214 protein-coding genes, 15 tRNA genes, 1 other RNA gene, 1 pseudogene and 1 riboswitch (2 of these 232 only partly in view) are annotated in these 230,686 nt (G+C 44.2%); of the genes and pseudogenes, 118 read left to right on the forward strand and 113 right to left on the reverse strand.

The genetic code is table 11. The features are described from left to right. Window positions 1–1,563: the 3' portion of an ATP-binding protein gene (locus tag SNR28_RS12805; protein WP_375752893.1), read on the forward strand. Its footprint begins 378 nt before the window's first position; the window shows 1,563 of its 1,941 coding nt (coding positions 379–1,941); the start codon falls outside the window, past its left edge; it ends in the stop codon at window positions 1,561–1,563. A 64-nt stretch (window positions 1,564–1,627) separates the two neighbouring features. Here the strand turns inward: SNR28_RS12805 and SNR28_RS12810 are convergent, their stop codons facing one another. From SNR28_RS12810 to smpB, 3 genes are all read right to left on the reverse strand, one after another. Further along, window positions 1,628–2,869: an integrase domain-containing protein gene (locus SNR28_RS12810; RefSeq protein WP_375752894.1), complete on the reverse strand. Its 1,242-nt coding sequence runs from the start codon at window positions 2,867–2,869 to the stop codon at window positions 1,628–1,630. Between the two features lie 165 nt (window positions 2,870–3,034). Further along, window positions 3,035–3,401, reverse strand: a transfer-messenger RNA (tmRNA) gene (gene ssrA, locus SNR28_RS12815). Between the two features lie 69 nt (window positions 3,402–3,470). Then, complete coding sequence (gene smpB, locus SNR28_RS12820) at window positions 3,471–3,956, reverse strand: SsrA-binding protein SmpB (protein ID WP_277825962.1); 486 nt, start codon at window positions 3,954–3,956, stop codon at window positions 3,471–3,473. A gap of 87 nt (window positions 3,957–4,043) precedes the next feature. On the opposite strand from smpB, the gene SNR28_RS12825 reads away from it, so the two are divergent. Both SNR28_RS12825 and SNR28_RS12830 read left to right on the forward strand, forming a co-directional pair. Beyond that, complete coding sequence (locus tag SNR28_RS12825; RefSeq protein WP_375752896.1) at window positions 4,044–4,472, forward strand: SRPBCC family protein; 429 nt, start codon at window positions 4,044–4,046, stop codon at window positions 4,470–4,472. Next, window positions 4,472–4,822 (forward strand): RnfH family protein, encoded by a 351-nt coding sequence (locus tag SNR28_RS12830; protein WP_375752898.1) that lies wholly within the window; start codon window positions 4,472–4,474, stop codon window positions 4,820–4,822. The genes SNR28_RS12825 and SNR28_RS12830 overlap by 1 nt, the downstream gene beginning before the upstream one ends. A gap of 40 nt (window positions 4,823–4,862) precedes the next feature. On the opposite strand, the gene bamE is transcribed toward SNR28_RS12830, so the two are convergent. The 3 genes from bamE to nadK form a co-directional block, all read right to left on the reverse strand. Then, window positions 4,863–5,222 (reverse strand): outer membrane protein assembly factor BamE, encoded by a 360-nt coding sequence (gene bamE, locus SNR28_RS12835; RefSeq protein ID WP_375752900.1) that lies wholly within the window; start codon window positions 5,220–5,222, stop codon window positions 4,863–4,865. A 190-nt stretch (window positions 5,223–5,412) separates the two neighbouring features. Next, entirely contained in the window at window positions 5,413–7,074 is a 1,662-nt protein-coding gene (gene recN, locus SNR28_RS12840) for a DNA repair protein RecN (RefSeq protein ID WP_375752902.1), read from the reverse strand. Window positions 7,075–7,227: 153 nt separating this feature from the next. Beyond that, window positions 7,228–8,112 (reverse strand): NAD(+) kinase, encoded by an 885-nt coding sequence (gene nadK / locus SNR28_RS12845; protein ID WP_375752904.1) that lies wholly within the window; start codon window positions 8,110–8,112, stop codon window positions 7,228–7,230. A gap of 147 nt (window positions 8,113–8,259) precedes the next feature. Between nadK and grpE the strand changes: the two genes are divergently transcribed. The 3 genes from grpE to dnaJ all read left to right on the forward strand — a co-directional run bounded on the left by grpE (window position 8,260) and on the right by dnaJ (window position 12,513). Continuing rightward, window positions 8,260–8,880, forward strand: coding sequence for a nucleotide exchange factor GrpE (grpE, locus tag SNR28_RS12850; protein ID WP_375752906.1), 621 nt, complete (start codon window positions 8,260–8,262; stop codon window positions 8,878–8,880). 259 nt (window positions 8,881–9,139) lie between these two features. Then, window positions 9,140–11,062, forward strand: coding sequence for a molecular chaperone DnaK (dnaK, locus tag SNR28_RS12855; protein WP_375752908.1), 1,923 nt, complete (start codon window positions 9,140–9,142; stop codon window positions 11,060–11,062). A gap of 305 nt (window positions 11,063–11,367) precedes the next feature. Further along, window positions 11,368–12,513, forward strand: coding sequence for a molecular chaperone DnaJ (gene dnaJ, locus SNR28_RS12860; protein ID WP_375752909.1), 1,146 nt, complete (start codon window positions 11,368–11,370; stop codon window positions 12,511–12,513). 70 nt (window positions 12,514–12,583) lie between these two features. Here the strand turns inward: dnaJ and SNR28_RS12865 are convergent, their stop codons facing one another. After that, window positions 12,584–13,003, reverse strand: a complete 420-nt coding sequence (locus tag SNR28_RS12865) for a type IV pilin protein (protein WP_375752911.1) — start codon at window positions 13,001–13,003, stop codon at window positions 12,584–12,586. 128 nt (window positions 13,004–13,131) lie between these two features. Here SNR28_RS12865 and SNR28_RS12870 point away from each other — a divergent pair, with 128 nt between their 5' ends. The 5 genes from SNR28_RS12870 to tadA all read left to right on the forward strand — a co-directional run bounded on the left by SNR28_RS12870 (window position 13,132) and on the right by tadA (window position 15,610). Further along, on the forward strand, window positions 13,132–13,602 hold the full coding sequence (locus tag SNR28_RS12870; RefSeq protein ID WP_375752913.1) for a Tfp pilus assembly protein FimT/FimU: 471 nt from the start codon (window positions 13,132–13,134) through the stop codon (window positions 13,600–13,602). Further along, window positions 13,583–14,218 carry a prepilin-type N-terminal cleavage/methylation domain-containing protein gene (locus SNR28_RS12875; RefSeq protein ID WP_375754077.1) on the forward strand — a complete coding sequence of 212 codons (636 nt, stop codon included), beginning with the start codon at window positions 13,583–13,585 and terminating at the stop codon, window positions 14,216–14,218. Before SNR28_RS12870 ends, SNR28_RS12875 begins: the two co-directional genes overlap by 20 nt. Before the next feature lie 26 nt (window positions 14,219–14,244). After that, on the forward strand, window positions 14,245–14,607 hold the full coding sequence (locus SNR28_RS12880; RefSeq protein ID WP_375752915.1) for a hypothetical protein: 363 nt from the start codon (window positions 14,245–14,247) through the stop codon (window positions 14,605–14,607). Then, on the forward strand, window positions 14,594–14,986 hold the full coding sequence (locus tag SNR28_RS12885; protein WP_375752917.1) for a prepilin-type N-terminal cleavage/methylation domain-containing protein: 393 nt from the start codon (window positions 14,594–14,596) through the stop codon (window positions 14,984–14,986). Before SNR28_RS12880 ends, SNR28_RS12885 begins: the two co-directional genes overlap by 14 nt. Before the next feature lie 78 nt (window positions 14,987–15,064). Further along, window positions 15,065–15,610, forward strand: a complete 546-nt coding sequence (gene tadA, locus SNR28_RS12890; RefSeq protein WP_375752919.1) for a tRNA adenosine(34) deaminase TadA — start codon at window positions 15,065–15,067, stop codon at window positions 15,608–15,610. 33 nt (window positions 15,611–15,643) lie between these two features. Here tadA and SNR28_RS12895 read toward each other — a convergent pair whose 3' ends face one another. Both SNR28_RS12895 and mltF read right to left on the reverse strand, forming a co-directional pair. Next, on the reverse strand, window positions 15,644–15,787 hold the full coding sequence (locus SNR28_RS12895; RefSeq protein ID WP_375752921.1) for a hypothetical protein: 144 nt from the start codon (window positions 15,785–15,787) through the stop codon (window positions 15,644–15,646). A 121-nt stretch (window positions 15,788–15,908) separates the two neighbouring features. Next, on the reverse strand, window positions 15,909–17,531 hold the full coding sequence (mltF, locus tag SNR28_RS12900; RefSeq protein WP_375752923.1) for a membrane-bound lytic murein transglycosylase MltF: 1,623 nt from the start codon (window positions 17,529–17,531) through the stop codon (window positions 15,909–15,911). 297 nt (window positions 17,532–17,828) lie between these two features. On the opposite strand from mltF, the gene purL reads away from it, so the two are divergent. Further along, entirely contained in the window at window positions 17,829–21,722 is a 3,894-nt protein-coding gene (gene purL, locus SNR28_RS12905; protein ID WP_375752925.1) for a phosphoribosylformylglycinamidine synthase, read from the forward strand. A 293-nt stretch (window positions 21,723–22,015) separates the two neighbouring features. Further along, window positions 22,016–22,243 (forward strand): annotated as a pseudogene (locus tag SNR28_RS12910) (DUF3622 domain-containing protein); the annotation flags it as partial. 178 nt (window positions 22,244–22,421) lie between these two features. Here the strand turns inward: SNR28_RS12910 and SNR28_RS12915 are convergent. Both SNR28_RS12915 and SNR28_RS12920 read right to left on the reverse strand, forming a co-directional pair. Beyond that, a complete protein-coding gene (locus SNR28_RS12915) occupies window positions 22,422–23,642 on the reverse strand; it encodes a M28 family peptidase (protein ID WP_375752927.1) in 1,221 nt (406 codons plus the stop codon). Window positions 23,643–23,704: 62 nt separating this feature from the next. Next, on the reverse strand, window positions 23,705–25,174 hold the full coding sequence (locus tag SNR28_RS12920) for an aminoacyl-histidine dipeptidase (RefSeq protein WP_375752929.1): 1,470 nt from the start codon (window positions 25,172–25,174) through the stop codon (window positions 23,705–23,707). A gap of 959 nt (window positions 25,175–26,133) precedes the next feature. On the opposite strand from SNR28_RS12920, the gene SNR28_RS12925 reads away from it, so the two are divergent. The 14 genes from SNR28_RS12925 (at window position 26,134) to pgpA (ending at window position 38,751) form a co-directional block, all read left to right on the forward strand. Next, window positions 26,134–27,423, forward strand: a complete 1,290-nt coding sequence (locus SNR28_RS12925) for an NCS2 family permease (protein WP_375752931.1) — start codon at window positions 26,134–26,136, stop codon at window positions 27,421–27,423. A 90-nt stretch (window positions 27,424–27,513) separates the two neighbouring features. Further along, complete coding sequence (gpt, locus tag SNR28_RS12930; protein ID WP_375752933.1) at window positions 27,514–27,972, forward strand: xanthine phosphoribosyltransferase; 459 nt, start codon at window positions 27,514–27,516, stop codon at window positions 27,970–27,972. Between the two features lie 98 nt (window positions 27,973–28,070). Further along, the gene (gene frsA / locus SNR28_RS12935) at window positions 28,071–29,312 is read left to right on the forward strand and encodes an esterase FrsA (protein ID WP_375752935.1); all 1,242 of its coding nucleotides are present in this window, start codon (window positions 28,071–28,073) and stop codon (window positions 29,310–29,312) included. A gap of 94 nt (window positions 29,313–29,406) precedes the next feature. Continuing rightward, the gene (gene crl / locus SNR28_RS12940; RefSeq protein ID WP_375752937.1) at window positions 29,407–29,793 is read left to right on the forward strand and encodes a sigma factor-binding protein Crl; all 387 of its coding nucleotides are present in this window, start codon (window positions 29,407–29,409) and stop codon (window positions 29,791–29,793) included. Between the two features lie 131 nt (window positions 29,794–29,924). Continuing rightward, window positions 29,925–31,037, forward strand: coding sequence for a glutamate 5-kinase (gene proB, locus SNR28_RS12945; protein ID WP_375752939.1), 1,113 nt, complete (start codon window positions 29,925–29,927; stop codon window positions 31,035–31,037). Between the two features lie 10 nt (window positions 31,038–31,047). Beyond that, entirely contained in the window at window positions 31,048–32,298 is a 1,251-nt protein-coding gene (locus tag SNR28_RS12950) for a glutamate-5-semialdehyde dehydrogenase (protein ID WP_375752940.1), read from the forward strand. 37 nt (window positions 32,299–32,335) lie between these two features. Next, window positions 32,336–32,785, forward strand: coding sequence for a transcriptional regulator NrdR (nrdR, locus tag SNR28_RS12955; RefSeq protein WP_375752941.1), 450 nt, complete (start codon window positions 32,336–32,338; stop codon window positions 32,783–32,785). A gap of 8 nt (window positions 32,786–32,793) precedes the next feature. Next, complete coding sequence (ribD, locus tag SNR28_RS12960; RefSeq protein ID WP_375752942.1) at window positions 32,794–33,903, forward strand: bifunctional diaminohydroxyphosphoribosylaminopyrimidine deaminase/5-amino-6-(5-phosphoribosylamino)uracil reductase RibD; 1,110 nt, start codon at window positions 32,794–32,796, stop codon at window positions 33,901–33,903. A gap of 53 nt (window positions 33,904–33,956) precedes the next feature. Next, entirely contained in the window at window positions 33,957–34,616 is a 660-nt protein-coding gene (locus SNR28_RS12965; RefSeq protein WP_375752944.1) for a riboflavin synthase, read from the forward strand. A 50-nt stretch (window positions 34,617–34,666) separates the two neighbouring features. Continuing rightward, on the forward strand, window positions 34,667–35,776 hold the full coding sequence (ribBA, locus tag SNR28_RS12970) for a bifunctional 3,4-dihydroxy-2-butanone-4-phosphate synthase/GTP cyclohydrolase II (RefSeq protein ID WP_375752946.1): 1,110 nt from the start codon (window positions 34,667–34,669) through the stop codon (window positions 35,774–35,776). A 255-nt stretch (window positions 35,777–36,031) separates the two neighbouring features. Next, entirely contained in the window at window positions 36,032–36,502 is a 471-nt protein-coding gene (gene ribE / locus SNR28_RS12975) for a 6,7-dimethyl-8-ribityllumazine synthase (RefSeq protein ID WP_375752948.1), read from the forward strand. Beyond that, window positions 36,502–36,969 carry a transcription antitermination factor NusB gene (gene nusB / locus SNR28_RS12980; RefSeq protein ID WP_375752950.1) on the forward strand — a complete coding sequence of 156 codons (468 nt, stop codon included), beginning with the start codon at window positions 36,502–36,504 and terminating at the stop codon, window positions 36,967–36,969. Before ribE ends, nusB begins: the two co-directional genes overlap by 1 nt. 294 nt (window positions 36,970–37,263) lie before the next feature. Next, window positions 37,264–38,244 (forward strand): thiamine-phosphate kinase, encoded by a 981-nt coding sequence (gene thiL, locus SNR28_RS12985; protein WP_375752952.1) that lies wholly within the window; start codon window positions 37,264–37,266, stop codon window positions 38,242–38,244. Continuing rightward, window positions 38,245–38,751 carry a phosphatidylglycerophosphatase A gene (gene pgpA / locus SNR28_RS12990; protein WP_375752953.1) on the forward strand — a complete coding sequence of 169 codons (507 nt, stop codon included), beginning with the start codon at window positions 38,245–38,247 and terminating at the stop codon, window positions 38,749–38,751. A 50-nt stretch (window positions 38,752–38,801) separates the two neighbouring features. On the opposite strand, the gene SNR28_RS12995 is transcribed toward pgpA, so the two are convergent. Both SNR28_RS12995 and SNR28_RS13000 read right to left on the reverse strand, forming a co-directional pair. Further along, the gene (locus SNR28_RS12995; RefSeq protein ID WP_375752955.1) at window positions 38,802–40,490 is read right to left on the reverse strand and encodes an AMP-binding protein; all 1,689 of its coding nucleotides are present in this window, start codon (window positions 40,488–40,490) and stop codon (window positions 38,802–38,804) included. Window positions 40,491–40,852: 362 nt separating this feature from the next. After that, window positions 40,853–41,581 carry a helix-turn-helix domain-containing protein gene (locus SNR28_RS13000; RefSeq protein ID WP_375752957.1) on the reverse strand — a complete coding sequence of 243 codons (729 nt, stop codon included), beginning with the start codon at window positions 41,579–41,581 and terminating at the stop codon, window positions 40,853–40,855. A gap of 208 nt (window positions 41,582–41,789) precedes the next feature. Here SNR28_RS13000 and SNR28_RS13005 point away from each other — a divergent pair, with 208 nt between their 5' ends. The 14 genes from SNR28_RS13005 to SNR28_RS13070 all read left to right on the forward strand — a co-directional run bounded on the left by SNR28_RS13005 (window position 41,790) and on the right by SNR28_RS13070 (window position 54,383). Continuing rightward, window positions 41,790–41,960, forward strand: coding sequence for a Flp family type IVb pilin (locus SNR28_RS13005; protein ID WP_375752959.1), 171 nt, complete (start codon window positions 41,790–41,792; stop codon window positions 41,958–41,960). Window positions 41,961–42,032: 72 nt separating this feature from the next. Next, a complete protein-coding gene (locus tag SNR28_RS13010; protein ID WP_375752961.1) occupies window positions 42,033–42,521 on the forward strand; it encodes a prepilin peptidase in 489 nt (162 codons plus the stop codon). A gap of 9 nt (window positions 42,522–42,530) precedes the next feature. Beyond that, a complete protein-coding gene (locus SNR28_RS13015; protein WP_375752962.1) occupies window positions 42,531–43,880 on the forward strand; it encodes an AAA family ATPase in 1,350 nt (449 codons plus the stop codon). After that, window positions 43,877–44,632, forward strand: coding sequence for a Flp pilus assembly protein CpaB (gene cpaB, locus SNR28_RS13020; RefSeq protein WP_375752963.1), 756 nt, complete (start codon window positions 43,877–43,879; stop codon window positions 44,630–44,632). Before SNR28_RS13015 ends, cpaB begins: the two co-directional genes overlap by 4 nt. An 11-nt stretch (window positions 44,633–44,643) precedes the next feature. After that, window positions 44,644–46,089, forward strand: coding sequence for a type II and III secretion system protein family protein (locus SNR28_RS13025; RefSeq protein WP_375752964.1), 1,446 nt, complete (start codon window positions 44,644–44,646; stop codon window positions 46,087–46,089). A gap of 10 nt (window positions 46,090–46,099) precedes the next feature. Continuing rightward, window positions 46,100–46,390, forward strand: a complete 291-nt coding sequence (locus SNR28_RS13030; RefSeq protein WP_375752966.1) for a hypothetical protein — start codon at window positions 46,100–46,102, stop codon at window positions 46,388–46,390. Window positions 46,391–46,402: 12 nt separating this feature from the next. Further along, window positions 46,403–47,722: a pilus assembly protein TadG-related protein gene (locus tag SNR28_RS13035; RefSeq protein WP_375752968.1), complete on the forward strand. Its 1,320-nt coding sequence runs from the start codon at window positions 46,403–46,405 to the stop codon at window positions 47,720–47,722. Window position 47,723: 1 nt separating this feature from the next. After that, a complete protein-coding gene (locus SNR28_RS13040) occupies window positions 47,724–48,149 on the forward strand; it encodes a TadE/TadG family type IV pilus assembly protein (protein WP_375752969.1) in 426 nt (141 codons plus the stop codon). Continuing rightward, a complete protein-coding gene (locus SNR28_RS13045; RefSeq protein ID WP_375752971.1) occupies window positions 48,146–48,643 on the forward strand; it encodes a TadE/TadG family type IV pilus assembly protein in 498 nt (165 codons plus the stop codon). The genes SNR28_RS13040 and SNR28_RS13045 overlap by 4 nt, the downstream gene beginning before the upstream one ends. A 38-nt stretch (window positions 48,644–48,681) precedes the next feature. Continuing rightward, window positions 48,682–49,896 carry a CpaE family protein gene (locus tag SNR28_RS13050; protein ID WP_375752973.1) on the forward strand — a complete coding sequence of 405 codons (1,215 nt, stop codon included), beginning with the start codon at window positions 48,682–48,684 and terminating at the stop codon, window positions 49,894–49,896. Between the two features lie 13 nt (window positions 49,897–49,909). Beyond that, window positions 49,910–51,382, forward strand: a complete 1,473-nt coding sequence (locus SNR28_RS13055; RefSeq protein ID WP_375752974.1) for an ATPase, T2SS/T4P/T4SS family — start codon at window positions 49,910–49,912, stop codon at window positions 51,380–51,382. Between the two features lie 20 nt (window positions 51,383–51,402). Further along, on the forward strand, window positions 51,403–52,368 hold the full coding sequence (locus SNR28_RS13060) for a type II secretion system F family protein (RefSeq protein ID WP_375754078.1): 966 nt from the start codon (window positions 51,403–51,405) through the stop codon (window positions 52,366–52,368). Window positions 52,369–52,370: 2 nt separating this feature from the next. Then, on the forward strand, window positions 52,371–53,321 hold the full coding sequence (locus tag SNR28_RS13065; RefSeq protein WP_375752976.1) for a type II secretion system F family protein: 951 nt from the start codon (window positions 52,371–52,373) through the stop codon (window positions 53,319–53,321). Window positions 53,322–53,327: 6 nt separating this feature from the next. Next, window positions 53,328–54,383 carry a tetratricopeptide repeat protein gene (locus SNR28_RS13070; protein ID WP_375752977.1) on the forward strand — a complete coding sequence of 352 codons (1,056 nt, stop codon included), beginning with the start codon at window positions 53,328–53,330 and terminating at the stop codon, window positions 54,381–54,383. 80 nt (window positions 54,384–54,463) lie between these two features. On the opposite strand, the gene SNR28_RS13075 is transcribed toward SNR28_RS13070, so the two are convergent. Together SNR28_RS13075 and SNR28_RS13080 are read right to left on the reverse strand one after the other, a co-directional pair. Continuing rightward, window positions 54,464–55,618, reverse strand: coding sequence for an HD domain-containing phosphohydrolase (locus tag SNR28_RS13075; RefSeq protein WP_375752978.1), 1,155 nt, complete (start codon window positions 55,616–55,618; stop codon window positions 54,464–54,466). Window positions 55,619–55,875: 257 nt separating this feature from the next. Further along, the gene (locus tag SNR28_RS13080; protein ID WP_375752980.1) at window positions 55,876–56,961 is read right to left on the reverse strand and encodes an ABC transporter ATP-binding protein; all 1,086 of its coding nucleotides are present in this window, start codon (window positions 56,959–56,961) and stop codon (window positions 55,876–55,878) included. A 344-nt stretch (window positions 56,962–57,305) separates the two neighbouring features. Here SNR28_RS13080 and SNR28_RS13085 point away from each other — a divergent pair, with 344 nt between their 5' ends. From SNR28_RS13085 to SNR28_RS13100, 4 genes are all read left to right on the forward strand, one after another. Further along, window positions 57,306–58,226, forward strand: coding sequence for a carbohydrate ABC transporter permease (locus tag SNR28_RS13085; protein ID WP_375752981.1), 921 nt, complete (start codon window positions 57,306–57,308; stop codon window positions 58,224–58,226). Next, window positions 58,226–59,077, forward strand: a complete 852-nt coding sequence (locus SNR28_RS13090; RefSeq protein ID WP_375752982.1) for a carbohydrate ABC transporter permease — start codon at window positions 58,226–58,228, stop codon at window positions 59,075–59,077. Before SNR28_RS13085 ends, SNR28_RS13090 begins: the two co-directional genes overlap by 1 nt. Window positions 59,078–59,255: 178 nt before the next feature. Continuing rightward, on the forward strand, window positions 59,256–60,482 hold the full coding sequence (locus SNR28_RS13095) for an ABC transporter substrate-binding protein (RefSeq protein ID WP_375752983.1): 1,227 nt from the start codon (window positions 59,256–59,258) through the stop codon (window positions 60,480–60,482). Window positions 60,483–60,883: 401 nt separating this feature from the next. Beyond that, window positions 60,884–63,997 (forward strand): beta-galactosidase, encoded by a 3,114-nt coding sequence (locus SNR28_RS13100; RefSeq protein WP_375752984.1) that lies wholly within the window; start codon window positions 60,884–60,886, stop codon window positions 63,995–63,997. Between the two features lie 56 nt (window positions 63,998–64,053). On the opposite strand, the gene SNR28_RS13105 is transcribed toward SNR28_RS13100, so the two are convergent. After that, on the reverse strand, window positions 64,054–65,112 hold the full coding sequence (locus SNR28_RS13105; protein WP_375752985.1) for a LacI family DNA-binding transcriptional regulator: 1,059 nt from the start codon (window positions 65,110–65,112) through the stop codon (window positions 64,054–64,056). A gap of 271 nt (window positions 65,113–65,383) precedes the next feature. Between SNR28_RS13105 and SNR28_RS13110 the strand changes: the two genes are divergently transcribed. The 5 genes from SNR28_RS13110 (at window position 65,384) to galM (ending at window position 72,345) form a co-directional block, all read left to right on the forward strand. Beyond that, the gene (locus SNR28_RS13110; protein WP_375752986.1) at window positions 65,384–67,486 is read left to right on the forward strand and encodes an alpha-galactosidase; all 2,103 of its coding nucleotides are present in this window, start codon (window positions 65,384–65,386) and stop codon (window positions 67,484–67,486) included. A 440-nt stretch (window positions 67,487–67,926) separates the two neighbouring features. Continuing rightward, complete coding sequence (gene galE / locus SNR28_RS13115; RefSeq protein WP_375752988.1) at window positions 67,927–68,937, forward strand: UDP-glucose 4-epimerase GalE; 1,011 nt, start codon at window positions 67,927–67,929, stop codon at window positions 68,935–68,937. 79 nt (window positions 68,938–69,016) lie between these two features. After that, on the forward strand, window positions 69,017–70,072 hold the full coding sequence (locus tag SNR28_RS13120; protein WP_375752990.1) for a UDP-glucose--hexose-1-phosphate uridylyltransferase: 1,056 nt from the start codon (window positions 69,017–69,019) through the stop codon (window positions 70,070–70,072). Between the two features lie 24 nt (window positions 70,073–70,096). Next, on the forward strand, window positions 70,097–71,257 hold the full coding sequence (gene galK, locus SNR28_RS13125) for a galactokinase (RefSeq protein ID WP_375752991.1): 1,161 nt from the start codon (window positions 70,097–70,099) through the stop codon (window positions 71,255–71,257). Window positions 71,258–71,271: 14 nt separating this feature from the next. Further along, on the forward strand, window positions 71,272–72,345 hold the full coding sequence (gene galM, locus SNR28_RS13130; RefSeq protein WP_375752992.1) for a galactose-1-epimerase: 1,074 nt from the start codon (window positions 71,272–71,274) through the stop codon (window positions 72,343–72,345). A gap of 143 nt (window positions 72,346–72,488) precedes the next feature. On the opposite strand, the gene SNR28_RS13135 is transcribed toward galM, so the two are convergent. From SNR28_RS13135 to dapD, 10 genes are all read right to left on the reverse strand, one after another. Next, on the reverse strand, window positions 72,489–72,896 hold the full coding sequence (locus SNR28_RS13135; RefSeq protein WP_375752993.1) for a C-GCAxxG-C-C family (seleno)protein: 408 nt from the start codon (window positions 72,894–72,896) through the stop codon (window positions 72,489–72,491). 102 nt (window positions 72,897–72,998) lie between these two features. Then, window positions 72,999–73,997: a substrate-binding domain-containing protein gene (locus SNR28_RS13140; protein ID WP_375752994.1), complete on the reverse strand. Its 999-nt coding sequence runs from the start codon at window positions 73,995–73,997 to the stop codon at window positions 72,999–73,001. Between the two features lie 166 nt (window positions 73,998–74,163). Further along, window positions 74,164–74,832: a hypothetical protein gene (locus SNR28_RS13145; protein ID WP_375752996.1), complete on the reverse strand. Its 669-nt coding sequence runs from the start codon at window positions 74,830–74,832 to the stop codon at window positions 74,164–74,166. Between the two features lie 77 nt (window positions 74,833–74,909). Continuing rightward, entirely contained in the window at window positions 74,910–75,947 is a 1,038-nt protein-coding gene (locus tag SNR28_RS13150; protein WP_375752998.1) for a hypothetical protein, read from the reverse strand. A 136-nt stretch (window positions 75,948–76,083) separates the two neighbouring features. Next, the gene (locus SNR28_RS13155; RefSeq protein WP_375752999.1) at window positions 76,084–77,019 is read right to left on the reverse strand and encodes a LysR family transcriptional regulator; all 936 of its coding nucleotides are present in this window, start codon (window positions 77,017–77,019) and stop codon (window positions 76,084–76,086) included. A gap of 144 nt (window positions 77,020–77,163) precedes the next feature. Next, a complete protein-coding gene (locus SNR28_RS13160; protein ID WP_375753001.1) occupies window positions 77,164–78,297 on the reverse strand; it encodes a glycerate kinase in 1,134 nt (377 codons plus the stop codon). A gap of 34 nt (window positions 78,298–78,331) precedes the next feature. Continuing rightward, on the reverse strand, window positions 78,332–79,684 hold the full coding sequence (locus tag SNR28_RS13165) for a GntP family permease (RefSeq protein ID WP_375753002.1): 1,353 nt from the start codon (window positions 79,682–79,684) through the stop codon (window positions 78,332–78,334). A 186-nt stretch (window positions 79,685–79,870) separates the two neighbouring features. Continuing rightward, a complete protein-coding gene (locus tag SNR28_RS13170) occupies window positions 79,871–81,013 on the reverse strand; it encodes a sugar diacid recognition domain-containing protein (protein WP_375753004.1) in 1,143 nt (380 codons plus the stop codon). Between the two features lie 168 nt (window positions 81,014–81,181). Beyond that, complete coding sequence (locus tag SNR28_RS13175) at window positions 81,182–82,837, reverse strand: alkaline phosphatase family protein (protein WP_375754079.1); 1,656 nt, start codon at window positions 82,835–82,837, stop codon at window positions 81,182–81,184. Window positions 82,838–83,062: 225 nt separating this feature from the next. Beyond that, entirely contained in the window at window positions 83,063–84,094 is a 1,032-nt protein-coding gene (dapD, locus tag SNR28_RS13180; protein WP_375753005.1) for a 2,3,4,5-tetrahydropyridine-2,6-dicarboxylate N-succinyltransferase, read from the reverse strand. Between the two features lie 481 nt (window positions 84,095–84,575). Between dapD and SNR28_RS13185 the strand changes: the two genes are divergently transcribed. From SNR28_RS13185 to SNR28_RS13200, 4 genes are all read left to right on the forward strand, one after another. Beyond that, the gene (locus SNR28_RS13185; protein WP_375753006.1) at window positions 84,576–84,740 is read left to right on the forward strand and encodes an RHS repeat-associated core domain-containing protein; all 165 of its coding nucleotides are present in this window, start codon (window positions 84,576–84,578) and stop codon (window positions 84,738–84,740) included. A gap of 515 nt (window positions 84,741–85,255) precedes the next feature. Next, window positions 85,256–85,564, forward strand: coding sequence for a hypothetical protein (locus SNR28_RS13190; protein ID WP_375753007.1), 309 nt, complete (start codon window positions 85,256–85,258; stop codon window positions 85,562–85,564). Between the two features lie 14 nt (window positions 85,565–85,578). Next, window positions 85,579–86,385 carry an ankyrin repeat domain-containing protein gene (locus tag SNR28_RS13195; RefSeq protein WP_375753009.1) on the forward strand — a complete coding sequence of 269 codons (807 nt, stop codon included), beginning with the start codon at window positions 85,579–85,581 and terminating at the stop codon, window positions 86,383–86,385. 314 nt (window positions 86,386–86,699) lie between these two features. Further along, window positions 86,700–87,266 carry a hypothetical protein gene (locus SNR28_RS13200; RefSeq protein WP_375753011.1) on the forward strand — a complete coding sequence of 189 codons (567 nt, stop codon included), beginning with the start codon at window positions 86,700–86,702 and terminating at the stop codon, window positions 87,264–87,266. Window positions 87,267–87,454: 188 nt separating this feature from the next. On the opposite strand, the gene SNR28_RS13205 is transcribed toward SNR28_RS13200, so the two are convergent. After that, window positions 87,455–87,754, reverse strand: coding sequence for a YebG family protein (locus tag SNR28_RS13205; RefSeq protein ID WP_375753012.1), 300 nt, complete (start codon window positions 87,752–87,754; stop codon window positions 87,455–87,457). Between the two features lie 180 nt (window positions 87,755–87,934). Between SNR28_RS13205 and recC the strand changes: the two genes are divergently transcribed. The 3 genes from recC (at window position 87,935) to recD (ending at window position 97,359) form a co-directional block, all read left to right on the forward strand. Beyond that, the gene (recC, locus tag SNR28_RS13210) at window positions 87,935–91,381 is read left to right on the forward strand and encodes an exodeoxyribonuclease V subunit gamma (RefSeq protein WP_375753014.1); all 3,447 of its coding nucleotides are present in this window, start codon (window positions 87,935–87,937) and stop codon (window positions 91,379–91,381) included. 295 nt (window positions 91,382–91,676) lie between these two features. Continuing rightward, window positions 91,677–95,309, forward strand: a complete 3,633-nt coding sequence (recB, locus tag SNR28_RS13215) for an exodeoxyribonuclease V subunit beta (protein WP_375753015.1) — start codon at window positions 91,677–91,679, stop codon at window positions 95,307–95,309. Next, the gene (gene recD, locus SNR28_RS13220) at window positions 95,302–97,359 is read left to right on the forward strand and encodes an exodeoxyribonuclease V subunit alpha (RefSeq protein WP_375753016.1); all 2,058 of its coding nucleotides are present in this window, start codon (window positions 95,302–95,304) and stop codon (window positions 97,357–97,359) included. Before recB ends, recD begins: the two co-directional genes overlap by 8 nt. Window positions 97,360–97,413: 54 nt before the next feature. On the opposite strand, the gene SNR28_RS13225 is transcribed toward recD, so the two are convergent. Then, a complete protein-coding gene (locus tag SNR28_RS13225; RefSeq protein WP_375753017.1) occupies window positions 97,414–97,599 on the reverse strand; it encodes a hypothetical protein in 186 nt (61 codons plus the stop codon). A gap of 189 nt (window positions 97,600–97,788) precedes the next feature. Further along, window positions 97,789–99,126: an amino-acid N-acetyltransferase gene (argA, locus tag SNR28_RS13230; RefSeq protein ID WP_375753019.1), complete on the reverse strand. Its 1,338-nt coding sequence runs from the start codon at window positions 99,124–99,126 to the stop codon at window positions 97,789–97,791. A 223-nt stretch (window positions 99,127–99,349) separates the two neighbouring features. Between argA and SNR28_RS13235 the strand changes: the two genes are divergently transcribed. The 4 genes from SNR28_RS13235 (at window position 99,350) to csdE (ending at window position 102,466) form a co-directional block, all read left to right on the forward strand. Then, window positions 99,350–99,820, forward strand: a complete 471-nt coding sequence (locus SNR28_RS13235; protein WP_375753020.1) for a DUF2850 domain-containing protein — start codon at window positions 99,350–99,352, stop codon at window positions 99,818–99,820. Between the two features lie 19 nt (window positions 99,821–99,839). After that, window positions 99,840–100,988 carry a murein transglycosylase A gene (gene mltA, locus SNR28_RS13240; protein WP_375753021.1) on the forward strand — a complete coding sequence of 383 codons (1,149 nt, stop codon included), beginning with the start codon at window positions 99,840–99,842 and terminating at the stop codon, window positions 100,986–100,988. 88 nt (window positions 100,989–101,076) lie between these two features. Then, window positions 101,077–101,883: a tRNA cyclic N6-threonylcarbamoyladenosine(37) synthase TcdA gene (gene tcdA, locus SNR28_RS13245; RefSeq protein WP_375753022.1), complete on the forward strand. Its 807-nt coding sequence runs from the start codon at window positions 101,077–101,079 to the stop codon at window positions 101,881–101,883. Between the two features lie 151 nt (window positions 101,884–102,034). Then, window positions 102,035–102,466: a cysteine desulfurase sulfur acceptor subunit CsdE gene (gene csdE, locus SNR28_RS13250; protein WP_375753024.1), complete on the forward strand. Its 432-nt coding sequence runs from the start codon at window positions 102,035–102,037 to the stop codon at window positions 102,464–102,466. Window positions 102,467–102,791: 325 nt separating this feature from the next. On the opposite strand, the gene csdA is transcribed toward csdE, so the two are convergent. The 8 genes from csdA to SNR28_RS13290 all read right to left on the reverse strand — a co-directional run bounded on the left by csdA (window position 102,792) and on the right by SNR28_RS13290 (window position 110,803). Next, window positions 102,792–103,997 carry a cysteine desulfurase CsdA gene (csdA, locus tag SNR28_RS13255; RefSeq protein WP_375753026.1) on the reverse strand — a complete coding sequence of 402 codons (1,206 nt, stop codon included), beginning with the start codon at window positions 103,995–103,997 and terminating at the stop codon, window positions 102,792–102,794. Further along, entirely contained in the window at window positions 103,994–104,608 is a 615-nt protein-coding gene (locus SNR28_RS13260; protein ID WP_375753028.1) for a DJ-1 family glyoxalase III, read from the reverse strand. Before SNR28_RS13260 ends, csdA begins: the two co-directional genes overlap by 4 nt. After that, window positions 104,601–105,497 carry a 2-dehydropantoate 2-reductase gene (gene panE / locus SNR28_RS13265; RefSeq protein ID WP_375753030.1) on the reverse strand — a complete coding sequence of 299 codons (897 nt, stop codon included), beginning with the start codon at window positions 105,495–105,497 and terminating at the stop codon, window positions 104,601–104,603. The genes SNR28_RS13260 and panE overlap by 8 nt, the downstream gene beginning before the upstream one ends. A gap of 114 nt (window positions 105,498–105,611) precedes the next feature. Next, entirely contained in the window at window positions 105,612–106,436 is an 825-nt protein-coding gene (locus tag SNR28_RS13270; RefSeq protein ID WP_375753032.1) for an outer membrane protein OmpK, read from the reverse strand. 648 nt (window positions 106,437–107,084) lie between these two features. Then, window positions 107,085–108,431, reverse strand: coding sequence for an MFS transporter (locus SNR28_RS13275; protein ID WP_375753033.1), 1,347 nt, complete (start codon window positions 108,429–108,431; stop codon window positions 107,085–107,087). Window positions 108,432–108,504: 73 nt separating this feature from the next. Further along, a complete protein-coding gene (locus SNR28_RS13280) occupies window positions 108,505–109,050 on the reverse strand; it encodes a peptidylprolyl isomerase (protein ID WP_375753035.1) in 546 nt (181 codons plus the stop codon). Beyond that, the gene (locus SNR28_RS13285) at window positions 109,050–109,622 is read right to left on the reverse strand and encodes a YajG family lipoprotein (protein ID WP_375753037.1); all 573 of its coding nucleotides are present in this window, start codon (window positions 109,620–109,622) and stop codon (window positions 109,050–109,052) included. Before SNR28_RS13285 ends, SNR28_RS13280 begins: the two co-directional genes overlap by 1 nt. A gap of 53 nt (window positions 109,623–109,675) precedes the next feature. Continuing rightward, window positions 109,676–110,803, reverse strand: a complete 1,128-nt coding sequence (locus tag SNR28_RS13290) for a methyltransferase (protein ID WP_375754080.1) — start codon at window positions 110,801–110,803, stop codon at window positions 109,676–109,678. Window positions 110,804–110,963: 160 nt separating this feature from the next. Here SNR28_RS13290 and SNR28_RS13295 point away from each other — a divergent pair, with 160 nt between their 5' ends. The 8 genes from SNR28_RS13295 to SNR28_RS13330 all read left to right on the forward strand — a co-directional run bounded on the left by SNR28_RS13295 (window position 110,964) and on the right by SNR28_RS13330 (window position 118,919). Then, entirely contained in the window at window positions 110,964–111,269 is a 306-nt protein-coding gene (locus SNR28_RS13295; RefSeq protein WP_375753039.1) for a BolA family protein, read from the forward strand. A gap of 428 nt (window positions 111,270–111,697) precedes the next feature. Continuing rightward, on the forward strand, window positions 111,698–113,038 hold the full coding sequence (locus SNR28_RS13300; RefSeq protein ID WP_375753041.1) for a Na(+)-translocating NADH-quinone reductase subunit A: 1,341 nt from the start codon (window positions 111,698–111,700) through the stop codon (window positions 113,036–113,038). A 3-nt stretch (window positions 113,039–113,041) separates the two neighbouring features. Further along, on the forward strand, window positions 113,042–114,280 hold the full coding sequence (locus SNR28_RS13305; protein ID WP_375753043.1) for an NADH:ubiquinone reductase (Na(+)-transporting) subunit B: 1,239 nt from the start codon (window positions 113,042–113,044) through the stop codon (window positions 114,278–114,280). Beyond that, window positions 114,270–115,040: a Na(+)-translocating NADH-quinone reductase subunit C gene (locus SNR28_RS13310; protein ID WP_375753045.1), complete on the forward strand. Its 771-nt coding sequence runs from the start codon at window positions 114,270–114,272 to the stop codon at window positions 115,038–115,040. The genes SNR28_RS13305 and SNR28_RS13310 overlap by 11 nt, the downstream gene beginning before the upstream one ends. Before the next feature lie 20 nt (window positions 115,041–115,060). Next, on the forward strand, window positions 115,061–115,675 hold the full coding sequence (locus SNR28_RS13315; protein WP_375754081.1) for an NADH:ubiquinone reductase (Na(+)-transporting) subunit D: 615 nt from the start codon (window positions 115,061–115,063) through the stop codon (window positions 115,673–115,675). A gap of 6 nt (window positions 115,676–115,681) precedes the next feature. Further along, complete coding sequence (gene nqrE, locus SNR28_RS13320; protein WP_375753047.1) at window positions 115,682–116,278, forward strand: NADH:ubiquinone reductase (Na(+)-transporting) subunit E; 597 nt, start codon at window positions 115,682–115,684, stop codon at window positions 116,276–116,278. Window positions 116,279–116,313: 35 nt separating this feature from the next. Continuing rightward, entirely contained in the window at window positions 116,314–117,540 is a 1,227-nt protein-coding gene (gene nqrF / locus SNR28_RS13325; RefSeq protein WP_375753049.1) for an NADH:ubiquinone reductase (Na(+)-transporting) subunit F, read from the forward strand. 377 nt (window positions 117,541–117,917) lie between these two features. Then, on the forward strand, window positions 117,918–118,919 hold the full coding sequence (locus SNR28_RS13330) for an FAD:protein FMN transferase (RefSeq protein WP_375754082.1): 1,002 nt from the start codon (window positions 117,918–117,920) through the stop codon (window positions 118,917–118,919). A gap of 96 nt (window positions 118,920–119,015) precedes the next feature. On the opposite strand, the gene SNR28_RS13335 is transcribed toward SNR28_RS13330, so the two are convergent. Beyond that, window positions 119,016–120,230: a diguanylate cyclase gene (locus SNR28_RS13335; protein ID WP_375753051.1), complete on the reverse strand. Its 1,215-nt coding sequence runs from the start codon at window positions 120,228–120,230 to the stop codon at window positions 119,016–119,018. 119 nt (window positions 120,231–120,349) lie between these two features. Between SNR28_RS13335 and dinB the strand changes: the two genes are divergently transcribed. Together dinB and SNR28_RS13345 are read left to right on the forward strand one after the other, a co-directional pair. Then, a complete protein-coding gene (dinB, locus tag SNR28_RS13340; RefSeq protein ID WP_375753053.1) occupies window positions 120,350–121,426 on the forward strand; it encodes a DNA polymerase IV in 1,077 nt (358 codons plus the stop codon). A 78-nt stretch (window positions 121,427–121,504) separates the two neighbouring features. Next, the gene (locus SNR28_RS13345; protein ID WP_375753054.1) at window positions 121,505–122,251 is read left to right on the forward strand and encodes a DUF2884 family protein; all 747 of its coding nucleotides are present in this window, start codon (window positions 121,505–121,507) and stop codon (window positions 122,249–122,251) included. Between the two features lie 88 nt (window positions 122,252–122,339). Here the strand turns inward: SNR28_RS13345 and SNR28_RS13350 are convergent, their stop codons facing one another. The 6 genes from SNR28_RS13350 to tsaA all read right to left on the reverse strand — a co-directional run bounded on the left by SNR28_RS13350 (window position 122,340) and on the right by tsaA (window position 127,657). Further along, window positions 122,340–122,531, reverse strand: coding sequence for a DUF4250 domain-containing protein (locus SNR28_RS13350; RefSeq protein ID WP_375753055.1), 192 nt, complete (start codon window positions 122,529–122,531; stop codon window positions 122,340–122,342). Further along, window positions 122,532–122,738 (reverse strand): YaeP family protein, encoded by a 207-nt coding sequence (locus SNR28_RS13355; RefSeq protein ID WP_375753057.1) that lies wholly within the window; start codon window positions 122,736–122,738, stop codon window positions 122,532–122,534. It lies immediately after the preceding gene. Window positions 122,739–122,872: 134 nt separating this feature from the next. Continuing rightward, the gene (locus SNR28_RS13360; RefSeq protein WP_375753059.1) at window positions 122,873–123,550 is read right to left on the reverse strand and encodes a tellurite resistance TerB family protein; all 678 of its coding nucleotides are present in this window, start codon (window positions 123,548–123,550) and stop codon (window positions 122,873–122,875) included. 141 nt (window positions 123,551–123,691) lie between these two features. Next, a complete protein-coding gene (locus SNR28_RS13365) occupies window positions 123,692–124,801 on the reverse strand; it encodes a diguanylate cyclase domain-containing protein (RefSeq protein WP_375753060.1) in 1,110 nt (369 codons plus the stop codon). A 350-nt stretch (window positions 124,802–125,151) separates the two neighbouring features. Next, window positions 125,152–126,867 carry a proline--tRNA ligase gene (locus tag SNR28_RS13370; protein WP_375753062.1) on the reverse strand — a complete coding sequence of 572 codons (1,716 nt, stop codon included), beginning with the start codon at window positions 126,865–126,867 and terminating at the stop codon, window positions 125,152–125,154. Between the two features lie 91 nt (window positions 126,868–126,958). Next, window positions 126,959–127,657, reverse strand: coding sequence for a tRNA (N6-threonylcarbamoyladenosine(37)-N6)-methyltransferase TrmO (gene tsaA, locus SNR28_RS13375; protein WP_375753063.1), 699 nt, complete (start codon window positions 127,655–127,657; stop codon window positions 126,959–126,961). Between the two features lie 114 nt (window positions 127,658–127,771). On the opposite strand from tsaA, the gene ykgO reads away from it, so the two are divergent. After that, window positions 127,772–127,912, forward strand: a complete 141-nt coding sequence (gene ykgO, locus SNR28_RS13380; RefSeq protein ID WP_375753064.1) for a type B 50S ribosomal protein L36 — start codon at window positions 127,772–127,774, stop codon at window positions 127,910–127,912. A 203-nt stretch (window positions 127,913–128,115) separates the two neighbouring features. Beyond that, window positions 128,116–129,708 carry an AbgT family transporter gene (locus SNR28_RS13385; RefSeq protein WP_375753066.1) on the forward strand — a complete coding sequence of 531 codons (1,593 nt, stop codon included), beginning with the start codon at window positions 128,116–128,118 and terminating at the stop codon, window positions 129,706–129,708. Window positions 129,709–129,830: 122 nt separating this feature from the next. Here the strand turns inward: SNR28_RS13385 and thiE are convergent, their stop codons facing one another. The 10 genes from thiE to metN form a co-directional block, all read right to left on the reverse strand. After that, complete coding sequence (gene thiE, locus SNR28_RS13390) at window positions 129,831–130,457, reverse strand: thiamine phosphate synthase (protein WP_375753068.1); 627 nt, start codon at window positions 130,455–130,457, stop codon at window positions 129,831–129,833. A 3-nt stretch (window positions 130,458–130,460) separates the two neighbouring features. Further along, entirely contained in the window at window positions 130,461–131,258 is a 798-nt protein-coding gene (gene thiM / locus SNR28_RS13395) for a hydroxyethylthiazole kinase (RefSeq protein ID WP_375753069.1), read from the reverse strand. Window positions 131,259–131,396: 138 nt separating this feature from the next. Next, on the reverse strand, window positions 131,397–132,056 hold the full coding sequence (tenA, locus tag SNR28_RS13400; RefSeq protein WP_375753070.1) for a thiaminase II: 660 nt from the start codon (window positions 132,054–132,056) through the stop codon (window positions 131,397–131,399). A gap of 12 nt (window positions 132,057–132,068) precedes the next feature. After that, the gene (locus SNR28_RS13405) at window positions 132,069–133,016 is read right to left on the reverse strand and encodes an ABC transporter substrate-binding protein (protein WP_375753071.1); all 948 of its coding nucleotides are present in this window, start codon (window positions 133,014–133,016) and stop codon (window positions 132,069–132,071) included. A 40-nt stretch (window positions 133,017–133,056) separates the two neighbouring features. Beyond that, the gene (locus tag SNR28_RS13410; RefSeq protein ID WP_375753072.1) at window positions 133,057–133,857 is read right to left on the reverse strand and encodes an ABC transporter permease; all 801 of its coding nucleotides are present in this window, start codon (window positions 133,855–133,857) and stop codon (window positions 133,057–133,059) included. Next, on the reverse strand, window positions 133,850–134,602 hold the full coding sequence (locus SNR28_RS13415; protein ID WP_375753073.1) for an ABC transporter ATP-binding protein: 753 nt from the start codon (window positions 134,600–134,602) through the stop codon (window positions 133,850–133,852). Before SNR28_RS13415 ends, SNR28_RS13410 begins: the two co-directional genes overlap by 8 nt. Beyond that, window positions 134,595–135,425: a bifunctional hydroxymethylpyrimidine kinase/phosphomethylpyrimidine kinase gene (gene thiD, locus SNR28_RS13420; protein ID WP_375753074.1), complete on the reverse strand. Its 831-nt coding sequence runs from the start codon at window positions 135,423–135,425 to the stop codon at window positions 134,595–134,597. Before thiD ends, SNR28_RS13415 begins: the two co-directional genes overlap by 8 nt. 76 nt (window positions 135,426–135,501) lie before the next feature. Then, window positions 135,502–135,599: riboswitch (TPP riboswitch) on the reverse strand. A gap of 281 nt (window positions 135,600–135,880) precedes the next feature. After that, window positions 135,881–136,690: a methionine ABC transporter substrate-binding lipoprotein MetQ gene (gene metQ / locus SNR28_RS13425; protein WP_375753075.1), complete on the reverse strand. Its 810-nt coding sequence runs from the start codon at window positions 136,688–136,690 to the stop codon at window positions 135,881–135,883. Window positions 136,691–136,764: 74 nt separating this feature from the next. Further along, window positions 136,765–137,442, reverse strand: a complete 678-nt coding sequence (locus SNR28_RS13430) for a methionine ABC transporter permease (RefSeq protein WP_375753076.1) — start codon at window positions 137,440–137,442, stop codon at window positions 136,765–136,767. Further along, window positions 137,432–138,466 carry a methionine ABC transporter ATP-binding protein MetN gene (gene metN / locus SNR28_RS13435; RefSeq protein WP_375753077.1) on the reverse strand — a complete coding sequence of 345 codons (1,035 nt, stop codon included), beginning with the start codon at window positions 138,464–138,466 and terminating at the stop codon, window positions 137,432–137,434. The genes SNR28_RS13430 and metN overlap by 11 nt, the downstream gene beginning before the upstream one ends. A 278-nt stretch (window positions 138,467–138,744) precedes the next feature. On the opposite strand from metN, the gene gmhB reads away from it, so the two are divergent. From gmhB to treC, 4 genes are all read left to right on the forward strand, one after another. Further along, window positions 138,745–139,302 (forward strand): D-glycero-beta-D-manno-heptose 1,7-bisphosphate 7-phosphatase, encoded by a 558-nt coding sequence (gene gmhB, locus SNR28_RS13440; protein WP_375753078.1) that lies wholly within the window; start codon window positions 138,745–138,747, stop codon window positions 139,300–139,302. A gap of 24 nt (window positions 139,303–139,326) precedes the next feature. After that, a complete protein-coding gene (gene treR, locus SNR28_RS13445; protein WP_375753079.1) occupies window positions 139,327–140,274 on the forward strand; it encodes a trehalose operon repressor TreR in 948 nt (315 codons plus the stop codon). A gap of 529 nt (window positions 140,275–140,803) precedes the next feature. Continuing rightward, the gene (gene treB / locus SNR28_RS13450) at window positions 140,804–142,228 is read left to right on the forward strand and encodes a PTS trehalose transporter subunit IIBC (protein ID WP_375753081.1); all 1,425 of its coding nucleotides are present in this window, start codon (window positions 140,804–140,806) and stop codon (window positions 142,226–142,228) included. 65 nt (window positions 142,229–142,293) lie between these two features. Next, the gene (gene treC / locus SNR28_RS13455) at window positions 142,294–144,000 is read left to right on the forward strand and encodes an alpha,alpha-phosphotrehalase (RefSeq protein ID WP_375753083.1); all 1,707 of its coding nucleotides are present in this window, start codon (window positions 142,294–142,296) and stop codon (window positions 143,998–144,000) included. A 69-nt stretch (window positions 144,001–144,069) separates the two neighbouring features. On the opposite strand, the gene SNR28_RS13460 is transcribed toward treC, so the two are convergent. Together SNR28_RS13460 and SNR28_RS13465 are read right to left on the reverse strand one after the other, a co-directional pair. Then, the gene (locus SNR28_RS13460) at window positions 144,070–144,405 is read right to left on the reverse strand and encodes a hypothetical protein (protein ID WP_375753084.1); all 336 of its coding nucleotides are present in this window, start codon (window positions 144,403–144,405) and stop codon (window positions 144,070–144,072) included. A gap of 108 nt (window positions 144,406–144,513) precedes the next feature. Next, window positions 144,514–145,116: a YitT family protein gene (locus tag SNR28_RS13465; protein WP_375753085.1), complete on the reverse strand. Its 603-nt coding sequence runs from the start codon at window positions 145,114–145,116 to the stop codon at window positions 144,514–144,516. Window positions 145,117–145,488: 372 nt separating this feature from the next. Here SNR28_RS13465 and glyA point away from each other — a divergent pair, with 372 nt between their 5' ends. After that, the gene (gene glyA / locus SNR28_RS13470; RefSeq protein ID WP_375753087.1) at window positions 145,489–146,739 is read left to right on the forward strand and encodes a serine hydroxymethyltransferase; all 1,251 of its coding nucleotides are present in this window, start codon (window positions 145,489–145,491) and stop codon (window positions 146,737–146,739) included. 310 nt (window positions 146,740–147,049) lie between these two features. On the opposite strand, the gene SNR28_RS13475 is transcribed toward glyA, so the two are convergent. The 13 genes from SNR28_RS13475 to leuS all read right to left on the reverse strand — a co-directional run bounded on the left by SNR28_RS13475 (window position 147,050) and on the right by leuS (window position 160,065). Continuing rightward, a complete protein-coding gene (locus tag SNR28_RS13475) occupies window positions 147,050–147,382 on the reverse strand; it encodes a hypothetical protein (RefSeq protein ID WP_375753088.1) in 333 nt (110 codons plus the stop codon). An 83-nt stretch (window positions 147,383–147,465) separates the two neighbouring features. Continuing rightward, entirely contained in the window at window positions 147,466–148,431 is a 966-nt protein-coding gene (lipA, locus tag SNR28_RS13480) for a lipoyl synthase (protein ID WP_375753089.1), read from the reverse strand. Window positions 148,432–148,446: 15 nt separating this feature from the next. Then, complete coding sequence (gene lipB, locus SNR28_RS13485; protein WP_375753090.1) at window positions 148,447–149,112, reverse strand: lipoyl(octanoyl) transferase LipB; 666 nt, start codon at window positions 149,110–149,112, stop codon at window positions 148,447–148,449. A 221-nt stretch (window positions 149,113–149,333) separates the two neighbouring features. After that, window positions 149,334–149,603, reverse strand: a complete 270-nt coding sequence (gene ybeD / locus SNR28_RS13490) for a DUF493 family protein YbeD (RefSeq protein ID WP_277826171.1) — start codon at window positions 149,601–149,603, stop codon at window positions 149,334–149,336. A gap of 122 nt (window positions 149,604–149,725) precedes the next feature. Beyond that, window positions 149,726–150,898: a serine hydrolase gene (locus SNR28_RS13495; RefSeq protein WP_375753091.1), complete on the reverse strand. Its 1,173-nt coding sequence runs from the start codon at window positions 150,896–150,898 to the stop codon at window positions 149,726–149,728. Window positions 150,899–151,020: 122 nt separating this feature from the next. Next, on the reverse strand, window positions 151,021–151,782 hold the full coding sequence (locus tag SNR28_RS13500; RefSeq protein ID WP_375753093.1) for a septal ring lytic transglycosylase RlpA family protein: 762 nt from the start codon (window positions 151,780–151,782) through the stop codon (window positions 151,021–151,023). Further along, window positions 151,782–152,903, reverse strand: coding sequence for a rod shape-determining protein RodA (gene rodA, locus SNR28_RS13505; protein WP_375753095.1), 1,122 nt, complete (start codon window positions 152,901–152,903; stop codon window positions 151,782–151,784). Before rodA ends, SNR28_RS13500 begins: the two co-directional genes overlap by 1 nt. After that, window positions 152,900–154,789 carry a penicillin-binding protein 2 gene (mrdA, locus tag SNR28_RS13510; RefSeq protein WP_375753097.1) on the reverse strand — a complete coding sequence of 630 codons (1,890 nt, stop codon included), beginning with the start codon at window positions 154,787–154,789 and terminating at the stop codon, window positions 152,900–152,902. Before mrdA ends, rodA begins: the two co-directional genes overlap by 4 nt. 6 nt (window positions 154,790–154,795) lie before the next feature. Next, entirely contained in the window at window positions 154,796–155,266 is a 471-nt protein-coding gene (gene rlmH, locus SNR28_RS13515) for a 23S rRNA (pseudouridine(1915)-N(3))-methyltransferase RlmH (RefSeq protein WP_375753098.1), read from the reverse strand. Between the two features lie 3 nt (window positions 155,267–155,269). Then, entirely contained in the window at window positions 155,270–155,587 is a 318-nt protein-coding gene (rsfS, locus tag SNR28_RS13520; RefSeq protein WP_277826184.1) for a ribosome silencing factor, read from the reverse strand. 42 nt (window positions 155,588–155,629) lie between these two features. After that, window positions 155,630–156,667, reverse strand: a complete 1,038-nt coding sequence (holA, locus tag SNR28_RS13525; RefSeq protein WP_375753100.1) for a DNA polymerase III subunit delta — start codon at window positions 156,665–156,667, stop codon at window positions 155,630–155,632. Continuing rightward, the gene (gene lptE, locus SNR28_RS13530; protein WP_375753101.1) at window positions 156,667–157,248 is read right to left on the reverse strand and encodes an LPS assembly lipoprotein LptE; all 582 of its coding nucleotides are present in this window, start codon (window positions 157,246–157,248) and stop codon (window positions 156,667–156,669) included. The genes holA and lptE overlap by 1 nt, the downstream gene beginning before the upstream one ends. Window positions 157,249–157,491: 243 nt before the next feature. After that, complete coding sequence (gene leuS, locus SNR28_RS13535) at window positions 157,492–160,065, reverse strand: leucine--tRNA ligase (RefSeq protein ID WP_375753103.1); 2,574 nt, start codon at window positions 160,063–160,065, stop codon at window positions 157,492–157,494. Between the two features lie 135 nt (window positions 160,066–160,200). Between leuS and SNR28_RS13540 the strand changes: the two genes are divergently transcribed. Next, window positions 160,201–160,671: a zinc ribbon-containing protein gene (locus tag SNR28_RS13540; protein WP_375753104.1), complete on the forward strand. Its 471-nt coding sequence runs from the start codon at window positions 160,201–160,203 to the stop codon at window positions 160,669–160,671. 1 nt (window position 160,672) lies between these two features. Here SNR28_RS13540 and lnt read toward each other — a convergent pair whose 3' ends face one another. The 5 genes from lnt to miaB form a co-directional block, all read right to left on the reverse strand. Then, complete coding sequence (gene lnt, locus SNR28_RS13545; protein ID WP_375753106.1) at window positions 160,673–162,187, reverse strand: apolipoprotein N-acyltransferase; 1,515 nt, start codon at window positions 162,185–162,187, stop codon at window positions 160,673–160,675. A gap of 54 nt (window positions 162,188–162,241) precedes the next feature. Continuing rightward, a complete protein-coding gene (gene corC, locus SNR28_RS13550) occupies window positions 162,242–163,111 on the reverse strand; it encodes a CNNM family magnesium/cobalt transport protein CorC (RefSeq protein WP_375753107.1) in 870 nt (289 codons plus the stop codon). 53 nt (window positions 163,112–163,164) lie between these two features. Continuing rightward, entirely contained in the window at window positions 163,165–163,629 is a 465-nt protein-coding gene (gene ybeY, locus SNR28_RS13555) for an rRNA maturation RNase YbeY (RefSeq protein ID WP_375753108.1), read from the reverse strand. Next, window positions 163,630–164,718: a PhoH family protein gene (locus SNR28_RS13560; RefSeq protein ID WP_375753110.1), complete on the reverse strand. Its 1,089-nt coding sequence runs from the start codon at window positions 164,716–164,718 to the stop codon at window positions 163,630–163,632. It abuts the gene before it with no gap. A 94-nt stretch (window positions 164,719–164,812) separates the two neighbouring features. Next, a complete protein-coding gene (miaB, locus tag SNR28_RS13565; protein ID WP_375753112.1) occupies window positions 164,813–166,237 on the reverse strand; it encodes a tRNA (N6-isopentenyl adenosine(37)-C2)-methylthiotransferase MiaB in 1,425 nt (474 codons plus the stop codon). Between the two features lie 238 nt (window positions 166,238–166,475). Here miaB and SNR28_RS13570 point away from each other — a divergent pair, with 238 nt between their 5' ends. Further along, window positions 166,476–167,630: a 2-octaprenyl-3-methyl-6-methoxy-1,4-benzoquinol hydroxylase gene (locus SNR28_RS13570; RefSeq protein ID WP_375753113.1), complete on the forward strand. Its 1,155-nt coding sequence runs from the start codon at window positions 166,476–166,478 to the stop codon at window positions 167,628–167,630. 543 nt (window positions 167,631–168,173) lie between these two features. Here the strand turns inward: SNR28_RS13570 and SNR28_RS13575 are convergent. The 19 genes from SNR28_RS13575 to lolB form a co-directional block, all read right to left on the reverse strand. Further along, a tRNA-Leu gene (locus SNR28_RS13575) sits at window positions 168,174–168,258 on the reverse strand. Window positions 168,259–168,312: 54 nt separating this feature from the next. Then, window positions 168,313–168,387 (reverse strand) — tRNA-Gln (locus tag SNR28_RS13580). Between the two features lie 30 nt (window positions 168,388–168,417). Next, window positions 168,418–168,502: transfer RNA gene (locus tag SNR28_RS13585), tRNA-Leu, on the reverse strand. A gap of 49 nt (window positions 168,503–168,551) precedes the next feature. Then, a tRNA-Gln gene (locus SNR28_RS13590) sits at window positions 168,552–168,626 on the reverse strand. Window positions 168,627–168,656: 30 nt separating this feature from the next. After that, window positions 168,657–168,741: transfer RNA gene (locus SNR28_RS13595), tRNA-Leu, on the reverse strand. A 25-nt stretch (window positions 168,742–168,766) separates the two neighbouring features. Continuing rightward, window positions 168,767–168,851: transfer RNA gene (locus SNR28_RS13600), tRNA-Leu, on the reverse strand. A 60-nt stretch (window positions 168,852–168,911) separates the two neighbouring features. After that, window positions 168,912–168,988, reverse strand: a tRNA-Met gene (locus SNR28_RS13605). Between the two features lie 24 nt (window positions 168,989–169,012). Continuing rightward, window positions 169,013–169,087 (reverse strand) — tRNA-Gln (locus SNR28_RS13610). A gap of 30 nt (window positions 169,088–169,117) precedes the next feature. Next, window positions 169,118–169,202, reverse strand: a tRNA-Leu gene (locus tag SNR28_RS13615). 25 nt (window positions 169,203–169,227) lie between these two features. Next, window positions 169,228–169,312, reverse strand: a tRNA-Leu gene (locus tag SNR28_RS13620). Window positions 169,313–169,371: 59 nt separating this feature from the next. Further along, window positions 169,372–169,448, reverse strand: a tRNA-Met gene (locus tag SNR28_RS13625). A 117-nt stretch (window positions 169,449–169,565) separates the two neighbouring features. After that, a tRNA-Gln gene (locus SNR28_RS13630) sits at window positions 169,566–169,640 on the reverse strand. Between the two features lie 30 nt (window positions 169,641–169,670). After that, a tRNA-Leu gene (locus tag SNR28_RS13635) sits at window positions 169,671–169,755 on the reverse strand. A gap of 38 nt (window positions 169,756–169,793) precedes the next feature. After that, window positions 169,794–169,870, reverse strand: a tRNA-Met gene (locus SNR28_RS13640). A gap of 471 nt (window positions 169,871–170,341) precedes the next feature. Further along, the gene (ychF, locus tag SNR28_RS13645) at window positions 170,342–171,433 is read right to left on the reverse strand and encodes a redox-regulated ATPase YchF (RefSeq protein WP_375753114.1); all 1,092 of its coding nucleotides are present in this window, start codon (window positions 171,431–171,433) and stop codon (window positions 170,342–170,344) included. A gap of 10 nt (window positions 171,434–171,443) precedes the next feature. Further along, the gene (gene pth / locus SNR28_RS13650; RefSeq protein ID WP_375753116.1) at window positions 171,444–172,034 is read right to left on the reverse strand and encodes an aminoacyl-tRNA hydrolase; all 591 of its coding nucleotides are present in this window, start codon (window positions 172,032–172,034) and stop codon (window positions 171,444–171,446) included. A 197-nt stretch (window positions 172,035–172,231) separates the two neighbouring features. After that, entirely contained in the window at window positions 172,232–173,182 is a 951-nt protein-coding gene (locus SNR28_RS13655) for a ribose-phosphate pyrophosphokinase (RefSeq protein ID WP_375753117.1), read from the reverse strand. Between the two features lie 29 nt (window positions 173,183–173,211). Beyond that, a complete protein-coding gene (gene ispE, locus SNR28_RS13660) occupies window positions 173,212–174,084 on the reverse strand; it encodes a 4-(cytidine 5'-diphospho)-2-C-methyl-D-erythritol kinase (RefSeq protein WP_375753118.1) in 873 nt (290 codons plus the stop codon). A 2-nt stretch (window positions 174,085–174,086) separates the two neighbouring features. Beyond that, the gene (gene lolB / locus SNR28_RS13665) at window positions 174,087–174,689 is read right to left on the reverse strand and encodes a lipoprotein insertase outer membrane protein LolB (protein ID WP_375753119.1); all 603 of its coding nucleotides are present in this window, start codon (window positions 174,687–174,689) and stop codon (window positions 174,087–174,089) included. A gap of 265 nt (window positions 174,690–174,954) precedes the next feature. Between lolB and hemA the strand changes: the two genes are divergently transcribed. The 8 genes from hemA (at window position 174,955) to ybaK (ending at window position 182,850) form a co-directional block, all read left to right on the forward strand. After that, window positions 174,955–176,220: a glutamyl-tRNA reductase gene (gene hemA, locus SNR28_RS13670; RefSeq protein WP_375753120.1), complete on the forward strand. Its 1,266-nt coding sequence runs from the start codon at window positions 174,955–174,957 to the stop codon at window positions 176,218–176,220. Between the two features lie 8 nt (window positions 176,221–176,228). Continuing rightward, a complete protein-coding gene (gene prfA, locus SNR28_RS13675; protein WP_375753121.1) occupies window positions 176,229–177,317 on the forward strand; it encodes a peptide chain release factor 1 in 1,089 nt (362 codons plus the stop codon). Window positions 177,318–177,321: 4 nt separating this feature from the next. After that, the gene (gene prmC / locus SNR28_RS13680; protein ID WP_375753122.1) at window positions 177,322–178,176 is read left to right on the forward strand and encodes a peptide chain release factor N(5)-glutamine methyltransferase; all 855 of its coding nucleotides are present in this window, start codon (window positions 177,322–177,324) and stop codon (window positions 178,174–178,176) included. A gap of 34 nt (window positions 178,177–178,210) precedes the next feature. Further along, window positions 178,211–178,594, forward strand: a complete 384-nt coding sequence (locus SNR28_RS13685; protein ID WP_375753124.1) for a SirB2 family protein — start codon at window positions 178,211–178,213, stop codon at window positions 178,592–178,594. Between the two features lie 3 nt (window positions 178,595–178,597). Continuing rightward, window positions 178,598–179,407 carry a SirB1 family protein gene (locus SNR28_RS13690; protein WP_375753125.1) on the forward strand — a complete coding sequence of 270 codons (810 nt, stop codon included), beginning with the start codon at window positions 178,598–178,600 and terminating at the stop codon, window positions 179,405–179,407. A 25-nt stretch (window positions 179,408–179,432) separates the two neighbouring features. Further along, complete coding sequence (kdsA, locus tag SNR28_RS13695) at window positions 179,433–180,284, forward strand: 3-deoxy-8-phosphooctulonate synthase (RefSeq protein ID WP_375753126.1); 852 nt, start codon at window positions 179,433–179,435, stop codon at window positions 180,282–180,284. A 362-nt stretch (window positions 180,285–180,646) separates the two neighbouring features. Further along, entirely contained in the window at window positions 180,647–182,302 is a 1,656-nt protein-coding gene (ushA, locus tag SNR28_RS13700) for a bifunctional UDP-sugar hydrolase/5'-nucleotidase UshA (RefSeq protein WP_375753128.1), read from the forward strand. 74 nt (window positions 182,303–182,376) lie between these two features. Then, a complete protein-coding gene (ybaK, locus tag SNR28_RS13705) occupies window positions 182,377–182,850 on the forward strand; it encodes a Cys-tRNA(Pro) deacylase (RefSeq protein WP_375753130.1) in 474 nt (157 codons plus the stop codon). A 92-nt stretch (window positions 182,851–182,942) separates the two neighbouring features. On the opposite strand, the gene rluF is transcribed toward ybaK, so the two are convergent. The 3 genes from rluF to SNR28_RS13720 form a co-directional block, all read right to left on the reverse strand. Continuing rightward, on the reverse strand, window positions 182,943–183,974 hold the full coding sequence (gene rluF / locus SNR28_RS13710; RefSeq protein ID WP_375753131.1) for a 23S rRNA pseudouridine(2604) synthase RluF: 1,032 nt from the start codon (window positions 183,972–183,974) through the stop codon (window positions 182,943–182,945). An 88-nt stretch (window positions 183,975–184,062) separates the two neighbouring features. Then, on the reverse strand, window positions 184,063–184,644 hold the full coding sequence (smrA, locus tag SNR28_RS13715; protein WP_375753133.1) for a DNA endonuclease SmrA: 582 nt from the start codon (window positions 184,642–184,644) through the stop codon (window positions 184,063–184,065). Window positions 184,645–184,761: 117 nt separating this feature from the next. After that, window positions 184,762–184,902, reverse strand: a complete 141-nt coding sequence (locus SNR28_RS13720) for a DUF3149 domain-containing protein (protein WP_277826232.1) — start codon at window positions 184,900–184,902, stop codon at window positions 184,762–184,764. A gap of 318 nt (window positions 184,903–185,220) precedes the next feature. Here SNR28_RS13720 and SNR28_RS13725 point away from each other — a divergent pair. After that, window positions 185,221–185,297 (forward strand) — tRNA-Pro (locus SNR28_RS13725). Window positions 185,298–185,653: 356 nt separating this feature from the next. Here SNR28_RS13725 and SNR28_RS13730 read toward each other — a convergent pair. Together SNR28_RS13730 and SNR28_RS13735 are read right to left on the reverse strand one after the other, a co-directional pair. Further along, entirely contained in the window at window positions 185,654–185,986 is a 333-nt protein-coding gene (locus tag SNR28_RS13730) for a DUF4156 domain-containing protein (protein ID WP_375753135.1), read from the reverse strand. A 9-nt stretch (window positions 185,987–185,995) separates the two neighbouring features. Continuing rightward, window positions 185,996–186,349: a DUF2956 domain-containing protein gene (locus SNR28_RS13735; protein ID WP_375753137.1), complete on the reverse strand. Its 354-nt coding sequence runs from the start codon at window positions 186,347–186,349 to the stop codon at window positions 185,996–185,998. A gap of 83 nt (window positions 186,350–186,432) precedes the next feature. Here SNR28_RS13735 and SNR28_RS13740 point away from each other — a divergent pair, with 83 nt between their 5' ends. The 5 genes from SNR28_RS13740 (at window position 186,433) to glnS (ending at window position 192,804) form a co-directional block, all read left to right on the forward strand. After that, the gene (locus SNR28_RS13740; RefSeq protein WP_375753139.1) at window positions 186,433–186,891 is read left to right on the forward strand and encodes a DUF2919 domain-containing protein; all 459 of its coding nucleotides are present in this window, start codon (window positions 186,433–186,435) and stop codon (window positions 186,889–186,891) included. Between the two features lie 97 nt (window positions 186,892–186,988). Next, a complete protein-coding gene (locus SNR28_RS13745; RefSeq protein ID WP_375753140.1) occupies window positions 186,989–187,894 on the forward strand; it encodes a Dyp-type peroxidase in 906 nt (301 codons plus the stop codon). 130 nt (window positions 187,895–188,024) lie between these two features. Further along, a complete protein-coding gene (locus SNR28_RS13750; protein ID WP_375753141.1) occupies window positions 188,025–189,158 on the forward strand; it encodes a flagellin in 1,134 nt (377 codons plus the stop codon). 246 nt (window positions 189,159–189,404) lie between these two features. Then, complete coding sequence (locus tag SNR28_RS13755) at window positions 189,405–190,535, forward strand: flagellin (RefSeq protein WP_375750910.1); 1,131 nt, start codon at window positions 189,405–189,407, stop codon at window positions 190,533–190,535. 595 nt (window positions 190,536–191,130) lie between these two features. Then, window positions 191,131–192,804: a glutamine--tRNA ligase gene (gene glnS / locus SNR28_RS13760; RefSeq protein ID WP_375753142.1), complete on the forward strand. Its 1,674-nt coding sequence runs from the start codon at window positions 191,131–191,133 to the stop codon at window positions 192,802–192,804. A gap of 56 nt (window positions 192,805–192,860) precedes the next feature. Here the strand turns inward: glnS and fcrX are convergent, their stop codons facing one another. Beyond that, a complete protein-coding gene (fcrX, locus tag SNR28_RS13765) occupies window positions 192,861–193,307 on the reverse strand; it encodes a ferric iron uptake transcriptional regulator FcrX (protein WP_375753144.1) in 447 nt (148 codons plus the stop codon). A gap of 180 nt (window positions 193,308–193,487) precedes the next feature. Here fcrX and SNR28_RS13770 point away from each other — a divergent pair, with 180 nt between their 5' ends. Next, window positions 193,488–194,012: a DUF4442 domain-containing protein gene (locus SNR28_RS13770; protein WP_375753146.1), complete on the forward strand. Its 525-nt coding sequence runs from the start codon at window positions 193,488–193,490 to the stop codon at window positions 194,010–194,012. A gap of 34 nt (window positions 194,013–194,046) precedes the next feature. On the opposite strand, the gene fldA is transcribed toward SNR28_RS13770, so the two are convergent. From fldA to SNR28_RS13785, 3 genes are all read right to left on the reverse strand, one after another. Beyond that, a complete protein-coding gene (gene fldA, locus SNR28_RS13775; RefSeq protein WP_375753148.1) occupies window positions 194,047–194,574 on the reverse strand; it encodes a flavodoxin FldA in 528 nt (175 codons plus the stop codon). A gap of 48 nt (window positions 194,575–194,622) precedes the next feature. Beyond that, on the reverse strand, window positions 194,623–194,844 hold the full coding sequence (locus SNR28_RS13780; RefSeq protein WP_375753150.1) for a DUF2788 domain-containing protein: 222 nt from the start codon (window positions 194,842–194,844) through the stop codon (window positions 194,623–194,625). An 80-nt stretch (window positions 194,845–194,924) separates the two neighbouring features. Further along, window positions 194,925–195,695, reverse strand: coding sequence for an alpha/beta fold hydrolase (locus tag SNR28_RS13785; RefSeq protein WP_375753152.1), 771 nt, complete (start codon window positions 195,693–195,695; stop codon window positions 194,925–194,927). A 132-nt stretch (window positions 195,696–195,827) separates the two neighbouring features. Here SNR28_RS13785 and seqA point away from each other — a divergent pair, with 132 nt between their 5' ends. Continuing rightward, entirely contained in the window at window positions 195,828–196,403 is a 576-nt protein-coding gene (seqA, locus tag SNR28_RS13790) for a replication initiation negative regulator SeqA (protein ID WP_375753153.1), read from the forward strand. Between the two features lie 116 nt (window positions 196,404–196,519). After that, on the forward strand, window positions 196,520–198,166 hold the full coding sequence (gene pgm / locus SNR28_RS13795) for a phosphoglucomutase (alpha-D-glucose-1,6-bisphosphate-dependent) (RefSeq protein ID WP_375753155.1): 1,647 nt from the start codon (window positions 196,520–196,522) through the stop codon (window positions 198,164–198,166). A 112-nt stretch (window positions 198,167–198,278) separates the two neighbouring features. Here the strand turns inward: pgm and SNR28_RS13800 are convergent, their stop codons facing one another. From SNR28_RS13800 to SNR28_RS13815, 4 genes are all read right to left on the reverse strand, one after another. Further along, window positions 198,279–199,121 (reverse strand): NAD-dependent deacetylase, encoded by an 843-nt coding sequence (locus SNR28_RS13800; RefSeq protein WP_375753156.1) that lies wholly within the window; start codon window positions 199,119–199,121, stop codon window positions 198,279–198,281. Between the two features lie 13 nt (window positions 199,122–199,134). Continuing rightward, a complete protein-coding gene (locus SNR28_RS13805; protein WP_375753157.1) occupies window positions 199,135–199,539 on the reverse strand; it encodes a pyridoxamine 5'-phosphate oxidase family protein in 405 nt (134 codons plus the stop codon). A gap of 30 nt (window positions 199,540–199,569) precedes the next feature. Beyond that, window positions 199,570–200,475: a protein-ADP-ribose hydrolase gene (locus SNR28_RS13810; protein WP_375753159.1), complete on the reverse strand. Its 906-nt coding sequence runs from the start codon at window positions 200,473–200,475 to the stop codon at window positions 199,570–199,572. Window positions 200,476–200,594: 119 nt separating this feature from the next. Further along, window positions 200,595–201,350 (reverse strand): DUF1853 family protein, encoded by a 756-nt coding sequence (locus SNR28_RS13815; RefSeq protein WP_375753161.1) that lies wholly within the window; start codon window positions 201,348–201,350, stop codon window positions 200,595–200,597. 64 nt (window positions 201,351–201,414) lie between these two features. On the opposite strand from SNR28_RS13815, the gene SNR28_RS13820 reads away from it, so the two are divergent. After that, window positions 201,415–202,170 (forward strand): Nif3-like dinuclear metal center hexameric protein, encoded by a 756-nt coding sequence (locus SNR28_RS13820; protein WP_375753163.1) that lies wholly within the window; start codon window positions 201,415–201,417, stop codon window positions 202,168–202,170. Between the two features lie 67 nt (window positions 202,171–202,237). On the opposite strand, the gene SNR28_RS13825 is transcribed toward SNR28_RS13820, so the two are convergent. Continuing rightward, on the reverse strand, window positions 202,238–203,527 hold the full coding sequence (locus SNR28_RS13825) for a citrate synthase (RefSeq protein ID WP_375753164.1): 1,290 nt from the start codon (window positions 203,525–203,527) through the stop codon (window positions 202,238–202,240). Window positions 203,528–203,924: 397 nt separating this feature from the next. Between SNR28_RS13825 and sdhC the strand changes: the two genes are divergently transcribed. The 9 genes from sdhC to SNR28_RS13870 all read left to right on the forward strand — a co-directional run bounded on the left by sdhC (window position 203,925) and on the right by SNR28_RS13870 (window position 214,955). Beyond that, window positions 203,925–204,317, forward strand: coding sequence for a succinate dehydrogenase cytochrome b556 subunit (gene sdhC / locus SNR28_RS13830; protein WP_375753166.1), 393 nt, complete (start codon window positions 203,925–203,927; stop codon window positions 204,315–204,317). Next, complete coding sequence (gene sdhD, locus SNR28_RS13835) at window positions 204,311–204,655, forward strand: succinate dehydrogenase, hydrophobic membrane anchor protein (RefSeq protein WP_375753168.1); 345 nt, start codon at window positions 204,311–204,313, stop codon at window positions 204,653–204,655. The genes sdhC and sdhD overlap by 7 nt, the downstream gene beginning before the upstream one ends. Further along, window positions 204,656–206,422 carry a succinate dehydrogenase flavoprotein subunit gene (sdhA, locus tag SNR28_RS13840; RefSeq protein ID WP_375753170.1) on the forward strand — a complete coding sequence of 589 codons (1,767 nt, stop codon included), beginning with the start codon at window positions 204,656–204,658 and terminating at the stop codon, window positions 206,420–206,422. 14 nt (window positions 206,423–206,436) lie between these two features. Next, a complete protein-coding gene (locus SNR28_RS13845) occupies window positions 206,437–207,150 on the forward strand; it encodes a succinate dehydrogenase iron-sulfur subunit (protein WP_375753172.1) in 714 nt (237 codons plus the stop codon). Between the two features lie 117 nt (window positions 207,151–207,267). Continuing rightward, on the forward strand, window positions 207,268–210,078 hold the full coding sequence (sucA, locus tag SNR28_RS13850) for a 2-oxoglutarate dehydrogenase E1 component (RefSeq protein WP_375753174.1): 2,811 nt from the start codon (window positions 207,268–207,270) through the stop codon (window positions 210,076–210,078). A 26-nt stretch (window positions 210,079–210,104) separates the two neighbouring features. Further along, entirely contained in the window at window positions 210,105–211,319 is a 1,215-nt protein-coding gene (gene odhB / locus SNR28_RS13855) for a 2-oxoglutarate dehydrogenase complex dihydrolipoyllysine-residue succinyltransferase (RefSeq protein ID WP_375753176.1), read from the forward strand. A 203-nt stretch (window positions 211,320–211,522) separates the two neighbouring features. Next, window positions 211,523–212,689 (forward strand): ADP-forming succinate--CoA ligase subunit beta, encoded by a 1,167-nt coding sequence (gene sucC, locus SNR28_RS13860; protein ID WP_375753178.1) that lies wholly within the window; start codon window positions 211,523–211,525, stop codon window positions 212,687–212,689. Further along, entirely contained in the window at window positions 212,689–213,561 is an 873-nt protein-coding gene (gene sucD / locus SNR28_RS13865; RefSeq protein ID WP_375753180.1) for a succinate--CoA ligase subunit alpha, read from the forward strand. Before sucC ends, sucD begins: the two co-directional genes overlap by 1 nt. 164 nt (window positions 213,562–213,725) lie before the next feature. Further along, complete coding sequence (locus SNR28_RS13870; RefSeq protein WP_375753181.1) at window positions 213,726–214,955, forward strand: diguanylate cyclase; 1,230 nt, start codon at window positions 213,726–213,728, stop codon at window positions 214,953–214,955. Window positions 214,956–215,040: 85 nt separating this feature from the next. Here SNR28_RS13870 and sodB read toward each other — a convergent pair whose 3' ends face one another. Next, window positions 215,041–215,625: a superoxide dismutase [Fe] gene (gene sodB / locus SNR28_RS13875; protein WP_375753183.1), complete on the reverse strand. Its 585-nt coding sequence runs from the start codon at window positions 215,623–215,625 to the stop codon at window positions 215,041–215,043. A gap of 265 nt (window positions 215,626–215,890) precedes the next feature. Here sodB and SNR28_RS13880 point away from each other — a divergent pair, with 265 nt between their 5' ends. Continuing rightward, window positions 215,891–216,223 (forward strand): Grx4 family monothiol glutaredoxin, encoded by a 333-nt coding sequence (locus SNR28_RS13880; protein ID WP_375753185.1) that lies wholly within the window; start codon window positions 215,891–215,893, stop codon window positions 216,221–216,223. Window positions 216,224–216,416: 193 nt separating this feature from the next. Continuing rightward, window positions 216,417–216,986, forward strand: a complete 570-nt coding sequence (locus tag SNR28_RS13885; RefSeq protein WP_375753186.1) for a hypothetical protein — start codon at window positions 216,417–216,419, stop codon at window positions 216,984–216,986. A 77-nt stretch (window positions 216,987–217,063) separates the two neighbouring features. Here the strand turns inward: SNR28_RS13885 and SNR28_RS13890 are convergent, their stop codons facing one another. The 3 genes from SNR28_RS13890 to rnt all read right to left on the reverse strand — a co-directional run bounded on the left by SNR28_RS13890 (window position 217,064) and on the right by rnt (window position 220,838). Continuing rightward, a complete protein-coding gene (locus tag SNR28_RS13890) occupies window positions 217,064–218,617 on the reverse strand; it encodes an arylsulfatase (RefSeq protein WP_375753188.1) in 1,554 nt (517 codons plus the stop codon). A 213-nt stretch (window positions 218,618–218,830) separates the two neighbouring features. Continuing rightward, window positions 218,831–220,153, reverse strand: coding sequence for a Na+/H+ antiporter family protein (locus tag SNR28_RS13895; RefSeq protein ID WP_375753190.1), 1,323 nt, complete (start codon window positions 220,151–220,153; stop codon window positions 218,831–218,833). Between the two features lie 31 nt (window positions 220,154–220,184). Next, window positions 220,185–220,838, reverse strand: coding sequence for a ribonuclease T (gene rnt / locus SNR28_RS13900; protein ID WP_375753191.1), 654 nt, complete (start codon window positions 220,836–220,838; stop codon window positions 220,185–220,187). 204 nt (window positions 220,839–221,042) lie between these two features. Between rnt and SNR28_RS13905 the strand changes: the two genes are divergently transcribed. After that, the gene (locus SNR28_RS13905) at window positions 221,043–221,915 is read left to right on the forward strand and encodes an OmpA family protein (protein ID WP_375754083.1); all 873 of its coding nucleotides are present in this window, start codon (window positions 221,043–221,045) and stop codon (window positions 221,913–221,915) included. Window positions 221,916–221,969: 54 nt separating this feature from the next. Here SNR28_RS13905 and SNR28_RS13910 read toward each other — a convergent pair whose 3' ends face one another. Together SNR28_RS13910 and purU are read right to left on the reverse strand one after the other, a co-directional pair. Further along, entirely contained in the window at window positions 221,970–222,404 is a 435-nt protein-coding gene (locus tag SNR28_RS13910) for a DUF2753 family protein (RefSeq protein WP_375753192.1), read from the reverse strand. Window positions 222,405–222,541: 137 nt separating this feature from the next. After that, on the reverse strand, window positions 222,542–223,375 hold the full coding sequence (purU, locus tag SNR28_RS13915) for a formyltetrahydrofolate deformylase (protein WP_375753193.1): 834 nt from the start codon (window positions 223,373–223,375) through the stop codon (window positions 222,542–222,544). Window positions 223,376–223,575: 200 nt separating this feature from the next. Here purU and SNR28_RS13920 point away from each other — a divergent pair, with 200 nt between their 5' ends. The 8 genes from SNR28_RS13920 to rnd form a co-directional block, all read left to right on the forward strand. Further along, complete coding sequence (locus SNR28_RS13920) at window positions 223,576–223,773, forward strand: hypothetical protein (RefSeq protein ID WP_375753195.1); 198 nt, start codon at window positions 223,576–223,578, stop codon at window positions 223,771–223,773. 260 nt (window positions 223,774–224,033) lie between these two features. Further along, complete coding sequence (locus tag SNR28_RS13925; protein WP_375753196.1) at window positions 224,034–225,950, forward strand: ATP-dependent DNA helicase; 1,917 nt, start codon at window positions 224,034–224,036, stop codon at window positions 225,948–225,950. 77 nt (window positions 225,951–226,027) lie between these two features. Beyond that, window positions 226,028–226,729: a tRNA (adenosine(37)-N6)-threonylcarbamoyltransferase complex dimerization subunit type 1 TsaB gene (tsaB, locus tag SNR28_RS13930; RefSeq protein WP_375753197.1), complete on the forward strand. Its 702-nt coding sequence runs from the start codon at window positions 226,028–226,030 to the stop codon at window positions 226,727–226,729. Window positions 226,730–226,756: 27 nt separating this feature from the next. Further along, window positions 226,757–227,053 carry a chromosome partitioning protein ParA gene (locus SNR28_RS13935; RefSeq protein WP_375753199.1) on the forward strand — a complete coding sequence of 99 codons (297 nt, stop codon included), beginning with the start codon at window positions 226,757–226,759 and terminating at the stop codon, window positions 227,051–227,053. 17 nt (window positions 227,054–227,070) lie between these two features. Further along, window positions 227,071–227,625 carry a Slp family lipoprotein gene (locus SNR28_RS13940; RefSeq protein WP_375753200.1) on the forward strand — a complete coding sequence of 185 codons (555 nt, stop codon included), beginning with the start codon at window positions 227,071–227,073 and terminating at the stop codon, window positions 227,623–227,625. Next, window positions 227,622–228,482, forward strand: coding sequence for an alpha/beta fold hydrolase (locus SNR28_RS13945; RefSeq protein WP_375754084.1), 861 nt, complete (start codon window positions 227,622–227,624; stop codon window positions 228,480–228,482). The genes SNR28_RS13940 and SNR28_RS13945 overlap by 4 nt, the downstream gene beginning before the upstream one ends. Before the next feature lie 90 nt (window positions 228,483–228,572). Then, window positions 228,573–230,276: a long-chain-fatty-acid--CoA ligase FadD gene (gene fadD / locus SNR28_RS13950; protein ID WP_375753202.1), complete on the forward strand. Its 1,704-nt coding sequence runs from the start codon at window positions 228,573–228,575 to the stop codon at window positions 230,274–230,276. An 83-nt stretch (window positions 230,277–230,359) separates the two neighbouring features. Next, window positions 230,360–230,686, forward strand: partial view of a ribonuclease D gene (rnd, locus tag SNR28_RS13955; protein ID WP_375753204.1) — the start only. 789 nt of this gene lie beyond the right edge of the window; only the first 327 of its 1,116 coding nucleotides appear in the window; the start codon lies at window positions 230,360–230,362; its stop codon lies off the right edge, out of view.

A 230,686-nucleotide genomic window follows, 5' to 3' on the forward strand; every position in this document is an offset into this window, starting at 1 on the left:
ACTAGACGAAATGGGTATAAGCACACTTTTGATGTTTCAACGAAACTAGATGGGAAGCCATTGTCTGTGAAATCGTTTCAGTCTGAGACTATGGGCGGACATGGAACAAAATTATTAGTTTCTGTTGAACGTAATTTGCCAACACCGGCATATATCGCTGAAGTTATCTCTGCCAGATTTATTGCGACACCTGATTTTACCGTATCTGTGAATGGGCAAGTACTCGCCTTGCATCAACACCCTGGTCTTGTTGACACCTGTGAGGTGGACTGTGAAGGCACATCGTTACGTTTTACCTTGATAGATTCCAAAATAAATAGGAAAGATTCTATATATAGTGGTGTTGCCATATGGGTAGGAGGCAGGTTGGTTGGTGAGCCAGACTGGAAGATAGCTGGTGTGTCGATGCTTGATAGCCGACGTTCCTTTGCTAATCGTTATCTATTGATAGTTGAAACTGATGAATTGAGAGATGAGGTTGCTGAAGATTGGTCCGGTTTTCGAGCTAACTCTGAATTAATGAAATCAGTTGCCTATAGCGTAAAAGAATACATAAACAGGAAGCGACAGGAGCTTAGCCGAGATGAAGTTGTTGAAACTAAAAAAGGGCTATTGCTTGCAAATAAGGCGGATATTGTAGATATGTCAAAGTTGGCAAAAAAAGAGCTTATGGGGTTTATGGATGACATACTGACTAATAACCCAGACGTCAACTTAGATACACTTCAACTTGCTGTGAAAGCTGCGATTAATCTAGAGAAATCTAGAGCTGGTACGAACTTGCTAAGTAAGTTGGCGATGTTGTCAGAAGATGAAGTAGAGTCGCTGGACAATATTTTAGAAGAGTGGAGTGCTCACGATGCTTTAATTGCATTGTCTGAAATAGATCAGAGATTAAAGCTTATCGAGGTATTGAGACGATTCTCTGCTGATCGAAGCGCAGATGAATTGAAAACTATTCATCCACTTATTTTTAAAGCTAGGTGGCTATTTGGTCCAGAATACGAGTCTTCTGAGTACTCATCAAATGTTGCATTACAGCAGACAGTTCATAAGGTTTTTGGCCAAAAAGTTGATAGGAACGCATTTATTAACTCTAGAAAAAGACCGGATATCGTTGTACTTAAAGAGTCAGCTATTCAAGCTCTTGCGACGGAGTCCTTTGATGGAGAGTTGTCACATGTTCAGAATGTACTTTTGATCGAGGTTAAGCGTGGAGGATTTTCTATTGGTCGTGAGGAGGTTAATCAGGCCGATGGCTATGTTCAGGATATTGCTTATAGCGGAATAATCGATGTAACCCCAAAAATCAATGCATTTGTGGTTGGTCACGAAATTCAGGCAAAGACAGCGAAAGTGAAAGAAGTAAGAGATTCGGAAGATGATAAAACAGTCATAGGTACGGTGAGGGCTGTAACATTTTCTGTTTTGATTGATACTGCGCAAAAAAGGTTATTTGGCCTTAGAAACAGATTAAATGAACGTTACGATGCACTTGATGATGATCTTGCTTTGTTCGAGGTTCTAGGTGAAGAGCAGCTAACATTGCAAGCGCAGAGATAACTGCTCAGCTCAGTTTCAGTTGTCTGATTAACAAGGCGTATGTGTATGTTATACCTGCATAGTTTTAGCCTATAACACTCAATTGTTTAGTCCCTGTCACAGAGAGGCTGCCTTTGGCGGCCTCTTCTATATGCCCACTCCACCAGACCATCATTGGGCGGCGGCGTTCCAGATAGTCAGTGCGGTTGTAAGCACTGCGCACCTGGTTATCGTCAACGTGCGCAAGTGCCGCTTCAACCAAGTCAGGATCAAAGCCTTGCTCGTTGAGTGTAGTACTTGCCAGTGAGCGTAAACCGTGGCTAACGAGTCTTCCTGCGAATCCCATACGTTTTAATGCCATGTTTGCCGTTTGGCTGTTACACGGCTTTTTCGGATCTCGGTCTGAGGGAAAGATAAATTCTCTATGGCCGCTAATAGGCTTGATCACTTCTAAAAGCGCCAGCATCTGCTCTGTAAGCGGAATGCGGTGCTCTCTTCTTTTTTTCATCCTCTCTGCTGGAATGATCCAGATATTGTTTTCCCAATCAATTTCATCCCATTTCGCTCCGGATGCCTCGCTAGGGCGAGTCATTGTGTGTAACTGCCACTCTAGCAAGCAACGAGTTGTCCGCTTAATACTGGCATTTGCGATAGCTTCCATTAGTTCCGGTAACTCGGCGGGAGTTAGCGCAGCCATGTTTTCTTTTTTCGGCTTTTTGAAAGCAGCACGGATACCGGTTAATGGGTTAGCTTTAATCAGTCCACAGTTAGCTGCATAGTTCATGACCTCATTGAGTCGTTGAGAGAGACGCTTGACGGTTTCCAGGCTACCTTTTGCTTCTATAGGGCGAAGCAGATTGATGATCAGTGGAGCATCGATCTCTTTCACTGGGGTGTTTGAGATATGTGGAAAAATATGCAGTTCCAGAGAGCGCCAGATATCGACAGCATAGTTAGGGGTAACATCGTGCTTTTTAATTTCGAACCACTCTAGGGTGACTTTGGCAAATGTATGCTCATGAACTTCTTTATGGGCTTGTTGCTTCTGCTTTCGATCTTCTTGTGGATCTATGCCTAGTGCGACCAGCTCACGAGCTGTTGCTGCACTTTTGCGAGCATTAGCCAGAGATAGGTCTGGATACTTTCCTAATCCCAGATTTGTTCTTTTGCCTTTAATAGGGTGCTTGTAATTCAGTAGCCATAGCTTGGAGCCGTTCGTTTTTACTCGCAGGCGCAGGCCATCACCGTCCGAGAGGATGTATTCCTTTTCTTTCGGCTTTGCTGATTTAATTTCTTTGTCACTGAGTCTGGTAGTCGTCTTAGCCATAATGGGTACACCATTTTAAGTACACCAATTCAGTGTACACCTTGGTGTACCTAAAAATCAAAGCTGTCTTGGGACGCTATGGGATGTAATGATATGCTAAGTTATTGATTTTACGTTGTTGTAGATAAGAAAAAAGACGTCCTGGGACGTCTTTAAACTCAGAATTGGTGGAGCTGGCGGGAGTTGAACCCGCGTCCGAAAACCATTCATCTTTGGTACTACATGCTTAGTCGATCTTTAAATTCACCACCCACCTGCGAACCGACACGCTAATGAATGACTATCCTGAATTAAACTTCGCCGTTCATCTCTCAGGCGGGAGAATCCGGGCTAGCTCGTTTGGGTTTGATCTCTCGTTGGTCCCCGTCTTACAAGCGGAAGCTAGGGCGAGAGAGCTCTCAGCAGGTTATTAAGCTGCTAGTGCGTAGTTTTCGTCGTTTGCGACTATTTTTTTGCGGCTTTTTACGTGGCCAACCGCCCCACGGCATGCACCTCAGACTGCAAAATTCCCGTCGAATCCTAGATCAGCCCCTGAGGTAGAACGAGCATGGTACCAGAAAACATAATGCTGTCTAGCACTTGCTTGTTCAGTTGATTAAGTTTAACGCAATTTGCTCTTCATAATCCGAGCTTTATCGCGTGCCCAATCTTTCTCTTTCAAATCAGTGCGTTTATCGTGAAGCTTTTTACCCTTCGCAACACCGATTTTGATTTTGACCCAAGAACGAGACCAATAAAGAGAAAGTGCCGTTAGTGTCATACCCTCACGGTTTACTCGACCGAAAAGGTTGTCCAACTCTCTTCTGTTTAATAATAGCTTACGCACACGGGTAGGGTTAGCTACAACGTGAGTTGATGCCTGGTTTAAAGGAGTAATGGTGATACCACTAACAAAGGCTTCGCCATCGCGAATATAGACGTAACTTTCTGCGATGTTAGCCTTACCTTGACGGAGGGATTTTACCTCCCAGCCCTGAAGTTCCAACCCAGCTTCGATTTCATCATCAATGAAGTATTCGTGACGAGCTTTTTTGTTTAGCGCTATGGTATTGCTACCAGCTTTGGTTTTTGATTTTTTCTTTGCCATAATGGCGTCATTATACGGATCGTCCCCTTGTTGGGAAATCCTTATTTTTTGAATAAGATAATATATTACTAAGAAAAGAGAGAAAGTATGCCCCAAGTCAGGCGTTCAGCTTTGGTTTCATACAGTGCTGAGCAGATGTATGATCTGGTTAATGATGTATTGAGCTACCCAGAGTTCTTACCTGGTTGTTCCGGCTCCAAGATACTCAAGTCAGATGAGAGTCAGATGGTTGCTTCGGTCGATGTTGCTAAAGCAGGTATCAAGAAGACGTTTACCACATCAAACACTTTGGAAAGCAGTAACGCAATTCTAATGGAGTTAGTTGAAGGTCCATTTAAGTCTTTAAAAGGCGGCTGGTACTTTACTGCGCTTGATGAGGCTGCATGCAAGGTAGAGCTTAAGTTAGACTTTGAGTTCTCCAGCAAGCTTGTAGAAATGGCATTCGGTAAGGTCTTTAGTGAGTTAACCAACAACATGGTGAGCGCTTTTACCGCGCGCGCGAAGCAGGTGTATTAATGAGTATTGAATCTGACATGATCCATGTTGAAGTAGTGTATGCGCTTCCAACAGAGCAAAGGGTTTTAATTCAGGTTGTTGATAAAGACTCCACGGTTGAGGAAATCATCAAGCAATCCGGTGTCTTGGATATGTACCCTGAGATAGACCTAGCAAAAAACAAAGTTGGCGTGTTTAGCCGAAATGTAAAGCTGGATGCAACCGTAAGAGATAAAGACCGAATAGAAATATACAGGCCGCTTCTGGCTGATCCTAAAGAGATTAGAAGGAAAAGGGCTGAGCAAGCGAAAGCTGCAGGAAAAGCCGATCCAATTACTGGTGGCAAACCAAACGAGCTGAGAAAAAAATAGGGCTAAAAAGCCCTATTTTTTGAATTCGTTTCAGGTTTAATTAGTTTATACCTTCAAAGAAGTTATCACTCGCAGGGAAGTCGCCTTCAATATTCAAAAGGTTTCCATCATCATTAAAGTGTACAAAAAGATTTTTCTGAATGGAGTCTTTATGGCCTTCAGTATGCAGATAAATGTAGTACCAGGTATTTGGATAGCCGTTCTCGATTAGCATAGGAGAACCAAGTACATATTTAACCTGTTCTTTACTCATGCCAAACTTCAACTGATCCACAGCTTTTTGTTCAACGTAGTTACCCTGGTTAATGTCTATTCGGTATACAAGCTTCTCAAGCAGTGAGCAGCCGGTCATCATCGTAATTGATAGTGGAATTACTACTAACCACTTTTTTAATTGCATAATTGGTACTTCTGTTTCTGTATATTTCGCTAGGCTCGCAAGATAATAAACAAGCAGAGCCAAGATGTAAAAGGGACTTTTTCTGTGACAGCAAAAATTGAGGTTTGTTGCAACAGAGGTATCAAATAGCAACAACCCACAAAATGGAGTGACCATTCTGTGGGTTAGTTAACATTACGGAGACTCGTTATTAAGCTGCAAGCAACTCTCTTGCATTTGCCAGCGTTGAATCTGTGATTTGACTACCACCTAACAGGCGAGCCAGTTCTGATACACGTTGTTCGTTATCAAGTGGCTTCATCTGTGTTTCGGTCTTACCAGCTTTGGTTTGCTTAGCAACGAATAACTGTTGGTGACCACAACCGGCAACTTGAGGAAGGTGAGTAACACAAAGCACTTGTGTTGATTCGCCTAGTTTTCTCAGCATCTTACCTACAACTGCTGCTGTAGGGCCACTGATACCAACATCGACTTCATCAAAGATTAAACTAGGTGTATCCACTTTTTGGGCTGTAATAACCTGAATAGCCAAGGATATACGAGAAAGCTCACCACCAGATGCTACTTTGGCAATTGGTTGCATTGGTTGCCCTGGGTTTGTTGACACAAGGAAGGTAACTTGATCAATACCAAGTGGAGATGAGTGCTTTTCGTCACGTGATATATCGATAGTGAACTTTGCTTTTTCCATGCTGAGCTCATGCATGCTTTTACTGATCAGTTTATCGAGTTCTTTACCGTAGCGACTTCTGGATTTACTGAGTTTCTCTGCACTAGATAGGAATCGTCCGCGCTTTTTCTCAACTTCTTCTGCCAATGCTTCAAGCTTTTCATCAGAGCAATCAAGTTCTTCAATTTGCTTGAGTAGATCCTGATGATGAGAGTACAACTCTTCTGGCATCACATGATGTTTTCGGGATATAGACATGATTTTGGAAAAGCGTTCTTCTACAAATGCCATTCTTTCCGGGTCTACATCAATTGAATCCATGTAGTTGCGTAGTTCGTTGTTTGTCTCTTCAATCTGGATCAATGCTTCTTCAAGCATGGCAGGTAGAGCTTCAAGTTTAGGATCCAGCTCTGCTAGTTGAATCAGCGATGATGACGCAGTTTGCAGAATGCCCAGTGCGTTGACTTCTTCACCTTCATAAATCAGTTCGATAGCCTGCTGACAATTTGTCGCTAGCTCACCGCTGTTTGCTAATCGTTTATGTTCGGCTTCAAGCTCAACAAACTCCCCTTCAGAGATAGAAAGTTCATTTAACTCTTTTATCTGGTATTCAAGTAACTGCTTCTGTGCTTCATTTTCCTGGCTGTTCTGGCGCAGTTCTTTCAGCTTATTTTCAGCTTGTCGCCACACTTGATAATGCTGCTGGGTTTTACTGATAAGATCACCGTGACCAGCATACTGATCCAGCATAGAAAGTTGGTACTCACTTTTCATCAACTGGTGGTGAGCATGCTGACCATGAATATTTATTAGCTTTTGACCCAAAGATTTAAGTTGGGAAAGAGGGACTGGACTACCATTAATAAAAGCTCGTGAACGGCCGTCTTTGGTGATAATTCGTCTTAGAATGCATTCGCTGCCATCAAGCAGTTCGTTGTCTTCCAACCATCTGCTGGCATGAACGTTATTGTCCAGTTGAAATGCTGCGCATACTTCAGTTTTATCTTCACCTTGGCGAACCATACCTGCTTCTGCTCGTCCACCCAAACATAAGCCTAGCGCATCAATGGCAATAGATTTACCCGCACCAGTTTCACCAGTGATGGTCGTCATGCCTTGTGACAGTTCTAGTTGAAGTGATTTAACAATGGCGAAGTTATTTACACTTAAGTGAGCCAGCATTTTGCGATACCTGTATAACCAAACATTACTGTATAAGAAAACAGTATATACTGTTTCTTTATACAGTAAAGTCGTACAGGTGACTTTTTTATGAACAATTTATTTTCTTCAACAAATTGTGACATATAACAAAGTCAGAGATGGCTGCGATGCTTAGAACAGCTTACTTGACCATCCGAGCTTGTTCCTAAGTACATGATAGTAGCTGTAATCTTCAGGATGAATAAGCCTCAGAACGTTAGGGCTCTGATAAATAACGATTTCATCGGAAGGTGAAACGGGTAAGGATATTTGCCCGTCGCAGCTTACTTCTTGTGTGCCTCGATTATCAGGCGACACGCTCAGCTTAATTTTCCTGTGCCCGTCAACCACTAATGGCCTACTGGAAAGTGTATGCGGGAACATTGGCACGATTGAAATGACGTTTAAGCTTGGAGAAAGTATCGGTCCTCCTCCAGATAAAGAGTAAGCGGTAGATCCCGTTGGAGTCGAGACGATTAAGCCATCAGAGCGTTGTGAAAAGGCGAAAGAGTCGTCTATATAAACCTCAAACTCAATCATATGTGCAATTTTACCAGGGTGAAGAACCACTTCATTTAATGCAGCGCTGTGACTCTTCTTTTTACCGTGTCGATAAACCTCTGCTTCCAGAAGAAAGCGCTCCTCTTCGATGTAGTTGCCTTCAAGAACTGTTTTTAGCGAGGTTTTGAACTCATCAGGATTGAGATCAGTCAGAAAGCCCAAGCTTCCTCGGTTCACCCCGATAACGCTAATATCGAAACGAGACAATACTCGCGCAGCTCCAAGCATGTTGCCATCACCACCAACGACAATCGCGAGATCTGCTTTTTCTCCGATCTCTAGCAGAGATGTAAAATTGTCTTTTGGGATATCATCCAATATATCAATTAGCCTGTCATCGACTATGGGTTGGTAGCCTTCAGCACTTAACCAGCAAAAGAGTTCTTTGTGAGTTTGTACTGCGCGGTGGTTACGTGGTTTTCCTATAATACCGATGACTTTAAAAGGCTTTTTCATCTGGATAGTCCAATTGCTAGCAGTTACGCTTGATTCATAATTATCTGTCCCCATAATAAAGGCAAGTTGATTAAATACGCGAGCGTTTTATCCTAGGATTTGTGCCAAGCTCGCTATAAACATTGAATTCCGAAGTCTGGAGATATCATGAGTAACGAAGAAAACAAAGTTAATGAAGAAGAACTGAAGCAGCAGGAAGCTGTAGAGCAGGAAGTTGCTCAAGACGAAGAAGTAGAAGCTGTAGGTACTGACGCTGATATCGAATGGAATGAAGAGAGTGAGCAGGAAGTAGAAGAATCGAAAATTGCACAGCTTGAAGCGGCACTTCTATCTAGTGAAGCAAAAGTGAAAGAGCAGCAGGATTCTGTATTGCGTGCAAAGGCAGAAGTAGACAACATGCGTCGTCGTACAGAGCAGGAAATCGACAAAGCTCGTAAATACGCTCTGAACAAGTTCTCAGAAGAGCTACTACCAGTTATCGATAACCTTGAACGTGCTATTCAAGCAGCAGATACTGAAAGTGAAGCGGTTAAACCTCTTCTTGAAGGCGTAGAACTGACTCACAAGACTTTCATTGATACTGTAGCTAAGTTTGGTCTTAAAGAGATCAATCCTGAAGGTCAGCCATTCAACCCTGAGTTCCATCAGGCTATGTCTATCCAGGAAAGCGAAGACTTTGAACCAAACACAGTTATGTTCGTAATGCAGAAAGGTTACGAACTGAATGGCCGTGTTATTCGCCCAGCGATGGTCATGGTTTCGAAGTAACCCAAACCATTACATATGTATAAGGTCGCTCCGAGAGCGGCCTTTTTTCTTTCTTATTACCTTTCATTTAGCCCACATTCGCCCCCAATTTGATAAAAAACTGCTCTTTTTTTTATTCACTCCCTTGAAAACCCATTCGCTGACCTTATCTATGGTGCATACACAAAGAAACATTAGTGTGGATAGGGTTGAATCCCAACACACTGCCCCCATCTAGGGGGATATAGAAACGAATAATTGAATTCTCGGAGATAGCCTGATGGGTAAAATCATTGGTATTGACTTAGGTACTACTAACTCATGTGTTGCTGTACTAGACGGCGATGCACCACGCGTAATTGAAAATGCTGAAGGTGAGCGTACAACCGCATCTGTTATCGCTTATACAGACGGCGAAACGCTAGTTGGTCAGCCTGCGAAACGTCAAGCGGTAACCAACCCTCAAAACACGCTATTTGCTATTAAGCGTCTAATCGGTCGTCGTTTTGAAGACGAAGAAGTTCAGCGTGACATCGAAATCATGCCTTTCAACATTGTTAAGGCAGACAACGGTGATGCTTGGGTAGAAGCACAAGGCCAGAAAATGGCAGCTCCTCAGGTTTCTGCTGAAGTACTTAAGAAAATGAAGAAAACTGCTGAAGACTTCCTTGGTGAGGAAGTAACTGGCGCAGTTATCACAGTTCCAGCTTACTTTAACGATGCTCAGCGTCAGGCTACTAAAGATGCTGGCCGTATCGCTGGTCTTGAAGTTAAGCGTATCATCAACGAACCAACTGCAGCTGCACTAGCTTACGGTCTGGACAAGTCTGGCGGTGACCGCACTATCGCTGTATACGACCTTGGTGGTGGTACCTTCGATATCTCAATCATCGAAATCGACGAAGTTGAAGGCGAGAAAACTTTCGAAGTACTAGCAACTAACGGTGACACTCACCTTGGTGGTGAAGATTTCGATAACCGCATGATTAACTACCTTGTAGATGAGTTTAAAGCAGAGCAGGGCATCGACCTTAAGAACGATCCTCTAGCAATGCAGCGTGTTAAAGAAGCAGCAGAAAAAGCGAAAATTGAGCTTTCTTCTACTCAGCAGACTGACGTAAACCTACCTTACGTAACTGCAGATGCAACTGGTCCTAAGCACATGAACATCAAAGTAACTCGTGCGAAGCTTGAGTCACTTGTTGAAGATCTAGTTCAGCGTTCTCTAGACCCACTAAAAGTGGCTCTTAACGATGCAGACCTATCTGTAGGCGACATCACTGACGTTATCCTTGTTGGCGGTCAGACTCGTATGCCAATGGTTCAGGCTAAAGTTGCTGAGTTCTTCGGTAAAGAAGCTCGCCGCGACGTTAACCCAGACGAAGCAGTAGCAATGGGTGCTGCAGTTCAGGGTGGTGTACTAGCTGGTGATGTTAAAGACGTACTTCTACTAGACGTTACTCCTCTGTCTCTAGGTATCGAGACTATGGGTGGCGTTATGACTAAGCTAGTTGAGAAGAACACAACTATCCCAACTAAAGCTAACCAGGTGTTCTCTACAGCAGAAGACAACCAGAATGCGGTAACTATCCACGTTCTACAGGGTGAGCGTAAGCAAGCGATGTACAACAAGTCTCTTGGTCAGTTCAACCTAGAAGGTATCCAGCCTGCACCACGTGGCATGCCACAAATCGAAGTTACTTTTGACCTTGATGCGGACGGTATCCTGCACGTATCTGCGAAAGATAAGTCAACAGGTAAAGAGCAGAAGATCACTATTCAGGCATCTGGCGGTCTGAGCGATGAAGACATCGAGAAGATGGTACAAGAAGCAGAAGCTAACAAAGAAGCGGACAAGAAGTTCGAAGAACTAGTAACTGTTCGTAACCAAGCTGATCAGATGATTCACGGCACTCGTAAGCAAATGGAAGAAGCGGGCGACGCTCTACCAGCTGAAGAGAAAGACAAGATCGAAGCAGCAATCAAAGAACTTGAAGAAGTGAAGAGTGGCGACGACAAAGAAGCTATCGACGCTAAAGTTCAGGCTCTAATGACAGCAGCTCAGAAGCTAATGGAAATCGCTCAGCAGCAAGCACAAGCACAGCAAGCAGCTGGTGGTGCAGAAGCTGGTGAACAGCCTAAGCAAGACGACGATGTTGTTGATGCTGAGTTTGAAGAAGTAAAAGAAGACGATAAGAAATAATTGATTTTCGTCGCCAGATTGCACGATTTCTGCGTCGAAGGTGCTCATTTACATTCGTAAACTCCGCGCCTTCTTCTTGAACTCGCACAATCTGGCTTAGAAAAATACAATTATTTGGTTCTTTTGAAGTCCTTCTTAATTGAATTGTATTGCGGGCGTCGGGATTTTCCTTTCGCCCGCAAGTTTGTAAATGAAGAGTCACTCTAGATAATGGTCTGTAGCTTATGTCTTTAGCCCTTATCTAGATTGATACAAATCGGAATGGCGGGTTGCCATTTCTAGAAAAACATTGGTAGTAACGAAACATGTCAAAACGTGATTTTTACGAAGTATTAGGCGTAAGCCGTGATGCGTCTGAGCGCGATATTAAGAAGGCGTATAAGCGTCTTGCGATGAAATACCACCCGGATAGAAACCAGGGTGATGAAGGCGCTGCGGAACAGTTTAAAGAAGTAAAAGAAGCGTACGAAATTCTGACTGATCCTCAAAAGAAAGCAGCCTACGACCAGTATGGTCATGCAGCCTTCGAACAAGGTGGCATGGGTGGTGGTGGCTTCGGTGGTGGTGCCGGTGCTGACTTTGGTGATATTTTCGGTGATGTATTTGGTGACATCTTCGGTGGTGGTCGTCGCGGTGGCGGCGGTCAGCGCGCTCAGCGTGGTTCTGACCTTCGCTACAACATGGAACTGACTCTTGAAGAGGCTGTTCGTGGTTGTGACAAAGAAATTGAAGTACCAACATTAGTTGAGTGTGATGTTTGTCATGGCTCAGGTGCTAAGAAAGGATCTTCACCTCAGACTTGTGGAACCTGTCATGGACACGGTCAGGTGCAGATGCGTCAGGGCTTCTTTGCGGTTCAGCAAACCTGTCCTACCTGTAACGGTAAAGGCAAGATCATTAAAGACCCATGTAACTCATGTCATGGTCAGGGTCGTAAGCAGAAAACTAAGACACTTAACGTTAAGATCCCAGCTGGTGTAGATACTGGTGATCGTATTCGTCTGTCTGGTGAAGGCGAAGCTGGCGAAACAGGTGCACCGGCAGGTGATCTGTACGTACAGGTTCACGTAAAAGAGCACCATATCTTTGAGCGTGATGGCAACAACCTTTACTGTGAAGTGCCAGTTAGCTTTGCAATGGCTGCACTGGGTGGTGAAGTGGAAGTTCCAACGCTTGATGGTCGTGTTAACCTGAAAGTGCCAGAAGAGACTCAGACCGGTCGTATGTTCCGTATGCGTGGCAAGGGCGTGAAAGGCGTTCGTGGTGGCGGTGTCGGTGACCTGATCGTTAAGTTGGTCGTTGAAACGCCAGTGAAACTAAGCTCTCGTCAAAAAGAGCTGCTTAAAGAATTTGCGGAAAGCTGTGGCGGTGAAGCGGCTGTTAAGCACTCACCGAAATCTGAAGGCTTCTTCAAAGGTGTTAAGAAGTTCTTTGATGATCTAACTAGCTAAAATAACCCACTAGTAAAACTATTTGAAAGCCAGCATCAGATACTATGCTGGCTTTTCTATTTTCTGGACATTATTTCCAACAGGAGGCTGGCTCTTTTCTCCCATTGGATTTAAGTGAAAGAGTAGGGCATCTGTCTTCTTGTTGGTTATCTATCGCATTGGCGTGAAGAACATAGCCGAAATCTTCATACGTGATAGAGAACTCATAGCGTTCTTTATCCGACTGACAAGGTATCAATGGTGAGCAATGCCCACTCTTACTCGATATCACTTCTCTCCCTTCAATGTCTGTCATTTTCTCCATATACAGTTTCATCATCATTAAGTCAGCTTGAGCTTTAACCCTATGGCTACTCAGCACATGCTGTGTGTATGACGGATAAGCAATAGAAGCCAGCGCTCCAATGATTGCGACGACAACAACGAGTTCGATCAACGTCATCCCCTTGTGTCTTTGGTACTTCGATTTGCATAAAAATAAAAGATTCATTTCCAGTAGTTGGTCCTAGATTTACTGTTCAACGTTACGCCTTGTTAGCATGTGGCAATTCTTGGCTGAGTGTTATGGGGTACGGGTGAACTTTGGAAATGGTTCGCGGATTTACTTTAATCGAACTAATGAGCATTTTACTGATCTCATCGTTGATGATGGTAGGTCTGCGTGTGTCATTTGAACCGCTGTTGGAGCAGCTTAGGATGAGGCGTGCAGCATCAGAGATTAGTAGTTTTTTCTTCAAAGCTCGTTCTGAGTCTATGCTCAGAGGTGCTGGCCTCTACATAGAAATATCCAGACTGTCTTCGTCTGATAAATCCTGGTCTATGGAGCTGCGTTCGGAAAAGCAAGAGCAAGCAATCATTGTTGTGGAAGGAAGCGATACACGTATTAGCTTTTCAGGAAGGCATAAAGACAATCAAACCATGCGACTGTACCTGGATGATGTGAGCGGGAAAGTCATGGGTAACGGACACATTCGTATTAACTATAAACACAATGAAAACGAGCGTTTGCGGCTTGTTTACTATTCGATTACTGGCCGAACAAAAATTTGTGGAGATGGTAGTGATTACTATGGTTTCCCCAAATGTTAAAAGGCCAAAACAAAGTTGGAAGAAATGCTCGGGATACTCACTTATAGAGCTCGTAGTTGCCAGCTTAATCAGTTTGATGGTGATTACGTCCTTAACGACGGTTTTGGTTGTGACTCAAAAACATGCTCTCAATCGTCACCAAAATGTACTGTTGGCAAAATCGTTAGATACGGCGCTGAATGAAATAAAGAGGGAAGTTCGTCGAGCTGGATTTTACGGAGAAAGAGGAGAAAATCTAACTTTGTTTGATTCGGATAATATTATTGATGTGCAAGAGAATATTTTAACCTTCTCGTATCAACTTAGTTTGCCGGAAGAACCGATAGCTTTTCGTCTTATTTCCTACAAAGCAGATCTTTCCGATAAGAAGCTAAAAGTATGCTACCTGACAGTAAACAGTACAGACCAACTCAAAAGAGATATATGTAAAATTTACTACTCAGTATTCGATGAAAAGAGTGTGAAACTGACCAATTATAAGTTTGAACTGATTTATCCGAACAAGAATACAGATGCGTACCTACTACTGCTCTCTCTTACGGTTCAGCCTAAAGGAAGCCTTGATATAACAAAGACCAGAACAGCAGAAATCTTTCCCGGAAATCAACTATGGTGAGAAAGAGAATTAAAAGACAACGGGGAATGACGACCCTACTATTCTGCTCCCTGCTTCTGGTTGCATTACTCATACTCACTCTGACAAGCTACCGGACACTGTTGCTTCAGATTCAAATGGCGAACAATCAGTTAGAAGCAGCAGAGTCGTACTGGATAGCGCAAGGTGGATTGGAATGCATCTATAGTCAGGTCTCATCAGAGCCAGACTCGTTTTCAACATTTCACTATTGCGAGTTGCCAGAAGAGCTGGATATTAAAATTACTCGGTGTAGTCAGTTTGAGTATCAAATTCAATCTACATATATGTACTCTAAGGTATTGCGAGATCTTACCCTGACAGACGGTAGCTTCAGATGGAACGAGGGTAGTTGGCGTGATTTCAGGTAACCGTGGCATCGGGCTTATTGAAGTTTTAGTGGCTCTATTTATTCTCTCTTTTGGTGTCATGAGTATCTTTCGGCTGCAAACTTATATGGAGCAAAAAGCGAGCTATGCGGAAAAAAGTGTTCAGGCTTTGCATATCGCTGAAAGTAGCACCGAGAGATTACGTATTTCTTTTTTGAGTAACGAGCAAATGCAGTTGACCTCTGAAGTTGAGCGTATCATCGATGAAGAGTTTCATTTAAAAATAGCTGTTTCAGAGGTGATTGGTACAACCGCAGATAAACAAGCTATAAGAGTTGAGGCTGAAGTGTTCTGGAACAATAGCAGAAGTGAAACCGAGAGCATTGCTTTAAGTACGATTCTATCCCGCACGAACAATTAAGGCATTTTACGCTGTCGATATCACCACTGTATTCTTAATATCTCTCTCGTTACAATAGCGTCCCTTTTCTTTTTCTGGATGACAGTTTTGAATCAAGCATTCACAAAACAAGATGAAGCCTTTATGCGAAAGGCAATCTCTTTGGCTCACGAAGCGGAGCTTGAAGGAGAGGTGCCTGTGGGTGCAGTTTTGGTTAAAGATGGAGAAGTCATCGCTGAAGGCTGGAATCGCTCAATTGGATTGCATGATGCAACGGCTCATGCGGAAATTCAGGTGCTTCGGAAAGCGGGGCAGGAGCTGGAAAACTATCGACTGACTGACACTACCTTGTACGTCACTCTGGAGCCTTGTCCTATGTGCGCCGGGGCTTTACTGCATAGCAGAGTAAAAAGAATTGTTTACGGTGCTCCGGACTTAAAAGCAGGAGCTGCGGGTACAGTTTTGAACCTCTTTGATACGCAAGCGGCTTATCATTATGCAACGATTGAGTCGGGCCTTCTGGAGGCAGAGTGTCGTGAGCAGCTTCAGGCCTTCTTTAAGAGAAGACGTAAAGAGAAGAAAGAAGAAAAACAGAGATTAAAAGCTTTAACTGAGGGTTCTGAGGGCAAAGCTTCGAAAATCTGAAACTCTGCCCGAGTTACCACTTAAGAGCTGCCGTTAGCTAAAAACTTCAGTCTGAACATAAGCTCGGTGACGCCAAATGATTTTTTTCTTGTTGTTTGCAAGCATACGTTTACGACGGTTCGCAGAAGCCGTTCTCGATACCGATTTGTTTGTAGTTCGCTTTTTACCAGAGAACATGAGTATTCCCCCTTATTAGTCGTGGTTCTTTACCACTTTAATTATCAAGTGTTTGTTCACCTTCCGTTATAGTTTGCTTTTGTTACCGCTGTATGAAAGCTGGTAAGAACCAGCTTTTTCATTATAGCTCAGCTTGAACTGCTGAGCTTTCTGGTGTTGCTGGTTCTTGTGCAGGTTCTACTGTTTTTGGTGGTGTCATAGCTTCTACGGGTGGTCCTTGTAACGGTTCTTCCCCAGAGGCTTCCTGAGGAGAACTTTCGGTACCAGGCTCATCTTGATTAGTTGCTTCTTCTACAGGTGGAAGAACCACATCAATCACCTGAAGGTCATCAACATTGACATCCGCTTCTGTAACCGCCTGCTTTTCAACGTGCCCAATAATGGATTGATAGTACCGGCGAATATTTTCTACATAGTTACGCGCCTCATCACCGCGAGCATAACCATACCGAGTTTGGCTGTAGTACTTTTTCTTTTTAAGAAGAGGCAATCTGTCTTTCACATCCGCCCACGCGTCCGGATTACCACCTTGTGCACGTGTCAGGCGTCGCGCATCCATCATATGCCCGTAACCAACGTTATAAGATGCCAGTGCAAACCAGATTTTTTCATGTTCTGCGATAGAGTCAGGCACACGCTCAACGATACCTTTCAGGTATTTAACACCACCTTTTATGGATTGCTCTGGGTCCAATCGGTTTTTAACTCCAACAATTTTAGCGGTTGGAAGTGTCAGCATCATCATGCCCCGAACTCCGGTTGGTGATTTAGCTTTCGGGTTCCAGTGCGACTCCTGGTATGAGAGTGCAGCAATAAGTCGCCAGTCGAAACTTCCAGAGTACTCTTTAAACAAAGGTTCCCATTTAGGTAGTTTACTATCCAATGCCCTTATAAAAGCGCGGGTATCTACGTAGTCAAAACTATCTACATGGCCGAAATACTTCTCTTCCAGCTGCGCAAGATCACCAGAGAGTTTCATGGAACCAAAGAACTCGATGAGTAGGGCATAAAGGCTTTCATCATCCGATTTTCTCATGTACCAGGAGACAGGCTGATCTTCTGTCAGCTCGAATGCCAGTGCGATATCTGGATAGAGTCGCTGAGTCAGTGAAAGCTCTACAGAATCCGCTATGGTATAAGCAAGCTCTCCATTTGAAACTTTTCTTAGCAGATCTCTCACATCTGAGTCCCGGCTAATGTCGTACTTAAGTTCTGGGTTTTGAAGCTCCAGAAGGTTGAGTGTTTTTTCAAACTGGGAACCCGCAACAACGGTTAGGCTGTCTTCTGTAGTATTGAGGCGCTCGATCAGTTTCTCTAAATTACGTGGACGCCATGTGCCGGTTTTGTATACAACCTGCTCACTCACATAGTAGTAAGCAGGTGCAGCTCGATATTGTTTAATTCGATCTGGAGATTGGCTTAGGCCAACAGCAATAATATCTATCTCATTCTTGTCTAAAGCAGGAAACAAGCCCGCAAGACGGTAAGCAGGTTTAATTTCGAGCTGAACACCAAGCTCATCAGCAAATCTCTGTGCCAATTCAAAGTCGAGCCCTGTCGGGCCATCTGGGCCAATGTAGTACGCAAGTTGGTTGTTTAATGTGCCAACACGCAAAACGCCTCGCTCACGTATTTTGTCCAGCTCACTCATAGGATCGGAGTCAATCTGACACCCTGAAATGATGAATAGTGCCGCAAGAATAGAGATAACTTTTGTATATGTATTTTTTATAGCGATACGCATTACTGATGTTTGTAAGATTTCCAGTGGGTTATTTATAACAGAGGGGGGTAGCAGGGCAAAGAAGGATTCGAAAAAACATTGATGAATTGCAGGTTTGCTCGGCAATTCGCAAATCGACTCAACTTAATTAAAAAAATGACGCAAACGGTTGCTTTTGGTGTTACGTCACAAAAAAAAATACTCTATAATACGCCCGCAAATGAAGAGGTGAAATTGGTATAAGTTTATTAATGCAATTTAACTTATTGAATTTATTCCTATATCACTTAATCAACTGCATATAAGAGACCTTAGCACATGGAAATACTCCGCGGCTCCCCAGCTCTTTCTGAGTTTCGAGTTAACAAACTATTGGAACTTTGTCGTGAAAACGCGCTACCTGTAACGGGTATTTACGCAGAATTCATGCACTTTGCTGACGTTGAATCAGCACTGGATTCCACTGAGCTTGATAAGCTAAAGAAGCTTCTGACCTACGGTCCGACTATTCAGGAGCATGAACCAGAAGGTCTTCTTCTTTTGGTTACCCCTCGTCCAGGTACAATTTCCCCTTGGTCTTCTAAGTCGACGGATATAGCAAACAATTGTGGCCTTACAAAAGTTAAGCGTCTTGAGCGCGGTACGGCTTACTTTGTTGAAGTATCTAAAGAGCTGACTGATGAGCAGGCTCAGGTTCTGAAATCACTGATTCATGACCGTATGATGGAATCTGTATTCACTGAGATGGAAGCTGCACAAGCGCTATTTACGGTAGCAGAGCCAGCTCCGGTTCAGGCGGTAGATGTTCTTGCTGGTGGCCGAAAAGCACTGGAAGAGGCGAACGTTTCTCTGGGTCTTGCTCTGGCTGAAGATGAAATCGACTATCTTGTTGAGAGCTTCACTACGCTGGGTCGTAACCCGAACGATATCGAGCTTATGATGTTTGCACAGGCGAACTCTGAGCACTGTCGTCACAAGATCTTTAATGCAGATTGGACTATCGATGGTGTTGAGCAAGAAAAATCTCTGTTCAAGATGATCAAAAACACCTTCGAGACAACAAGTGACCACGTTCTTTCTGCGTACAAAGATAACGCAGCGGTAATGACGGGCTCTAAAGTAGGCCGTTTCTTCCCGAATCCTGAGTCTCGCCAGTATGATTACCATCAGGAAGATGCACACATCCTGATGAAGGTTGAAACTCACAACCACCCAACAGCGATTTCTCCATGGCCGGGTGCATCAACAGGTTCAGGCGGTGAAATCCGTGACGAAGGCGCAACAGGTATTGGTGGTAAACCAAAAGCTGGCCTTGTTGGTTTCACTGTATCAAACCTTAAGATCCCTAATTTTGTTCAGCCTTGGGAAACAGATTTCGGTAAGCCAGGTCGTATCGTAACTGCTCTGGATATTATGCTTGAAGGCCCTCTTGGTGGCGCGGCATTTAACAACGAATTTGGTCGTCCTAACCTTCTTGGTTACTTCCGTACTTACGAAGAAAAAGTGAGCTCTCACGCAGGTGAAGAGGTTCGTGGTTACCACAAGCCAATCATGATTGCTGGTGGTATGGGTAACATTCGTGATGAGCACGTTCAAAAGCGTGAAATTCCTGTAGGCGCAAACATCATCGTTCTTGGTGGCCCTGCAATGAACATCGGCCTTGGTGGCGGCGCTGCTTCTTCAATGGCATCTGGTCAGTCTGCTGAAGATCTGGATTTTGCTTCTGTACAGCGTGAAAACCCAGAGATGGAGCGTCGCTGTCAGGAAGTTATCGACCGCTGCTGGCAGCTTGGTGAAGATAACCCAATCGCGTTTATCCACGATGTGGGCGCGGGCGGTATTTCTAACGCACTGCCTGAGCTTGTAGACGATGGTGAGCGTGGCGGTAAGTTCCAGCTACGTGATGTACCTAATGATGAGCCGGGTATGAGCCCGCTTGAGATCTGGTGTAACGAATCACAGGAACGTTACGTTCTGGCTGTGGGTCAGGAAGAGATGGCAACATTTGATGCTATCTGTAAGCGTGAAAGAACGCCGTATGCAGTTGTTGGTATTGCTACTGAAGAGCGCCACCTGACTCTGGAAGATTCGCATTTCGACAACACACCTATCGATATGCCGATGGATATTCTTCTGGGCAAAACGCCTAAGATGCATCGTGATGTTAAATCTCAGAAAGCGGAAAGCCCAGCGTTTGATATGACTGCTGTTGAGCTTAATGAAGCGGTTGACCGTGTACTTCGTCTTCCAACTGTTGCAGAGAAAACTTTCCTTATCACTATTGGTGACCGTAGTGTAACTGGTCTGGTTGCTCGTGATCAGATGGTTGGCCCATGGCAGGTACCAGTAGCGAACTGTGCAGTGACTGCGGCAAGTTACGATACTTACCACGGTGAAGCGATGTCTATGGGGGAAAGAACACCAGTAGCACTTCTTGACTTCGCAGCGTCTGCTCGTCTGGCAGTTGGTGAGTCTCTAACTAACATCGCAGCAACTGATATCGGTGATATCAAGCACATTAAACTTTCTGCAAACTGGATGTCTCCGGCGGGTCACCCTGGTGAAGATGCGGGTCTTTACGAAGCGGTTAAAGCGGTTGGTGAAGAGCTATGTCCGGCACTTGGCCTGACTATCCCTGTTGGTAAAGACTCAATGTCTATGAAGACCAAGTGGGAAGAGAATGGTGAGCAGAAGGAAGTGACTTCTCCACTATCTCTAATCATCACAGCGTTTGCTCGTGTTGAAGATGTTCGCCGTACAGTGACTCCTCAGCTACGTACAGACAAAGGTGAATCAAGCCTTGTTCTGGTTGATCTTGGTAACGGCAAAAACCGTATGGGTGCAACTGCACTGGCTCAGGTATACAAGCAGCTAGGTGATAAGCCAGCAGACGTTGACAATGCTGAGCAGCTAAAAGGCTTCTACAACGCGATTCAGGCGCTAGTGAGCGATGACAAGCTAGTTGCTTACCACGATAAAGGTGATGGTGGTCTGTTCGTAACTCTTGCAGAGATGGCGTTCGCTGGTCACTGTGGTGTTAAAGCTGACATCTCTGACCTTGGTGAAGATGAACTGTCTGTCCTGTTTAACGAAGAACTGGGTGCAGTAGTACAGGTTCTAAATGAAGATCTGGATGCAGTACTAAGCACACTTGCTCACCACGGTCTTGCAGAGTGCAGCCACGTAATTGGTGAAGTAGAGCAGTCTGACAAGATCACTCTGACGAAAGAAGAGAAAGTGATTGTTGAGCGCAGCCGTACTGAGCTACGCACAATCTGGGCGGAAACAACCCATAAGATGCAGGCACTTCGTGACAATCCTAAGTGTGCAGATCAGGAATTCGCAGCGAAAGCTGATGATAACGATCCTGGCCTGAACGTTAACCTGACCTTCGATGTTCAGGAAGATGTCGCAGCACCTTACATCCTGAAAGGCGCTAAACCTAAGATGGCTATTCTGCGTGAGCAAGGCGTTAACTCTCATGTTGAAATGGCAGCAGCGTTTGACCGCGCTGGTTTTGAAGCTATCGATATCCACATGAGCGATATCCTGACTGGTCAGGCAGTACTTGATGAGTACAAAGGTCTGGTTGCTTGTGGTGGTTTCTCTTACGGTGACGTACTGGGTGCAGGTGAAGGCTGGGCTAAGTCTATCCTATTTAACCAGCAGGCTCGCGACCAGTTCGAAGGCTTCTTTAAGCGTGAAGATACGTTGGCTCTTGGTGTGTGTAATGGCTGTCAGATGCTGTCTAACTTACACGAGCTAATTCCGGGTGCTGACCTGTGGCCACGATTCGTACGCAACGAATCAGAGCGTTTTGAAGCTCGCTTCAGCTTGGTAGAAGTTCAGAAGTCTGATTCTCTGTTCTTCTCTGGCATGGAAGGTTCACGTATGCCAATCGCTGTTTCTCACGGTGAAGGCCGCGTAGAAGTTCGCGATGATGCGCACCTGACGGCGATCGAAAACTCAGGCACGGTAGCTGTTCGTTACGTAGATAACTTTGGTAACGCAACTCAGCAGTACCCGAACAACCCGAACGGTTCACCAAATGCGATTACCGGTCTGACAACAACAGATGGCCGTGTAACCATTATGATGCCGCACCCAGAGCGTGTGTTCCGTACGGTAGCTAACTCGTGGGCTCCGGATTCATGGGGTGAAGATAGCCCATGGATGAGGATGTTCCGCAACGCTAGAGTTAACATCGGTTAATAGCTGCGTGAGAGACTCTATCTCTGCGTCAAAGGTGCTCATTTACTATCGTAAACTCCGCGCCTTTTCCTTGACCTAGAGCCTCTCACTTGCTCTGAACAGATGTTAATTAGTTGGAGTAAATTCCAGGATTTTATCTCAACTGGCTGTGCGCGTGGTGAGATTGCTCTCAACCGATATTAAGTTAAGACTATTGAAACGCGAGCTATTGATGCTCGCGTTTTTATTTGCAGCTATTTTGTCGCGATTGTGCTCTAATGCGCGCGAATATTGAGTATCAGGAAATGAATTGCATGAGCAGTAAAAAATTTAGCTTTAGAGTTGTAGAGAAGCGCAATGGCTGGGCTGCGGAAATTATCCGTCAGGTATCAGCAAGAAGAACCGTTGTTTCTAAGCGTGAGATGGGCTTTGAAACGGAAGCTGAAGCAACTGCATGGGCGGAGAAAGAGTTGCCAGCATTTATCGCTCTTCAGTCAGAACGCAATAAGCGTAAAAGCGAGCAGCGTAAAGCAAAAGAAGAGTGATTTATTAATATCTGAAAAGTTATACGGCCATATTTCAAAAGTTTAAAACTAGGTGGGTAAGGTGGAACAAACATACATGGGCATGGATGCCCATGTTTAAGCGCACATGGATGTTAGACCGGGCTGGCGATCCAGCGGTTTGTGGAACCTTACCTTCCTAGTTATTATTTGCGATTTAAATGTGATCTAAACGAATATGGCTATTCATTAGATCATCACGGCTAATACCTTTTCCGTCATTCAACGTATTGAAGTGACGCAGTAGCCCGGCGATAGCGTGGATAGACGCAAGTAGGTCACCCGTGTGTGCAGACTCAGAAGAAGTGTGCATATTACGGATCGGGTAGCCAATAGTAATTGCCGCACTATCAACACCTGCAAGCGCTGCTGCCATGCCATCAGTACCCATATCACGCCCAGAGAAGTCTAGCTGATAAGGGATTTCGTTTTCACGACACACAGTTTCCAGCTCCTGAACCAGATATTCAGAAGAAACCGAACCGCGGCCAATAGTAAAGCCATCACCCATCTTCAGAGGGTTCATGTTACGGCTACCGATACCCGGAGCAGCTTCGTAATCGTGGTTTACGTCTGTAGCGATTAGAACGTCAGGTTTCAGCTCACCAACTACCTGCGTTGAGCCAAAGCGGCCAATTTCTTCGTGAGTAGCTACTGTGTATAGAACACGCACGTTATCCAAACCTTCTCCAGCAAGCATACGAGCGATCTCTGTTACTGAGAAACAGCCTAAGCCGTTATCCAGATATGCACCGTAAAAAGTGTCTGGAGAAACACCACGCTTGATAGGGCGGTTAAGCAAGATAGGATCGCCCGGACGCAGACCAAGAGCTTCAACCTGCTTCTTACGATCTTCACCGTGAGTATGCAGCTCAAGGTAGATAGATTCAGGTTTGATGCCCTGATCACCAGAACGCTGTTTAGGTGTTGAGAAGTGAATCGCACCAAGTGCTTCAACCGTGCAACCTTCGATCATCTTATAACGACCAGGCTTTTCTGGGTTTTGGCAGAATACCTGAACTTCATGACCGATCAGCGTGGTAGGTAAGAATGAATCTGTGTTAATCCATACTTTTCCATCGTTATCTATTTTACGTACTTGCATACGGATTTTATCAGCGTGACCAACGATCATTACGCTAACCAGATCATCACGACCAGGGTGTGAATCGAAGACTAGCCCTGCATTACCTTTAAACTGGTGGATACCCCAACCCTGAGGCATGAAGGATTCAAACTCCGGCTTGATAACACCATAGGTCATTGCGGCTTCGAAACCGATAGGAGACGGAGCTGCCAGTACTTTGGACATAAACTCAAACTGGCCCTGAGGCATTGGCTGTTGCCAAACCTGCACTTTTGTATTTTCTGAACTCATATGTGACTCTTAAAAGAAAAAGCCTCCGTAGAAACGGAGGCATAAACAATATATTTAACTAATTATTTTTTAGGAATATTTTCTAGAATTGCTACCATTTGCTCCCAGAATAGAGCAACGGTGTCGATTTTCACTTTCTCATCTGGAGAGTGAGGGAACTTGATTGTTGGACCAAAAGAAAGCATGTCCATTTTTGGATATGGTTCTTTGAACAGGCCACACTCAAGACCAGCGTGAATAACCATGATATTTGGCTTGTTACCGTAGATACCTTCATACACATCGCGGAACGTTGCCATAATTTCTGAATCTGCATCTGGTTTCCAACCTGGGTATGCACCTGAACACTCGATAGAGGCTTTAGCCAGTTCAGCCACTGATTTCAGCATGCTTTCAACTTGTTGACGACCAGAGTCCATTAGTGAGCGAACTAGGCAAAGAACTGTTACTTTATCCTCTTCAGTTGTAACAACACCAACGTTAAGGGATGTTTCTACGACACCTGGAATGTCATCGCTCATGCGGATAACACCGTTAGGGCAAGCGTTCATTGCTGCAATAAAGCGCTTCTGTTCTTTCAGTCTGAATGGTTTTGCAGTTTCATCCACAACTTCATACAAAGAAAGAATATCAGTTTCAACTTTACCCAGTTCTTTAGTCAATAGGCTTGTAAAGTAAGTAAACAGCTCATTCAGGCGGCCTTCATTAGCCATAGGAACGGCTACAACTGCAAATGCTTCGCGAGGAATAGCATTACGCAGGCTACCACCACGGAAATCGATAAGCTTCAGCTCAAGCTCTTCTGCGTGCCCGGCTAAGAAGCGAGCCAGAAGTTTGTTTGCATTGCCGCGACCTGTATGAATGTCACATCCAGAGTGACCGCCTTTCAGGCCTTTTAGAGTAAGCTGACGCGTTACATATCCAGCAGGTAGCTCTTCACGTTTGATGTCAAACGTTAGAGATGCGTCAATGCCTCCGGCACAACCCATGTAAACTTCGCCTTCCTGTTCGGAGTCGGTGTTTAGTAGGATGTCGCCTTCCAGCCAACCTTCTTCCAGACCGAATGCACCGGTCATGCCCGCTTCTTCATCAATTGTCAGAAGTACTTCAAGTGGACCGTGCTTGATTTCATTTGAATCCAGCACAGCCAGGCAAGATGCCATACCAATACCGTTGTCGGCACCAAGAGTTGTGCCTTTCGCAGTTACCCACTCACCATCAATATAAGGTTGAATAGGATCTGTCAGGAAGTCGTGTGCGGTATCCTCGTTCTTCTGAGGAACCATATCAATGTGAGCCTGAAGAACGACACCTTTGCGATCTTCCATGCCTGGAGTGGCTGGCTTACTGATAAATACGTTACCTGTACTATCTCTGCGAACACTTAATCCTTTTCTTTCTGCCCATTCAACAATGTAAGTAGCCAGAGCTTCTTCGTGCTTTGATGGGTGAGGTATAGAGCAAATCTTGTCAAAGAACTGCCAAAGTGTTGATGGCGCTAAATTGCTAATCTCGGAATGATTTTTGGACACAGATAACTCCTTAAGCCTTATAAACCAGAATTATTGATTGTTCTTATGTGTTTTGGTCGAACAATTGATTGCTTTCCGGACTATTAAAAAAAGTTTGGGAATAATACCACTGCAATCCCTGCGACAGAAGGGGATTGAGCATATTGATACCTCATAATTAACAATAGCCAATCATTAATAAAAATGTAATTAAATTACAGTAAAAGCCATAAAATCAGAAAAGTGTGATTTAAATCTCTTTTTGGGTTGTAATTAAATTTCAGTTTGATATATTAGTACTCAACTTCTGAACAGAAGAATAAAACGCTCAAAGGATGAGTCCGAATATCGCCTCCAGGGAACCGAGATACTAACTAAAAGTATTAATTTTATTTAAAGGTGATAAATATGAACAACTTAGATTACAGAAAAGTGTGGTGCACAAAAGCAATTTTTGAACACGGTTTTCGTTACCCAACATACTTTGGTTACCAGAAGTAACCATCATATGTAACTGAACATGATTATGTTCGCCCCTATTGATTTGAAATTTTTTTACTTGTTAAAGATTTGATTCTTTATAGCGCTGCCAAAATTGGTGGCGTTTTTTTATTTCCCAAATGTAATCCATTACATTTTTTATCTGATTTTGTCCGCTTCAGTATGCGACGCTGGTAAAGGCACATTTATCCCGTGTTAGTTTCGATAATTCCCCTCTCACCAAGCATGAAATTTTATCTCTTGATTAATCTCTATTCGGAAAAAACCAAAGAGAAAAACATCTATTATTTTATGTTTTTCAGGTGGTTACCATGATTGGTGGCGTGAATGATATTGTTATGGGTTAATTAAGGTATTAAAAAATGTTATTACCGTCACAAATTTCCCTAGAAATTGCATTTTGATAACTTTATAATTCGCAGCCAATCGATTACGCAAACGTTTACTTTGTTATTTTTATATTTTAGGGACCAATAATCATGTTGGAGAAACTATTTAAACTCAGTGAGAACAAAACCAATGTTCGCACAGAAGTTATTGCAGGTGCGACAACCTTTTTGACTATGGCTTACATCATTTTTGTAAACCCTGCGATTCTGTCTGCGACCGGTATGGATAAAGGATCGGTCTTTGTGGCAACGTGTCTTGCTGCTGCTATTGGCTGTTTCATTATGGGTATTGTTGCAAACTACCCGATCGCTCAGGCACCAGGTATGGGCTTAAATGCGTTCTTTACTTATTCAGTTGTTCTTGGAATGGGCCATACGTGGCAAGTAGCGCTTGCTGCGGTATTTGTTTCTGGTGTTCTTTTCATTCTACTAAGCATATTTAAGATTCGTGAGTGGATTATCAACGCGATCCCAATGTCTCTTAGAACGGGTATCTCTGCTGGTATCGGTCTGTTCCTGGCGTTTATCGCACTTCAGGGAGCGGGCATTGTTGGTGATAACCCAGCAACCTTGGTTTCTATTGGTGATGTGACTTCACTGAAAGCAGCACTTGCTGCATTTGGTTTCTTTTTGACTATTGCACTGGTTCATCGTGGTCTTAAAGCTGCGGTAATGATTGCAATTCTTGTTGTAACAGCTCTGGGTGTAGCATTTGGTGACGTTCAGTATGGTGGCCTGATGTCAACGCCACCAAGCATTGCTCCTACTTTTATGCAGCTTGATTTTGCTGGCGTGTTTGAAGTGGGCATGATCTCAGTAATTTTTGCTTTCTTGTTTGTTGACCTGTTTGATACTGCGGGCACACTGGTTGGTGTTGCTACTAAGGCTGACCTTATTAAGGAAGATGGCAAACTACCTCGCCTGAATCGTGCACTTCTAGCTGATTCAACAGCAACATCCGTTGGTGCATTGCTTGGTACTTCAAGCACAACGTCTTACATTGAAAGTGTTTCAGGTGTTTCTGCTGGTGGCCGCACAGGTTTGACCGCAGTTGTTGTTGGCATTTTGTTCCTGCTTGCATTATTCTTCTCGCCACTTGCAGGTATGATCCCAGCATACGCGACATCTGGTGCATTGTTTTATGTTGCAATTCTTATGATGTCTGGTCTGGTTTCTATTGACTGGCGCGATCTTACTGAGGCAGCTCCAACTGTTGTTGTATGTTTGCTAATGCCTCTGACTTACTCAATCGCAGATGGTATCGCGCTTGGCTTTATCGCTTATGCTGCTATCAAAGGCCTAAGTGGTAAGGGCAGAGAAGTTCCAGTTAGTGTCTGGGTTCTGGCTGTAGTTTTCGTTCTTAAGTTTATGTTCGCTTAATCGAAGCTAAACAATTAAAAAGTTAGTAGAAAGCGTGTTGTCCAAATTGGTCAGCACGCTTTGTTATATAAGCTAATCAGGTTAATAATTATGACTAAAAAATTCATCATTACTTGGGACAATATGCAGATGTATTGTCGCCAACTTGCTGCAAAACAAATGCCTGCAGAACAATGGAAAGGCATTATCGGTGTTAGCCGTGGTGGTCTTGTACCAGCAGCTATCCTGGCTCGCGAGCTAGGTATTCGCTATGTGGATACCGTTTGTATCTCTAGCTACGATCACGATCATCAGCGTGATATGACGGTAGTGAAAGCGGTTGAAGGTGATGGCGAGGGTTTCCTGATTGTAGATGACTTAGTAGACAGTGGTGACACTGCTCGTAAGCTTCGTGAAATGTACCCTAAAGGTAAATTGATCACTGTTTCTGCTAAGCCAGCAGGTGCAGATCTGGTTGACGATTATATTGTCGATATTGATCAGGATACCTGGATTGAGCAGCCATGGGACATGGAAATGGCTTATGTTGATCCTATTTCAAGGCAGTAATTGAAAAGATTTTGCTTTTTTATTGAGAAGTGGCCCTGTATTGGGCCACTTTTTTTTATATGATTTAAGGGTTCAATAACAAGAATATAGACCCGCAAATGTCAGATAAAATAAAAAACCTTTCAGAAACGCTTTTTGTTAAACATAAACAGGCAAAAGAGACATCAGGTCTCACCAACTATATGCCAAGCAGCAAAGAGTTTTTGGAAACCAAGCAGAATCGAGATGGTTACCGATGGTATCGAAACCTGAGGCGCTATCAATGGATCTGGCAGGGAATCGATCCTATCGAGCAAGAAAGTGTATTGGCGAAAATCGCATCTTCTGAGCATTCAAGAACGGATGATGACTTATTGGATACTGTCATGGGATACCACTCTGGGAATTGGGCTTATGAGTGGACTGCGCTTGGAATGGAGCATCAGAAAAAGGCTTCGAAGCTGGAAGGTGACGCTGCATCAGATGAACTCTACACCGCCAGCTTGTGTTTTAGCCTTGCGGGTTATCCTCACCTTAAAGGAGATAACCTGGCACTACAGGCGCAAAGCCTTGCTTCCGCTGCTTTTGAGGAGTCTATGAAGTGTAGTCGATACACTATGCGACAGATTTCTGTGCCTTTTAAAGGTAAAAAGATTACGGCGAATCTGCACTTGCCTCACACTGAAAGGCAACTGCCTGTTGTCATTCTTGCTACGGGTTTAGATAGTCTGCAAACAGATATGTACCGAATTTTCCGTGATTATCTTGCACCAAAAGAAATTGCGATGTTAACGCTGGATATGCCATCTATCGGGGCGAGTTCTTCATGGCAGCTGACAGAAGATTCTAGCTGTTTGCACAAAGCGCTCTTAGATGAACTTCCTAATGTTCCATGGGTTGATCACTTCAAAGTCGGCTTAATAGGTTATCGATTTGGTGGTAATGCAATGGTTCGTTTATCCTTCCTTGAGCAAGATCGAATCAAGGCCTGTGTCGCTCTTGGTGCACCACTTCACCAGACATTTGCCTCTTCTGAGAAAATGAAGAATATGTCAAAGATGTATCTGGATGTATTAGCTTCCAGACTTGGTAAAACAGCGGTAGATATTAATAGTCTTGCAGGGCAGATGGCTGCGTGGTCGCTTAAGGTGCAAGGATTTCTGGCAAGCAGGAAAACAAAAGTACCGATTCTTGCTATTTCTCTGGAAGGGGACCCGGTCTCTCCTCACTCTGACAACAAATTGGCTGCGCTATTTAGTATAGGTGGAAAAGCAAAGCAGATTTCGTCTAGATCTATCTCTTACGGATATGAGCAATCTCTTGATTTAGCAATAAACTGGCTTGAAGATGAACTAATTTGATGACTTTTGTTTCAATTTAGTTAAGCATAGTGATTCAATAATGTTATGCATATATTGAGCTAAATATAAAAAATGGAAACGGAGGTTCACAACCATGACGGAAGTGGCTAGTCCAACACACTACCGATTACTATCGGCATTGAAAGCAGTAGGCCCATATCTTAGAGAACCCGATTCAAGCGAAGGAAAATACGTTTTTGATTGTCTTTCCGCTTGTGTCGATGACAAGAAATCTCCAGAGGAAAGAGAGTTCTGGGGTTGGTGGATGGAGCTTGAGGAAACCGACTCAGGTTTTGTCGCTTGCTTTAAAACCGGTATATACAACCTAGAAGGAACCTGGGATAAAGTTGAAGTGCCGGAGAACGCAAAAGATGAAGTGAACCGCACACAACAAGAGTTTATGAAAAAACTCACCAAGGCACTGAAAGAACGCTTTGAACTAAGCTTTGAATTACACCCAGAATCTGAAGAGTTCATCTGATTTTGGGGAATTAACATCAGTATTACCTAAAAAGGCGCTTTAAGCGCCTTTTCTTCTTGTGTAAACCCCGGATGCTTGTTAAAACGTAACATCAATTTTAGATTACTTGAATATAAGTAAAGGGTGAGAAAGTGACACAACCAAAAACAGTGGTAGTGAAGCTTGGTACAAGCGTTTTAACGGGTGGTACATTAGCACTGGATAAAGCTCATATGGTTGAGCTAGTGCGTCAGTGTGCCAATTTAAGAAAACAAGGCCATTCTGTCGTAATGGTTTCTTCGGGTGCAATTGCAGCCGGTAGAGAACACTTAGATTACCCCGCACTCCCCAATACAATGTCAAGTAAGCAGCTACTCGCAGCGGTTGGCCAAAGTCAGCTGATTCAGGTCTGGGAATCTCTTTTTGCTATATATGGCCTTAAGATCGGCCAAATGCTACTAACGAGAGCCGATCTGGAAGATCGAGAGCGATTCCTGAATGCACGCGACACCATCAATACACTGCTCGACAACGGAATTATTCCGGTTGTAAATGAAAATGATGCGGTTGCCACTTCAGAAATCAAAGTTGGTGACAACGATAACCTTTCTGCTCTCGTTGGTATTCTTTGTGGGGCAGATAAGCTCCTGCTGTTAACTGACCAACCAGGACTGTTTACCGCTGATCCGCGTAAAGACCCTGATGCAGAGCTGATTCGTGAAGTATCTACAATAGACGAAACACTGCGAAAGATTGCTGGAGGTAGCGGAACCACACTGGGTACAGGTGGCATGGCAACCAAGCTTCAGGCTGCAGACATTGCAAGAAGAGCGGGTATAGAGGTTATTATTGCGGCAGGTAGTGCTGAAAATGTGATTTATGAATCACTGAGCGATCAGCCTCATGGCACCAGATTTTTGCCTCTGCCCGAGGCCTTAGAAAATAGAAAGCGTTGGATTTTAGCTGGGCCGTCGGCATCTGGAGATATTGTCATTGATGCAGGTGCTGCGAAGGCTGTTGTTGAAAGAGGTAGCAGCCTGCTTGCGAAAGGTGTAACAAAGGTTACTGGTACTTTTGCTCGTGGTGAAGTTGCACGCGTAAAAACAGAAAAAGGGGAGCTTGTGGCGAAAGGCATATCAAGCTACTCCAGTGAAGATTTAACAAAAATCATCGGAAAACACAGTAAAGATATCGGCTCAATATTGGGTTACGATCATGGATCGGAAGTGATTCACCGTGATGATTTAGTAGTGATACAAGAATAAGGGAAGCAATATGGAACTGATTACAATGGGTAAAGCAGCAAAAGAAGCTGCTTTCCATCTGGCGACTGCATCGACTGCTCAAAAAAACCGAGCTCTGCAGATTATTGCTGACGAACTGGAAGCGAATGCGGCAACGATTCTGGCTGCGAACGCTAAAGATATCGAAAAAGGTCGCGAAGCTGGCTTGACGGAAGCACTTCTTGATCGCTTACTGTTGAACGAACAGCGCTTAACTGGTATCGCAAATGATGTTCGCAACGTGATCAGCCTGAACGATCCTGTTGGTAGTGAGATTGACAGTAAAGTGCTTGAAAACGGAATGTCGCTTTCTCGTCGTCGCGTACCACTTGGTGTTGTAGGCGTTATCTATGAAGCTCGTCCTAACGTAACGATCGATATCGCAGCACTATGCCTGAAAACAGGTAATGCAAGTATTCTTCGCGGTGGTAAAGAGACCTTCTTCTCCAACATGGAGCTGGTTAAAGTAATTCAGACGGCACTGGAAAAGGCCGGTTTGCCAGCCGCATCAGTACAGTACATTGAAAAACCGGACCGAGAACTTGTTAGTCAGCTTCTTAAGCTAGACGACTACGTTGATATGATCATCCCACGTGGTGGTGCTGGTTTGCACAAAATGTGTAAAGAGAACAGCACAATTCCTGTCATTATTGGTGGATTTGGTATCAGCCACGTATTTATTGACGAAAGTGCGCAGCTTGAGAAGTCTGTCGATGTCGTAGAAAATTCAAAGGTTCAGCGCCCATCAGCTTGTAACTCTTTGGATACGCTTCTGGTTCATGAAAAAGTCGCGGCCGAGTTCTTACCTAAATTGGCTGAGCGCCTGAATGGTCAGGTAGCATTTGTTGCGGAACCAAAGGCTAAAGCGCTTTTAAGCAATGCTGAAGAGATTCGTGATGTAGCCGAAGGTGATTTCGATACAGAATGGTTAAGCTATACCCTTGGTGTGAAGGTGGTTGCTGATGTTAAAGAAGCCATTGTTCATATGCGTGTTCACAATGCCAGCCACTCTGATGCAATCATGACCGATAGCCTTGAGAATGCGGAACTGTTCATAAACTCGGTCGGTTCGGCTGCCGTTTATGTCAATGCGTCTACCCGATTCACTGATGGTGCTCAGTTTGGACTAGGTGCTGAAGTCGCTGTGTCTACTCAAAAGCTGCACGCTCGTGGCCCTATGGGGTTGGAAGAACTAACGAGTTACAAATGGGTTGGTAAAGCGAATTACCTGCCAAGAGCATAATAAACAGAAGTAAAAGCTATTATAATTCGGAGGCTATATGCACTGCCCATTTTGTTCGGAAAATGATACTAAGGTGATTGATTCGCGTTTGGTGGCCGATGGTCATCAGGTTCGCCGCCGTCGTCAGTGTCTTGCTTGCAGTGAACGTTTTACTACCTTTGAAACCGCAGAACTTGTGATGCCAAAGGTGATTAAGTCAAATGGGAATCGTGAACCATTTAATGAAGACAAGATGGTTGGTGGCATACAGCGTGCGCTAGAAAAAAGACCAGTTAGCGCAGATGCGATAGAATTGGCGATCAGCACGATTAAGTCCCAGTTACGAGCAACAGGTGAGCGTGAAGTACCTACCGAGATGATCGGGAATCTGGTTATGGATCAGCTAAAAGTGCTGGATAAGGTTGCTTATATCCGATTTGCCTCTGTTTATCGTAGCTTTGAAGATATCCGCGAATTTGGCGAAGAGATTGCTAAGTTAGAGGATTAGAAAACCGAATGCAATTTAGCAAAACCGATTATCAAATGATGTCCCGGGCTATTCAACTCGCCAAAGGGGGCATCTTTACCACTCATCCAAATCCCAATGTAGGCTGCGTTATCGCAAAAGATGGTGAAATCATAGGTGAAGGATTTCATTATCGAGCAGGTGAACCGCATGCTGAAGTTCATGCTCTCCGTGCCGCTGGCGACAGTGCAGAAGGGGCGACTGCTTACGTTACTTTAGAGCCTTGTTCTCACTATGGCAGAACCCCCCCGTGTGCTGAAGCACTGATAAAAGCAAAAGTATCCCGAGTCATTTGTGCGATGGAGGATCCTAACCCTCAAGTCGCTGGACGCGGTGTTAACATGCTGCGCGATGCTGGCATTGAAGTGGGTGTTGGGCTGCTGGAAGCTGAATCTAATGCATTGAATCCTACTTTCCTGAAAAAGATGCGAACTGGGATGCCTTATGTACAGTTGAAGCTCGCTTCGAGTTTAGATGGTAAAACAGCACTTTCAAATGGTGTCAGTAAGTGGATAACGTCTCCTGAAGCACGACGGGATGTACAGCGATTTCGCGCCCAGTCTGGTGCTATCTTATCAACCAGTAAGACCGTTATTGAAGATAATGCTTCTTTGACAGTGCGTTGGAGTGAATTGCCAGATTCGATTAAGAATCAATATTCAGAAAGCGAAGTAAGACAACCAGTAAGGGTCATCCTGGATCGTCAGAATCAGTTAGAACTCAAAAAAGATGAACTGGCTTTGTTCAAAGCAGAGAGTGAAGTGATATCTGTTTCCGAGCGCGAGCAGTCTGACTTAACGGTTCCACTGGACGCAACGGGAAATCTCGATCTTAAAGAAACCCTTCAACGTTTAGCCAAAGAGCAGAATATCAATCATATATGGATTGAAGCAGGGGCGACGCTGGCTGCAAGTCTGATAGAGCAAAAGCTGGTTGATGAACTGATTTTGTATCAGGCGCCTAAGCTAATGGGTGGAGACTCACGTAGTTTAATCAATATGTCTGGGTTAACAGAAATGAGCCAGGCAGTTGAACTTGATATCAAAGATGTTCGGATGGTTGGGCCGGATGTCAGAGTTATTGCTACTATAAGTAATTAAGCAATACATAAAAAGCAACGCATTAAAAAGCATCAATATCCAAAGAGCGAAGTATGTTTACAGGAATCATTGAAGCAGTTGGAGTTCTGACTGCAATCACACCTAAAGGTGAAGACATCTCTATTACAGTAGAGTCCGGAAAGCTTGATATGTCGGATGTAAAGCTGGGAGATAGCATTGCTACCAATGGTGTTTGCCTTACGGTTACCTCTTATTCAGAAAATAGCTATACCGCTGACCTTTCTCTCGAAACTCTAAATAAAACAGGGTTCACTCAGTATTCTGTAGGCGATAAAGTTAATCTGGAAAAAGCGATGTTACCGACAACCCGATTTGGCGGTCATATTGTATCTGGTCATGTTGACGGTGTTGGCACTATTGTTGAGCGTAATCAGGTTGGCCGGGCGGTTGAGTTTTGGGTAGAGATGCCCTCAGAGCTGACTCGTTATGTCGCTCAAAAAGGTTCTGTGACCGTTGATGGTATCAGCCTGACTGTGAATGATTTACGCAAGAATGCTTTCAAGCTGACTATCGTTCCTCATACTTCAGAAGAAACCACAATTGACAGTTTCAATGTTGGCCGAAAAGTAAACCTGGAAGTGGATGTTCTTGCCCGTTATATGGAACGACTGCTTATGTCGACTAAGGCTGAACGAGAGTTACCGGAGTCGAAAATTACGATGGACTTTTTACAGAAAAACGGTTTTGCCTAATCTAATAACACAGCCTGTATATTAGGGCGTACAAAAAGGAAATAACAACAATGCCTATTAGCACTTCGCAGGAAATAATTGAAGATATTCGTCTTGGTAAAATGGTGATCCTTATGGATGATGAAGACCGCGAGAATGAAGGCGACATCATTATGGCGGCTGAGCATGTAACGCCAGAATCGATCAACTTTATGGCGACACATGGCCGTGGTCTTATTTGCCTTACGATGACGAAAGATCGTTGTGAGACTCTTGGCCTGCCACCAATGGTTCAGGATAACAATGCTCAGTACACAACGGCATTTACTGTGTCTATTGAAGCGGCTGAAGGTGTCACAACTGGTATTTCTGCGGCAGACCGTGCTGTTACAGTACAAGCGGCTGTAGCAAAAAATGCAAAAGCAGCAGATTTGGTTCAGCCAGGTCATATATTCCCGCTAACCGCTCAGGAAGGTGGTGTTCTGACTCGTGCGGGTCATACGGAAGCGGGTTGTGATTTAGCGCGTTTAGCAGGCCTTGAGCCGGCATCGGTTATCGTTGAGATTCTGAATGAAGACGGCACCATGGCACGACGCCCTGATTTGGAAGTCTTTGCTGAGAAGCACGGCATCAAGCTTGGTACCATCGCAGATCTTATCGAATACCGTAACAACACTGAGACAACCATTGAACGCGTGGCAGAGTGTAAGCTACCGACTGAGTTTGGTGAGTTTGACCTGATTACTTATCGTGACACTATCGACAACGAGATTCACTACGCACTGCGTAAAGGTGAGATAACAGAAGATCCATGTTTGGTTCGTGTTCACCTTCAGGATGTGTTTACCGACGTACTTCGTTCAAACCGAAACGCTGATCGTAGCTGGACTCTTGATAGTGCAATGAAGCGTATTAATGCTGAAGGTGGTGTACTGGTTATTCTGGGTCATGAAGAATCTACCGAACTGTTAATGCACCGAGTAAAAGCATTTGAAGCTCAGGATAAAGGTGAAGCACCAACAATGGCGAAGAAACAGGGTACATCTCGCCGTGTAGGTGTCGGCTCTCAGATTCTTGCAGATTTGGGTATTCATAAGATGAAGCTTCTTTCTTCATCTGACAAACGCTACCACGCGCTTGGCGGATTTGGCCTTGAAGTGACAGAGTACGTTTGTGAGTAATAGGCTGTAGTCGAGCTACGTCCTGTTGATAATGTAAAGCGCAAGAGATTGACTCTTGCGTTTTTTGTTTCATTCTATAAATCGCCAATCGCCAATCGCCAATCGCCAATCGCCAATCGCCAATCGCCAATCGCCAATCGCCAATCGCCTAAGTAAAACTCCCATTCACCAGCTAAATTTTCCATAGATCTTGCTCACAAAACTGTGCTAGAATCCGGCGATTCTCACTTGACGAAAATAGTTGAAGGAAGGCTTATGAAAGTGATCGAGGGTGGATTCCCGGCTCCAAACGCAAAAATTGCTATCGTTATTTCTCGTTTTAACAGCTTTATTAACGAAAGTCTGCTATCTGGTGCTATCGATACTTTAAAGCGTCACGGACAGATTAGTGACGATAATATCACCGTTGTTCGTTGCCCTGGTGCAGTAGAACTTCCTCTTGTTGCTCAGCGTGTAGCAAAAACAGGTAAGTTTGACGCTATCGTTTCTCTGGGTACGGTAATCCGTGGTGGTACACCGCACTTCGACTACGTTTGTAGTGAATGTAACAAAGGTCTTGCGCAAGTGTCTCTGGAATATAGCCTTCCAGTAGCATTTGGTGTACTGACTGTAGACACTATCGATCAAGCTATTGAGCGCGCAGGAACCAAGGCTGGTAATAAAGGTGCAGAGGCTGCACTAAGCGCACTAGAAATGATCAACGTACTATCTGAAATCGATTCCTAATGGGGGCCAGTGTGAAACCAGCCGCACGTCGTAATGCACGTCAGTTTGCTCTGCAAGCTATCTATTCTTGGCAGATTACTAAAGAAAATGTTGCCATTGTTGAAGAGCAATTTTTATCTGGTGATAAGTATGATGAAGAAGAGCATCATGCGTCTGAGCCTGCACTTAAAACACCTGAAACTGACGTTGAATACTTTCGCGACTTGTTAAGTGGTGTGGTACTTGCTCACACTGAACTGGACAGCAAACTTCGCCCTTTCCTTTCTCGTCCAATGCAAGATTTGGATATGATGGAACTTGCACTGCTTAGATTGGCAATGTACGAAATGACGCGTCGTGAAGATGTTCCTTACAAAGTGGTTATCAACGAAGCGATTGAACTTGCAAAAGTATTCGCAGCAGAAGACAGCCACAAATTTGTGAATGGTGTTCTTGATAAAGCAGCACCACACGTTCGCAAGAAGTAAGTCTTAAGTGAATGATTGAAAAGGTCAGCAAATTAGCTGGCCTTTTTTGTATCTTTTGTTTGAGGGATATGTAGGTAATTGGATTGCTGGGGATGCTTTCTGGAATGAGCATGCTCCGCAATAAGTTTACGGGGTAACGTTAGCTGGTTTAAAGCGGCTCGATGGAAGAAAGCATCCCCAGTAAGCCACTGGGTGCACTCATTTACGAATATCTGGTAAACATAAACTCTAGCTAACTGTTATACTTCATCGCATCCTGTAAACAATAACCAAAACAAGGATTAAGTTTCTCCAATGTCAGGCGAATTCAGTCTCATCGACAAATATTTCTCCAACCGCCAATCTCAACGTAAAGATGTTCAGCTTTCTCTTGGTGATGATTGCGCGATAGTCCAACCTCCAGAAAATGTTCGAATAGCGATTAGCACAGATACGCTGGTGGCGGGAACGCATTTTCTTCATGATGCCAATCCTGCTTGGGTTGCTCATAAAGCGCTGACCGCTAACTTAAGTGATTTAGCTGCAATGGGTGCAACTCCTGCATGGGTATCAATGGCGATAAGCATGCCAGAGCCTGATGAAGAGTGGCTCAAGCCGTTTTGCGATGCTTTTTTTGAACTGGCAGATTATTTTTCGGTGCAGCTAATCGGTGGCGATACAACGAAAGGGCCTTTGAGCGTTACTTTGACGGTACAAGGGTTTGTCCCTGAAAAAAGGGCATTGATGCGAAGTGGAGCGAGTCTGGGTGACTGGATTTATGTAACCGGAAACCTTGGTGACAGTAAAGCTGGGTTGGACGTTATTTTGGGTAACGTTGACAGAAGTAAGCCATTCTCTGAGGAGCTTGAGAAAAGGCATTACCTCACAACGCCAAGAGTTGTTGCTGGACAAGCGCTATTAAATGTCGCATCGTCCTGCATCGATATTTCTGACGGTCTGGTATCTGACATACAACACATTATGAAGCGCTCAGAAGTAGGGGCGACTATCGATGTGAGCACGCTTCCTATGTCTAAAGAGCTGATAGACTTTTGTGATGATCGTGAACGCGCAATTCAGTATGCATTAACCAGTGGCGAAGAGTACGAACTGTGCTTTACCGTGCCTGAAGAGCATCGAGGTAGCCTTGAGAGCACGCTTGCTCATATTGGAACAGAAGTCACCTGTATTGGCCAGATAAGGCCACAGGGAACATTTGAGCTGATGCGTGATGGCAAGCTTGTAGACTGGTCTCTTTCTGGTTTTGACCACTTTAACACTAAGCAGGATAGATAAATGACAAACCCGCTGGATCGCATCTCTCTTTCCAATCCATGGCATCTGTTAGCTGTTGGATTTGGCAGTGGCCTTTCCCCAATCATTCCTGGAACAATGGGTACATTAGCTGCCGTACCGTTTTATCTGCTACTGGCACATACACCGCTCCCAGTTTACCTATTGCTAACGCTCGTATCTTGTTTGGTGGGTATAAAGATTTGTCAGGTTACATCAGATGATATGCAGGTGCATGATCACGGCTCTATTGTCTGGGATGAGTTTGCTGGGTTTTGGATTACCATGCTGGTAGTTCCTCTATTTGGACTGCCTGTATTCGACTGGAAAATTATTTTAACTGGTTTCGTTCTTTTTCGCTTTTTTGACATGGTGAAGCCATGGCCAATAGGTTGGTTAGACAAAAGAATGCATGGCGGTTTAGGTATCATGATTGATGATATTGTTGCCGGGGTTATCGCTGCGGTGGGATTGTATATCTGTTGCGTGTATTTTGGCTGGATGGTCTAGTTCAGAGAACTGAATTGCTCCCACGGAGGACCGTGGGAGCAAGGTTTTACTTACTCTTCCCAGACAACTATCTTATCTGAAGGCCAGTTTACACCAACCTCGTGGTATTTCTTTTCAAGCAGATGACGCTTAATCTTCAGAGTCGGAGTCAGAATGCCGTTTTCTACGCTCCATGGCTCTTTAATCATCAACACGCCTTTAATCTTTTCGTGTGACTCAAGTTCCTGGTTCATACGCTTAATTACGCGTGTAGCGCGTCTCTCGTAGCGTTCTCTGTCAAAGTTAGGATATGCGTGAGGAACAGCTAAAAGAATCGGTGCTGGCATGCCCAGGCCGACCAGGCACATCATTTCAACATTACTATACTCGTAAAGCTTTTTCTCAATCGGAACAGGAGCAACAAACTTACCCTTGGCAGTTTTAAAGGTGTCCTTCTTACGGCCTTGAATCAGAAGGTAACCATCACTGTCAATTGATCCTATATCACCGGTATGTAGCCAACCTTCGGAATCAAATGATTCTTTTGTCTCCTCTGGGTTTTTATAGTAACCGGAGAACATCCCCTTACTGCGAACCATGATCTCTTCATCATTAGCGATTTTCAGTTCGATTCCCGGGCCTGCATTTCCGACCGTACCGATTTTATCAGCTCTGAATGGGTAGTTGATGGTGCTATAGGCAAACGACTCAGTCATCCCCCAGGCTTCAGTGATGTTCAGGCCTACAGAGTGGTACCAACTCAATAGGGCTGGCGAAACCGGCGCTGAGCCACAACCCAGAACTCTGGCCTGATCAAGGCCCAGACCTTCAGCAATTTTCTTCTTCACGATGCCGCCTACAAATGGAATCTTCAGTAAGAAATTAAGTTTCCTTTGTGGCATCTTGTCTTGAATTCGCTGTTGGAAAAGAGCCCAAAGGCGAGGTACCGAGATAAACAGGGTAGGGCGATGCATTTTCACATCTTCGATGAAAGTATCCAGTGATTCAGGGAATGCCGTTGTTATCCCACCCATAATGGACGAACCAAAGATATAAACCCGCTCAGTGATATGCGCTAGAGGCAGGTACGAGAAAAGGCGATCAGCTTCTTCTATCCCAATATGATCAATGAGCTGTTGCGCTGACCAACTAAAAGCACCATACGTGAGTAGTGCACCTTTAGGAACACCAGATGTCCCAGAGGTGTAAACAATCGACATCAGCTTATCATCATAGTGCTGAGGGCGCTCTTCGCTTGGCTGATGAGAGGCGATGAGCTCAGTAAACGACAGCTTACATGGTGGAGCACTGTCATAAGGTAGCGAAATTGTTATGGTATCGGGTTGATTGTTCATGACTTCCTGAACAGCAGCGGAGTCATCCAGCTTACCAACGATAAGCGCTTTACTTTCACTGTGGGTCAGGCAATATTCAATGGTTTCTGCACCAGCGGTAGGGAAGATAGGCACACTAATGAAGTCCCCGAGCATCATAGCCAAATCACAGATAAACCATTCCGCACAGTTTTTGGATATGAGAGCGACCTTGTCTCCAGGGTTTAACCCTTGCGCTCTTAAGGCTGATACCAACTTCAATGACATATCAGCGACTTCGGAATATGTGTATTCAACAAATTGACGATTGATGATTTGCTTTAGATAAATAGAGTTAGGGCGTTCTTGTGCCCACTTAAGAATCATCTCATTTGGTGGTGGCAGCGTACATGTTGCATCCTGCAGGGCTTCTACTGGCTTAGGCATAACCATTTTTCTCTCCGTCCATTGGTTTAACTTGTTCTTGTTTTGTTAATGTTGTGTTAATAATATGTTGTGCTTTTGAATGTGTAAATGAAAAAGTTAAAACAGTTGTTTGAATGAGTTTTGAGTATAGGTCAAAACGTTACATCTCGCCTCTAGCCAATCTATATTAAAAATCTTGCCCAGCCCTGACAGATATAAATCCATTTCAATTAAAATTATTGTTGATGATTTTAGTGTCCTTTCATAAATAAATGGGCAGAAGATCAAAGTTTTTATTTTTTAACCAAATTAAAATGTACCTCTTAATTAGAACTAATACTCAATTAATAAAGAAATCGAAGTTCAAATTAAGCAGAAGTTTATTATGTATGGCTCTTTCTGTATTCGATGGGTGTTAAACCAGTTTTCTTTTTAAAGATTCTGGAGAAATAGGAAACATCGGCATAACCGCATTGATAAGCAATTGTTGCCGTTTTTTCATCTACTGATTGCACTAGAAGAGTTTTCGCTTTCTTGATTCTTTTACTGGTCACGTAATCCCGAAAGCTTATACCAACATGCTTTTTAAATATTTTGGAGAAATAAGGTACTGAATAACCGTAGCTTTTAGCGATTTCCCCTTCCTTTATTGGCTGCTCTAAATTGCCATCTATGTACTCCATGATGCGATATATATCGATCTTGCTTCCACTTTCATACAGACTTTGTTTTAAAAATGTTTCAAATGTTAATTTTTTGTTAAAATCTGAAATCTCAAATAATTCATTGAGCGTTAAAGTTAAGTTCTCGACGGCATCTTTTTTTCTTATATCTATTTGATTATAAATTATTTCTTTCTGCTTGGCGTTGATTTCAGAATCATCGGAAATTAATGTTATGAGCTTTATATCTAAATTCTGACAAACCTTAATACATATATTAAAAATGTCTTCATTCTCTTTTTTGAGACAGAATATTGCAAACGTTACACTTTTTTGCGTTATTGCAGAAAAATCATCTCCACAATCTATAACTTCAAACTTTGCTGACAGGTAACTCTTTAATTCGGTTGAAATATTATTAAATGAGCTACCGATCCAATAGCAGATCATGTTTTTATTAACCTTATTACTAAGTAATTGATTAAACTGACGTTGATTGCTATTAATAATTTTATCTATGTATATAAGAATAATCTTAAAAACGTACAATGCAAGGTTAAAAAAGTCCTAACTCAAAAATCCTAATCGACTTAAATTAATAACCAAGGAACACACGGGAACGGGAAGTTCCAAAACATTTTTCTTTTAGGAGTAAGTTATGAGCAAGTTTATCAATGCATGTAAAGATTTCATGAACAATGAAGAAGGTCTAACAGTTGTTGAGTATGTAGTAGGCGCGGCCCTTCTTGTAGCAGGTCTGGCAGCAATTTTCGGTACTCTTGGTACAGACTTGAGCGCTAAGCTAAAAGCAACTGTAGATGGTATCTAAGTAGCAAAAAACATAGATGCCCGACATCTTAGCTATACTAAATATTAGATTTAAATAGTTGGGGTAATCCATTTGTCTCTTATCACATGGTCGATTCTTTTTTTGATAGCGCTTTACGACCTGAAAGAGAACAGGATCCCCAACTATTGTCTATTAATCCTGGTAGTTTTGTATGTCGTAGATGGATTCGTCAATCCAATACCCTTAAATGAAACAGGAATGAACATCGTTGCTTCTTTTGCAATGTTCGGCTCTTGCTTGATCCTGTTTTTCCTAGGCGTTATGGCGCCTGGAGATGTCAAGCTGATGGGGGTTTTAGGTTATTGGATTGGTTGGGGAAATCTGCTGGATGTCTCTTTTTATATCCTCATCGCCTCGGGAGTTTTGGGGCTCTTGTTTATTCTGGGTGACGTAGTAAACCCCGCTTCCAAATACCGTAATCTACTACTATTTTTAGATAAAGAAGGTCGTAAAGAATTTTTCAGTAAAGACAATTTACGTATGCCATTCGCACCTTCAGTTTTCTTAGGTATCGCACTACACCAGTACTTTACAATATAAGGGGTCCTCATGAGCTCAACAGAGCAGAAGAAACAAGGAGGGGGGCTAACACCGCAAGCGGATGCACCAAAAGTACCGACATCTTTAGATGATTTAGATGTTCCTGCTGCTATTTTAGAAAATCTCATCCTTAAACACTTGGCAGTTTATCCTAAGTCGAACGTACTCGAACTTTCTCGCTATCTTGGCGTTATCGGCCAGTTTATTGATGCTAATTTGCAAAAACTGCGTGAGAAAGCGTTGGTAGAAGTTTTTCAGGCTGAGCGTTCCGCATTTCAGTCGGATAATTCTGGTGCTCAGGTAAGGTATGCACTTTCTGAGCAGGGCAATGAAGAAGCGGATAAAGCATTTAGTAAAGATGCTTATGTAGGACCAATGCCTGTTTCGTTAAAAAACTATAACGAAATGGTGCAAAAGCAAGATGTCAGAGAGCGAGTGGTTACCCGTACGGATGTCGAAAGAGCGTTATCAGACGTATATGGTGCGGAGCGTTTGATTCCTGTGATTGGTCCGGCAATTAACTCCGGCAGAGCTCTACTGCTTTATGGTCACGCTGGCTCGGGCAAAACATTCGTCGCTGAGCGAATTTTGAATGCGCATCATACCTCTGTTTATATTCCTCATGCGGTTTACGCGGGAGGTAACATCATTAAGGTGTTTTCTCCTCAGCACCACAAACCCGTACCTCAGGAAAGCAATAGCCTACTTAGTGCTCGTTTAGACCAACAATATGATAAGCGCTGGATTTTATGTCAGCGTCCAAGTATTCAGATTGGTGGTGAACTGACGATGGATATGGTGGAAGTGAACCATAGTGAGCAAAGCAAAGTATGGACAGCACCACTTCAGATGATGGCCAACAATGGCATTTTGGTGATTGATGACTTAGGCCGCCAGCCTGTACCGGTAGATACCATACTAAACCGTTGGATCGTACCTATGGAGTACTTCTACGATCATCTGGGATTACCTAACGGGCAGCAAATCACCGTTCCTTTTATCTTGACTCTGGCTTTCTCGACCAATCTTGATCCTCAGAAAATCGCAGACCCAGCTTTCCTTCGCCGACTTGGATATAAAATCCAGTTTTACGCACTCAAAGAATCAGAATACACAAGCCTGTGGGAAGACAATACTTCACGGAAGAATTTGGGATTGCCCGAAGAATCAGTCAGCAAGCTTCTTTCACTACACAATCACTACTCAGTTGGCTACTTCCCTTGTATCCCGAAAGATATTGTTGGTATTAGCAGGGACATTATTGCATTTGAAGAGATAGACCCCGTAATTACGCCAGACATTATGGAGCGTGCATGGGATCTCTACTTTACCTCTGATGGTAAGGGAGGCGTGATATGAATCGTGTTCAGGTTATCTTTTTATTGCTGCTTTCCGTGGTATTTGGTTTGGCGGCAGTTTTTGTTGGTAAACAATGGCTTGATGATCAGAGGCAACCAGAAGTTCAGATGGAACTGATTGAACGTCATCCAGTGGTTGTCGCGGCTGTTGATATCCCCACGGGTACAGAAGTGGCGTTAGAAAACTTATCGACAAAGCTGCTTGAAGTTGACTGGATTGATGAAGAGCATCACTTCTCATCAACAGAAGAAATTGTCGGTAGGGTTGCGAAAGACAACATCTACGCAGGTGAAATTATCCATGGGGTTCGGTTGGCGCTTCCGGGGCAGGGGACAACACTAGCGGCTTTAATATCCGAAAATAAGCGTGCCGTGACCATACGAGTGAATGACGTTGTTGGTGTAGCAGGCTTTTTGTTACCGGGTAGTAAGGTCGATATTTTAACCACCGTTAAGTACAACGAAACCAGCGCGGTTACCTCTACAGTGCTCAAAGATATCAAAGTATTAGCTGTTGACCAGACCGCAAGAGCGGAAGAGAACAAGCCAATAATCGTTCGAGCGGTGACTTTGGAAGTGACGCCAAAAGATGCCGAGAAGTTGTTAACTGCGAACTCAAAAGGTTCAGTACAACTTGCACTCAGAAATCCTCTTGAAGTAGAAAAGCCAAAACCTAAGCGGGTTTATAAACCTAAACCGAGTGTCACTATCATCAAGGGTACCGAGTCATCCAGTGTTCGGGTACAGGAATAAGGGCTGCATCTATGAAGAACATATTATTAATCTTAAGCCTTTTGATTCCATCATTTTCTCTGTTTGCTTCCATTACAGCTCAGACCGGGGAAACGATTTATATTCCCCATCATAAATCAACACATATCAACTTAACGTCATCAGCAGGAAGAGTATCCCTTGGGGATCCAGAGGTGCTGGACATTGTGATGCTTAAGTCTGATGAGCTATTTCTGATCGGTAAAAAGCTGGGTTCAACTAACCTCATGGTTTGGAACAAACGCGGTGTATTGATCGAAGCGCTCAACATTGAAGTAACCCATGACTTAAATACCTTAAAAGCAAAACTGTATGAGTTTCTTCCCGATGAGGAGATCTCTGTTCATAGCTCCAAAAACAAGCTGATTTTGAGTGGGATGGTGAGCAATCAGGCTACGATGAACCTCGCACTCAAAGTTGCAGAATCCTATGCCGGGGGTGAAGAAGCGGATGCAGAGGCGGAAGGACAGGTAAACGAATCAAGCATTATCAATCTGATGACTATCGGTGGTTCTCAACAAGTGATGTTGGAAGTCACGGTGGCAGAAGTACAGCGAAGTTTGACCAAGCGCTTTAATGCCAACTTTAACTTTTTCCAGTCCAGTGGTGATTTCAACTGGGGGGGAGGCAGTAATGCCGGTGGTGTAAAAGGAGTGAACCCTGTTTTTAATACACCTACTTACCCTGAAACGGGCATATTAGGCTCTTTTGTCGACGGCAATACCCTGTTTGAGTTTGCGCTTGATATAGCCAAAGAGAACGGTAGTGCCAAAGTTCTTGCAGAACCCAACCTAACCGCGTTAAGCGGCACAAAAGCTGAATTTCTGGCTGGTGGTGAATATCCGGTTCCTGTGCCCGATGGTGATGATCGAATCGTGATCGAGTATCGCGAGTATGGTGTCAGCGTTGAGTTTATTCCGACAATATTAAGCAACAGACAGATCAACCTGGCAATGGTGGTTGGTGTGAGTGAGTTGAGTAGTTCAAATGCGCTTACGCTGGAGTTGGGGCTGGATTCAAGATTTGTTGTACCGTCTCTGACTACCCGAAATGCTTCTACCACAATAGAACTGGCCGATGGACAGACAATAGGTATCGCAGGGTTACTCAGTGAACAGACTAGAGAGGTGATCGAGACTGTTCCTGGTTTTAGCGATATTCCCGTGCTTGGTCAGTTGTTTAATAGCCAGCAGTATGTCTCTGGAGAAACCGAACTGGTGATTCTGGTAACTCCTAGGCTGGCTACCCCTGTCGACAGAAATAAGATTACTCTTCCTACGGATGGCTTTGTCTCTCCTACAGACTGGGAGTTTTACCTTTTAGGTAAGCGTTCTGGTTATCGAGATGCCCCTGTTCAGAAACAAGAAGAAGCCCCAGTCGTGTTACCGCCTTCCATCGAAAAGGGTGGCTCGGAAGGAAAGTTCGGGCATAGCCTTTAGGAGATTCTGTATGCGTAAATTAGTGTTCCTTACTCCTTTTATGTTGATTTTGAGCTTGGCTGTTTCAGGTTGTGCGGCTGATTATGAAGTTGCTTTAGGGAGCTCTGTTGCAAAAATGCGGACAGAGCAGACTTTGAACCCGGAAGCGACACAAGAGAACATGGGTTATATACCTACCGGTAGCGGTGAGCGTATGCAGGCTACCCTTGATGTCTATCATAAGCAGACAGCCAGCATGAAAAACGACACAAGCATGAGTGCGGATAACGTCCTCAACATTCCTGTTAGCTCAGGCAAATAGTTGGACTGAGTCATGAATCCCCGTTTGAAGCAAAGAACGTCACCCCGAAAACAGAAAGGCTTAGTCGCTGTTCTGATAACAGTGGCCTTTGCTTTGATGATAGGGTTTGCCGCTCTGGCTATCGATGTTAATCACATGGTATTGAACAAAGCCAGACTGCAAAATGCAGTGGATGCAGCGGCAATTGCCGGGGCAAAGCAGGCCGACCAGACAGACAGTGCTGCAGACGTAAACGCTGCTGTAACAGAAGCATTAGATAAGTTTGATGATGCTGTAGGTAATACCGTATTAACGCTGACTGGCGCGGATGCTCCCACTGTAGTGATTCAGATGGCGAACGATGCCATCACTTTCCCTGGGGTTGGTGTTAATCAAGCGTCCGATATTTATGTTCGTGTCGAGATTACTTCATATCAACTTGATAATTATTTTATTAGCCTGTTTGGTATCAATAAGGCCGTTACTGTGAGTGCGGTGGCTGGCCCAAGTTCGGGTGCCAGGGAGGTTTGCAATATTGTCCCTATGGCTGTTTGCTCAATGGATTCATCAGATACCAATGGTTCTGATGGCACTTTTCTTGGATATTCAACAGAAAAAGCTTATGCATTAAAGCTGCAAGATAATGTCAGCGACATGGGGTCGGGTAACTATCAGTTGCTTGATTTTGGTAGTGGGGCTTCATCTGTAAGGTCTGGATTAGCTGGTGATTATGCTGGATGTATCAGTATGGATGGTTCAGTAACAACTAAACCGGGTAATACAGTAGGCCCGGTGGCAGATGGTCTGAATACTCGTTTTGATGAACATACTGGCCCTATGAAGGGAACGGAATCACAATATCCACCAGATAAGTTTATCTATGGCATCACCGACTACAACACAGTTGTTTATGACGAAGATCTTCCCTATGAAGATTCAGTAAAAATATATGATTCAAACGTTAAAAATCCCAAGGACTCAACTCCTGAAGCCGCAGATCCATGGGGATACGAAGAGTATCTGGATGAGAAAGCCGCTTGCAATGGAAGCAATAGCGGTGGTTGTCGTTCTAGCGGCGTAACGGAGCGACGTACTTTAGCGGTTCCGATGATCGACTGCGGTAACCCCCTCTCTTCTGGTGGTGGTACCAATCAATTTAATGTTGATGGTATTGGGTGTTTTTTCTTGCTTGAAAAAGCCAGCAGCAACAGTGGTAAGAACTCATTACCAGTTATAGGTGAGTTTCTAGAAGACTGTACAGTAGAGAAAAGCCGCTCAGATGGTTCTTCCGGAGTAACAGTTGGGCCGTACCGTATTGTTCTTTATAAAGATCCCATGAGCGAGGAGTCATAATATGCGTATGCAGACTCCTCAACGCCAACACGGTTTTTCTGCTGTTGAGTTTGTTTTCACTCTTCCCATTCTGCTTATGCTGGTGGCGATCTTTGGTGAACTGGGCAATCTGTATATTCAACATACAACGCTGACGAAAGCGGTACAGGATGGCGGAAGGTGGGCTGTAAATGGCGTGGTTGGCACTACCGGAGGGATAGCCGCCACTGATGAGATAAAAAACTTGGTGGTATACGGCAAAATATCTGCAGGGAGTTCTGCGGTTTTAAAAACTTTCACAACTGCTGATGTAACCATCAGTGAGTCTGGAAATTTTGTCACTGTGTCAGCAAGTTACGACTACACACCCATATTTCTCAATATTCCCTACGTTACGACTAACTTCAATATGACGTTGAATGCGTCATCGGTGATGAGGACCAAATGATGGGGACTCGTCGAAACATCAAAGCGGCTAGAGGCATAGCCATTGTTGAGTTCACGGTTGTCGCAACCGCCTTGTTGATCATCATGTTCGGTATATTCGAAGTCGGTCGCTTTGTCTATTCTGTGCAGATGCTGAACGAAGTGACACGAAAAGTTGCAAGACTTGCGGCAGTTTGTCACGTCTCGGATCAAAACAGTATTGCCATTATGCCGGAAGTGACAAGTACGCTTCCGGCTGGCTTTAGTAGTGCCAGTATTGTTGTTGAATATCTTGATGAAAGTGAGAATGTGGTAGCAAACCCTGTTGGAAACTTTGGTGATATCAGTTTTGTCAGAGCCAGAGTAACAAACATCAGCTACACGTTTTTCAATGTGTTAGAAAACCTAAATAGCGACAGTAGTTTTATCCCCAGTTTTGAAACAACGATCCCTGCAGAAAACTTAGGAGTACTGCGTTATGGATCTAAAGCGGATGATTACACAAATTGTATCTAAACTTATAAGAGTAATAGTTCTGCACCGGAGAAAACTATATGGGAGAGGCGATCGAGTTGAGATCGAATGACGAAAGCAGTTACACCATCAAAACCAATCTCTGTATCTGGATGGTTTATGCCAGTGAAAGGTATCTGAACCATATGACTACAGAGTTGAGCAAATGCAGCAACTTGAATGTTGAGACTATCTCATTGTCTGTTTTTAATGCTGATGGTATCGATGGCTTTTCCGCTCCCGACCTAGTGTTTATCGAAACGGGTGTTAACTGGGCCAAAAAATTGGTTGATTTACAGGATCAGGACGCCACGTTACAGGACCACGAAGCGTCGCTAATTGTTTTTGGAGACGAGCAGGATACCGGAGCGCTGAAAATAGCATTGAGGTTGGGTGCCTCAGACTTCCTTTCTTACAGAGCAACTATTGATGAGTTGATGCCGTTGCTCAAGAGCACTGCCGAAGAGAAAATAGTTAGTCGTGACCTTGGTGATCTTTGCTTATTTATCAATACCAAGGGAGGTTCTGGAGCGACGACTTTAGCCATGAACATGGCCGTGGAAATAGCACAGTCTCAATCAAAAAAGGTCGTGCTTGTAGATCTTGATTTACAGTTTGGAGCCACGCCCGATTATCTGGATATGAAACCCAGATTTGGTATATCAGATGCTCTGGAATCAATTAGTGATATCGATGAAGTATCACTTCCTTCTATGGTTACCAGCCATAGTTCAGGATTAGACTTGATTGGCTACACGAGTTATGGCACCCACGAAAACTATCAGCTGGCCAGAAATTTTGGCAAGCTCCTGCCAATTCTGAGACAGTTTTATGACTACGTTATTGTGGATCTTTCGCGTGGTATCGAACACTTCTACACCCCTTTGATTGCTCCGGCTTCAAGGGTTTACTTAGTGTCTCAGCAGAACCTGATATCGATTAAGCACACCAGTGAATTGGTGCGTACTCTCCAACTCGAGTACGGCATTAACCGGGACAATATAGAGATTATCCTCAACCGATATGAAAAGAGTGTTTCTGTTCACCTGAAAGATATTCAAAACACCATTGAGAATGTCGAAATTCACCTAGTACCCAATGATTACAAGGTAGCTGTGGAGTGTGCAAACCTTGGAAAACCTTTCGTTATTTCAAGTAAAAAGAGCGCTATTGCTAAATCTATTATTTCCATCGTAAACAAACTTGCTCCAACTAAATCAGAGGAGAAAGGGTTGTTTGCAAGGTTATTTTCCTGAGAGAGGCTGAGACATGTTTTTTAAGCGGAAGAATATTAATCCAGACTTTGAACAAAAGGTAGCGGGTTCTGCAAGTCAGCCTGCTCCCCATGTAAAGCAGGATAAATCGGAAAAAGCGCCTACAGCTTCGACTACCGCAAAGAAAACGGAAATCTTTAAAAAACAGACACAGTCGAAAGAACAAACACGGGCTCAGGAAGAGAGCAGAAAACTGGTAGAGCAAGAGCTGGATGTAAAGCACTACTACCACAAAAAATTGTTGGAGACTTTAGATTTAGGAATCCTGGCAAATCTGGATGCTGACAGGGCCAGAAACGATCTTCATGAAGCGATTCTTCAGTTAATGGAAGAGGACACCTCTCACCCGTTGAGTGCGGAAGGTCGAAGGCGGGTTATTAAACAGATCGAAGATGAAGTGTTTGGTTTAGGGCCCTTGGAACCTTTGCTTGAAGACAAGTCTGTCTCAGATATTTTGGTCAACGGCCCAAAGAATATTTTTGTAGAACGCAAAGGTAAGCTGGAGAAGACGCCACATACATTTCTGGATGATAGACATTTGCGGAACATCATCGACCGAATAGTAAGCCAGGTCGGCCGACGCATAGACGAAGCGTCACCAATGGTGGATGCTCGACTTGCCGATGGATCTCGCGTTAATGCCATTATTCCTCCTCTGGCTATCGATGGTTCATCTGTCTCCATTCGTAAGTTCGCAGTTGATAAGCTAACAATGGATAACCTGCTGGGTTATAACTCCCTTTCCGTTCCAATGGCCAAGTTCATCGAAGCTGCTGTTGAAGGGGAGATGAACATCCTGATTGCTGGTGGTACTGGCTCCGGTAAAACCACGACACTCAATATTTGCTCTGGATTTATTCCGTCTGATAAACGAATCGTAACCATAGAGGATTCAGCAGAACTTCAGCTTCAGCAGCCTCATGTTGTTCGTCTGGAAACGCGACCAGCCAATCTGGAAGGTAAGGGGGAAATAGGTCAGCGTGAGCTGGTAAAAAACTCGCTTCGGATGCGCCCGGATCGCATTGTTCTTGGTGAGGTGCGGGGCGCAGAAGCGGTGGATATGCTCGCGGCAATGAATACCGGTCATGATGGTTCTCTGGCAACGATACATGCCAATACACCTAGAGATGCAATGAGCCGTGTTGAGAATATGTTCTCAATGGCGGGATGGAACATATCGACAAAAAACCTTCGCTCTCAAATTGCTTCTGCGATTCATCTGGTGATTCAGATGGAGCGTCAGGAAGATGGTAAGCGTCGCATGGTGAGCATTCAGGAGATAAACGGCATGGAAGGTGAGGTCATCACCATGTCGGAGATCTTCAAGTTTCAGCGTCAGGGGGTGGATGAAGAAGGTAATATCATCGGTTATTACACGGCTACCGGTATTGTACCTGCTTGTCATGATGCGCTTACCCGAAGAGGCATAGAACTGCCCTATGAACTGTTTAATGAGTCTTATAAGTAAGGAAGCCTCAAATGCCTAGTATGCCTGAAGGTCCTACTTTATTTTTGATACTGTTGTTCTTCGCCATCGTCTTTATTTCTCAGGCACTTATTCTTCCGGCTGCTGGTCAGAGGGCGAAGCACAAAGAGATAGCATCTCGGTTAAAAAACACCAGACAATCTCTCGACGAGGAAAGCCGGAATCTATTGCGAGAGCACTATTTTAGTGGATTGTCACCATTTGAGAAAAAGCTGATTAGCATCTCCTTTTTTTCTGATTTAAAAAAGATTATCGATCTGTCAGGCAGTTCATGGGGGCTTGGTAAAACACTAGGAGCGACATTCCTGATCAGCATGATCACAACCATGTTGGCAATAATATTCTCGCAGCCATGGTACGTAATTGCTATTGCTTTTGTCGGTGTCTGGGTACTGATGTATATGCAGCTAAACAGGATGGTATCGAAGCGTTTAGCCTTATTTGAGGAACAACTTCCTGAAGCTCTGGATATCATCAAGCGAGTTCTGCAGGCGGGACAACCCCTCAATCAGTCCTTCGCCGAAGTGGGATCAGAGATGCCTGCTCCTATCGGAGTTGAATTCCAGAGCACCTTTAACATGCTGAACTATGGTTACGATCTCAGGTTGGCTATTCTACAAATGGTCGACCGCAACCCAACGGTATCTATGATGGCGTTTTCCAGTGCGGTGCTACTGCAAAAAGAAACCGGTGGTAACCTGACAGAGAATCTGGACAAGGTGGCAAATGTTTTAAGAGCCCGATTCAAGCTGGCTCGTAAGATAAAAACGCTGTCAGCCGAAGCTCGTATGTCGGCCTGGATCCTGGTGCTATCGCCCTTTGGTCTTTTCATGCTTTTGCAGTTTATCAATCCTGAGTATCTGGAACCGCTATATACACCTGCCGGTTTGGATATTGTCTCCGGGGGAATTGTGAGCCTGATGGTCGGTGCATTCTGGATTCGGCAAATTATTAATATTGAGGTGTAGTTATGGAGCAGATTAATCAGTTCCTGGCTACGCTGAATATCCCAGGGCTCGACAGACAGGTTGTGTTTTTAATCGTGGTGCTGGTTGCCGCAATTCTGTTTTTTGTTTCTATCGGGCTGTTGATAATGAGCAAATCAAAGTCACCGATAAAGAAAAAACTGGAAGAGTATGCCCAGCACAATGATTCCAAAGCCAGAAGGGTGAATAAACTCGAAAACACGCTTGAATCGCTTTCCCCGGTTATTACTCCGAAAGATAAAAAAGAGAAGGAATCTGTCAGACATCAGTTGATGCACGCAGGTTACCATCAGGCAAGCGCGCTATCTGTATTTTATGCCATCAAAACACTGCTCACTCTTATTGGGGTAGGGGCCGCTGTGCTTGTTTGGCTATATGTGCCTAAAAGCGCTTATACCAATATCTATATAGGTCTACCCATCGCTATTGGCCTGTTTTCCCCAAACGTGTTCCTGAACAAAATGGTGAAGAAAAGGGTCAGGAAGCTGAGAGCTGCTGTCCCTGATGCGCTGGATCTGTTGGTGGTTTGTACGGAGTCGGGCCTCGGATTTAATGCCGCTCTTCAGAGAGTGGCCAATGAGCTGGTCATCTCACACCCTGACTTTGCGGATGAACTGGATACAGTATGTGTCAAACTAAAAGCAGGGATACAGTTGCCCGATGCGTTTGGTGACCTTATCACCCGAACAGGGTTAGAAGAACTAAGAGGGTTAGTGAGTATGCTGTCTCATGCTGCACGAATCGGTGGTAGCCTGGCTCAGACACTGCGTGATTATACCGAAGATTATCGTGATAAACGGCAACAGGAAGCTGAAGAGATTGCCGCAAAAATACCCACTAAGATGTTGTTCCCAATGATTATTTTTATCTGGCCATGCTTTTTTATTGTAGCAATAGGCCCGGGAATCATGTTGGTCGCTGAGGCACTGAAGTAAGGAAATATGATGTCACTTAAAAGAGTTCTATTTACTGTGTTGGTAGTGCTGGTAACTGCTGTAGGGTGCGAATCTACTAATGAGAATTTGCCATTAGATACAGAGCTATATACTGGGGTGCCGCTTGATTCACTGACCAGTGAAGAACCCCCGGCAAATGAGCAAGAGGCAATAGAAAGAGCGGATAATGCGCTTAATCAGAATAAAGTCGACCTGGCTTTGTATGAGTATATTCGTTCTCTCACTTTCCCCGATGCGGAACATAAGGATAAAAGCCTGTTTAATATAGGTCGAATCCACCAATCTAGAAACAATATTGCTTTGGCTGAAAAAGCGTATTTGAAAGCGGTTGAGTTTAATCCGGAACACATCGCTTCTTTAGAGCAGTTAGGCATTATTTATGCGAAGGCCGGACGTATTATCGATAGCAAAGCGTACCTGATTAAGGCGATAAACGCAGATCAGGCAAGAATAGAAAGCGGCATCTCTATCAATGGCTTTGACATGCTATCAGAGACAGAGATTAACCAAATGCGAGTGGACCCGAGTTCGCCTATCGATAGCTATACAGGCCTTGGTGTTCTTTATGATCTGGACGGTAAATACGATATAGCGAAGCGGCTTTATGAGAAAGCGTTACAGATCGATCATCGCTACGTGAAAGCATTGATAAATCTGGGTTACTCACACTATATGAGTGAAAACTACCACATTGCTAAGCGAGTAATGACAACGGCACTTCAGTTTGAACCCGGAAATGAAAAAGCATTGAACAATTTGGCTCTGATTCACCTGGCATTAGGTGAGAATACACAGGCGCTCAATGTGTTTATGCGTCAGATGGATGCTCCGGAAGCATTAAACAACGTAGGGTATTTTTTGATATTGCAAGGTAAGCCTGATCAAGCCATTCCTTACTTGCAACAAGCCATCGATAAGAAGCCATCTTATTACAAGATTGCCAATGAGAATCTTGCCAGAGCACTAGCAGAAGTTCGGGCAAACAAGCATAAGAACCAGTCTTCAGATCAGAGCCATCAGATCAATGTAATTTTTGAGTAACATTGAATTTGAATAACACTGAAATGGATTAGTCAAAAAAGCAGCCGGTTTAAATGGCTGCTTTTTATATGAATGCTCGGTTAATTGTAGTTGTAGCCGGGGTCTTTTTCTGGGTATTGCTGAATGATGTTGTTAAGGCTAACCATATGGTTTCTTAACGCAGATACGCAGTTTCCGTCCAGTTTGCCGTCATACACCATTTTTTCTAACTCAAGCAAAGCGGCCGGTATAGAACAGGCTTGTTTGTATGGGCGGTGGCTGGTCAATGCATCGAAGATGTTCGCAACTGTGATTATTCGTGTCGGTACAGATATCTCACCGTGAGACAGTCCGTTAGGGTAGCCACTTCCATCCAGAAACTCTTGATGACAGGCGATAATGTCTTTAAGGATGTCTACGCATGGATGGGAAGGAGAGCCCAGGTTGTCCAAAATCTTATCCACTAATGCGATACCATTTTCGATATGGTTTTTCATTGCATCCCTTTCATCGGAAACCAGATTATCCGGTTTCAGCAAAATGTCGGTAGGGAGTGCGGATTTGCCAATATCATGGAGTCTTGAAAACAAATGAATGTTCTCAATAACTTCATCATCGAGCTGATAGAGATCGGCGACTTCTTTCGCTATCAGGTGAGCATAGCGGCTAATTCTCTCTACATGTTCCTGAGATTCTTTTTTGTACCCCGGAGAGAGTTCTTTAGTCAGTTCAGCAGAAGCAAGAATCGCATGAAGTAATGAGTATTCAGCATTCACGACAAAGCTGATCAGATCGCAGAAAGGCATCAGTTCATTCTGTACAAGCTGAGTAAACAATCCCTTCTTATGTGAGTTAAAAAATACAAAACCAATGAACTGCTGAAAGTTATAAATAGGAACGGTAAATGATGAACGGTAGCCTTGTTCAAGTAACCATTGAGAATGCCTGTTTTCAGGTGTCAACTGGGAAGGTATATCATTGATCACTCGGGTCTCTCCATTGTCTGCGCACTCTTTCAGTGTCGCGCATGAAGAGAGAGGAAATTCGTGGTGAGTAAATGAATCTATATTGTTCGAGCTTTCAGCATAGGTTTTTAGCAAACCCGCACTCTGATCGTAGAGTACGAATGCTATTCTTTCTAAATTGGGGACTTTAGTTTTGACGCGTTTATGCAGATCAGCTAACTCATGATTCAGCGAGTTTAGTTGGTTAGGCTGTGAATGCAATGGATACGATGAATCACTTAAAGTACGCATTTTGATCGTCCGTCAGCAGCCAGCTGAATGCTCCTGACATCCTGCTGGTATATTAATTAAGATTATCCTTATATGATTAGTTTAGTAGTGAGTTCCAGATTTTGACTAGCTCTCGGTAACAAAATAAGCAAAAAGTACCAGTAATATTGGAGTGTTTACTCGAATAGTTATTTCACTTTCAATTAGTTATAAAAAAAGCGGGCACAAGGCCCGCCAAAACGTAGAGAAATAAAAATACCCTCTGACTTTTATTGCTGCTAACTCGTAATACAAATTCCTTCCGCATCGAACAAGTGAACATCACTTGCGACACAGCTTAATGTTAATGTCTGGAAGCTTTTTACTTCCTGATCACCTGGAAGGTGAACTTTGAATCCATCAATGTTCGCACACTGGCCGAACATATAAGTACTGTTACCCAGACGCTCAACGACTTCACTTTGGAAGACCATAGAGATATCAGACTCTTCATTGATAAGAAGGTGCTCCGGGCGAATACCAAATGTGATCTTCTGACCGACACTGACTTCCGCTTTTGGCGTTGGAACCACAAATTCCTGCTTGTCACTGGTTACTAATGTAATCGTTTCACCATTTACTTCACTTACAGTGGTAGGAACGAAGTTCATCTTAGGAGAGCCGATAAAGCCAGCAACAAACTCGTTGGCAGGTTTGTGGTATAGCTCAAGAGGGGAGCCTACCTGTTCTACTTCACCTGCACGCAGCACAACAATCTTGTCTGCCAGTGTCATTGCTTCAACCTGATCGTGTGTTACGTAGATCATGGTGTTTGCCAGTTCCTGGTGAAGTTTGGCAATTTGAAGACGCATCTCTACACGCAGTTCGGCATCAAGGTTTGAAAGAGGTTCGTCGAACAGGAATACCTTAGGATCACGAACAATAGCACGACCAATAGCCACACGCTGACGCTGACCACCGGAAAGCTCTTTAGGCTTGCGCTTCAGGTAGGTTTCTAGCTGAAGTGTTTTCGCAGCAATGGAAACCTGTTTATCTATTTGATCTTTTGGAACCCCGTTCATTTTAAGACCGAAGCCCATGTTTTCCTCAACCGTCATATGCGGGTAAAGCGCGTATGACTGGAATACCATGGCAACGCCACGTTCAGCTGGGTCTACATCATTGACCAGTGTGTCACCAATATGAATCTCGCCTTCGGTGATCTCTTCCAGACCTGCGACCAGACGTAACAGAGTTGATTTACCACAACCAGATGGGCCAACAAATACAACAAACTCTCCATTTTCGATTTCAAGATCGACACCATGAATAGTCTGAACGTCGCCAAATCTTTTAATTACATTTTTTAGCGTAATGTCTGCCATTACTGACTCCTTTGCTACAGCTGGCTTAGTTAGAACGTTTACATTCGGGGCTTGCAAATTCCGCAAGTTCCTCCGTGTTTGTATAAAACATACTCGTTTTAGTGAGTTTTGTTAGTAGCGAGGGTTGATTTATTGATCGCTGTCATGTTTCTAACACGATTTTCACTAAATTTTGTGGAAACGTTTACAAAATGACGTCTTTATTGTGCAAAAACGCAACTACCGTCCTATTATAAAACTCGTACGCTGTCGTATTTATACATTTCAAGCAGAAACGAGCGTTCGTAGTTGAGCGTTTAAGTGCGGTGAGTTAATACGATGTAAATGGTGGGAGTGTCGGAAAAATGGAGCGTTCAGTGAAAACGATCTACCCGGAAAACCGAATGCCTTCGGCAAAAAAGAAAAGGCGAGTTAGTTCAGCGCTATCCCCATGGCTATTTTTAGCCCCGGGTATGATAGTGTTTATGATCTATGTAATTTACCCAATCCTCGACAGTATTATGTTGAGTTTCTACGAATGGGACGGTCTTGGTGAGAAGATTTGGGTAGGCTTTGCCAACTATGGCGAGCTGTTTGACTCTGATGCTTTCTATACAGCGCTAAAGAACAACTTATACTGGCTTATCTTTTTTATGTTAGCGCCGCCAATTGGCTTGTTTATCGCACTGTTCCTGAACCAACAGGTGAAAGGGATTCGTGTTGTAAAGTCTCTGTTCTTCTTCCCGTTTGTAATTTCTCAGGTAGTAGTCGGTCTGGTATTCGCGTGGTTCTACGATCCTAAACTAGGGCTTTTAAATATTGCTCTTGGATGGTTTGGAATGGACCCGGTATCTATTCTGGCGGATGAGGATTTGGTTACGTTCGGTATCATTGCTGCCGGCCTATGGCCTCAGATCTCCTACTGTATGATTCTTTATCTTACAGGTCTGAATAACCTGGATCCTGAACAGTTGGAAGCGGCACGTCTCGACGGTGCGAAAAAGCTGAAGATGCTTTGGTACGTGGTTATTCCACAGCTTCGACCAGCAACCTTTATCGCAATCGTTGTAACCGTTATCGGTGCACTTCGTTCTTTCGACCTTGTGGCGATAATGACCTCCGGTGGTCCGTGGGGCAGCTCAACAGTACTCGCTTATATGATGTATGAAGAATCTATCTTTAACTATCGTATGGGTTACGGTGCAGCAGTTGCAGTAATGCTATTTCTGATTATGGATATTTATATCGCTTACTTCTTGTGGCGTATGTTGAGGAGTGAAAAATAATGTTTCCACAACCGATTGAAAAGTCTGGACGCTTTACCAACATAAGCTACCGTGTCGCTCTGCCTATTGCATTGATAATGTGGTTACTTCCACTTGCAGCAGTATTGATGACCTCCATTCGCTCTATTGAAGATATCAATAAGGGTAACTACTGGGGGATGCCGACAGACATCAACTTTATAGAAAACTACTCTCAGGTATTTACGGCTACACCAATGTGGCAATACCTGATGAACAGCCTGATGATCACCCTTCCGGCGGTAGCAGGTGCGGTTGCACTTTCTACATTGGCAGGATTTGCTTTGGCAAAATACCGCTTCAGAGCGAATATCTGGATCTTTGCGATGTTTATCGGTGGTAACTTTGTACCATTCCAGATTCTTATGATTCCTGTTCGTGATCTGACCATCAGTTTTGGACTTTATGATACTCACTGGGCACTGATTTTCTTCCATATCGCGTTCCAGTCAGGTTTTTGTACCCTATTTATGCGTAACTTTATTGTTGGTATCCCTGATGCCCTAATTGAAGCTGCGCGTGTTGAAGGGGTTAATGAGTGGAAGATCTTCTGGCATGTTGTTCTGCCACTAGTTCGCCCGGCATTGGCAGCACTGGCTGTACTGGTATTTACCTTTATATGGAACGACTTCTTCTGGGCATTGGTACTTGTTCAGAGTGATGAAGTTCGTCCAGTAACAGCAGGCTTGAGTGCTCTTAAAGGACAATGGCTGGCATCCTGGCAGTTTGTATCGGCAGGTGCAGTAGTTGCGGCCATCCCGCCAGTTGTTCTGTTCTTTACAATGCAACGCCACTTTATCGCAGGTTTAACTTTAGGTGCTACAAAAGGGTAATTGATTTGGCTAACTGGTTTCGGCTGGTTAGCTTTGTTAATTGGCACCACAAATAACAATGCCATGAGTTAGCAGTTTTATTCGTGGCTTTGGTATACCACCCTACAAATTGAGAAATAAGCTAAAAAATAGCAACCGGAACAGTTGAGCTTCGGCTCTATAACAAGGACCTCAATATATGAAATATGTGAAACATATTGCTGCATCTGCAGTGCTTACTGCTACTCTATCCGCCTCTGCTTATGCAGGAACGCTAGTCATTAACTCTGACCAGGCTGACCCAGCCCCTAAGGCTGCATGGGAAGAAGTTATCAAGCGTTTTGAAGCTGCTAACCCAGATATTACGGTTAAGTACAACTTGTATGATAAGGAAGCATACAAAACGACAATACGTAACTGGCTGGTAACTTCACCACCAGATATCGTTCACTGGTATGCGGGTAACCGTATGAAAACTTTCGTAGACCGTGGTCTTCTGGAAGATGTGAGTGACATTTGGCAAGACAACAACATGCTAAATGATTTTAAATCAGCAGCACCTGCGATGACAGTAAATGGTAAGCAATATGGTGTTCCATTTACTTACTACCAGTGGGGTGTTTACTACCGTAAAGATCTATTTGAGAAGTATGGTATTGCTGAACCTAAGACTTGGGAAGAGCTAAAATCCGCTTCTGCAACTCTTAAGAAGAACAATATCGCTCCGTTTGCTATCGGTACTAAGTACCTGTGGACTGCGGCAGGTTGGTTCGATTACATCAACCTTCGTACAAACGGCCTGGACTTCCACATTGATCTGATGGACGGTAAAGTTCCTTACACAGATGAGCGTGTTAAGAAGACAATGGCTAACTGGGCTGAACTTGTAGAGCCAGGTTACTTCCTTGAAAACCATGCATCTTACTCTTGGCAGGAAGCTCAACCGTTCCTATACAACGGTGAAGCTGCGATGTACCTGATTGGTAACTTCATTACTCCATTCTTCGCTGACGAAGTGAAAGATAAGATGGGCTTCTTCCAGTTCCCGGTTATCGATCCTTCAGTGCCAATTGCTGAAGATGCGCCAATGGATACTATCCATATCCCAGCTAAAGCGAAAAACAAAGCTGATGCTCGCAGATACATGGAGTTCGTGGCAACACCTGAAATTCAGGCACTTATCAACGCTAAGATTCTTCAGATCCCAACTAACTCTAAAGCACCTACAGTGGACAATGAGTTCCTGAACATTGGTGTTAAAGTTCTTGGTGAAGCAGACGGTACTGCGCAGTTCTACGACCGCGATACTGATCCAGCGATGGCGAAAGAAGGTATGAAGGGCTTCCAGGAGTTCATGGTTAAGCCTGAGCGTGTAGATTCTATCCTTAAGCGTCTTGAGAAAGTTCGTAAGAGAACGTTCAAGTAATAAGACTTTCCTAATAAACCGCAGCCTTCGGGCTGCGGTATTTCCAAACTTTTTTGAAGCTGGTTAATCAAAATGGTCGTAGGTGATACGGGTATTTTGATTGGCGCGCATTTGAGCACCTTTAATTCGTGTAATGGTGGGCTGTTGTTTACCGGATATGCCCGTAAATCATGGTGGTTTATTATTTGCCGGATGTACTCGCTTCCGTTGAGCCGCACAATAGATTTGGGTGGTTGGAGACAGTTAGTTCGCGAAGCATGCTCACTGCACCGAGTACAACCGGCAAATAAAATAAGCTTCGGTGCCACCTTATCTGAGATATGCGACTAAAAAATTTATAAAACAGAGGCAGAAAGCCCTAGTTCCATACAACCTAAAAAGGCTGTAGAGAGGAAAACACAATGATTACTTTTGAATCCCTTATAGCACGCCGGGACTGGGAAAACCCACTCTCGTATCAGGCGAATCAGCTGGCTGGTCATAGCCCGCTTCATCACTATGTCAGTCAGGATGATGCTCTTCAGAAAAAAAACAGTTCAAGGGTGAGTTTGAATGGAGAATGGAAGTTTTCTCTTTTCGATAAGCCTGAATCTGTGCCTGCTCAGTTTACTCAAATCAGTTTTGATGACAGCGAGTGGAAAGAGATTACCGTTCCGTCGAACTGGCAGCTTGAGGAAGCGGGTTCTTCTGACAATCCAATCTACGCCAATATTAAGTATCCTTTTGAGGTTAATCCTCCATTTGTTCCAGAAGATAACCCGACAGGCTGTTACCGAACCGAGTTTGAGGTCAGCAAAGCGGACCTTCTTCAGCAGACCCGAATTGTTTTTGATGGGGTGAATTCCGCTTTTCATGTTTGGTGTAACGGGGTTTGGGTTGGTTATTCTCAGGATAGTCGCCTGCCGGCAGAGTTTGATTTATCGAACCATCTTGTTGAAGGGGAAAACACCCTTGCTGTGATGGTGATGCGCTGGAGTGACGGTAGTTACCTGGAAGACCAGGATATGTGGTGGCTGAGTGGTATATTTCGCGATGTTACTTTGCTGGGAAAACCTAAATCTCATATTTCTGACGTATTTGTAAAACCACAACTGGATGCTTGTTATCGAGATGGCAAAGTTGAAGCTGAGGTGATTCTGGTTAATCCGGACGAGCATCAGGTTCAGATTCAGGTTTTTGATGGTCACAAAGCGGTTTCAGAGGTGGTTACCGAAACGACTCAGAACCGTATTGTTGACGAAAAAGGTGGCTGGGACGACAGGGTATACCTTTCTGTTGATGTTAAAGAGCCAGACCACTGGAGTGCAGAAGTTCCTAATCTTTATCGTTGTGTGGTGACCTTACTAGATAAGAGTGGCAAGGTTGTTGATATTGAAGCCTATGATATTGGCTTTAGAACGGTAGAGATCATCGGTGGTCAATTGCTGGTAAATGGTAAGCCTCTTCTAATTAAAGGGGTAAACCGCCATGAGCACGATCAGGTTAAGGGTCACGCGATAGATGAAGCGGGCATGATTGCGGACATTAAGCTGCTTAAGCAATCTAACTTTAATGCTGTTCGTACTGCTCACTACCCGAACCATCCGCGTTGGTATGAACTGTGTGATGAGTACGGTTTGTATCTTGTCGATGAAGCCAATATTGAGACTCATGGTATGTTCCCAATGGAACGTTTATCTGCGGATCCTCAATGGGCTGGTGCTTACATGATGCGTTTTACCAAGCTGGTGGAGAGAGATAAGAACCATCCGAGTGTTATCATCTGGTCGCTAGGTAATGAGTCTGGTCAAAGCACGAACCATAATGCCATGTATGCTTGGGCAAAAGAGCGCGATCCTTCCCGACCTGTTCAGTATGAAGGTGGTGGTTCAGATACCACTGCGACCGACATTATTTGCCCGATGTACTCACGTGTCGATCAGGACCAGCCATTCCCTGCGGTTCCTAAATGGGCGATTAAAAAGTGGATCAGTATGCCAGGTGAAGATCGCCCGCTGATTCTTTGTGAATATGCCCATGCAATGGGCAATAGTATTGGTAGCTTTAACAAGTACTGGGATGCGTTCAGGCAGTATCCTCGTCTGCAAGGTGGTTTCATCTGGGACTGGGTTGATCAGGGCATCAGTAAAACAGATGACAATGGCAAGCATTACTGGGGCTATGGTGGTGACTTTAACGATACGCAAAATGATCGTCAGTTCTGCATTAATGGCCTTATTTTCCCGGACAGAACACCTCACCCAACTCTGTTTGAAGTGAAATACTGTCAGCAACCATATCAGATCTCTTTAGAGTGCAGTGACAATGATGGTCAGACTATTCGTTGGAAGGTGAAGGTTATTAATGAACAACTATTCCGTTCCAGTGATAACGAAACCTTTATGTGGACGTTGCTGGAAGATGGTATGCCAGTTGCGCTTGATTCCTCTGAATTGGTTATTGCACCAGAGAGTGAGAAAGAGTGGGTATTTAGCTGCGCTTATACGTTAAAGTCTGGAAGCGATTATCAACTTAATATTGATGTGAAAACGCTTAAACCAAGTGCCTGGGCTGGGGCAGGTCATGTTATTGCTACCGAGCAATTTAAGGTACCTAACAAACTAAGCCTTTCTCCGAAGAAAAAAGTGAAGTCAATGGCTCAGGTTAAGTTGTCAGAGACAGACTCTCGTTTGATTGCTGAGGTGGCAGACAGAGCATTCAGCTGGAATATAGAGTCGGGTGAATTGGTGCAGATGAGCAACAAAGGCTTATCAATACTGGCTCAGCCGCTAAGTGATAACTTCTATCGCGCGCCGTTAGACAACGATATTGGTACTAGTGAAGCTGATTTTGTTGACCCGAATGCGCCCGTGACTCGTTGGGGGGAGATTGGATTAGGTCAATGGGATAAAGAACTGCTCTCTTTTGAGGTTAATGAGCTAAGCAAAGCCGTGATGGTTGTTAGTAAGTTCGCTTATCGAAATAATGATGAGCTGATGGCGGTAACCCGTTGGCAGTATATGTTGAACGGAGCAGGGGAGTTAACTATCGATATAGATGTCGAAGTTAGCGAGCATTTACCACCACTCGCGAGAGTTGGTCTGGAAGCGGTGTTAAATGCGAATACTGCAGGCAAGGGAGTATCCTGGTACGGATTAGGACCGTTCGAGAACTACCCGGATAGATTGTCAGCAGCGCGAACTAACTATTATCAGTACTCATTAGAAGAGATGTTTACACCTTATATATTCCCGACAGAAAGTGGCTTGCGTTGTAATAGTTCTCTGGTAGAGCTCGGTTGTTTGAAAGTTACCGGAAACAACTTCCACTTTGGTGTCAGTCAGTTCTCTCAGGACAAACTGGCTGCAGCGAAACATCCAAATGAGCTGGTGGCAGAAGATAAGGTTTACCTGAGAATCGATCATCAGCACATGGGGGTTGGTGGTGATGACTCATGGAGCCCAAGTGTTCACCCTGAGTTTTTGATTACTGATAAGAAATTCAGATATCAGATTTGCTTTGCAATGGTGAACTAATTTTGCGTCATTCCGTATTACGGGTGCGAGTATAGTACGGAATGACGAAGTTCAGACTATGGAAGCAACTGATGTATCTGATTTAACAGGCTTTGAATCTCTTTTTTATCGTAAAGAGATTCTTGCTTAACAGCCGTGCTTTGCCTTTCTATTAGTGATGTTGTTGCCATCATCACGCGTTTGTTTTCACTTCCATCCTGACCAAGAACAAATTCGACAGCTTGTTCACCAATCGCGACAAAATCCTGCCTGATAGTTGAAAGAGGAGGGCTGAAGAAAGCGGAATCTTCGGTGTCATCAAAGCCGATAACAGCAACATGTTCCGGTACTTTTATGCCTTGCTCATCTAAAGCTCTTAGTACTCCCAGAGCCATCTGATCATTGGCAACAAGTACAGCGTCAAAGGCTTCACCGCTGGTCAGTGCTTGTTTGGTATTCAGGTAACCACTTTTCGCCTGCCAGTCACCTTCTAACTGATGAACAATAGTCGCCTCATTGGCATTGATGGTGTCACTCCAACCCTGAAGCCTGAGTCTGGAAGCGTTAGAGTTTGTTGGTCCGCTAATCAGTACAAATTTAGTGCGTTTATGATCCAGCATTAACTGTGCTGAAGTTTGAGCACCTTCGTAATTACTGGCACTGACTGAACTGACATTTGTGTTGGGTGGAACATCAATAAAGACAAAGCTCATGTCCGGGAACTGCTTTACCAGTGCTTCCGCATCATGCTTCACCACATGAACATTGAAAATAATACTTTCAACTTTCTGCGATTTAAGCTCGCGAACCGCTAAGACCATATTGTCAAAAGAGGGATCCGGTACGATGGACAGTGATATACCAAACCCTTTTTTCTGAGCTTGCTTACGGATGCTGCTGGCGATCAATGAGATTCCATGTAAACCTATATCCAAAGTAATAAGACCGACAACACTTGCCTTTGCTCGGCTTAGTATTTGGGCACCCCGGTTAGGTACATAGCCAAGTTCATCAATGGCCGCCAGGACCTTTTTCTTGGTTTCCTCAGCAACACTAGAAGAACCATTTGTAACTCGAGATACGGTTTGTGTTGATACCCCTGCTAACTCAGCAACCTCTTTAAAAGTAACGCTCATCTGTACGGACTTATCCCAACATTCTGCAACACGAATCTTGATTCTATCATCAGCATTGCTTATTTGCCTATTGAATTACCATTGCATGGCTTTGAGTGTTTGTATGTTTTGCTTGTTAAATGTTTTCGAAAACATATTTTGTTGTTGCGTACGAATTCATTTCAGAAAATAGGAAGATCTTGATCACGAACTTGGTGGAGAGATCTGGAAATAATCCACAAATGAGCACATGATTACATCAAATGTTTTCGTAAACACTAAGGCTACAGAGATGAACAAGATCGTCCACTTAAAAAGTAAGAATAGCAGTCTGATTATTAAGGTTGACCGTATTCCGGAAATTCTGCATTGGGGATCTGCAATTAGTCAGATCGATGACGATCTTCTACTTTCGACGGAAAGACCAATCTCTCAGGCTCGTCTGGATGTGGACGTTCCGCTTTCGCTATGTCCGGAGCTTGGTAGTGGCCACTTTAATGCTCCAGGTATTGACGGTCATCGAACTGGCTATGACTGGGCACCTGTATTTGAAGTACAAGACCAGAGTGTCAGCGAAAACAGTGCTGCGTTTACGCTGCAAGATTCAGTAACTAATCTTCAGCTTGAAATCGAAGTAAAGCTAGACTTTGAAACCGATGTTGTACAAAAGCGAGTTAGCGTAACGAACAAAGGTGACTCAGAGTATTACCTGAACAAGCTAACTTCGACACTTCCTCTTCCTCACCATGCTAGCGAGTTAATGAGCTTCCATGGTCGTTGGAGCCGGGAGTTCCAGACACACAGACAATCTTTTGCTCATGGCGGATTCATGCAGGAAAACCGTCGTGGTCGTACATCACACGAAAACTTCCCGGGCCTTTTGATTGGTACCGATAACTTTAATGAACAAAGTGGTCTCGTTTGGGGCTTCCATCTTGGTTGGAGTGGTAACCACCAACTCCGTGCTGATGTGAAGAGTGACGGCCGCCGATTTGTACAGGCAGGTGAGTTGCTTCTTTCTGGAGAGGTGGCACTGAAAGAGGGTGAAACTTATACGACACCTTGGCTGTATGCGTGTTACAGCACGACAGGTCTAAACGGTATCTCAGATCGATTCCACCGTTTTGTGCGCAGCAATATTGTGAAGTTCCCAGTAGATAAACCTCGTCCGGTACACCTGAATACATGGGAAGGTATCTACTTTGATCATAAGCCTGAGTACATCATGCAGATGGCAACTGAAGCGGCAGAAATGGGGGTAGAGCGCTTTATCATCGACGACGGCTGGTTCGTTGGTCGTGATGGCGAGCGTACGGCGCTTGGTGACTGGTTCCTGGATGAGAAGAAATATCCAAATGGGCTCGAACCAGTCATCAAGCACGTCAACGACGCTGGTATGGAGTTCGGTTTGTGGGTTGAACCAGAGATGATCAGTAAAGACTCCATGCTCTACCGTGACCATCCAGATTGGGTGCTCGGATTGCAGGGCTATCATCAGCCTTCCGGTCGCTGGCAGTATGTATTGGATCTGCAAAACCCAGATTGTTTTGATTACCTATACGAGCGTCTGAACTCATTGTTGACTCAGTACAATATTGCTTATCTGAAATGGGATATGAACCGTGAACTGGTTCAGCCTGGTCATGAAGGTCGCCCAGCGGTTAATGGCCAGACAAAAGCCTTGTACAAATTGCTTGATAACCTGCTCGAAGCGCACCCGGAAGTAGAAATTGAGTCCTGTTCGTCAGGTGGCGGCCGTATTGACTATGAAATTCTGAAACGTACTCATCGTTTCTGGGCATCTGACTGTAACGATGCACTGGAAAGACAAACTATCCAGAAGGGTATGAGCTACTTCTTCCCACCAGAAGTCATGGGTGCACACATAGGTCCTGATGAGGCACACACAACCAGCCGTATGCACCATATTAATATGCGAGGCATGACAGCACTTGCCGGACATATGGGCGTTGAGTTAGACCCGGTTAAAGAGTCGGCGGAAGAGAAGAAGGCGTTTGCTCATTACATTGCTCTTCATAAGCAGTATCGCGATCTGCTTCACTCTGGACGCAGCTTCAGACTGAATGCTTCTGATGGTCGACAGAATATCTACGGTGTGATGAATGACGACGAAATGGTGATTACCGTTTGTCAGTTAGCAATGCCGGATTACGCCTTGCCAACACCACTGCGTATCAGCTGCATTGATACAGAAGCTACCTATGAAGTGAAGCTAGTCGAGATGCCGACAACCAGCTTCCAGTTGATGAAGCAACGCCCTAAGTGGTTGGATAAAACTCTGACGTTAAGCGGCGATAACCTGAAAGAAGTGGGTCTAACTTTGCCAATTCTCGATCCGGAGTCTGCTTTGATGGTTTACTTCAAAAAGATCTAAATTTTACTCTGACCTAAGGCGTGCCTGAGGAGATAGAGTTTTCACTGTGCTGTTCCATTAAGGGGGGACAGTGCAGTCTTTTTATTCCAAGCCTTACACAAAGTGTAAGGCTTTCTTTGTATTTAAAGTAAAGTTATTGACCACTCAAATTCCATAAAATGAGACATTGCTTCCGGTGTAACTAGTACGGCATCTATAACGTGCAAGCGTTTACAAGGGCTTCTTGTCTATTTGCTGACACTTCCTCGACTCCTTTTTCTACATATAGTTGCAATATGTTTCCTTTAGAGTGAAAAATTGTGGAAACGTTTACACTAATTTGAGTTTGATCACAGCATAAGCGACGAATAGACTCTAAACTTCATACAAGCTCAATGAACAATCCAGGGTTCGTTGAAATTTATTTAGCGGCGTGGGTAACACGCCAAAGAGAGGCAAATGTGAAAGTTCTAGTAACAGGTGGCATGGGCTATATCGGCAGCCACACATGTGTGCAGATGTTAGAAGCAGGCATGGAACCAATCATTATCGATAATCTTTGCAACAGCAAAACTGAAGTGCTTGCACGCATTGAAGCGCTGACTAACCGTCGCCCGGAGTTCTACGAAGGTGACATTCGTGATGAAGCTCTGTTGGATAAGATTTTTAGCGAACACGACATCAAATCAGTGATTCACTTTGCTGGTTTAAAAGCGGTTGGCGAATCTGTTGCAAAACCTCTTGAGTACTACGACAACAATGTGAATGGTTCTCTTGTATTGGCACGAGCAATGCGAAAAGCAGGTGTTAAGAGCATCGTGTTTAGTTCATCTGCGACTGTTTACGGTGATCCAGAAGTGGTGCCAATCACAGAAGATTCACCAGTTGGCGCAACAACTAACCCATATGGCCGCAGTAAATACATGGTTGAGTGTGTTTTCTCTGACTTCTTTGATGCGAATGACGACTGGAGCATCACGCTACTTCGTTACTTCAACCCTGTAGGTGCGCACCCGTCAGGCACTATGGGAGAAGATCCACAAGGCATTCCAAACAACCTGATGCCATTTATTGCGCAGGTTGCAGTAGGCCGTCGCGAAAAACTATCTGTGTTTGGCGATGACTACAACACGCCAGATGGTACTGGTGTTCGTGACTACATCCACGTTATGGATCTGGCAGATGGTCATATCGCAGCACTGAAATCAGTAGGTGAAACGGCTGGCCTGCACATCTACAACCTGGGCACAGGTAACGGTTCAAGTGTGCTTGAGATGGTCGATGCGTTCGGCAAGGCTTGTGGCAAGCCAGTACCTTACGAACTATGTCCACGACGTCCGGGCGATATCGCTGAGTGCTGGGCAAGCACGGCTAAAGCTGAGAAAGATCTTGGCTGGAAAGCGACCCGTAGCGTGATGGAAATGACTGCAGACACCTGGAATTGGCAGTCGAAGAACCCTCAGGGTTACTAATTTAATTTACTAATCATCGGGTGTCCGTTACCTGGAAATTAACGTGGCACCTGAGTTTTTACAAAATTTGAGAGCTTGTATGTCTGATATCAAATTCGATCCGGTTGATCATCCTCACCGTCGTTATAACCCGTTAACGGGCCAATGGATTCTGGTTTCTCCACACCGCGCAAAGCGCCCTTGGAGTGGTCAGGACGAAAAACCTTCAACTGAACAACTGCCTTCATATGATGAAAATTGCTTCCTTTGTGCAGGGAACACTCGTATTTCTGGAGATAAAAACCCTGATTATGAAGGAACTTACGTTTTCGGTAACGACTTTGCAGCCTTGATGACTGATTCTCCGGATGCACCTGAATCAGACAACCCACTATTTAAAACACAAGGTGTTCGCGGTCTTAGCCGCGTAATTTGTTTCTCCCCTGATCACAGTAAAACGCTTCCAGAACTGCCAGTGAATAAAATTCGCGGTGTTATTGATACCTGGGATGAACAGATCGAAGAGTTGGGTAAAGAGTACCTATGGGTTCAGGCCTTTGAAAACAAAGGTGAAACCATGGGTTGTTCTCAGCCACACCCTCACGGTCAGATTTGGGCGAATAGTTTCCTGCCAAATGAGATTGAGCGTAAAGAGAAGAATTTAAAAGAATACTACGAAAAGTATGGTTCTAACCTGCTGGTTGACTACGTACAAGCAGAGCTGAAAGACGGTGAGCGTACAGTGGTAGAAACCGAGCACTGGATTGCTGTTGTTCCATACTGGGCGGCATGGCCATTTGAAACTATGCTTCTGCCTAAGACGCACATTCGTCGTATGAGTGAGCTTACTGATGAGCAGCGTGATGACCTTGCTGTTGCAATCAAGAAGCTAACCAGCCGCTATGACAATCTGTTCCAGTGTTCATTCCCATACTCAATGGGTTGGCACTATGCACCTTTCTTCGAGGAAGGTACAGATATCGATCATTGGCAGCTACACGCACTTTTCTATCCACCACTACTTCGCAGTGCAACTGTACGTAAGTTTATGGTGGGCTATGAGATGCTTGCTGAATCTCAACGTGACCTGACAGCAGAACAGGCCGCACAGAAACTACGCGATTTGAGTGATGTTCACTACAAAGAGCAGGAATAAATCTATTACTAAAGAGACAGAATTATGACAACTTTATCCACTAGCGTTAAACAGGCATTTAGCTCCGTTTTAGGGTATGAAGCGACTCACCTTATTCAGGCTCCTGGTCGCGTAAACCTGATTGGCGAACACACTGATTATAACGATGGTTTCGTACTTCCTTGTGCAATCAATTATCAGACAGTGGTGGCTGCTGCAAAACGTGATGACAACATTGTACGTGTTGTTTCCGTTGACTATGGTAACGCAACTGACGAGTTTGACTTAACAAAAGAGATTGAATTTCAACAAGACAAGATGTGGGCAAACTACATTCGTGGTGTTGTGAAATTCCTTCGCGCTCGCGGTTTTGAGTTCAAAGGAGTTGACCTTTCTGTAAGTGGTAACGTGCCACAGGGTGCCGGCCTGAGTTCTTCTGCTGCTTTGGAAGTGGTTATCGGACAGACTTTCAAAGAGCTTTATAACCTTGAGATCAGTCAGGCTGAAATCGCACTGAATGGCCAGCAAGCAGAGAATGAATTTGTAGGCTGTAACTGCGGCATCATGGATCAGCTGATTTCTGCTGAAGGTAAAGAGAGCCACGCGCTGCTAATTGATTGTCGTTCACTGGAAACGACAGCGGTTTCTATGCCTGAAGACATGGCGGTTGTGATCATCAACTCAAACAAAAAACGTGGGCTGGTTGATAGTGAGTACAACACTCGCCGTGAACAGTGTGAGCAAGCTGCGCAAATATTTAATGTAAAAGCGTTACGAGATGTTTCTATTGATGAGTTTAATGCTAAGGTTAACGAACTAGATCCTGTTGTGGCAAAACGTGCCCGCCATGTGATTACTGAAAATGACCGTACTGAAGAAGCGGCAAAAGCATTGATTGCCGGTGATATGAAGCGTATGGGTGAGTTGATGGCTCAGTCTCATGCTTCTATGCGCGATGACTTTGAAATCACAGTAAAAGAGATCGACTACCTGGTTGACGTTGTTAAAGAGGTTGTTGGCGACAAAGGTGGTGTACGTATGACAGGTGGTGGTTTTGGTGGCTGTATTGTCGCTCTTGTTCCACCTGCGTATGTGGATGATATTAAAGCTACAGTTGAAGCTAAATACGAAGCAAAAACTGGCCTTAAAGAGTCAATCTATGTGTGTCAGGCGAAGGATGGAGCTGGCTTAGCCGAAGTACTTTAAGCTAAAGGAACGTCATGGCTGACACATTAGAAAAAACAGAATCGTTAGAAAAGACGATGACAAGCGAGGCGACCTTTGATGGTCGTCCTGCTATTTTGGTCACACTGAAAAATACCTCAGGAATGAGTGTGACCTTTATGGATATTGGAGCAACGTGGCTCAGCTGTAAGGTACCGGTTGCCGGGGAAGAACGCGAAGTGCTTCTCGGTGTTTCTACAATGGCTGATTTTAACCGTCAAGCTTCCTATATGGGTGTTTCTGTTGGTCGTTATGCCAACCGTATCGCTAAGGGACAGTTTGAGATTGATGGCAATCAGTATCAGGTAGAGACCAATCAGGCAGGCAATACACTGCATGGTGGTCCTGATGGGTTTAACAGAAAGCGCTGGGATATTAGCGAGCAAACAGATGACTCTGTTCGTTTTAGCCACATTTCTCCAGATGGAGACCAAGGTTTTCCTGGAGAAGTCAAAACATCAGTAATCTACAAGCTGACGGAAGATAATAGGGTTTCAATCTGTTATGACGCTGAAACCGATGCGCCCACACCCGTAAACCTGACCAACCATGCCTATTTCAATCTGCTTGGTACGGATACAGGAAACAACTGCAAAGAGCACATTGTAGAAATTGATGCATTGCACTACCTGCCAACCAATGAAGTAGGTGTACCCCTTGGTGAGCTTGAATCTGTCGAGAGTACCAGCTTTGATTTTCGTAATCCGAAGGCAATTGCTACCGATCTTTTAGCCGATGAGCAGCAAAAGAATGCGAAAGGTTATGATCACTCATTTTTGCTTAATCCAAAGCGTGACTTGGCAGGGGCAGCAGCAATCGTTTCTTTGTCTGATGACAGCCTGAAAATGAAGGTTTATACCACGAAACCAGCTATTCAGCTCTATACGGGTAACTGGCTTGGTGGGACTCCGAATCGAGTTGGAGGAGAGTATCCGGACTATTCTGGTGTTGCACTTGAAACTCAGTTTTTGCCAGATTCTCCAAATCATCCAGAGTGGCCACAGGCGAGTTGTGTGCTAAGGCCTGGAGAGAAATATAGTTATACCACCGATTATCAATTTGAGTTTTGATGCTGTTTTAACTTGATGACAGGTTAAATTGGTACCTTGTTAATTAGGTGTATAGGTAAATAGAAAAGCCCTTCTGAGATTAACTCCGAAGGGCTTTTTAATATCATTTTCTGAACGAATACACACGATCTAGTACATCTGAATCAGGGTTTTAGTAACATATCCACTTCGCGGATCTTTCGATCAAAGATGTAGTCAGGATCGTTTTTGTCGATGGCGACAACATGTTTTTCAGCAAGCTCTGTTGCCTTTTTGACATATTCCCGGCACTTGCACTCGGTTGTTTTTATGTCCTGACAGAGTGAAGAGCCAGTCTCTTTTACAAAACCGTCGATGACGTTATTGTTGGCTTCGCTTTCTCCCAATACCATCTCTACCGCATAAAGTGCACCACAAACCCCACCTTTTGCTCTGCCACCACCGGCAACCTGAGCGGATTTAATAGTAAGGTCTGTCATTCCCGATTCAGGTTGAAATGCCTTTAGAACTGCCTGAATACAGTTTAAGCCTTCTTCACCATGGAAAAGCTTTGCTGCTTGTTCTTTTTTCATAATCTAAACCTAGCCAAACTCAAATCTGCTTAAAATATTAGCACCCTTTCGTTCAACTAGTTTGATATATGACAGTTTTATCAATTCTTGATAGGTGCAATTTTACTGTTTTTCTACCGACATCCGTCTAACGATGGTTGGAGAGAAACGGTTCGCTTCCTGCTCAGTTTCGTTACCCTGCGCAAGCTCTAAAGAGAGTCTTGCTGCTTTTTCAGCCATTAACTGGATTGGGTAGCGAATCGTCGTCAGCTTAGGATGTACGTATTTTGCAATTAATCCATCATCGAATCCGACAATCGACATCTCCTGTGGCACTTTGATGCCATTTTCTTCAAACACAGATATTGCACCGGCCGCCATGTAGTCGTTATAGGCAACAACAGCAGTAAACGGCACTGATTTAGTTAACAGGTTTGTTGCGGCAATTTCACCACCTTCACTGTTTGGTTCACCGTACTCAATAAAGCTTTTTGGTGCATCAAGGCCATTATCACGCATCGCTGACAGATAACCTTCGATACGCTCATCGGCATCCTCAATTTGGTGTTGAGATGCGATATGTGCAATTTTCTTATGTCCATGACGGATCAAGAACTCGGTCGCAAGGTATGAACCTTTGCGGTTGTCCAGAGAGATACAACGATCAGCAAGCTCAGGGATATGGCGGTTAATAACAACTAATCCCTTTACCTCATTGGCATATTCAATAATGGTTTCATCAGAAAGAGCTTTCGAATGGATTATCAGTGATTCACAGCGGCTGTTTATCAGAAGCTCGATCGCTTCTTTCTCATCTCTCTGGTCGTGGTAACCGTTACAGATAAGTATATGTTTTCCGTGTGCCTGAGCGATGTTGTCGATCGCCTTGACCATGGTGCCGAAGAATGGGTCAGATACATCCGCAACAAGTACACCGACAGTGTTTGTACTTTGGTTTACCAGTGCGCGGGCATTAGCATTTGGTCTGTAACCGAGCTTTTTCATCGCTTTTTGTACAGACTCAATGGATGTCGCACTTGCTTTAGGGGATTTATTAATCACTCGTGACACAGTTGCCACTGATACGCCAGCTTCTCTTGCTACGTCTTTTATGGTTGCCATTCTTTACACCAGCTTATGAGCTATCTACTTCTAATGCTCCTAATTAAACGCTTTGTGTAATTTTTTTCAATGAAATAGTTCTCATAAATGAATTTTTGTTTTTAACTTATTGATTATTAAGGATTAAAATTAGTGTAAACGTTACATGAATTGCTATAAATCTCAACTAAAAATCGAAACTTAGCCCGAACTCTATACTGTCTTCGCGATCTTCAAAGTGGGTATAGGTGATAGAAGGGCGGAGATAACTCAGATTAAAAGCTGCCACAAGTTCGTGATACCTAAAGTTTGTTTTAGTGCCTTCAACAGGAATATTAGGTAAGACGTATCGGTTGTTCTTTGTGCTAAGTTCCTGATTAAATTTATAGATCCAATCGATTTGATTAACCGGGCTCCATATAAAGCCAGCGCTGTATTCGAAGGTATTAGCACGCTGGTTTTCCCAACACCATTCATTCAAACAGCTCTCAGTTGAAAGCTTGTGGTTGTAGTGGATATCCCCTATGAGTGTCCAGTCTTCGTGGAGTATTTTTGCCCCAAAGATACCAGTGGAAATCTTGTGTTCGCTTATTTTGATTGTATTTTCAGTGTAATAGGTCATACCTGAATAAATCGAGTAGCCAGTACCCACTTCCCAGCTTAAGTCCGTATCGATATCTCCGAAAACTCGGAACTCGTCACTTAGGTAATAATTCGCATCCAGTGTTGCTACGGTGTTTCCATTGTTTTGGGAAAAGCTAATACCAAAAATATTGGTGAATTTTTCAATACTTTCAATAATATCGTTCGCTGACGCAGGGATAGATAGAAGCGTAAGTAAAAGGAGTCGCCACATAATTACTGCACTTTAAGTGGTGCATTCCTTGCAGGAGAAAGCCCCTATCCAAAGGGGCCTGATATAGGGGAAGTTGTTTAACCGTTTATTCGTTGGTTAATCACAGTTCGAGCACGCTGTAGATTATTTTGATCAATATTTTGAATCTTGCTTCTGTCTAGATTTTTCACGGCACTTTCCGCTTTTTTTCTATCTATTCTGGTGACGACACCTTCCTGGTTAACCATCACCCAGGTCTCTCCGACCTTAGCGAAAGTATTGTCTAATCGATCATGAGAGATGATCTCAGTTTCGTATTGCTGTATTCCATCTTTGGTGTACATGAACAACTGGCCATCTTTGTAATCCATCGAGCCGATCACTTCACCATTTACTTTTATCAAAGCCGTATTTCTTTCACTGTCTATATCAGTGATTTGAATATGATGTTTTTCAATACCGCCATCTACTACAGGTAAATCATTATTGGGTGTATCAAAGATATGGCCTTTGCCGATGACACCATGTTCGTTGATGTGGAAGTCCTGACCTTTGATTCGGATGTTGCCGTTACCTAAATCCAGAACATAGATATCGTATCGATCTTGCGTAGCGGTATGAATAGTGACTTTACCATTGTCATTGGTGAATGTGCCTGCAGTTTTGCCGTTGACGATAATTTCGTTGTCGTTAACCTGAACATGATGTTTATTCATACCACCATCTGCTACAGGCAAGTCGTTATCTGGGATAGGATGGGTTGGTAATTGATCGCCCGGTGTAGTCTCTATTGGATTAGAAATGCTAGGAAAAACCGGTAGCTCATCACCACTCGTGCTGCTTGAATTTGTACTTAGTAGGCCTGCAACCAGTGCAGCTGAAGTACCGCCGATAACCGCCCATGTACCATTAGATTGTTTCTCGTAGGCTACATATTCATAAGCAACTACATCACCAATTTGTGCATCTGAGTAAAGAGCATCTAGGGCCGCTTGAACAGAAGCATCGATTGATACCATTTGTTCTGTGATCAGCTTTTCTGTTTCAAAATTTGCAGCTGCAACATCCACTTTTTGTGCCAGTGCATTAAAAGAAAGTGAAGAGATCACTGAGATTGCGATAATTGTTTTTTTCATTTTCCGTACTCGTAAATAGATTAATAAGTAGTAACTAAGCCATCAGTCGTTGCTAGTGCTCCTGATATGGGAAAATATTATCTATTTGTATGAGTAGGCTCTATTCGATTGTTGGAATGTGCGTATTAACTAGAAGTTAATACGCGCTGTGTTCGGTAAAGACTCGCTTCACGATACCAGAGAGCCACTTCAAAACCGGATCTTGTCGATTTTTGTAGTGGAAGAATATGGAGATATCAAACTGAAAGGACTCTTTTGGTACGTAAAAGTCAGCGGCAGAAAGCTGAGGGTGTCGCTCAAGATGGAAGTACTGGCTGGACGGAAAAATAATGTCGGAGTCAGAGATAACTTCAATAATAGCTGATGGCAGTTCCGAGCGAAAAACGATCTTAGGCGTTACTCCTGATAGTTCTTGTTCGATAATTCTGCTGGCATGGGAGCGTTGGATATTCCAGTCAGCAGCGATCAAGGTTGCTATTTGGAACTCAGCAATATTCTCAAGGGTAGTTCCTTGCTCAAATAAGGGATGCTCTTTTCTCATATAGAGCCGGAACTGATCATGGGCGACTTTCTTTGTGACTATCTCTTTTGGAGTGTCCGGTAACTCATAGTTCACCCCAAACCGGATATTACCATTTTGAATATCTTCGATGGATGTCTTCGACCAGTTCACCAGATGCAGTTCCAGATCAGGTGCTTGCTTGTTTATTTCAGTAAACAGGTCTTTCCCGATTGCTTGTAACAGAAAGGGAGAGACTGCTATTGAAAACTCACCATGAAGAACGGAAGGATCGAACTCGCGCAGAGCATTTATGTTGAATGCAAGGCTGTCCAGCAGCGGGAGTATATTATCGTGTAGCTTTTCAGCAAATGGAGTGGGAGACAGGCCAGAGGGTACTTTTACAAACAACTGATCATCAAAATGATCTCTAAGGTTGTTTAAAGATTTAGTCAGGGCGGGTGGCGATACATTAAGGCGGACAGAAGCTTTCTGAAGATTACATTCCTGATAAATTATCTGAAAAGTTTTCAGTAAGTTCAGATTTAAATTTCGAAACAGATCCTTTGCCACGTGCTCACTCCTCCAAAAAGCATGCTAACCAGTATATAGGTTGGAGGTATGAAAAACAGTACGTTAGAAATAAATAAGCGTCAGTATTGTTTAACACTGACGCTTATTGCTTTCGGCCTAACTAGGCCAGGGGTTGCGGAGAAACTATTTATTTATTGACCAGATTCGTGCAACGTTCTCAGCCAGATTTGCAAGGTTGATGCCTGACTCAGCAAAAGCAGTTGGAAGATCCATCGCCCTTGGGACTGCAGCAAATACCGCTTCAATACCTATGTCATAAACCGCCTGATAGTTTTCACCAACGCAGCCGGACATGGCTATCACAGGCACTGAGTGCTTTTTCGCTTCACGGGCGACACCCATAGGTGTTTTCCCATGTACAGTCTGCCAGTCAATTCGACCCTCACCAGTAATGACCAAATCAGCACCCTCGATGCGTTCACTTAGCTGAACGGTTTCAACAACAATATCGATACCCGCTTTTAGTCTTGCTGAAGTAAACCCGATAAGAGCGGCACCCATACCACCGGCAGCACCCGCTCCCGGAACATTGACCACTTCTTTGCCAAGTTGAAGCATGACCTTCGCTCCGTAGTGTTTTAGCCCCTGATCCAGGTAGACAACATCGTTAGACGTAGCCCCTTTCTGAGGACCAAATGTGGCCGAGGCACCGTGTTCACCACAAAGTGGATTATCAACGTCACAGGCAACCAGAATGTTGGTTTGTTGCAATCTACTATCCAGCTCATCGACATTAATATCACGGATTTGGGCAAGCCCTGCTCCGTTTGGTGTCACCTGATTTCCTTCGCTATCAAGAAACTTCGCCCCCAAAGCGGTAAGCATCCCGATACCACCATCATTGGTAGCACTTCCTCCAAGGCCAATAATCAGTTTGGTTATACCGCTATCCAGAGCGTGCTTAATTAACTCTCCGGTTCCCAGGCTGGTAGTTAGCTTAGGATCCCGCTTGTCAGACGGTACATGGTGAAGACCACTTGCTGCTGCCATCTCAATGACCGCTGTGGCGTTGTCGCCAAGTATTCCGTAAAACGCATCTACAGGAGTATTTAGAGGACCAGTAACAGAAAGTTCTACCAACTTTCCATCGGTTGCATCAACCAGTGACTGAACCGTACCTTCGCCACCGTCTGCAACGGGTACATGAACAAACTCCGCGTCCTGCCAAACTCTTTTCAGACCAGTTTCTACTGCCTGACACACTTCTTTCGCTGTTAAGCTCTCTTTGAATGAATCGGGGGCGATAACTACTTTCATATTTGTAATAACCTTATTTGTGAATAACGACTTCTTACAGAAGTACCAGGCTAAGGATATAAACCAGTGTCATCGCTGTAATACCCTGTACAAGTGTTGCCATTGTTTGAGCGCGGTATGCGAGGCTAACACTCATACGGCTGAACTGAGATACAACCCAGAAGAAGCTGTCGTTTGCGTGAGATACTGTCATTGCACCAGCACCGATAGCCATAACAGTCAGGACACGACCCATTTCAGAGTCAAGGCCAAGCTGAGCCAGCATTGGAGCAACAAGAGCAGATGTGGTTACAAGTGCAACGGTTGAAGAACCTTGTGCAGACTTAAGTGCTGCTGCTACGATAAATGGCATAAAGATACCTACACCAAGAGCCGACAGTGTTGCACCCAGGTATTCGCCCAGTGGTGTTGCTTTTAGTACTGCACCGAACGCACCACCGGCACCTGTGATTAGCAGGATAGGAGCCGCAGATGTGATGCCCTGGCTGATACGCTCACTGAACTCAGCAACCTTGTTTTCAGACTTAAGCAAACGAATAGATAGGAACAGGCCGATAATTAGAGCTGTCAGAGGCTGGCCAAGGAAAACAAGCACATCGAACAGAGCACCTTCGCCCAGTGGTGCACTTGGGAATTTAGCGATTGAACCAAAACAGATTAGTAGGATTGGAACGAAGATAGGAGCGAACGCCTGGCTTGCCGTTGGAAGCTCGCCATAAGCCGCTTTAAGCTCTTTCCAGTCCTGGTGTAGTTCTTCTTCATTTTCTACGTTGTCAGGGTCAACGTCTTTAAAGCGGTTCGCCCAAAGCATACCAGCCAAAGCTGCAACAGCACCAACGAATACACCGACAGCAATCACTAGGCCAAGGTTAGATTCAAGGCCAAGGTTACCTGCTGCTGCAATTGGACCTGGTGTTGGTGGAACAAAAGTATGAGTCGCATACAAACCTGTTGCTAAAGCAACACTCATCGCAACACTGGAAGTCTTCAGACGTTTAGCCAGAGACTCTTTTAGAGAGTTCAGGATTACGTAACCTGAGTCACAGAATACAGGAACCGATACGATGTAACCGATGATGCTCATGGTTAGCGTAGGGAAGCGGTCACCAAGAACTTTGATTACTGTGTCTGCCATGGTGATTGCGGCACCACTCTTTTCGAGAATGATACCGATGATAGTACCGAGTACGATAACAAGACCGATGTAACCTAGAATACCACCAAAGCCGCCGGCAATAGTTTTAGCGATAGTTGCGGAAGGTAGGCCGTAAGCAAATGCAGCCAGAAAGGCGGCCACTATTAGCGCCAGGAAAGGATGTAATTTAAATTTTGTCGTGGCGAGAACGATAAACGCTATGACACCCAATAAAATCAATATAAGACTCATGTTTCACTCCGTTATAGTTATGAGCAGGCTGCTAAAAAAGTGGCAGCCATAACTCTTGTGAATTTGTTTTGTGATTTTGGTACAAATTCTATAACTATTATCTATGGGTCAGAGTGGAATTCCTTCGGGCGAGTAAACAAAATTTTTTGTGTAAAATAACTTCATTTTTGTTCATATGAACAAAAACTAACTGGATTTGTTGATCTGGATCGCTATATACAGCTCTACCAGGCCGGCGAAGGTATGAGGTGATATTTTTGTGATCTCTTCGACTTTGTTAAGGCGGTATCTAAGTGTGTTTCTATGTATAAACAGTGAGTTAGCACATTTTTTAAGATTGCCGTCACACTTAAATAGTGTAATTAATGTTTTTATCAGTTGGCCGGATTTATCGTTTGCGTTTAATTTAACAATTGGTTCACATAATTGTTCACCTTGCCAGTTGTTCGCCAGAGGGGATAACAATACCGGTAACTGATTGGAATCAAAGAGATGCTTGTTACTGTCAGGCATGTTTTTTTTACCAAACTGAATGACCTGTTTGGCACTTTGGTAGGACAGGTGGATCTTCTTAGGTTCAGCAAAATATTTTCCAAGCCCGACATGAACGTCGAAAATGCCGCTGGCATGTAAACGCTCGATAAGCTTATCAATTCTCTCGCTTTCTGACTGTCTGAACCCTTCTACATCTTCTTTTTTGTATGGCTTTAGTACAACAACTTCGTTCATGGAAACAACCGCAACAAGGTTGTCCCTGTATGGATATTCTAAAATATCAACAACTTGCCTTATATCTTGAAGACTTACATCCCGGCTGCCAGATAGGAACTCGATAACCGTTGCAACTCTTGGCTTATTCAAATCGATGTTCAATCGGGAAGCCCAGTTGTGCAATTCTGCCTCATTTAAGTTGTTACTTATCCAGGCGGTAATAAACTCTTCTTTGTGGCGTTTGTCCCATTGCAGTTGTTCTGTCAGAGCGGCTTGTTCCACAATCATCTCTGCGGTCATCTTAACCAGATTGGCATAACTGCGGATGGTATCAGGGTCGCCAGTGATACCAACGACACCAATGACATTCCCCTGATTTTTAAGTAAAAGATTGATCCCGGGCTTAGCGCCTTTTAATGTCTGACAGGTTTCTTCAGAAAGCTCAACAGTATCCCCATGTTTTATTGCTAATAGAGCACCATCGTGTAAATGCCCGATTCGGTGCGCATCACCGCTGCCGATAATAATACCTGCATGGTTCATTACGTTGATGTTGTTACCGATAATGTTCATGGTGCGATCAACGATCTGTTGGGCAAGTTGGTGCTCTAAAATCATATTCGTTCCGAATGTCTTTAGCTTAGGCTGGTAAAACTTCGTTCATTCTATAAAGAGTTGCTTATTTTTCTAAAGATAAAAAGCGTGAAATTGAGAAACAGAGCATTGGAGGAGGGAATAGGAAACAAGGTAAGCCTCCCTCTGACAAAGAATCAGAGGGAGAACGGTTTATCGTTGAGTCACTTCAGGCAGAACCTGACCCACAGCACCACTTGGCTGAGTGATACCCAATATGTTGGATAGCGTTGGTGCGATATCGTATGGAGTAACAGGTTTTGAAATCACCTGATCATCAATGCCTTTACCCTTAAAGATAATTGGCACGTGAGTGTCGTAACGCCATGGTGAACCGTGAGTGGAAGCGATAGGCAGCCCATCCAGATCGCTGATGTAGTTCAGGTTCTCAAACACCAGATAAACATCACCGGAGCGTTTCGGGTGATAATTGTTCTTAATTAACCTCATCACACGGTGATCCGGAACACTGTTGTTTTGAACATCGACCGTAGGTACTGCGTAGGCAACGCCATTGACTTTGGCTACTTCATCAGCCACCACGTGCTGTACTTTGTTAAGGTCGAGTTTATTCTTTTGAATGACATCATGGTTCAGGTAGATATACGGTTGTGCATACAGACGAATCAGCTCTTTACCAACACCAAATTCTGACTTCAAACGTTCATTCAAGCCTGATTTAAACAGACTATCTTTATTGAAATACTGTGCTCTCGATAGCCCCAGCGTTTTTGCTACTGGTGACGCTTCGGGTGCACCGTGGTCGGCAGAAAGTACGATTAACGTGTTCTTCAGACCAACCTGCTCATCAATTTCTTTGAAAAGCTTAGCAAGGGTTCTGTCCAGGCGAATCAGGTTATCTTCTGTTTCAAGGCTGGAAGGACCGTACATATGAACCACATAGTCGTTGGAGGAGAAGCTAACCGCCAGATAGTCGGTTACCTCATCCTGCCCCAATTGTTCTTGCTTAAGTAATTCTGTCGCAAATTCTGCGGTGAGTTCATCACCAGCCGGGCTGATAGTGAGCATGGTACCAAAGTATTTGTAGCTCGCAGGCCCGTATGGGTGCGGGAATGTTCGGGCAAATCCACCCAAATCGACTTTGTGCTCTACTTCTTTTTCGGAAAGCGTATATTCTTCACGAGGAAGCGAGAGCTCCCAGCGTTGTTTGCCATAGCGGGAAGGATAAGCCTGCGCGTTCCAGTCATTTACCCATTGAGGGTATTGATCATAGTAGTAGTTACTAGTGACAAACTGAGATGCCGCTTTAGAGAACCAGTAGGCCTTACCTGCATGCCCAGCTAAAGAGATGGCTCCGCGATCTTTGACTGATACACCAAATACCTTAGCTTTCCCCCCTGTTGCAAAGGCGAGCTCATCACTGAAGGTGGAGCTCATAATTGGAATCGGAGAGCGCCCATCATTTTTTGCTGCGGCTTGTGTCGGATCAATCTCGGTGCTCTTATCAACATCAGCACCCGCAGTCAGGATGTGATAATCACCATCTTCGACGTTGTAAACGATGCGCTCTTCCGTTCTGTCGTACCATACATTCCCAACCATACCGTGCACAGATGGTGGAGCACCTGTTGCCAAAGATGCATGCCCTACGATTGTTTCAGTATTGCCGTGCTGATAGTGAGCATTGGTGTAGTAAGTGCCTTCATCCATTAAGTATCGGAAGCCGTCATCACCGAAATTATGCTTATAGCGATTCAGAAGATCACCACGCAGTGCATCTACGGTAATCTGCAGGACTAACTTAGGTTGTTCAGGGGCGCTTAATGCTGCTGGGGATAGCAGTGTCATTGCAGTTGTAGCTGCGACTATTGATATGTTTTTCAAAGTGTTCGCCTACTATAAATAATGTCATTGAATTGAGATAATCCGCTGGAGAGTGCCAAAGACGCTGATTCGCGGAGCAATTTATAGTAGCAAAATGTCCTATTACTGTAGGCTATATCAGATATATCGAAAGAAACAAAAAACCGGTGAAAAATCACCGGTTTAGTATGAGTGCTATATCGAACTCAATTAGTTGTTGCTGTGTAGCTCGCTGTTCAGTTCTACCGCAGATTTGTTGGTCAGACATTCAATTTTGCCTGTTACAGAATTGCGACGGAATAGAAGATCCGGTTTGCCAGCAAGGTCACGAGCCTTAACTACTTCTACTTCCTGACCAGTTGAGTCAAGCATGCTTACTTTTGAACCTGCTGTTACATATAGGCCAGATTCGATAGTACAACGGTCACCCATTGGGAAGCCAAGGCCGGCATTCGCGCCAAGCAAGCTGTTTTCACCAATCGAAACAACCACAGTACCACCACCAGATAGCGTACCCATGATAGATGCACCACCGCCGATGTCAGAACCGTCACCAACAACAACACCAGCAGAGATGCGGCCTTCAACCATGCTTACACCCGTTGTACCCGCATTGAAGTTGATAAAGCCTTCATGCATCACCGTTGTGCCTTCACCAACGTGAGCACCAAGACGAACGCGAGAAGTATCTGCAATACGAACACCAGCAGGAACCACGTAGTCCACCATTTTAGGGAACTTGTCTACGCAATCGACAGTTAGAACGCGACCAGCAAGACGAGCTTCAATCTGACGATCTGCCAGCTCAGGAAGATCGATTGGACCTTCGTTTGTCCATGCGATGTTGTGTAGAAGACCAAAGATACCATCAAGAACAGTACCGTGAGGCTTAACCAGACGGTTAGAGATAAGTTGCAGCTTCAGGAAACCTTCAGCAACAGATTGTGGCTTTTCATCAGACTCAAGAATAACCAGAACAAGAGGCTGCTCAGAAGCTGCCGCTTTTTCAGCAAAAGATGCGTTAGCAACATCAGCGTTAGCAGCAAATGCTGTTGCCAGCTCTGCGGCTGTTTCTGCTGAAACTTCGATAGCCTGGTTGCCACCTTCGTAACCCGTTACTTTCGCCAGTGCAGCAACCACTGCTTCAGAAGGGTTTAGTACCGGGTTTGGGAAAAATGCTTCAATAATTTTGCCTGCATTGTTTTTAGTTGCAGTACCAAAAGCTAAAGAAAAGTGAGCCATAGTTACCTGTCTCCAAATAGAATGAGTTGTGATTTGTTCCTGTTGCTACGCATCATAATGAGAGTGATTCTTAGATGAAAGGGTTGAAAGAAAGAAAGTCCGCAAAAAGATATGCCTTGTCTTTTTAGAGATATATTTCGGCAAAAAGAAATTAATACAACTAACGCTATCTTACTTTAAGACATCAATACTTAAAGCTTCACTAAGCGAGTTCTTTATTATTTCAGGTTGCATATTGTTAGAGCTAAAATGAATGCTTAAAGACAACAGATTCGTTACCTGCACTACGACGCCTGAACTCAGTCGATATGATAACCGATAGTTATGGACCCGTGGTTGAGTGTCGAAGTTACGATACCTGGGGTAAACAGAGAGCTATCTCTTGGCGTGAATAAGGTGATCCGTCTGATGTTATTCAAAAAGCGATAGCCAGTCGGGGCTATACCGGGCACGAATACATCGAAGACGTCGCCTAATCCATATGAGTAGACAGGTGTATGATGAAGTGCTTGGGCGATTCTTGAGTGCGGACCCTCTGATTCAGGCTCCTTATGTGACGAACAGTTTTAACCGTTATTCTTATGTAGTGAACAATCCTTTAAAATCTATTGACCCGACAGGTTTTGTATTTGTCAGAAGATTCTGATGGGCCCGGAAGTAGTATTACGGGTAGAACCAGTGTTGATTTAGAGGGCGAGAAAGATAGACGTCGGGGGAAAATAGAAACCGGAATGGTTTAGATAGAGACACGGGGAAAAAAGTAGTAGAGAGATGCTTTTTATATGAAGCTAAATTGACTATAAGGTCATTGTTTGGTGGTCCACTTACCAGACGAAATTGATTCTATTAACTGGAGAAAAATGCAGTTTTACAATCCAAAAATGACATACTCTAATTTCCAGTATTTAAAACATAAAGTTCTGATACCTATGAGAATAGCAGCGGGTGTTTATAATGGGTCGTTTACGGGATACGACAAATACTTTGGAAAGGTTTATTCATGAGAAGAGGGGTTTCAATATGGAATGTATAAGCATTCGGTCACAGGGCACGTAATAGTAGGTTTCGCTGGGACTGATCCATTATCTATGGGAGATTTATTAACAGACGCAGCCCAAGCTTTAGGTGTAGAGACGAGTCAATATAGTATAAGCAAATCAGTTGAGCCAAATAATATCTGGTGAAGATGTCCTTTTCGTTGGGCATTCAATAGGTGGCGGTTTGGCTTCAGCAGCAGTGATGGCATCTGGTGGGAGTGCAATGACATTTAATGCAGTAGTTCACAATAACACTGTAGTTGATATTTCTAAGGGGTGGTCAATAAACAACTATGTAAGTACTGACGACGTGATTCAGAAATTAAACTCATTAACACCTAATGCTAGTTTGAGAGGTGACGTTAGATCTCTTGGTCCTGTTGGTCAACATGGAATATCCGACATGTGTCGCGCTGTGTCTACGACATGCTAATAAGGAAAAATTTTATGAGATACAGCATATTGATTATTATGGCTTTTCCGTTGCTAACATTAGCATTTTCATCCTCCGACAAACTAACTGACTTGAAACAGCAGTATGAAGATGAAATTAGAACTGAAAATGTTTATTTTATGCCTCTAGAAAATATGTTTGAAGATGAAAAAACTCTTGCTTTAGCCAAAGCAGCTAAGAGTGGAAATCTTAGAAGGATAGACATACTGATAGAGCAAGGAGTAGATATCAATCAACTAGGGACAAAGAATGCTACTGTGTTACTTTATTCAATACCGAATGAGCAGGGATTTAATCACTTGTTAATAAATGGGGCGAATCCAAACGTTCTATTTGATAGTGGGGGATCAGTAGTTCATGCTGCAGCTTCAATGGACAATATATTTTTTCTAACAAAAGCATTAGAACATGGTGGAGACGCTAACTTACGCTCATTAACAAGTGGACGTAGCCCTTTGTTTAACGCTGTTATGAAAAACAATGTTGCAGCGATTCAATTGCTTGTCAAAAACGGTGCTGATATGTCTTTATATGAGAATGACCGACCTGCAGGTATATATGGATTGTCACCGTTGAGCTCAGCATTATATGGTCAGAGGTATGACAGCATGTTGACTTTATTGAGACTGGGTGCTGACTTTAACCAGGTTGAGAAAAATAAAGGACAGACAATACTAGACGCAGCAAAAAATATCGCTAGCCGTTTAGAAAAACCATCTGGACAACTAATAAATATAATAGAGTGGATGGAGTCTAAAAATCATGAAATGGATAAAGAAGTACAACAAAATAGGGAGTAAGATTTTGTCTTTTGGGGGTGAAAAAAAATGATGGGGTCAGGTCTTACCTTTTGCTAGTTTGAAGGTGGTGTATTGATTTAGGTATTAGTTATTTGGATGAGGTGGGTAGTTGAGCAGACCATTAAGGATATAAGATTCAGGTGCTCTTTATCATGTGACATTGTGTGGTAATACTCGGTAGTCGATCTATTAATGTGAATCAGACTTTGACTTGCTTCTTAAGGTGCGTTCAGATAAATGTGAATGATTTAACTGGATGATTCATAGCTATTGTTTGATGACCAATCATTACCATCTTCTGGTGGAAAAATTGAATGATAATTATCAAAATTAGAAAAGTTGTAGTAGTGACAGTTTTATTGCTTTTTTCTTCGATTACTATTGCTGAAAATATAGACAAAGCATTCCTTTCTGGTAGTAGTGTCTATAAGGTATATGTTCAATGTGAAGCGAATATAGATGAGGCTCAGGTTTGTTTAGATTACTTTTATTATTTAGGTAAGGAAAGTAAATTGGTGGCTGTTTTTAATTATCGACCTATAGACGAGTTAGAAGAAAAAAATATACCTATTGAGAACGCAATGGAAAAACTCATGATGTTATTATTGAGTCACTTAAACCCTGAAGCTTCAAAAATATTAGGTGTTAAAGACGTTGATATAGAAAGGAATTTTAATGTCAATCCTTACAGATTGGAGGATGTGACAATAGGTTTGACGTCTAGATATGAAAATAAGAGTTATTCGGGATATTTTCGTGTTGTGGGTGAAGAGAATAAACGCTTTAGATTTAAGATTAGGAACACAGACAAAACACCGGTGAAAATGCTTGAAGAAGATTATATATTTAGAAGCCAGATGCAGGAGTATAAGCAAAATTAATGAGGGTAAGATTTGCCTTTTTTATGAGACTTTTTCTCTTTACAGCACTCAGCCATTGAAGCTATAGGCCTCAAGATTTATCGCGAAGGTGAATTGAAGGTTAAGAAGAGTGCTACCTACGTCATGAATAAAGTGTCTCCAAAAAGAAAGCCAGCAACAGGTGCTGGCTTCGAAATACTCTTTATGGATTACGCTGCGTCAGCGTCCTCAGACGGTTCTTCAACCGCTTCTACCTTCTTAGGCTTTTTTGGTGCTGGTTTGCGTTTAGCACCAAGAGCGAACAGAACATCTTCTTTATGTTGAGCAAGGAACAGAGATAGCTCTTCTTGTTTAGCTTCATCTTCGATAAGCTCACTTTTGCCAAGCAATTCAAAAAGCTCATCCGCCATATCCAACATTTTGTCATAAGCGTCAGCTTCAGCTTTAGAGGTAAAAGTCATCTTTTCTTCTCCGTTGCGCTCCACCACGTACTTGACGATTACAGCCATGGTTATCCCTCGAAAATTTACTTAAGTTAATTACTGGTTGTTTATACAGTTTTGGGTGCTAAAAGTCCAGTTTAGAGTTCTATTCTGTGACAGTGGATTCTTCCCGTAAATTTTGTCCTTTCACGCCGGACACATATGTTAATCTGTTAAGCAATAAACCAAATTCGCGAAGGTGTGTATTTGTTTACTGTTTACCATTCAAATCAGATAGATATTCTTAAATCCATACTGGTAGAACTGATTAAAGCCAACCCTCTGGAAAACCCGTTTGATAAAGAGATGATTCTTGTTCAGAGTCCGGGTATGTCGCAGTGGCTGAAGATTGAACTGGCGAAAGAGCTGGGAATTGCTGCCAATATAGAGTTTCCTCTGCCAGCGACCTTTATCTGGAACATGTTTGTGCAGGTTTTAGATGATGTACCGCAGCGTAGTGCATTCAATAAAGAGTCAATGACCTGGAAGTTGATGCAGGTGATTCCAGAGTTGTTGGAAAATGAAGAATTCTCCCCTCTGAAACAGTATCTGGAACAGGACAAAGATGGTTCCATGTTGTACCAGTTGGCTGGCAAGGTAGCAGACATCTTTGATGGTTATCTTGTGTATCGTCCAGAGTGGATTGCGCAGTGGGAAGCGGGTGAGTCTGTCTCTATTCTGAATGATGAGCAACCTTGGCAGCCGATTTTATGGCAAGCCTTATATGATCACACCTTGTCTTTAGGTCAGTCACCATATCACAGGGCTAATCTGTACCAGGATTTTATTGAAACGCTTGAAGGCTATAGTCATACCTTTGAAGGACTACCTGAAAGAATCTTTGTGTTTGGTATCTCTTCTCTGCCTCCACGCTATTTAGATGCGCTTAAAGCTCTGGGTGAGCATACCGATGTTCACATGATGTTTACTAACCCTAGCCGATATTACTGGGGCGAAGTGCGGGATCGAAGCTACCTGGCGAGGCTGGCAAACCAACAGAGAAAGCAGCTTGAATGGCAAAAGGATCACTATGAGCCAAAAGGTGATGCTGCCGTTCTAAAAGGGACGGTGGAAGAGAACATTCGTGATGAGTTGCATACTGATGTCGTCGGGAACTCCCTTCTTGCTTCTATGGGTAAACTGGGTAGAGATAACCTGTATCTGCTGTCACAGTTGGAATCCAACGAGATAGAGGCCTTTGTCGATATCAATCGCGATAGCTTACTACACCAGATTAAGGCAGATATTCTGAATCTGGAAGAGCGTCAGGATGATGAGAACATCGATTCCAGCACTCATAAAAATCCAGTCTCTGAAGATGATACTTCGTTGGTGATTCACGCTTGCCACAGCCCGATGCGCGAAGTAGAAGTACTACACGATAATCTGCTGACAATGTTTGACGATAATCCGGATCTCAAACCAAGAGATATTATCGTTATGGTGGCAGACATTAACGCATACAGCCCGGCCATTCAGTCTGTATTTGGGAATGCTCAAGGTGAGCGATTTATCCCATATTCAATTTCTGACAGAACCAGTGCAGAAGAGAGCCCGGTACTGACGGCGTTTATGAACCTGATGGTATTGCCGGAAAGTCGTTGCAGCGCTTCTGAATTGATGGAGTTGCTTGAGATTCCAGAGATACTTAGTCGATTTGAAATCAGCGAGCAAGAGTTTGATAGAGCAGGCCTGTGGATAGAAGAATCGGGTATACGCTGGGGGATTGACGCAAACACCGCAGCAGATTTCGAGCTTCCGGCTTCAGAACAGAATCATTGGCTATTTGGCATTCAAAGAATGCTTCTGGGCTATGCCATGGCTGGCGAAGATACCTTGTTTGAAAATGACGAGCAGTGGTATTCACCTTACAACGAAGTGCAGGGGCTGGACGCTAACCTTGCAGGTAAACTGGCCCACTTTATCTCTCAGATACAACATTATCGGAAAGTGCTATCAGTCAGTCATTCTGTATCAGGTTGGAAGCAACTGGTTTATCAGATGCTGGATGATTTCTTTAAAGTGGAGCTGGAAGGCGAGATTTCACTAAAGCTTATTCGAGACACGGTAAGCAAGTTGGAAACAGAACTTGAAGAAGCGTTATACGGTGAAGAAATTACGCCTTCAGTGATTAACCTCTACTTTGATGAGAAGCTATCAGGTTCTCGTGTAAGTCAGCGTTTTCTGTCCGGTCAGGTGAACTTCTGTACACTGATGCCAATGCGATCCATCCCATTTAAAGTGGTTTGTCTACTGGGAATGAATGATGGCGCTTACCCACGCTCTGTTCCAAAAGATGGGTTTGATCTCATGAACGGACGAGCCATACCGGGAGACCGTTCCAGACGTGATGATGACAGATATCTATTCCTTGAGGCGTTAATTTCCGCTGATGAAAATCTGTATATCAGTTATGTAGGGCGCTCAATTCAGGATAATACCGAACGGGTTCCATCCATATTGGTCACAGAGCTTCTGGACTACTGTGGAGAAAACTTCTGTCTGAAAGGGGATGAAGCTGAGCACAGTGATGTTTCATCCAAACAATTGAAAAACTGGATTACTCATGATCATCCTATGGTGCCATTCAGTGAGCAAGCTTTTGACAGAGAGAAGCCAAGTTATGCCAGCGAATGGCTTCCTGTGGTGAATCACAAAGGGATGAAGAGAAAAGCATTTATCCAGCCGCTGCAGGATGTTCTGCTGGATTCAGATCTGTTCAGTGAGTTACCACTGACGGAACTACAACGATTCTGGCGTTTACCTGTGCAGTATTTCTTTAACCGAAGGCTCAAAGTGACGTTCGATTATGCGGTGAGCAGTCTGGAAGATGAAGAGCCATTTAAACTGGATGGTCTGAGTAGCTACAAAATGCGGGATGAACTGCTCTCCGGAATTTTGAAAGCAAGACTGAATGGAGCTGATGAAGCTGAGGAAACTGAACGTTTTATCCGTCAGTACAAAGCTAAAGGCGCACTCCCTGTTGGTGCGTTCGGCGATTTGGAGTTTGAAGTAGGCAGTGAGCAAGTGAAACAGTTAGTGGATGAGCTGGCTCACTACTGTCAGGCACCGCTGGAAGATATCGAGGTTAACCTGAAACTTGAGTTATCCGGCTATGAAAAAACGCTGATGGTCACAGGATGGCTGAAAAACCAGTATCAGTCTGGAATGGTCAGATATCGAAGCGGAAAGATCCGAGCTCAGGATTGGTTATCTGCCTGGATTGATCATCTGTTCCTGTCGGTATCGGGTGCAAGCAGGGCGACACATATTATTGGCTACGATCGCAGCGCGAAGAAGCAACCCCTTCAGCATAAGGTGTTACTCCCTCTGGACGCCGACACAGCTATGCAATACATAAATCTATTGATCAGTCGTTATTTTGAAGGGATGAATCAACCTTTGGCCTATTTCCCAAGATGTGCGTTAGCAGGAGCAGAGCAGTTGCTGAAAGGGAAGGAAGACGCTGGTTCAAAAATGGAAGCCACATTTAATGATGGTTACTTTACTACGGGTGAAGGTAGCAACAGTTATATTCATCGGGTCTGGTCTGAGTGGAATGAGTCTCTTGAAACTCAGGTGTTGAACCATACTCAGGATGTACTGATGCATGTACTTAAGCACAGCCAGGATATTGAAGAGTATAAAAGTTGAGGGTTAATTGGGTAGATGGTTATCTGATTATTTGGAAAGAAGGGTCAGGAAATTTGTGGCCGTCTACGTTTAATTATTTTGTGTAGGGTGTTGCTAATAGTAGTACGGCCACCAGGGTCAGAGGGACCACAAATTCTGTGCAGGGGATACTAGCCAGATGTGGCGTGATGATCCGTGACTAGGATCTCGATTTACTTTCTGGTTAAGGTTCAAACGAAAGTTTAGTTTCAATAGTTAGTTGTAGATCACATAAGACAACCACTTGCGGTGTGTGAAATATTAATAAGGCAGAAGAATGGCAAAAACGCTGGATACCATGACATTTCCTCTTCATGGAGCTCGGTTAATCGAAGCTTCAGCAGGTACGGGGAAAACATTTACAATCGCAGGATTATACCTTCGGTTGCTTTTGGGTCATGGTAGTACTGAAACTCGTCATCGCGAACCACTTACCGTCGATCAAATCTTAGTTGTAACCTTTACCGAAGCGGCAACAGCTGAGCTAAGAGATCGTATTCGTGCCAGAATTCATGATGCGCGTATTGCTTTTATGCGTCATGAAAGCAGTGATCCAGTGATTAAGCCCTTGCTTGAAGAGGTTGAAGACCATAGCTGGGCGGCTAAGACGCTACTCAATGCTGAGCGTCAGATGGACGAAGCTTCTGTCTATACAATTCATGGTTTCTGTCAACGAATGTTGACTCAAAATGCGTTCGAGTCGGGGAGTCGTTTCAACAACGAGTTTGTTACTGATGAATCTCAACTAAAAACATTAGTAGTGTCCGATTACTGGCGCAAAAGCTTTTACACTTTATCGCATCAATTAACCTCACTTGTGCGTGGCTACTGGGATTCTCCCAAAGCGCTATTGTCAGCTATTTCTCCATATCTTACTGGTAGCCCCCTTACGCTAACGGTTGAACCAATGCGTGGAGATCTTGAGTCTCTGCACCTTGCAAATCTGAAGTTAGTGGATGATTTTAAGCAGCTATGGCTTCAACATGAAAGTGATGTGGCTGTAACTATCAATGAATCTGATGTAAGTAAGCGTTCATTTACTAAAAAGAATCTGCCTGCGTGGATAACGCTTATTTCGACGTGGGCGATAAGTGAGACTAAAGATTATGAGCCTCCAAAGGAGCTAGAGAAGTTCTCAAATGAGTTTTTGCAGGAGAAGACACCTGAAGGTAAAAACGTACCTGAACATGAACTCTTTGATGCCATCAGTGAGTTCCTTGCCAATAAGCCGGGGTTAAAAGAGCCGCTTCTTGCACATGCGATTACGACTTGCCGACAGATGTTGGAAGAAGCTAAAAACAGAAAGCGTTGGCTCTCATTTGATGATCTGCTTACTCAGCTTTCTGGTGCTATGGATATGGATAGCAGCGGTATGCTGGGAGAACGAATCCGGCAGCTATACCCGGTTGCAATGATTGACGAGTTTCAGGATACCGACCCACTACAGTACAGCATCTTTAGTCGTGTATATCTGAATGAGCCTGAATCGGGACTGTTTATGATTGGTGATCCTAAGCAGGCGATTTACGGTTTCCGTGGCGCTGATATCTTTACGTACATAAAAGCCAGAAACGAAGTGAGTGATCACTACACACTTGGTACAAACTGGCGCTCCAGTGCTGCTATGGTGGCTTCGGTTAATCAGATATTTAAGTTTTCGGAGAGCCCATTTCTATACGATAGCGATATCCCGTTTATACCGGTATCGCACAGCCCCGGAGCTGATAAACGTCAGTGGTTTTTAAAAGGGGCCAGTCAGTCAGCATTAAGTTTCTGGAGCCTGGATAGCGATGAACCCGTCGCTAAGTCGGACTATTTGGAAGAGATGTCTGAATCAACAGCGAATCAGATTCAAACCATGTTGGAGCTTTCGAATCAGGAGCAGGCTTATTATCAGGATGGTAAAGGCGTTAATCATAAAATTCAGGCGGGCGATATTGCGGTTCTGGTAAGAACGGGAGCTGAAGGGCGGCTTATCAAGGATAAACTTGCCAGAAAAGGTATCGCCAGTGTCTACCTTTCAAATCGTGATAGTGTCTTTTCCAGCTCTGTTGCTCAGGATATTCGAAGAATTCTTATTGCATCATTAGCACCAGAGGATGAATCAGCTTTACGCGCGGTACTGGCATCTGATCTGTTTTTTATGGATAGCAATCAGTTGGATCAGCTTAACCATGATGAGACATTGCTTGATGACACCATGGGAGAGTTCAGGGAGTACCGAAAACTCTGGTTGCAGCGTGGTGTGATGCCAATGCTCAGAGCTGTTCTTAGCAAAAGACATATTGCAGAAAACCTATTGTCTGAAGAGAACGGTGAGAGACTATTGACCGATTTCCTTCATCTTGCGGAGCTACTACAGCAATCGAGCCAAACAATAGAGAGTCATCATGGCCTGTTGCGTTGGTTTTCTGAACAGATAGATGAGACTGCGCTTGGTGAGCGAGGGGCTGGTGACAACGAAATTCAACGTCTGGAATCGGAAAAGAATCTGGTACAGATTGTGACCATTCACAAGTCTAAAGGACTTGAGTATGACTTTGTCTTCCTACCATTTGTCAGCGCCTATCGTGAGGCGGGTAACGCCAAGTATTACGACGAGCAAGAACAGAAAACGATTCTGGATATCCGTCAGGAAAAAGCATCGCTCGCGCAGGCCGATAAAGAGCGACTTGCTGAAGATCTAAGGTTGCTATACGTCGCCCTTACTCGCTCGGTTTATGGTTGCTTTGTTGGTATCGCCCCGCTAAAAGGTCGTTCCAAGAAGAATCCTTCCACAGCACACCTAAGTGCGATTGGTCATCTGATACAGGAAGGAGAGGCGCAAGACGCAAGTGCATTAGCAACTTGTTTGCAACAGAAGCTGGTGGATACCGAAATGGAAATAGCGCCTTTGCCTGTGCCGTTCGACACCAATACACAGCTCTCTCTATTTGGTGAAGAAGATGAAGCACAAGTAGAGCTGTCTGCAAGCAGATTAAATAATGAAATCGACCGAAGTTGGCGTATGACCAGCTACTCAGGGCTTGTCAAACAAGGACACTCTCATTCTGAAACTGCGTTAGAGGAGCCGGCGCTAGATCCCGCAGGTTTGGATATTGACTCTCTGGATGATGTTGAGCCGGAAGAGATTGAAGAACCACTGCACTCAATTTTTACCTTTCCCAAAGGAGCTCGGCCGGGTACGTTTTTGCACACCTTGTTTGAAGAAATTGATTTTACTTTACCGGCAGATTCCGCAGAAACTCAGGAGATTATTTCCCATCTACTGGAGAATGAGCAGTTTGAACCAGAATGGTTACCAATCTTACAAGAGTTGGTGGATACCGTGCTTACGACACCTTTAGATGGCAAGTCACTTGTACTGAATCAAAAGGGAGACGACCAGAAACTCGTAGAGATGGAGTTTATGTTGCCTGTCTCAGTATTATCTTCGACACTTCTTAATCGCGTTACACATGAGCATGATCCCCTGTCTGCACAGGCTGGTGACCTTGGTTTCCAAACCACCAGTGGCCTGTTGAAAGGTTTCATTGACTTGGTCTTCGAACATGAGGGTAAGTACTACGTACTTGACTGGAAATCTAACTACTTAGGCGATGATGTCGAGGATTACCAGAAACAAGCGCTGGATAACTCGATGTTGGATCATCGTTATGATCTTCAGTATCAGATATATGCGTTAGCCCTGCATCGATTCCTGAAATTCAGAATTCGTGATTACAGCTATGAAACGCATTTTGGTGGTGTTTACTATCTCTTCTTAAGAGGAATCGATAAAGAAAGCAGTCCGGCTAGTGGAAGTGGGATTTTTTCCGCACGACCAACTCAAGAGTTTCTGGAGGCGTTAGATAAGTTGATAGACGGTGAGTGCGATGGCGCAAAACTTTCAGGAGGTGAACATGCTTAAGTTGCTGGAAGAGCTGTCCCGTAAGGGTTCTATTCGCCAACTGGATTATCAGTTTGCCCGGTTTATTGCTTCTCAGGAACAGAACAACGATGAACAGATAGGTTTTATTGCGGGTGTTGTAAGTGCGGAGTTGGCGAAAGGGCATATTTGTATGCAGATCAAGAACTTCAACTTTGCCAGAGAACTAGGCCTATACGGTGAGAGTGCTGAAAAGCTACGCCATTTGCTAGAGATTGTTGACTGGGAGCAACTCTTCGCTTTATCGAACTGCATTGGTCAGCCGGGAGAGGCAAAGCCACTTATTTTTGATGGTGAGCGTTTATACCTGCAAAGGTATTGGTTTTATGAAGAAACATTAGCAAAGAAACTACTATCGTTCAGTCAGCCTGTTGAGATGTCAGCACCAGAAACAACGGCACTGAGAACCATTTTGGATGAGCTGTTTGCCCGTGAGTATCGATACTTGCTTGAGGCTCTAAAGAGAGACGAGGGAGGCAATGGGTTAACACGTCAGCAATTGGTGTGCGATTTTCTGGACATAGTTGAAACAGAACCTTTGGATTGGAGTTCTATCGATGAGATTTTGCTCAGCGCCAAAACAGAATCCGAGCTTAGCGTTTTAGATAGTCTGGTGCCGCTGAAAAACTGTATAAACTGGCAAAAAGTGGCGGCAGCGGTTGCATTGACCCGACGATTTTCGGCGATTTCGGGGGGGCCAGGTACAGGTAAAACCACAACAGTAGCCAAGTTACTGGCAGCATTGTCTGAACAAAGTATCAGAGCGGGAAGCTCGTTAAATATCAAATTGGTTGCTCCAACAGGAAAAGCCGCTGCGCGATTAACAGAGTCTCTGGGAAAAGCGATTGGCGGATTACCTGTCAGCAATCAGGTTAAATCTCTGATTCCGGAGGAGGGGAGCACCATTCACAGGCTGTTGGGTGCTGTCCCAGGCAGAGCTGAATTCAGACATAGCTCGGATAACCCATTGCACCTGGATCTTCTTATCGTAGATGAAGCGTCGATGGTGGATCTGCCTATGATGCATAAGTTGCTGGATGCGTTGCCTTCCCACGCTAGATTAGTTTTATTGGGAGACAAAGATCAGTTGGCATCCGTTGAAGCTGGAGCTGTGTTGGGCGATATCTGTTCGTTCACAAATTACGGCTATAGCCGAAGCCAAGGCAAGTTGTTGTCGAATCTGACGGGGCACCAACATTTTAGTATTTCAGAGCAGGGAGTATCTTCTCTTGCTGACAGCCTATGTATGCTGCGTAAAAGTTACCGATTTGATGCGCGCTCCGGCATTGGTCAGCTTGCCCGAATTACCAATGAAGGGAAGATTTCTGAGCTAAGTGATGTGTTTACACGATTTAACGATATCACTCTCTATTCTCTTGGTGAGAATGACTATAAGCACATGATTGACAACGCTGCGAAGAATTATCATCCCTACTTAAACAAAATTCGCCAGGCAGAGCTTAGTGAAGATGAAGAGGAAAAACTCGCTCTTATTAAAGATAGCTTGAGCAACTTTGGTCATTCAAGATTGCTATGTGCTATTCGCGAAGGTGATTATGGTATTTCAGGATTAAATCAAAGAGTTGAAAGAGAATTAATCCGGAAGAGACTTATTGTTCCTGGTGATGAACTTTGGTATTCCGGCAGGCCAGTAATGATCACGAGAAATGATTATTCTCAGGGATTATATAATGGCGATATTGGTATTTGTTGTGTTGATAATGAGCTGAAATTGAAAGTTTATTTTGAGCTCCCTGATGGCTCTATAAAAGCGATTCTTCCTAGCCGGGTTCCTGAACATGAAACTGCTTATGCGATGACAATCCATAAATCCCAAGGTAGTGAGTTTGACACCCCAATCATGGTAATACCGCCACAGCATTCTCCTGTGCTTACTAAGGAGTTGATTTATACAGGGATTACCAGAGCAAAAACATCTCTTACCATATATGCGGATCCCGTTATTTTGGCGAAAGGCTTAAGAAGCAAAACAGTCAGAAATAGTGGTTTGTTGGAAAGGTTATCTAGATAAGTATAAAAAAATTAAAGGCTTAACCACTATGGTTAAGCCTTTAATTATATCTGACTAAGCTTGGGCGACAGCTTTAGAGAAAGTTATATTCTTAATCTGGTGCCTTTTCTGGCAATGGAGAATCATTTTCTTAACACTCTCATTCACTGGAAATACGCAGTGCACGTTCAGTCCGTTAAGAAAATCATTTTCCGCCATATCAATGAAGCTTTGGGCAGAATTACATACAATAGTTTTCATATATGTGCTCAACAAGATTTGGTTTTTCGCTCCCCGAATGTCCATGTGGGAGTGGCGTCCTTCACTTATGAGCCAACTGAGCAAGGGAATTCTATACTTTTGCTGTACAAAAAAAAAGCATCAATTATTACTATTTTGTCCGCTAACTTATAAATAATTGTTTTAAATAATAGTTTAGAGTAATTGTTCTTATACATTTAAGGCGAGAATCTTCGACCTACGCTGATAATTGTAGAGATCCTGTTTTTCCATTGGTAAGTCTGAGACTGGAATCTCATGAAAACCTTGTTCCCGGAACCAGTGCAAACTATGGGTAGTCAGTACAAAAATCTTCTCAATTCCCAATGTTCTAGAATGCTGTCGAATATGGTTTAGTAGTACCAGTCCACGGTTTCCATCTCTGTAGTCTGGATGAATCGCGACACATGCCATTTCTGCCATATGGTCATTAATATAGGTGTAAAGTGCGGCGCAGCCTATTACCAATCCATCCTTCTCTATAATAGTAAACTTATGGATCTCTTGTTCTAGCTGCTCTCGCGAGCGGCGTACTAAAACACCCTGTTCTTCAAGAGGACGAATTAACGCTAATATACCGCCAATATCGTCGATATGAGCAATTCGCGTCTGCTCGGCACTCGCCATTACAACCTGTGTACCGATACCATCGAGAGAGAACAGTTCTTGAATTAAAGCCCCATCTTCGTGATAACTGATTAAGTGGCTACGGGGAACACCAGCACGGCAAGCAGTAATAGAGCCGCGTAGGAAGCGCAGCGTGCCAGAACTGTTGTCGGTGGAGTGATCCTGATTCTCTTCAAGATCTTTAAGAATGCTTTCTGCCTCACTTGGGAAGAGTTCCGCAATGACTTCTCCATTTTCACCAATAATTCCCTGCTCTGAACAGAAGCCGATGAGTTTATCTGCTTTTAGGCGAATAGCGACCTGAGTGGCTACCTCTTCAGATAGAAGGTTAAATGACTCTCCGGTAACCGAGCCGGCAACAGGGCCAAGTAACACTATTGATCCCTGATCCAGTACCTGGTTTATCGCTTTTGTATCTATGCGCCTTACTTTACCACTGTGGCAATAATCGACACCGTCATCGATGCCTAACGGTTGTGCAATGATAAAGTTCCCGCTGGCTACATTGAGTTGAGTCCCCGCCATAGGTGTGTTGTTAAGACTCATGGAAAGACGAGCGGTAATAGAGAGTTGTAGCTGGCCTGCTGCCTGCATAACAACTTCCAGTGCTTTTTCGTCTGTTACCCGAATGCCTTTGTGGTACGGCGTGGTGTATTGGTTTGTCTCTAGCAAGCGGTTAATTTGAGATCTTGCTCCATGGACCAGAACGATCTTTACACCCAAGCTGTGTAGCAGTGCGATATCACTGATAATGTTGGACAGATTTTCCGCGTCAAAAGCTTCACCACCAAGCATAATCACCATGGTTTTACCACGGTGCGCATTTACGTATGGTGTCGATTGTCGGAAACCTTTAACTAGAGCTGTACTTCTGATCTTCATGTTGATTTGATCTTCAAATATATTGGTTTGTGAATTTTTATATGGATATATTGAATTAAAATTCAAATTCATTCAATTGTTTTTTTGTGAGCCAATGAGCTGTGTAAATATCGTGACCTCTTGTTATACTCATCTGACTTCGGTTTGACGCTTACATTACGTTTTTCCAAGTCTTGTCAGTTAAATATGTAATAAAATTAGTATATCAATCAAAAAAATCATTATGGCTAGTATGTCTGATAAACAGATGCGTTATGCAGAGCGAGAGGCTCAACGACTAAAAAAGGCAATTCTTCTGGTAAGTCTTCTTATCTTATTGCTCGTGGTTGGTGCGTTAAGCGTAATACTGAACAGGTATCTGGAGAAGCAAGAGAGCCAGGATAGAAACGCGATATATGGTGTTTGGGTAGAGCAGGGTGTCCCCAAATTTGCGCGAGACAGGTTTGTAGTGCGTGAGGATGCCATATACATAGATGAAAGAATTGTTGATACCCAATACACCTTTGATGGTAGTGAACTAAGATACGAATACGAAGAGCAGCAGTTTGTATACAAGATAAAAGATCAAGATGAAGAAGAAGGTATGATTCTTTTAAGAGTTGAGCCGACTCACTACCTTTCCACATTTAAATTGCAGGGAGTGAAAGATTCAGATGAGACAGGTGCGCTCTCTGAAGTCACGGACTCTTTGTAAAACCTTAATGGACAACATAGTGTTAAAACCTTTAATTCCAGCAGCGTGTGCTGCTTTTTTGTTTGGTTGTGCTCAGCCAACAGACATGGGACAGCAGTATTTTGATACTGAGTTTGAGTCAAACCTGAATAAGGTTGAGACAATCGAGTCAAACCAACCTCGAGATTTCACTACATTTTCAAAACAGGCAGAGCAGGTCATTGAGAACTCTCCTTCACTGGCAGAAAAATATCAGCCTCTGTATGAGCAGTTAAATGCCTGGGTTTTACAAAGCGGAAATCCAGAAGAGTTGGCCAACTATGGGATTCAACATGCTCAATTAGGAGGCGGTGATAAAAAAGGTAACGTACTGTTTACCGGTTACTTCTCTCCTGTGATTGAAATCCGGCATCAACCGGATGATGTGTATAAGTATCCGCTGTATTCAAAGCCTGACTGTTCAGAAGATTGCCCGACAAGGGCACAAATATATGATGGTGCTTTGGATGGGCAGAGTTTAGAGCTTGGTTATGCGGCTAACATGATCGACCCATTTATCATGGAAGTACAAGGCAGTGGCTTTGTACACTTCGATGATGACGATACTCTTGAGTACTTTGCTTATTCAGGCAAAAACAATAAGGCCTACATCAGTATCGGTAAGGTATTGATCGATCGCGGACTGGTGCCTCGTGAGAAGATGTCTCTGAGAGCGATTAAAGAGTGGGTAATGGCAAATGATGATGAAACGGTGCGTGAACTGCTTGAGCAGAACCCTTCGTTTGTTTTCTTTGAACCTAAGTCTGACAATGCAGTGAGAGGTACTGCAGGCATTCCTCTACTGCCGATGTCGTCTGTAGCGGGTGACCGAGAGCTGTTTCCTATGGGGACGCCAATTTTAGCGGAGGTACCTCTGCTAAACCCTGATGGTAGTTGGAGTGGGGCACATCAACTTAAACTTCTGATCGTGTTGGATACTGGTGGTGCGGTAAAAGAGAACCATCTGGACTATTACCATGGGATGGGACCACGAGCTGGTACCGAGGCCGGACACTACAAGCACTTTGGTCGCGTGTGGAAGCTGGGGATGGAGAACACGCACTCTGAGCAACCATGGTTAACAGAACAAGAGAAGATTTTACAGCAAGAACAAGACGCCGCTGAACAGTTGAAAACAGAACAAAACTAAGGCTATTTGATTCAGGCTAGACTTTTTCTTAAAGAGTGCGTATAAAACGCACTCTTCTTTTTTCTATCTTACGAACCAGGAACAAAACATGCGCGAACTAGACTCGCCTGCTTCAGAATCCTATGACCAGAGATTTGGCGGAACTCGTCGACTTTACGGTAACAGTGAAGTTGAAATACTGCGTGCTGCTCACGTGTGCGTGGTTGGTATTGGTGGTGTAGGCTCTTGGGCAGTGGAAGCACTGGCGAGAACTGGTGTTGGTGAGCTTACTTTGATCGATATGGACGATGTTTGTGTAACGAACATAAACCGTCAGATCCATGCGATGACGGGAACAGTTGGTCAGAGCAAAATAGAAGTAATGGCTGAGCGCGTAAAGCTTATTAACCCTGACTGCAAAGTGAATCTGATTGATGACTTTATTACTCCTGACAATATTAGCGAGTATATTAGTAAAGACTTCGATTACGTTCTGGATGCCATTGACAGTGTTAAGCCTAAAGCAGCACTGCTTGCCTATTGTCGTAGTAACAAAATCAAAGTGATTGCTACAGGTGGTGCTGGTGGTCAGGTTGATCCGACACAGATTCAGGTAGCCGACCTGGCCCGTACAATTCAGGACCCACTGGCTAAGAAGATTAAAGACAATCTACGACGTTTTTATAATTTCAGCAAAAATCCACAACGCAAGTTTGGTATCGAGTGTGTGTTCTCTACAGAGCAGCTAAAGTATCCTCAGCCAGATGGTAGCGTATGTTCTACTAAAGCCACTGCAGAAGGTCCAAAACGTATGGATTGTGCTAGTGGATTTGGCGCTGCAACGGTTGTCACTGCGACCTTTGGTTTTGTGGCTGTTTCTCGTATTATTGAGAAGCTACTTCAGAAGTATAAATAGGCAGAAAGGTGATAACACCTCGTTCCCACGCTCCCGCGTGGTAATGCATACCTAATTTCGAAGTAATCGCAAATAGTTGGATTCCGATAGGCATTCCCACGGAGACCGTGGGAACGAGTGATCCGGTATTACTTAATCAGGAACAGTAGTTATGAACTTCCCAACAACACCTTTCCCTTCAGAAATTTCTGCTGACGATATTGTCGCTACCATGTCCGGCTTTAAAGGTTGGGAAGATAGGTACCGTCAGATGATACAGTGGGGGAAAAAGCTGCCGAAGATGCCGGAAGAGCTTAAGGCCTCAGAAGTGGTTGTTGCTGGCTGTGAGAGTCAGGTTTGGTTGCAAAGCCAGTTTAAAGATGGCAAGTGGTACTTCTGTGCTGACTCTGATGCAAGAATTGTCCGTGGCCTGATTGCTCTGGTTATGGCGGCATATAACGAAAAATCGGCAGAAGAGATTCTGAGCTTTGATATCGATGGTTACTTTGAAAAGGTTGGCCTGATAGAGCACCTGAGCGCTTCACGCGGGAATGGACTAAAGGCGATTATTGAAACTATTCAAACTACAATATCAAAAAAATGACTTACATTTCACCCCATGCTTCGTATGAGAACGATGGTAAATTATCGTCATTCCGCTAGCCGCGTGCCTGCGAAGACCGGAATCTGTTTTCCACAAGCGCTCAAGCCACTAGATTCCCGCCTTCGCGGGAATGACGGAAGTTTGAAAGTACATTTTGTCTCGTTCCCATGATTGGAGACCGTAGAAACGATGTGATGGAGTATCTCTCGGTGGGGGTGGCGGAACAAACATCCAAGGGCATGGATGCCCTTGTTTGAGCGCACATGGAAGTCTCGCAGCGATTTGTGGAGTCACTCCCATCGGGAGGTGCGGTGGTTAGCCTACCTCAAAGCATATCCAACGCCTTCTCCAGAGCTACAATAAACCTCTCAACATCTTCAACAGTATTATAAATCCCAAAAGAAACTCTTACGGTTCCCGGAATACCAAACGCATCCATTAGTGGATGAGCGCAATGATGGCCACTTCTTACTGCAATACTCTGCTTGTCGAGTAGCGTCGCTATATCCTCATGATGAACACCTTCCATCACAAAGCTAATAACACTAGAACCCGGCTGGTAACCGATGACCCGGATATCATCATCCAGTTCAGTGAGTTTTCTATAAGCCGTCGCTTGTAGGTGAGCGATATGAGCCTCTACTTCTTCCCAGTCAAAAGACTGATACCACTTAATAGCTTCCGATAAGGCAATCGCTCCGGCAATATTGGGAGTGCCTGCTTCAAACTTGCCAGGCAGCTCTGAATAAGTTGTTCCTTCAAAGGAGACTCGTTGTACCATCTTACCGCCACCGTGCCATGGAGGCATATTCTCAAGTAAATCCTTCTTGCCATAAAGCACACCGATACCTGTTGGAGCATAAAGTTTATGGCCGGAAAACACATAGAAGTCAGCATCAAGTTTAGCGACATCAACTTCTTCATGAACAATGCCTTGTGCTCCGTCTATAACGACTCTTGCTCCCACTTTGTGGGCAGATGTAATCATGGACTCAATTGGGTTGCGAGTGGCGGTTACATTGGTGGTTTGAGCGATAGCAACCAGCTTAACTTTTTCATTGAGCAAAGCATGGAAGCTGTCCTGACAAAGGTGGCCATCTTCTTTTACAGGGATCTTTATGACCGAAGCTCCGGTTTGCTCTGCAACAATCTGCCACGGAACAATATTGGCGTGATGTTCCGATTCGCCCACAAGGATATGATCACCTTGGCGCAAGCTACTTCGTGCATAGGTTTGAGCGATTAAGTTTAATGCTTCGGTTGCACCACGTGTCCAGACAATCTCTTTTGCGCTACTTGCACCAATAAATTGAGCGACGAGCTCTCTTGCCTGCTCAAACTGATTGGTTGCATGAGCTGTCAGGCTATGGCTTCCACGGTGTACATTAGCGTTTTGGCTACTGTAATAGTTTTTAATGGCGTTTATCACACAGTCTGGCTTTTGTGTGGTTGCAGCGCTATCGAAATAGACCAGATCACCGTTTGCCAGTGCTGGGAACTGTTGGCGAACTTTTGTTACATCAAAACTCACTTTTGTTTCTGCTCCTGTTCGCCGAGTTCGAAGTAGTGTAGGTTTGGCAGTGTTACCATTGGCTTTGCCACTTTCCAGGCATGTTCTTTTCCGGAAAGGCGAATGATAATTTCCATCGCAAACTCTAGTGCAGAGCCTGGCCCTTGGCTGGTAATTAGTTTGTTGTTGATGTCTGTGGTAACTCGTTTAACGCGCCATTTATCTTCTGGAATGTGTTCCTGAAAAGCAGGGTGACAAGTCATAATTGCGCCAGGATAAATATCGTGAGTTTGTAGTACCAGCGCCGGAGCGGCACAGATAGCTGCCATCCATCGCCCATCATATTTCTGTTGTTTTATCATTTCGACCAATAGTGTGCTGTCTCTGAAGGTCTCACTTCCTCCCACACCACCGGGCAGAGCGATAATATCAAACTCTTCATCTGCGACATCAACTAACTTACAGTCGGCAGTCAGGGTAACCCCTCGGGAAGCTTTCATCGTAAGACTACCATCAAAATCCGCACTGGCAGTGGTTACATTGTAACCAGCTCGAACAAGGATATCGATGATGGTGATTGCTTCCATCTCTTCTGTCCCAGGGGCGATAGGGACTAACACTGTTTTACTCATGATGTTTCCAACCTTGTTCGATTTGCTTTATTTGATTGTACAGCTTTAGATTCTCAGGGGTATCGATAGAGTGTCTTTGGGCTGTACGACATAAGTATCCATTAATATAGTCGATTTCAGAGCGTCGTTTATGATAGATATCTTGTTGCATGGAAGACTGATTTTTTGCGGTGGCTTTGACAACGTTTAGAACTGTGGCCAAGAGGCTTTCTTTATTGACACTGATCCCTTCGGCTTGCATCACTAGGCTTACTTCAGAGATGACCTTATCTAACAATGGTAGGTATTTATCATTCTCAAGCTCACCGTTGTAAATTTGCTTGATCGCTGTCAGCGGGTTTATCGCACAATTAATCGCGAGTTTGTTCCACAATGCTTCGCGGATATTTCGGTTCCAGATAACTTTCGGAAGAGCATGACTCAATACATCGGTGAGAAACTGGCACTGTTCCCCGGCTTTATTGTGTGCTCCCAACTGTGTTTCACCTGCACCTGTATGCATTACGTGTCCCGCATCAGGTTTAAATGCGGCTTGGGTTGTTGTCGCTATTACAATAGGATAGTGCTGTATGCTGGTAGTAATATCATCAACCGCTCCCATACCGTTGTGCATAAACAGTAAAATGGTATCCGAATGAATTTGATCTAGCAGAGGGAGTAGAGCATCTTTTACTTGCCATGCTTTGACGGTAACTAAAACCAGATCGCTTTGCGCTAGGGAATCAAAACTGTTGGCAGTCAATTGAACAGCAGAATCATGGTCCAGCCTGATAGAAAACAGTTTTTGGGCTGAATCTTTTGTCCAGACAGAAACATTGTGGCCTGCTTCAGTCAGTTTGTATGCCCAGAGTGACCCAATGGCTCCGGCCCCAAGTACCGTGATATTCAATGGTTTTATCTCGAAGAAAGAAATTGGGGAAAGGATAGCGGGGATAGCTTTGAAAACCAAATAAAAAAGGCGCTAAAAAGCGCCTTTTTCGGGGACGAACTATTACAATTTCAATTAGAACTTGTAAGTTACTGCTACGTAGTGGCCAACACCTGAAGACTCAACAGTTGGTGCCCATGGTAGAGCTTTGCCATCTTCGAAGCCATATACGTCTTGGAACAACTTAAGGCCGTAACCTACTGCAAAGCGATCTGAGTGCCAGTAGATACCGTTGAACATTGCTCCACCAGTTTTTGAAGTAGTGTTGAACTTGTTACCAGCAGAATCTTTCATACCAAACTGGTAGTCGATGTAACCTTGGTAAGAAATGAATGAACCATTTTCAAAGAAGTAGAAAGGCTTGAACCAGTTAGTAGAGAACTGGAAACCGTTCCAGTCTTTCGCAGCACTTACGTATGTTGCGTATAGGTTCATACCTACTTTGCCAAACCACGGAAGTACAACATCTGAACCAAGACCAACTTTCTGGTTGTTTACACCATTCGCGCCACCGTCCCAAGTTAGCTCAGATGCTAGGTATACTTCCTGTACAGGACCGAAAGATAGATCTGTACCAGTTAGAGCATCTAGAGATACACGAGGAACCATTTTCATAAACATTTTGTCTTTGCCAGCCTTGTCGCTGCCAGAGTCAGTAGTTAGGTTAAATACGTCAATGTAGCCGTATAGGTCGAACATGCCAGAGCGACCGCCAAATTCCATTTCAAGGTAATCATGAGTTGACTCTTTACCTGCACCTTTTTCGTTGATAGCACCCATTAGGTTGAATTGCATCCACTTGTAGTCGTTTTTGTGGATGTCGCCATCTGAGTAATCTGCTGCTAGTGCTGGAGCAGAAGTCGCAGCCAAAAGGCCAAGAGTAAGAAGTGATTTACGCATAAGGGGACTCTTTATGTTTGTTCAAATGAAAAAAATACTTTTCGATAACGTGCTATTGATAATTTGCACTTTTCTTAAGTGTTCAAGAATTAAACAGTGGATGATTCTTGCGTCACTTTGGAATTCGGGGGGAATCATATCGATAAAAATCTCAAAGAAAAGTGAGATGTAATGCAAAAACTAATATTTATTGTGAGATAGATCTCATGTGTAAAACAAAGATGTGAACTTTTTTGAGTCTTACCTTTTGTTGCATTTTGTTGCATTGAATGTGTGATCTTGGTTTGTATGAGGTTGCATTTTTCTTTTTTCGATTGCGTTCGAATAAACAACAAGTTCGGTTAATAACTTCTGTGGATGCTAGTGTTTATAAGGTCTGTGGCTAAGATGGCTGAAAGTTGAGTATATATTCTATACAAACGTTTGCTTCAAAAAATCAGTATAAAAGCAAGTTTTAGTTTTATTTTTTTGATGTGAGTTTTTTATATTAAAGTTTAATGTTATCAACGTGATACACTGATTGTATGAATATGATAAATGTAACATTGTTATACTATTGATATTTGTTATGTATAAATAAAGCCATCTATATCAACAATTTAATATAGATGGCTTCTTATAAGGAGTAGAAAAAATTGAAGTGTGAGGCTATTCTTTGCGAGCGACTGCCTTCTCTAGCAAGTCGTGGAAGTAATGCCTTAATGACCAAAGCATCAATAGGCTTGGAATTACCATCAGCGCGGTAATAATAAAGAACAAAGACCAGTCATTGAGGTAATCAGCCAGCTCTCCACTAAAGGAGGCTAGCGTAGTTCGCCCGAAATTACCCAGCGAAGCAAGTAGCGCGTATTGGGTCGCTGAGAAGGCTTGCCCAGTCATCACCGTTAGGAAGGAAACAAAAGCCACGGTTGAGAATGCAGTTGTGAAGTTGTCTACGATGATCGTTGCAAGGAACAGGTTCTCGTTTGGTCCTACGTTAGCGATCCATGAGAACATCAGGTTACTGGCAGCCATAGCAATACCACCAATCATCAGGCCCCGTACTATTCCGAACTTCACGTTGAACATGCTACCAACAAGAGTAAAGAATATAGTTACCCACCAACCGATCAGTTTAGAGTAGTGCCCAATTTGTTCGTTACTAAATCCAATTTCTTTATAGAAAGGAATAGACATCCGGCCGAGGAAAGCTTCACCAATCTTAAATAGGAATACGAACAGTAGCAGAGTCAATGCAACTCTTACGCCATTGCGTTTGAAGAAGTCTAAAAACGGTTCTGCGACTGTCACGGTAAACCATGCCGCTACTTTTGAACCGACCACTTCGCTATGACGTTTCTCAGCTTCTTCCTGTAGTACCTCTCGTGCAGTCTTTGGCTCACCAACTAATAGAGTGAATATCATTAGTATGATGATGACCCCCGCCATTCCATAGAAGACGCCATTCCAACCAATGCTATCCGCCTTGATAAAGGCTAAATAGCCAGGTAGTGAATAACCTGTCCACCAACCAATTACCGCCATTGCAGACGCTTGTGGAAGTTTACTCGACTCTGATTTAGGAAAGGTATCAATACGGAATGCGTCTACAGCGATATCCTGAGTTGCGGATGCTATTGCGATGCCTAGTGCCAGCATAGAAGTGAACATCAAATTACTCGCAGGATTAATTCCTGCTATTGCTAACGTGCAGACCAGAATCACAGACTGACAAAGAAATATCCAACTACGTCTCTGGCCAAGCGCTCCTAGTATAGGAAGCCTGACCCGATCGACTAATGGAGCCCATAAAAAGTTAATCGCATAGACAGCAAAAATAGAACCGAAATAACCGATAGCAGCACGTGTTAATCCTGCGTCCTTAAGCCACCCGGACATATTTGAGCCAATTAAAACCCATGGGAAACCGCTGGAACACCCCAACATAAACACCCACATGAGGCGTTTATCCATATAGCTACGAATGGTTTCTGCCCAGGACATTTTGCTTGTCATTATGAACTCCGTTTACCTGACTGACGGGAAGGGGATAAAGAACTGCCTCTGGAATAGAGGCAGCTTGAATAGTCTATTTTTTAACGGTCACTTTGTTGATTACAATCGCCGTGACAGGAACGTCATGGTAGTTATCGATAGACGCTGTTTTTTGTCTTGCCATAGATTTTACGACATCGAACCCTTTAACAACTTTACCGAATACAGCATAGCCTTCATTGCCATGCATGTAATCCAGTGCTTTGTTGTCTTCAAAGTTGATGAAGAACTGGCGAGTTGCTGAATGTGGATCACTTGTACGAGCCATTGCAATGGTAGCTTGGTCGTTAGTTAGTCTGTTGCTCGCTTCGTTTTTGATGGGTGCGTAGGTTGGCAGACGCTTAAAGTCAGTGTCGAAGCCACCACCCTGAGCCATAAAGTGAGGAATCACACGGTGAAAAATCGAACCTTCGTAGCTGCCGTCTTCAACATATTGAAGGAAGTTTTTTACTGTCACTGGTGATTTTTCTGAGTAAAGCTCCACCTCAAAGTCACCTAAAGTAGTTTCGAACACAACAGTTGGTGCTGCCATTACAGATGCACTAAATAAGCAGATAAGAGAAAGTAAAAACTTACGCATTAGAAACGTTCCTTCATATAGTTGTTTAATTCTGAGTCGTTTGCGATTTCAGCCAGTACCAGGCTGGTTACATCATTTATAACCATTTCAATTTGTGCATCTGAAGCGCTGAATGTACCTGTTTTACTCGCTGTACCATTAAAGGTTTTGACTAACTTACCTTCTGGCGTTTCTGCGGTGATTTTAATGGTTACCTTCGCTTCCATCTCATTCTGCATAATGCTGTGAGAGACGTTTGCCAATAGTTCAACAATCTCTAACTCAATGGTGTTTTTGCTATTTACGGAAATATGATAACCCTGAGAGCGAAGCTGCTCCTGAAGTGCAGTTTCAAGCGTAATACGGATGTTCTGTTGTGCGTGAATTGGCTGGATATTATTTCGACCGCTGTCCACCAGTGCAACATACTGTGCGGAACGAACATCTTTACTGTCTAAAGTGAAAGATAAGTTATCAACCATCTTGTTCTGGCTGGTGGTTGTTTTTGGAGCAAAGTTTATTTGTGGCTCCTCGGGTGTTGAAGAACAAGCTGCTAAAAATGCAAGTGATGCAGCAATGAACATCTTTTTCATGGTCTATTTCCTTTTTATTTGTAGTTCAGCCTGTCAATGGCACGAAATACAACTTATTTAGTTGCCTGTAAAATAACAAATTTCTGATTTGATGCGACAACTACTACCTGAGATTTACCAAAAAGGCGTTTAAGCTTCACATCGTAGCCCAGGTGGCGGTTACCGATAACTAATAATTTACCATCAGTGTTAAGAACATGCTTAGCATCACAGAACATCTGCCATGCAATATGATCGGTTATCGCATATTGCTGATGAAAAGGGGGGTTACACAATACTAAATCGACCGTCCCTGCTTCAAAACCATCCAGACAGTTGTTCGCAACACAGTTAAAATCCACTTCAGACTCAAGATTGCTGCTTAGGTTTCTTGCTGCTGACTCTATTGCCATAAAGCTTTCATCTACACTTGTAATTTTTGCTTGCGGGTTTAGTTTGGCAGCTTTTATGGAAAGAACACCATTCCCGCATCCTAAATCGAGAATATGTTTTAACTCTGGATCAGACGGAATATGCTCAAGCATAAAGCGGGCACCCAAATCTAGCGTCTCGCCAGAGTAAACATTTGGCAAATTCTCTAGTTGGATTCCATCATTAGCGGACCATCGAGTAACCGGATCTACCTTTTCTGCGATCTCTTTGTTGGGCTTTGCAAAAACCATTCGATGTTTTTTCCATGCCAGAGAGGTGGTGGTATTCCCCAAGAATCGCTCGAAAAGTTTTAGTGTTGATGTGTGAATCTCTTTTGCTTTGTTTACTGCAATAACTGCGCACTCTGCGTTTAGCTGAGAGTTGAGCTGATGAAGTTGCCAGGTAAGAAAACGGTTGTTCTTAGGAATTTGCATTAACACTAAATCAATCTTAGCGGGAAGCGCATCCATGGCATTTAAAAACTCAACGTTATTACACTGGTTTCTTTGCAAGTTTTTAAGTGTACCCTTTTGAGAGATAAACGAATCCGTCACCATATAGACGGAATGCTTTTCCGAAAACCAACAGGACAGAGCACCAAAGTTGTCATTTAAGATAAGAATGTTTTGGCCATCAGGAAGGGCCATTTCTTCAACATGATTGATGATATATTCATCCCCGGCATCCCATGCTTGCAGGGTTTCATTGGCTCTTTTCGGAAATCTGTGGAGGGTTAACGTTCTTTCAGACAGTGTGAGGTCGATTTTCACATCACTCATTGTGGGTTCTTGCTGTTGCGATAATTAATTTTGAATATTGTGTCAGATATTAGTTCCTTGCGCTACAGCTCACTATATACTCACAAATGGGTATTACAGTCATCATGGGCTTTCAGTAACATACTAGCCCGCAAAAGGAGTAGGTAATTTAATGCTTCAGGAAGTTATAGAATCAAAATTAGAAAGTGCGTTTGCTCCAAGCTATCTTCAGGTGTTAAACGAAAGCTATCTGCACAACGTTCCTCCCGGCTCAGAAAGCCACTTTAAAGTTGTGGTTGTGAGCGATGAGTTTGAGGGCCTCAGACTTGTAGCAAGGCACCGTAAAGTGAACGCAACATTATCAAAAGAGCTTGAAGACGCGATTCATGCTTTATCTATTCATACTTTTACTAAGCTCGAGTGGGCTGAGAGAAATGAAGTCGAGCCAGCGTCTGTAAAGTGTAAAGGTGGTGAGTAAAACGCCATTTTTTGTTCGAAAAATAGAAGCTAAAAATAAAAATTCGACATTATAATTAACTTTTTTACAACACTGTGATTTAAAAGTGTAAAGGTTTATATGGACCAATTAACGTTCATTAATGACATATTTTGAGAAATAATCGGACATTTGTGCTGTAGTTCAAACTTATTAAACTTTATTTCAGTTATTGGTGCGATGTGAAGAAAAATAAAGCATTTATGCGCCTTTTGGGCGTGGCATCGCTGCGTGTAAAAATGTTAAACTCTCGAACTTGGAAAACCTGGCGCTAACGTAGTAAGCAAAAGGTGTTATTAATAGGATGTTGCGATTTTGGCTAACATCAGCCAAAACCGGACACAAAATGTCGTGTCTTAAAACTACGCAATCAAAAGAATCTTTTTCCCGATAAAATAGTGCAAGTGCGTATGATTACAATAAAGAAGGGCTTAGATCTTCCGATCTCGGGAGCTCCTGCCCAGGTGATTAGTGACGGCAAAGCTGTCAAAAAAGTCGCCTTGCTTGGCGAAGAGTACGTTGGCATGCGACCTACCATGCATGTCCGCGTTGATGATGAAGTTAAGAAAGGTCAGGTTCTTTTTGCTGATAAAAAGAACCCTGGCGTAGTATTTACTTCTCCAGCTAGTGGTAAGGTTGTTGAAATTAATCGTGGTGCTAAGCGAGTACTTCAGTCTGTAGTGATTGAAGTTGCTGGTGAAGATCAGATTACTTTCGACAGCTTTGATGCTAAAGAGTTAGCTAACCTTGACCGTGAAGTGGTTAAGAAGCAGCTGGTTGACTCTGGTGCATGGACCGCTTTGCGTACTCGTCCGTTTAGCAAGGTACCTGCTATTGATTCCTCAACTCAGGCGATTTTCGTTACTGCAATAGATACCAATCCATTGGCAGCTGATCCTGAAGTGATTATCAATGAGCAATCTGAAGCTTTCGTTGCTGGTCTTGATCTATTGACCACTCTGACTGACGGTAAAGTTTATGTCTGTAAAAAAGGCACAAGCCTGCCGCGCAGTGAGCAATCAAAAGTAGAAGAGCATGTATTCTCCGGTCCACACCCAGCAGGTTTGGTAGGAACACACATGCATTTCCTATACCCGGTAGATATGGAACACGTTGCGTGGAACATTAACTATCAGGATGTGATTGCATTCGGTAAGCTTTTCCTTACTGGTGAAATATACACTGACCGTGTTGTTGCTATCGCAGGTCCGGTAGTGACGAACCCTCGCCTGGTTCGTACTCAGATTGGTGCATCAACGGAAGGTATTGTTGATGGCGAGCTGATGCCTGGCGAAGTTCGTGTGATTTCTGGCAGTGTTCTTTCTGGTGTAAAAGCCGCAGGTCCTCACGCTTATTTAGGCCGTTACCATACTCAGGTATCTGTGCTGCGTGAAGGTCGTGAGAAAGAACTGTTTGGCTGGGCAATGCCTGGTAAGAACAAGTTCTCTGCTGGTAAAACTTTCCTTAGCCATCTGTTCAAAGGTCAGTTGTTCAATATGACAACTTCACTGAATGGTGGTGAGCGTGCAATGGTTCCAATCGGCAGCTTTGAAAAAGTAATGCCACTGGATATGGAAGCGACACCGCTTCTACGTGACCTTTGTGCACGTGATGTGGATAGTGCTCAGCGTCTTGGCTGTCTAGAGCTGGACGAAGAAGATTTAGCATTGTGCACCTATGTTTGTTCAGGTAAATCAGAGTACGGCGTAATGCTGCGCGAATGCCTGGATACAATAGAGAAGGAAGGGTAATCCATGCTTAAGAAGATTATTGAGGACTTAGAACCGCATTTTGAGTCCGGTGGTAAGTATGAGAAGTGGTACCCGCTTTACGAAGCAACGGCAACCCTTTTCTACACACCAGGTACTGTTACTCCTCGTAGCTCTCACGTGCGTGATAGTGTCGACCTGAAGCGTATCATGATCATGGTGTGGCTAGCGGTATTCCCAGCAATGTTCTGGGGTATGTATAACGCTGGTCATCAGGCAATTGGTGGTCTTACAGCTCTGTACGAAGGTGCTCAGCTGGCAGATGCAATTGCTGGCAACTGGCACTACTGGCTGACTGAGGCTATTGCCGGCAGTCTGACTGAAGCCGGTTGGGGCACCAAGATGCTTTTGGGTGCAACCTACTTCCTGCCTATCTATGCTGTAGTATTTGCAGTGGGTGGCTTCTGGGAAGTGCTTTTCTGTATTGTGCGTAAACATGAAGTAAACGAAGGTTTCTTTGTTACTTCTATCCTGTTTGCTCTTATCGTTCCACCAACACTACCTCTATGGCAGGCAGCGCTAGGTATTACCTTCGGTGTTGTTGTTGCTAAAGAGATCTTCGGTGGTACGGGTCGTAACTTCCTTAACCCGGCTCTTGCTGGCCGTGCATTCCTGTTCTTCGCATATCCTGCGCAAATTTCAGGTGATGTTGTATGGGTTGCGGCAGATGGCTTCTCAGGTGCAACAGCACTAAGCCAGTGGGCTCAGGGTGGTGCAGCTTCTCTAGTGAATAACATCACTGGCGAAACTATCACTTGGATGGACGCATTTATCGGTAACATCCCTGGCTCTATCGGTGAAGTTTCTACCCTTGCACTAATGATTGGTGCAGCGATGATTGTCTACATGGGCATTGCTTCATGGCGTATCATCGCGGGTGTAATGATCGGTATGATTGCTACCTCGTTCCTGTTTAACATCATTGGTTCTGATACTAACCCAATGTTTAGCATGCCTTGGCACTGGCACCTTGTTTTGGGTGGTTTTGCATTCGGTATGTTCTTCATGGCGACAGACCCTGTTTCAGCTTCATTTACTAACAAAGGTAAGTGGGCGTACGGCATACTAATCGGTCTGATGTGTGTGTTGGTTCGTGTAGTTAACCCAGCGTACCCAGAAGGTATGATGCTGGCGATTCTATTCGCTAACCTGTTTGCACCTCTATTCGATTACTACGTAGTAGAGAAAAACGTTAAGCGGAGGCTAGCACGCTATGGCAAGTAATAACGATAGCATTAAGAAAACGCTGTTTGTTGTTATCGCAGTAAGTTTAGTGTGCTCAGTAGTAGTATCTGCTGCTGCGGTATTCTTACGCGACAAACAACAAGCGAACGCGGTACTGGATAAACAGAAAAACATCGTTGCAGTTGCTGGCCTTGAAGGTAAAGAAGGTAGCATTCCTGAACTGTACGCTGAGTTTATCGAACCAAAACTGGTTGATTTCAACACGGGTGAGTTCATCGATGGTGACGCGGCTGCCTACAACCAGCGCGCTGCAGCGAAAGATCCAGCTCAATCCATCAAGCTAACTGCTGAACAGGATGCGGGTAAGATTCTACGTCGCGCAAATCAAGGTGTAGTTTACCTGGTTAAAGAGGGAGGCGATGTTTCTAAAGTTATCCTTCCTATGCACGGTAACGGCCTATGGTCAATGATGTACGCATTTGTAGCGATTGAGACTGACGGTAACACAGTTTCTGGTATCACTTACTACGAGCAGGGTGAAACTCCTGGACTTGGTGGTGAAATCGAGAACCCGAACTGGCGTGGTCAGTTTGTTGGTAAGAAACTGTTTGATGAAAACAACAAACCTGCACTTAAGATCGTAAAAGGTGGTGCTAAGCAAGGTGATATCCACGGTGTGGATGGCCTGTCTGGTGCGACTCTGACAGCAAACGGTGTTCAGGGAACCTTCGATTTCTGGTTGGGTGATGACGGCTTTGGTCCGTTCCTGGCTAAGGTACGTGAAGGAGGGCTGCAATAATGTCTGTTGATGTTAAAGAGATGAAAGGTCATCTAATTACGCCAATTATGGACAACAACCCAATTGCCCTTCAGGTACTTGGTGTATGTTCTGCACTGGCGGTAACCACTAAACTAGAAACTGCGTTCGTAATGACGCTTGCAGTTATCTTCGTATGTGCGTTCTCGAACTTCTTCGTATCGGTTATCCGTAACCACATTCCAAACAGTGTGCGTATCATCATTCAGATGGCGATCATCGCATCTTTGGTAATCGTGGTAGACCAGTTCCTGAAAGCATTCCTGTACGATATTTCTAAACAGCTATCTGTTTTCGTTGGTCTGATTATCACCAACTGTATCGTAATGGGTCGTGCTGAAGCTTATGCAATGAAGTCTGAGCCTCTGCCATCACTGGTTGACGGTATTGGTAACGGTCTTGGTTATGGTTTCGTACTTATCACTGTTGGCTTCTTCCGTGAACTATTTGGTTCAGGCAAGCTATTTGGTATGGAGGTTCTTCCTCTTGTATCTGACGGTGGTTGGTATCAGCCAAACGGTATGATGCTACTAGCACCATCTGCGTTCTTCCTGATTGGTTTCATGATTTGGATTATCCGAATCCTAAGACCAGAACAGATTGAAGCGAAGGAGTAAGCAGTAATGGAACATTATATTAGTTTGCTTGTTCGTTCGATCTTTATCGAGAACTTAGCACTATCATTCTTCTTAGGTATGTGTACATTCCTTGCGGTATCTAAGAAAGTTAAGACGTCTTTCGGTCTTGGTGTCGCGGTAATCGTAGTACTGACTATTGCAGTACCTGTGAACAACGTGCTTTACAACCTAATCCTGAAAGACAGCGCACTGGTAGAAGGTATCGACTTAAGCTTCCTTAACTTCATTACCTTTATCGGTGTAATCGCTGCATTGGTACAGATTCTAGAAATGGTACTAGATCGTTTCTTCCCGCCTCTGTACAACGCATTGGGTATCTTCCTACCGCTAATCACAGTTAACTGTGCAATTTTCGGTGGTGTATCCTTCATGGTGCAGCGTGACTACAACTTTGCAGAATCAGTAGTATACGGCTTTGGCTCTGGCGTTGGCTGGATGCTTGCGATCGTAGCTCTTGCTGGTCTGCGTGAAAAGATGAAGTACTCTGATGTACCTCCAGGCCTTCGTGGTCTTGGTATCACCTTCATCACTGTAGGTCTTATGGCGTTAGGCTTTATGTCTTTCTCTGGTGTTCAACTGTAAGTCGGGTAAACGACACAATAAATAAGGAATATTAAATGCAAAGCATTATTCTTGGTGTAGTGATGTTTACCGTGATTGTACTGGCACTGGTTTTGATCATTCTTATGGCAAAATCTAAGCTGGTTCCATCAGGTGACGTTACAATTACCGTAAATGGCGATCCAGAGAAGAGCTTCGTTACTTCTCCAGGTGACAAGCTACTAGGCGCTATGGCTGGTAGTGGTATCTTCGTATCATCAGCTTGTGGTGGTGGTGGCTCATGTGGTCAGTGCCGCGTGAAAGTTAAAGCTGGTGGTGGTGATATTCTGCCAACAGAGCTTGACCACATCACTAAAGGTGAAGCACGTGAAGGCGAACGTCTAGCATGTCAGGTAGCAGTTAAAACCGACATGGATATCGAGCTTCCAGAAGAGATCTTTGGTGTTAAGAAGTGGGAATGTGAAGTTCTTTCTAACGACAACGAAGCAACCTTCATCAAAGAGCTGGTTCTTAAGATCCCTGAGGGTGAAGAAGTACCGTTCCGCGCTGGTGGTTACATTCAGATTGAAGCTGAACCGCATCACATCAAATACTCTGATTTCGATGTGCCGGATGAGTACCGTGAAGACTGGGATAAGTTCGACCTGTTCCGTTATGAGTCTATCGTAAAAGAGCATTCAATTCGTGCTTACTCTATGGCGTCATACCCAGAAGAGAAGGGTCTGATTAAGCTGAACGTTCGTATCGCAACTCCGCCGCCTAATAAGCCGGATGCGCCTCCAGGCATCATGTCTTCTTACATCTGGTCACTAAAAGCTGGTGATAAGTGTACGATCTCTGGTCCATTTGGTGAGTTCTTCGCGAAAGAGACTGACAACGAGATGGTATTCATCGGTGGTGGTGCAGGTATGGCTCCTATGCGTTCTCATATCTTTGACCAGCTACTTCGTCTGAAGTCTAAGCGTAAGATGTCTTACTGGTACGGTGCTCGTTCTAAGCGTGAAATGTTCTATATTGAAGACTTCGACCAGCTACAAGCTGATAACGATAACTTCGTATGGCACTGTGCACTTTCTGATCCACTTCCAGAAGATAACTGGGATGGCTACACTGGCTTCATCCACAACGTTATCTACGAGAACTATCTGAAAGATCACGAAGCACCAGAAGATTGTGAGTACTACATGTGTGGTCCACCAATGATGAACGCAGCTGTTATCGGCATGCTGAAGGATCTTGGTGTTGAGGATGAGAACATCCTGCTTGATGACTTCGGTGGTTAATAAGCCTTAGTTACAAATAAAATGATAATGGCTGATTCTGAAAGGAGTCAGCCATTTGTTTTTTATGGTGTTTAGTAGGACAATACTCTTGTTTTAACGTATTAAAACAACGGTACTCGTTCCCATGCTCCGCGTGGGAATGCAGATTAAGAAGCAATTCAATATGCATGAGTACTTACTGGGAGTACCCGATTACAGGAACCGCTTTTTAAAGCATTCAATGTGAATAAAGCGCCTGCGTTTGGCATGTTCCTTCCATCGGGCACACCCAGTAAATACTTAACCAATGAACATTACTCGTTTTCATGCTCTGCGTGGGAACGAGGTCAACAACTATAAACATTAAAATCAGTTTATCAGGAGCCCCCGTGAAACAAATGAAAGTCTGGTTCGTCACGTTAGTTACACTGCTGTTTATCACAGCGTGCAGTGAGCCAAGAGAACAGAATCACCTTATCGGCCCAACAATGGGTACAACTTACAATGTGAAGTATTTTGATGGTGCTAACTCACGTTCTCCTGCAGATATGCAAAAGGCGATTGATAAGTTGCTAGAGCAAGTTAACGACCAAATGTCGACATATAGGAAGACATCTGAGTTAAGCCAGTTTAATCAGTACAAAGGTTCTGAGCCGTTTGAGGTATCAAAAGAGACAGCTTTGGTGACTCAGGAAGCGGTAAGGCTAAATAAACTTACTCGTGGTGCTCTTGATGTAACTGTAGGACCTCTGGTTAACCTATGGGGTTTTGGACCAGAAGCGCGCCCAGAAGTTGTTCCTACTGATGAAGAACTAGCTGCTCGTCGCGCCATTGTTGGCATTGAACACTTGACAGTGACAGATACCACTCTGGCTAAGTCTATTCCTGATCTTTACGTTGATCTCTCAACTATCGCCAAAGGGTGGGGTGTAGATGTCGTAGCGGATTTCCTTGAAGCTCAGGGTGTGGTTGACTACATGGTAGAGATTGGTGGTGAGATCCGCATGAAGGGTGTGAATCGTGAGAAAGTAGGCTGGCGTATCGCAATCGAAAAACCTGATGTAAACGAGCGCGCAATTCAGGAGATCATTGAGCCGGGTGATATGGCGGTTGCTACCTCAGGAGACTACCGTAATTACTTTGAGCGTGATGGTATCCGCTACTCGCATATCATTGAACCTAAAACAGGTAAGCCAATCAACCATAAAGTTGTATCAGTAACAGCTCTTGATCCATCCTGTATGACGGCAGATGGCTTGGCTACTGGTTTGATGGTACTAGGCGAAGAAGTTGGTCTTGAAGTCGCAAACGCGAACAATATTCCGGTGTTTATGGTCGTAAAAACCGAAGATGGTTTTAAAGAAGTGTATTCAGACGCATTTTCTAAATACCTAAAATAAATTAAAAAAGCCAGCCACTTTACGAGTGGCTGGCTTGTATTACAATGGCTTTACGAGCTTATTCGGATTGGTTTCTTGTAAAGTACAATCCGGCTGTTAGGCTGAAACTACTCGATTTCTGCCTGAGTTCTTAGCTTCATAGAGTCTTTCGTCAGCAATACTGATCATGGTATCTATGTTTCGTTTCGCTTTGGTGCAGCCAATGCTGATGGTTAGAGATATCTCTGTACCGTCGAATGGAATGGGTGTTTTCTCGATACGAGCTCTCATGTTTTCCAGTCGGGTGACAAACTCTTCGTAGTTACCATAATTTACGATGCAAAACTCTTCTCCACCGGTTCGGGAAACCAAATCCTCAGCGAAATAGATGGATATTATGTTACTCACCATAATCAGAGCTTGATCGCCACCATCATGACCGTACTTGTCATTCACCTTCTTAAAGAAATCAATATCCATGACTGCAACGTTACACTGTTCTTGTGATGTATCGGCATTGCTAAACAGGTATCTTCGGTTCCAAAGTCCGGTTAGCGCGTCTTCATTAGCCATTCGGAACATATCGTCATTGATATCTTTCATATCGAGGATGTTTTGAACTCGGCAATAAAACTCTTCCTGATTAAATGGTTTCTTCAGGTAATCATTTGCCCCGGCTTTTAGGAAGCGGGCTGTGAGTAGTTCAGTCTCTGAAGCTGAAAGCCCAAGGATGGCGATCTGGTTTCTGTCAAAGCGGGTTCTTACCTCCGCAGTCATAGTTACCCCATCTTTATTAGGCATATTATGATCAGTGATGATAAGGGTGACATCTGGGTTTTGATCAAGAAGGGCTAAAGCTTCTTCGCCATCTGCTGCTTCGATACAATCCAGATAGTGATGTTCTAGTAAGTCTGTTAAGTGCTTTCGCACTGTCTGAGAGTCGTCGACAACTAAGACTTTATGGTGCTGGTTTCTGGCCAGTCGCTTTAAAAGAGGGGGCAGGTAAGAAATAGAAGTAAGGCTATCTTTTGTCATATAGTCGATAGCACCTTTGGCGATGATATCTTTTCTGGTCTCTTCGTTAAAATGAGCCGTGAGGACGATAACTTTCAAGTTATACGAGAAAGCAAGGTCGATGACTTCTCCGTTTTCTGCATCTGGCAAGCAGTAGTCAAGGAGCGCGCATAGAAACTCGTTCCCTTGATCGAGAATTTGTTCTGCTTGTTGGTAGGTTTCAACCAGCACAATTTCCAAACCAAGTGGCGAGAGTTGGTTAATAAGATATTTGCTGTATAGTTGACTATCTTCAACGATCAATATTTTATTATTCATATGAGTACGGACACCTCCCTTCCCTAGATAGTGAATCCAATACGCTAATTTAGAGTATACGAATCATAGTTGATTAGAAAGTCCGTAAAATGAGTTATATGAGATAAATAAACCGATATATGCATGATAAAGAACGACATCTCAGAAAAATCATACATGTCGATATGGATTGCTTTTATGCCGCTGTCGAGATGCGCGATAACCCGAAATACAGAGGAATTCCGTTAGCTGTAGGTGGTAATGAAAGGCAGAGGGGAGTTATTAGCACCTGTAACTATGAGGCTCGCAAGTATGGTGTTCGTTCAGCAATGCCTACAGCGAAGGCGATTCAGTTGTGTCCTGATTTAACAGTGGTTCCGGGGCGTATGGATGTTTACAAATCGGTTTCCAGGCAAATTCGTGAGATATTTGAACGATATACCCAAATCATAGAGCCGCTTTCCTTGGATGAAGCTTTTTTAGATGTAACTGAATGCACCAAGTGTCGTGGTTCAGCCACACTAATTGCAGAGGCTATACGAAAAGATATTTGGACTGAGCTGCAGTTAACCGCATCAGCAGGTGCGGCACCGCTTAAGTTCCTGGCCAAAATTGCCTCGGATATGAACAAGCCCAATGGACAGTTCGTCATCCCCCCTGAAGATGTACAGAGAGTGATAGATAAGTTGCCGTTGGAGAAAATTCCAGGGGTCGGGAAAGTAAGCTTGGAGAAACTGCATCAGGCTGGCTTCTTTATTGGCGAGGATATAAAAAATAGCGACTACCGAGAATTGCTGCTTAAGTTTGGAAAAATGGGAGCGTCTCTCTGGAAGAAGAGTCACGGTATCGATAACCGAGAAGTTGTCACTGAGAGGGAAAGAAAGTCCGTTGGGGTTGAACGAACGTTCTCGAAAAACATTTCTACCTATGAGCAGTGTTGGGAGGTTATTGAAAGTAAGCTATTCCCTGAACTGGAGAAACGGCTTGAGCGTGCGGATCCAAACAAAGCCATTATTAAACAGGGTATTAAGCTCAAGTTTGCCGACTTTCAGCTAACTACCATTGAGCATATCCATAACGAACTAGAGCTAGAGTACTTTAAAGAGTTGCTTACTGATATTCTCAAACGTCAAAAGGGTAGAGAAATACGTCTATTGGGTTTGAATGTGATGTTAAAACCTGAAGATCAAACGAAACAGCTCAGTTTAGACTTATGAGATGTTTAAATATTTACAAAACTTATACGCTTAGTCTGTTACAGTGTTGAAAGTACTGGAAAGAGAGTAGAGGTTTCCATGAAAAAGCTGTTTTTAGGCTTTGTATTGTTGTTTAGTTCAACTGTATTTGCACAACAGCAGTGTAAAGTCGATATCCAAAATGAGGTTCACCTCGACGGTGAGCAGGTAAAAATTTATCAAAACGACACACCAAAAGTACTGATTGATCAGAATAACCAACTGTTCATTAACGGTGAAAAGGTGGATCTTTCTTCTTCTCAGCAGGCCGCTCTGGATAGTTATCGGGCTAACTTAAATGCGTACCTTCCAAAAGCAAAAGAGATTGCCCGTGATGGTTTAGCCTTGATGAACGACGTGCTGGATGACGTCGCTGTTAGCTTCAACAATTCAGAAGCGTTTAATAATGTGAAAAAGGCTTTGGAGGAGTTTCTGAGTAGCCTGGAAAGACGTTATTACAAAGAAGATGGTTTCGTGATGCAGCAAGCGGCATTCAGTGACGCCTACGCTAATTGGAAACAGGACTTTGCTAAAGCCAAGGAGACCTTTAATGCTGAGTTTTTCACAAGTGCATTTGAAGCACTTTCTCAGAAAATGAAGTCAGAAGGTGGAATTAATCTGACGGCTATGAAAGAAGAGTTAGTGAGCTTACAGCAGAATTTAAGCAGTAAGGTACAGGCAGAATCCCAGGAGTTGCAACAGGATGCAAAGCAATATTGTGAAGATGTAGAGAAGGTAGCAGAAGAAGAGCAAATGCTACATGAGAAGATTCCGGAGCTAAAAGACTATCAGGTGTTTTTGATTTAGCTCTACTGAGTAAATCCAGTAAGCAACGTAAAATCAAAGGATCACTAAGAAAATGGCGAACATCTGTTCGCCATTTTTATGATTGTTTTTAACGAAACTGTCCAGCTTCGGGCAGGTATTCAAACCCCGCGGAAGCCAGTTTAGCTTCTAACGCTTCACGGCTGATCTCGAAGTATTTAACCAGTTCATCCAGCTTACCACCAAAGTCATCGCGAAGTTTCATATTAACGATGCTCATCAGCATAACTGGATCCATGGTATCGAAGTTCGCCAGATTCACTTACTTGTCCTCGAAGTCAGAGATAAGCAAGTTAGCGGCTGCAAAAGCGGCTTTTTCACGAGCTTCCTTTGGCAGGCTTTCATCTGCAGCGATATCATTCAGCGCCTTAAGGGCACAGGTAATAGCCTGAGGGACATACCCCTGATCACCACTGCCAATTAGTGAGTAAAGTTCGCGAATCATGTCGCAACAGTCATAAACTTTCATAATCGAATCCAATACTAAATGAGAACTGGTCTCAATATACCTGTTGTTGTGTTCAAAAACAAAAAATCGGTTTGTTCTGGCGCAATAAAAGGAGAGAAGTGGTTAGCTTCTCTCCAGAGAGATGTATCTAGAAATTATTGAGATATCTGATTTTCTAATTGCAAAACCAGATCTGCTTCGAGATTGAGCTGGCTGGCTAACTCTTTTAGATAAGCTTTTTCCATAAAGTTTTGCTCATCAACGACCAGCAGTGTGGCCAAATAGACTTCTGTTGCCTGTTGTGGGGAAGAAACCGCTTGTGCGACTTCAGAAGGGTCTAAAGGCTTGTTTAGCTCAGTCTGAACAAAACTATGCACGGAATCATCAGCACCCATCTCGGTTAGAGCTTGCTCGATCTTAGCTTGCTCTTCGTTGTCTACATGACCATCTGCTTTTGCGGCAGCAATCATGGCTTTAAGAATCAGGATGCTGTGTTGGTTTTCATCCAGTGCTTCAGGTTGCTGTGGTTGTTTTGGTGAAGAGTCTGAACCACCGCCACCCTGATAATCGTTATAGAGTTTATATGCCAATGCACCTAGTGCTGCGGCACTGGTGACGCCTAGTGCCTTCTTACCCATCTTTTTGGCTTTTTTGGAACCCATTAGTGCACCAAGCAATCCACCGCCAACCGCACCTGCACCAAAGGCCGCCAAATTGCCTTTATTATCCTTGGCAGCATTGCCAAGGCTGGATGAACCCTGTTTTAACTGTTCTGTGCCTTGCTTAACGATATCTGAATTAAGTGCCTGATTAAGTAAACTCTTTAGATCCATTTTTATCTCCTCAACATCACTATCTTGGGGGAAACAGTCTTATCAGTATAATTAATCAGCGACGCGGAATGGTTGTCATTTACGAATATTTACATAATTACTTACAGGAGTACTGCTGAAGTGTCTTTTTGTTTAGCAGTACTAAACACCAACGTAGCGAATTGCTCCTTTTCCAGCTTTTTTCGCTTCGTACATACCTTTGTCGGCAATCGACAGGCTTTCCAGAAGGTTTTGTTTTTCTCTGTCTACAAAAACTACACCAATGCTGCTTCCCATATCGTGCTTAATTTTTTGTAACGAGGCGGGTTTGTTTTGGGTGATAATAGCCAGTACTTTTTCCGCTAGCCTACGAATTTTCAGTTCATCCCGAGCGTCTCTGACAAAAATAGCAAATTCATCTCCACCAAGACGACCTACGTCGTAAGGCTTAACTTCATCTTTTCCCAGTTCTTTTTTTACCGTTTTAGCCAGTATTTTTGCATACTCAGCCAGAACCACATCACCATAGTCATGGCCGTGCATGTCATTAATATTTTTAAAATTGTCCAGATCTATATACACCAGCGCCGCTATTCCTGTGTGGTTTCCCTGAATTTCATGGTAAAGGACAGAGCGAAAAGTGACTCGATTAGCAAGCATGGTTAATGAGTCCAAATAAGCGAGAGAAGCGATACCTTCTTCATGCATATTGAGTATCTGTTGATCGGCTCTTTCTTGGAAAAAGATGAGAATATGGCACATGCCGCTTAGAGCGAACAAAGTCAAAATAACCCGGTAAGATAATACGTCTGTATACTCTACTCGACTAAAGCCCCACTCATAGCCAAATAAAAGGATAGCTGAAGTTAACATCAAAAAGAGTGTATTTAATATCAATCCAATACGAAAAGAGTTAACAAAAATGCCCACGGCAGCAAGTAGATAGCTCCATAACATCCCGGTTGATTGATACCCACCAGAGTAGAGTAACATCAACGCCAGAGAGTAGTTGACGATGGTTAACCCAATTCTTCCTGCTGTGATGTTTTTATTCATGATAAAAACATTGGCCGCGGCTGCGACAGAGAAAATCCCTAAGATCCAACTCAACAAACGATCATCGGCATTAACGAGACTGTTAATAAATAATGTGGTTAGAAAGATAAGGCCAAAGATGGTAAATGAGTTAACCATCATTTGGATTCGTCGGTGTTTATCCTGGACGATTTCAACCAGTTTATCGGCAACAAAGTTATGGGCATTGATTGTCATTGTTACAACCGTTTATTTTTTCAATCGATAAAGCCACAAGTGTTATCGAATAATTGAGGGTTAATTGGATACGTTTCCAATATAGTGCAAGAGCATCGACACAAAAAATATCTTTGCATCTTTTTTTCTATTTCTTGAACTGAATACTTACTTAACTTACATATCTGTTACTTATTATTGGTGCCTTTAATTGTGCTGCATGCTTGTATTTGAGGTGTCAATGTATGGCTTGGCGTTGAGTTCGATAAACGATTTTTGGGTTGAATTGCTATTAGTACTTGGAAATTTACAGATAAGAAAAAGGGCCGCAGATGCGACCCTTTGAACTAGATTAGACTGTTATCCGAAGATTAAGACAGCTGAGCTTTCACATGCTCAACGATGTTATCCATCGCTACACCAACTTTTTCACCGTTACGGCGGTTCTTATACTCGAAGCTGCCTTCGTCCATGCTACGATCACCGATTACGATAGTGTGAGGAATACCCACAAGCTCGATATCTTTGAACATAACACCCGGGCGCTCTTTGCGGTCATCAAAGAGTACTTCGATACCAGCTGCAGTCAGTTCAGCGTATAGCTTCTCTGCTGCTTCTTTAACGCGCTCTGATTTGTGCATGTTCATTGGTACGATAGCTACCTGGAACGGAGCGATAGCTTCTGGCCAGATGATGCCAAACTTGTCATGGTTCTGTTCAATAGCTGAAGCAACAACACGAGAAACACCGATACCGTAACAACCCATCTCAAGGATTACACTCTTACCATCTGGGCCAAGAACGTTACAGTTCATCTTCTCAGAGTAGTTAGTACCTAGCTGGAAGATATGGCCAACTTCGATACCACGTTTAAGCGATAGTGTGCCTTTACCACATGGGCTAGGATCACCTTCTACCACGTTACGCAGGTCTTCAATCTGACCTAGTTCAGCGTCGCGACCCCAGTTGATGCCAAAGTAGTGCTTGTCATCAACGTTAGCACCAGCGCCAAAGTCACTCATCTTGGCAACTGTACGGTCAACGATAAACGGCAGTTCAAGGCCAACAGGACCTAGTGAGCCTGGACCAGCACCGATCAGTGCACGAATCTCTTCTTCTGTTGCCATCTCTAGTGGAGAAGCAACTTCTTTCAGGTTCTCTGCTTTAACTTCGTTAAGCTCGTGGTCACCACGAATGATCAGAGCAATCAGGTCCGCTTCTACTTCTTCAGACGCTTTCACAAATAGTGTTTTAACCGTCTTCTCGATAGGAAGATCGAACTGCTCTACAAGTTCAGCGATAGTCTTAGCATTTGGCGTATCAACCAGAGTCATTTCCTGAGTTGGTGCTTCAAGCTCACCAGTAGGTGCAAGCGCTTCAGCCTTCTCGATGTTAGCTGCGTAGTCTGACTCAGAAGAGAATGCAATCAGGTCTTCACCGCTCTCTGCAAGTACGTGGAACTCGTGGGAACCACTGCCACCGATAGCACCAGTGTCAGCAAGTACTGGGCGGTAATCCAGACCCATGCGGTCAAACGCTTTACAGTAAGCCGTATGCATTGCTTCGTAAGACTTCTTCAGGCCATTTTTGTCGATGTCAAAGCTGTACGCATCCATCATGCAGAACTCGCGTGCACGCATTACACCGAAGCGTGGGCGACGCTCATCACGGAACTTAGTCTGAATCTGGTACAGGTTTAGCGGAAGCTGTTTGTAAGAAGCAACTTCGTTACGCACCAAGCTAGTGATTACTTCCTCAGCTGTCGGGCTAAGTACAAACGGACGCTCATGACGGTCAGTAAAGCGAAGAAGCTCAGCGCCCATCTTTTCAGAGCGGCCTGTTTCTTCCCAAAGTTCAAACGGCTGAACAACGGGCATCAGTGTTTCGACAGCACCTGCATTGTCGATCTCTTGACGAACGATGTTTTCGACTTTACGCAGTACACGCAGACCTGTAGGTAGCCAGGTATATAGACCTGAAGCCAGCTTACGGATCATACCTGCACGTAGCATGAGCTGATGGCTCACTACTTCTGCGTCGTTTGGAGTCTCCTTAAGAGTAGAAAGAAGATAGTTACTGGTACGCATTTATGGTATCCGTTATTCATTGTTAATAAAAAACTATCACGGCTGTGATAATTAAGATGTAGCCGCTTATGATAGCAGCCTTAAACTCATGTCAAAAGCGTTCGATTGATGTCACGGTGACTATTTCGTCTGATATTCGAAATTTAACATTCAGATCGAACAGATTTACCGCATATTCTTTGTTATCGGGTTTGTTTTTCTTATAAGCAGGGCGGGGATCCTGAGCAAGAACTTCTTCAATAACGGCCCTTACCTGCTTTTGATTAGCGTGGAATCGAAGTTGTTGATTTGCATGATCAGAAAACACAACAGTAAGCTGCTTTGGCTCATGACTGGCAAAACCACCATTGGCTTCTGGTATTGAGTCGGAGTACGGAATGTACGGTTTAATATCAACAATAGGGGTGCCGTCAACCAGATCAACACTTCCCAGTTCCAGCCATACCTGTCCTTGATTTTGAGTTACCCCTTTCAGTTCCACCGCAGACATTCCAATGCCGTTGGGGCGAAAAGGTGATCGAGTAGCAAACACGCCAACTCTCTCATTTCCTCCAAGCCTTGGAGGACGAACCGTTGGTGTCCATCCAGATTCTAGGTTTTGGTCAAACAGAAACAGCAGCCAAAGATGGCTAAACTCTTCGATTCCTCGAATAGCTTCGGCGGAGTTTGCTTCACCGGTTAGTTTCAGGCGAGAAGTCGCACTCGGTGCCAGTCGAGGTTGTCTCGGTACAGCAAACTTTTCTTTATACGGGCTTTCAATAAATCCAACAGGAGTAACTGGGTAATTCATTGTTTCACATGCTTCTATTTGAGTTTTTACAAAATAGCATAAAAACCTCTCGCAATCTCAATTGAAAATAATTATCATTTGTAATGTTATATCGTATCAATTGAGAGGAGAAGCATGAAAGTATTGAGTTCACTAAAAAGTGCCAAGAGTCGCCACCCTGATTGTCAGATTGTGAAAAGGCGAGGCCGGATTTATGTTATTTGCAAAACTAACCCACGCTTAAAAGCAGTTCAGGGTAAGAAGAAAAAAAGATGAGATAGTGCAGTTATTTGCTACGAAAATGTCTCTACATCTCGAACATTTGGCTAATTTATCGTAATAGGTCAATGTACATGCAGTTCTGTCAGGGTTCAGTCAGGACTGCAGTAAGTTAGAGACTAATACAGGTTGATTATTGACTCATTAAGTATTCTCTCCGAGCGATATTTGTCGCATAAATTGTTTAACGAGGGGGAGAGATGAGTACATCTACTTCAATAAAAAGAGAGCTGCCGCCAAAAAAGTCGTTATTTACGCGTTTTTTGGATGGCGTTGAATATCTGGGGAATTTATTACCTCATCCGATTACTTTGTTTGCCATCTTTTGTGTCGCGATTTTAATAGCATCAGGTATTGCGGGTTATTTTGAGGTTTCAGTTGTAGACCCACGGCCAGAAGGGGCTAGTGGTCGCTCTGCGGATGGCGTTATTCAGGTTGTCAGTCTGCTGAATGCGGATGGTTTAAGGCTCATTGTGACGAATCTAGTGAGTAACTTTACTGGGTTTGCTCCGTTAGGCACAGTGTTGGTTGCTATGTTGGGTGTCGCGATTGCAGAGCACTCAGGAATGCTATCAGCGGCTATGCGTGGCCTTGTTATGGGTGCGTCAAAGCGTATGGTTACCGTAGCGGTTGTGTTCGCGGGTATTATTTCCAACACAGCGTCTGAACTTGGTTACGTTGTTCTGATCCCACTGGCAGCGATGTTGTTCCATTCACTGGGGCGTCACCCACTTGCTGGTCTTGCAGCCGCGTTTGCGGGTGTATCAGGTGGTTACTCAGCAAACCTTCTTATCGGTACGGTTGACCCGCTATTGTCGGGTATCACTGAAACTGCAGCACAGATGATCGATCCTCAGTATACAGTTGGCCCAGAGGTGAACTGGTACTTTATGTTTGTTTCTACATTCTTCATTGCGTTTACCGGTGCTTTCGTAACCGAGAAAATTGTTGAGCCTAAGCTAGGCAAATATAGTGAAGAAGATGCGGCTGAAGACTTGTCTAATGACAAGATGGGAACGCTGACAGCAGAAGAGAAAAAAGGTCTGAAATGGGCAGGTATTGCTGTACTGGTTGTAGGTGTGATTATTGCCTCTACAGTGGTTCCGGAAAGCGGTGTATTGCGTAATCCGGAAACAGGACTGGTGGCAGGATCTCCATTCCTAAAAAGTATCGTTGCTTTTATCTTTGTGTTCTTTGCAATTCCGGGCTTTGTTTACGGTAAAGTAACCGGAACTATGAACAATGATCGTGACGTGATCAATGCTATGTCCAAGTCTATGTCCTCAATGGGCATGTACATTGTACTGGTGTTCTTTGCGGCTCAGTTTGTTGCTTTCTTTAAGTGGACTAATTTCGGTCAGGTATTCGCAGTTGCAGGTGCAGACTTCCTTCAGAACATCGGCCTTACTGGCCCGATGTTGTTCTTCGCATTTATTCTGATGTGTGGCTTTATCAATCTGATGATCGGTTCAGCATCTGCTCAGTGGGCTGTAACAGCACCTATCTTTGTTCCGATGCTGATGCTAGTGGGTTACGCTCCAGAGACTATTCAGGCGGCATACCGAATTGGTGACTCCACCACCAATATCATCACTCCAATGATGAGCTACTTCGGTCTGATTTTGGCTGTTGCTACTCGCTATATGAAGAATTTGGGTATTGGTACGCTGATCGCAACCATGCTTCCATACTCACTGATCTTTATCGTTGGTTGGAGCTTGTTGTTCTACGTTTGGGTGTTTGTACTTGGTTTACCAGTTGGGCCGGGTGCAGCGACGTACTATACGCCATAATCTATGTTAGTTTGATTGGTTGTGATGGAACAAACATACAAGGGCATGGACGCCCTTGTTTAAGCGAACAGGGATGTGTTCAGCGGTTTGTGGAATCATGACCATTCAGGCTATTTGAAACACTATACTTTAGAACTGTCCAAAATAGTCCTCAGCTCAGAACTTGCTTGCTTAGGGTCCTTTGCATGACAGATTGCAGAAACTAAAGCGATTCCATCAACACCTGTTTTCACGATTTCCTTGATATTTGAATCGTTAATCCCACCAATAGCCACTAACGGAAGCTTACTAACTTCAACAGCCTTTTTCAGACCATCAATACCCCAGTGCTTTATGGTGTTGGTTTTGGTTGGCGTAGCAAAAATAGCGCTGATACCAAGATAGTCCACTGGCAAGCTTTGAGCTTCTTGTAGCTGTGCTTCGTTCTCTACAGAAAGCCCCAGAAGCATATCTTTACCAGTCAACTTTCTGGCTAAGGATGCTTGCATATCCGACTGACCCAAATGGATACCATCGGCCTGCACTGCTAAAGCAACGTCTACCCGATCATTAATAATAAGTGGTACGCCAGTACCCTTAAGCACTGACTTAATCGCATCAGCCCGCTCGATAAAAGCACGGATATCTCCATGCTTTTCACGAACCTGAACCATGGTGACACCACCTTTTACCGCTTCAGATACCACATGCTTCAGTGTCTCTATATCCTGATGCTCGTCGGTAACCAGATATAAACGATAAGGATTCATCAGCTACAGCTCTTTTAATTTAAGGCGCTGGGATAACTGCTCTTCATCTAGCTGATACAGAGCATCCAACAGGTTTAGTTGCAGAGAGCCTGGACCGGCTGACTTTTCAGCTGCCAGTTCTCCAGCCACACTTAAGATAGCCGTCGCACAAAGCCCGGTTATGTCTCCAATCGCAGCAAATGCGCCTGTTAGTGCCGTATGTGTACATCCCATACCCGTCACATAAGGCATCATTTCATGACCGTTTTTAAGAGCAGTGATGGAGTTTTCAGTTACGACATAATCGGTTGTACCTGAGATAACAACCGAGCACTTGTACTCATTTGCCAGAAACTTAGCCGCGTTCACCGCAGAGTCGCTGGAATCCAGAGCATCCACCCCTTTGCTTTGCGCTTGTTGACCTGCAAGTGCAATGATCTCTGATGCATTCCCGCGAATAATCAGACGATCCGCTGCAGCGACAATCTTACGCGCGGTTTCAGTGCGAAGTTTACTTGCACCGCAACCCACAGGATCGAGCACGATAGTCTTTTTATTCGCATTCGCTTGCTCAACCGCATAATGCATTCGTGGAGTCCATACGCTATCCAGCGTGCCGATATTGATAACCAGAGCGCCTGCAAAGCTCATCATCTCTGCCATCTCTTCTTTACTGTGAGCCATAATCGGAGAGGCTCCAATAGCCAGCAAGGCATTGGCAGTATTATTCATAACTACGTAGTTCGTAATATTCACAACCAGTGGCTTCTGCTCACGCAGTTTATTCAGTGAATCTGTAATTTGTTTTTGTAGAGTCGACATGTTTGATATTCCCGGTAATAGAGTAGGGGCAAGATGACTTTGATGTAGCAAACATACAAGGGCATGGACGCCCTTGTTTAAGCGCACATGGATGTTCCCAAGCGGTTTGCGGAATCAACTTCATCTTGCTTATTACAGTTAAGAGTTTATGGCCTGCTGCCAGAACGCTATCTCCATACGAGTAGCGATTCTGAAGATATGGCAGAGCTGCTTTCCACGTGAGCTATTTAAATCAATCTCTTCCAGTAACTGGTTGAACTGCTCGATACTTAGTGCCACACCGGACTGAAACTCCTCACCGCTGTATAGAGATATCCAGCTGTTGTAAGGGTTTCCTTCCAACACAGTATCTTCGTCATTAATGAGGTTATAACCAATCTCGCCATAGCCAATAGAGCAGGGGGCAAGTGCCACCATTAGGTCGGTCAGGTCACCACTGTTTCCTGCATCCAACACATAACGTGTATATGCCACAGTCCCGAAATCTTCGTCTTCCGCTTCCATATCGCTTTCTGTCAACCCCCACTGACCACAGTATGTAACGTGGTGAGAAATTTCGGAGTCCAGCAGAGCTTGCACGCTTGGCAGGGCCATACGCATTTCTTCCAATGTTCGTGCTTTATAGATTGCCAGTGCATAAGCCCGGGCATACTGTTTTAGAAACAGAAAGTCCTGCTTCAGATAGTGAAGATAAGCATCGTGACCCAAGGTCCCCAGAGCAAGTAGCTTAACAAAATCATGCTTTGTATACGCTTCCCACTCGTCACGACAGGCGTTAATTAAATCCTGATGATTCATAATCGATGATCCTTATAAAGCGGGTAGCATCTGTTCGGCAGTAGGCTGCTTAGCAATGATCTTATGGCGATACATAAACTCGGCAAAGCTGTCATAGCGTGCTTTATCTACCGCAGAAGGGCGAAGCGCAAAACGTGGCAGAGTATCTCGCCATGCACGTTTGTTTAGCTCGTTATTTAGTGTGTCTGGTGAGTAAGCGACAAACTCATCCCAGGCCTGCTGAGGATGGTTAACAATATAAGTCGTCGCTTTTTCTATAGCCTTGTTAAATCGCTTCAATGCGTCAGCGTCGTAGCTATTGGTGTTAGCAACAAAAACCAGCTCATCATAAGCAGGTACACCATGCTCTTCCGGGAAGAAGGCTTTCGCTTTATAGCCCTCAAGTTCTAGCTGGTTGCTTTCAAAGTTCCTCAGGCCACCCCAGATAGCATCTACTTTTCCGGAAGCCAGAGAGGAAGAGAGTGCCCAGCCAACATTGATAATCTCAACATCACTGAATTTCACGCCTTCCGTTTCCAGCATGGTGCCGATAGTTGCTTCTTCATTGCCTGCAATCGCGATACCGATTTTTTTGTCTTTGAGGTCAGCCAGCGTATTAATTTTGCCGTTATCCAGCACCATCATGGTGTTTAGCGGAGTAGAAATAAGAGTCGCTGAACGGATAAGAGGAAGATCTTCTGCAACATCAATCGTCAGGCTAGTTTGGTATGAAATTGCCAGATCGGTTTTTCCTGCTGCAACTAGCTTAGCTGGCAGGCTCGGATCCGTAGGCTCCTGAATATTGACTTTTATGCCCTGTTCTTCGAAGTAACCTTTCTCTTGAGCAATTACAACTGGGCCGTGGTTAGGGTTAACAAACCAATCGAGCATCAGAGTCAGCTCTTTTTCTTGTGCGGTAGCGGAAGTGGTACCTAACGCCAGTGCCAGTGTGAAGATTCCTTTTTTAAACGTACTAATCATTGTTGATTTCCTTTCTGTAAGGCTTTTTATGTATAAGTAATCAAAGCTTCCAAGGGATAGCTTTGTTGAGTAATTTGTCTGAAACGAAGTAAAGTGCGACTGAAAAGGCAGCAAGAATAAATAGAGCTGCGAACATCTCATCGATCATCATGCGGGCATTGGCCTGAAGCATCAGATATCCAAGTCCGGCACTGGAACCGACCCATTCTCCAACCACCGCGCCAATTGGAGCGACAACCACGGCAACCCTGACTCCGGAAGCGAGAGCAGGCAAAGCTGCCGGGAAGCGTACATATTTAAGTTGTTCCCATTTAGAGGCTGACATGGTTTTTGCCAGATCCAGATACCCTGTGGGAGTGTTCCTCAATCCGTCGTAACAGCAGGTCGTTACAGGGAAGAAGATAATGAGTGCAGCCATCACCACTTTGGAGGCAATGCCGTATCCAAGCCACAGCATCAGTATCGGTGCAATGGCAAATGTAGGAATGGCCTGACTGGCAATCAGAATGGGTAATAACCAGCGCTTCACAGGATCAAATAGCAGCATCTGTAGGGCGAATAGCAAACCCATACTTAAACCCAGAAACAGCCCTAGAAAGATCTCCTGAGCTGTTACCCAGGTGTGGCTAAGTAGGACGTCATAGCGTTCTATCAGCTTAATAAATACCGATTGTGGACCCGGAAGAATAAAAGGAGGAAGCTTAAAAACAGCGACAATAAGCTGCCAGATTCCCAGAAGTATCGCTACAGTGATTAGTATTTTGATATAGGGCTGAACAGAATGCTTCTTTGTTTCTTCGTTCTTTAGATATGAAGATGCAGAGGTAAGTAAATCAGACATAGTCCACCTCCAACTGAGCAATAATCTCTTGTTGCAAAACGGCTAGCTCCCCATCCAACTGGCGAGGAATGGCCTGTTCTGGTGGCATTAAGCTCAGGGCTTTAGCTGGCGTGCCTTGCAATATATAGATTTGCTCACCAAGCCTAAGCGCTTCTTGTGGATCATGCGTAATCAGTACAACGGTTTTATCTTTCAGCAGTTCAGCTGCCAGATTTTGTAGCTTATGGCGAGTGACCGCATCCAGAGCAGAGAAAGGCTCATCCATCAGAACGATAGGTTTGTCCTGCATCAGTGTTCTTGCAAGTGCTACACGCTGGCGCATACCACCAGAAAGTTGGTGTGGCAGGTTTTTTTCATAACCATTCAGCCCAACTTTATGCAGCAAATCTAAAGCCTGCTGCTTTGTTTTATCAGATAGCTTCTGACCAGCGAACTTAAAGCTGAAGCAGACATTCTCTATAACCGTTAACCACGGCATCAGAAGATCTTGCTGAGCCATGTAGGCAACATTAATTTTGATGTCCTTTTCAAGCACTCCGCATAGAGAGCCTTGCCAATGAACAGAGTCATCAAGCAAACCCGCAAGATAGCGAAGCAGAGAGGTTTTTCCACAACCGCTACGACCAAGGATGCAGGTCCACTTCTGGTAGGGCAGGGTCATATTGAGGTTTGATACCACAGGCCATTCACTATCAAGATAGCGAATGCTGCCGTTGATAACCTGAAGCCCTGCTTCTTTAGACATACTGATGCCCTGCAAAGAAGTGATGAACTGGACCGTGACCCTGGCCAATATCAAGTTCATCCGCCTGTTTCAGCGCTTCAGTAATATATTTCTTTGCATGCTGGACAGCAGTTTCTAGTGATTCTCCCTGCGCAAGATAGCTAGCAGTAGCGGAAGAGAGAGTACAGCCTGTTCCGTGCGTGTTATTGGTAGCAACACGAGCAGTAGAAAGGCGCAGAACAGTATCTTTAAGTATCAGAAGGTCGGTACTTTGCGCCTCGCTCTCAAGGTGTCCACCTTTAAGTAATACAGAACCAGCCCCCAGATCGCGAAGCTGAGAGACCAGTTTGTCCATCTGTTGTTCAGAAGCTGGGACATCGGTACCCAGTAGAGCTGCTGCTTCGGGAAGGTTAGGGGTAATCACGTCGGCAAGAGGAATGAGTTCTGACTTTAGGGTATCAATTGCGGAGTGTTCCAGCAGAAGGTCACCGCTGGTGGCTACCATAACCGGATCAACCACCAGATGCTTTGGCTGGTATTGACGAATCTTGTTGGCAACGGCTTTGATGACGCTGGAATCACTGAGCATACCAACTTTTACAGCTACGACATTCAGGTCAGTAAACACCGCATCCAACTGCTGCTCGACAAATTCAGGTGTGACGGGAAAGATACTTGTTACACCTTGAGTGTTTTGGGCCGTTAGGGCAGTAAGCACTGAGCAGGCATAGCTTCCCGTCGCAGAGATTGCTTTGATATCCGCCTGAATGCCCGCACCTCCACCACTATCAGAACCGGCAATGGTGAGTACTATTGGTGTTGTTTTGGTTTGAGTAGATGCCATTCTAATGTCCCTTTTGTCTGACAAAGGAACAGTAATGGCCTAAGAATAGATGTGCAGAAAATGAGAATTTTGCTGCTTAGGCAAGACACTAGTTCCCTACGTCAGTGTTAACTGAATCAGGTTCAACGGGTCCCGCATAAGCGGTCTCAGCACAGGGCTCCCCGACTAATCATTAAATTTGTTTATCTTCAGAGAAGATGTAGCGGTAGTGTAACAAAATGCATTGTTTGTGCAATAACTTAGAGAGCTTTGTGGTTTAGGAGCAAACAAACATCAGGTAGTCCCTACGTAAAACCGCTGTAAACACATCCCTGTGCGCTCCGAGTTTTTCATCCATGAAAAACAGGTTTTACTCCGGGAATACCAGATATTTGCTCCAAATTCATTACACATAAAGAAAAGGCCAGCTCATGATATGAACTGGCCTTAAACAAACAATGGTAATTTTTCAGGAGTTACCAGCCTTTAACTACACCACCGTTAAAGATTTCAGAAGCTGCTTTGTACACTTCTTCAGTCTGGTACGCTTTAACAAAGTTCTGAACGTTTTCTGCGTTTACGTTGTCTTCACGAGCAACAATCAGGTTCACGTATGGAGACTCTTTATCTTCAACAAAGATACCGTCTTTCTGTGGAGTCAGGCCAATGCTGCTAGCGTAAGTCGTGTTGATGATTGAAAGCGCAACATCATCAAGAGAACGAGGAAGCTGTGCTGCGTCTAGCTCTACGATAGTGATGTTTTTCGGGTTTGCAGTGATATCACGGACAGTGCCTTGCAGACCAACACCTTCACGAAGAGTTAGCAGGCCTTGCTGCTCAAGAAGAAGCAGTGAACGACCAAGGTTTGTTGGATCGTTTGGTACTGCGATACGAGAACCTTCAGCAATTTCGTCTACAGATTTAACCTGCTTTGAGTAACCTGCAATTGGGTATACAAACGTGTTACCAGCGATAGTTAGCTTGTAGCCACGGTCAGCAACTTGTTGATCAAGGTATGGCTTGTGCTGGAATGCGTTGATATCAACAGAACCATCGTCAGTTGCTGCGTTTGGCGTTACGTAATCAGTGAAAGTAACCAGCTCTACATCCAGGCCGTATTTTTCTTTCGCAATTTTAGCTGCTACTTCTGCAACCTGTGCTTCGGCACCTGCCATTACACCAACTTTTACTTTGCTTGTGTCTGCTTCTTTCTCACCACAACCTGAAAGGACTAGGGCAGAAGCTGCTGCTGCGATGGCTAGAACATTCTTAAGGCTAAATTTCATGATTATCTCCTGTCTAAATTCGTTAAGCTTTTTGCTTTTATTAAATAGCGATTGCTGATTTATTTGTTTTTCGTTTATCTGTGGTCAACGCGGCGAACAACGGCATCACCGATTGACTGAATAATTTGTACTAATACGATTAGCATCACCACAGTGACTGCCATGATAACCACATCGTATCGGTGGAAGCCGTAGCGGATAGCAACGTCACCTAGACCGCCGCCACCAACGGTTCCCGCCATTGCCGAATAACTTACTAGTGTTACCAGCGTAATAGTCACTGAGTTCACAATAGTAGGTAGTGCTTCAGGTAGCAGTACCTTAGTAATAATCTGTTGAGTGCTGGCACCCATTGACTGTGCTGCTTCAACAAGACCAGATGGAACTTCTAGTAATGCCCCTTCAATAAGTCGGGCAACAAATGGAATTGCTCCGATAGTCAGAGGAACAATTGCCGCAGTTGTGCCGATAAAAGTGCCTACCAGCAGTTTAGTTACCGGAATAATCGCGACCATCAGAACCAGGAATGGTACAGAACGGCCAACGTTTACAACTGCTCCTAAAATAGAGTTCAGTTTAGGGTTTTCTGCCAATCCACCTTTTTTACTGATATGAAGAATCACCCCCAGTGGGATACCAACAGCAAATCCTACAATGCCGGAAACCGCAACCATATATAGCGTTTCCCATGTTGCTCCTAGAAGCAGATCACCGTTAAGGCTTAGCCAGTTACCAATATCATTAAAGGACATAACCAAGAACCTCCACTTTTACATTGTGATCGCGAAGATAAGCTATTGCAGCAGTATCATCTTTTTCGTTACCAAACATCTCTGCGACCATCATGCCGAACTTTACACCACCTGCGTAATCCAGATCTGAACTTAAAATGCTGATATCAATATTAAACTTACGGCTGATTTGACTAACCAGTGGAGCATCGACTGTTGCACCTGTGAATTCCAGACGCACTAGCGGGTAGCTACCTTCAACTCGTTTATCTTGCAAACGAGCCTGATAGTCATCCGGAATGGAGAGATCCAGAGTTGAACGGATAAACTCGTGAGCCAGTTCAGTTTTAGGGTGAGCGAAAATCTCGCCCACTGAGCCTTTCTCAACCAGTTCACCGTCGCCAATAATTGCCACTTCATGACAGATGCTCTTAACCACATCCATTTCGTGGGTAATAAGAAGCATGGTGATGTTCAGCTTACGGTTAATCTCTTTTAGCAGCTCTAGAATCGATTGAGTAGTTGCCGGATCCAACGCGCTGGTGGCTTCATCACAAAGCAAAACCTTAGGGTCTGATGCGAGTGCGCGAGCGATAGCAACACGCTGTTTTTGTCCACCGCTAAGGTTGGAAGGGTAGGTGTCACGCTTATCAGCCAGACCTACCAGAGAAAGCAACTCTGTCACTTTTGACTCAATCTGAGCCTTTTCCGCTCCTGCCAGTTCAAGAGGCAGTGCCACATTTTCGAATACTGTACGAGAAGACAGCAGGTTAAAGTGCTGGAAAATCATCCCAATATTCTGGCGAGCTTTACTTAGCTCAGATTTCGACAGAGTAGTTAGGTCCACACCGTCCACGACAACCGCACCTGACGTTGGTGCTTCTAACATGTTCACACAACGTATTAGCGTACTCTTCCCTGCGCCTGAAGATCCTATTACACCAAAGATAGTGCCTTGAGCAATGTTCAGGTTAATGTCTTTCAGGGCATTAATTTCCTTTGTGCCTTGATAGAAAACCTTGTTTACCTGAGAAATTTCAATCATTTAAAAACTCGCATGGAAGTTGGGTCTGTAGACTTATATTCCCGACAGCATAAAATTTTGTTCTCTGTCGTCATTGGTAGAAGATGCTATTGGCAATACGATTTTAAGTCAATAGATATTTTTACGTCTAGACGTCTAAATATCCGTTTGGGTGCTTCGATTTTGTAATTTACTATGACTGAGAGTTATAACAGAGCGTTGAGAAGGTCATTTAATTAGTGCTAACCAGCTAAAAGAGTGCAATAATTTCGGGGATAAACCATAGAGAGGATAGAACTTTGGCTAAACCTGCCGTTTTTTTAGATCGTGATGGTGTGATTAACGTAGATCACGGTTATGTGCACGACGAACATGACTTTGAGTTTATTGATGGTGTCTTTGAAGCTGCGAAAAAGTTTCAGGATATGGGCTACCTTCTGGTCATGGTTACCAATCAGGCAGGTATCGCACGTGGTTATTACGATGAAGATCGATTCCTTTCACTGACCCAGTGGATGGATTGGAATTTTGTAGATCATGGCGTCGAGTTCGACGGCTTCTACTATTGTCCTCATCACCCGGAAAATGGTAAAGGTGACTACCTTCAGGACTGTGAGTGCCGAAAACCTAAGCCGGGTATGTTCAACTCTGCCCGTGACTATCTGAAAATCGACATGGCTAACTCTGTGATGGTTGGTGATAAAGCAGAAGATATGATGGCCGCAGAGGCAGCAGGTGTGGGCACTAAGATATTGGTTCGTACCGGAAAACCGGTTACCGAAAAAGGTGAAGCTTTGGCAACTGCAGTGCTTGATAGCATTAAAGAAGTACCAGAGTTCATCTCTTCGCTTAAATAACAGCTTGCCTGATAACCTCTTCCTATGAGTAAAAAACTGACCATTCACGATATTGCAGCACTTGCCGGCGTCGGCAAGTCTACGGTATCCCGAGTTCTGACAAATGATCCTAAAGTAAAGCCGGAAACCAAGGCTTTAGTAGAAAAAGTGATCGAAGAGTCTGGTTACGTTCCTTCTAAGTCTGCTCAGTCTATGCGTGGCGGAAGCCAGAAGGTCATTGGCGTTATTATTTCTCGTCTTGATTCTCCATCAGAAAACCGCGCAGTTAGCGGCATTCTTCCCACTCTATATGAAGCGGGGTATGACGTCGTCATCATGGAGAGCCAGTTTGACGTTAAGAAGACTAACGAACATCTCGCTGTCCTGAAGAAGCGCAATGTTGATGGTGTAATCATCTTTGGATTCACTGACTGTGATATCAGCAAGATAGAAGCGTGGAAAGAGAAAGCGGTGATCATCGCCACTGACGTCGAGAACATCTCTTCTATCAACTACGACAACCAGGGTGTGATAACAAAAGCCATCCAGCACCTTGAGCAGAATGATGTTTCGGAAATCGGCTATATCGGTGTTGATGTGAGTGACCGGACAACCGGTGCTATGCGTCTGCAAGCTTATCTAGACTGGTGTGAGTCGAAAGGCCGCGAACCAGAGTATGCGACAGGCCAGCTACACCATGAAAGTGCTTATCAGCTGGTGGATAAGATTCTTAAACCTTCCACTCAGGCAATTGTCTGCGCCAGTGACACCATTGCTCTTGGAGTGATCAAAAGGCTTCAGGAACTCAGCCGTGAAGATGTACTGGTCACAGGTGTAGGTGGCAACGATCTATTGTCCTTCCTGTTCCCAAATACCTTTAGTGTCGATCCCGGCTATGAAGCTGCTGGCAAAAAAGCAGCGGTTCAGCTAATGAAGCAGCTTGCTGGCGATCAAGCTATGGTTCACCTTACACAATCTCCAGTGACTAAATAGATAGAAAACGTCTAAATCTACGGCTCTTGAAATGTTGGAATTTATGAGGTGTGCCCTTTGTAGCAAACATGCAAAGAGCAGAACTCTTTATAGTTGAATAAATTTCTATGCGGTTAGCGGAAAAGGGTATTCCTCATAAATGCTGCAAACCATGCATTCTATAAACCACTCATACGCTTAATCTAATCTATTGTTATGCCATCAGGTCAGTTTTTATGGCGTGTGCCTGGTGGAACTAACATGCAAAGTTCAATAACAATTTAATGGTTCAGCCGTCTTATGCGGTTAGTGGAATCAGGGATTCCCCATAAATGCGACGAACTCCACAATCAGGAACTAACTTAACCCATTGTTTTATATAGATCGCAAGATCTTTTCTGTGATCACTTTCAATTAATGGGAACAGTCCCATTTCATTATGTTATAAATAAGCTTAATATATCGACAGATTTTGGGACTGTTCCCATTAATTTAATAGCACCGCCATTTTTGGTGTAAAATTTAATTGTTCGATAACGGGTAGAGAATTATGAGTAAGATTGCAAAACAAGACATTGCACGTCTTATTGAGTTAGTCGGTGGAAGCGAGAACATCGCAAGCGTTAGCCACTGTCTGACTCGTTTACGTTTTGTTCTGAATGATACAGACAAAGCTGACGTTAAAGCACTTGAAACCATTCCTATGGTAAAAGGCTGCTTTACCAACGCTGGTCAGTTCCAGGTTGTTATTGGTACTGAAGTAGATGACGTTTATAAGCTTCTGATTGAGATGTCTGGTAAGTCAGCATCTTCTAAAGATGACGCTAAAAAAGCGGCTCGCCAGAACATGAACATCCTTGAGCGTGGTATTTCCCATTTAGCAGAAATTTTTGTACCACTGCTTCCGGCAATTATCACCGGTGGTCTTATCCTTGGCTTCCGTAACGTAATTGGCGATATTCGTATGTTCGATGGTCAGACACTGACTCAAATCAGTCAGTTCTGGGCAACGGTTCACTCATTCCTATGGTTGATTGGTGAAGCGATCTTCTTCTTCCTTCCTGTAGGTGTGTGTTGGTCAACAGTGAAGAAACTAGGTGGTACTCCAATCCTGGGTATTACTCTGGGTGTAACACTGGTTTCTCCACAGCTGATGAATGCTTACATGATTGGTAAAGCCGTTCCGGAAGCGTGGGACTTTGGCTTGTTTGTTATCGAGAAAGTTGGCTATCAGGCTCAGGTGATTCCTGCAATGCTAGCGGGTATGGCTCTGGCGTTTATTGAAACCAATCTTAAGCGTATTGTTCCTTCATACCTATATCTTGTTGTCGTGCCGTTCGTATCTATCATCGTTTCAGTAGTACTGGCACACGCACTTATCGGTCCATTTGGTCGTATGATTGGTGATGGTGTCGCTTTCGCAGCTAAAGCAGCGATGACTGGTGATTTTGCAGTAATCGGTGCAATGTTCTTCGGTTTCTTCTATGCACCGCTAGTAATTACAGGTGTACACCACACAACGAACGCCGTAGACCTTCAGCTAATGCAAGAGCTTGGTGGTACACCAATCTGGCCTCTGATTGCACTATCAAACATTGCTCAGGCGTCTGCAGTTGTCGGTATCATCATTATCAGCCGCAAAGAAGGCGAGCGTGATATCTCTGTACCGGCGGCAATCTCTGCTTACCTTGGTGTAACTGAGCCTGCAATGTACGGTATTAACCTGAAATACAAGTTCCCAATGCTGAGCGCAATGGTTGGTTCTGCAATCGCAGCAGCAATCTGTGGTAGTGCTGGTGTAATGGCGAACGGTATCGGTGTTGGTGGTCTGCCGGGTATCCTGTCTATCCAGCCTCAATACTGGACAATCTACGCAATCGCAATGCTGGTCGCTATCGCTGTTCCTGCATTCCTGACCCTGTTCTTCTACAAGCGCGCACAAATGAAAGGCGAACTGAGAGTCGCTAGCGCATAAGCCCCCTTGAGTGGCCGCTTGGCCACTCACTTTTTTCTGCAATTTTTCTATGAGTATTAAGTAAGATGAACGTACAAGTAATGGCAAAGGATCAGACAAAAGATCAGGCTCAGGGACAGGCTTGGTGGAAAACGGCTTCCATTTACCAGATTTATCCAAAAAGTTTTTGCGATAGTGCTGACAAAGGCACTGGCGATATCAAAGGTATTATCTCTAAGCTGGACTACCTAAAACTTCTGGGTATTGATGCAATTTGGCTAACACCAGTATACGAATCGCCAATGATTGATAATGGATACGACATTTCCGATTACTACGCGATTAACCCTGACTTCGGTACCATGGCCGATTTTGACCTGTTACTTGAAGAGGCTCACAACAGAGATATTCGAATTATTATGGATATTGTTGTGAACCATACCTCGACAGAGCATAAGTGGTTCCAGTCTGCACTGGGTGACAAAAATAGCCCATACCGTGACTACTACATTTGGAAAGATCCTATTGATGGTAAAGTGCCAAATAACTGGGAATCTAAGTTTGGTGGCAATGCGTGGGAACTTGATGAGAAGACGGGTCAGTATTACTTGCACCTGTTTGCCAAAGAGCAGGCGGACCTGAACTGGGAAAACCCGAAAGTTCGTGAAGAAGTGAAAGAGGTAATTGAGTTCTGGGCAGAGAAAGGCGTTGATGGATTCCGACTGGATGTGATTAACCTGATTTCTAAGCAACAGGACTTCCCAAGTGATGAGATCGGCGATGGCCGCCGTTTCTACACAGATGGTCCGCGAGTGCATGAATACCTTCAGGAAATCAGCGAAGCGGTCTTCCAGAAATATGGTTCAGTCACTGTCGGTGAGATGTCGTCAACAACCCTTGAGCATTGTCAGCAGTATTCATCACTGGATAACAAAGAACTTTCAATGGTATTCAACTTCCACCACCTGAAAGTTGATTATCCAAATGGTGAAAAGTGGACAAAAGCACCTTTCGATTTTATACAGCTGAAAGAGATTTTTAATCACTGGCAAACGGGTCTGAACGGAAAAGGGTGGGGTGCAATATTCTGGTGCAACCACGACCAACCACGTGTCGTCAGCCGTTTAGGTGATGATAAGCAGTTTCGAGTTGAGTCAGCGAAAATGCTGGGTGCGTCAGTTCATATGATGCAGGGAACACCCTATATCTATCAGGGTGAAGAGATTGGCATGACCAACCCTCACTACACCGATATCAGCCAGTACCGCGATGTAGAAAGTACCAATATGTTCGATATCATGGTTAACCAACAGGGTGTGAGTGAAGCGGAAATGTTGGCGATTCTCGATCAGAAATCTCGTGATAACTCTCGTACACCTATGCAGTGGAACCGAGAAACCAATGCGGGTTTCTCTAAAGGGCAGCCATGGCTTGAAGTTGCGAAGAACTATCCCGAGATCAATGCTGCCTCAGCAGTGGATGATCAGGACTCGGTATTCTATTTCTATAAGCGTCTGATTGAATTGCGTAAAGAGGTGCCTGCCATCACAACAGGCAGTTATACCGATTTGTTACCTGAGCACAAGCAGGTCTTCTGTTATGCACGTGAAGATGCGAATCAGGTACTTCTTTGCATCAACAACTATTACGGTGAAGATGCAGAGTGTTCTATACCTGAGCAGTATGACTTGCCTAAAGCGACCTGTCTGCTTTCTAACTATTCTGAAGTTGACAGCAGCAATCAGATGACGCTTCGTCCATACGAAACGAGAATCCTTCTAATACAGAAGTAAAAACTGTAGATACAAAAACGCCTCTTCACTTTTAAAAATGAAGAGGCGTTTTTTTGTTTGATTGTCCGGTTACTGGGCAGCCCAACTAAGTTGGCTGTTCATTCCGCTAACTTCACAGATATCGGCCAGTTTCACTTTAATTGCCATCTTAATCGCATCCGAAGTGAGGCTGCGATTGCTTTGTACTAACGCCATTATCTTTGCAGACTCGGGTTCTGCACTGTATTCAGCTTCACCTAAAGCAGCATGAACGACTTTGACCTCACAGCCACTATCTGAAAATTGCTCAGGAAGTGTCTGAAGGAAGCTAAGCATGTCGGTCATCGCATTTAGCGGGCTTACTGCTTCATCGATCTGTCCCTGAAGAATTATTTCCATCTCTGTTTTCTGTATTGGCTGGGTCATCTTGTTTCTCTATCTGGCCTGGTGTTCGCTTTTTCAAATGTTTTGTCACTCTGAGGGTTGAGAGTATAGAACTAATGAAATACCGATTTCAACCTGCACATAGGGTATCTAACCGTAAGTTACAATATAGCGAGCTGGCTTGTGATTCATGGCTAGAACCATATTAAGAACCACAGCTCCCAGTACGGATAGTACCAACATCCATCCCGGAATAAAGAACATGGATGCGACAAGGATTGTACAGTCAATCAACATCTGAACTTTCCCTGCCGGGATGCCTTTTTTATCCTGTACCAGAAGGCAAAAGATATTAAAGCCACCGAGACTAGAACGATGGCGGAATAGTATCAGCATACCTAATCCCATCAAAAGGCCACCAACGATGGCGCAGTAGACTTCGTTTACTTTATCCAGATGAATAAACGTATCCAGATGATCGGTTATGAACGAGACCAAAGCACCGGAAATAACGCTATTAATAGCGAAGGTCTTACCAAATCGTTTCCATCCCAGATAAAAAAATGGACAGTTGCAGAGAAAGTAGAGAGTACCGAAACTAGCTGGCATGATCTGACTGAACAACAGAGCAAGCCCAGCTGTTCCACCGGTTATCAGGTTAGCAGATTGAAGGAAAAAAATGCCCTGAGCGGTAACAAAAGTGCCTGTGAGTATTGCAATCCAATCTTCTTTTAGTGAGTGTTTTTCAGCCATCAATAAACTTTACTGGTTAAATTTTTACGCGAATAGTAGAGAAAAAGTTATTTTTTCGGTAGCTTGAGACAATAATTAATGGTAAACCTGTGTAATCTGCTTTTTACGGACTGTAAAGCACAGAGTTGACAGCGAATAGGAAGTACCTTAATAAGGCTTTTTATGAGCTGCATTCAAATGGAACATGAAAAATCTGCATAAAGAAATGTTGTTAAGTGGCTTTCTGACCAAAATCAATTTAGGTAGAATATCGCCACCAATTAAGCTTGCGAAAACGTTTGCTTAAGTCATATTTCTACATTGTGACTGCATGACGCAGTTTTTATGTGTGGTTTTATCGAAATATCAGAATATCTGAGTCAGGAGATACAGATGCTAAAGCGTGACATGAACATCGCCGATTATGATGCGGAACTATTCGCGGCAATCCAGGAAGAGACTCTTCGTCAGGAAGAGCATATCGAGCTAATCGCTTCAGAAAACTACACTAGCCCACGAGTGATGGAAGCTCAGGGCTCTCAGCTAACAAACAAGTATGCAGAAGGCTACCCGGGTAAGCGTTACTACGGTGGTTGTGAGTATGTTGATAAAGCTGAAGCTCTAGCGATCGATCGCGCATGTCAGCTGTTTGAGTGTGAGTACGCTAACGTTCAGCCACACTCCGGCTCTCAGGCAAACAGTGCTGTTTATATGGCACTTCTTAAGCCAGGCGACACAGTACTGGGTATGAGCCTGGCTCACGGTGGTCACCTGACTCACGGTTCTCCGGTTAACTTCTCTGGTAAGCACTACAATGTAATTCCTTATGGTATCGATGAAGCTGGTCAGATTAACTATGACGAGATGGAAGCGCTTGCACTAGAGCACAAGCCTAAGATGATCATTGGCGGTTTCTCTGCGTACTCTCAGGTTGTTGACTGGGCACGCATGCGTGAGATTGCAGACAAAGTTGACGCTTACCTGTTTGTTGATATGGCGCACGTTGCTGGCTTGATTGCAGCAGGTGTATACCCAACGCCACTTCCACACGCTCATGTGGTTACTACTACTACGCACAAAACACTAGCGGGTCCTCGCGGTGGTCTGATCCTGTCTAATGCGGGTGAAGATATGTATAAGAAGCTGAACTCTGCAGTATTCCCAGGTGGTCAGGGCGGCCCTCTGATGCATGTTATCGCGGGTAAAGCGGTAGCATTCAAAGAAGCTATGGAGCCAGAGTTTAAAGAGTATCAGGCGCGCGTTGTAGTTAACGCAAAAGCGATGGTATCTGAGTTTATGGCTCGTGGTTACAATATTGTTTCCGGCTCTACAGAAAACCACCTGTTTCTTGTTGACCTTATCGACAAAGACATCACTGGTAAAGAAGCCGATGCAGCACTAGGTGCAGCTAACATCACCGTAAATAAGAACTCTGTACCAAATGACCCACGTAGCCCGTTTGTAACATCAGGTATCCGTGTAGGTACACCAGCGATTACTCGCCGTGGATTCACAGAAGAAGATGCGAAAACACTGGCTGGCTGGATGTGTGATGTGCTTGATAACATCAATGACGAAGCGGTTATCGAAGCAACGAAACAGAAAGTGCTAGATATCTGTAAGCGTCTGCCTGTTTACGCTTAATTTCGTCGTCAATTTGGTGATTTCGTTGTCGGAAGTGCTCATGTACTAGCGTACACTCCGCGCTTCCTCCTAGAACTCACTAATTTTCGTTATGAATGGTTCTATTTCTGCGTCAAAGGTGCTCATTTACTATCGTAAACTCCGCGCCTTTTCCTTGAACTAAAACCATTCATTTAGAAATTAGCTTTGAAAGTAAATAGCTAAGACAGTACATAAAAAACGCGAGTTGTTTGCACAACTCGCGTTTTTAATACTTTGCCTACAGCCTACAGCCTACAGCCTACAGCCTACAGCCTACAGCCTACAGCCTTTATTCTGCTTTATTGATGCTTAATGTAGTACCTGACTTACACTGGAATGAGTAGTAACGACGGCTTTCGTTGAATTTTGAAAGACCTTCACCGGTACAGTAATCGATATTGATGTCACGCATAATTTCCAGCGTCTCTTCACTATTCATTGTGAACTTAGAGCCATCGGCACAGATGATGCGCACACGCCCGTCATCGCTTACAGAATAAACATCAACTTCCGTATTGCAGAGCTCGAACGAGGCATCCAGATAATTGTCGTTTTGAGTATTTGATGAACATCCTGCAAGTGCTACAGCTGCAAAAATGCTTAATAAACCAAGCTTTTTCATTCGGCTATTCCTTTTTCTACAATCTCTTAGGGGTACTATAGTCTATAAGTAGACCTTACCTCAAAGTATCCGTTCACACAAAATTACTTTACTTCAACACCTTGTGCCTGAAGGTCAGCATGATAAGAAGATCGTACAAAAGGACCACAAGCCGCATGAGTAAATCCTAGCTCAAGAGCAATCTCTTTTAGCTCCTCAAATTCTTCTGGTGGAACGTAACGTTCTACAGGAAGGTGGTGACGACTCGGTGCCAGATATTGGCCCAGAGTAAGCATGGTGACGCCGTGGGCACGAAGATCTTTAAGTACTTCGACAATCTCTTCTTTCGTTTCACCCAGGCCCATCATTAGTCCCGACTTAGTCGGAATGTCAGGATGCTGTTCTTTGAACTTCTGCAGGAGTTTCAGAGACCATTTGTAGTTCGCCCCCGGACGCGCTTTTCGGTATAGGCGAGGAGCTGTCTCAAGGTTGTGGTTGAACACGTCTGGTGGATTATCCTTCATTAGCTCTAATGCTGTATCCATTCTGCCTCGAAAGTCCGGGACAAGAGTTTCTATACGGATATCCGGGTTAAGTGCACGAATTTCACGGTTACAGTCGGCAAAATGCTGGGCTCCGCCATCTCGTAGATCATCCCGGTCTACAGAGGTGATAACAACATATTGTAGTCCCATATCACTAATGGTTTTCGCCAGATGAGCTGGTTCTTCTGTATCAGGAGTTAATGGGCGACCATGGGCAACATCGCAAAATGGGCAACGTCTGGTACAAATCGCACCAAGTATCATAAAAGTAGCGGTGCCGTGATTAAAGCATTCAGCTAGGTTAGGGCAAGAAGCTTCTTCGCAAACAGAATGAAGCTTGTTTTTCCGCATTGCAGATTTGATACTCTGGATTCGCTTACTATCAGATGGAAGTTTTATTTTCATCCATTCAGGCTTTCTTAAAACTTCTTTTTGCTCTGATGGCATGTTTTTAACCGGGATCAGAGCCATTTTGTCAGCGTCTCTATATTTAACGCCTTTTTCCATTTGGATTGGTTTGCTCATAGTTTCAGTGTTCTTTTATACGTTATTTATTGCTTCAGGTTGAATGACTTCAACACTTGTGTAATTTAATAGAGGTGTGAGTTGTTTGACAAGCTCATCGCTGACTTGCAACAAATCATTCGGACCTCCTAGTTCAGATACCTGCACCATTTCCATACCAGCATAGCCGCAAGGATTTATCCGAAGAAAAGGGGCTAGGTCCATGTTTATGTTGAGTGCAAGGCCGTGAAAAGAGCAGCCCTTGCGAATACGGAGTCCAAGGGAGCAGATTTTTCTTCCATCCACGTAGACACCCGGAGCATCCGGCCTTGCTGCCGATTGAATACCCAAGCTGTCTAATGTTTTGATGACCAGATTCTCTATGTGAGTAACCAGATCCCGTACTCCAAGGTTCTTTCGTCGCAGATTAATCATGAAGTAAGCAACGAGTTGACCGGGACCGTGATAGGTAACTTGCCCGCCCCTGTCACTCTGAACCACCGGGATATCACCAGTTTTCAGTAAATGCTCTTCTTTGCCTGCCTGGCCTTGCGTAAAGACGGGTTTGTGCTCAACTAACCATACTTCGTCAACGGTTTCATCCGTTCTGGTGTCAGTGAATTCGTGCATTGCACGCCAGACGGGCTCGTACTCTTGTAGGCCGAGGTACTTTACAATCAGTTTATCTGCAACGTCAGTCAAAACACTCTTCACACTCTAGTTAATAAAGTGATCGCATTATAAACGTCTTTAAGTGTTAGAACTATATTAAAGTTACAGGAACTTAAAATATTGTTATAACTTTTGTTGAAAATTTTGAAGAAGGCGAGATAAATGAGATTGAATACTTGCTTATACAGATACAAAAACAGCGGCTAGAATTGCCGCTGTTTTAATAGGATCTACTTTTCGCGAGTCGGTGATTACAGAACCATTCTCACGATTTCAATTTCGCCTAGCTCTTTATAAAGAGTTTCAACCTGCTCAACAGATGTTGCAGTGATGGTAACTGACACAGAGTTATAAGTGCCTTTGCCACTCGGTTTTACCGAAGGGCTGTAGTCACCAGGAGCATGTTTCTGAATCACTTCCAGAACCAATTCAGGAAGTTCAGGTTTTGCATAACCCATTACCTTGTAAGTGAACTGACAAGGGAACTCTAAGAGATCTTTTAGCTTTGGCTGCTCTTGCATTATTAACTCCGGATACTAAGTTGACCGCGAATATTACGCTCAATAGAGGAGGAACTCAAGTGAAACAAAAAGCGCGAGTATTTCTCACTCGCGCTTGTGGGGTATATGCTTGTTCAGCTTAATTAGAACCAGCTTTTGAACAATAGAACGATGTAATCGATCAGACGACTGAACAGGCTACCTTGTTCCACATCTTCAAGAGCAAGAAGTGGGTATTCCGCAATATCTTCACCATCAATCTGGTAGTAAAGTGTACCGACAACATCACCTTGTGAAATTGGCGCTCTTAGCTCTTTTTCAAGAACGAAGCTTGCTTTCAGGTTTTTCGCCTGACCACGAGGCAGAGTTACAAATGTATCTTGCGCAACACCCAGAGCTACGTTTTCCTGTGAACCCATCCAGATACGCTCGTTTACAAATGTTTCACCCGCTTTATGAGGTGCAACTGTTTCGAAGAAACGGAAGCCGTAGTTAAGAAGTTTCTTGCTTTCAGCTTTACGAGCATTTTCACTCTTAGTGCCCATTACAACCGCTACAAGGCGCATTTTGCCTTCAGTTGCCGAACTTACAAGGCTATATCCAGCATTAGAGGTATGACCGGTTTTGATACCGTCAACATTCATGCTTTTATCCCAAAGCAGACCGTTTCGGTTGTATTGGGTAATACCGTTGTAAGAGAATTTCTTCTCTGAGTAGATTGCGTATTCTTCCGGTACATCACGAATAAGTGCACGGCCTAGTAGAGCCATATCATATGGTGTTGAGTACAGGTTAGGGTTGTCCAGACCGTGAACGTTTGCAAAATGGGTGTTGTCCATACCAATAGACTGTGCCCATGCATTCATTAGGTCGACAAATGCATCTTCAGAACCGGCTACATGTTCAGCCATTGCCACACATGCGTCGTTACCAGACTGAACGATGATGCCTCGGTTCAGGTCTTCAACTTTGACAGTTGTACCTACTTCGATAAACATCTTCGAAGAATCAGGGTAGTTTTTCGCCCAGGCATTTTTGCTGATAACCACATCATCTTGTAGAGAGATGTTACCGCGAGCCAGTTCCTGGCCGATAACATAGCTGGTCATCATCTTAGTCAGGCTGGCAGGAGATAGCTTGGTATCTTTCTCTTTTTCAGCCAGAACCTTACCTGAGTTGAAGTCGATCAGAACATAACCTTTCGCAGCAATTTGCGGAGCATCAGGAACAACGATTGGTGCTGATTGTGCCATGCCTGCGGTCAGCAGTGTTGTTGAAACAAGTAAAGATTTGAGTAGGTTTTTTGATTTAATCATTGTTAGTTCGAACGTTTAAGCTAATTTTTGTACCTTAACGAAATCCTTCCGCTAAGCTCGAATTCTTATTTGCCTGACACTATGACAAAAATTGCCATTATGTGCTAGCGATGAAGCTATTTTTACTGTGTTATCTTCTTAATAAATGCCCCTGAGTAGCCACCTTGCTTCACCTTTTCTAGTGTTTTCTCAGATTTCATATAGTTATTGAAAGGACCAAGCATCGCTCTAAATGTCCCATCCTTGCTTTCTACGAAAGAGTCTACAGAAAACTGTTGTTCTAGCTCTTTGGCCAAAGAGTTTGTTCTTTGTTCATGTTTTGATGCTACCACCTGAATGGCATAGTGAATGGCCGGACTGTTTCTTTCAACACTGATGTGTTCAATTTCTACATTGGCAGTACCGGTTTTCACGACATCGAGTTTATAAGCAGCAGCATAACTCAGATCAATGATACGTCCTTCGTGAAAAGGCCCCCGGTCATTGATCCTAACAATGGCCTCTTTACCATTGTCAAGGTTAGTGACTTTCACGTAACTTGGGATCGGTAACGTTTTGTGTGCCGCTGACATAGAGTACATGTCATATATCTCACCGTTTGAAGTGAGGTGTCCATGAAACTTCTTCCCGTACCACGAAGCTTCACCTTTTTGAGTGAAACCTTTGGGATCTTTTATAATCTTGTAAGACTCTCCTCGGAGTGAATAGTTCCGGTTTCCTCCCCGACTATAAGGTTCGTACTTAGGATGAGCGTCTTCAATATGGTCTACAGACAGTGGCTTTTCGGGAGCAACATCGTCAGCAATAGAGTATCTGCCGGAACTTGAACATCCGGAAATAATCAGCAGAAAGAGTAGTGTAGCTACCGCGTTTTTTAAGGTCATTACGTTGTCTTTGAAAGCATTTTTCGGTGTGTATGGATAGACATAAGTATCCCGAAACCAGCCATCAGTGTCACCATAGAGGTACCACCATAACTGATAAGAGGAAGAGGTACGCCTACAACTGGCAGGATCCCGCTAACCATTCCTATGTTTACAAAGATATAAACAAAGAAGCTTAATACGATGCTTCCCGCCATCATTCGCCCAAATGCAGTCTGAGCATTGCTGGCCAGAAATAGCCCTCTCCCAATCACAAACAGGTATAGAGCTAATAGCATTAGGATGCCCAGCATACCCCATTCTTCTGCGATAACTGCAAAGATAAAGTCAGTATGCCTCTCAGGGAGGAATTCTAGCTGAGATTGCGTGCCCTGTAGCCAGCCTTTGCCTGTAATACCACCTGAACCAATTGCGATTTTACTTTGGATGATATGATACCCCGCACCGAGTGGATCGGATTCGGGATCAAACAGGGTTCTTACCCTTACTTTTTGATACTCCCTCATCAGGAAGAACCACAACACAGGGATAAAGCCACCAATCGCAATACCAGCCGCAAAGATGATGCGCCAGCTAATACCCGCTAAAAATATGACGAAGATACCAGAAGCAGCAATCAGAATTGATGTACCAAGGTCAGGTTGCTTTGCAATTAGAATCGTAGGAAGACAAACCAGAATCAAAGAGACAACCAGAACTTTGAAGGTAGGTGGCAAAGGCTTTTTACCTATATACCGAGCGACCATTAACGGTACGGCAAGTTTAAGCAACTCTGAAGGTTGAAAGCGAACAAAGCCAAGGTTCAACCAGCGCTGGGCCCCTTTGGATGCTTCACCAAAGAAGAGTACACCAAAAAGCAAAGCGACTCCGGCTACAAATAAGATGGGAGCCAGAGCTTCGTAGGTTCGTGGGGATATTTGAGCCAAAGCAACCATGACGCCGAGCGATAGAAGCATACGCATGGCCTGGCGATCCATCATTCCCATATCCTGACCACTGGCGCTATACATAACAAGAAGCCCGAACACCATTATCAGCATTAAACCAATGAGCAGTGGCAAATCGATATGAAATCGTTCAAAGAGGATCCGGCTTTTTCCGGTTGAAGGATCTAGTTTCACTGTTCTTCTGCCTCTTCTTTTTTACCTAGCAACACATAGTCGAAAATTTTACGTACTACTGGCGCGCCATTTGTTGAACCGCCACCGGCATTTTCAAGCACGACGGTTGCTATTACTTCAGGTTTTTCAAGAGGAGCAAAACCTGTGAACAGAGCGTGGTCCCGTAGGTTTTCAGCAATCTCGTCCGCGTTGTACTCTTCGTCTTCTTTCAATCCAAATACCTGTGCAGTACCTGACTTACCGCCACTCTTGTATTTCAACCCCTGGAATGCCCTTCGAGCTGTACCTTTCTTACCATGGTTAACCAAGTACATACCTTCTATAGACATGTCCCAGTACTTTTCTGTTACGCCTGTGATCGGTGGATACTGTTCCGGTGGCTCAAGTGTTTCAATATCGACATCCTGAGAGGTATCAATGGTAGCTCTCAGAAGGTGAGGTGCCATTACCTCTCCACGATGAATAAGAACGGAAGTCGCTTTAGCGATCTGCATTGGTGTGGCAGTCCAGTAACCTTGTCCGATACCTACGGGGATTGTGTCCCCCTGATACCATGGTGTTCTGTGTCGGTTCATCTTCCATTCGCGGGTAGGCATGTTTGCCTTGCTCTCCTCGTGAATATCGATGCCAGTATAATCACCAAAACCGAACATCATCATCCAGCGGGAAATTCGGTCTATGCCCATGTCATAAGCGATCTGGTAGAAGAATGTATCGACAGATTCTTCGATAGACTGGACAATATTCACTCTTCCGTGTCCCCATCTTAACCAGTCACGGAATGGTTTGGTTTTCGAGTTAGGGATCTTCCAGTAACCCGGATCATTACGAGTGGTGTATGGCGTAACTACCTCTTCTTGCAGGGCAGCAACCGCAATAAACGGCTTTACTGTCGATGCTGGAGGGTAGATACCTAGAGTTGTACGGTTTACAAGCGGACGGTTTTTGTCATTAAGTAACTTACGATAGTCCGGCCCGGAAATTCCGTGAACAAAGGCATTCGGATCATAGCTTGGGCTGGATACCATCGCTAATACCCCGTTGTCTGCAGGATCTAGGACAACAGCGGAGCCTCTTCGACTATCTAGCTGACGATAGACGTATAGCTGCAGATCGATATCCAGATTCAGAACAATATCTTTTCCCGGTACAGGTGGGACATACTTCAATGTTCGGATAATTCTTCCACGACTGTTAACTTCAACTTCCTGATAGCCAGGAGTGCCGTGCAAAACATCTTCGTAGTAACGTTCGATACCCAATTTACCGATATCGTGTGTCGCCTGGTAATCTGAGTCTTTGTCTTCGCGGATCAGGCGTTGCATATCACGGTCATTAATTCGTGATACATAGCCTAAGACATGCGTCAGAGCTGAACCGTATGGGTAATGTCGCTTTAGGGTTGCTGTAACCTCAACACCTGGAAAGCGATATTGCTGAACTGAAAAGATCGCTACTTGCTCTTCTGTTAACTGAGTCAGCAAGGGAACAGATTTAAAGCGGCGGGTCCTGCGTCGATCTTTATGAAACGAAGTAACACGCTCGGGGCTAATTTCTAGAATCTTTTGAAGATTGACGATGGTTTCATCAATGTTTTTGATTTTTTCTGGTGTAAGTTCCAGATTAAAAACAGGACGATTCTCCGCAAGAATTTTTCCGTTTCGGTCATATATCAACCCGCGGTTCGGTGCGATTGGTACAACTTTAATACGGTTGTCATTAGAACGGGTTTTATAATCCTGATACTGATTGACCTGAATGTTATATAGGTTGGTAATCAGTAGTCCAACAAGAAAAACGATACCGATAAATGAAACGATGGCTCTGTTACGAAACAGAAACATCTCCGCATTATGGTCCCTTATTTGCGTACGCCTGCGTCTCATTCCTGGTTATTCTCTGTGGTACGGATGGTTTGTCGTTATGCTCCAGGCACGATATAAGCTCTCTGCCATTACGATACGCACAAGAGGGTGGGGCATAGTTAAAGGTGAGAGTGACCAGCTTTGATCTGCTGCGGCTTTACATGCTGGTGCCAAACCTTCAGGGCCACCAATCAATATTGAAACATCTCGGCCATCCAGCTTCCAGCTCTCTAATTGTTGAGCTAATTGTGGTGTATCCCAGCGTTTACCTGGGATATCCAGAGTAACAATGCGATTTCCCTTTGGAACTGCAGCAAGCATCTGCTCACCTTCTTTTTGAAGGATACGGGCAATATCAGCATTTTTGCCCCGTTTACCTGCGGGAATCTCGACTAGCTCAAGAGGCATATCATGAGGAAACCTGCGTTTGTATTCCTGAAAGCCTTCTTCTACCCATTTAGGCATTTTTGTACCGACTGCAATTAGCTGGATCTTCAATCTCTAGCTCCACAACTTTTCTAGCTGATACAGTTCGCGTTGCTCTTCCTGCATAACGTGAACCATCACGCTACCCATATCCAGAACAACCCATTCGCCTTCATTTTCACCATCGATACCGTAAGGTGTCATACCTGCATTCTTTGCTTCTGATGCAACATTATCAGCGATAGAAGTGACGTGGCGTTTAGATGTGCCAGTACAAATTACCATGTAGTCAGTCACGCTGGATTTATCAATAACGTTCAGTGTTACGATATCTTCTGCTTTCATGTCGTCAGCTTTATCGACAAGAAAGTCTTTTAGTTCTTCAAGTTGCAATGTTTTACCTCAGCAAATATCAGTGTTACAGGGATTATTATATCACCCTTTTCCTGCTGCTAACGGCAGGATACTTTTAGATGAGCACAACTCAATCGAAAGGCGGTTGATATCCAACCAACCTGAACTTTCATATTGGGTTTTAGCCATTATTTCTATTTTAGTCAGCTCTCGATAGCTATGTGTCAAACTCTTGTATGACAGCCTGTTGAGGGCTGCGTTGTAGAGTGGACGTTTACTTTGCCAGATTCGATGTTTGTCAAAAAGTGCACCGGGATTATTCATCCCTTGGCTTTCCCGCTTAAGTTCAAGGAGTAGCTGGAGCTCTTTTTGCAAGGTTCTAAGCAAAATGATGGGCTCTACTCCCTCTGCTTCCAACTGGCGCAAAATCCGTAAAGCACGATTCGGCTTACCCGCCAGCACAGCATCCATCCAATGAAAAGCAGTGAAGTGATTGTGTCTACTTAGAGACTCTTCAATACGAACAAGCGTCAAAACACCATCTGGATATAGGAGAGAGAGCTTCTCTAGACTTTGTGAGAGCGCCAGAAGGTTTCCTTCGTGCCACTGGGCAAGCATTTGAAGCGCTTCTGGGTCCGGTTTCAGACCAAGTTTAAAGCAGCGTGTCTGAATGAAACTTGGCAGTCTTGATATGTCAGGGGTTAGACAGCTAACCCAGATACCTTTCTGATTGAATGTCTTAAACCATTTCGCATTTTCTTGCTGCTTAGTCAGTTTGCTACCAGTGACTAGAAGAACGACATCTTCATTAAGATTATCACTAAGTGAAATGAGCTCTTTACTTGCGCCTGCATTGATTCCTGATTCTGGAATCTCAAGCTCAATGACTTTTTTAGAAGAGAACAAGCTCAATGCCTGACAGCAATCATAAACATCATTCCAGTTAATGTTGCTGTCGACTACGAACTGGTGTTTTTCATCGAATCCGGCCTGAACGGCCACACTGTATATCTGGTCCCGGCTTTCAAGTAGGAGCAGGGGCTCATTACCAAAGACCAGATAGATGTTACTGAGTTGACGAGCCAGGTTGTCTGAAAGTTTTTCTGCGAAAATACGCATCAATTTGTCGTTTCGCTGCTACTTTTTGATTCTGGTAGTTCGTCAAACTCTTCAGCTTCAAGTTCTTGTTGCTCAAGCTGATAACTTAGTCGAGCCATTTGACGAATAATCTGTACGGCAGACTGCTCAATCATCTCCTGCTCCAGCATCTCTTCTTCTACAGACTTTGCAAGTGCGGTTTGAGGGTTACTTAGGTAGGTACGATATGCTGTCGTGGTAAAGGTTCTTGAACCAATTTCAGGAATAGTCACCCTATAGCTGGCGGTATAAGTCAGTTCTTTTTCCGCAGCCTGTCCGTTCTGGTAGAGAGATACGGTTCTTTCTCCCAGAGAGCCACTAACCAAGTGAATGTTAGAGATATCTTTTGCTGGAGTGACAGTTTTAATGTCATTCAACCTTAACTGTGCCTCAACAGCACGAGTTAGCCGGCTATATTGGTCATAGCTGGTTAATGAAAAATCAGAAATTTCTTCCGGTACCAGATAGCTACCGCGGAAATGGAAACCACAGGCAGACAGGCTTCCTGCCAGCAGTAAAATGATGGATAACTTTATCGGGAATGCTGATAACAGTGATTTCACAAAATGCTCTCTATTTTGTTTATTTATACTTAGCTAAAGTCAGTGCTGTTTTGCTTAACTACTTGAGCCAGTGTGGCTATGCTGGAACAAACATACAAGGGCATGGATGCCCTTGTTTAAGCGAACATGGATGTCTTGAGCGGTTTGTGGAAGCATATCCACATTGGCGCTCTCAACCACCGAGCTTAGATAAATATAAACAGGGTGAATGTTCACCCTGTTTAAAGACATTTTATAGCGAAATTAGTTCGCTACAATGTTCAGAAGTTTGCCTGGTACATAAATTACTTTACGTACAGTCTTACCTTCAGTGAACTTAACAACGTGTTCATCTGCAAGACCTAGTGCTTCTACTTCTTCTTTAGAAGCATCTGCAGCAACGGTTAGTTTCGCACGAAGTTTGCCGTTCACCTGAACAACGATCAGTTTTTCATCTTCAACCATCGCCTTGTCGTCAGCTACCGGCCACGTTGCTGTATCGATACCTGATTCACCCAGCGCTTCCCATAGCTCGTAAGAGATATGAGGAGTGATTGGGTAAAGCATACGAACGACTGCTTTTAGTGCTTCATCAAGGATAGCTCGGTCTTGATCTGACTCCTGACCAGCTTTTGCCAGCTTGTTCATCAGTTCCATGATTGCAGCGATTGCAGTGTTGTATGTCTGGCGACGTTCGATATCATCAGTTACTTTTGCGATAGTTTTGTGAACATCGCGACGAATAGCTTTCTGGTCAGCGGTTAGTGCAGAAGTATCAACGGCAGTAGCTTCACCTTTAGACGTATGGTCTTTAACAAGCTTCCATACACGCTTAAGGAAGCGGTTTGCGCCTTCTACGCCAGATTCCTGCCACTCAAGCGTCATATCTGCCGGAGAAGCAAACATCATAAACAGACGTACTGTATCTGCACCGTACTTGTCTACCATCTCCTGAGGGTCGATACCGTTGTTCTTAGACTTAGACATCTTAGTCATGCCTGTGTGAACAACCTCGTTACCTTCGTTGTCGATAGCTTTAACGATACGGCCTTTCTCGTCGCGCTCTACAGTCACATCAGTCGGAGAAACCCAAACTTTTGCACCTTTCTCATTGTTGTAGTAGTACGCGTCAGCCAGAACCATGCCCTGACATAACAGCTTCTTAAATGGTTCGTCGCTGTTTACCATGCCTGCATCGCGAAGCAGTTTATGGAAGAAGCGAGAGTACAGAAGGTGCATACATGCGTGCTCGATACCACCGATGTATTGGTCTACTGGCAGCCAGTAGTTCGCTGCATCTGCATCCAGCATTTCATCTGCTTGTGGTGAACAGTAACGTGCGTAATACCAGCTTGATTCCATAAAGGTATCGAAGGTATCTGTTTCACGAAGTGCAGGCTCACCGTTGAAGGTGGTTTCTGCCCAGCTCTTGTCAGCTTTGATTGGGCTGGTAACGCCATCCATTACTACATCTTCAGGAAGAATCACTGGTAGCTGGTCAGCAGGTACCGGGTGAACTTCGCCATCTTCAGTGGTTACCATTGGAATTGGAGCACCCCAGTAACGCTGACGGGATACACCCCAGTCACGTAGACGGAAGTTAACGGTTTTCTCACCTTTACCTTCAGATTCCAGTTTTGCAGCAATAGCATCAAACGCTTGCTGGAAATCCATACCGTCGAACTCACCAGAATCAAAGCAGATACCTTTTTCAGTGTATGCCGCTTCAGAGATATCCAGCTCGCTACCGTCAGCAGGTTTGATTACAGGAACGATATCCAGACCGTACTTAGTTGCAAACTCGTAGTCACGCTGATCGTGCCCTGGTACCGCCATTACCGCGCCAGTACCGTAATCCATAAGTACGAAGTTAGCCACGTAGATTGGTACTTCACGGCCATTCAGAGGATGGACAGCCTTAAGGCCAGTATCCATTCCTTTCTTTTCCATTGTTGCCATATCTGCTTCGGCAACTTTGTTGTTCTTACATTCGTCGATAAATGCAGCCAGGTCAGCGTTGTTCTCAGCAGCCAGTGCCGCTAGAGGGTGACCAGCCGCGATACCAACGTAAGTTACGCCCATTAGCGTATCAGGACGTGTTGTATAAACTTCAAGATCTTCCTGACCAGAAACAGCAAACTTCAGCTCAACACCTTCAGAACGGCCAATCCAGTTGCGCTGCATGGTCTTAACCATTTCTGGCCAGCCATCCATGTTGTCCAGTTCGTCAAGCAGCTCCTGAGCGTAAGCGGTAATCTTAATAGACCACTGAGGAATCTCTTTCTGCTCTACTGGAGTATCACAGCGCCAGCAGCAGCCATCTTCAACCTGCTCGTTAGCCAGTACTGTCTGATCGTTCGGACACCAGTTAACCGCTGAAGTCTTCTTATAAACTAAGCCTTTTTCATAAAGCTTAGTGAAGAACTCCTGTTCCCAACGGTAGTACTCAGGGGTACAGGTTGCGAACTCACGGTTCCAGTCGTAGCCGAAGCCCAGCAGTTTAAGCTGGTTCTTCATATATTCGATGTTTTCATAAGTCCACGGAGCTGGTGCCGTTTTGTTTTTAACAGCAGCATTCTCAGCAGGCAGGCCGAATGCATCCCAGCCGATTGGCTGCATGACATTTTTACCTTGCAGACGCTGGAAGCGGGAAACAACATCACCGATAGTGTAGTTACGCACGTGACCCATGTGGAGTCGGCCACTTGGGTAAGGGAACATTGAGAGACAGTAGAATTTTTCTTTGCTTGGGTCTTCAGTTACGACAAACGTTTTGTTGTCATCCCAGTGCTTTTGAACTTTCTGTTCAATATCTTGCGGATTATATTGCTCTTGCATCGATGATTTCCGGTTATCTTGGAATATGTGAGATCGGTTAGATCGAATAAATATAGATCGGCATAGAATACCTAAAGGAAGGACAAGCTACAATAACTATAAGAGATTGAAATAATCAAAGAGTGGAGGATGCGTATGCCAAAGCGTAAAGCAGGTTATGAAGAGAAGTTTGAAGAGGTAGTAGAAACGCTGAAACATAGCCCGGAGGAGATCAACAAGGTACTGGAAACCTCTGAAGAAGTTGCCCATGCCGCCAGTGATATGACGAAAGATGAGCTCTCTTTAATTTCGGCTTATATGAAGGCAGATTTAAAAGAATTTTCAGAGAACTACGAAGAGAGCAAAAGCAGTCCGTTCTCCATTATGATTGCCGATTCAATGTGGCAGGCGCTGCTTGATATAACAGATAGAACTAAGATTGAATGGATCGAGATGTTTGAGGATATTGAGCATCAGGGTATTTATAAGGCGGGTGACGTCATCGGTCTTGGGCATCTGATCTGTGAGAAGTGTGGTCACAAGACTCAATATATTCACCCAACAGTGATTGAGCCTTGTGCCAAGTGCGGTGCAGACGAGTTTAGCCGTATACCGCTGAAGCCATAAATTAGCCTTCTGAACGCTTTTTCCAGCTAAAACCTAGTGCCACTAGTACAAAGATTACCAGTGGCCAGCTTCCAAGTGTCCTGAATGGCGTCATGCCTGTAGACGACACAACCTCTGCTCTCAGTACCTCAGTTTTAAACTGGGGTATCGCTTCTGTAATGTTACCTTGATAGTCCGTTACCGCGGTTACGCCATTGTTGGTTGCACGGATTACCGGTTTACCTGTTTCCAGAGCCCGCATACGAGCGATTTCCATATGCTGCAGTGGACCAATTGACTCTCCAAACCAGGCATCATTGGATAATGTCAGGATAAAATCGGTATCTTCGGTAATGTTTCTTCGAACCTGATCGCCAAAGATAATTTCGTAACACAGGGCGGTGACCAGATGCCTATCTTTGGCAACGATGTTGTCCTGAATAAAGTCTCCACGGCTGAATGAAGACATCGGCAGGTTAAAGAAAGGTGCGATGGGCCTTAATAAATCTTCAAACGGCACAAACTCACCAAACGGAAGCAAGTGGTGCTTATGATACCTAGACTGTGTCTTGTAGTCGTACTCACCATTAGGAGTTTCACCAAGTGTAAGAACGCTGTTATAGAACCGTCCCATCTCATTTTGAGTAATAACGCCAGTAATCAGCGCAGACTCGTTGAGTCGAGCTGCAGAGTCGACATTGCTTAAAAAGCGTGGAAGCTCTTTTTCAACCGCTGGTATCGCAGCTTCTGGCCAAATAATGATATCAGCGTCCCAGTTGGCTCTGCTTAGATCCATAAACTTCATTAAAGTAGGCCAACGTTCTGTTGGTAACCACTTCAGCTCTTGTGGGATATTCCCCTGAATCAATGCGAACGAAGTTTTACTGTCCGGGTTTGGCTTAACCCATTGAATGGATTGGGTTATGTAACCAAGTGCAAATATCAGGATAGGTGTTATTAACCACTTCCATTGTTTGTTAAGTGCAACATAAGTAATGGTTGATGCACAAAGCAATACCATAAGAGTTACGAGCTGTACTCCTCCAACCGGAGCAAAGCCAGAAAGGGGGCTATCTATTTGGCTGTATCCGAGCCAAAGCCACGGAAACCCAGTAAATACCCAGCCTCGGGCCCAGTCTGAAAGTAACCAGAGCGCAGGGATAGCGAGGAAGTATTTTGCGGCAGATTTTCTTGGGAAAAATCTATTGGTTAATCCTGTTGCCAATGCGGGATAAATTGAGAGGTAGCAGATGAGTAAAACCATTAGGAAAATGCTGGCTGCTTTAGGCATACCTCCAAACGTGTCGATACTTACATGAACCCAGCTTAGGCCTGTGGCGAAATGACCAACTCCCCAGAAGAAACCGATCAGCATAGCCGAGCGGGTGGAAGCATTGTAGATTAAGAGAAAGAGTACAGCTGGGCTCAGTATGGCCAAAGGCCAGATTTGATACGGAGCATAAGCCAGAGTTGTACAGGCGCCAACAAAAGCGGCCAGTAAAGGCCGCAGTAGGCGATGATTCAATTTATGTATCATCGTATATATTTACCTAGAAATTGACAGGTATTTGTTTGTCGTAGAAAAGAATGATTACTCTTCAATATCTGGAAGAATTTCCTCATCAGGTACAGTAACCTGAAGCTGAACAACTCTACGGTTATCCGCCGCGGTTACTTTAAAGCTATAGCCATCGATATCAACAACTTCACCGCGTGTTGGTAAATGGCCAAAACTTGTCATTACCATACCACCGATAGTATCCACCTCGTCATCACTAAAATTAGTGCCAAAGGTTTCGTTGAACTCTTCGATCTCAGTTAACGCTTTAACTGAATAGGTATGCTTGCTGAGCTTGCGGATATCTGCTTCATCTTCATCGTCGAATTCATCTTCGATTTCACCAACGATCTCTTCAAGGATATCCTCAATGGTTACCAGACCTGAAACACCACCAAATTCATCGACAACAATGGCCATATGGTAACGTTCTTCACGAAATTCCTTTAGTAGCCTGTCTACACGCTTACTTTCTGGAACAACAACTGCTGGGCGGATAACCTGCTCTATCTTGAACGGAGCACTATCTGAGCCTAAGTATTTAAGTAAGTCCTTCGCTAAAAGAATGCCTTCGACATGGTCTTTGTCTTCACTGATAACCGGGTAGCGAGAGTGCTGCGCATCGGTAATCAGTCCAACCAGCTGATCAAGATCGTGCTCTTTTTCAGCGGTAACCATCTGAGAGCGAGGGATCATGATATCCCTTACACGCATCTCCGATATTTCCATGACACCTTCAAGCATGTCTCTGGTGTCGTGGTCAATAAGGTCATTTACTTCCGAGTCTCTGATTACATCAACCAGTTCCTGGCGGTCTTTTGGTTCGCCCTGAAATATCTGACCCAGGCGTTCTAAGAAGGACTTTCTACTCGGACCTTCTGAGGGAGGGTTTTCTTCGTTCATGATTTCTCTTTAGTTTTCGCTATCAGATGCGTGATAGCTCGCTGGAAGGAATCTTATTCCTTCTCGGCAATATAAGGGTCATTAAAGCCCATAGATTGCATAATCTCTGTTTCGAGGGATTCCATTTCTTCAGCTTCATCGTCCTCGATATGATCATAACCTAGCAGATGTAGAGAGCCGTGTACAACCATATGAGCCCAGTGGGCTATAACTTCTTTATGCTGTTCTTTTGCCTCTTTTTCAACTACCTGTTTGCAAATAATTAGGTCGCCAAGTAAATTTATGTCAATTCCTTCAGGAACTTCAAAAGGAAAAGAGAGCACATTTGTTGGTTTATCTTTGCCGCGATATTCGAGGTTTAACTGATGGCTTTCTTCTTCATCAACCAGACGAATAGTGACTTCAGCTTCTGGTTGAAATTGAGTCACTGTTGTTTGTAACCACCTTTGAAAATCAGCTTCGGCAGGGAGTCCGTCAGCGCTCTCTACCGCAATTTGCAGATCCAATTCTATACTCATTTATGCTCCTGCTGAGCCTGACAGCTCTGCTTTTTGTGCTTCTAGCAGTTTAGTTTCGCGTTCTTCTCTGCGTCGTTGCTCGGCTTCCTTACGGTCTTTCTGATCTTTCTTTTCCCACTTCTCGTAGGCATTAACGATCTGTGCGACAACCGGGTGGCGTACAACATCGTCTGCCTGGAAGAAGTTAAAGCTGATCTCATCGACTTCAGATAGCACTTCAATGGCATGGCGTAAACCAGATTTAGCACCGCGTGGCAGGTCAATCTGCGTAACGTCACCAGTGATAACCGCACGAGAGTTAAAGCCGATACGAGTCAGGAACATCTTCATCTGCTCTACAGTGGTGTTCTGGCTTTCGTCGAGAATAATAAAGGCATCGTTAAGAGTACGACCACGCATGTAAGCCAGTGGTGCCACTTCAATAACGTTACGTTCAATCAGTTTCTCTACGCGCTCAAAACCAAGCATTTCAAACAGAGCATCATAAAGAGGGCGCAGATATGGGTCGACTTTCTGGCTAAGATCACCAGGAAGGAAGCCCAGTTTTTCACCCGCTTCTACTGCCGGGCGGGTAAGAAGAATACGTCTGATTTCCTGACGTTCTAACGCATCTACAGCAGCAGCAACAGCAAGGTAGGTTTTACCAGTACCAGCAGGCCCTATGCCGTAAGAAATATCATGGGTTACCATGTTGACCAGATATTGAGCCTGATTAGGGGTACGAGGTTTGATCACCCCTTTTTTAGTCTTAATGAAGACTTCTTTACCGTGCTCAATGGCTGATTCACTGTTTTGCTCCAGTACACCAGATTCTTTAATGGCAAGGTGAATTTGCTCAGGTTCAATATCAGCGATTTTTCCTTTTACTTGAGCAGTTTCTACATAAAGAGTTTTAAGTATCTCAAGTGCAGCCGCTGCGGTATGTGGCTTACCAACAATGGAGAAGAAATTGCCGCGGTAATTGATTTCAACGCCTAAGCGTCTTTCAAGGTGTTTGATATTGTCATCGAATGGACCACACAAGCTGGATAGTCGGTGGTTATCTGCAGGCTCCAGATCAATTTCCAGAGTAACGATTTTATTGCTCAATCTAGTCTCTCAATATATTGAGCCCGATTACGACCGGGCTCTTTGATTAGTTAATAGTAAGTGTAGTACATCATTCTTGATGTTTATCTAAACTCTAAGGCGTAAAAGTTGCAACGCCTAATTCATCTTCTCGACGAGTTTTTTCCATCATTTCACTTGGAGAGGTCACTACACGAAGGTCCATTTCTTTCTCTGTACGTACTAGCTCACCACGAAGTGAGTTCGGGAATACGTCGGTAATTTTCACATCAACGAACTGGCCGATAAGGTCAGCAGAGCCTTCAAAGTTTACAACGCGGTTGTTCTCGGTACGAGCACGTAACTCCATTAGGTTCTTCTTAGATGGGCCTTCAACCAGAACGCGTTGCTCGGTGTCCAGCATCTGACGGGAGTAGCGCATAGCCTGGCTGTTTACCTGCTGTTGCAGTTCATACAGGCGCTCTTTCTTGGTTTGTTCAGCAAGATCACATGGGTAATCCGCTGCTGGTGTACCAGGACGTGGAGAGAAAATAAAGCTGAAGCTCATGTCGAAATCGACATCTTTGATTAATTTCATCGTGTCCTGGAAATCCTGGTCGGACTCACCTGGGAAACCGACGATAAAGTCTGAGCTGATATGAATATCAGGACGAGCCTTACGTAGCTTACGAATAATAGATTTATACTCGATAGCGGTATGAGGGCGCTTCATCATAGTCAGGATGCGGTCTGAACCACTTTGCACTGGTAGGTGAAGGAAGCTCACTAGCTCAGGAGTATCCTCGTATACCGCAATGATATCGTCAGTGAACTCAAGCGGGTGGCTTGTTGTAAAGCGAATACGGTCGATGCCATCGATGGATGCAACTAAGCGCAGCAGGTCGGCAAAAGAGCAGATGTCACCATCATGCATTGGGCCACGGTATGCGTTTACGTTCTGGCCAAGTAGGTTTACTTCTCGTACACCTTGTTCTGCAAGTTGCGCAATCTCGAACAGTACATCATCCATAGGACGGCTAACTTCTTCACCGCGAGTGTATGGCACTACGCAGTAAGTACAGTATTTCGAACAGCCTTCCATGATAGAAACGAACGCAGTTGCCCCTTCTGCACGAGGCTCAGGCAAGCGGTCGAACTTTTCAATCTCAGGGAATGAAATATCCATCACAGGTGCTTCGTTGCTGCGTGATGATTTAATCATCTCTGGAAGACGGTGCAGAGTTTGCGGGCCAAAGATAACATCAACAAAAGGTGCACGTTCACGGATATGATCGCCTTCCTGTGTTGCAACGCAGCCACCTACACCAATGATCACGTCTTCCTTTTTGTCTTTAAGCGTTTTCCAGCGGCCAAGTTGGTGGAATACCTTTTCTTGCGCCTTTTCACGGATCGAACAGGTGTTAAGGAGAAGTACGTCTGCCTCTTCTGGATCTTCGGTCAGCTCGTAACCGTTAGCGGCATTAAGCAGATCGGCCATTTTTGATGAATCGTATTCGTTCATCTGGCAGCCCCAGGTTTTAATTAGCAGTTTCTTACTCATCTCACATTTCGCTCGTAATTAAATCTTTAAATCGTTCAAGCACATACCATTCGCCACTGATAGCTATTACTATAGAAGGCAGTTTTATGGCTTGTTATCTGGTCGCTTTTTCGTCAGTGTCTCTCTGATTTGGAGTTCGTACAAAAGCGAGCCGCGTATTGTACTGCTTTAAAAACCAACTGACCAGTACTCATATTCAACAGGCTTGTTCTCAGTGAATGGTATAGAAGTTATAGAGATGGATAAATTTGATATCGCTGTTATTGGCGGGGGAATGGTTGGCGCTGCAATAGCGATTGGCGTAGCGAAATCAGGAAAGAGCGTGGCACTTGTCGAAGGCAAAGCGCCGGAGTCTTATTTACCTAACCAGCCAATGGATATTCGTGTTTCCGCTATCTCTCATAAGTCTGTTGACCTGCTTAAGCAACTTGGTGCGTGGGATGATGTGCTTGAGATGCGCGTATGTCCATATCGTCGATTGGAGACATGGGAACACCAAGAGTGCAGAGTTAAATTTGACGCTGAATCTCTTTCGTTAAACCAGTTGGGCTATATCGTCGAAAACAGGTTGATACAGCTGGGGCTGTGGAATCAGTTTGAACAGTACTCAAGTTTGTCTCTGTTTTGCCCTGATTCTTTGGAGAAAATAGAGTTTTCTGACGATTCGAATGTCGTCGTTCTCAAGTCGGGTAAAAAGTTGGAAGCGAAATTGGTAATTGGCGCTGACGGTGCGAACTCACAGGTAAGAAGTCAGGCTCAGATTGGTGTTACCGCATGGGATTATCGCCAACACTGTATGCTTATCAACGTAGAGACTGAACGCCCTCAACAAGATATTACTTGGCAGTGGTTTACACCTTCTGGTCCAAGATCATTTTTACCGCTTAAAGGGAATCAGGGATCGCTTGTCTGGTACGACTCTCCAAAACGAATTCGACAGTTGCAAGCTATGTCACCGGAAGCGCTGAGAGAAGAGGTTCTGGCCTATTTTCCTCGTGAGTTGGGTGATATTGAGGTTTTGCAGTCTGGTTATTTCCCTTTAACTCGTCGTCATGCGCAGAAGTATTCAAATAAGCGCTGTGTACTTGCTGGAGATTCAGCTCATACGATTAATCCGTTAGCAGGGCAGGGGGTAAACATCGGTTTTAAGGATGTACAGGTTCTGCTGGATATTTTTGCTAAAGAAGATTGGGATAGTGAATCTGCGCTGGCTGAGTATGAAAGGCGACGTCGCCCGGATAATTTGTTGATGCAGTCGGGGATGGACTTTTTCTATAAGAGCTTTAGCAATGAGCTGTTGCCGCTGAAAGTGCTTAGGAATGTCGGTTTTAAGATTGCTGAGAATTCAGGACCTATTAAGAAACAGGTTTTGAAGTATGCATTAGGGATTTAGTGGAACTAGCATCTTAGGATACTTATACGGCATACCGGGAATGCTTTACTCCGTTACCGCATAAGGCATATATACGTTAGTAGCTTCGATATTTACTCTGCATGTTTACTACGTAAAGCACACCCAGTATACCTAAACGGAATCTTTTACTGTGTAATAACGGTATATCAGGAGAACTCTACTCCGCTAACCGCATAAGACTTTTCGAGGTTTTAAATATCAAATTTCTGCTCTATGCATGTTTGCTGCGTAGAGTTCGCCTGATACACCTGCCAGGTAGGACAGAGTGCATCAAGCACTATGCGGAATACTGGGTATGCTTTACTCCGTTACCGCATAAGACATAAGTGCGTTAGTAGTTTGATATGTTTACTTTGCATGTATACTGCGTAAAGCACACCCAGTATACCTCTGAATAGGTGTAGGAAGCTCTACTGCTCTCGCTCCAACTGTCCCTGTTGGAAAGCATACCAGATTTGATACTGTACAAGAGGTAAATTTCAGGCATAAAAAAACCACCAATTAAGGTGGTTTTTTTAATAATGGTGCGGAAGGAGAGACTTGAACTCTCACACCTTGCGGCGCCAGAACCTAAATCTGGTGCGTCTACCAATTCCGCCACTTCCGCAACTTAATCTGTAGTTAACTAAGCCATTGGTGAGTTCAATCAACGTTGTAATAATGGCAGGGCTACCTGGATTCGAACCAGGGAATGACGGGATCAAAACCCGTTGCCTTACCGCTTGGCGATAGCCCTACAGAAAACTCATAAGAGCATTCTAAATAATGGTGCGGAAGGAGAGACTTGAACTCTCACACCTTGCGGCGCCAGAACCTAAATCTGGTGCGTCTACCAATTCCGCCACTTCCGCATGTTTTGTATTTTTACCGACTGAATTGGATATCAGTAAAAAATTGTAATGGCAGGGCTACCTGGATTCGAACCAGGGAATGACGGGATCAAAACCCGTTGCCTTACCGCTTGGCGATAGCCCTGCAGAAAAACTCAAAGAGTTATTCTAAATATGGTGCGGAAGGAGAGACTTGAACTCTCACACCTTGCGGCGCCAGAACCTAAATCTGGTGCGTCTACCAATTCCGCCACTTCCGCAAAATTGTTGTAGAGAGATTTGAGATGGTGCGGAAGGAGAGACTTGAACTCTCACACCTTGCGGCGCCAGAACCTAAATCTGGTGCGTCTACCAATTCCGCCACTTCCGCGTCTCAAATTTTCTACAGGTTTATCAGCTAATTGGTAAAAGCTAATAAACTTTTAATAAATGGTGGCTACGACGGGATTTGAACCTGTGACCCCATCATTATGAGTGATGTGCTCTAACCAGCTGAGCTACGTAGCCACTATATGCTTTTCAGCAAAATAATGGCAGGGCTACCTGGATTCGAACCAGGGAATGACGGGATCAAAACCCGTTGCCTTACCGCTTGGCGATAGCCCTGCAGAAAAACTCAAAGAGTTATTCTAAATATGGTGCGGAAGGAGAGACTTGAACTCTCACACCTTGCGGCGCCAGAACCTAAATCTGGTGCGTCTACCAATTCCGCCACTTCCGCAAAATTGTTGTAGAGAGATTTGAGATGGTGCGGAAGGAGAGACTTGAACTCTCACACCTTGCGGCGCCAGAACCTAAATCTGGTGCGTCTACCAATTCCGCCACTTCCGCGTCTCAAATTTTCTACAGGTTTATCAGTCAATTGGTAAAAACTAATAAACTTAAATAAATGGTGGCTACGACGGGATTTGAACCTGTGACCCCATCATTATGAGTGATGTGCTCTAACCAGCTGAGCTACGTAGCCATACCGTTTGGGCGAAGTAATATAATATAAACTTAACCCGTTGAACAGTACTAATTGTACATATTCAAAAATTAATGTCAGAACAAGTTAAACTCTGTTATGCCATTAACTTAATAATGGCAGGGCTACCTGGATTCGAACCAGGGAATGACGGGATCAAAACCCGTTGCCTTACCGCTTGGCGATAGCCCTGCAGAAATACTCAATGAGCATTCTAAATAATGGTGCGGAAGGAGAGACTTGAACTCTCACACCTTGCGGCGCCAGAACCTAAATCTGGTGCGTCTACCAATTCCGCCACTTCCGCATTATTTCCTAAAGACTTTCGAAAAAGTACTTAGGAAATGGTGGCTACGACGGGATTTGAACCTGTGACCCCATCATTATGAGTGATGTGCTCTAACCAGCTGAGCTACGTAGCCATCAAATTTTGGTCTCGAACATTGAGTTGCCTCAGTGCCGAAGACGGAGCGCATTATGCGTATCTGCAGGAAAACCGTCAACTACTTTTTTTAATAAAATGCTTTTCATTGACTGTTCGAGTCTTTTTTAAGCAAAACGCCCTATTTGTACCCAAAAAGTCTCAAAAAAATTAACATCATTGGAAAGAAAATTAGGTGATGGGTAATAGGCAATGCATACATGTAGTATGGTTATACGAACATGTCTTCTTTTTTGGTATCTATATTTATTTAGTTATTTATAGATTGGTCGAGAAATTTATAGGCAGATATGAATTCCCACGCCGGAGCGTGGGAACTAAAGAAACGATTAATTACTGTTAATGCGCAGGAATTTTTGTTCGTAGCAATGAAAAAGCGCGGAGTTTACGAATGTAAATGAGCACCTTTGAAGTAGCTTCGGACGAAAATAACCAGCAATAACAATAATTATTATACGTTGAAGCGGAAATGTACGACATCACCATCTTTAACGATGTAATCTTTACCTTCCAGACGCCACTTGCCCGCTTCTTTTGCACCGCTTTCACCGTTGTACTCAATAAAGTCGTCATAACCAACAACTTCCGCACGGATAAAGCCTTTTTCAAAGTCAGTATGAATCTTACCAGCAGATTGAGGAGCAGTAGCGCCGATTGGAATTGTCCATGCGCGTACTTCTTTAACACCAGCGGTAAAGTAAGTCTGAAGAGCGAGTAGCTCGTAGCCAGAACGGATTACACGGTTCAATCCTGGCTCTTCGATACCCATATCTTCAAGGAATTCTTCACGATCTTCGTCATCAAGTTCTGAAAGTTCAGACTCAATCGCAGCACATACAGGTACAACAACCGCATTTTCTTTAGATGCGTGCTCACGAACCTGATCAAGGAATGGGTTATCTTCAAAGCCATCTTCGTTGACATTAGCAATGTACATAGTTGGCTTTAGCGTGAGGAAGTTAAGGTAGCCAATTGCTGCCAGTTCTTCTTTAGCTAGCTCTACACTACGTGCCATTCCACCTTCAGTTAGCACAGGCAGTAGTTTTTCAAGAACAGTGATTTCGAACTTCGCATCTTTGTCACCGCCTTTTGCACGTTTAGCCTGACGCTGAATCGCACGTTCACAAGTATCAAGGTCAGCCAGTGCAAGCTCTAGGTTAATGATTTCGATGTCCTCAAGAGGAGAAATTTTACCTGCAACGTGAACGATGTTTTCGTTCTCAAAACAGCGAACTACGTGACCAATCGCGTCAGTTTCACGGATGTTAGCCAGGAATTTGTTACCAAGGCCTTCACCTTTAGAAGCACCGGCAACCAAACCAGCAATATCCACAAATTCCATTGTGGTTGGCAGAACACGTTGTGGGTTAACGATTTTTGCCAGAGCGTCCAGACGTAGATCTGGCACAGGAACAACACCTGTATTTGGCTCGATAGTACAGAAAGGGAAGTTTGCTGCTTCGATTCCCGCTTTTGTTAGTGCGTTAAACAGGGTTGATTTACCTACGTTAGGCAGACCAACTATGCCACATTTAAAACCCATGATAGTAACCTTATTCTGCTTTGAATGTATGTAAGCGGTTTTGTGCTTTAGTTAAGCCGTCTTTTAGTAATATGTCGAGGCTGCGAACAGACTCATCAACTACGGCTTCAATACACTCCTGCTCTTTAGCAGGGGCTTTACCTAATACGTAACCGGATACTTTGTCTCTGTGTCCCGGATGGCCAATGCCTATCCGAAGACGATAAAATTCTTTGTTGTTTCCTAACTTGCTGATGGTGTCTTTCAGGCCATTGTGTCCACCGTGACCACCACCTTTTTTAAACTTACCTATACCTGGCGGAAGATCGAGCTCGTCATGAGCAACCATGATCTCCTCTGGCTTAATTTGGTAAAACTTGGCAAGTGCGGCTATTGCTTTCCCCGAGAGATTCATAAATGTCGTAGGAACAAGCAGACGCAGGTCATGCCCGTTCGCTATGATTCGACCCGTTAACCCAAAAAACTTAGGTTCATTTTTTAGAGTAACATTGTGTACTCTTGCTAATTCCTCTATCACCCATGCACCAGCATTGTGACGAGTTTTGGCGTATTCAGGACCTGGATTGGCAAGGCCAACCAGCAGTTTTATCTCTTGACTCAAGGTTAGGATCTCTCTTGGAATCGAAAAAAGCGCCGTATGGTAGCACATCTTCTAGCCGACAGGCTATAGATTGCCGGCATAGCAACACTCTCGAAGTCAACGGACTAAAACAAAACACCCAGCACAACAGGCTGGGTGTTTGAATACGATGAAGTTGCAAAACGTAATGCCCTTAGTGGCTTATTTTGCAATCTCTCTTACTTAGAGTTAAACATTGCAGAGATAGATTCTTCGTTGCTAATACGACGAATCGCTTCTGCTAGCATGCTTGATAGAGTTAACTGAGTAACTTTACCAGTTGCTGCCATTTCTTTAGTCAGAGAAATAGAGTCAGTAATGATCACCTGATCAAGTACTGAGTTCTTGATGTTCTTAACAGCGTTACCAGAGAATACTGGGTGAGTTGCGTAAGCAAATACACGCTTAGCACCACGCTCTTTAAGAGCTTCTGCTGCTTTACAAAGTGTGCCACCTGTATCGATCATGTCATCAACGATAACGCAGTCACGCCCTTCGACTTCACCGATAAGGTTCATTACTTCTGATACGTTCGCACGAGGACGGCGCTTATCTACGATAGCAATGTCGATGTTGCCAAGTGCTTTTGCCGTTGCGCGAGCGCGAACAACACCGCCAAGGTCTGGTGATACAACAACAGGATCTTCCAGGCCACGAGTTAGCATGTCATCAAGCAGTACAGGAGTACCAAAAATGTTGTCTACAGGAACATCGAAGAAGCCCTGAATTTGCTCTGCGTGAAGATCAATGGTAAGCACGCGGTCTACACCAACGTTTGAAAGGAAATCAGCAATCACTTTCGCTGTAATTGGCACACGAGCAGAACGTACACGACGGTCCTGACGAGCGTAGCCAAAGTATGGGATTACAGCTGTGATACGGCCTGCTGAAGCGCGACGCATTGCGTCGATCATTACCACTAACTCCATTAGGTTGTCGTTAGTTGGTGCACACGTTGATTGGATAATGAAAACATCACTACCACGAACATTTTCGTTAATTTGTACAGCGATCTCGCCATCTGAGAATCTGTCTACAGTAGCATCACCAAGGGAGATGTATAGGCGGTCAGCAATACGTTGTGCTAGTTCGGGTGTAGCGTTACCAGCAAATAGCTTCATGTCAGGCACGGTGGAAACCTCAAGGTTGCGTCCAGTTTTTAAGTAGGTTGGATGATGTCTGATTTGTAATCAGACAGTCTCTTATTCAAAGGAGAAATATTTTTCCCCTGTGCAACAAATGCAGAGACATTGTCAGATAGTTTAACACGGGTATTCTTAGCGTCTTTTTCGCTTAAAAATTCAGCAAAAACGCAAGATCCGGTACCCGTCAATCTTGACGGCGCGTATTGTAGCAGCCATGAAAGTTGCTTATCAACCTCTGGATAGGTTAATCGTACGATTTTTTCGCAATCGTTTACGTATGATCCGGTTAACAATTCGGTACTGCTTCGCTTTGGCGTATTTCGTGTTAGATCTGGATGGCCAAATATTTCTGCTGTAGAGATACTGACATCTGGTCTTACGACCAAGTACCATTTTTCTTCAGGGCTCACTCTTTCCAGTTTTTCACCAACACCTTCAGCAAATGCAGCAAACCCACGGACAAAGACAGGGACATCGGCACCGAGTTTTAATCCTATGTCTGCAAGCTCATCTTCAGAAAGATTCGTTTGCCACAAGTAATTGAGTGCAACCAATGCCGTTGCAGCATTCGAAGAGCCCCCGCCAATGCCGCCACCCATAGGCAAAATCTTCTTTAGGTCTATTTTGGCACCGAATGAACATCCTGCCTTTTCTTGTAGGGCTTTTGCTGCCTTCCAGATAAGGTTATCTTCTACGGCAAGCCCTTGTATTTCTGGTGTTATGACAATTTCTGGTTGATCAGTCGCTTTAATTGTTAACTCGTCACCATAATCCAAAAACTGAAATAATGTCTGCAGATCATGATACCCGTTGTCACGACGACCGGTAATATAGAGGAATAAATTGAGTTTTGCCGGAGAAGGCCAGTGAGTGGTGCCTTTAATCATGTTTAGATAATCCACTTAGATACAACAATTTTTAAAGAGGTTTGATCCTGAGTCATCTTCATCATATAGGGGAGTGGGATACTTCCAACGGCCTGATAGCTCTCGTAGTTGAGGTTCCATATTTTTGTCCCCAGCTTTTTTGATAATGACTGGAGCGTATTAGTCTCTTCATTCAGATCAAAGCTGTCTGTAGATGTCGGTAAGCCTTTTAGCCAATCCTGCATATACGTAACAGGAATAACTAGCCCTGTGAGTCTATACACTAACAGAGTTGCATTTTTATCCTGGTACTCATTACCATCAATATCTACGACGGTCGCACCTTCCGGTGTCATCGTGATGTTCAGCACCGTTTTTCCAAGAAAAGTGGTTAATCTGAGCTGGCTTTTTTCCGGGGAGTGATTCCAGGTGAAGTTTAAACTCTGAGTAACATCGGGGCTCTTGTAACCAAGTTTACCGGAGGCACGGTATGTGTCGATTTGGGATAACAGTCCCTCATGATTTTGCCATTCAACACTTTTTGTTGATTGCTCCGGTATGCTTTCACATGCGGTTAACAAAATTAGAGGAACGATAGACAGAAAAAATCGATATAAAGTTTTCATGCGTTAGATTTATTAAGCCAAGTAGGTTAGTTGCAGACTATACCATTCAATCCAAATGAAAATAAGTCTCAGATATGAATTGGTTTTTCTCTAAAACCCTACCCCTTTGGAGGTAATTGTTCATAAACGTGCTGTTCATATAGTAGGCGCAAGTTGGTTTAAGTCACGAAGTAAGGAAAACAGTGATGTGTGACACTTTTATTAGGGTGGGGCATCAAGTAAAATTCTTCCTTTGTCTGTGTTCCAAATCGAGAAACCTATACACATGTCTTTGCTTGCTATTGGTATCAATCACAATACAGCGTCGGTTGAGTTGCGAGAAAAGGTTGCTTTTTCACCAGAGAAACTAACTGAAGCGCATAAACAATTAGAATCGGATGCAAATGTAAATAGCGGCGTAATTGTCTCTACCTGTAACCGAACAGAAATCTATTGCGACGTTAAAAAATCGAGCAAGAACAAGGTTATCGATTGGTTGACCCAGTTTCATCAGATCACTCCTGAAGAGCTCATGTCCAGCCTCTATATCTACGAAGAGCAGTCGGCAATCAAACATCTTATGAGAGTCTCTTGCGGCCTTGATTCGCTAGTGTTAGGTGAACCGCAGATCCTCGGACAGGTTAAACAAGCTTACACCAGTGCCCGAGAGTATCGTGCAGTCGATGGAACCATGGAAAAGCTGTTCCAAAAAACATTCTCTGTCGCTAAGCGAGTGAGAACCGAAACAGAGATTGGTGGTGCTGCAGTTTCTGTTGCTTATGCAGCATGTACCCTGGCCAAACACATTTTCGAATCGTTAACGGATTCTACTGTCTTATTAGTTGGTGCAGGTGAAACAATCGAGCTAGTGGCGAAACATCTTGCAGACAATGGTTGTGAGAGTATGATTGTCGCCAACCGAACCCGAGAAAGGGCTCTCGGTCTGGCAGATGAGTTTAATGCAGAAGTCATTAGCCTGTCTGAAATCCCTGACCATCTTCATCGAGCCGATATTGTCATCAGTTCTACTGCAAGTCCATTGCCTATCATTGGTAAGGGGATGGTAGAAACAGCAATAAAAAAACGCAGACATCAGCCTATGCTTATCGTAGATATAGCAGTTCCTCGAGATGTAGAGCAACAAGTAGGTGAGTTAAGAGACGTTTATCTTTATACTGTTGATGATTTACAATCAATCGTTGAGCAAAATATTGAACAGCGAAAAGTAGAAGCAATCGAAGCAGAAGCGATTGTGACAGAAGAGAGTGCCGCGTTTATGACGTGGCTCCGCTCTCTTCAGGCAGTTGATAGCATCCGGGATTATCGTACGTCGGCAAATTCGACCAGAGAAGAACTTCTGGCGAAAAGTCTGCAAAGCCTTCAATCTGGTGGTGATCCGGAAAAAGTACTGCTAGAACTGAGTAATAAGTTAACGAATAAGCTTATCCACGCTCCAACCCGTGCGTTGCAACTTGCCGCTGAAAAAGGAGAGCCGGATAAGCTTTCTGTCATTCGACAGGCTCTTGGTCTTGAGGACCTTCAACAGAATTAAAGAAGATTATGAAACCGTCCATTCTAACTAAGCTGGAAACCCTTGTAGAGCGATATGAGGAAGTTCAGCACCTTCTTGGCGATCCTGAAATTATTGGTAACCAAGACAAATTCCGCGCTTTATCAAAAGAATACTCTCAACTTGAAGAGCTGACAAAATGCTTCCAGGCATATCAGCAAGCTCAGGACGATCTGATTGCCGCTGAAGAGATGGCGAAAGAAGATGATGAAGAGATGCGCGAAATGGCGCAAGAAGAGATCCAAGAAGCGAAAGCAGCGATTGAGCGCCTGAGTGATGAACTTCAGATCCTTCTACTCCCAAAAGATCCAAATGACGAGCGCAACTGCTTCCTCGAAATTCGTGCTGGTGCGGGCGGTGATGAAGCGGGCATTTTTGCGGGCGACCTTTTCCGTATGTACAGCAAATATGCTGAAAAGCAGGGCTGGCGTATTGAAGTAATGAGCTCAAACGAATCTGAGCAAGGCGGTTACAAAGAGATGATCGCCAAAGTAAATGGCGATGGTGCATACGGAGTTCTGAAATTTGAATCTGGTGGTCACCGTGTTCAGCGTGTACCTGCGACCGAATCCCAGGGGCGTGTTCATACCTCTGCTTGTACTGTCGCAGTAATGGCAGAGATTCCGGAAGCCGATCTGCCAGAAATTAAAGCGGCAGATCTGAAAATCGATACATTCCGTGCATCTGGTGCAGGTGGTCAGCACGTAAACACCACGGATTCAGCTATTCGTATTACTCACTTACCGACTGGCACCGTTGTTGAATGTCAGGATGAGCGTTCACAACATAAGAACAAAGCAAAAGCGATGTCAGTGCTTGCAGCCCGAATTGTACAGGCAGAACAAGAGCGTCGTGCTGCAGAAGTGTCAGATACCCGACGTAACTTGTTAGGTAGTGGTGACCGTAGTGACCGTATCCGTACCTATAACTATCCTCAGGGTCGTGTTTCCGATCATCGTATCAACCTGACGCTATACCGTCTGAATGAAGTGATGGAAGGCGATCTTCAAAGCTTGGTTGATCCTGTGCTGCAGGAACATCAGGCTGATCAGTTAGCAGCTTTGGCTGAACAAAACTAACTGAATGGATACTCAATCCTCTATTGAGCAATCCTTAAAGACGGCAATATCAGAACTGCAATCAAGTGGAACTGAATCGCCGTCTTTGGATGCTGCGGTGCTTCTTTGCCACGTTCTGGATAAGCCAAGAAGCTATTTGCTTACCTGGCCAGAGAAAATTCTCGATGAATCTCAACAGGAAGCGTTTCGCCATTTGTTGGAACGACGTATTTCTGGCGAGCCTATTGCTTATATCATCGGTGAGCGAGAATTCTGGTCACTACCACTGAAGGTTTCTCCCTCTACACTCATTCCTAGACCAGATACTGAGAGATTGGTAGAGCTTGCGCTGGATAAAGCCCCGCAAGGAAAAGTATCAATCTTAGACTTGGGAACAGGAACGGGTGCAATAGCATTAGCACTAGCTTCTGAGTTGCCAGTAGCCGATGTGTTTGGCGTGGACATCAGAGAAGAAGCCCAGCAACTGGCGACAGAAAATGCTGTTCATCTCAATATCACCAACTGTCGATTTCTTCAGGGAAGTTGGTTTGACCCCATAGAAAATGGAACAAAGTTTGCTTTAATTGTTTCAAATCCGCCTTATATAGAAAAAAGTGACCCGCATTTGACGCAGGGAGATGTTCGTTTTGAACCGCTGTCTGCTTTGGTTGCTGAAGAAAAAGGTCTGGCGGATATAAGGCACATTGCGACGAACGCATTAAATTATATTCAGGAACACGGATGGCTGCTGTTTGAGCACGGTTTTGAACAAGGCGTTGATGTTCAGAAATTGATGATTGAACTTGGCTATCGTAATGTAACTACCGAAAAAGACTATGCCGGAAATGACCGTGTAACAATGGGTCAGTACTTCGGTTAACAGAAGTATCAGGACAAAATAAAAGCGAGAAAAAATGTATTTTGCCTTAAAACATATCCACCTTTTAGCTATCGCCTTAAGTGCGATTCTCCTTTCTATTCGCTTTGCTCTTATCATGGCTGAGTCTGATAAAGTGAACGCAAAAATCTTCAAAGTAACGCCACATATCGTTGATTCTGTGCTTATTGTTTCTGGAATTGCTCTGGTATTTGCACTGGGCTTTGTTCCTTTCACACCTGGCAGTGAGTGGTTTACTGAGAAGGTAACTTGCATTCTTGCTTACTTTGCTCTAGCTATGTTTACGCTTCGAATTGCTAAAGGAAAGCTAATCCGCACATTTGCCTTTTTTGGCGCATTAGGTTGGTTATTTATGGCTGGTCGCATTGCAGTGACTAAGCTACCAGCACTTATGGGTTAAGCTATGTTTGAATTGTTTGATGAAGACTTAGACAATATGGAACTGGTTGAGGGGGCGTTGGCACTGAATGTAGCGATTAACCCTGAAACAGAGGTTCAATGGGTAGAACAAGAGCTTCAGAGACTATTGAAAGAAGCAGAGCTAACTTTGGTTCATGAGACAGATGAAAAACAGAAGTTTGAATCTTTCTTGCGTCTTTTTTACTACGAGTGGAAGTTCTCTGGTGATGCAGATGCGTACTTTTCTTCGGAAAATGCCTTTATGGATAAGGTGCTTGAAAGAAGAAAAGGAATACCAGTGAGCCTAGGTTCTCTATTGCTATATTTTGGCAGAAAGCTAGGGTTTCCTGTGGAAGGTGTCGCTTTCCCGACCCAGTTTATTGTTAAAGTTAACTGGCATGACGACAGAGCACAGTATATCAATCCGTTTAACGGAGAGTATGTTGCTGAAAAAGTGCTTGCTGCTTGGCTGATTGGCCATGAAGGTCCTTTAGCGAAATTGGAAAGTGAACATTTGGAGTCTTCAGATAATCCAACGGTCATTGGTCGTTGGTTGGCAATAATCAAGAGCGCACTGTTAAGAGAAGAACGCTATACTCTTGCACTGAAGTGTACTGATTTAGCACTGACTTTTGTGCCAGATGATCCTTATGAGATACGTGATAGAGGGTTTATCTATCAACAACTTGATTGTCATCAGGTTGCCAAACTGGATTACGAGTTTTTCATCGATCAGTGTCCTGAAGACCCCGCTGCTGAGCTATTAAAAGCTCAGGTAAAAGCACTGAATGAAACACCGACTGTTTTTCATTAATTAAATTTGAATTAGAGAGAAGAAAATGGAGCAAAAAATCGTTCACGTTGGTGACATCCCTGTTGCGAACGACAAGCCATTTACCCTATTTGCAGGGATGAACGTTCTTGAGTCTCGTGATCTTGCGATGCAGATCTGTGAGCACTATGTGAAAGTGACAGAGAAACTGGGCATTCCTTACGTATTTAAAGCTTCATTCGACAAAGCGAACCGCAGTTCTGTTCATTCCTATCGTGGTCCTGGCCTTGAAGAAGGTATGAAAATCTTTCAAGAGCTGAAAGATACCTTTGGTGTGAAAGTGATTACTGATGTTCATACGGAAGCTCAGGCTCAACCTGTTGCCGATGTTGTTGATGTCATCCAGCTTCCTGCTTTTCTTGCTCGCCAGACTGATTTGGTTGAAGCAATGGCTAAAACCGGGGCGGTAATCAATGTTAAAAAGCCTCAGTTTATGAGCCCTGGTCAGGTAGGCAATATCGTAGAGAAGTTTGGTGAATGCGGTAACGATAACATCATTCTTTGTGAGCGAGGCTCATGCCACGGCTACGACAACCTAGTGGTCGATATGCTTGGTTTTGGTGTTATGAAGAAAGCTTCGAAAGGTAGCCCGATCATCTTCGATGTGACGCATTCTCTTCAGATGCGTGATCCAAGTGGTGCTGCGTCTGGTGGTCGTCGTGAGCAGACAGTTGAACTGGCGAAAGCGGGTCTGGCTACAGGAATTGCTGGTCTGTTTATTGAAGCGCATCCAAACCCGGAAAAAGCGAAGTGTGATGGTCCTTCTGCGTTACCTCTGGATAAGCTTGAACCTTTCCTGGCTCAAATGAAAGCTCTAGATGATCTGATAAAAGGTTTCGATCATATCGATATCAAATAAATGATATTTAATTAAAAAATGAGAGCCGACCCACCTTGGGTCGGCTTTTTTATTGCTGTTATTGTGAGATTGATACTAGAATCAACAGAACTAGAAAGTATTCACAGGCTGCATGCGTGTAAGTCTTATTTTTCGCTTGCTATCACAGTTTGATTGTTACCAATCTGTCATATTTCATGCGCTAAGTTTTCACATTAATGCTTTAACATTTTTGACTACATTTATTGCAGTTTGTATTACTTAAGGTTTTATAGGTACCCACATTGCGTGGGTAGTGTAAAAAGGGAAGCTTTTCGAGCTTCCTTATTGGTGTACGTATACTGATACGCCAGCTTATCCCCTCAAATTAGAAAGGTGAAAAAATGAAGGAACGCCTAATTTTCAAGTCAGCAGTGAGCGCAGCGGTACTAGCAGTGTTGGCTGGTTGTGCTTCTGGCCCTAACTGGGAAGAAGATCAGACTTATAAGCTAACTGTACTTCACACTAACGACCATCATGGTCGCTTCTGGCAAAACAAATACGGTGAGTATGGTATGGCTGCTCGCAAGACGTTGATTGACGAATTGCGTGCAGAAATCGAAGCTGATGGAGGTAGTGTACTGCTTCTATCTGGTGGTGATATCAACACAGGTGTACCAGAATCAGACCTTCAGGATGCAGAACCTGATTTTAAAGGTATGAATATTCTTGGTTATGATGCAATGGCATTAGGTAACCACGAATTTGATAACCCATTAGACGTACTTCAGCAGCAGATCGATTGGGCTAACTTCCCTATGTTGTCTGCAAACATCTATGACAAAGATACTGGCGAGCGTAAGTACCAGGCATACCAGATGTTTGAAAAGCAGGGTCTTAAGATTGCAGTTATCGGTCTGACAACTGAAGACACAATGAAGATCGGTAACCCTGAGTACATCAGTGAGCTTGATTTCCGCGATCCTAAAGAAGAAGCGAAGAAGCTTATTGCTGAGCTAGAGAAATCTGAGAAACCAGATCTTATTTTTGCGGTAACACACATGGGCCACTATGAAAATGGTAACCGTGGTGTTAATGCTCCGGGTGACGTAGCTCTTGCTCGCTACCTTGATGAAGGCTCTCTGGACATGATTGTGGGTGGTCACTCACAAGAGCCTGTGTGCATGGAAGGTCCAAACATGTACAACAAGAGCTTCAAGCCAGGTGACGAATGTAAGCCAGATAGCCAGAACGGCACCTGGATTGTTCAGGCGCACGAGTGGGGTAAATATGTCGGCCGTGCAGACTTTGAGTTTGTTAACGGTGAGCTGGAAATGGTGAGCTATGATCTTATTCCTGTAAACCTGAAGAAGAAGATCAAAGTAGACGGCAAGAAGAAGCGCGTATTCATTGAAGAAGAAATCGCTCAAGATCCAGAAATGCTAGCATTCTTACAGCCTTACCAGGAAAAAGGTCAGGAGCAATTAAGTGTTAAGATTGCTGAGACAAACGGCCGCCTGGAAGGTGAGCGTAACATCGTTCGTTTCAACCAGACTAACCTTGGTCGCTTGATTGCTACTGCTCAAATGGAGCGTGCAAAAGCAGACTTTGGCGTAATGAACTCTGGTGGTGTTCGTGCTTCAATAGATGAAGGCGATATCACATATAAAGATGTTTTGACTGTTCAGCCATTTGGCAATGCAATTACTTACACAGATATGTCTGGTAAAGAAGTGCTTGATTACCTAAATGTTGTTGCAACTAAGCCAGTAGACTCAGGTGCTTACGCTCAGTTCGCAGGTATCTCAATGACTGTTGCTAACGGTAAGGTTAGCGATGTGAAAGTTGGTGGCGAACCTCTGGATATGGCTAAGACATACCGTTTCACAATCCCTAGCTTTAACGCTGCAGGTGGTGATGGCTATCCTAAGCTAACTGGTCACCCTGGCTATGTGAACACTGGTTTTGTTGATGCAGAAGTACTTAAGGCATTCCTTGAGGAAAACTCACCTGTTGATGTGAACAAGTTCGCTCCTAAAGGTGAAATGGTTTACAAGTAAGCTTGACCAGTAAAGTCATATAAGCGTAGATTAAGGCGGTGTTTTTACACCGTCTTTTTTCGTTTAGGTGACCTATGACTCCCGCTATAAATCTTCTCAAAAAGAAAAAAATCACTCACACCATTCGTCAATATCAACACGATCCTAACTGCCAGAGTTATGGTATGGAAGCGGCTGAACTGTTGGGTATGGACCCTAAGCAAGTATTCAAAACGCTTCTGTTTTGTATCAATGGTGAACCCAGAAATCTCGCGGTGGCTATCATCCCTGTCGATGCTAAGCTGAACCTTAAACAGGCAGCCAAAGCGATGAAAGCGAAAAAAGCAGACATGGCTGACCCTGATATCGCGCAGAAGACCACAGGCTATATTGTTGGAGGCATCAGTCCTCTTGGGCAGAAGAAGGCACTACCAACTTTTATCGATTTGACGGCTGAGCCTCAGGATTCCGTTTTGGTGTCAGGGGGCAAGAGAGGACTAGATATTGAATTATCACCAAAGGATCTGGCTGCCTTGACGCGAGGGAACTTTGTCGAGTTGATGGCTTGATTTGATAAATAAAGTTCGTCATCCCTGCGAAGGCAGGGAGCGAATTGACTTATATTTTTTATTAAATTCAGCCACATAACAAAATCAGACCGTTACTTTTTCAGAGATAGTGTCCCTGTTACACGTTTAGCTGGTTTTGAAGCGTAGGGTTTTGAATCAGAAGGTTTCTTGTTCTGCTGCTTTCGGGAGGTATTACCCGAAGCGCGTTTTTGCGAATCTCTTTTCTTAGGGGAATGCCTGAACTCATCAGCCCCTTTGCCTCCGTAGGTACGGTGCTTCGGTTTCTGGTTTCTTCTAGCCTTTGATGTCTGGTTTTCCTCACGGCTGTCAAACAACTTAGCATCGGTTGCTTTCTTTATTCTCTGACCCTTAGCGTTCGTTTTAGAGGCCTCTTCCGTTCCAACGGAGTCTTCACTCATTCGCAGAATTTCTGCAACTTCAGCATCAGTAAGGTAACGCCATTTGCCATTCGGAATGCCATCAATAGTGATGTTCATTATTCTCACGCGACGAAGTTTAAAGACTTCGTAACCAAGTGCTTCACACATACGGCGAATCTGACGGTTTAACCCCTGAGTAAGAACAATTCTGAAGGAGAACTTTGTCTCTTTGGTCACTGTGCACGGAAGGGTCGTGGTATCCAGAATATCCACACCAGAAGACATTTTTTGAATAAACTCTGGAGTGATTGGTTTATCTACACGAACGACATACTCTTTCTCGTGGTTGTTACCCGCTCTCAGGATTTTATTTACGATATCACCGTCGTTGGTTAAAAAGATTAAACCATCGGAAGGTTTATCAAGGCGACCAATCGGGAAAATACGTTGTTTGTGACCTATATAGTCCACAATATTACCTTCAACATCACGCTCGGTTGTACAGGTAATCCCTGTAGGCTTGTTCAACGCAATATAGATAGATTTATCTTTTTTCTGGAGAGGGTTTCCATCTACCAGAACGTCATCTCCAGGAAGCACTTTAGTGCCCATTTCCGGTACAGAACCATTGATAGTCACCCGGCCTTGTTCGATGAGTCTATCTGCTTCTCGGCGAGAACAGTATCCGGTTTCACTGATGTACTTATTGAGGCGTTTAGCTGAAGGGGATGCTTCTTGTGACATTTAGGTAACTCCGCGTTTCACAACGATGAAAAAAGCAACTGTTGGACAGTTGCTTCATGATTTGAGGAAGTGTAGCACAGGAGATATTTTATCCCATACGTTTTTGGTGTCTTTCCCGATTCTCTAGTTTCTTTTCTGCACTTTTTCTTAATAGAACATATACCGCACCGGTTCCACCATGAAACTGCTGCGCGCTGTGTATACACATCACATCTTTTATCTGCATCAACCAGTTTGCGGTGAAGCTTTTCATTAGTGCTGGTGGGTTAGAACGTTCACCCTTACCGTGAACAATGATAACGGTGCGAATATCCATTCGCAGGCACTGTTTGAGAAACTTGACGATTTCGTCTCTTGCTTCCTGCAGCGATTTCCGGTGTAGGTCGAGCTTTGCCTGAATTGGGTACTTGCCTAGTCTAAGCTTACGAAACACGCCTTCTTGTACGCCATCTCGCTTGAACGCAATCAAATCTTCAGGCTTCAGCATGGGGGCATGGTCAAGGGAAAGGTATTCGGGTTCCTGCTCACTGAGCCAGACAGCGGCTTCCCGCCGAGCGAGGTGAGCATCTGTAACCTTATGCTTTTTTTGGAGTTCAGCAGTGTCATTTTTGATAGGGGTAACATCTCCCATCATTTGCTGAAACAGGTCTAGATCGTCATCTTGAGACATAACTTCATCTCATTTAGGAATGGTATAAGCAAGAGTATAAATTAATTTTCGCCCATAGAAAAACCGGAGCAAATATTTAAATTTACTCCGGAGCAATAGTTTTAATTGCTAAGCGATCTAGTGAGGAGATTTGTCACTCACTGCTTTGTACACGAAGAAACCACCGAAAAACAGCATCAAACCAAGTGCGCCAAAAATGACTATCATTGAAGATAATCCAACGGCATTGCCAAAAAGGAGATCGAGCCAAAAGTCCATGAGTCCTCCGTCAAAAGTTAGTGACGACAAGAACTAACTTAGTGCCATGTAGCACGTACGGTAATGATCTGGATCAATTGTGGCTATTTCGTTACGAAGTTGTTTTTGTTGTTGTGTTTTTAGTCACACTTTGAGCGCATATTGAACACTTGAGCTCTTGAGGGTAAAAAAACTAAGAAAGGGCTTGCGTCTCTTTCAATAATCCGTAATATACGCCCCGTTCCGGTGAATAGCGCAGTTTGGTTGTGCATCTCCGGGTTTAGGAATGGCGGACCAGAGGGCGACCCTCTGAAACAGCACCCTAACAAAACACATTTTCGGTGAATAGCGCAGTTTGGTAGCGCATCTGGTTTGGGACCAGAGGGTCGGGGGTTCGAATCCCTCTTCACCGACCATATTCAAAACCCCGCTAGCAATAGCGGGGTTTTCTCGTTTTAGCGCCAGGGTCGGGGGTTCGCCTGTTCCTTGAATTGGCTCTTCATCGATCACTTTCAGAAGCCTCGTCTTATGACGGGGCTTTGTTGTATTTACGGTTTTAAAAGCAGAGCTTTTGGTCGGGGGCTGGAAGGCCAGTCCCATCGAATCCCTCTTCACCGACCATATTCAAAGCTCCGCTAAAAATAGCGGGTTTTTCTCGTTTTAGCCCTGGGGGCGGGGTTCGCCTGTTCCTGAATTGGCTCTTCATCGATCACTTTCTGAAGCCTCATCTTATGATGGGGCTTTGTTGTATTTACGGTCTGAAAAGCAAAGTTTATTGTTTGCAGTAATAGGTTGTACCCATAATCGTTACTGACGTCCTGAAATAATGCGGGGCGTGAAGGAACACGGTATTGCCACCGAGTTCATGAGCATTATTTTTGAGGTCGTTTAAAGCCCCTTCCATCAGGGTATCATTATTGTAAAACAAGAAGTTGTACCAATGGCCTTCAGAGCCTATCGCTTCACCTTTCCATTCACACTCGTTCAGGTGAATATCACTACTCATTCGCACTCTGACTTCATCTGCTCTTGGTAATAAATCGACCGATGGCGTTGTACACCCAGCGGTCAGTAAACAGAGTAGAAGAATAAGTGTGAATTTCATGAGGTTTCCTTAGCCGACAATTATATAAGTTATAAATCCTATCCAACTCAATAGTAGTAAAGCCCATGGTAGGCGAGCGGATGAATCCTTTGAGTCTAGTTGCATATTATCAGACTCGATAGCTGTGTTTTCAGCGTCAGAAAGATTTTGCTGTATTTTTGCTTTTCTCTCTTTTTTCTTTGCCTTATCAGCCTGTCTGGCTCTTTCTTTCTGCTGCTTCTTGTATTGAGCGATACCTTTTTCGATTCCCTGTGCGATTAGTTTTGTTTGTTCTTTTGTCTGCCCTGGCTTTTGTGTAGATTTCGCAATCTTCATGGCTTCAGTTTGTGTTTCTGCGGACACCGTTGTTTTGTTCTTTTTCATCTTTGTATTCTTTTGGTTTCATCACGATCAATTTCATCTATCATACCGGACTGTTAGATCGATAAAAGGGTGTTGGGGAATAAGTGCGGTATCCAATTGAACAATACGACAAGAATGGTTTTCTTAACGCTCCAGTGTGGCTTAAGCTTGGTTGGTTGTTTCTGGCAAAAGCCTGGGTTGTTTTTATTATGGCCGGAGCTAGTAGAGAAAAAGGAGTTGAGATACTGGAGTGGATATACCCAGTTCCAGCAACGTTAAATATTGGGTTGGCTGTTGGTGCTCCTGCAATCGTACTTTTTTGGTTGCTGGGATTGAGGCATCAGGATAGAAAATGGGTCGTTGGTATTTTTTCTTATGGCCGAATTATTACATTGCTGACTATTTTGGCTCAGTTAGGCTTGGTTGTTTATCAAATCTATCTAGAAAAGGGCGCATTCAGTTGGCCTAATGCACTGACTCTCGTTGGGTTGCTTTGGTTGTTGCTGTTTGTACAGAAAAGCAAAAGAGTCAGAGATTGTTTTCATGCACCGGTTCTTGATTAGAGGTGACTTCGCCTTAGGAACATGACTAAAATCAAACTTTCAGTTATGCAACGTTGTACACTTGCTCTACTAAAACAGAAAGTAAGTGAGTTTATATATGTCAGTATCTCAATCGGCAATCGTCCCTGAAGCGGGCCCTTTTGCACTATATTCCCAGTTTAAAATTCGTTCTGAAGCATCTCTCGTTCTTGCAGAGTTAAAGAAATTACCTCAATTGGTCAAAGAGTTGAATGAAGCTCAGCCAGAAGCATCACTAACTGTTTCAGTTGGGTTTACGCATGCTTTCTGGTCTCAAACAAATCAGAGCATGCCACAGGAGCTGATTCCTTTTGAGCAACTTGGCGAGGGTGAAGTTATTGCACCTGCGTCTGATGTGGACTTTATCGTTCATTGTCATTCAGCACGTCACGACCTTCATTTTTACGTTATGCGTAAATTGATGTCTGCAGTATCAGAATACGTGGATGTTATCGACGAAACATATGGTTATCGTTATCTTGATTCCAGAGATATGACAGACTTTATCGACGGGACAGAAAACCCGGAAGGTTCTCAACGCGCAGAAGTTGCGATTATCCCAGAAGGTGAGTTTGCTGGTGGTAGTTATGTTATGGCGCAACGCTTTATTCATGATCTTCCTGCCTGGAATCGCCTATCTGTTTCGGCTCAGGAAAAAGTGATTGGTCGTACTAAGCCGGATTCAATTGAGCTGGACGATGTACCGGCAGCTTCACATGTGGGCCGTGTTGATATCAAAGAAGAAGGTAAAGGGTTGAAAATTGTTCGTCATAGCTTGCCGTACGGTTCAGTATCGGGTGAACATGGTCTTCTGTTTATCGCTTACTGTAACACTCTGCACAACATTAAAGTGATGTTAGAGAGCATGTATGGTGTCACGGATGGTAAGACAGATCAGATGTTGCGATTTACTAAAGCGGTGACAGGTGCTTATTTCTTTGCACCATCGGAAGAGATGCTTCAGGCAATGGAAGTAGCTATCTAAGTTTTACATTAAATCATTCGATGACAAAGCCGCTGAAAATTTCAGCGGTTTTTTCTAAAGCTTTTAAATCTCCCGCCGATATTAGCCCAGAGAACCCAATTTTTAACTGTTTCAGGGAAAATCGGCATCTATGGCTGTAAATGTTAATACAAACGTCGCTGCGCTGACGGCACAAAGGCACTTAGGGCTGGCAACACATCAGTTGACCCAGTCACTAGAGCGTTTGTCGTCTGGTAGCCGTATTAACAGTGCAAAAGATGATGCAGCAGGTCTTCAAATCTCCAACCGCTTAGAATCTCAGATGCGTGGTCTTGATGTCGCTGTAAGAAATGCCAACGACGGTATTTCGATTATGCAGACTGCTGAAGGCGCGATGAAAGAGACCACCAATATACTTCAACGAATGCGTGACCTTTCTCTTCAGTCAGCAAACGGAGCGAATAGCAAAGCAGATAGAGTCGCGATTCAGGAAGAGATGACGGCTCTGAATGATGAGTTAAATCGAATTGCTGAGACAACCTCGTTTGGTGGGCGTAAGCTGCTAAATGGCAACTTCGCCAGTGCTTCGTTCCAGATAGGCGCACACTCTGGCGAGGCTGTTCAGGTTGGTTTGAAGAACATGCGTTCAGATACTCTGGATATGGGGGGCTTTTCTTATATTGCTCAGGGTATAGCTGACGAAAGTTGGACAGTTGAGAAAGGTAGCCGAATGCTCAATATGAGTTTTACCAATGCTGATGGTCAGGAAGAGATGATTAAGATCAGGGCAAATATTGGTGACGACATAGAAGAGCTGGCAACTTATATCAATGGGCAGACAGATGCCGTATCCGCTTCAGTTAATGAAGATGGTCAGTTGCAAATCTATATGGCAGGTGAAAAAGCCGGTGGTACCATCAGTTTTAGTGGGAGCTTAGCAAGTGAGTTGTCGATGGCAACTCCTACCTTCGAAACGGTAAATGATTTAGATCTAACAACAGTAGGTGGTTCTCAGCGAGCTGTATCTGTAATAGATGGAGCGCTCAAATTTGTTGATAGTCATCGTGCTGAACTGGGTGCTTTTCAGAATCGCTTCGATCATGCAGTAAATAATCTGAATAATATTCATGAAAATCTGGCTGCGTCGAATAGCAGAATTAAGGATACCGACTTTGCCAAAGAAACGACAGCAATGATTAAGCAGCAAATACTCCAGCAAGTAAGCACATCAATACTTGCTCAAGCTAAGCAAGCGCCAAACATGGCATTGACTCTATTGGGTTAGTTCGATTCAACTTTGAATGGTGACCCGGCAGGAATAGTCATAACTTTAGCGTTTTTTTTAGATTTCTTTCTTTTTTATGCTTTTCATCAACATTCACACCCCAAACGATTATTTTTATAAAAAACAGAAAAAATTCTCTAAAGGTTTTTCAATCTGAGCCGTTAATAAAAGTAACTTTGAGAGAACTACTTGGTTTTCCGAGACGTCGGAAACCGCTATACCGGAAAATCAATTGGAGAAATCACCATGGCAGTGAATGTAAATACTAACGTAGCAGCAATGACAGCACAGCGTCACCTGAACAGCGCAGCGAATGACCTGAGTGGTTCAATGGAACGCCTGTCTTCTGGCTTCAAAATTAACAGCGCGAAAGACGACGCAGCGGGTCTTCAAATCTCTAACCGTTTGAATGTTCAAAGCCGTGGCCTTGACGTAGCGGTACGAAACGCGAACGACGGTATCTCGATTGCACAGACAGCAGAAGGTGCAATGAACGAGACCACGAATATCCTTCAGCGTATGCGTGACCTATCCCTACAATCTGCGAACGGTGCGAACTCAAAAGCCGACCGTGTAGCGATTCAGGAAGAAGTAACGGCACTGAACGACGAACTGAACCGTATTGCGGAAACGACTTCTTTCGGTGGTAACAAACTACTGAACGGTACGCACGGTACGAAATCTTTCCAGATTGGTGCGGACAACGGTGAAGCGGTAATGCTTCAGTTAAAAGACATGCGCTCAGACAACACCATGATGGGTGGTACGTCTTACCAGGCAACCGAATCAAAAGGTGCAGACTGGTCAGTAGGTCAAGATGCAACCCTGACTATCGCTCTAACAGACGATGCAGGTCAGGAGCAGAATATCACTATCAACGCGAAGCAAGGCGATGATATTGAAGAGCTGGCAACTTACATCAATGGTCAGCAAGACCATGTAGAAGCGTCCGTGAGCGAAGACGGTCAGCTACAGGTATTTGCCGGTACGAATAAAGTACAGGGTGGCGTATCGTTTGGTGGTAGCCTTGCTGGTGAGCTAAGCATGGGTGAAGGCAAAGCGGTAACGGTAGATACGATTGACGTAACGTCAGTGGGTGGTTCACAGGAAGCGGTAGCGATTGTGGATGCAGCTATCAAGTATGTGGATTCACACCGAGCAGAGCTGGGTGCATTCCAGAACCGATTCGACCATGCGATTAACAACTTAGACAACATCAATGAGAATGTGAACGCGTCTAAGAGCCGAATCAAAGATACGGACTTCGCGAAAGAAACGACTGCGATGACGAAATCTCAGATTCTGCAGCAGGCTTCGACTTCAGTCCTTGCTCAAGCGAAGCAGGCTCCAAACTCAGCGCTAAGTCTTCTTGGCTAAGCTTTGAGTTAGTGAGAATGAATGAAAACCCGGTTTCGACCGGGTTTTTCTTTGTCTGGAAGAATGTGCGGCAACATGTTTACCTGAAGTGTTCTATTCCGTTTGAGCCGCTTATTTACTAACAGTATTTGAAGAACTTTCTGAGTTTCTCGCATGCTCACTTCATAGAGCACACCAGGCAAACATTCACCATTGCAGAAAATGCTTATCTGGAATGCTCTATTTCGTTTGAGCCGCTTATTTACTAACAGTATTTGAAGAACCTTCTGAGCTATTCGCATGCTCACTACATAGAGCACACCAGATAAACATACAGATAGCTCTGCGCACATAGGTTGGAAGGATTGCCGGTTATGCTCTCTGCAGCAGACATGTAGAGAACCATCTCTTACTTCGAGGTAAACATAGGCCTTATACGGTTAGCGGAAGAGAGCATATCCGGTAAGCCTTTGACTGCTAGAACTCATATCCTGAACACAAAACCAACAATCAAATATAAATAAGCAAGATTTGTACGGTTTATATTGAGTAATTCCCCATAATCGTGGATCATTAGGGATTATTTCTGACAATCCAAAATAACTGAGGTGCTTAGATGAGTGAAGCTGCTGAGGCTCGCCCTTCGAACTTCATCCGCCAAATTATCGATAAAGATCTGGCTGATGGTAAACACACTAGCGTGCATACTCGATTCCCGCCGGAGCCGAATGGTTACCTGCATATCGGTCACGCGAAATCTATCTGTTTAAACTTTGGAATTGCTCAGGACTACCAGGGACAATGTAATCTTCGTTTTGATGATACTAACCCTGAAAAAGAAGATATCGAATACGTTGAGTCGATCAAAAACGATGTTAAATGGCTAGGCTTTGATTGGTCTGGTGACATCTGTTATTCATCAAATTACTTCGACAAGCTATATGAATATGCTATCGAACTGATTAATAAAGGCTTAGCGTACGTTGAAGAGCTAAGTCCTGAACAAATTCGTGAATACCGTGGCACGCTAACAGAGCCGGGCAAACACAGCCCATACCGTGATCGCAGTGTGGAAGAAAACCTTGCCCTATTTGAAAAAATGAGAGCAGGTGAGTTTGCTGAAGGTACGGCATGTCTTCGTGCAAAGATCGATATGGCTTCACCATTTATGGTGATGCGTGATCCTGTGATTTACCGTGTTCGCTTTGCAGAACATCATCAGACAGGTGATAAGTGGTGCATTTACCCAATGTACGACTTCACTCACTGTATCTCTGATGCGCTGGAAGGTATCTCACATTCACTTTGTACTCTGGAATTCCAGGACAACCGTCGTTTGTACGATTGGGTTTTGGACAATATTACAATTGAATGTCAGCCACGCCAGTATGAGTTCAGCCGTCTAAACCTTGAATACACGGTCATGTCGAAGCGTAAACTAAATCAACTTGTTGTTGATGAGCTAGTTAACGGCTGGGATGATCCACGTATGCCAACGATCTCAGGTCTTCGTCGTCGTGGTTTTACTCCTGCTTCAATTCGTGAGTTCTGTAAGCGTATTGGTGTAACCAAGCAAGAGAACATGATTGAGTTTGGTTCTCTTGAATCTTGTATTCGTGATGATCTAAACGAAAACGCACCTCGTGCAATGGCCGTTCTTGATCCTATTAAGATCGTTATCGAGAACTTTGTGGAAGGTGAAGTTGAGACGCTGACCGTCGCTAACCACCCAAACAAACCAGAGATGGGTGAGCGTGAAGTACCGTTTACCCGCGAAATCTGGATCGAACGTGAAGACTTCCGTGAAGAAGCGAACAAGAAGTACAAGCGTTTGGTTCTTGGCAAGGAAGTTCGTCTACGTGGTGCCTATGTAATTAAAGCAGAGCGCGTTGAAAAAGACGAAGAAGGTAACATTACAACTATCTTCTGTACTTATGACAACGAAACGCTTGGTAAAAACCCATCAGATGGCCGTAAAGTGAAAGGTGTTATTCACTGGGTTTCTGCAGATAAAGGGCTACCAGCTGAGATTCGTTTGTACGATCGTCTGTTCACGGTGCCAAACCCTGCAGCGGCTGATGATTTTGCAGCTACAATTAACCCAGAGTCACTGGTTGTGATGAACGGTTTTGTTGAACCAAGCCTGAAAGATGCTGAAGCGGAAGCAGGATATCAGTTCGAGCGTACTGGTTACTTCTGTACTGATGTTAAAGATTCTAAGCCTGAAGCTTTAGTATTTAACCGTACGGTTGGCTTACGTGATACGTGGGCGAAGATTGAAGCTAAGTAATTAGCTTCATTCATCAAATATAAAAAAACCAGCTTAACGCTGGTTTTTTTAGTTCATTACTTTTTATCGTGGAGACTCGGGTCTTTCTTGCAATCTCCATCACTGCACTTACCGTAGAGATACAAACTATGGTTAGTCAGGTCGATACCATAAGACTTCGCGATCTCTTTCTGACGGTTTTCAATCACGTCGTCAGAAAACTCGATTACAGTGCCACAGTCCAGACATACCAAGTGATCATGATGGTGCTGAGTCGAAAGTTCAAATACCGATTTACCGCCCTCGAAATGGTGGCGAGTAACAATACCTGCGTCATCGAACTGGTTTAGCACTCGATAAACTGTAGCAAGACCAATTTCCTCTCCAAGGTCAATCAGCTTTTTATACAGTTCTTCAGCACTAATGTGCTGGCAATCTGGTTGTTGAAGGACTTCTAGAATCTTCAGTCTTGGTAGAGTGACTTTTAGTCCGGCGTCCTTGAGTGCTTTGTTATTGTCTGACATATATATTCCCGTGGATGACTGCATTACTGTTTCAACAGTGACAATTAGACTCATTATAGGTTACTGAGCGATAACATTAAACCTCAAAGTTCAAAGGGTTAATAAGAAAGATTTGAATTTTGGATAAAAATCGGGGATATTGTGATCCGACCAGTAACAAATAATTAACAATGATGAGTTATGAATAAGCATCTCGCCAAAATTTATAAGCCCGGCATCGTAAGGTTTGCTCTCAATATCTGGCCGCCATTCTGGGGATCGGGGATCAGTATTAGGCATATTAGCGAGGATTTTCGTGTTGTTAACATGAGGTTAAAGCTTAGGTGGTGGAATAAAAATGCCAACCGGACACAGTATGGCGGGAGTATCTTTTCTCTGACAGACCCAGTGTATTCGTTAATGCTGATGGGTATTCTTGGGGAGCAATATTATGTTTGGGATAAGGAAGCGAGTATTAACTTCCTAAAGCCGGGTAGTTCAGATCTATATGCCGACTTTCAAATTTCTCAAGATGTGCTGGAGGAAGTATTAAGTAAAACGGCTGACGGTGATAAATGCTTTCCGGAGTTCGTCATTTATGTGAAGAACGCAAATGGGGAAGTTGTCTCAGAAGTGAAAAGAACTTTATATGTTCGTAAGAAGCCTAAATATAGACAGATCAATCAAGAAATTGATGAAGAGGAAATAAAAAACGCCTCAGTATAATGTGAGGCGTTTTAATCAAAATAGTAAGCAGAACTTAGTCTTCTAGTTCTGACAGGCACATTTCTTCATGGATCTGGTTAACCCATTTGGTCACACGCTCTTCTGTTAGTTCTGGCTGACGATCTTCATCGATACACAGACCAACAAATGTTTCGTCATCTACAAGTGCTTTAGACGCTTCGAACTCATAACCTTCTGTAGATGTGTAGCCAAGAACTGTGCCGCCTTTCTCTTCTACGATGTCACGGATGTTACCCATTGCATCACAGAAATACTCAGCGTAGTCTTCCTGATCACCACAACCAAAGATAGCGACAAGCTTAGTAGAGAAGTCGATAGCTTCTAGTTCAGGGAAGAAGTCATCCCAGTCACACTGTGCTTCGCCGTAGTACCAAGTAGGGATACCCAGAATCAGAAGATCGAAGTTATCGATATCTTCTTTGCTGCTCTTTGCGATGTCCTGAACGTGAACCAGCTTCTTACTTAGCTGTTTCTGAATCATCTTTGCAACAGCTTCTGTATTACCAGTATCACTGCCAAAGAAGAGACCTACACTTGCCATATTATGATTACCTATTTATGAATTTGTTGACGTTGGCGACAGGAATGCTCAACCTAGACCAGTACCTTCCCAGCTCAGCTGAATCAAGCCCTTTGCTACAAAGCCTGCACAACCTAAGCAGAGTACTGCCCATACGATACGTTGACCAAATACCGGAACATTGCCTTGTTTAAGAACATCTTTAATTGCTAGTCCAATAAGGAAGAATATAGACGCAAAAAGAAGATCCAGACCGATAGATTCCAGTAAATCAAAGTACTCGTAAAGCATGCTATTCCCTGATGCCAATTTTAGTGGCAGAACTATACCACTGTTAAAAGATAATGTTAATGCGGTCAGTCACTGACTCGTTAATTGTTTGCCAGAAATCGACGAATTGCTCTAATGACTTCAGAAGGCTTTTCTGCATGAAGCCAATGCCCTGTATTTGCAATAACATGCGCTTTCGCATTGGAGAATTGTCGCTGAACTTCAGATTGATGTTCCTGTGTCAGGTAGTCTGAGTTAGCCCCTTTTAGAAACAGGGTAGGGGTTTCACAGTTATCGATGGTTTCCCAACCCAAGATATTCCAGTAGTTATCTAATATAGATGGAACGTTAAAACGCCACTGAAGGTAGCCATCGTTACTGAATAGGGACTTGCCCAAAAACTGCCTGACACCATCCATCTCTATGTGTTGTGCCATAAGTTTCATGGCTTCGGAACGATTGGTTGGTGTACCTTCAATCACGGCTTGTAATCCATCAAAAACGTTGTCGTGTTTTCGGTGCTTATAAGCCACTGGCGCCATATCCATTACGATCAGACTTTTACATAGCTCTGAATGGTCTGCGGCAAAGCGCATAGCGACTTTGCCTCCCATCGAATGACCTACAACATGAAGTTCGGATAAACCTAAATGAGAAATCAGCTGGTGAATATCGTCTGCCATCTCCTGATAGGTGTGGCTGTTCGAGTGAAAAGATAGGCCGTGGTTACGCAGGTCGACACTGAGTACCTGATAGTCATTGATCAGATCTCTGGCGATGAGTCCCAGGTTGTCCAGATTCCCGAACAAGCCATGAATAAGTAATACGTTTGGACCTTCACCCTGTAATTTGTAGTTGAGCATTTCTGTCATTTTGTATTTGTGTGATGAGGTTGGGCGTTGAACGAAATCAGCACCTTAAAATATTCCGCTGACACTCGCATCTTGATGTGGCTTGAGTATATAATCATCCAGATATTAAAAATAGTGAGATTGTGAAAACGAATGAAGACAATTGAAGTTGATGAGGATCTTTACCGTTACATTGCAAGCCAGACCGAACATATCGGTGAGAGTGCTTCTGACATTCTAAGACGTCTGCTAGGTTTCGATAACAACGGTGAAACTGTTAAAGAAGAAGCTTCAATTCCTGCAGAGCCAAAAGTCCAGGAGCCTGTGCAGGAACAACCGCAAGGTATCGTAGTAAGCAAAGATGCAGGTAAAGAGAGCAGTATCGATGGTGTCAAAGAGATGCGTTCTTTACTGATTTCTGATGAATTCGCTGGCAGTAAAAAAGCCATCGACAGATTTATGCAGGTTTTGTCAGCATTGTACCGTATCGATAATGCAAGTTTTGCAGAAGCGACTCAGGTTAAAGGTCGTACACGTGTTTACTTTGCAGACAACGAAGACACATTGTTGGAAAGTGGTAAGACGACCAAGCCAAGAGCTATTCCAAGCACACCTTTTTGGGTAATAACCAACAACAATACGAACAGAAAACGTCAAATGGTTGAACAATTGATGACCCGTATGGGTTTTCAGTCTGATTTGATAGAAAAAGTGTGTTCCTCCATATAGTTTTTGACTGACAGCATAGCTTTAGTGCAACATTAGGCCTCATAATGAACCGTCCTCAAACGTCGTTATGAGGCTTTTATTATTTTAGGCTTTAGTGTTTTTTCAAAGGATTATTTATGGCTATGCATCCTCGCGCCGGGCAGAAAGCTCAGCAGGAAGACCTACACAACATCCCCGCTTTGGTAGCTAACTACTTCTTACTACAACCAGACCCAAGCAACTCTGCTCACAAAGTTCAATTCGGTACATCAGGGCACCGTGGTACAGCAGATAAATCTACTTTCAATGAAAACCACATCCTTGCGATTGCTCAGGCAGTTGCAGAAGTGCGTGCAGAGAAAGGAACAACAGGTCCGCTATTTTTAGGTAAGGATACTCATGCGCTTTCTGAAGCGGCTATCTACTCTGTAATCGAAGTGCTGATTGCAAATGGTGTAGAAGTGATTATTCAGGAAGACAATGGTTACACACCAACTCCAGGTATTTCTCACGCAATTCTTACGTACAACGTGAAGAACGAGAAGAAAGCGGATGGTATTGTAATTACTCCATCTCACAACCCACCGCAAGATGGCGGTATCAAGTACAACCCACCACACGGTGGTCCGGCTGAAGGCGAACTGACTCAGGCAATCGAAGACCGTGCTAACGCGCTTATCGCAGCTGGTCTTGAAGGCGTCAAGCGCTTACCTCTTGCTGATGCAAAAGCAAGCGAGCTTCTTAAGCAGGTTGACCTTGTTCAGCCATACGTTGATGACCTTGTAAATGTTATCGACATGGAAGCGATCCAGAAAGCGGGCCTTAAGCTTGGTGTTGATCCACTAGGCGGTTCCGGCATCGAATACTGGCGCACAATTGCAAAAACATACGACCTTGACCTTACTCTTGTAAGTGAAGCGGTTGATCCATCATTCCAGTTTATGTCGCTGGATAAAGATGGTGTGGTTCGTATGGACTGTTCATCGCCTTATGCTATGGCTGGCCTGCTCGCACTTAAAGATGAGTACGCACTGGCATTCGGTAATGACCCAGATTATGACCGCCACGGCATCGTGACACCAAAAGGTCTGATGAACCCTAACCATTACCTGGCAGTTTGTATTGACTACCTATACCGTCACCGTGAAGGTTGGGCAAGCGATGTGGCTGTTGGTAAGACACTGGTATCAAGCGCGCTTATCGACCGTGTTGTTGCCGATCTTGGTCGCGAGCTATGTGAAGTGCCAGTTGGTTTCAAATGGTTTGTAGATGGTCTATACAACGGTTCATTCGGCTTCGGTGGTGAAGAATCTGCGGGTGCTTCATTCTTGCGTAAAGATGGTACACCTTGGTCAACAGACAAAGACGGTATTATCCTATGTCTTCTTGCTGCTGAAATTACAGCGGTAACTGGTAAGAACCCACAAGAGTACTACGAAGAACTGGCTGCTAAGCACGGTGCTTCTGCATACAACCGTATTCAGGCAGTTGCCAACACTGAGCAGAAAGACGTTCTTAAGAAGATGTCTCCAGATATGGTTTCTGCAGATACACTTGCAGGTGAAGCTATTACTGCACGTCTGACAAACGCTCCGGGTAACGGTGCTGCTATTGGTGGCCTTAAAGTGACAACTGAGAACGGCTGGTTCGCTGCGCGTCCTTCTGGCACAGAAGATATCTACAAGATCTACTGTGAAAGCTTTAAAGGTGAAGATCACCTGAAAGCGATCGAGAAAGAAGCTCAAGAGATTGTAAATCAGGTATTTGCTGACGCTGGCCTGTAATCTTTGCTGCTTAAGTTAAAAGCTAAGTAAAACATAGCAAAAGCGCGAGAATTAACCCTCGCGCTTTTTTATTTCTGGAGCTTTTTATCTCTGGAGTTTTTTATTTCAGGAATTAGGCGAGAAGCCTGTTAAGAATACTAACAACGTCCTCATCAAACACTATGGTTCTGCCTTTGTTTGTATCACTGACCTCTGGGTAATCCCGATTAAACCTGACCAGAGTTGCATCTAATGCCTGAGCGGTGATCTGCTCAAATGGATATTTGATGATGGATGGTGTGTTGTATCCAACGCCAAACTCAAGTAAAAGCAGTTTTTTATTCAATACAGAACCAACAAACTGCTGATAGTTCTCTGCTGCCTGATGCCACTGATCGTTTTCGACAAATGTTCTGTCTTTTCTTAAGTGAGTGTCTAGCGGGCCACCACAAACCGGACATTTAGGAATCAGTGCCTTAGGTACTTTCAGGTCGCTTTGCTGTGCCAGCATGGTAGATACGATCTTCTCATTATCGTAGAGCTTGTTATGACACGGTTTTGCACACTGTAATAAACCGTAGTCACCTTGAGTAGCAAAGATACGTTCTTCTTCGAATCCGGCATTTTGAAACTGATGATCGACATTCGTCGTGATAACAAAGTAATTTTTCTTATTAACTAACGACTCAAGTATCCGATATAACTTTGTTGCTCCAGGCTGGTAACGGTTTACATAGATATGTTTTGCCCAGTAAGCCCATTTTTCTTCTGGAGTTTCAAACGGGTAGAAACCCGCAGAATACATATCACTGATTCCGTACCTTTTTATATGCTCTGAAAAGTTATTCTCAAACCTTGCACCCGAGTAGGTTAGCCCGGCAGCAGCTGAAAACCCGGCACCGGCGCCAATTAGAATGGCATCCGCTTCGTTTATCGCTGAAGAGAGCTGTTTTAGTCTTTGTTCAAACTCCAACATATAGGCTCCTTCTTTAGCAAAGTTCTACTATTTCAGGCGCTTTTCCTGAAAAGTCGGTGAACACCGCTGTTGCGTTTTTCAAATAGAAAGTTTTGAGATTAGGGTTATCAGCAGATTGGTATATAGATGCAACCAAATCACTGGTATTAAGAATTCGCTTTTTGATTTCCAGGTCTTCAAACCAACAGACATCTCCGCGTATCCGGAGCCATCTTTCACTATTCGCTATACTCATTTCGACAGATGGATTTGCCTGGAGCTCCCGATATACATCCTTTTTTGCTCCAGTACAGTAGATGAGCTTCCCACCGTCGTTAAACATCATTTGAAACGGTCTTACTTTTGGTTTGCCATCAAGTCCGACAGTCGCGAAATACTGAAGCTCATGTTCATATAAAAAATTAATTACGTTTTGCATTTTTAGCCCTTTAGCTGTTTATTCTCGCTGTCAGAATTGGCAGACAAAATCTTCCATTACTTCCTGATAAATCTGATGGTCACGATGACTGAATACATTAAATACAACGGTTTCTAATTCATCTGGGTTTTGTTCTAACCACTTAGTAACAGTGTGCAGTGCGGTTTTTGTGGCAGACTCAATGGGGTAGCCAAAAACACCGGTTGATATCGCGCAAAAAGCGATACTTTTTATTGATACGACTTCACGGCAAATATTCAGGCAGTTCTGATAACAATTACTTAGGTCACTTGCGTGAACATCGGTAAGTGCGCCACTAACGATAGGCCCAACAGTGTGAATAACGAACTTCGAAGGAAGATTATATGCTCTGGTTACTTTGGCTTGCCCGGTTGGCTCACTGCCGTTTTGCATGGATATGATCTTGTGGCAATCGTCTCGGAGCTGAACTCCGGCATTACTATGAATGGCGTTATCAATGCAGTTGTGCAGAGGTTGAAAGCATCCTTCCATCTGCGCATTCGCTGCATTGACGATGGCATCGACTTGCAGTTCGGTGATGTCACCCTGCCAGAGCAAAACTCTTGTGCTACCAATAGTAAAAAACGGGAATGCCTCTAGATCCGCGACTTTGGTTACCTCTTTTTTTGTGAGCTCGCTTTGCAATAGCTCATCGAGCCATTGGGTACTTGTCTGAGACAACGTATTAGCCGGGATGACATTTAGCGCCGCCCTTAGCAGTTTTCTTTGCTCTTTATGAGGAAGCACCTGATAGTCTGAAACGCCCAACTGCTCTATCACTAAAGAGAGCTCGTTAAGTAACTTCGCTAATCGATTCTGTTCTTGTTGTTCTGTTAGTGTATGGCTAGATTTCTGAAATGGTTCCAGAAGTGCAATGTCTTTTTGATATTGAGATAACTGAAGATACTTACTCATATCACCTCCGAATCATTATCGTGTTTGAATGGAAGTTATAGTAAGTAAAACAGGTTTTGAGTGGCAGAGTGAGTATTGGTCGAAAAATGGTAAATTTCGAACATTAAGGAAAAGAAGCGTTATAAGGCTTTCGGCCATGATTCTGGAACGATAATCCAGAAGTCACCAGACTCAGACTGACAGTGCACGGAACGATCAGAGAAGGAACTTAGCTGTTCCTTTAGCTTTGGGCTACCAGTGATCCAATCGATTTTCTCTAGCTTGTATAATGGCTCTTTAATCTTTTCAACCTGATGCTGATAGCACCAAAACCCCGTCAATACAGCGTTGTTTAAACGATGATTCAAGCAGAAGTCGGGTATAGGTTCATGATTAAAAGGATTATGGTAGAGTCTGCCCTGAATAAGAAGTTTGGGTATCGTGAGGGCAACGTCGGGGAACATGCTTTTAAAAGCATAAGTTTCAGTGATTTTAAGCTGGTGGTTAAGCATTCTTGCAAGTTTGATATCCAATCTGTCTCTGCTATCTGGACCGTACCAGTAACCGCCTTTTAATAGATAGAACTTCAAAGCAACTTCCCAGTGTTCAACAACCTCGTTTCGTTGTAACAGAAAGTCAATTGCGCCAAGTGTTTCTTTTCCATCTCTGATCTGGACTTCATCCGCGATTAACTCAAATTCTGAATGTTGCTCAAAAAGCCGTTTACATAGCTCCTGATAGACAAAACCGAGCCGGGGACTACCTGTGTACTCAGCCATTTTATTTGTTTTCATGCCGCTAAAGGGGTTAGCTGTCGCGGGTTCAAGCTCAGGAACAATAAGTGATGGTTGCTTTGTTATCCATTCGGTAATTTGGGTTAGTGAGTCCGTTGTCATGTGATATCCTGAAAGTACGATACTTAAAGTATAAATGACATAAGCGGAATCGGTACTTCATATAATGAACAACTTAGAACTAGAAAAACTACTGAATCAAAAGCTATCCCCTGAACTGATCAAGGATTATTGCCCGAATGGCCTTCAGGTCGAGGGCCGGGAAGACGTTAGAAAAGTAATCACAGGTGTAACGGCTTCAAAGGCTCTGATAGAAAAGGCGATTGAAACGCGCGCGGATGCCATTTTGGTTCATCATGGCTATTTCTGGAAAGGAGAGGCTGAATCCATCCGGGGGATGAAAGGCGATCGTATTCGTACATTAATCAAAAATGACATCAACCTGTACGCGTACCATTTACCGTTAGATGTTCACCCTGAGCTAGGAAACAATGCAAAACTGGCTGAATTGTTGGATATTAAGATCGAAGGCGGATTAGAACCAACACCACAGTCTGTCGCACTTTATGGAGAACTGGCCGAACCTATTATGGCTGATGAGTTTGCAAAACGAATTGCAAAAGCGCTAGCGCGCGAGCCATTACATATTGCTCCTGAGTTTGATATGCCAATTAAGAAAGTAGGCTGGTGTACCGGTGGTGGTCAAGATTACATTGATCTTGCTGCGAAAATGGGCTTAGATGCGTTTATCTCCGGTGAAATATCAGAAAGAACGACCTATTCTGCTCGAGAACAAAACATCCATTATTTTAGTGCGGGCCACCATGCAACTGAACGTTATGGTATTAAAGCTTTAGGCGAGTGGCTGTCTAAAGAACACGGGATGAATGTTGAGTTTATTGATATTGATAACCCAGTGTAAATAGAGAATAACCAAAAAAATAACCCTGCCAGAACGGCAGGGTTATTTGTTTTATACGATCTAAACTTTATTCACGCTCATGAAGAGGTTTAAAGTCACGCATCTCTTTACCAGTGTATAGCTGGCGAGGACGACCGATGCGGTTGTGCGGGTCACTGTGCATTTCGTTCCAGTGTGCGATCCAGCCGATAGTACGAGACATTGCGAAGATAACCGTGAACATAGATACCGGAATACCGATTGCTTTCAGGATGATACCTGAGTAGAAGTCTACGTTAGGGTACAGTTTCTTCTCAACAAAGTACTCGTCAGACAGAGCGATACGCTCAAGCTCCATTGCTACATCAAGTAGTGGATCCTGGATGTTCAGCTCTTTCAGTACTTCGTGGCAAGATTCGCGCATTACGGTTGCACGTGGGTCGTAGTTCTTGTAAACACGGTGGCCAAAGCCCATTAGACGGAATGGGTCATCTTTGTCCTTCGCGCGCTCAACGTACTCTGGAATACGATCAACGCTTCCAATCTCTTCAAGCATACGCAGACATGCTTCGTTCGCACCACCGTGAGCAGGGCCCCAAAGAGAAGCGATACCTGCGGCAATACATGCGAATGGGTTCGCACCTGAAGAACCAGCAAGACGAACAGTAGACGTCGATGCGTTCTGCTCGTGGTCTGCGTGAAGGGTGAAGATCTTATCCATTGCACGTGCAACAACTGGGTTTACTTCGTACTCTTCACATGGGTTTGCAAACATCATGTGTAGGAAGTTCTCAGCGTAGCTAAGGTCGTTACGTGGATAGATAAACGGTTGACCGATAGAGTATTTGTAACACATCGCAGCCAGAGTAGGCATTTTAGAAAGCAGACGGAATGCTGCAATCTCGCGGTGGTTGTCGTTGTTGATGTCTAGTGAGTCGTGGTAGAAGGCAGCAAGTGCACCTACAACACCCACCATGATTGCCATAGGGTGGGCGTCACGACGGAATCCATGGAAGAAGCTAGCAATCTGCTCATGTACCATGGTGTGGCGTGTAACTATTTTCTTGAACTCTTCGTATTCAGTACGGCTTGGTGCTTCACCATAAAGAAGGATGTAACAAACTTCTAGGTAGTCCGCCTGATTTGCAAGTTGATCGATTGGGAATCCGCGGTGTAGAAGTACACCTTTTCCACCATCGATAAAAGTGATTTGAGATTCACAAGATGCAGTGGCAAGAAATCCAGGGTCAAAAGTAAAGTATCCATTTGCACCTAGTTTACGAACATCGATTACCTCTGGGCCTAAATTACCATCAATAATCGGCAGTTCGATTGGAGCTTTACCTTCAATATGAAGGGTCGCTTTCTTATCTGCCATAACATTCTCCTTTGTTTATAATTTAATCCGTCCCGGATTTATTTGTGAGCCATTTTTGTACTCATGATCGGGCTTAAAGTCAATTTTTCTCCCATTTTGTGTGCACTTGTTAAGATTTTGCACGCACTAAAAGTTAAAAACATGTTCTAAGTAACAAAATTTGTTACGACAATTGTATTAATATGTTGCGGGTCGTATAGTGACTGAGAATATAGCGATTAACTCCTTATAAATTCTAGGCTTGAAAGAAATCATAAGCAAAATTTTTCTGGCCTTGATTAACTTTTTAGTAACAACGAAACCCTGTCTATGATGATATTTTCATCAGGAAATGTTTCTTTAATGTTAAAAGTGAGGAGTATTAGTCAAAAATAACTATAACGCTCAATGGAGCTGAGTGAGCAAGCCCGTGAAAGAAAGAAAGTCAAGACCTGTAAATCTAGATCTACAGACCATAAGCTTTCCGATCACTGCAATAGCATCAATCCTTCACCGCGTATCTGGTGTGATAACTTTTGTTTCGATCGGCATTCTGCTTTGGTTACTATCATTATCCCTCTCCTCGCCAGTTGGTTTTGCCCAGGCCGCAGACATCGTTGACAGCTTTTTTGTCAAACTGATCCTGTGGGGTATTCTGACTGCACTTGCGTACCACATCGTTGGTGGTATCCGTCACCTGATTATGGATCTCGGACATTACGAGGACTTTGAGTCAGGAACAATGACAGCGAAAGTGTCATTTGGCGCGACAGTTGTATTGTCATTACTAGGAGGGATTCTTGTATGGTAAGCCATGTATCGTCTGTAGGTAGAAATGGTGTCCACGATTTCCTGTTGATTCGTGCCACCGCAATCATCCTAACTCTATATACTATTTATTTAGTCGGCTTCTGCGCCTTTAACGATATCACCTATCAAAGCTGGACCTCCTTCTTTGGAGGCACTTTTACCAAAGCCTTTTCTATGTTGGCTCTGACATGCATTCTGATCCACGGTTGGATTGGTATCTGGCAGGTGTTAACCGATTATGTGAAGCCAACTCTGCTTCGCGGCTTACTTCAATTTGGTTTGGTAGCGGTACTTATCGTTTATTTCTTCTCTGGCCTATCTATTCTGTGGGGTGCATAAGTGACTATTCCAGTTCGTGAATTCGATGCCGTCGTAATCGGCGCGGGTGGTGCAGGTATGCGTGCCGCCCTACAAATTTCTGAGCAGGGCCTGACTTGTGCACTGCTTTCTAAAGTTTTTCCTACCCGTTCTCATACTGTATCGGCGCAAGGTGGTATCACTGTTGCGCTAGGTAACTCCCACAAAGATAACTGGCAGTGGCACATGTACGATACGGTTAAGGGTTCTGATTACATCGGTGATCAGAATGCAATCGAGTACATGTGTAAAAATGGCCCTGAATCGGTGATTGAGTTAGAGAAAATGGGTCTGCCATTCTCTCGTTTTGATGATGGCTCCATCTACCAGCGTCCATTTGGTGGACAGTCTAAAGAGTTTGGTGGCGAGCAGGCTGCGCGCACAGCGGCAGCGGCTGACCGTACGGGCCACGCTCTGCTACACACACTTTATCAGCAGAACATCAAGCATAAAACGACCATTTTCTCTGAGTGGTATGCGCTTGATTTAGTTAAGAACCAGGATGGTGCCATCCTTGGTTGTACGGCTATCTGCATGGAAACGGGTGAGATTAGCTACTTCAAATCTAAAGCAACGGTGCTTGCAACCGGTGGTGCAGGTCGAATCTATCAGTCAACAACTAACGCTCACATCAATACAGGTGATGGCGTCGGCATGGCGCTACGTGCTGGTGTACCTATGCAGGATATCGAGATGTGGCAGTTCCACCCAACTGGTATCGCAGGTGCGGGTGTTCTGGTTACAGAAGGTTGTCGTGGTGAAGGTGGTTACCTTCTGAACAGCGAAGGTGAGCGCTTTATGGAGCGTTATGCACCTAACGCGAAAGACCTTGCTGGTCGTGACGTTGTTGCCCGTTCAATGATGATTGAAATCCGTGAAGGTCGCGGCTGTGATGGCCCGTGGGGACCACATATTAAGCTTAAGCTTGATCACCTTGGTAAAGACGTTCTTGAGTCTCGCCTACCGGGTATCTGTGAACTGTCTCGTACCTTTGCTCACGTTGACCCTGTTAAAGAACCGATTCCGGTTATCCCAACCTGTCACTATATGATGGGTGGTGTTCCGACTCAGGTTTCCGGTCAGGCTATCAAGCAAGACGCTAGTGGCGCGGATGTTGAAGTTCAGGGTCTGTTTGCTTGTGGTGAAATCGCCTCTGTATCCGTACACGGTGCAAACCGTCTGGGTGGTAACTCACTGCTTGACCTTGTGGTATTCGGTCGCGCGACTGGTCTTCACCTTGGTGAAACGCTGGCTGCACAAGCAGAAGCACGTCCGGCAACGGAATCGGATATTGAAGAATCTCTGGCGCGTACAATGCGTTGGGAGAATAGTGCTAGCGGCGAAGACCCAGTGCAGATTCGTAAGGACCTTCAGACTTGTATGCAGAACAGTTTCTCTGTATTCCGTGAAGGTGATGCGATGGCGAAGGGCCTTGATGAGCTGAAAGTGATTCGTGACCGTCTGAAAGAAGCTCACCTTTCAGATAAGTCTTCCGAGTTCAACACTCAGCGAATTGAGTGTCTGGAGCTGGATAACCTGATGGAAACTGCTTACGCAACAGCCGTAGCTGCAAACTATCGTACCGAGAGTCGTGGTGCACACGCACGATTTGACTATCCGGATCGCGATGATGAGCAATGGCTATGCCACTCCATTTACAACCCTGAGACAGAAGAGATGTCGAAGCGTGATGTAAATATGGAGCCGGTACATCGCGAAGCATTTCCACCAAAAGTACGTACATATTAAGGGAGGACTAAACAATGAAACTGACATTCTCTCTTTATCGCTACAACCCTGATGTCGATAAAAAGCCATACATGAAGGACTACACTCTCGAAGTGGAAGAAGGTTCGGATATGATGGTATTAGATGCGCTTATCTTATTGAAAGAGCAGGATCCTACTATTTCATTCCGTCGTTCATGCCGTGAAGGTGTGTGTGGTTCTGATGGTTTGAATATGAACGGCAAAAATGGGCTAGCATGTATCACTCCACTTTCGGCACTTACAGAGAAGAATCCTATAGTAATCAGACCATTACCAGGATTACCTGTTGTTCGTGATTTAATCGTGGACATGACGCAATTTTATGATAATTATGCGAAAGTTAAGCCTTATCTGATTTCAGATGGAAACTTACCGCCATCAAGAGAAAATCTGCAGATGCCAGACGATCGTGCGCATCTGGATGGACTGTACGAATGTATCATGTGTGCATGTTGTACAACCTCTTGCCCGTCTTTCTGGTGGAACCCGGATAAGTTTGTTGGACCAGCAGGATTGTTGGCTGCTTATCGCTGGTTGATCGATAGCAGGGATACAGCAACAGATGAACGCTTGTCGGATCTTGATGACGCATTTAGCGTTTTCCGTTGCCATGGCATCATGAATTGTGTAAGTGTTTGTCCTAAGGGACTAAATCCGACGAAAGCGATTGGTCATATTAAGACCATGCTAGTGGAACGCTCGGTTTAAGAAACAAAAAAATTGCCGGCTATTTTAGCCGGCTCTTATCACTCGCGAATGAGCGGGTTTGGAATATAAATATCAATCCGTAAAGGAATAGATAATAACAACTGGTTAAGGGAAAATATGCACAATGGTGTGATGAAGGCATGGCTCGAGTCTTCACACTTGGCTGGCGCCAATGCAACCTACGTAGAAGATCTCTACGAACTGTATCTAAGTGACCCCGATCAGGTAAGTGAGGAGTGGAGACGTGTGTTTGAAGGGTTGCCTGTGCAACCTGAAGAAGTGGTGGAACAGCCACATTCACGTGTCCGTGATTACTTCCGTCGACTCGCCCAAGAGACGAAGCATTACAATGTCCAAGTTAGTGATCCTGATGTCGATGCTAAACAAGTTAAAGTTCTGCAGCTAATCAACGCCTATCGATTCCGAGGGCATCAAGCTGCAAATCTCGACCCCCTAGGGCTCTGGGAAAGGGATGCTGGTCCCGATCTCGATCCTGCTTTCCATAATCTTACCGAAGAAGACTTTGAAGAAACCTTTAACGTGGGTTCTTTTGCCGTTCAGCAAGAGACGATGCAGTTAGGGGATCTTTATAAAGCTCTGAAGAAGACCTACTGTGGTTCAATTGGTGCAGAGTACATGCACATGACGAACACTGAACAGAAGCGTTGGGTACAACAACGTCTTGAATCTGTTCTGGGTCAGCCTTCATTTTCTTTGGACGAAAAGAAAACTTTCCTTGATGAGCTGACAGCGGCAGAAGGTCTTGAGCGCTACTTAGGTGCGAAATTCCCGGGTGCGAAGCGATTCTCTCTGGAAGGTGGTGATGCACTTATCCCAATGACCAAAGAACTGATTCGTCATGCAGGCCGAAGCGGCATGCGTGAGGTGGTTATTGGAATGGCACACCGTGGCCGACTTAATATGTTGGTTAACGTTTTGGGTAAGAAACCTGCGGATCTGTTTGATGAGTTTGCAGGAAAGCACGATGAAACCTGGGGTACCGGTGATGTGAAATATCACCAGGGCTTCTCTGCGGACTTTGCGACAGAAGGTGGAGATGTTCACCTTGCGCTGGCATTTAACCCATCCCATCTGGAAATTGTAAATCCTGTGGTTATGGGATCTGTGCGAGCTCGTCAGGATCGTCTGGGTGATAAAGACGGTAGCAAAGTTCTTCCTATTACTATTCATGGTGACTCAGCGATTGCGGGGCAGGGCGTAGTTCAGGAGACATTCAATATGTCTCAGACTCGTGGTTTCCGCGTAGGTGGTACGGTTCGAATCGTGGTGAACAACCAGGTTGGATTTACAACCTCAGTGCAGAAAGATACCCGTTCTACCATGTACTGTACCGATATCGCGAAGATGGTGCAGGCACCGATTTTCCACGTGAATGCTGATGACCCTGAAGCGGTAGCATTTGTTACCCGTATCGCTTTGGATTTCCGTAATACCTTTAAACGTGATGTTGTTATTGATCTGGTGTGCTATCGCCGACATGGTCACAACGAAGCGGATGAGCCGAATGCGACTCAGCCTTTGATGTATCAGAAAATCAAGAAACATCCGACGCCACGTAAGCTGTATGCTGATGTGCTTATGGAGCGTGGAGAATTCGGTATTGATACTTCAACAGAGCTGGTCAATGACTATCGAGACGCTCTTGACCACGGTGAAGTGGTTGTAAAAGAGTGGCGTCCGATGTCGATGCACTCGGTTGACTGGAATCCATACTTGGGACACGACTGGAATATTGACTGGGAAGCTAAGTTCGACGAAGCGAGACTGAAAGAGCTTGGTGAGAAGGTTTGTCAGTATCCGGACAGTCACAAGCTTCAGAGTCGTGTAAACAAGATCTACAACGATCGACGTGCCATGCTTAACGGTGAAAAAGCGTTGGACTGGGGTATGGCAGAAATTCTGGCATACGCAACGCTTGTTGATGACAGCAAGCGCATTCGCTTGTCCGGTCAGGATTCAGGTCGTGGTACTTTCTTCCACCGTCACTCTGTTCTGCATAATCAGGAAGATGCGAGTACATACATCCCACTTCAGAACGTACACAACAGCCAGGGACCTTTCCAGGTATTTGACTCCGTATTGTCTGAAGAAGCGGTACTTGCTTTTGAATATGGTTACGCAACTGCGGAACCTGGTGGTTTAAGTATCTGGGAAGCACAGTTTGGTGACTTTGCCAACGGTGCACAGGTGGTAATTGACCAGTTTATCTCTTCGGGTGAGCAAAAATGGGGTCGTCTATGTGGCCTTACAATGCTACTACCTCATGGATACGAAGGTCAGGGACCAGAGCATTCATCTGCTCGCCTTGAACGCTACCTTCAGCTTTGCGCAGAGCAAAACATTCAGGTTGTTATTCCTTCAACACCAGCTCAGGTCTATCACATGCTGCGTCGTCAGGTTATTCGTCCTATGCGTCGCCCACTTGTGGTTATGTCTCCAAAATCACTACTTCGTCATCCACTTTGTACTTCAACAATGGATGAACTTGCGAATGGGACATTCCAGCCTGCAATCGATGAAGTCGATGAGTTGGATCCTAAGAAGGTGAAACGCGTCGTTTTCTGTTCAGGTAAGGTCTACTTCGATCTTCTGGAACAGAGACGTAAGAATGAACAAGACGATGTCGCGATTGTTCGTATTGAGCAGCTATATCCGTTCCCTCTGTTTGAGGTGCGTGACATTATTGCTAAGTACGAGAATGTACAAGACTTTGTCTGGTGTCAGGAAGAACCTCAGAACCAGGGTGCCTGGTATTGTAGCCAACACAACTTCGTGAATGCGATTCAGGGAGCGCCATTGAAATATGCAGGTCGTCCTGCATCTGCATCCCCTGCAGTTGGTTATATGTCCGTTCATGTTAAACAGCAAAAAGCACTAACAGAAGATGCTTTGAACCTAGAGTATTAAGAACTAGAAGTTAAGGAAGAAAAGATATGACAATTGAAATTCTGGTTCCAGATTTGCCTGAATCCGTAGCTGATGCAACGGTTGCTACCTGGCACAAGCAACCTGGTGACGCAGTAGCTCGTGACGAAGTTATCGTCGATATTGAAACCGATAAAGTGGTACTGGAAGTTCCAGCACCAGAAGCCGGTGTTTTAGAAGCCATTGTTGAAGAAGAAGGTGCAACAGTACTTTCAAAACAGTTAATCGGTAAGCTTAAGCCTGGAGCAGTCGCTGGTGAGCCAACAGTAGACACCGCCGAAACTACAGAAGCTTCTCCGGATAAACGCCACAAGGCTTCACTGGGTGAAGAGTCGAATGACTGGTTAAGTCCTGCAATTCGTCGCCTGGTAGAAGAGCACGGTATCGATCCGGCTCAAATCAAAGGTACAGGTGTTGGTGGTCGCATTATTCGTGAAGATGTTGATGCGTATCTTGCTAACAAGCCAGCAGCAGCTCCGGCTCCTGCAGCAGAGCAGCCAGCGGTTGAAGCTCCGGCTACTGCACGTAGTCAGAAGCGCGTACCAATGACTCGCCTGCGTAAGCGTGTTGCTGAACGCCTTCTTGAAGCGAAGAACAGCACTGCGATGCTAACAACTTTCAACGAAGTGAACATGAAGCCAATCATGGACCTTCGTAAGCAGTACAAAGACCAGTTCGAGAAGCGCCACGATGTGCGTCTTGGCTTCATGTCTTTCTACGTGAAAGCTGTTACCGAAGCGCTGAAGCGTTACCCGGAAGTGAACGCTTCAATTGATGGTGACGATATTGTTTACCACAACTACTTTGATATCAGTATGGCGGTATCTACGCCACGTGGTCTTGTTACTCCGGTACTGAAAGATTGCGATACGCTAGGTATGGCTGATATTGAAAAAGGTATTAAAGATCTTGCAATTAAAGGTCGTGACGGTAAGTTAACGGTAGAAGAACTAACTGGTGGTAACTTCACTATTACTAATGGTGGTGTATTTGGTTCTCTAATGTCTACGCCTATCATCAACCCGCCACAGGCAGCGATTCTTGGCATGCACAAGATTCAGGAACGCCCGATGGCTGTGGATGGCAAAGTAGAAATACTGCCAATGATGTATCTGGCTCTGTCATACGATCACCGTCTGATTGACGGTCGTGAATCCGTTGGGTTCCTGGTTACCATCAAAGAACTACTGGAAGATCCAGCACGCTTACTACTTGATGTATAAGCTAGCCTGACAAAACTGGTGTTTCTCAAAGAAGCACCAGTTTGAATTGAGAGTCAGGCAAGCTCAGCGTCTGACTCTTTTCAATGACACTCAATGTGGTCATTGATAAATGCAGTACCCTACAGACGTATAAGCATTCTCTCCCGAGAACGTTTTATGGACATTATAAATCCCCTTAAGGGATTAACAAATGGAATAGCACAATGAATTTGCATGAATATCAAGCCAAACAGCTTTTTGCAGAATTCGGTTTGCCGGTACCAGAAGGTTACGCTTGTGATACCCCGCAGGAAGCCTTTGAAGCCGCTGGACGTATTAGTACTGAAAAGAAAGTTGTAAAGTGTCAGGTGCACGCTGGTGGCCGTGGTAAGGCTGGTGGTGTAGAGCTACACGACACGAAAGATGGCGTTAAAGAGTTTGCCCAGAAATGGCTAGGTAAAAACCTGGTTACTTACCAAACAGATGCGAATGGTCAGCCTGTATCTAAGATCCTGGTAGAAGAAGCATCTAACATCGCTAACGAGTTATACCTTGGCGCTGTTGTAGACCGTTCTACTCGTCGTATCGTATTTATGGCATCCACAGAGGGTGGCGTAGAGATTGAAAAAGTTGCGGAAGAGACTCCGGAGCTTATCCACAAAGCAGCGATTGATCCGTTGGTAGGCCCACAGGCGTATCAGGGGCGTGAGCTTGCGTTCAAACTTGGCCTTGAAGCTGATCAGATTAAGCAGTTCACTAAGATCTTTATGGGTCTTGGCAATATGTTTGCTCAGTACGATCTGGCGCTACTTGAAATCAACCCGCTTGTGATTACCGGTGAAGGCGACTTGCTTTGCCTGGACGGTAAGATCAACATCGATTCCAACGCACTTTATCGTCAGCCTAAGCTACGTGAAATGCACGATCCTTCTCAGGAAGATGAGCGTGAAGCACATGCAGCGCAGTGGGAGCTTAACTACGTAGCGCTTGATGGCAGCATTGGTTGTATGGTTAACGGTGCTGGCCTTGCAATGGGTACGATGGATATCGTGAACCTGCACGGTGGCAGCCCGGCAAACTTCCTTGATGTTGGTGGCGGTGCAACGAAAGAGCGCGTTACAGAAGCATTTAAGATCATTTTGTCTGACGACAACGTAAAAGCGGTTCTGGTTAACATCTTTGGTGGTATCGTTCGCTGTGACCTGATTGCTGACGGCATCATCGGTGCAGTTGAAGAAGTGGGTGTTAAAGTCCCTGTTGTTGTTCGCCTTGAAGGTAACAACGCACCGTTAGGTTCTAAGAAACTGGCAGAAAGTGGTCTGAATATCATTGCTGCTAACTCGCTAACTGAAGCAGCTGAAAAAGTAGTTGCAGCAGCGGAGGGCAAATAATGTCTGTATTAATCGATAAAAATACCAAAGTTATTTGTCAGGGCTTTACTGGTGGTCAGGGTACTTTCCACTCGGAACAAGCTATTGAATACGGAACTCAAATGGTTGGTGGTGTTTCACCTGGCAAAGGTGGCCAGACTCACCTAGGTCTACCAGTATTCAATACGGTTCGTGACGCTGTTGAAGCAACAGGTGCTACTGCATCAGTTATCTATGTCCCGGCTCCTTTCTGTAAAGATGCGATTCTTGAAGCGATTGATGCGGGCATCAAGCTGATTGTTACTATCACAGAAGGTATTCCAACACTTGACCTGCTAGACGTAAAAGTACGTCTGGATACTGAAGGTGTTGTGATGATCGGTCCTAACTGCCCGGGTGTGATCACTCCGGATGAGTGTAAGATCGGTATCATGCCTGGTCATATTCATAAGAAGGGTAAAGTAGGTATCGTATCGCGTTCTGGTACTCTGACTTATGAAGCGGTTAAGCAGACAACTGACGAAGGCTTTGGTCAGTCTACTTGTGTTGGTATCGGTGGTGACCCAATTCCAGGCTCAAACTTCATCGATATTCTGAAGTTGTTCCAGGAAGACCCTGAAACTGAAGCAATCGTAATGATTGGTGAAATCGGTGGTACTGCAGAAGAAGAAGCGGCTGCGTTTATTAAAGAAAACGTAACTAAGCCGGTTGTTTCATACATTGCAGGTGTTACAGCACCTCCGGGTAAGCGTATGGGCCATGCTGGTGCGATTATTTCTGGTGGTAAAGGTACGGCTGAAGATAAGTTTGCCGCACTTGAGTCAGCAGGTGTTAAGACGGTTAAAAGTCTTGCAGATATCGGTAAAGCACTTCGTGAAGTGACAGGCTGGTAATCCGCAACCGATTACATGATTACAAGCCCGAACTCAGGTTCGGGCTTTTTGATGTCTGTAGCTTTTGCGTGTTGATGTTTGTGATACATTCGTTCTATATGTTTATAAGAAGCTATTGATTTTAAATAGTACCTAGCCTGTAACTCTTTAGTGATGTCGCTATTATGCCCGCTGTAAATCTAGACTCTACATATGGCGTAGTTGTCCATCGAAACTTCGATATTCTTGAAGTCGATGATAATTATGCTCGGATTTTTGGTTATGACTCCGCCCAAGACTTATTGGATAAAACGGACTCGCTACTCGATCTCATCTCACCTAGTGAGTGGGACATTGCCAAAGAAAATAATGATGCAATGCTTTCGGGCAAACTCAAAGCCGCCACTCGTTCCCACTCAAATATGAATGCCGCAGGTGAGGCATTTACGGTATTAACCTTAGACCACGTGCTTGAGCTCGAAGAGGGGCCTGCACTACAGGTTACTGTGGTTGATTTAACCAGCATCGTAAAAGCCAATCAGCAGATTAAGGATAATGAAAAACAGTACCGTGAACTCATTACAAAGTCTGCACAGGGCATGTTGATCCAGCGGGATTTTAAGCCATTACTTATTAATGATGCATGGGCGCGTTTATATCATGCGGACTCCATCGAACACGCTATGAAGTGCTCCGTACTTGATAGAATTCCTGAAAAATTTCAGAAGTATGCCGAAGACAGATATGCTCAGCTCATTCATGGAGAGATCGAAGGGGGGAGCATCACAGTAGAAAACTACTGTTTTGATGGTGCGCTGAGAACGTTCAGAATCTATGAAAACCGAATTATGTGGGACGGTGAGCCTGCATTGCAGACGGTTGTTGAGGACTTCACTGAGAAAGCTCAGTTGGAGAAAGAACTCGAGTATAAAGCTAACCACGACCAACTAACTGACCTGTACAACCGTGACGCCGTCTATGATTGGTTAGAAAGTGATGAGAACGAGTTCAGCTCGTTGAGCTGTCTAGTGCTTGATATCGATAATTTTAAAAGAGTGAATGACTCATACGGCCATTATGCCGGCGATAAAGTTATCAAAGCGTTTGCTCATACCTGTGAGTCTGTTGTAGATGATAAAGGCATTGTTGGCAGATGGGGTGGAGAGGAGTTTCTGGTTCTGTTACCGGATGTATCAGAAAAAAAGGCCATGAAAATTGCAGAGCGGATCAGAGAAGCCTGCGCGAAAAGAGTCTGCCGATTCGGAAGCATCTCTATTAAAACGACAATGAGTATTGGTGTTTGTACTAAACCCTATGAGAGTGAGGGGCACTTTTTTGATAACCTGCTGAAGGAAGCCGATGACAGGATGTATAAAGCTAAGAAGGGCGGAAAAAACAGAGTCTGCGGAGAATAAACACCTATCCATCAAGCAAAAAAAATCACAAAACAAAAAAGCTGGCATCAAGCCAGCTTTTGTCGTTTAAGAGCCTGATTAAGACTTACTTAGCCAGATTCTCTTCTACGAATGCCCAGTTAACAAGAGCCCAGAAACCGTTCATGTAGTCTGGACGCACGTTACGGTAATCGATGTAGTAAGCGTGTTCCCAAAGGTCTACGGTTAGTAGTGGTGTTACACCTTCATCTGTTAGCGGAGTCGCAGCATTTGAAGTGTTTACGATGTCCAGAGAACCGTCAGCTTTCTTAACTAACCAAGTCCAAGAAGAACCGAAGTTGTTGATTGCAGAATCAGTGAACTTTGCTTTGAACTCTTCAAAAGAACCGAATGAAGCATTGATCGCATCCGCTACTGCACCTGTTGGTTCCCCGCCAGCGTTTGGCGCTAGGCAGTGCCAGTAGAAAGTGTGGTTCCAGATTTGCGCAGCGTTGTTAAATACACCGCCTGAAGAAGTTTTGATGATCTCTTCAAGAGATTTGTTTTCAAACTCAGTACCAGGGATAAGGCCGTTTAGCTTAACAACGTATGTGTTGTGGTGCTTACCGTGGTGGAAATCTAGTGTTTCTGCAGAGATGTGTGGTTCTAGGGCATCTTTTGCATAAGGAAGAGCTGGTAGTTCAAAAGCCATTGCAGGATTCTCCGTTGATATGAAAGAGTTATCTCTTTCGATTGCTTCCAGTTAATTCTTGTTCTTAGTCAGTAAGGCGACTTGAGATATAGTTTATCAAGTTTTTACTTTATTAAAAGCCCGTTAACAAAAAAAACTTAAAATCTTCACTTACTGAGTTCTATACTATGACGTAATAACCACTTAAATAATGTGCTTTTTATTCTGTTTTAAACCAGTAAAATGTTTTGTTTATGTAAAGCCGTATAAAGCCAGTGAGTAAATAATGGAAACTATCGATAAAATCAAACAGCAGATTGAGCAAAACCCTATTCTTCTCTATATGAAGGGATCCCCAAAACTACCAAGTTGTGGTTTTTCTTCTCAGGCAGCACAGGCACTAATGAACTGTGGTGAAAAGTTTGCTTATGTAGATATCCTGCAAAATCCGGATATCCGCGCTGAACTTCCTGCTTATGCTCAGTGGCCAACATTCCCTCAGCTATGGATTGACGGAGAGCTAATCGGTGGTTGTGACATTATTCTTGAAATGTTCCAGAAAGGCGAACTACAGCCGCTAATTAAAGAAGCTGCTGCAAAGATTCAAGACGAAGAGTAATAGAGTTACTCAACATCTGAACACAAGAGTCCTGGCATCGCCGGGACTTTTTGATCTCACCTTAATTTAGTTCATATTCGCCAATTAAGTCTTTTACGACATTTTTTAATGAGTCTGGCGAACACCATCTCATTTTATGTTCGCTATATAATTACCACAAAAGCGAAAGACAAATGCATTGAGTCGGTGTGATATGAACGAAGCAAATCAAACAGTCCGAGTGCCAGACATAAAGGCCTCTATAGATCTTTATGATGATTGCATTAAGCCAGGTTGTAACAAGTTACTAGAGCTAAACAAGTATCTCCTTGCCTCTGAACGGAATCAGCGGAAGAAGCAGGTTTTATACCGCCTGGCTTGGGTTGGTGGTCTGTCTACGCTCGTCATAGCGATCAGTTATCTAACTATTGGAATCAATATGATAACGGCTGTTGGTCTGTTGGCTGCTTATATGGCTGGTATTCTCTTACATCATAAGTATTCTCCCAAGGTTGTTCTCCCCGAGCAGGAGGAAGAGCTATATAGATTGAATGATGATCTTAGGAGCCAGATTTCTGATTTTGAAAGGGAAAGGCCGGGTATATTGCACAAGCTTCTTGAACTGACTAACCAACAAGAAAAAGCGGAATCTCAGGGGATTCGTTTGGAAGGTGTAGTAGTGGATCTGCAACAGCTAAATGGAAGTGGTTTATATCAGTACTTAGATGGTATGAATCTGGTTTTCGACAACCGAAATGTGCTTGATGAACGGTTAACCAAATAAGGCATTCAGTTAAAAGTAATGAGAAATAGCCCGGCCTTTGTAACCGGGCTTACTGTTTTACCTAAGAGTCGTATTTCTTAACCCTTGGCATTCTCCATTCTTTGCATGTTTTTCATCTGTTCCATCACCTGATCTACAGAGAAGCTTGCTGGTTTTTGACGTGGTGGGAACTCGTTGAAAGTCTCAACCATCTTCGCGACTTTGGCCTGAGCCGGAACATTCAGGAACAATCGGTCGAAAGTCCATTGGTCGTAACCGAATCCCATGTCCCCCTTTTCTAGTGGGTCCACAGCTAGGTCAAAAATCAAAGGCGTACGCAATGTCGTAAACTCACGTCTCCATACATCCCAACCCTCGTGTTCCTGAATTTTAAAATGAAGCTTAAAGCGTCCATCGCGCATTGCTAACAGATCGCCAGAGTCAGACCAGTAGAAAAACTCGTTACGTGCGGAGTTCTTTGACTTGCCAGTCAGATAGTCAGTTTGGTTGTACCCATCAAGATGGTTTTTGTACGTTCGGTTTGTTGATTTAGAACGATAGCCTGTTAGCAGTTTGTTCTTGATATCCTTGTTTCCCGCTGCAGCAGCAAGCGTAGGGAACCAGTCTTCACTCGCAACAATGCCGTTTAGCTTAGTGTTGGGTTTGATATGATTTGGCCACTTAATCATCGCTGGTACGCGGAAACCACCTTCCCACCCGGTATTTTTCTCGCCGCGGAAAGGACCAAAAGAGGCATCAGGCCAGGACGCATTCATTGGACCATTATCAGTGGTGTAGATAATAATCGTGTTGTCATCGACACCCATTTCTTTTACTTGGTCAAGAAGTTGGCCAACAACTGCATCATGCTCGACCATACCGTCTGCATAATCGCCCAATCCGGTTTTGCCTGAGTGCTTGTCACTGACGTGAGTATAGGCGTGCATACGAGTTGCGTTGTACCAGGTGAAGAATGGTTTGTCCGCTTTAACCTGACGTTTCATAAAATCGATAGCTGCGGCCGCCGTTTCGTCATCAATGGTTTCCATTCTCTTGCGCGTTAGCGGGCCCGTATCTTCAATTTTCCCATCAGCATAGGAATGAATAACACCGCGTGGGCCAAACTGCTTCCTGAATGCAGGATCCTGAGGGTAATCAGGGCTTTCTGGTTCTTCTTCTGCATTGAGGTGATACAGATTACCCATAAACTCATCAAAGCCGTGGTTGGTTGGTAGCATATCATCCTGATCACCCAGATGGTTTTTACCAAACTGACCTGTCATATAACCCATGTCCTTCAGCGCGGTCGCTATCGTAATATCTTCTGGCTGCAGACCTTGCTTTGCTCCTGGCATACCTACCTTAGTTAAACCTGTTCTGATTGGCATCTGACCTGTAATAAACGCGCTGCGGCCAGCAGTACAAGATTGCTGAGCATAATAGGAAGTAAAAAGCGCCCCTTGTTGTGCGATGCTATCAATATTAGGAGTCTGGTATCCCAACATTCCCTGGTTGTATGCTGAAATATTGCCATAACCCACATCATCGCCAAAAATCACCAAAATATTCGGCTGAGAAGCGGCATAAGCTGTGTTACCTGCAGATACCGCTGCCAGTGCAAGGGTAAGAGCGGTTTTCTTTTGAAAAGCCATTTAGGTCTCCGTCGCTATGTTTTTAAACTGTTTAACTTAAGACGTTCACTCGGGGAGAGTGCGAATCTAAAGGTTATTGACAAGAGTATTTATAGCGACAACAAACGACAATATCATGACAAAAAACTCAGTAATACAGATGCTAAAAAGCCCGCTAACTCTTTGAGTTAGCGGGCTTAAAATAAGCACTGAATTAAGCGGTGTTTTCCGTAGTTACAGAACCATAGCTGCAATCCAGCCAAATACGATAAGCGGGATGTTGTAGTGGATAAAGGTAGGAACTACCGTTTCCCATACATGTTCATGCTGACCATCTGCATTCAGACCAGACGTTGGACCAAGTGTTGAGTCAGATGCTGGTGAACCTGCATCACCAAGTGCCGCAGCGGTACCAACCAGAGCGATAGTTGCCATTGGAGAGAAACCAAATGCAGCAGCAAGCGGAACATAGATAGTGGCGATAATTGGAATAGTAGAGAACGATGAGCCAATACCCATAGTAACCAGAAGACCAACAACCAGCATTAGAAGTGCAGCCAACGCTTTGTTGTCACCGATACTTGTAGATAGCGCTTCAACCAGAGTTTCAACACCACCAGTCTGCTTCATTACAGCAGCAAAACCAGCAGCGGCAATCATGATGAAGCCGATCATTGCCATCATGTGCACACCTTTTGTGAACGCATCATGAGTTTCTTTAAACTTAATAACGCCACCAAAAGTAAACACCATAAAGCCAGCAAGACCACCAATGATCATTGAACCGGTGCTTAATTGAACGCCAAGTGCGGCACAAATACCAACAATCGCAACGATGATGTTTTTCTTGTCTACTTCTACTTCTGTGTGAACGGTTGTTAGTTCCGTCTCTTCATACTCACGCGGCTTGCGATAAGTGAAGAATACAGCCATAAGAAGACCAAAGATCATGCCCAGACCTGGTAGCATCATTGCTGTAGGAACTTGACCGGCTACAACGTCAGCAAGGCCGTTGTCGTGCAGGTTTTTAAGAAGGATGTTGTTCAGAAAGATGCCACCAAAGCCAATAGGTAAAACCATATATGGAGTAACAAGACCGAAGGTCAGCACACAGGCAATCAGACGGCGGTCAAGTTTAAGTTTCTGGAATACGCCTAGCAGAGGTGGAATCAAAATAGGGATAAAGGCGATATGAACAGGGATAACGTTCTGGGATGACATAGTAACCAGAATCAGAGCACAGATAACAACATACTTAAGGCCTGTTGTTGCCGCGCCATTCTCTTTACCGTGAATCTTCTTGATAACGTTCTGTGCAAGCAGATCCGTCAGGCCAGATTTAGAGATCGCAACTGCGAAAGTACCAAGCATGGCATAGCTAAGCGCGATAGTCGCACCACCACCAAGGCCGCTTTCAAAAGCTGAGATAGATTCATTCAGGCTCATGCCTGAGACGAGGCCGCCGATTACAGCACTAAAAGTCAGGGCAACGACAACGTTGACCCTCATCAGTGCCAGCAGCAGCATAATACATACTGAGATAACTACCGGATTCATTTTTATTCTCGTTTGAGTTGTGTTTGACTACTTATTTTTCTTGGGTTTCTTCAACAAGCGGCCAGCCACCAAGAGCTTTCCATTTGTTGACGATGCCACAGAATAGCTCTGCGGTCTTTTGTGTATCATAAAGGGCTGAATGAGCCTCTTTATTGTCAAATTCCATCCCCGCAGCTTTGCACGCTTTTGCCAATACTGTCTGACCATAGGCCAGGCCAGATAGCGCAGCAGTATCAAAGGTCGCAAAAGGATGGAAAGGGACTCTTTTAAGCTTACTTCTCTCAGCAGCAGCCATGTAAAAGTTGTGATCGAATGTCGCGTTGTGCGCGACAATGATTGCCCGGCTGCATTCTGAGTCTTTCTGCTCTTTTCTGACCAGTTTATTTATCTCTTTCAAAGCATGTGCCTCAGTGACGGCACCACGAAGTGGGCTGAAAGGGTCTCGGATACCATTGAACTCCAGAGCTTCTTTTTCCAGGTTTGCACCTTCGAAAGGCTCGACATGAAAATGTATTGTTGAAGCCGGATGCAGATCGCCATTTTCATCCATTTTTAAGGTAACTGCGCAGATCTCTAAAAGTGCATCGGTTTTTGCATTAAAACCAGCAGTCTCTACATCGATGACAACAGGGAAATATCCTCTGAAACGGCTTTTTAACGCCAATAAATTTTCTTCTTTGCTCATGGTATCTTGGTCATGTTTCGTAAGCGACGCATTATTACAGATAATGCATACAATAAAAATGACTAATGCCAATTTTAATGTTGTACACGTTGGCTAGTTTTTTGCTTATATCCAACAAGACAGAAGAAAAAGGATGTTCTATCCGAAATAACGGCAAAAGTTAGCCGTTTTGATAGATAAGAGTTAAATAATTTTATGAAAAAGATGATTGCGTTAAGCACAGTGGTCGCTGCGAATCTGATATCTCCGATGTCAGTGGCTTCCTCTATTCGCTATGAAGCGACACCAGAGCAATCAAAGTGGGAAATGACAATGAACACTCCGTTGGAGTGTCGTTTGGTTCATCCTATTCCTCACTACGGACAAGCGGAGTTTTCATCTCGGGCAAGCAAGAAGATTAATCTGGATTTTGAACTTAAGATGCGTCGTCCGATGGGAGAAACCCGAGCGGTAAGCCTGGTCTCCATGCCGCCTTCATGGCGTCCGGGAGAAAGTGCTGATCGTATGCAAATGATTAAGTTTTTTAAGCAGTTTGATGGCTATGTTGGTGGTCAGGCCGCATGGGGTATCCTGACTGAGCTCGAAAAGGGCAGAACCCCTACGTTTAGTTACGCCGACTGGGTTAGCCGTGACCAGAGGGTAGAAGTGGCACTTTCATCCGTGCTGTTCAGACAAAAATACGATGCGTTTAGTTTTTGCGTAAGCCAGTTATTACCATACAGCTTTGAAGATATCTCATTCACTATTCTTCATTACGATAGAAACAGTGATCAATTGAACAAAGCCTCTCAGAAGCGTTTGGCTCAGATCGCTGAGTATGTAAAGCATAATCAGGATATCGATCTGGTTCTTATTTCAACTTACACCGATTCGAGTGGTGATAAAGGGGTTAATCAGGCACTTTCGGAAAGGCGCGCGATGGTGATGCGAGATTACTTTAAATCACTTGGTTTAGCTGAAGACAGAATCGAAATTCAGGGCTATGGCAAACGCAGGCCGATTGCCGACAATGGCACACCGATAGGAAAAGATAAAAACCGCAGGGTAGTGATATCTCTTGGAAGAACCCAGGTTTAAGAATCAATGAACCCGCTGAGAAGCGGGTTTTTTATCTTCATTTGCTACCTTAAGTTAGTGCAAATTAAATTTAGCAATAATGCCACAATGAGTAGCTGTATCTATGTGCTGCACCTGTTTTGCTATCGCGGGGTTTGGGTGGCGTTTCATAAACCCGATAAGGGCTTTTCTGCAGCAACCTAATGAATCGAGAAAAGCGTCACAGCTTCGATTTGGGCACTGTGGGACCAGTGTGAGCATCTTTTCTGAGGCGAGCTGAAGGTATTTAAGTTCATACTCGCTATCTTCTTGTATACGCCAAAAGTTAGCCAGATTATGGCAAGAGACAATATTGATGGTGAGTAGCTCTTCAATATCGATATTTTCCTTTTCTAGCTGTTCAGAAACAGTGAGTGCTTGCTGATAATGAAGAACACTTCTTAAGAAGTCTTTGTTTTGAAGAGCGATATCCGCAGTAATTGTGTGTTTTTCCCAGTCTTCGATACTCATTGCTTATCTCCCTGAACGAACGTTTAAGGAGGTTAAATGATAATTATTATCATGTAAAGTGTTTGCTATATTAAATGGGTGATCACCCAGAAAAAGGAAGGGCTCATCACTTGAGCCCTTCCTAAACAATCATGGAACTACAAAATGACAGTGCGGTTCCCGTAAACGAACACATGGTCGTTGACAACTTTGTTTAGTGCTTTGCTAAGAACATTCTTCTCAACATCACGGCCTGCTTTCGCCATATCTTTTGCACTGAAGTTGTGGTCAACAGGAATAACGTCCTGTTTGATGATTGGTCCTTCATCCAAATCATTCGTTACGAAGTGTGCAGTAGCACCAATAATTTTTACGCCACGCTCGTAAGCTTGATGATAAGGTTTTGCGCCGATAAAGGCAGGCAGGAAGCTATGATGAATGTTAATAATTCGATTGTTGTACGCTTCAACAAAATTTGGCGTTAGTACGCGCATGTACTTAGCAAGTACCAGATAGTCAACATCGTATTGTGCCAGTACTTCCAGTACTTTTTCTTCGTGTTCTTCGCGGTTCATACCTTCATGAGAAACACAGTGATAGGGAATATCGAACTTCTCGGTCAGTCCCTGCAAAGTATCGTAGTTACCTACAACGGCTGCGATGTCTACATCTAGGCTACCATCGAAGTTTTTCATCAGGATATCACCGAGGCAGTGTGCTTCTTTTGTTACCAGAATGATAATTTTCTTTCGTTCAGAGCTCACAAGATTTCGTTTAGCTCCTTCAGGTAAGGCTTGATCCAGATCCATTAGGAAGGTTTCATCGTTGAAGATACCTTCCAATTCAGTACGCATGAAAAAGTGACCACTGGTGTTATCTACAAATTCGTTGTTATGGATGATGTTAAGCTGGTGCTTGTAACAGATGTTAGTGATCTTTGAAATCAACCCAGGGGCATCTGTGCAATGGGTCAATAGTGTCTTCTTTTCCATTTTCTACTTCCGTAAACTCTGTTGTGTCTAAATAAAAATTTTATTTTATAGCTCAAAAGTAATCAGTAAGTGATCTGAGCAACATTTTATACTCTATAAGTAATCTATTATGTAAATGCTTTCAACAATAAGCTTCAACTAAAGGGATAAAACAGAAGTTTATTTTGCTTTTTTATTTTTTATGTTTGTGAGGTGGTGAGGTGGACAAAGATCTTTTAGCTCGTAAATTGTATGGTGAGCGTGTAAGTCGTCTAACAGGTAATCAGGATATTGATGAAGCGACTCTTGATGAGTTGTGGGAAAGTAAAGCGAGCCCGGCTGATGCAGCGAAGTCGATAATGACAGAAGATAATGGTTTTGATGGGCCTGCATGGTTGTCCCGGTATTTAAATCGTTAATCCTTAAATAAATTAAAGAATTCGGCGGCGTGATATTTATTATCACGCCGTTTTTATTTTACCTTAAATAATTGCCGAATATGCCCGCTTCCATGAGCCGCTAAATTTAGCTAAGTCTTTAATTATTAACCTCCTCTTTTTAGGCATGCTCATTCCACCGGGCACACACGGCAATCATTCTGCTTATAACAAATAGATAGGCTCGCTTCTTTGCTGAGCTTGAGTATAATTTCCCAATCTTTTTTCCTTTCAGTGAACTCATGATCAATAAGACTTTCTCAGCGGATGGTGCGCTAGGTAAAGCGATACCAGGATTTCAGCCTCGTCAGGCGCAATTGGATATGGCTGTTGCGGTTGAAAAGACGATTGCTGAACAGGGCCAGCTTGTTGTGGAAGCAGGTACGGGGACGGGGAAAACGTTCGCGTATCTTGTGCCGGCTTTGTTAAGTGGTAAGAAAGTCATTATCAGTACCGGTTCAAAGAACCTTCAAGAGCAGTTGTATCATCGGGATTTGCCATTGATGATTCAGTCGCTTGGTTACTATGGTCAGGTATCGCTTCTAAAGGGGAGATCAAACTATCTTTGTCTTGATCGTTTAAGCCGCCAGATGGTTGAAAGCCATAGTAACGAAGCTGATCCTACAATGCTTGCACAGCTAGTTAAGGTTCGAAGTTGGTCTTCTGAAACGAAGAGCGGTGATTTGGGCGAATGTGACGAGATCGCTGAAGATAGTCCGGTTATTCCGGCAATTACCTCGACGAATGATAGCTGTTTAGGTAAAGAGTGCCCCAGCTATCAGGACTGTTTTGTGCTTAAAGCGCGAAAGAAGGCCATGGATTCAGATATCGTGGTGGTTAACCATCATCTGTTTTTGGCGGATCTTGCGATTAAAGAGACAGGCTTTGGTGAACTTATTCCGGAAGCTGACGTGTTTATTTTTGATGAAGCGCATCAGTTACCGGATATCGCCAGTCAGTACTTTGGTCAGTCGGTATCCAGCCGTCAGATTCAGGAACTGTCTAAAGACATTGAGATTGGTTACCGAACGGAAGCTCGTGACATGCGTCAGTTGCAAAAGGTGGCTGATCGCCTGACTCAGTCTGCAATGGATCTACGCATTGTTCTCGGTGAGCCGGGTTTCAGGGGTAACTGGCGGGAGGCCATCAAATCAGAGTCTATTGCCCGAGAAGTGACACGAGTAACCGACTCACTGGATCTGGCTATTGATGTACTCAAACTAGCACTTGGCAGAAGCCAGTTACTTGACGCCGCGTTTGAGAGAGCAAATACAATCAAATCTCGTATAGAAAGAGTCTGTGATGTGACAATTACTGGCTACTCATACTGGTACGATATATCGCCAAGACATTTTAGCCTACATATTACACCGCTTTCTGTCGCAGATAAGTTCAAAGAGCAACTAGAGATTAAGCAAGGGAGCTGGGTATTCACTTCCGCTACACTTGCGGTCTCTGATGACTTCGGACACTTTACCCAACGCCTTGGATTAGAACCTGCCCAGCAGTTCTCTTTGCCAAGCCCTTTTGACTATCAATCGCAGGCAAAGCTATGTGTTCCAAGATATTTACCAGAGCCAAACAGCCCCGGATTAGCAGAGAAGTTGGTCAGAATGCTTGGCCCAGTGATTGAAAAAAATCGTGGTCGTTGCTTCTTTCTTTGTACTTCTCACAGCATGATGAGGGAACTTACGGATGGATTTAGGGAAAGTCTGGATATTCCTGTTTTAATGCAAGGGGAAACCAGTAAGCAAAAGTTGCTGGCTGAGTTTATGGAGTTGGGTAATGCGCTTTTGGTTGCGACAGGGGCTTTTTGGGAGGGGATCGATGTTAGGGGAGATGCGTTGAGCTGTGTTATTATCGACAAATTGCCCTTTACCGCTCCCGATGACCCGTTGCTTAAAGCCCGAATTGAAGATTGCAGGCTAAGTGGTGGTGAGCCTTTTGCAGAGGTTCAGCTTCCAGATGCGGTCATCACATTGAAGCAAGGTGTCGGCAGGTTGATACGAGACAAAAAAGACAAAGGAGCATTAATCATCTGTGATAACCGATTGGTGACACGTGATTACGGAGGCATCTTCCTGCAAAGCCTTCCTCCTATTCCAAGAACCCGCGATTTGGCGCAGGTTTCTGAATTTCTGGAACAATTGTCTTCTTGACAGTTGAATCGAATGGACAAAAAAACAGGTAAGCCGATCAAGGCTTACAAGATACAGATATATAAACTGAGGCGTAAATGAGCGCAAAAATTCTTGCATTGGATACCTCAACAGAAAACTGTTCTGTTGCACTGCTTGTTGGTGACAAAATATACTCACGTAGTGAATTCGCTCCGAGAGACCACACTAAGAAAGTTCTCCCTATGGTTGATGAACTTCTAAAAGAAGCGGGACTGAAACTAGCCGATCTGGATGCACTGGCGTTTGGTCAGGGGCCGGGTAGCTTTACTGGCGTTCGAATTGGCATTGGTATTGCACAAGGTTTAGCATTCGGTGCGGAGTTACCAATGATAGGTATTTCTACTCTGGAAGCGATGGCTCAGGGAACTTATCGCAAGCACGGTGCGCAAAAGGCTGTATGTGCTATTGATGCCCGAATGAGCGAGGTCTACTGGGGCCGTTATGAGCGTCAGGAAAATGGCGAATGGAACACCGTAGAAGAAGAGCAAGTGATTCCACCAGAAGTCGTTGCAGAGCAGGTAGAAGCAGATGAACATATCTGGAAGTCAGCAGGTACTGGCTGGGATGCATATTCAGAAGCACTTTCTGCACTGAAACTGAGTATTGAGCCGTCGGAGGTGTTATACCCTGACGCAGAAGATATTGTTTACCTGGCGAAGTTTAAACTGGAGAAAGGTGAGACAACTCCGGTAGAAGAGTCCAGCCCGGTTTATCTGAGAGATAAAGTAGCCTGGAAAAAGCTACCAGGTCGGGAGTAATGTCAGGAGCAAGATAAAAGGTTCTAGATGGTTACGATTCAGGGATTGCCGACAACGGTAATCAGTAAGCCTCAAAAGTCGAAAAAACGGGATGAGGTCAAAAAGGACACCAGCCAGAGCAGCGTTACGCAAACAACGAAAGTTGCTAACGCTGTGTCTCAGTCTATTCACAATATACGTGAGTCTGACATAGAGAAAGCCCGTATCCAGTATGATTTGCCCGAAGGTAGTTCACGCAAGGCTCTGGAAGAGTATATGGAAGTTCTGAATCGTGCCAAAAAAGAGGAACTTGCTCAGCTTGTCGGAGTCGATATCTATATCTGATTTTTATGGTGGTAACCATGGCCAACTTTCGTATATTCCCAGCAATTGCTCTGACTTTTCTGCTTTCAGCTTGTTCATCTCTTCCCGACCAATTGGCCTCAAACAATGAGAACCTGATTACAGACTATGGCCAGTGGATCTCGCTGGATGCCAACAAAGACACCGAACTACGATTGGGAGGAATGATTGCAAATGTAACGAATCTGGAAGACAAAACCAGAATCGAAATTGCAAACATGCCGATAAAAAGTAATGGTAAGCCAAACCTTGATTCAGAGCCGGATGGTCGGTTTGTTGTCTATTTCGATGGCTATCTGGAGCCTATGAAGTACTCTGAAGGGCGTTTAATTACCGTATTGGGAAATAGCGCAGGTGAAGAGCAAGGGAAGGTTGGAGAGTACGACTACACTTATCGAGTGATGGATGCCTCTGCTGCTTATCTCTGGACAATAGAAGAGAGTGTTATTGTTGATGACTACGGAAGTTATATGTATCCGTGTCTCAATCGAATTAACTGCCGTTCAATGAGAATGAATGTTTCTCGGGGAAGGGTAGTACAGGAAGTGAAATAGTGTTTACGGAAAAACGATATCAACTGGAATTTATCCGGCTCGCAGCATTAGAGTCAGGAGTAAAAGAAACGGCCGATTTAACGGTCGTTTTTCTTCATGGCTGGCTAGATAACAGCGCCAGCTTCTTATCATTGATGGAGAGCCTTCAGGCTAAGCTACCATCTGCTCATCTTGTCTCTGTGGATCTGCCCGGTCATGGTCAGTCGTCGCATCGAAGACCTGATAATTTTTATCCTTTTCATGACTATATCGATGATCTAAATCAGTTAGTGACTAATTTATCACCGAACAAGCTAGTGATAGTGGGACATTCACTTGGTGCATTAATAGCGAGTTGTTATAGTGCTGCCTTTCCTGAAAAAGTGGACGGACTTGTTCAAATAGAGGGTTATGGCCCTTTGAGTGAAAATCCAAAAGACGCGGTGAAAAGAATCAGAAAAGGCGTGATCAGTCGGGAACGTGTAAAGATGAAACCGGATAGAGGTTTTACCTGCATTAACGATATGGTCGCGCTGCGCTCAGATCTAAACCGTTTAAAGGATGCGGAGATCAGGCCAATTATTGAAAGAGGGGCTGAGCAGAGAGAAGGGCGTTGGTACTGGAAACACGATCCAAAGCTTAAGTGTGACTCTCTGTATCGAATGTCTCCCGAGCATGCGCAAGCTGTTCTATCAGCAATTGAGTGTCCACATAGCGTGATACTCGGTAGTTCGGGCTTTGAAGAACTTGCAGAGTTTGCCGAGAACCAGGCAAATCGTGACATATCCGTTCACACTATTGCAGGAAACCATCACTGTCATCTTCAACAGCCAGAGTTAACATCTGAGCTGATTGTGGATTTAGTTAACAAAATTTAAACAACTGTTTGATACTTTCGTGCTCAAGCAGTCTGGCTATGCTGTAATAAGTTCAAATTAGAATAAATAGCCTACAAAAGGAGTTTTAGCGTGGATAAACCCTGGCTCTCTCGTTACCCAAGTGACGTGCCTGAAACCATTGACCCGGATATGTACCCATCTCTGATAGAGATGTTCGAGAACGCTGTACACAATTATGCAGACCAACCAGCGTTTATGAACATGGGTGCCACCATGACGTTCCGCAAGCTTGAGGAGCGTAGCCGAGCATTTTCAGCTTATCTGCAAAATGAGCTTAAGCTAAAAAAAGGTGATCGTGTCGCTATCATGATGCCAAACCTACTTCAGTATCCTGTCGCCCTGTTTGGTATCTTGCGAGCTGGTCTGATCGCAGTAAATGTGAACCCGCTTTATACTCCACGAGAGCTGGAGCACCAGCTTATCGATGCTGATGCCAAGGCGATCGTTATTGTTTCGAACTTCGCTAACACGTTAGAGCAGGTGGTAGACAACACACCTATCAAGCACGTTGTACTCACAAGCCTTGGACAGATGCTACCAAGAGCGAAAGGTACATTGGTTGATTTCGTCGTGAAGTACGTTAAAGGAATGATTCCTAAGTATAACCTTCCTGGTGCAATCTCTTTCCGTCAGGCGCTAAGTAAAGGTCGCCGCTTACAGTACATAAAACCATTTATGTCCGGTGAAGATATTGCCTTTCTGCAATACACAGGTGGTACTACTGGCGTGGCGAAGGGCGCAATATTAACGCATCGCAATATGGTGGCAAACGTACTTCAGGCAAAAGCAGCATATCGTCCAGTGTTAAGTGATGGTCGCGAACTGGTTGTTACTGCGCTCCCTCTTTACCACGTGTTTGCACTAACAGTGAACTGCCTGTTATTCCTGGAAGTCGGTGGACGAAATCTTCTTATCACTAACCCTAGAGACATTCCAGGCTTTGTTAAAGAGCTACAAAAATACCCATTCACGGCAATTACGGGTGTAAATACGTTGTTTAATGCTCTGGCTAACAACGAAGATTTTCGAGAGCTTAATTTCAGTAACCTCAAATTGACGATTGGCGGTGGTATGGCGGTGCAAAGAAGCGTCGCTGAATCCTGGAAGAAGATAACAGGTGTTCCACTTCTTGAAGGTTATGGTCTGACAGAGTGTTCTCCACTTGTGTCAGTTAACCCTTATAACCTTGAAGAATACAATGGCTCGATTGGTCTGCCTGTGTCTTCGACTGAAGTAAGAATTGTTGATGATGAAGGCAATCCGATTGCTACAGATCAGGTTGGTGAGCTTCAGGTCCGTGGCCCGCAAGTTATGCAGGGTTACTGGCAGAGAGCGGAAGCGACTCGTAGCGTTATTGACGAAGATGGTTGGGTTTCTACTGGGGATATCGTCAAGTTTGACGATGATGGATTTATCCATATTGTTGACCGCAAGAAAGACATGATTCTGGTTTCTGGTTTCAACGTGTATCCGAATGAAATTGAAGATGTGGTTGCATTGCACGGTAAGGTACTTGAAGTTGCGGCAATTGGCGAACCTCATGAATTTTCTGGTGAGGTGGTTAAGATATGCGTGGTGAAGCGCGATCCAAGTCTTGAAGCCCATGAAATTATTGAGCACTGTCGTAAATATCTGACGGGATACAAAGTTCCAAAACTCGTTGAGTTCCGAGATGAACTGCCAAAAACGAATGTAGGTAAAATCCTGAGACGTGCTTTACGCGAAGAAGCGGAAGCTAAGCGTAAAGAACAGGAAGCTGCGGTAGCAAATTAACGCAACAAATCATCCTGTTAATTGATATACTGGCCGATACCTGAAACAGAAGGTATCGGCCTTCTTATTTCTATCGAGACCACATGAAATTTACTATTATCGAGAGCACTTCCGCGCTGGAAGAAGCATGTGAACTAGCGCGTCAATCTGACCAGGTGATGCTGGATACAGAATTTGTTCGCACCAGAACTTATTTTCCTCAGTTGGGGTTGATTCAGTTATACGATGGTGAGCGTCTTTCACTTATCGACCCGCTCTGTATAGAGGACCTTTCAGCTTTGAAGGGCCTGCTAACAGATAGCTCAGTTCTGAAAGTGCTTCACGCTTGCGGTGAAGATCTGGAAGTTTTTAAAAACAGCTTTGGCTGTATGCCTTTCCCGATGATAGATACTCAGATCATGGCAGCATTT

The organism is Vibrio iocasae, assembly GCF_042245395.1.
Lineage (GTDB): Bacteria > Pseudomonadota > Gammaproteobacteria > Enterobacterales > Vibrionaceae > Vibrio > Vibrio iocasae.

Excerpts from the sequence above, each read along its gene's own strand:
- SNR28_RS12810 (WP_375752894.1), bottom strand. The coding sequence starts at position 2,869 with ATGGCTAAGACGACTACCAGACTCAGTGACAAAGAAATTAAATCAGCA.
- smpB (WP_277825962.1), bottom strand. The coding sequence starts at position 3,956 with ATGGCAAAGAAAAAATCAAAAACCAAAGCTGGTAGCAATACCATAGCG.
- SNR28_RS12825 (WP_375752896.1), top strand. The coding sequence starts at position 4,044 with ATGCCCCAAGTCAGGCGTTCAGCTTTGGTTTCATACAGTGCTGAGCAG.
- SNR28_RS12830 (WP_375752898.1), top strand. The coding sequence starts at position 4,472 with ATGAGTATTGAATCTGACATGATCCATGTTGAAGTAGTGTATGCGCTT.
- bamE (WP_375752900.1), bottom strand. The coding sequence starts at position 5,222 with ATGCAATTAAAAAAGTGGTTAGTAGTAATTCCACTATCAATTACGATG.
- recN (WP_375752902.1), bottom strand. The coding sequence starts at position 7,074 with ATGCTGGCTCACTTAAGTGTAAATAACTTCGCCATTGTTAAATCACTT.
- nadK (WP_375752904.1), bottom strand. The coding sequence starts at position 8,112 with ATGAAAAAGCCTTTTAAAGTCATCGGTATTATAGGAAAACCACGTAAC.
- grpE (WP_375752906.1), top strand. The coding sequence starts at position 8,260 with ATGAGTAACGAAGAAAACAAAGTTAATGAAGAAGAACTGAAGCAGCAG.
- dnaK (WP_375752908.1), top strand. The coding sequence starts at position 9,140 with ATGGGTAAAATCATTGGTATTGACTTAGGTACTACTAACTCATGTGTT.
- dnaJ (WP_375752909.1), top strand. The coding sequence starts at position 11,368 with ATGTCAAAACGTGATTTTTACGAAGTATTAGGCGTAAGCCGTGATGCG.
- SNR28_RS12865 (WP_375752911.1), bottom strand. The coding sequence starts at position 13,003 with ATGAATCTTTTATTTTTATGCAAATCGAAGTACCAAAGACACAAGGGG.
- SNR28_RS12870 (WP_375752913.1), top strand. The coding sequence starts at position 13,132 with ATGAGCATTTTACTGATCTCATCGTTGATGATGGTAGGTCTGCGTGTG.
- SNR28_RS12875 (WP_375754077.1), top strand. The coding sequence starts at position 13,583 with ATGGTTTCCCCAAATGTTAAAAGGCCAAAACAAAGTTGGAAGAAATGC.
- SNR28_RS12880 (WP_375752915.1), top strand. The coding sequence starts at position 14,245 with ATGACGACCCTACTATTCTGCTCCCTGCTTCTGGTTGCATTACTCATA.
- tadA (WP_375752919.1), top strand. The coding sequence starts at position 15,065 with ATGACAGTTTTGAATCAAGCATTCACAAAACAAGATGAAGCCTTTATG.
- SNR28_RS12895 (WP_375752921.1), bottom strand. The coding sequence starts at position 15,787 with ATGTTCTCTGGTAAAAAGCGAACTACAAACAAATCGGTATCGAGAACG.
- mltF (WP_375752923.1), bottom strand. The coding sequence starts at position 17,531 with ATGCGTATCGCTATAAAAAATACATATACAAAAGTTATCTCTATTCTT.
- purL (WP_375752925.1), top strand. The coding sequence starts at position 17,829 with ATGGAAATACTCCGCGGCTCCCCAGCTCTTTCTGAGTTTCGAGTTAAC.
- SNR28_RS12915 (WP_375752927.1), bottom strand. The coding sequence starts at position 23,642 with ATGAGTTCAGAAAATACAAAAGTGCAGGTTTGGCAACAGCCAATGCCT.
- SNR28_RS12925 (WP_375752931.1), top strand. The coding sequence starts at position 26,134 with ATGTTGGAGAAACTATTTAAACTCAGTGAGAACAAAACCAATGTTCGC.
- gpt (WP_375752933.1), top strand. The coding sequence starts at position 27,514 with ATGACTAAAAAATTCATCATTACTTGGGACAATATGCAGATGTATTGT.
- frsA (WP_375752935.1), top strand. The coding sequence starts at position 28,071 with ATGTCAGATAAAATAAAAAACCTTTCAGAAACGCTTTTTGTTAAACAT.
- crl (WP_375752937.1), top strand. The coding sequence starts at position 29,407 with ATGACGGAAGTGGCTAGTCCAACACACTACCGATTACTATCGGCATTG.
- SNR28_RS12950 (WP_375752940.1), top strand. The coding sequence starts at position 31,048 with ATGGAACTGATTACAATGGGTAAAGCAGCAAAAGAAGCTGCTTTCCAT.
- nrdR (WP_375752941.1), top strand. The coding sequence starts at position 32,336 with ATGCACTGCCCATTTTGTTCGGAAAATGATACTAAGGTGATTGATTCG.
- ribD (WP_375752942.1), top strand. The coding sequence starts at position 32,794 with ATGCAATTTAGCAAAACCGATTATCAAATGATGTCCCGGGCTATTCAA.
- SNR28_RS12965 (WP_375752944.1), top strand. The coding sequence starts at position 33,957 with ATGTTTACAGGAATCATTGAAGCAGTTGGAGTTCTGACTGCAATCACA.
- ribBA (WP_375752946.1), top strand. The coding sequence starts at position 34,667 with ATGCCTATTAGCACTTCGCAGGAAATAATTGAAGATATTCGTCTTGGT.
- ribE (WP_375752948.1), top strand. The coding sequence starts at position 36,032 with ATGAAAGTGATCGAGGGTGGATTCCCGGCTCCAAACGCAAAAATTGCT.
- nusB (WP_375752950.1), top strand. The coding sequence starts at position 36,502 with ATGGGGGCCAGTGTGAAACCAGCCGCACGTCGTAATGCACGTCAGTTT.
- thiL (WP_375752952.1), top strand. The coding sequence starts at position 37,264 with ATGTCAGGCGAATTCAGTCTCATCGACAAATATTTCTCCAACCGCCAA.
- pgpA (WP_375752953.1), top strand. The coding sequence starts at position 38,245 with ATGACAAACCCGCTGGATCGCATCTCTCTTTCCAATCCATGGCATCTG.
- SNR28_RS12995 (WP_375752955.1), bottom strand. The coding sequence starts at position 40,490 with ATGCCTAAGCCAGTAGAAGCCCTGCAGGATGCAACATGTACGCTGCCA.
- SNR28_RS13000 (WP_375752957.1), bottom strand. The coding sequence starts at position 41,581 with ATGATCTGCTATTGGATCGGTAGCTCATTTAATAATATTTCAACCGAA.
- SNR28_RS13005 (WP_375752959.1), top strand. The coding sequence starts at position 41,790 with ATGAGCAAGTTTATCAATGCATGTAAAGATTTCATGAACAATGAAGAA.
- SNR28_RS13015 (WP_375752962.1), top strand. The coding sequence starts at position 42,531 with ATGAGCTCAACAGAGCAGAAGAAACAAGGAGGGGGGCTAACACCGCAA.
- cpaB (WP_375752963.1), top strand. The coding sequence starts at position 43,877 with ATGAATCGTGTTCAGGTTATCTTTTTATTGCTGCTTTCCGTGGTATTT.
- SNR28_RS13025 (WP_375752964.1), top strand. The coding sequence starts at position 44,644 with ATGAAGAACATATTATTAATCTTAAGCCTTTTGATTCCATCATTTTCT.
- SNR28_RS13030 (WP_375752966.1), top strand. The coding sequence starts at position 46,100 with ATGCGTAAATTAGTGTTCCTTACTCCTTTTATGTTGATTTTGAGCTTG.
- SNR28_RS13035 (WP_375752968.1), top strand. The coding sequence starts at position 46,403 with ATGAATCCCCGTTTGAAGCAAAGAACGTCACCCCGAAAACAGAAAGGC.
- SNR28_RS13040 (WP_375752969.1), top strand. The coding sequence starts at position 47,724 with ATGCGTATGCAGACTCCTCAACGCCAACACGGTTTTTCTGCTGTTGAG.
- SNR28_RS13045 (WP_375752971.1), top strand. The coding sequence starts at position 48,146 with ATGATGGGGACTCGTCGAAACATCAAAGCGGCTAGAGGCATAGCCATT.
- SNR28_RS13050 (WP_375752973.1), top strand. The coding sequence starts at position 48,682 with ATGGGAGAGGCGATCGAGTTGAGATCGAATGACGAAAGCAGTTACACC.
- SNR28_RS13055 (WP_375752974.1), top strand. The coding sequence starts at position 49,910 with ATGTTTTTTAAGCGGAAGAATATTAATCCAGACTTTGAACAAAAGGTA.
- SNR28_RS13060 (WP_375754078.1), top strand. The coding sequence starts at position 51,403 with ATGCCTGAAGGTCCTACTTTATTTTTGATACTGTTGTTCTTCGCCATC.
- SNR28_RS13065 (WP_375752976.1), top strand. The coding sequence starts at position 52,371 with ATGGAGCAGATTAATCAGTTCCTGGCTACGCTGAATATCCCAGGGCTC.
- SNR28_RS13070 (WP_375752977.1), top strand. The coding sequence starts at position 53,328 with ATGATGTCACTTAAAAGAGTTCTATTTACTGTGTTGGTAGTGCTGGTA.
- SNR28_RS13075 (WP_375752978.1), bottom strand. The coding sequence starts at position 55,618 with ATGCGTACTTTAAGTGATTCATCGTATCCATTGCATTCACAGCCTAAC.
- SNR28_RS13080 (WP_375752980.1), bottom strand. The coding sequence starts at position 56,961 with ATGGCAGACATTACGCTAAAAAATGTAATTAAAAGATTTGGCGACGTT.
- SNR28_RS13085 (WP_375752981.1), top strand. The coding sequence starts at position 57,306 with ATGGAGCGTTCAGTGAAAACGATCTACCCGGAAAACCGAATGCCTTCG.
- SNR28_RS13090 (WP_375752982.1), top strand. The coding sequence starts at position 58,226 with ATGTTTCCACAACCGATTGAAAAGTCTGGACGCTTTACCAACATAAGC.
- SNR28_RS13095 (WP_375752983.1), top strand. The coding sequence starts at position 59,256 with ATGAAATATGTGAAACATATTGCTGCATCTGCAGTGCTTACTGCTACT.
- SNR28_RS13100 (WP_375752984.1), top strand. The coding sequence starts at position 60,884 with ATGATTACTTTTGAATCCCTTATAGCACGCCGGGACTGGGAAAACCCA.
- SNR28_RS13105 (WP_375752985.1), bottom strand. The coding sequence starts at position 65,112 with ATGAGCGTTACTTTTAAAGAGGTTGCTGAGTTAGCAGGGGTATCAACA.
- SNR28_RS13110 (WP_375752986.1), top strand. The coding sequence starts at position 65,384 with ATGAACAAGATCGTCCACTTAAAAAGTAAGAATAGCAGTCTGATTATT.
- SNR28_RS13120 (WP_375752990.1), top strand. The coding sequence starts at position 69,017 with ATGTCTGATATCAAATTCGATCCGGTTGATCATCCTCACCGTCGTTAT.
- galK (WP_375752991.1), top strand. The coding sequence starts at position 70,097 with ATGACAACTTTATCCACTAGCGTTAAACAGGCATTTAGCTCCGTTTTA.
- galM (WP_375752992.1), top strand. The coding sequence starts at position 71,272 with ATGGCTGACACATTAGAAAAAACAGAATCGTTAGAAAAGACGATGACA.
- SNR28_RS13135 (WP_375752993.1), bottom strand. The coding sequence starts at position 72,896 with ATGAAAAAAGAACAAGCAGCAAAGCTTTTCCATGGTGAAGAAGGCTTA.
- SNR28_RS13140 (WP_375752994.1), bottom strand. The coding sequence starts at position 73,997 with ATGGCAACCATAAAAGACGTAGCAAGAGAAGCTGGCGTATCAGTGGCA.
- SNR28_RS13145 (WP_375752996.1), bottom strand. The coding sequence starts at position 74,832 with ATGTGGCGACTCCTTTTACTTACGCTTCTATCTATCCCTGCGTCAGCG.
- SNR28_RS13150 (WP_375752998.1), bottom strand. The coding sequence starts at position 75,947 with ATGAAAAAAACAATTATCGCAATCTCAGTGATCTCTTCACTTTCTTTT.
- SNR28_RS13160 (WP_375753001.1), bottom strand. The coding sequence starts at position 78,297 with ATGAAAGTAGTTATCGCCCCCGATTCATTCAAAGAGAGCTTAACAGCG.
- SNR28_RS13165 (WP_375753002.1), bottom strand. The coding sequence starts at position 79,684 with ATGAGTCTTATATTGATTTTATTGGGTGTCATAGCGTTTATCGTTCTC.
- SNR28_RS13170 (WP_375753004.1), bottom strand. The coding sequence starts at position 81,013 with ATGATTTTAGAGCACCAACTTGCCCAACAGATCGTTGATCGCACCATG.
- SNR28_RS13175 (WP_375754079.1), bottom strand. The coding sequence starts at position 82,837 with ATGACACTGCTATCCCCAGCAGCATTAAGCGCCCCTGAACAACCTAAG.
- dapD (WP_375753005.1), bottom strand. The coding sequence starts at position 84,094 with ATGGCTCACTTTTCTTTAGCTTTTGGTACTGCAACTAAAAACAATGCA.
- SNR28_RS13185 (WP_375753006.1), top strand. The coding sequence starts at position 84,576 with ATGAGTAGACAGGTGTATGATGAAGTGCTTGGGCGATTCTTGAGTGCG.
- SNR28_RS13195 (WP_375753009.1), top strand. The coding sequence starts at position 85,579 with ATGAGATACAGCATATTGATTATTATGGCTTTTCCGTTGCTAACATTA.
- SNR28_RS13200 (WP_375753011.1), top strand. The coding sequence starts at position 86,700 with ATGATAATTATCAAAATTAGAAAAGTTGTAGTAGTGACAGTTTTATTG.
- SNR28_RS13205 (WP_375753012.1), bottom strand. The coding sequence starts at position 87,754 with ATGGCTGTAATCGTCAAGTACGTGGTGGAGCGCAACGGAGAAGAAAAG.
- recB (WP_375753015.1), top strand. The coding sequence starts at position 91,677 with ATGGCAAAAACGCTGGATACCATGACATTTCCTCTTCATGGAGCTCGG.
- recD (WP_375753016.1), top strand. The coding sequence starts at position 95,302 with ATGCTTAAGTTGCTGGAAGAGCTGTCCCGTAAGGGTTCTATTCGCCAA.
- SNR28_RS13225 (WP_375753017.1), bottom strand. The coding sequence starts at position 97,599 with ATGAAAACTATTGTATGTAATTCTGCCCAAAGCTTCATTGATATGGCG.
- argA (WP_375753019.1), bottom strand. The coding sequence starts at position 99,126 with ATGAAGATCAGAAGTACAGCTCTAGTTAAAGGTTTCCGACAATCGACA.
- SNR28_RS13235 (WP_375753020.1), top strand. The coding sequence starts at position 99,350 with ATGGCTAGTATGTCTGATAAACAGATGCGTTATGCAGAGCGAGAGGCT.
- tcdA (WP_375753022.1), top strand. The coding sequence starts at position 101,077 with ATGCGCGAACTAGACTCGCCTGCTTCAGAATCCTATGACCAGAGATTT.
- csdE (WP_375753024.1), top strand. The coding sequence starts at position 102,035 with ATGAACTTCCCAACAACACCTTTCCCTTCAGAAATTTCTGCTGACGAT.
- SNR28_RS13260 (WP_375753028.1), bottom strand. The coding sequence starts at position 104,608 with ATGAGTAAAACAGTGTTAGTCCCTATCGCCCCTGGGACAGAAGAGATG.
- SNR28_RS13270 (WP_375753032.1), bottom strand. The coding sequence starts at position 106,436 with ATGCGTAAATCACTTCTTACTCTTGGCCTTTTGGCTGCGACTTCTGCT.
- SNR28_RS13275 (WP_375753033.1), bottom strand. The coding sequence starts at position 108,431 with ATGACAAGCAAAATGTCCTGGGCAGAAACCATTCGTAGCTATATGGAT.
- SNR28_RS13280 (WP_375753035.1), bottom strand. The coding sequence starts at position 109,050 with ATGCGTAAGTTTTTACTTTCTCTTATCTGCTTATTTAGTGCATCTGTA.
- SNR28_RS13285 (WP_375753037.1), bottom strand. The coding sequence starts at position 109,622 with ATGAAAAAGATGTTCATTGCTGCATCACTTGCATTTTTAGCAGCTTGT.
- SNR28_RS13295 (WP_375753039.1), top strand. The coding sequence starts at position 110,964 with ATGCTTCAGGAAGTTATAGAATCAAAATTAGAAAGTGCGTTTGCTCCA.
- SNR28_RS13300 (WP_375753041.1), top strand. The coding sequence starts at position 111,698 with ATGATTACAATAAAGAAGGGCTTAGATCTTCCGATCTCGGGAGCTCCT.
- SNR28_RS13305 (WP_375753043.1), top strand. The coding sequence starts at position 113,042 with ATGCTTAAGAAGATTATTGAGGACTTAGAACCGCATTTTGAGTCCGGT.
- SNR28_RS13310 (WP_375753045.1), top strand. The coding sequence starts at position 114,270 with ATGGCAAGTAATAACGATAGCATTAAGAAAACGCTGTTTGTTGTTATC.
- SNR28_RS13315 (WP_375754081.1), top strand. The coding sequence starts at position 115,061 with ATGAAAGGTCATCTAATTACGCCAATTATGGACAACAACCCAATTGCC.
- nqrE (WP_375753047.1), top strand. The coding sequence starts at position 115,682 with ATGGAACATTATATTAGTTTGCTTGTTCGTTCGATCTTTATCGAGAAC.
- nqrF (WP_375753049.1), top strand. The coding sequence starts at position 116,314 with ATGCAAAGCATTATTCTTGGTGTAGTGATGTTTACCGTGATTGTACTG.
- SNR28_RS13330 (WP_375754082.1), top strand. The coding sequence starts at position 117,918 with ATGAAAGTCTGGTTCGTCACGTTAGTTACACTGCTGTTTATCACAGCG.
- SNR28_RS13335 (WP_375753051.1), bottom strand. The coding sequence starts at position 120,230 with ATGAATAATAAAATATTGATCGTTGAAGATAGTCAACTATACAGCAAA.
- dinB (WP_375753053.1), top strand. The coding sequence starts at position 120,350 with ATGCATGATAAAGAACGACATCTCAGAAAAATCATACATGTCGATATG.
- SNR28_RS13345 (WP_375753054.1), top strand. The coding sequence starts at position 121,505 with ATGAAAAAGCTGTTTTTAGGCTTTGTATTGTTGTTTAGTTCAACTGTA.
- SNR28_RS13355 (WP_375753057.1), bottom strand. The coding sequence starts at position 122,738 with ATGAAAGTTTATGACTGTTGCGACATGATTCGCGAACTTTACTCACTA.
- SNR28_RS13360 (WP_375753059.1), bottom strand. The coding sequence starts at position 123,550 with ATGGATCTAAAGAGTTTACTTAATCAGGCACTTAATTCAGATATCGTT.
- SNR28_RS13365 (WP_375753060.1), bottom strand. The coding sequence starts at position 124,801 with ATGACAATCAATGCCCATAACTTTGTTGCCGATAAACTGGTTGAAATC.
- SNR28_RS13370 (WP_375753062.1), bottom strand. The coding sequence starts at position 126,867 with ATGCGTACCAGTAACTATCTTCTTTCTACTCTTAAGGAGACTCCAAAC.
- tsaA (WP_375753063.1), bottom strand. The coding sequence starts at position 127,657 with ATGAATTACCCAGTTACTCCTGTTGGATTTATTGAAAGCCCGTATAAA.
- ykgO (WP_375753064.1), top strand. The coding sequence starts at position 127,772 with ATGAAAGTATTGAGTTCACTAAAAAGTGCCAAGAGTCGCCACCCTGAT.
- SNR28_RS13385 (WP_375753066.1), top strand. The coding sequence starts at position 128,116 with ATGAGTACATCTACTTCAATAAAAAGAGAGCTGCCGCCAAAAAAGTCG.
- thiE (WP_375753068.1), bottom strand. The coding sequence starts at position 130,457 with ATGAATCCTTATCGTTTATATCTGGTTACCGACGAGCATCAGGATATA.
- thiM (WP_375753069.1), bottom strand. The coding sequence starts at position 131,258 with ATGTCGACTCTACAAAAACAAATTACAGATTCACTGAATAAACTGCGT.
- tenA (WP_375753070.1), bottom strand. The coding sequence starts at position 132,056 with ATGAATCATCAGGATTTAATTAACGCCTGTCGTGACGAGTGGGAAGCG.
- SNR28_RS13405 (WP_375753071.1), bottom strand. The coding sequence starts at position 133,016 with ATGATTAGTACGTTTAAAAAAGGAATCTTCACACTGGCACTGGCGTTA.
- SNR28_RS13410 (WP_375753072.1), bottom strand. The coding sequence starts at position 133,857 with ATGTCTGATTTACTTACCTCTGCATCTTCATATCTAAAGAACGAAGAA.
- SNR28_RS13415 (WP_375753073.1), bottom strand. The coding sequence starts at position 134,602 with ATGTCTAAAGAAGCAGGGCTTCAGGTTATCAACGGCAGCATTCGCTAT.
- thiD (WP_375753074.1), bottom strand. The coding sequence starts at position 135,425 with ATGGCATCTACTCAAACCAAAACAACACCAATAGTACTCACCATTGCC.
- metQ (WP_375753075.1), bottom strand. The coding sequence starts at position 136,690 with ATGAAATTTAGCCTTAAGAATGTTCTAGCCATCGCAGCAGCAGCTTCT.
- SNR28_RS13430 (WP_375753076.1), bottom strand. The coding sequence starts at position 137,442 with ATGTCCTTTAATGATATTGGTAACTGGCTAAGCCTTAACGGTGATCTG.
- metN (WP_375753077.1), bottom strand. The coding sequence starts at position 138,466 with ATGATTGAAATTTCTCAGGTAAACAAGGTTTTCTATCAAGGCACAAAG.
- treR (WP_375753079.1), top strand. The coding sequence starts at position 139,327 with ATGAGTAAAAAACTGACCATTCACGATATTGCAGCACTTGCCGGCGTC.
- treB (WP_375753081.1), top strand. The coding sequence starts at position 140,804 with ATGAGTAAGATTGCAAAACAAGACATTGCACGTCTTATTGAGTTAGTC.
- treC (WP_375753083.1), top strand. The coding sequence starts at position 142,294 with ATGAACGTACAAGTAATGGCAAAGGATCAGACAAAAGATCAGGCTCAG.
- SNR28_RS13460 (WP_375753084.1), bottom strand. The coding sequence starts at position 144,405 with ATGACCCAGCCAATACAGAAAACAGAGATGGAAATAATTCTTCAGGGA.
- SNR28_RS13465 (WP_375753085.1), bottom strand. The coding sequence starts at position 145,116 with ATGGCTGAAAAACACTCACTAAAAGAAGATTGGATTGCAATACTCACA.
- glyA (WP_375753087.1), top strand. The coding sequence starts at position 145,489 with ATGCTAAAGCGTGACATGAACATCGCCGATTATGATGCGGAACTATTC.
- SNR28_RS13475 (WP_375753088.1), bottom strand. The coding sequence starts at position 147,382 with ATGAAAAAGCTTGGTTTATTAAGCATTTTTGCAGCTGTAGCACTTGCA.
- lipA (WP_375753089.1), bottom strand. The coding sequence starts at position 148,431 with ATGAGCAAACCAATCCAAATGGAAAAAGGCGTTAAATATAGAGACGCT.
- ybeD (WP_277826171.1), bottom strand. The coding sequence starts at position 149,603 with ATGCAAGAGCAGCCAAAGCTAAAAGATCTCTTAGAGTTCCCTTGTCAG.
- SNR28_RS13495 (WP_375753091.1), bottom strand. The coding sequence starts at position 150,898 with ATGATTAAATCAAAAAACCTACTCAAATCTTTACTTGTTTCAACAACA.
- SNR28_RS13500 (WP_375753093.1), bottom strand. The coding sequence starts at position 151,782 with ATGACCTTAAAAAACGCGGTAGCTACACTACTCTTTCTGCTGATTATT.
- mrdA (WP_375753097.1), bottom strand. The coding sequence starts at position 154,789 with ATGAGACGCAGGCGTACGCAAATAAGGGACCATAATGCGGAGATGTTT.
- holA (WP_375753100.1), bottom strand. The coding sequence starts at position 156,667 with ATGCGTATTTTCGCAGAAAAACTTTCAGACAACCTGGCTCGTCAACTC.
- leuS (WP_375753103.1), bottom strand. The coding sequence starts at position 160,065 with ATGCAAGAGCAATATAATCCGCAAGATATTGAACAGAAAGTTCAAAAG.
- SNR28_RS13540 (WP_375753104.1), top strand. The coding sequence starts at position 160,201 with ATGCCAAAGCGTAAAGCAGGTTATGAAGAGAAGTTTGAAGAGGTAGTA.
- lnt (WP_375753106.1), bottom strand. The coding sequence starts at position 162,187 with ATGATACATAAATTGAATCATCGCCTACTGCGGCCTTTACTGGCCGCT.
- corC (WP_375753107.1), bottom strand. The coding sequence starts at position 163,111 with ATGAACGAAGAAAACCCTCCCTCAGAAGGTCCGAGTAGAAAGTCCTTC.
- ybeY (WP_375753108.1), bottom strand. The coding sequence starts at position 163,629 with ATGAGTATAGAATTGGATCTGCAAATTGCGGTAGAGAGCGCTGACGGA.
- miaB (WP_375753112.1), bottom strand. The coding sequence starts at position 166,237 with ATGAGTAAGAAACTGCTAATTAAAACCTGGGGCTGCCAGATGAACGAA.
- SNR28_RS13570 (WP_375753113.1), top strand. The coding sequence starts at position 166,476 with ATGGATAAATTTGATATCGCTGTTATTGGCGGGGGAATGGTTGGCGCT.
- ychF (WP_375753114.1), bottom strand. The coding sequence starts at position 171,433 with ATGGGTTTTAAATGTGGCATAGTTGGTCTGCCTAACGTAGGTAAATCA.
- ispE (WP_375753118.1), bottom strand. The coding sequence starts at position 174,084 with ATGATTAAAGGCACCACTCACTGGCCTTCTCCGGCAAAACTCAATTTA.
- lolB (WP_375753119.1), bottom strand. The coding sequence starts at position 174,689 with ATGAAAACTTTATATCGATTTTTTCTGTCTATCGTTCCTCTAATTTTG.
- hemA (WP_375753120.1), top strand. The coding sequence starts at position 174,955 with ATGTCTTTGCTTGCTATTGGTATCAATCACAATACAGCGTCGGTTGAG.
- prfA (WP_375753121.1), top strand. The coding sequence starts at position 176,229 with ATGAAACCGTCCATTCTAACTAAGCTGGAAACCCTTGTAGAGCGATAT.
- prmC (WP_375753122.1), top strand. The coding sequence starts at position 177,322 with ATGGATACTCAATCCTCTATTGAGCAATCCTTAAAGACGGCAATATCA.
- SNR28_RS13685 (WP_375753124.1), top strand. The coding sequence starts at position 178,211 with ATGTATTTTGCCTTAAAACATATCCACCTTTTAGCTATCGCCTTAAGT.
- SNR28_RS13690 (WP_375753125.1), top strand. The coding sequence starts at position 178,598 with ATGTTTGAATTGTTTGATGAAGACTTAGACAATATGGAACTGGTTGAG.
- kdsA (WP_375753126.1), top strand. The coding sequence starts at position 179,433 with ATGGAGCAAAAAATCGTTCACGTTGGTGACATCCCTGTTGCGAACGAC.
- ushA (WP_375753128.1), top strand. The coding sequence starts at position 180,647 with ATGAAGGAACGCCTAATTTTCAAGTCAGCAGTGAGCGCAGCGGTACTA.
- ybaK (WP_375753130.1), top strand. The coding sequence starts at position 182,377 with ATGACTCCCGCTATAAATCTTCTCAAAAAGAAAAAAATCACTCACACC.
- rluF (WP_375753131.1), bottom strand. The coding sequence starts at position 183,974 with ATGTCACAAGAAGCATCCCCTTCAGCTAAACGCCTCAATAAGTACATC.
- smrA (WP_375753133.1), bottom strand. The coding sequence starts at position 184,644 with ATGTCTCAAGATGACGATCTAGACCTGTTTCAGCAAATGATGGGAGAT.
- SNR28_RS13720 (WP_277826232.1), bottom strand. The coding sequence starts at position 184,902 with ATGGACTTTTGGCTCGATCTCCTTTTTGGCAATGCCGTTGGATTATCT.
- SNR28_RS13730 (WP_375753135.1), bottom strand. The coding sequence starts at position 185,986 with ATGAAATTCACACTTATTCTTCTACTCTGTTTACTGACCGCTGGGTGT.
- SNR28_RS13735 (WP_375753137.1), bottom strand. The coding sequence starts at position 186,349 with ATGAAAAAGAACAAAACAACGGTGTCCGCAGAAACACAAACTGAAGCC.
- SNR28_RS13745 (WP_375753140.1), top strand. The coding sequence starts at position 186,989 with ATGTCAGTATCTCAATCGGCAATCGTCCCTGAAGCGGGCCCTTTTGCA.
- SNR28_RS13750 (WP_375753141.1), top strand. The coding sequence starts at position 188,025 with ATGGCTGTAAATGTTAATACAAACGTCGCTGCGCTGACGGCACAAAGG.
- SNR28_RS13755 (WP_375750910.1), top strand. The coding sequence starts at position 189,405 with ATGGCAGTGAATGTAAATACTAACGTAGCAGCAATGACAGCACAGCGT.
- glnS (WP_375753142.1), top strand. The coding sequence starts at position 191,131 with ATGAGTGAAGCTGCTGAGGCTCGCCCTTCGAACTTCATCCGCCAAATT.
- fcrX (WP_375753144.1), bottom strand. The coding sequence starts at position 193,307 with ATGTCAGACAATAACAAAGCACTCAAGGACGCCGGACTAAAAGTCACT.
- SNR28_RS13770 (WP_375753146.1), top strand. The coding sequence starts at position 193,488 with ATGAATAAGCATCTCGCCAAAATTTATAAGCCCGGCATCGTAAGGTTT.
- fldA (WP_375753148.1), bottom strand. The coding sequence starts at position 194,574 with ATGGCAAGTGTAGGTCTCTTCTTTGGCAGTGATACTGGTAATACAGAA.
- SNR28_RS13780 (WP_375753150.1), bottom strand. The coding sequence starts at position 194,844 with ATGCTTTACGAGTACTTTGATTTACTGGAATCTATCGGTCTGGATCTT.
- SNR28_RS13785 (WP_375753152.1), bottom strand. The coding sequence starts at position 195,695 with ATGACAGAAATGCTCAACTACAAATTACAGGGTGAAGGTCCAAACGTA.
- seqA (WP_375753153.1), top strand. The coding sequence starts at position 195,828 with ATGAAGACAATTGAAGTTGATGAGGATCTTTACCGTTACATTGCAAGC.
- pgm (WP_375753155.1), top strand. The coding sequence starts at position 196,520 with ATGGCTATGCATCCTCGCGCCGGGCAGAAAGCTCAGCAGGAAGACCTA.
- SNR28_RS13800 (WP_375753156.1), bottom strand. The coding sequence starts at position 199,121 with ATGTTGGAGTTTGAACAAAGACTAAAACAGCTCTCTTCAGCGATAAAC.
- SNR28_RS13805 (WP_375753157.1), bottom strand. The coding sequence starts at position 199,539 with ATGCAAAACGTAATTAATTTTTTATATGAACATGAGCTTCAGTATTTC.
- SNR28_RS13810 (WP_375753159.1), bottom strand. The coding sequence starts at position 200,475 with ATGAGTAAGTATCTTCAGTTATCTCAATATCAAAAAGACATTGCACTT.
- SNR28_RS13815 (WP_375753161.1), bottom strand. The coding sequence starts at position 201,350 with ATGACAACGGACTCACTAACCCAAATTACCGAATGGATAACAAAGCAA.
- SNR28_RS13820 (WP_375753163.1), top strand. The coding sequence starts at position 201,415 with ATGAACAACTTAGAACTAGAAAAACTACTGAATCAAAAGCTATCCCCT.
- SNR28_RS13825 (WP_375753164.1), bottom strand. The coding sequence starts at position 203,527 with ATGGCAGATAAGAAAGCGACCCTTCATATTGAAGGTAAAGCTCCAATC.
- sdhD (WP_375753168.1), top strand. The coding sequence starts at position 204,311 with ATGGTAAGCCATGTATCGTCTGTAGGTAGAAATGGTGTCCACGATTTC.
- SNR28_RS13845 (WP_375753172.1), top strand. The coding sequence starts at position 206,437 with ATGAAACTGACATTCTCTCTTTATCGCTACAACCCTGATGTCGATAAA.
- sucA (WP_375753174.1), top strand. The coding sequence starts at position 207,268 with ATGCACAATGGTGTGATGAAGGCATGGCTCGAGTCTTCACACTTGGCT.
- odhB (WP_375753176.1), top strand. The coding sequence starts at position 210,105 with ATGACAATTGAAATTCTGGTTCCAGATTTGCCTGAATCCGTAGCTGAT.
- sucC (WP_375753178.1), top strand. The coding sequence starts at position 211,523 with ATGAATTTGCATGAATATCAAGCCAAACAGCTTTTTGCAGAATTCGGT.
- sucD (WP_375753180.1), top strand. The coding sequence starts at position 212,689 with ATGTCTGTATTAATCGATAAAAATACCAAAGTTATTTGTCAGGGCTTT.
- SNR28_RS13870 (WP_375753181.1), top strand. The coding sequence starts at position 213,726 with ATGCCCGCTGTAAATCTAGACTCTACATATGGCGTAGTTGTCCATCGA.
- sodB (WP_375753183.1), bottom strand. The coding sequence starts at position 215,625 with ATGGCTTTTGAACTACCAGCTCTTCCTTATGCAAAAGATGCCCTAGAA.
- SNR28_RS13880 (WP_375753185.1), top strand. The coding sequence starts at position 215,891 with ATGGAAACTATCGATAAAATCAAACAGCAGATTGAGCAAAACCCTATT.
- SNR28_RS13885 (WP_375753186.1), top strand. The coding sequence starts at position 216,417 with ATGAACGAAGCAAATCAAACAGTCCGAGTGCCAGACATAAAGGCCTCT.
- SNR28_RS13890 (WP_375753188.1), bottom strand. The coding sequence starts at position 218,617 with ATGGCTTTTCAAAAGAAAACCGCTCTTACCCTTGCACTGGCAGCGGTA.
- SNR28_RS13895 (WP_375753190.1), bottom strand. The coding sequence starts at position 220,153 with ATGAATCCGGTAGTTATCTCAGTATGTATTATGCTGCTGCTGGCACTG.
- rnt (WP_375753191.1), bottom strand. The coding sequence starts at position 220,838 with ATGAGCAAAGAAGAAAATTTATTGGCGTTAAAAAGCCGTTTCAGAGGA.
- SNR28_RS13905 (WP_375754083.1), top strand. The coding sequence starts at position 221,043 with ATGATTGCGTTAAGCACAGTGGTCGCTGCGAATCTGATATCTCCGATG.
- SNR28_RS13910 (WP_375753192.1), bottom strand. The coding sequence starts at position 222,404 with ATGAGTATCGAAGACTGGGAAAAACACACAATTACTGCGGATATCGCT.
- purU (WP_375753193.1), bottom strand. The coding sequence starts at position 223,375 with ATGGAAAAGAAGACACTATTGACCCATTGCACAGATGCCCCTGGGTTG.
- SNR28_RS13925 (WP_375753196.1), top strand. The coding sequence starts at position 224,034 with ATGATCAATAAGACTTTCTCAGCGGATGGTGCGCTAGGTAAAGCGATA.
- tsaB (WP_375753197.1), top strand. The coding sequence starts at position 226,028 with ATGAGCGCAAAAATTCTTGCATTGGATACCTCAACAGAAAACTGTTCT.
- SNR28_RS13935 (WP_375753199.1), top strand. The coding sequence starts at position 226,757 with ATGGTTACGATTCAGGGATTGCCGACAACGGTAATCAGTAAGCCTCAA.
- SNR28_RS13940 (WP_375753200.1), top strand. The coding sequence starts at position 227,071 with ATGGCCAACTTTCGTATATTCCCAGCAATTGCTCTGACTTTTCTGCTT.